This is a genomic window from Ruegeria sp. BI12, assembly GCF_056537985.1.
Map to the genome: position 1 here is coordinate 55,094 of NZ_JBQFSL010000001.1, position 223,704 is coordinate 278,797.

The 223,704-nt window shown below is 56.8% G+C and carries 232 protein-coding genes, 1 tRNA gene, 1 other RNA gene, 2 pseudogenes and 1 riboswitch (2 of these 237 only partly in view); of the genes and pseudogenes, 152 read left to right on the plus strand and 84 right to left on the minus strand.

All coding sequences use genetic code 11. From position 1 onward, the window contains the following. Positions 1 to 423 carry the 5' end (the start) of a flagellar hook-length control protein FliK gene (locus tag ACR0AK_RS00290; protein ID WP_480792001.1) on the minus strand. Its footprint begins 783 nt before the window's first position, so 423 of the gene's 1,206 nt are visible here — the first part of the coding sequence; its start codon is at positions 421 to 423; its stop codon lies beyond the left edge, outside the window. A 111-nt stretch (positions 424 to 534) separates the two neighbouring features. On the opposite strand from ACR0AK_RS00290, the gene ACR0AK_RS00295 reads away from it, so the two are divergent. The 6 genes from ACR0AK_RS00295 (at position 535) to ACR0AK_RS00320 (ending at position 4,223) form a co-directional block, all read left to right on the plus strand. Then, on the plus strand, positions 535 to 816 hold the full coding sequence (locus ACR0AK_RS00295) for a rod-binding protein (protein ID WP_480792002.1): 282 nt from the start codon (positions 535 to 537) through the stop codon (positions 814 to 816). Continuing rightward, positions 800 to 1,159: a flagellar biosynthesis protein FlgN gene (locus ACR0AK_RS00300; protein WP_170563603.1), complete on the plus strand. Its 360-nt coding sequence runs from the start codon at positions 800 to 802 to the stop codon at positions 1,157 to 1,159. Before ACR0AK_RS00295 ends, ACR0AK_RS00300 begins: the two co-directional genes overlap by 17 nt. Before the next feature lie 211 nt (positions 1,160 to 1,370). Further along, the gene (locus ACR0AK_RS00305; RefSeq protein ID WP_170417286.1) at positions 1,371 to 2,582 is read left to right on the plus strand and encodes a flagellin; all 1,212 of its coding nucleotides are present in this window, start codon (positions 1,371 to 1,373) and stop codon (positions 2,580 to 2,582) included. A gap of 77 nt (positions 2,583 to 2,659) precedes the next feature. Next, the gene (gene flaF / locus ACR0AK_RS00310; protein ID WP_480792003.1) at positions 2,660 to 3,034 is read left to right on the plus strand and encodes a flagellar biosynthesis regulator FlaF; all 375 of its coding nucleotides are present in this window, start codon (positions 2,660 to 2,662) and stop codon (positions 3,032 to 3,034) included. Next, complete coding sequence (gene flbT / locus ACR0AK_RS00315; RefSeq protein WP_109310643.1) at positions 3,034 to 3,432, plus strand: flagellar biosynthesis repressor FlbT; 399 nt, start codon at positions 3,034 to 3,036, stop codon at positions 3,430 to 3,432. Before flaF ends, flbT begins: the two co-directional genes overlap by 1 nt. Continuing rightward, positions 3,432 to 4,223, plus strand: a complete 792-nt coding sequence (locus tag ACR0AK_RS00320; RefSeq protein ID WP_480792004.1) for a DUF1217 domain-containing protein — start codon at positions 3,432 to 3,434, stop codon at positions 4,221 to 4,223. Before flbT ends, ACR0AK_RS00320 begins: the two co-directional genes overlap by 1 nt. Before the next feature lie 87 nt (positions 4,224 to 4,310). Here ACR0AK_RS00320 and ACR0AK_RS00325 read toward each other — a convergent pair whose 3' ends face one another. The 3 genes from ACR0AK_RS00325 to ACR0AK_RS00335 all read right to left on the minus strand — a co-directional run bounded on the left by ACR0AK_RS00325 (position 4,311) and on the right by ACR0AK_RS00335 (position 6,948). After that, entirely contained in the window at positions 4,311 to 5,882 is a 1,572-nt protein-coding gene (locus ACR0AK_RS00325) for a DUF427 domain-containing protein (RefSeq protein ID WP_480792005.1), read from the minus strand. A gap of 108 nt (positions 5,883 to 5,990) precedes the next feature. Then, positions 5,991 to 6,692 carry a winged helix-turn-helix domain-containing protein gene (locus ACR0AK_RS00330; RefSeq protein ID WP_170563590.1) on the minus strand — a complete coding sequence of 234 codons (702 nt, stop codon included), beginning with the start codon at positions 6,690 to 6,692 and terminating at the stop codon, positions 5,991 to 5,993. Next, positions 6,664 to 6,948, minus strand: coding sequence for a hypothetical protein (locus ACR0AK_RS00335; protein WP_170417271.1), 285 nt, complete (start codon positions 6,946 to 6,948; stop codon positions 6,664 to 6,666). The genes ACR0AK_RS00330 and ACR0AK_RS00335 overlap by 29 nt, the downstream gene beginning before the upstream one ends. A gap of 177 nt (positions 6,949 to 7,125) precedes the next feature. On the opposite strand from ACR0AK_RS00335, the gene ACR0AK_RS00340 reads away from it, so the two are divergent. The 4 genes from ACR0AK_RS00340 (at position 7,126) to ACR0AK_RS00355 (ending at position 11,063) form a co-directional block, all read left to right on the plus strand. Continuing rightward, a complete protein-coding gene (locus ACR0AK_RS00340) occupies positions 7,126 to 7,599 on the plus strand; it encodes a hypothetical protein (RefSeq protein WP_170563587.1) in 474 nt (157 codons plus the stop codon). Between the two features lie 111 nt (positions 7,600 to 7,710). Next, the gene (locus tag ACR0AK_RS00345) at positions 7,711 to 8,328 is read left to right on the plus strand and encodes a ribonuclease HII (RefSeq protein ID WP_480792006.1); all 618 of its coding nucleotides are present in this window, start codon (positions 7,711 to 7,713) and stop codon (positions 8,326 to 8,328) included. A 107-nt stretch (positions 8,329 to 8,435) separates the two neighbouring features. Continuing rightward, a complete protein-coding gene (locus ACR0AK_RS00350; protein WP_480792007.1) occupies positions 8,436 to 9,536 on the plus strand; it encodes a DNA methyltransferase in 1,101 nt (366 codons plus the stop codon). A 144-nt stretch (positions 9,537 to 9,680) separates the two neighbouring features. Next, the gene (locus ACR0AK_RS00355) at positions 9,681 to 11,063 is read left to right on the plus strand and encodes an adenylate/guanylate cyclase domain-containing protein (RefSeq protein ID WP_480792008.1); all 1,383 of its coding nucleotides are present in this window, start codon (positions 9,681 to 9,683) and stop codon (positions 11,061 to 11,063) included. A gap of 82 nt (positions 11,064 to 11,145) precedes the next feature. Here ACR0AK_RS00355 and ACR0AK_RS00360 read toward each other — a convergent pair whose 3' ends face one another. Beyond that, positions 11,146 to 12,282, minus strand: a complete 1,137-nt coding sequence (locus ACR0AK_RS00360; RefSeq protein WP_480792009.1) for an alkane 1-monooxygenase — start codon at positions 12,280 to 12,282, stop codon at positions 11,146 to 11,148. A gap of 59 nt (positions 12,283 to 12,341) precedes the next feature. Beyond that, positions 12,342 to 13,397 (minus strand): A/G-specific adenine glycosylase, encoded by a 1,056-nt coding sequence (gene mutY, locus ACR0AK_RS00365; RefSeq protein WP_480792010.1) that lies wholly within the window; start codon positions 13,395 to 13,397, stop codon positions 12,342 to 12,344. An 81-nt stretch (positions 13,398 to 13,478) separates the two neighbouring features. Here mutY and ACR0AK_RS00370 point away from each other — a divergent pair, with 81 nt between their 5' ends. Continuing rightward, positions 13,479 to 13,985, plus strand: coding sequence for a DUF721 domain-containing protein (locus ACR0AK_RS00370; protein ID WP_480792011.1), 507 nt, complete (start codon positions 13,479 to 13,481; stop codon positions 13,983 to 13,985). A 14-nt stretch (positions 13,986 to 13,999) separates the two neighbouring features. Continuing rightward, the gene (locus tag ACR0AK_RS00375; protein ID WP_480792012.1) at positions 14,000 to 14,662 is read left to right on the plus strand and encodes a DsbA family protein; all 663 of its coding nucleotides are present in this window, start codon (positions 14,000 to 14,002) and stop codon (positions 14,660 to 14,662) included. A gap of 33 nt (positions 14,663 to 14,695) precedes the next feature. On the opposite strand, the gene lpxK is transcribed toward ACR0AK_RS00375, so the two are convergent. From lpxK to ACR0AK_RS00400, 5 genes are all read right to left on the minus strand, one after another. Next, the gene (gene lpxK, locus ACR0AK_RS00380) at positions 14,696 to 15,697 is read right to left on the minus strand and encodes a tetraacyldisaccharide 4'-kinase (RefSeq protein ID WP_480792013.1); all 1,002 of its coding nucleotides are present in this window, start codon (positions 15,695 to 15,697) and stop codon (positions 14,696 to 14,698) included. After that, complete coding sequence (locus tag ACR0AK_RS00385; protein WP_480792014.1) at positions 15,684 to 16,919, minus strand: 3-deoxy-D-manno-octulosonic acid transferase; 1,236 nt, start codon at positions 16,917 to 16,919, stop codon at positions 15,684 to 15,686. The genes lpxK and ACR0AK_RS00385 overlap by 14 nt, the downstream gene beginning before the upstream one ends. Continuing rightward, the gene (locus ACR0AK_RS00390) at positions 16,916 to 17,716 is read right to left on the minus strand and encodes a 3'(2'),5'-bisphosphate nucleotidase CysQ (RefSeq protein ID WP_480792015.1); all 801 of its coding nucleotides are present in this window, start codon (positions 17,714 to 17,716) and stop codon (positions 16,916 to 16,918) included. Before ACR0AK_RS00390 ends, ACR0AK_RS00385 begins: the two co-directional genes overlap by 4 nt. Further along, a complete protein-coding gene (locus ACR0AK_RS00395) occupies positions 17,703 to 19,049 on the minus strand; it encodes a TldD/PmbA family protein (protein ID WP_480792016.1) in 1,347 nt (448 codons plus the stop codon). The genes ACR0AK_RS00390 and ACR0AK_RS00395 overlap by 14 nt, the downstream gene beginning before the upstream one ends. A 175-nt stretch (positions 19,050 to 19,224) precedes the next feature. Further along, entirely contained in the window at positions 19,225 to 20,748 is a 1,524-nt protein-coding gene (locus ACR0AK_RS00400; protein WP_480792017.1) for a DUF2125 domain-containing protein, read from the minus strand. A 138-nt stretch (positions 20,749 to 20,886) separates the two neighbouring features. Here ACR0AK_RS00400 and ACR0AK_RS00405 point away from each other — a divergent pair, with 138 nt between their 5' ends. The 3 genes from ACR0AK_RS00405 to ACR0AK_RS00415 are packed head-to-tail and all read left to right on the plus strand — an operon-like array spanning position 20,887 to position 22,969. Then, complete coding sequence (locus ACR0AK_RS00405) at positions 20,887 to 21,630, plus strand: SDR family oxidoreductase (protein WP_480792018.1); 744 nt, start codon at positions 20,887 to 20,889, stop codon at positions 21,628 to 21,630. Continuing rightward, positions 21,627 to 22,235 carry an enoyl-CoA hydratase/isomerase family protein gene (locus tag ACR0AK_RS00410; RefSeq protein ID WP_480792019.1) on the plus strand — a complete coding sequence of 203 codons (609 nt, stop codon included), beginning with the start codon at positions 21,627 to 21,629 and terminating at the stop codon, positions 22,233 to 22,235. The genes ACR0AK_RS00405 and ACR0AK_RS00410 overlap by 4 nt, the downstream gene beginning before the upstream one ends. Further along, entirely contained in the window at positions 22,232 to 22,969 is a 738-nt protein-coding gene (locus tag ACR0AK_RS00415) for a VOC family protein (RefSeq protein WP_480792020.1), read from the plus strand. The genes ACR0AK_RS00410 and ACR0AK_RS00415 overlap by 4 nt, the downstream gene beginning before the upstream one ends. On the opposite strand, the gene ACR0AK_RS00420 is transcribed toward ACR0AK_RS00415, so the two are convergent. Further along, positions 22,970 to 23,266: an HNH endonuclease gene (locus ACR0AK_RS00420; protein WP_480792021.1), complete on the minus strand. Its 297-nt coding sequence runs from the start codon at positions 23,264 to 23,266 to the stop codon at positions 22,970 to 22,972. 48 nt (positions 23,267 to 23,314) lie between these two features. Between ACR0AK_RS00420 and ACR0AK_RS00425 the strand changes: the two genes are divergently transcribed. After that, complete coding sequence (locus ACR0AK_RS00425) at positions 23,315 to 24,499, plus strand: TIGR03862 family flavoprotein (protein WP_480792022.1); 1,185 nt, start codon at positions 23,315 to 23,317, stop codon at positions 24,497 to 24,499. Here the strand turns inward: ACR0AK_RS00425 and holA are convergent. The 4 genes from holA to ACR0AK_RS00445 all read right to left on the minus strand — a co-directional run bounded on the left by holA (position 24,496) and on the right by ACR0AK_RS00445 (position 29,112). Continuing rightward, positions 24,496 to 25,524, minus strand: coding sequence for a DNA polymerase III subunit delta (holA, locus tag ACR0AK_RS00430; RefSeq protein ID WP_480792023.1), 1,029 nt, complete (start codon positions 25,522 to 25,524; stop codon positions 24,496 to 24,498). The two genes, ACR0AK_RS00425 and holA, sit on opposite strands and share 4 nt — an antisense overlap. Then, positions 25,521 to 26,012: an LPS assembly lipoprotein LptE gene (gene lptE / locus ACR0AK_RS00435; protein WP_480792024.1), complete on the minus strand. Its 492-nt coding sequence runs from the start codon at positions 26,010 to 26,012 to the stop codon at positions 25,521 to 25,523. The genes holA and lptE overlap by 4 nt, the downstream gene beginning before the upstream one ends. Then, positions 25,999 to 28,551 carry a leucine--tRNA ligase gene (gene leuS / locus ACR0AK_RS00440; protein ID WP_480792025.1) on the minus strand — a complete coding sequence of 851 codons (2,553 nt, stop codon included), beginning with the start codon at positions 28,549 to 28,551 and terminating at the stop codon, positions 25,999 to 26,001. The genes lptE and leuS overlap by 14 nt, the downstream gene beginning before the upstream one ends. A gap of 72 nt (positions 28,552 to 28,623) precedes the next feature. Further along, positions 28,624 to 29,112: a DUF3576 domain-containing protein gene (locus ACR0AK_RS00445; protein WP_170563528.1), complete on the minus strand. Its 489-nt coding sequence runs from the start codon at positions 29,110 to 29,112 to the stop codon at positions 28,624 to 28,626. Between the two features lie 282 nt (positions 29,113 to 29,394). On the opposite strand from ACR0AK_RS00445, the gene ACR0AK_RS00450 reads away from it, so the two are divergent. Together ACR0AK_RS00450 and ACR0AK_RS00455 are read left to right on the plus strand one after the other, a co-directional pair. After that, entirely contained in the window at positions 29,395 to 30,420 is a 1,026-nt protein-coding gene (locus ACR0AK_RS00450) for a porin (protein ID WP_480792026.1), read from the plus strand. 102 nt (positions 30,421 to 30,522) lie between these two features. Beyond that, positions 30,523 to 31,182, plus strand: a complete 660-nt coding sequence (locus ACR0AK_RS00455) for a YggS family pyridoxal phosphate-dependent enzyme (protein ID WP_480792027.1) — start codon at positions 30,523 to 30,525, stop codon at positions 31,180 to 31,182. On the opposite strand, the gene ACR0AK_RS00460 is transcribed toward ACR0AK_RS00455, so the two are convergent. After that, positions 31,166 to 31,666, minus strand: a complete 501-nt coding sequence (locus ACR0AK_RS00460; protein WP_480792028.1) for a L,D-transpeptidase family protein — start codon at positions 31,664 to 31,666, stop codon at positions 31,166 to 31,168. The genes ACR0AK_RS00455 and ACR0AK_RS00460 overlap by 17 nt on opposite strands. After that, positions 31,663 to 32,757, minus strand: coding sequence for a GTP cyclohydrolase II (gene ribA / locus ACR0AK_RS00465; protein ID WP_170563520.1), 1,095 nt, complete (start codon positions 32,755 to 32,757; stop codon positions 31,663 to 31,665). The genes ACR0AK_RS00460 and ribA overlap by 4 nt, the downstream gene beginning before the upstream one ends. A 161-nt stretch (positions 32,758 to 32,918) precedes the next feature. Here ribA and ACR0AK_RS00470 point away from each other — a divergent pair, with 161 nt between their 5' ends. From ACR0AK_RS00470 to ACR0AK_RS00495, 6 genes are all read left to right on the plus strand, one after another. Further along, positions 32,919 to 33,605, plus strand: coding sequence for a response regulator transcription factor (locus ACR0AK_RS00470; protein WP_170563518.1), 687 nt, complete (start codon positions 32,919 to 32,921; stop codon positions 33,603 to 33,605). Positions 33,606 to 33,896: 291 nt separating this feature from the next. After that, positions 33,897 to 34,274 (plus strand): hypothetical protein, encoded by a 378-nt coding sequence (locus ACR0AK_RS00475; RefSeq protein ID WP_170563516.1) that lies wholly within the window; start codon positions 33,897 to 33,899, stop codon positions 34,272 to 34,274. Between the two features lie 82 nt (positions 34,275 to 34,356). Next, positions 34,357 to 35,145 carry an exodeoxyribonuclease III gene (locus tag ACR0AK_RS00480; RefSeq protein ID WP_170563514.1) on the plus strand — a complete coding sequence of 263 codons (789 nt, stop codon included), beginning with the start codon at positions 34,357 to 34,359 and terminating at the stop codon, positions 35,143 to 35,145. Positions 35,146 to 35,221: 76 nt separating this feature from the next. Further along, positions 35,222 to 36,139: a thioredoxin gene (gene trxA / locus ACR0AK_RS00485; RefSeq protein WP_170563512.1), complete on the plus strand. Its 918-nt coding sequence runs from the start codon at positions 35,222 to 35,224 to the stop codon at positions 36,137 to 36,139. 27 nt (positions 36,140 to 36,166) lie between these two features. After that, positions 36,167 to 36,808: an LON peptidase substrate-binding domain-containing protein gene (locus tag ACR0AK_RS00490; protein WP_170563510.1), complete on the plus strand. Its 642-nt coding sequence runs from the start codon at positions 36,167 to 36,169 to the stop codon at positions 36,806 to 36,808. Continuing rightward, positions 36,805 to 36,990: a Trm112 family protein gene (locus tag ACR0AK_RS00495; RefSeq protein ID WP_109310669.1), complete on the plus strand. Its 186-nt coding sequence runs from the start codon at positions 36,805 to 36,807 to the stop codon at positions 36,988 to 36,990. The genes ACR0AK_RS00490 and ACR0AK_RS00495 overlap by 4 nt, the downstream gene beginning before the upstream one ends. Here ACR0AK_RS00495 and ACR0AK_RS00500 read toward each other — a convergent pair. After that, complete coding sequence (locus ACR0AK_RS00500; protein WP_480792029.1) at positions 36,987 to 38,249, minus strand: FAD-dependent monooxygenase; 1,263 nt, start codon at positions 38,247 to 38,249, stop codon at positions 36,987 to 36,989. The two genes, ACR0AK_RS00495 and ACR0AK_RS00500, sit on opposite strands and share 4 nt — an antisense overlap. A 54-nt stretch (positions 38,250 to 38,303) precedes the next feature. Here ACR0AK_RS00500 and ACR0AK_RS00505 point away from each other — a divergent pair, with 54 nt between their 5' ends. From ACR0AK_RS00505 to ACR0AK_RS00520, 4 genes are all read left to right on the plus strand, one after another. Beyond that, positions 38,304 to 39,632 carry an amidase gene (locus ACR0AK_RS00505; RefSeq protein WP_480792030.1) on the plus strand — a complete coding sequence of 443 codons (1,329 nt, stop codon included), beginning with the start codon at positions 38,304 to 38,306 and terminating at the stop codon, positions 39,630 to 39,632. 108 nt (positions 39,633 to 39,740) lie between these two features. Continuing rightward, entirely contained in the window at positions 39,741 to 40,922 is a 1,182-nt protein-coding gene (locus ACR0AK_RS00510) for an aminotransferase class I/II-fold pyridoxal phosphate-dependent enzyme (RefSeq protein WP_480792031.1), read from the plus strand. A 14-nt stretch (positions 40,923 to 40,936) separates the two neighbouring features. Next, positions 40,937 to 43,834, plus strand: coding sequence for a DNA translocase FtsK 4TM domain-containing protein (locus ACR0AK_RS00515; protein ID WP_480792032.1), 2,898 nt, complete (start codon positions 40,937 to 40,939; stop codon positions 43,832 to 43,834). 40 nt (positions 43,835 to 43,874) lie between these two features. After that, on the plus strand, positions 43,875 to 44,471 hold the full coding sequence (locus ACR0AK_RS00520; RefSeq protein WP_170563501.1) for a LolA family protein: 597 nt from the start codon (positions 43,875 to 43,877) through the stop codon (positions 44,469 to 44,471). A 12-nt stretch (positions 44,472 to 44,483) separates the two neighbouring features. On the opposite strand, the gene ACR0AK_RS00525 is transcribed toward ACR0AK_RS00520, so the two are convergent. Together ACR0AK_RS00525 and ACR0AK_RS00530 are read right to left on the minus strand one after the other, a co-directional pair. Next, complete coding sequence (locus ACR0AK_RS00525) at positions 44,484 to 45,065, minus strand: transglycosylase SLT domain-containing protein (RefSeq protein WP_170563498.1); 582 nt, start codon at positions 45,063 to 45,065, stop codon at positions 44,484 to 44,486. Between the two features lie 60 nt (positions 45,066 to 45,125). Beyond that, positions 45,126 to 46,007, minus strand: coding sequence for an AEC family transporter (locus ACR0AK_RS00530; protein WP_480792033.1), 882 nt, complete (start codon positions 46,005 to 46,007; stop codon positions 45,126 to 45,128). Between the two features lie 80 nt (positions 46,008 to 46,087). Between ACR0AK_RS00530 and hspQ the strand changes: the two genes are divergently transcribed. Then, positions 46,088 to 46,414 carry a heat shock protein HspQ gene (gene hspQ, locus ACR0AK_RS00535; RefSeq protein WP_108861127.1) on the plus strand — a complete coding sequence of 109 codons (327 nt, stop codon included), beginning with the start codon at positions 46,088 to 46,090 and terminating at the stop codon, positions 46,412 to 46,414. Positions 46,415 to 46,448: 34 nt separating this feature from the next. On the opposite strand, the gene ggt is transcribed toward hspQ, so the two are convergent. The 3 genes from ggt to ACR0AK_RS00550 all read right to left on the minus strand — a co-directional run bounded on the left by ggt (position 46,449) and on the right by ACR0AK_RS00550 (position 49,051). Continuing rightward, positions 46,449 to 48,026, minus strand: a complete 1,578-nt coding sequence (ggt, locus tag ACR0AK_RS00540; RefSeq protein ID WP_480792034.1) for a gamma-glutamyltransferase — start codon at positions 48,024 to 48,026, stop codon at positions 46,449 to 46,451. Between the two features lie 196 nt (positions 48,027 to 48,222). Continuing rightward, positions 48,223 to 48,684, minus strand: coding sequence for an ATP-binding protein (locus ACR0AK_RS00545; RefSeq protein WP_480792035.1), 462 nt, complete (start codon positions 48,682 to 48,684; stop codon positions 48,223 to 48,225). 28 nt (positions 48,685 to 48,712) lie between these two features. Beyond that, positions 48,713 to 49,051 (minus strand): STAS domain-containing protein, encoded by a 339-nt coding sequence (locus tag ACR0AK_RS00550; protein WP_480792036.1) that lies wholly within the window; start codon positions 49,049 to 49,051, stop codon positions 48,713 to 48,715. A gap of 102 nt (positions 49,052 to 49,153) precedes the next feature. On the opposite strand from ACR0AK_RS00550, the gene ACR0AK_RS00555 reads away from it, so the two are divergent. Then, positions 49,154 to 50,326, plus strand: a complete 1,173-nt coding sequence (locus tag ACR0AK_RS00555; RefSeq protein WP_480792037.1) for a thiolase family protein — start codon at positions 49,154 to 49,156, stop codon at positions 50,324 to 50,326. A 53-nt stretch (positions 50,327 to 50,379) separates the two neighbouring features. Next, on the plus strand, positions 50,380 to 50,832 hold the full coding sequence (locus ACR0AK_RS00560; RefSeq protein WP_480792038.1) for a GAF domain-containing protein: 453 nt from the start codon (positions 50,380 to 50,382) through the stop codon (positions 50,830 to 50,832). 50 nt (positions 50,833 to 50,882) lie between these two features. Here ACR0AK_RS00560 and ACR0AK_RS00565 read toward each other — a convergent pair whose 3' ends face one another. Next, positions 50,883 to 51,272: an SHOCT domain-containing protein gene (locus ACR0AK_RS00565; protein WP_170416590.1), complete on the minus strand. Its 390-nt coding sequence runs from the start codon at positions 51,270 to 51,272 to the stop codon at positions 50,883 to 50,885. A 127-nt stretch (positions 51,273 to 51,399) separates the two neighbouring features. Beyond that, the gene (locus ACR0AK_RS00570; protein WP_480792039.1) at positions 51,400 to 51,726 is read right to left on the minus strand and encodes a DUF1294 domain-containing protein; all 327 of its coding nucleotides are present in this window, start codon (positions 51,724 to 51,726) and stop codon (positions 51,400 to 51,402) included. A 57-nt stretch (positions 51,727 to 51,783) separates the two neighbouring features. On the opposite strand from ACR0AK_RS00570, the gene ACR0AK_RS00575 reads away from it, so the two are divergent. From ACR0AK_RS00575 to rarD, 10 genes are all read left to right on the plus strand, one after another. Beyond that, a complete protein-coding gene (locus ACR0AK_RS00575) occupies positions 51,784 to 52,353 on the plus strand; it encodes a helix-turn-helix domain-containing protein (protein WP_472724551.1) in 570 nt (189 codons plus the stop codon). After that, complete coding sequence (locus ACR0AK_RS00580; protein ID WP_480792040.1) at positions 52,353 to 52,976, plus strand: LysE family translocator; 624 nt, start codon at positions 52,353 to 52,355, stop codon at positions 52,974 to 52,976. Before ACR0AK_RS00575 ends, ACR0AK_RS00580 begins: the two co-directional genes overlap by 1 nt. 4 nt (positions 52,977 to 52,980) lie before the next feature. After that, positions 52,981 to 53,361, plus strand: a complete 381-nt coding sequence (locus tag ACR0AK_RS00585) for a GFA family protein (RefSeq protein ID WP_480792041.1) — start codon at positions 52,981 to 52,983, stop codon at positions 53,359 to 53,361. Between the two features lie 15 nt (positions 53,362 to 53,376). Next, on the plus strand, positions 53,377 to 55,827 hold the full coding sequence (locus ACR0AK_RS00590; protein WP_480792042.1) for a GcvT family protein: 2,451 nt from the start codon (positions 53,377 to 53,379) through the stop codon (positions 55,825 to 55,827). A gap of 18 nt (positions 55,828 to 55,845) precedes the next feature. Next, positions 55,846 to 56,322, plus strand: a complete 477-nt coding sequence (locus ACR0AK_RS00595; protein WP_170563462.1) for a cupin domain-containing protein — start codon at positions 55,846 to 55,848, stop codon at positions 56,320 to 56,322. Then, positions 56,309 to 57,385 carry a zinc-binding dehydrogenase gene (locus ACR0AK_RS00600; RefSeq protein WP_480792043.1) on the plus strand — a complete coding sequence of 359 codons (1,077 nt, stop codon included), beginning with the start codon at positions 56,309 to 56,311 and terminating at the stop codon, positions 57,383 to 57,385. Before ACR0AK_RS00595 ends, ACR0AK_RS00600 begins: the two co-directional genes overlap by 14 nt. Positions 57,386 to 57,397: 12 nt before the next feature. Further along, positions 57,398 to 58,291 carry a homocysteine S-methyltransferase family protein gene (locus ACR0AK_RS00605; RefSeq protein ID WP_480792044.1) on the plus strand — a complete coding sequence of 298 codons (894 nt, stop codon included), beginning with the start codon at positions 57,398 to 57,400 and terminating at the stop codon, positions 58,289 to 58,291. A gap of 10 nt (positions 58,292 to 58,301) precedes the next feature. Then, positions 58,302 to 59,276: a GlxA family transcriptional regulator gene (locus ACR0AK_RS00610; protein WP_480792045.1), complete on the plus strand. Its 975-nt coding sequence runs from the start codon at positions 58,302 to 58,304 to the stop codon at positions 59,274 to 59,276. Positions 59,277 to 59,364: 88 nt separating this feature from the next. After that, entirely contained in the window at positions 59,365 to 61,818 is a 2,454-nt protein-coding gene (locus tag ACR0AK_RS00615) for a GcvT family protein (protein ID WP_480792046.1), read from the plus strand. 145 nt (positions 61,819 to 61,963) lie between these two features. Then, entirely contained in the window at positions 61,964 to 62,869 is a 906-nt protein-coding gene (gene rarD / locus ACR0AK_RS00620; protein ID WP_170563449.1) for an EamA family transporter RarD, read from the plus strand. Here rarD and ACR0AK_RS00625 read toward each other — a convergent pair. After that, entirely contained in the window at positions 62,860 to 63,570 is a 711-nt protein-coding gene (locus tag ACR0AK_RS00625) for an SGNH/GDSL hydrolase family protein (RefSeq protein WP_170563446.1), read from the minus strand. The two genes, rarD and ACR0AK_RS00625, sit on opposite strands and share 10 nt — an antisense overlap. Before the next feature lie 2 nt (positions 63,571 to 63,572). Beyond that, positions 63,573 to 63,983 (minus strand): nuclear transport factor 2 family protein, encoded by a 411-nt coding sequence (locus tag ACR0AK_RS00630; protein ID WP_170563443.1) that lies wholly within the window; start codon positions 63,981 to 63,983, stop codon positions 63,573 to 63,575. 97 nt (positions 63,984 to 64,080) lie between these two features. On the opposite strand from ACR0AK_RS00630, the gene ACR0AK_RS00635 reads away from it, so the two are divergent. Then, a complete protein-coding gene (locus tag ACR0AK_RS00635) occupies positions 64,081 to 64,728 on the plus strand; it encodes an RluA family pseudouridine synthase (RefSeq protein WP_480792047.1) in 648 nt (215 codons plus the stop codon). Positions 64,729 to 64,730: 2 nt separating this feature from the next. On the opposite strand, the gene ACR0AK_RS00640 is transcribed toward ACR0AK_RS00635, so the two are convergent. Beyond that, positions 64,731 to 64,916 (minus strand): hypothetical protein, encoded by a 186-nt coding sequence (locus tag ACR0AK_RS00640; protein WP_170563436.1) that lies wholly within the window; start codon positions 64,914 to 64,916, stop codon positions 64,731 to 64,733. A 103-nt stretch (positions 64,917 to 65,019) separates the two neighbouring features. Here ACR0AK_RS00640 and ACR0AK_RS00645 point away from each other — a divergent pair, with 103 nt between their 5' ends. From ACR0AK_RS00645 to ACR0AK_RS00660, 4 genes are all read left to right on the plus strand, one after another. Next, entirely contained in the window at positions 65,020 to 65,709 is a 690-nt protein-coding gene (locus ACR0AK_RS00645) for a helix-turn-helix transcriptional regulator (RefSeq protein ID WP_480793622.1), read from the plus strand. A 108-nt stretch (positions 65,710 to 65,817) separates the two neighbouring features. Beyond that, positions 65,818 to 66,489 (plus strand): YiaD family glycine zipper/OmpA-like lipoprotein, encoded by a 672-nt coding sequence (locus ACR0AK_RS00650; protein WP_480792048.1) that lies wholly within the window; start codon positions 65,818 to 65,820, stop codon positions 66,487 to 66,489. A 115-nt stretch (positions 66,490 to 66,604) separates the two neighbouring features. After that, positions 66,605 to 67,147, plus strand: coding sequence for an NADPH-dependent FMN reductase (locus ACR0AK_RS00655; RefSeq protein WP_170563427.1), 543 nt, complete (start codon positions 66,605 to 66,607; stop codon positions 67,145 to 67,147). Positions 67,148 to 67,196: 49 nt separating this feature from the next. Further along, positions 67,197 to 67,997, plus strand: coding sequence for an HTD2 family dehydratase (locus ACR0AK_RS00660; RefSeq protein WP_480792049.1), 801 nt, complete (start codon positions 67,197 to 67,199; stop codon positions 67,995 to 67,997). Here ACR0AK_RS00660 and ACR0AK_RS00665 read toward each other — a convergent pair. Then, positions 67,989 to 69,029, minus strand: a complete 1,041-nt coding sequence (locus tag ACR0AK_RS00665; RefSeq protein ID WP_480792050.1) for an NAD(P)/FAD-dependent oxidoreductase — start codon at positions 69,027 to 69,029, stop codon at positions 67,989 to 67,991. The genes ACR0AK_RS00660 and ACR0AK_RS00665 overlap by 9 nt on opposite strands. 49 nt (positions 69,030 to 69,078) lie before the next feature. Here ACR0AK_RS00665 and mnmC2 point away from each other — a divergent pair, with 49 nt between their 5' ends. Beyond that, entirely contained in the window at positions 69,079 to 69,744 is a 666-nt protein-coding gene (gene mnmC2, locus ACR0AK_RS00670; RefSeq protein ID WP_480792051.1) for a tRNA (5-methylaminomethyl-2-thiouridine)(34)-methyltransferase MnmC2, read from the plus strand. Continuing rightward, positions 69,741 to 70,610: an EamA family transporter gene (locus tag ACR0AK_RS00675; RefSeq protein ID WP_368040308.1), complete on the plus strand. Its 870-nt coding sequence runs from the start codon at positions 69,741 to 69,743 to the stop codon at positions 70,608 to 70,610. Before mnmC2 ends, ACR0AK_RS00675 begins: the two co-directional genes overlap by 4 nt. Here the strand turns inward: ACR0AK_RS00675 and ACR0AK_RS00680 are convergent. After that, positions 70,584 to 72,548, minus strand: coding sequence for a lytic transglycosylase domain-containing protein (locus ACR0AK_RS00680; RefSeq protein WP_170563417.1), 1,965 nt, complete (start codon positions 72,546 to 72,548; stop codon positions 70,584 to 70,586). The genes ACR0AK_RS00675 and ACR0AK_RS00680 overlap by 27 nt on opposite strands. Before the next feature lie 133 nt (positions 72,549 to 72,681). Between ACR0AK_RS00680 and dapA the strand changes: the two genes are divergently transcribed. Next, a complete protein-coding gene (gene dapA, locus ACR0AK_RS00685; protein ID WP_480792052.1) occupies positions 72,682 to 73,554 on the plus strand; it encodes a 4-hydroxy-tetrahydrodipicolinate synthase in 873 nt (290 codons plus the stop codon). A 129-nt stretch (positions 73,555 to 73,683) separates the two neighbouring features. On the opposite strand, the gene ACR0AK_RS00690 is transcribed toward dapA, so the two are convergent. From ACR0AK_RS00690 to pdxR, 7 genes are all read right to left on the minus strand, one after another. After that, on the minus strand, positions 73,684 to 74,556 hold the full coding sequence (locus tag ACR0AK_RS00690) for a dimethyl sulfoxide reductase anchor subunit family protein (RefSeq protein WP_480792053.1): 873 nt from the start codon (positions 74,554 to 74,556) through the stop codon (positions 73,684 to 73,686). Next, on the minus strand, positions 74,556 to 75,305 hold the full coding sequence (locus ACR0AK_RS00695; RefSeq protein WP_480792054.1) for a 4Fe-4S dicluster domain-containing protein: 750 nt from the start codon (positions 75,303 to 75,305) through the stop codon (positions 74,556 to 74,558). The genes ACR0AK_RS00690 and ACR0AK_RS00695 overlap by 1 nt, the downstream gene beginning before the upstream one ends. A 91-nt stretch (positions 75,306 to 75,396) precedes the next feature. Beyond that, complete coding sequence (locus ACR0AK_RS00700) at positions 75,397 to 78,216, minus strand: molybdopterin oxidoreductase family protein (protein WP_480792055.1); 2,820 nt, start codon at positions 78,214 to 78,216, stop codon at positions 75,397 to 75,399. A gap of 24 nt (positions 78,217 to 78,240) precedes the next feature. Beyond that, entirely contained in the window at positions 78,241 to 79,254 is a 1,014-nt protein-coding gene (locus ACR0AK_RS00705; RefSeq protein ID WP_480792056.1) for a YeiH family protein, read from the minus strand. Between the two features lie 120 nt (positions 79,255 to 79,374). Next, positions 79,375 to 80,388 carry a phosphate acetyltransferase gene (pta, locus tag ACR0AK_RS00710; protein WP_480792057.1) on the minus strand — a complete coding sequence of 338 codons (1,014 nt, stop codon included), beginning with the start codon at positions 80,386 to 80,388 and terminating at the stop codon, positions 79,375 to 79,377. Between the two features lie 4 nt (positions 80,389 to 80,392). Then, positions 80,393 to 82,171: a sulfoacetaldehyde acetyltransferase gene (gene xsc / locus ACR0AK_RS00715; protein WP_170563397.1), complete on the minus strand. Its 1,779-nt coding sequence runs from the start codon at positions 82,169 to 82,171 to the stop codon at positions 80,393 to 80,395. A gap of 124 nt (positions 82,172 to 82,295) precedes the next feature. Beyond that, positions 82,296 to 83,756 (minus strand): MocR-like pyridoxine biosynthesis transcription factor PdxR, encoded by a 1,461-nt coding sequence (gene pdxR / locus ACR0AK_RS00720; RefSeq protein ID WP_480792058.1) that lies wholly within the window; start codon positions 83,754 to 83,756, stop codon positions 82,296 to 82,298. 134 nt (positions 83,757 to 83,890) lie between these two features. On the opposite strand from pdxR, the gene ACR0AK_RS00725 reads away from it, so the two are divergent. Beyond that, positions 83,891 to 84,199, plus strand: coding sequence for an ArsR/SmtB family transcription factor (locus tag ACR0AK_RS00725; RefSeq protein WP_170563391.1), 309 nt, complete (start codon positions 83,891 to 83,893; stop codon positions 84,197 to 84,199). Further along, on the plus strand, positions 84,192 to 85,220 hold the full coding sequence (locus ACR0AK_RS00730; RefSeq protein WP_480792059.1) for a permease: 1,029 nt from the start codon (positions 84,192 to 84,194) through the stop codon (positions 85,218 to 85,220). The genes ACR0AK_RS00725 and ACR0AK_RS00730 overlap by 8 nt, the downstream gene beginning before the upstream one ends. A gap of 38 nt (positions 85,221 to 85,258) precedes the next feature. Here ACR0AK_RS00730 and ACR0AK_RS00735 read toward each other — a convergent pair whose 3' ends face one another. Next, entirely contained in the window at positions 85,259 to 85,648 is a 390-nt protein-coding gene (locus ACR0AK_RS00735) for a hypothetical protein (protein ID WP_480792060.1), read from the minus strand. Between the two features lie 51 nt (positions 85,649 to 85,699). Further along, positions 85,700 to 86,461, minus strand: a complete 762-nt coding sequence (locus tag ACR0AK_RS00740) for a DUF1013 domain-containing protein (protein ID WP_480792061.1) — start codon at positions 86,459 to 86,461, stop codon at positions 85,700 to 85,702. A gap of 130 nt (positions 86,462 to 86,591) precedes the next feature. On the opposite strand from ACR0AK_RS00740, the gene ACR0AK_RS00745 reads away from it, so the two are divergent. Continuing rightward, positions 86,592 to 87,233: a ribonuclease T2 family protein gene (locus tag ACR0AK_RS00745; RefSeq protein ID WP_170563379.1), complete on the plus strand. Its 642-nt coding sequence runs from the start codon at positions 86,592 to 86,594 to the stop codon at positions 87,231 to 87,233. Here the strand turns inward: ACR0AK_RS00745 and ACR0AK_RS00750 are convergent. Beyond that, positions 87,230 to 87,718 carry a hypothetical protein gene (locus tag ACR0AK_RS00750; RefSeq protein WP_170563375.1) on the minus strand — a complete coding sequence of 163 codons (489 nt, stop codon included), beginning with the start codon at positions 87,716 to 87,718 and terminating at the stop codon, positions 87,230 to 87,232. The two genes, ACR0AK_RS00745 and ACR0AK_RS00750, sit on opposite strands and share 4 nt — an antisense overlap. Positions 87,719 to 87,916: 198 nt before the next feature. Between ACR0AK_RS00750 and ACR0AK_RS00755 the strand changes: the two genes are divergently transcribed. Further along, on the plus strand, positions 87,917 to 88,414 hold the full coding sequence (locus ACR0AK_RS00755; protein WP_170335661.1) for a lactoylglutathione lyase family protein: 498 nt from the start codon (positions 87,917 to 87,919) through the stop codon (positions 88,412 to 88,414). A 70-nt stretch (positions 88,415 to 88,484) separates the two neighbouring features. Here ACR0AK_RS00755 and recR read toward each other — a convergent pair whose 3' ends face one another. The 3 genes from recR to ACR0AK_RS00770 all read right to left on the minus strand — a co-directional run bounded on the left by recR (position 88,485) and on the right by ACR0AK_RS00770 (position 91,388). Next, positions 88,485 to 89,078, minus strand: coding sequence for a recombination mediator RecR (gene recR, locus ACR0AK_RS00760; protein ID WP_170563370.1), 594 nt, complete (start codon positions 89,076 to 89,078; stop codon positions 88,485 to 88,487). Positions 89,079 to 89,142: 64 nt separating this feature from the next. Continuing rightward, complete coding sequence (locus ACR0AK_RS00765; protein ID WP_170417098.1) at positions 89,143 to 89,487, minus strand: YbaB/EbfC family nucleoid-associated protein; 345 nt, start codon at positions 89,485 to 89,487, stop codon at positions 89,143 to 89,145. Positions 89,488 to 89,636: 149 nt separating this feature from the next. Then, positions 89,637 to 91,388, minus strand: a complete 1,752-nt coding sequence (locus ACR0AK_RS00770; protein WP_480792062.1) for a DNA polymerase III subunit gamma/tau — start codon at positions 91,386 to 91,388, stop codon at positions 89,637 to 89,639. A gap of 202 nt (positions 91,389 to 91,590) precedes the next feature. Here ACR0AK_RS00770 and ACR0AK_RS00775 point away from each other — a divergent pair, with 202 nt between their 5' ends. Next, entirely contained in the window at positions 91,591 to 92,043 is a 453-nt protein-coding gene (locus ACR0AK_RS00775; protein WP_368040307.1) for a protein-tyrosine phosphatase family protein, read from the plus strand. A 7-nt stretch (positions 92,044 to 92,050) separates the two neighbouring features. On the opposite strand, the gene ACR0AK_RS00780 is transcribed toward ACR0AK_RS00775, so the two are convergent. Continuing rightward, positions 92,051 to 92,458 carry a hypothetical protein gene (locus ACR0AK_RS00780; RefSeq protein WP_170563360.1) on the minus strand — a complete coding sequence of 136 codons (408 nt, stop codon included), beginning with the start codon at positions 92,456 to 92,458 and terminating at the stop codon, positions 92,051 to 92,053. Positions 92,459 to 92,542: 84 nt separating this feature from the next. Continuing rightward, a riboswitch (cobalamin riboswitch) is annotated at positions 92,543 to 92,762 on the minus strand. A gap of 144 nt (positions 92,763 to 92,906) precedes the next feature. Between ACR0AK_RS00780 and ACR0AK_RS00785 the strand changes: the two genes are divergently transcribed. Beyond that, positions 92,907 to 93,764, plus strand: a complete 858-nt coding sequence (locus ACR0AK_RS00785; RefSeq protein ID WP_170563356.1) for an alpha/beta hydrolase family protein — start codon at positions 92,907 to 92,909, stop codon at positions 93,762 to 93,764. A gap of 8 nt (positions 93,765 to 93,772) precedes the next feature. Here ACR0AK_RS00785 and rsgA read toward each other — a convergent pair whose 3' ends face one another. From rsgA to ACR0AK_RS00800, 3 genes are all read right to left on the minus strand, one after another. Further along, positions 93,773 to 94,801 (minus strand): ribosome small subunit-dependent GTPase A, encoded by a 1,029-nt coding sequence (gene rsgA / locus ACR0AK_RS00790; RefSeq protein WP_170563353.1) that lies wholly within the window; start codon positions 94,799 to 94,801, stop codon positions 93,773 to 93,775. 159 nt (positions 94,802 to 94,960) lie between these two features. Beyond that, an RNA gene (gene ffs, locus ACR0AK_RS00795) (signal recognition particle sRNA small type) lies at positions 94,961 to 95,059 on the minus strand. A gap of 39 nt (positions 95,060 to 95,098) precedes the next feature. Further along, positions 95,099 to 96,961 carry a bifunctional 2',3'-cyclic-nucleotide 2'-phosphodiesterase/3'-nucleotidase gene (locus ACR0AK_RS00800; RefSeq protein WP_480792063.1) on the minus strand — a complete coding sequence of 621 codons (1,863 nt, stop codon included), beginning with the start codon at positions 96,959 to 96,961 and terminating at the stop codon, positions 95,099 to 95,101. Positions 96,962 to 97,135: 174 nt separating this feature from the next. Between ACR0AK_RS00800 and nudC the strand changes: the two genes are divergently transcribed. The 3 genes from nudC to ACR0AK_RS00815 are packed head-to-tail and all read left to right on the plus strand — an operon-like array spanning position 97,136 to position 99,118. Continuing rightward, the gene (nudC, locus tag ACR0AK_RS00805; RefSeq protein ID WP_480792064.1) at positions 97,136 to 98,116 is read left to right on the plus strand and encodes an NAD(+) diphosphatase; all 981 of its coding nucleotides are present in this window, start codon (positions 97,136 to 97,138) and stop codon (positions 98,114 to 98,116) included. 40 nt (positions 98,117 to 98,156) lie between these two features. Beyond that, positions 98,157 to 98,624: an SRPBCC family protein gene (locus tag ACR0AK_RS00810; protein WP_480792065.1), complete on the plus strand. Its 468-nt coding sequence runs from the start codon at positions 98,157 to 98,159 to the stop codon at positions 98,622 to 98,624. Positions 98,625 to 98,650: 26 nt separating this feature from the next. After that, positions 98,651 to 99,118, plus strand: a complete 468-nt coding sequence (locus ACR0AK_RS00815; protein ID WP_480792066.1) for an N-acetyltransferase family protein — start codon at positions 98,651 to 98,653, stop codon at positions 99,116 to 99,118. Positions 99,119 to 99,130: 12 nt separating this feature from the next. On the opposite strand, the gene ACR0AK_RS00820 is transcribed toward ACR0AK_RS00815, so the two are convergent. After that, positions 99,131 to 99,964, minus strand: coding sequence for a prephenate dehydratase (locus tag ACR0AK_RS00820; protein ID WP_480792067.1), 834 nt, complete (start codon positions 99,962 to 99,964; stop codon positions 99,131 to 99,133). Between the two features lie 119 nt (positions 99,965 to 100,083). Here ACR0AK_RS00820 and ACR0AK_RS00825 point away from each other — a divergent pair, with 119 nt between their 5' ends. The 5 genes from ACR0AK_RS00825 to ACR0AK_RS00845 all read left to right on the plus strand — a co-directional run bounded on the left by ACR0AK_RS00825 (position 100,084) and on the right by ACR0AK_RS00845 (position 106,444). Then, positions 100,084 to 100,590 carry a c-type cytochrome gene (locus tag ACR0AK_RS00825; RefSeq protein WP_170563764.1) on the plus strand — a complete coding sequence of 169 codons (507 nt, stop codon included), beginning with the start codon at positions 100,084 to 100,086 and terminating at the stop codon, positions 100,588 to 100,590. A gap of 173 nt (positions 100,591 to 100,763) precedes the next feature. Further along, positions 100,764 to 102,668 (plus strand): extracellular solute-binding protein, encoded by a 1,905-nt coding sequence (locus tag ACR0AK_RS00830; RefSeq protein WP_480792068.1) that lies wholly within the window; start codon positions 100,764 to 100,766, stop codon positions 102,666 to 102,668. A gap of 9 nt (positions 102,669 to 102,677) precedes the next feature. Further along, complete coding sequence (locus ACR0AK_RS00835) at positions 102,678 to 103,763, plus strand: microcin C ABC transporter permease YejB (RefSeq protein ID WP_170563335.1); 1,086 nt, start codon at positions 102,678 to 102,680, stop codon at positions 103,761 to 103,763. Continuing rightward, positions 103,764 to 104,870: an ABC transporter permease gene (locus ACR0AK_RS00840; RefSeq protein WP_170563332.1), complete on the plus strand. Its 1,107-nt coding sequence runs from the start codon at positions 103,764 to 103,766 to the stop codon at positions 104,868 to 104,870. Continuing rightward, positions 104,867 to 106,444, plus strand: coding sequence for an ABC transporter ATP-binding protein (locus ACR0AK_RS00845; RefSeq protein WP_480792069.1), 1,578 nt, complete (start codon positions 104,867 to 104,869; stop codon positions 106,442 to 106,444). Before ACR0AK_RS00840 ends, ACR0AK_RS00845 begins: the two co-directional genes overlap by 4 nt. A 20-nt stretch (positions 106,445 to 106,464) precedes the next feature. Here the strand turns inward: ACR0AK_RS00845 and ACR0AK_RS00850 are convergent, their stop codons facing one another. Continuing rightward, positions 106,465 to 108,393, minus strand: a complete 1,929-nt coding sequence (locus ACR0AK_RS00850) for an elongation factor G (protein ID WP_480792070.1) — start codon at positions 108,391 to 108,393, stop codon at positions 106,465 to 106,467. Between the two features lie 176 nt (positions 108,394 to 108,569). Further along, complete coding sequence (gene hemN, locus ACR0AK_RS00855) at positions 108,570 to 109,925, minus strand: oxygen-independent coproporphyrinogen III oxidase (RefSeq protein WP_480792071.1); 1,356 nt, start codon at positions 109,923 to 109,925, stop codon at positions 108,570 to 108,572. Between the two features lie 64 nt (positions 109,926 to 109,989). On the opposite strand from hemN, the gene fnrL reads away from it, so the two are divergent. Both fnrL and ACR0AK_RS00865 read left to right on the plus strand, forming a co-directional pair. Further along, positions 109,990 to 110,730, plus strand: a complete 741-nt coding sequence (gene fnrL / locus ACR0AK_RS00860) for a transcriptional regulator FnrL (protein WP_170563319.1) — start codon at positions 109,990 to 109,992, stop codon at positions 110,728 to 110,730. Positions 110,731 to 110,794: 64 nt separating this feature from the next. Then, on the plus strand, positions 110,795 to 111,049 hold the full coding sequence (locus tag ACR0AK_RS00865) for a GlsB/YeaQ/YmgE family stress response membrane protein (protein ID WP_170563315.1): 255 nt from the start codon (positions 110,795 to 110,797) through the stop codon (positions 111,047 to 111,049). 44 nt (positions 111,050 to 111,093) lie between these two features. On the opposite strand, the gene ACR0AK_RS00870 is transcribed toward ACR0AK_RS00865, so the two are convergent. Next, positions 111,094 to 111,933 (minus strand): universal stress protein, encoded by an 840-nt coding sequence (locus tag ACR0AK_RS00870; RefSeq protein ID WP_480792072.1) that lies wholly within the window; start codon positions 111,931 to 111,933, stop codon positions 111,094 to 111,096. A gap of 195 nt (positions 111,934 to 112,128) precedes the next feature. Here ACR0AK_RS00870 and ccoN point away from each other — a divergent pair, with 195 nt between their 5' ends. The 11 genes from ccoN (at position 112,129) to nusG (ending at position 122,206) form a co-directional block, all read left to right on the plus strand. Further along, positions 112,129 to 113,736, plus strand: coding sequence for a cytochrome-c oxidase, cbb3-type subunit I (ccoN, locus tag ACR0AK_RS00875; protein WP_170563309.1), 1,608 nt, complete (start codon positions 112,129 to 112,131; stop codon positions 113,734 to 113,736). Between the two features lie 16 nt (positions 113,737 to 113,752). After that, positions 113,753 to 114,481, plus strand: coding sequence for a cytochrome-c oxidase, cbb3-type subunit II (gene ccoO, locus ACR0AK_RS00880; RefSeq protein ID WP_170417054.1), 729 nt, complete (start codon positions 113,753 to 113,755; stop codon positions 114,479 to 114,481). Positions 114,482 to 114,492: 11 nt separating this feature from the next. After that, complete coding sequence (locus tag ACR0AK_RS00885; protein WP_170417052.1) at positions 114,493 to 114,729, plus strand: cbb3-type cytochrome oxidase subunit 3; 237 nt, start codon at positions 114,493 to 114,495, stop codon at positions 114,727 to 114,729. Then, a complete protein-coding gene (ccoP, locus tag ACR0AK_RS00890) occupies positions 114,726 to 115,589 on the plus strand; it encodes a cytochrome-c oxidase, cbb3-type subunit III (protein WP_480792073.1) in 864 nt (287 codons plus the stop codon). Before ACR0AK_RS00885 ends, ccoP begins: the two co-directional genes overlap by 4 nt. A 406-nt stretch (positions 115,590 to 115,995) precedes the next feature. Then, the gene (locus ACR0AK_RS00895; RefSeq protein ID WP_480792074.1) at positions 115,996 to 116,871 is read left to right on the plus strand and encodes a LysR family transcriptional regulator; all 876 of its coding nucleotides are present in this window, start codon (positions 115,996 to 115,998) and stop codon (positions 116,869 to 116,871) included. 100 nt (positions 116,872 to 116,971) lie between these two features. Then, positions 116,972 to 118,399, plus strand: coding sequence for a cytochrome c oxidase accessory protein CcoG (gene ccoG, locus ACR0AK_RS00900; RefSeq protein ID WP_480792075.1), 1,428 nt, complete (start codon positions 116,972 to 116,974; stop codon positions 118,397 to 118,399). Between the two features lies 1 nt (position 118,400). Further along, entirely contained in the window at positions 118,401 to 118,859 is a 459-nt protein-coding gene (locus ACR0AK_RS00905) for a FixH family protein (RefSeq protein WP_170563761.1), read from the plus strand. 3 nt (positions 118,860 to 118,862) lie between these two features. Continuing rightward, positions 118,863 to 121,040 carry a heavy metal translocating P-type ATPase gene (locus ACR0AK_RS00910; protein ID WP_480792076.1) on the plus strand — a complete coding sequence of 726 codons (2,178 nt, stop codon included), beginning with the start codon at positions 118,863 to 118,865 and terminating at the stop codon, positions 121,038 to 121,040. Positions 121,041 to 121,045: 5 nt separating this feature from the next. Continuing rightward, a complete protein-coding gene (ccoS, locus tag ACR0AK_RS00915; protein ID WP_170417043.1) occupies positions 121,046 to 121,204 on the plus strand; it encodes a cbb3-type cytochrome oxidase assembly protein CcoS in 159 nt (52 codons plus the stop codon). 68 nt (positions 121,205 to 121,272) lie between these two features. Next, positions 121,273 to 121,470: a preprotein translocase subunit SecE gene (gene secE / locus ACR0AK_RS00920; protein WP_170563297.1), complete on the plus strand. Its 198-nt coding sequence runs from the start codon at positions 121,273 to 121,275 to the stop codon at positions 121,468 to 121,470. 202 nt (positions 121,471 to 121,672) lie between these two features. Continuing rightward, positions 121,673 to 122,206: a transcription termination/antitermination protein NusG gene (nusG, locus tag ACR0AK_RS00925; protein WP_008758130.1), complete on the plus strand. Its 534-nt coding sequence runs from the start codon at positions 121,673 to 121,675 to the stop codon at positions 122,204 to 122,206. Positions 122,207 to 122,296: 90 nt separating this feature from the next. Here nusG and ACR0AK_RS00930 read toward each other — a convergent pair whose 3' ends face one another. From ACR0AK_RS00930 to ACR0AK_RS00940, 3 genes are all read right to left on the minus strand, one after another. Continuing rightward, entirely contained in the window at positions 122,297 to 123,523 is a 1,227-nt protein-coding gene (locus ACR0AK_RS00930; RefSeq protein ID WP_480792077.1) for a peptidoglycan-binding domain-containing protein, read from the minus strand. A gap of 246 nt (positions 123,524 to 123,769) precedes the next feature. Further along, positions 123,770 to 124,534, minus strand: a complete 765-nt coding sequence (locus tag ACR0AK_RS00935) for a hypothetical protein (protein ID WP_480792078.1) — start codon at positions 124,532 to 124,534, stop codon at positions 123,770 to 123,772. After that, positions 124,531 to 125,391, minus strand: a complete 861-nt coding sequence (locus tag ACR0AK_RS00940; protein ID WP_480792079.1) for a hypothetical protein — start codon at positions 125,389 to 125,391, stop codon at positions 124,531 to 124,533. The genes ACR0AK_RS00935 and ACR0AK_RS00940 overlap by 4 nt, the downstream gene beginning before the upstream one ends. A gap of 312 nt (positions 125,392 to 125,703) precedes the next feature. On the opposite strand from ACR0AK_RS00940, the gene rplK reads away from it, so the two are divergent. From rplK to ACR0AK_RS00955, 3 genes are all read left to right on the plus strand, one after another. After that, a complete protein-coding gene (gene rplK, locus ACR0AK_RS00945) occupies positions 125,704 to 126,153 on the plus strand; it encodes a 50S ribosomal protein L11 (protein ID WP_010440985.1) in 450 nt (149 codons plus the stop codon). A gap of 1 nt (position 126,154) precedes the next feature. Next, positions 126,155 to 126,853 carry a 50S ribosomal protein L1 gene (gene rplA / locus ACR0AK_RS00950; protein ID WP_170563288.1) on the plus strand — a complete coding sequence of 233 codons (699 nt, stop codon included), beginning with the start codon at positions 126,155 to 126,157 and terminating at the stop codon, positions 126,851 to 126,853. 238 nt (positions 126,854 to 127,091) lie between these two features. Next, the gene (locus ACR0AK_RS00955) at positions 127,092 to 127,880 is read left to right on the plus strand and encodes a hypothetical protein (protein WP_480792080.1); all 789 of its coding nucleotides are present in this window, start codon (positions 127,092 to 127,094) and stop codon (positions 127,878 to 127,880) included. A gap of 65 nt (positions 127,881 to 127,945) precedes the next feature. Here ACR0AK_RS00955 and ACR0AK_RS00960 read toward each other — a convergent pair whose 3' ends face one another. Continuing rightward, complete coding sequence (locus ACR0AK_RS00960; RefSeq protein ID WP_480792081.1) at positions 127,946 to 128,986, minus strand: Hint domain-containing protein; 1,041 nt, start codon at positions 128,984 to 128,986, stop codon at positions 127,946 to 127,948. A gap of 161 nt (positions 128,987 to 129,147) precedes the next feature. After that, positions 129,148 to 130,122: a phosphotransferase gene (locus tag ACR0AK_RS00965; RefSeq protein WP_480792082.1), complete on the minus strand. Its 975-nt coding sequence runs from the start codon at positions 130,120 to 130,122 to the stop codon at positions 129,148 to 129,150. A gap of 479 nt (positions 130,123 to 130,601) precedes the next feature. Between ACR0AK_RS00965 and rplJ the strand changes: the two genes are divergently transcribed. The 6 genes from rplJ (at position 130,602) to ACR0AK_RS00995 (ending at position 141,792) form a co-directional block, all read left to right on the plus strand. Then, a complete protein-coding gene (gene rplJ, locus ACR0AK_RS00970) occupies positions 130,602 to 131,120 on the plus strand; it encodes a 50S ribosomal protein L10 (protein WP_058279825.1) in 519 nt (172 codons plus the stop codon). Positions 131,121 to 131,199: 79 nt separating this feature from the next. Beyond that, positions 131,200 to 131,574: a 50S ribosomal protein L7/L12 gene (gene rplL, locus ACR0AK_RS00975; RefSeq protein ID WP_008559766.1), complete on the plus strand. Its 375-nt coding sequence runs from the start codon at positions 131,200 to 131,202 to the stop codon at positions 131,572 to 131,574. A 250-nt stretch (positions 131,575 to 131,824) separates the two neighbouring features. After that, on the plus strand, positions 131,825 to 135,961 hold the full coding sequence (gene rpoB, locus ACR0AK_RS00980; protein ID WP_480792083.1) for a DNA-directed RNA polymerase subunit beta: 4,137 nt from the start codon (positions 131,825 to 131,827) through the stop codon (positions 135,959 to 135,961). Between the two features lie 52 nt (positions 135,962 to 136,013). After that, positions 136,014 to 140,255, plus strand: coding sequence for a DNA-directed RNA polymerase subunit beta' (gene rpoC, locus ACR0AK_RS00985; protein ID WP_480792084.1), 4,242 nt, complete (start codon positions 136,014 to 136,016; stop codon positions 140,253 to 140,255). A 125-nt stretch (positions 140,256 to 140,380) separates the two neighbouring features. Beyond that, positions 140,381 to 140,836, plus strand: a complete 456-nt coding sequence (locus ACR0AK_RS00990) for a macro domain-containing protein (RefSeq protein ID WP_480792085.1) — start codon at positions 140,381 to 140,383, stop codon at positions 140,834 to 140,836. A gap of 86 nt (positions 140,837 to 140,922) precedes the next feature. Beyond that, positions 140,923 to 141,792, plus strand: a complete 870-nt coding sequence (locus tag ACR0AK_RS00995) for a DMT family transporter (RefSeq protein WP_480792086.1) — start codon at positions 140,923 to 140,925, stop codon at positions 141,790 to 141,792. Here ACR0AK_RS00995 and ACR0AK_RS01000 read toward each other — a convergent pair. Then, positions 141,777 to 142,583 carry a putative rhamnosyl transferase gene (locus tag ACR0AK_RS01000; RefSeq protein ID WP_480793623.1) on the minus strand — a complete coding sequence of 269 codons (807 nt, stop codon included), beginning with the start codon at positions 142,581 to 142,583 and terminating at the stop codon, positions 141,777 to 141,779. The two genes, ACR0AK_RS00995 and ACR0AK_RS01000, sit on opposite strands and share 16 nt — an antisense overlap. A 384-nt stretch (positions 142,584 to 142,967) precedes the next feature. On the opposite strand from ACR0AK_RS01000, the gene rpsL reads away from it, so the two are divergent. The 13 genes and pseudogenes from rpsL to ACR0AK_RS01065 all read left to right on the plus strand — a co-directional run bounded on the left by rpsL (position 142,968) and on the right by ACR0AK_RS01065 (position 154,156). After that, positions 142,968 to 143,339, plus strand: coding sequence for a 30S ribosomal protein S12 (rpsL, locus tag ACR0AK_RS01005; RefSeq protein ID WP_005621086.1), 372 nt, complete (start codon positions 142,968 to 142,970; stop codon positions 143,337 to 143,339). A gap of 15 nt (positions 143,340 to 143,354) precedes the next feature. Beyond that, positions 143,355 to 143,825 carry a 30S ribosomal protein S7 gene (rpsG, locus tag ACR0AK_RS01010; protein ID WP_008756926.1) on the plus strand — a complete coding sequence of 157 codons (471 nt, stop codon included), beginning with the start codon at positions 143,355 to 143,357 and terminating at the stop codon, positions 143,823 to 143,825. Positions 143,826 to 143,843: 18 nt separating this feature from the next. Beyond that, positions 143,844 to 145,961 (plus strand): elongation factor G, encoded by a 2,118-nt coding sequence (gene fusA / locus ACR0AK_RS01015; RefSeq protein ID WP_170563265.1) that lies wholly within the window; start codon positions 143,844 to 143,846, stop codon positions 145,959 to 145,961. A gap of 60 nt (positions 145,962 to 146,021) precedes the next feature. Further along, positions 146,022 to 147,197, plus strand: coding sequence for an elongation factor Tu (gene tuf / locus ACR0AK_RS01020; protein ID WP_010441214.1), 1,176 nt, complete (start codon positions 146,022 to 146,024; stop codon positions 147,195 to 147,197). A 124-nt stretch (positions 147,198 to 147,321) separates the two neighbouring features. Then, the gene (locus ACR0AK_RS01025; protein WP_480792087.1) at positions 147,322 to 149,148 is read left to right on the plus strand and encodes an amidohydrolase; all 1,827 of its coding nucleotides are present in this window, start codon (positions 147,322 to 147,324) and stop codon (positions 149,146 to 149,148) included. 22 nt (positions 149,149 to 149,170) lie between these two features. After that, positions 149,171 to 149,317 (plus strand): annotated as a pseudogene (locus ACR0AK_RS01030) (EF-Tu C-terminal domain-related protein); the annotation flags it as partial. 312 nt (positions 149,318 to 149,629) lie between these two features. After that, the gene (locus ACR0AK_RS01035; RefSeq protein ID WP_480792088.1) at positions 149,630 to 149,809 is read left to right on the plus strand and encodes a hypothetical protein; all 180 of its coding nucleotides are present in this window, start codon (positions 149,630 to 149,632) and stop codon (positions 149,807 to 149,809) included. Between the two features lie 361 nt (positions 149,810 to 150,170). Beyond that, on the plus strand, positions 150,171 to 150,485 hold the full coding sequence (gene rpsJ / locus ACR0AK_RS01040; RefSeq protein WP_008756422.1) for a 30S ribosomal protein S10: 315 nt from the start codon (positions 150,171 to 150,173) through the stop codon (positions 150,483 to 150,485). Between the two features lie 18 nt (positions 150,486 to 150,503). After that, on the plus strand, positions 150,504 to 151,229 hold the full coding sequence (gene rplC, locus ACR0AK_RS01045; RefSeq protein ID WP_117872221.1) for a 50S ribosomal protein L3: 726 nt from the start codon (positions 150,504 to 150,506) through the stop codon (positions 151,227 to 151,229). Next, positions 151,226 to 151,843 (plus strand): 50S ribosomal protein L4, encoded by a 618-nt coding sequence (gene rplD, locus ACR0AK_RS01050; protein ID WP_010437039.1) that lies wholly within the window; start codon positions 151,226 to 151,228, stop codon positions 151,841 to 151,843. The genes rplC and rplD overlap by 4 nt, the downstream gene beginning before the upstream one ends. Continuing rightward, positions 151,840 to 152,136: a 50S ribosomal protein L23 gene (locus ACR0AK_RS01055; RefSeq protein WP_008757532.1), complete on the plus strand. Its 297-nt coding sequence runs from the start codon at positions 151,840 to 151,842 to the stop codon at positions 152,134 to 152,136. The genes rplD and ACR0AK_RS01055 overlap by 4 nt, the downstream gene beginning before the upstream one ends. A 431-nt stretch (positions 152,137 to 152,567) precedes the next feature. After that, positions 152,568 to 152,849 carry an aldose epimerase family protein gene (locus ACR0AK_RS01060; protein WP_480792089.1) on the plus strand — a complete coding sequence of 94 codons (282 nt, stop codon included), beginning with the start codon at positions 152,568 to 152,570 and terminating at the stop codon, positions 152,847 to 152,849. 272 nt (positions 152,850 to 153,121) lie between these two features. Next, positions 153,122 to 154,156 (plus strand): fatty acid desaturase, encoded by a 1,035-nt coding sequence (locus ACR0AK_RS01065; protein WP_480792090.1) that lies wholly within the window; start codon positions 153,122 to 153,124, stop codon positions 154,154 to 154,156. A gap of 196 nt (positions 154,157 to 154,352) precedes the next feature. On the opposite strand, the gene ACR0AK_RS01070 is transcribed toward ACR0AK_RS01065, so the two are convergent. Further along, a complete protein-coding gene (locus tag ACR0AK_RS01070; protein ID WP_480792091.1) occupies positions 154,353 to 154,748 on the minus strand; it encodes a MarR family winged helix-turn-helix transcriptional regulator in 396 nt (131 codons plus the stop codon). A gap of 149 nt (positions 154,749 to 154,897) precedes the next feature. Between ACR0AK_RS01070 and ACR0AK_RS01075 the strand changes: the two genes are divergently transcribed. The 8 genes from ACR0AK_RS01075 to rplP all read left to right on the plus strand — a co-directional run bounded on the left by ACR0AK_RS01075 (position 154,898) and on the right by rplP (position 161,032). Beyond that, positions 154,898 to 155,479: a YceI family protein gene (locus ACR0AK_RS01075; RefSeq protein WP_170561476.1), complete on the plus strand. Its 582-nt coding sequence runs from the start codon at positions 154,898 to 154,900 to the stop codon at positions 155,477 to 155,479. Positions 155,480 to 155,564: 85 nt separating this feature from the next. Then, on the plus strand, positions 155,565 to 156,197 hold the full coding sequence (locus ACR0AK_RS01080) for a hypothetical protein (protein ID WP_480792092.1): 633 nt from the start codon (positions 155,565 to 155,567) through the stop codon (positions 156,195 to 156,197). Positions 156,198 to 156,499: 302 nt separating this feature from the next. Beyond that, entirely contained in the window at positions 156,500 to 158,203 is a 1,704-nt protein-coding gene (locus tag ACR0AK_RS01085) for an AAA family ATPase (protein ID WP_480792093.1), read from the plus strand. A gap of 184 nt (positions 158,204 to 158,387) precedes the next feature. Then, a complete protein-coding gene (gene rplB / locus ACR0AK_RS01090; RefSeq protein WP_170356688.1) occupies positions 158,388 to 159,230 on the plus strand; it encodes a 50S ribosomal protein L2 in 843 nt (280 codons plus the stop codon). Positions 159,231 to 159,233: 3 nt separating this feature from the next. After that, positions 159,234 to 159,512, plus strand: a complete 279-nt coding sequence (gene rpsS / locus ACR0AK_RS01095; RefSeq protein WP_005980699.1) for a 30S ribosomal protein S19 — start codon at positions 159,234 to 159,236, stop codon at positions 159,510 to 159,512. Between the two features lie 3 nt (positions 159,513 to 159,515). Then, positions 159,516 to 159,896, plus strand: a complete 381-nt coding sequence (gene rplV / locus ACR0AK_RS01100; RefSeq protein WP_039538267.1) for a 50S ribosomal protein L22 — start codon at positions 159,516 to 159,518, stop codon at positions 159,894 to 159,896. Beyond that, positions 159,896 to 160,606, plus strand: coding sequence for a 30S ribosomal protein S3 (gene rpsC / locus ACR0AK_RS01105; RefSeq protein WP_008758042.1), 711 nt, complete (start codon positions 159,896 to 159,898; stop codon positions 160,604 to 160,606). Before rplV ends, rpsC begins: the two co-directional genes overlap by 1 nt. Positions 160,607 to 160,618: 12 nt before the next feature. Further along, entirely contained in the window at positions 160,619 to 161,032 is a 414-nt protein-coding gene (gene rplP, locus ACR0AK_RS01110) for a 50S ribosomal protein L16 (protein WP_058283513.1), read from the plus strand. A gap of 105 nt (positions 161,033 to 161,137) precedes the next feature. Here rplP and ACR0AK_RS01115 read toward each other — a convergent pair whose 3' ends face one another. Continuing rightward, positions 161,138 to 161,809, minus strand: a complete 672-nt coding sequence (locus ACR0AK_RS01115) for a DUF1194 domain-containing protein (RefSeq protein ID WP_480792094.1) — start codon at positions 161,807 to 161,809, stop codon at positions 161,138 to 161,140. A 326-nt stretch (positions 161,810 to 162,135) separates the two neighbouring features. On the opposite strand from ACR0AK_RS01115, the gene ACR0AK_RS01120 reads away from it, so the two are divergent. Continuing rightward, a complete protein-coding gene (locus ACR0AK_RS01120; RefSeq protein ID WP_170478256.1) occupies positions 162,136 to 162,756 on the plus strand; it encodes a 2OG-Fe(II) oxygenase family protein in 621 nt (206 codons plus the stop codon). Between the two features lie 43 nt (positions 162,757 to 162,799). On the opposite strand, the gene ACR0AK_RS01125 is transcribed toward ACR0AK_RS01120, so the two are convergent. Beyond that, positions 162,800 to 163,180, minus strand: coding sequence for a thermonuclease family protein (locus ACR0AK_RS01125; protein WP_170561473.1), 381 nt, complete (start codon positions 163,178 to 163,180; stop codon positions 162,800 to 162,802). Positions 163,181 to 163,671: 491 nt separating this feature from the next. On the opposite strand from ACR0AK_RS01125, the gene rpmC reads away from it, so the two are divergent. The 12 genes from rpmC (at position 163,672) to ACR0AK_RS01185 (ending at position 168,459) form a co-directional block, all read left to right on the plus strand. After that, positions 163,672 to 163,878, plus strand: a complete 207-nt coding sequence (gene rpmC, locus ACR0AK_RS01130; protein WP_037311745.1) for a 50S ribosomal protein L29 — start codon at positions 163,672 to 163,674, stop codon at positions 163,876 to 163,878. 4 nt (positions 163,879 to 163,882) lie between these two features. Next, positions 163,883 to 164,113, plus strand: a complete 231-nt coding sequence (gene rpsQ / locus ACR0AK_RS01135) for a 30S ribosomal protein S17 (RefSeq protein ID WP_039538279.1) — start codon at positions 163,883 to 163,885, stop codon at positions 164,111 to 164,113. A 76-nt stretch (positions 164,114 to 164,189) separates the two neighbouring features. Then, complete coding sequence (gene rplN / locus ACR0AK_RS01140) at positions 164,190 to 164,558, plus strand: 50S ribosomal protein L14 (protein WP_008757934.1); 369 nt, start codon at positions 164,190 to 164,192, stop codon at positions 164,556 to 164,558. A gap of 2 nt (positions 164,559 to 164,560) precedes the next feature. Further along, positions 164,561 to 164,872, plus strand: a complete 312-nt coding sequence (gene rplX / locus ACR0AK_RS01145; RefSeq protein ID WP_170419374.1) for a 50S ribosomal protein L24 — start codon at positions 164,561 to 164,563, stop codon at positions 164,870 to 164,872. Continuing rightward, entirely contained in the window at positions 164,865 to 165,425 is a 561-nt protein-coding gene (gene rplE / locus ACR0AK_RS01150) for a 50S ribosomal protein L5 (RefSeq protein WP_170561472.1), read from the plus strand. The genes rplX and rplE overlap by 8 nt, the downstream gene beginning before the upstream one ends. 19 nt (positions 165,426 to 165,444) lie before the next feature. After that, entirely contained in the window at positions 165,445 to 165,750 is a 306-nt protein-coding gene (gene rpsN / locus ACR0AK_RS01155; protein WP_010437098.1) for a 30S ribosomal protein S14, read from the plus strand. 13 nt (positions 165,751 to 165,763) lie between these two features. Continuing rightward, on the plus strand, positions 165,764 to 166,156 hold the full coding sequence (rpsH, locus tag ACR0AK_RS01160; protein WP_010437099.1) for a 30S ribosomal protein S8: 393 nt from the start codon (positions 165,764 to 165,766) through the stop codon (positions 166,154 to 166,156). A gap of 11 nt (positions 166,157 to 166,167) precedes the next feature. Beyond that, positions 166,168 to 166,701, plus strand: a complete 534-nt coding sequence (gene rplF, locus ACR0AK_RS01165; RefSeq protein ID WP_010437101.1) for a 50S ribosomal protein L6 — start codon at positions 166,168 to 166,170, stop codon at positions 166,699 to 166,701. Between the two features lie 11 nt (positions 166,702 to 166,712). After that, complete coding sequence (gene rplR / locus ACR0AK_RS01170) at positions 166,713 to 167,072, plus strand: 50S ribosomal protein L18 (RefSeq protein WP_170356678.1); 360 nt, start codon at positions 166,713 to 166,715, stop codon at positions 167,070 to 167,072. A gap of 116 nt (positions 167,073 to 167,188) precedes the next feature. Next, positions 167,189 to 167,758, plus strand: coding sequence for a 30S ribosomal protein S5 (rpsE, locus tag ACR0AK_RS01175; protein ID WP_170498070.1), 570 nt, complete (start codon positions 167,189 to 167,191; stop codon positions 167,756 to 167,758). 12 nt (positions 167,759 to 167,770) lie between these two features. Further along, positions 167,771 to 167,959, plus strand: coding sequence for a 50S ribosomal protein L30 (rpmD, locus tag ACR0AK_RS01180; RefSeq protein WP_008757946.1), 189 nt, complete (start codon positions 167,771 to 167,773; stop codon positions 167,957 to 167,959). A 116-nt stretch (positions 167,960 to 168,075) separates the two neighbouring features. Next, entirely contained in the window at positions 168,076 to 168,459 is a 384-nt protein-coding gene (locus tag ACR0AK_RS01185; protein WP_480792095.1) for a hypothetical protein, read from the plus strand. 137 nt (positions 168,460 to 168,596) lie between these two features. Here ACR0AK_RS01185 and ACR0AK_RS01190 read toward each other — a convergent pair whose 3' ends face one another. Then, complete coding sequence (locus ACR0AK_RS01190; protein ID WP_480792096.1) at positions 168,597 to 169,028, minus strand: MarR family winged helix-turn-helix transcriptional regulator; 432 nt, start codon at positions 169,026 to 169,028, stop codon at positions 168,597 to 168,599. Positions 169,029 to 169,105: 77 nt separating this feature from the next. On the opposite strand from ACR0AK_RS01190, the gene ACR0AK_RS01195 reads away from it, so the two are divergent. From ACR0AK_RS01195 to ACR0AK_RS01295, 21 genes are all read left to right on the plus strand, one after another. Further along, on the plus strand, positions 169,106 to 169,474 hold the full coding sequence (locus ACR0AK_RS01195) for an antibiotic biosynthesis monooxygenase family protein (protein WP_170561469.1): 369 nt from the start codon (positions 169,106 to 169,108) through the stop codon (positions 169,472 to 169,474). 21 nt (positions 169,475 to 169,495) lie between these two features. Next, positions 169,496 to 169,945 (plus strand): hypothetical protein, encoded by a 450-nt coding sequence (locus ACR0AK_RS01200; RefSeq protein ID WP_480792097.1) that lies wholly within the window; start codon positions 169,496 to 169,498, stop codon positions 169,943 to 169,945. A gap of 177 nt (positions 169,946 to 170,122) precedes the next feature. Beyond that, on the plus strand, positions 170,123 to 170,338 hold the full coding sequence (locus ACR0AK_RS01205; protein ID WP_170561467.1) for a DUF1127 domain-containing protein: 216 nt from the start codon (positions 170,123 to 170,125) through the stop codon (positions 170,336 to 170,338). A gap of 179 nt (positions 170,339 to 170,517) precedes the next feature. Continuing rightward, positions 170,518 to 171,378, plus strand: a complete 861-nt coding sequence (locus ACR0AK_RS01210) for a hypothetical protein (RefSeq protein ID WP_480792098.1) — start codon at positions 170,518 to 170,520, stop codon at positions 171,376 to 171,378. Between the two features lie 142 nt (positions 171,379 to 171,520). Then, on the plus strand, positions 171,521 to 171,994 hold the full coding sequence (rplO, locus tag ACR0AK_RS01215) for a 50S ribosomal protein L15 (protein ID WP_170561466.1): 474 nt from the start codon (positions 171,521 to 171,523) through the stop codon (positions 171,992 to 171,994). 109 nt (positions 171,995 to 172,103) lie between these two features. Next, the gene (gene secY / locus ACR0AK_RS01220) at positions 172,104 to 173,468 is read left to right on the plus strand and encodes a preprotein translocase subunit SecY (protein WP_170561465.1); all 1,365 of its coding nucleotides are present in this window, start codon (positions 172,104 to 172,106) and stop codon (positions 173,466 to 173,468) included. Beyond that, entirely contained in the window at positions 173,465 to 174,133 is a 669-nt protein-coding gene (locus ACR0AK_RS01225) for an adenylate kinase (protein ID WP_170561464.1), read from the plus strand. The genes secY and ACR0AK_RS01225 overlap by 4 nt, the downstream gene beginning before the upstream one ends. 201 nt (positions 174,134 to 174,334) lie before the next feature. Further along, on the plus strand, positions 174,335 to 174,703 hold the full coding sequence (gene rpsM, locus ACR0AK_RS01230) for a 30S ribosomal protein S13 (RefSeq protein WP_170419393.1): 369 nt from the start codon (positions 174,335 to 174,337) through the stop codon (positions 174,701 to 174,703). Positions 174,704 to 174,718: 15 nt separating this feature from the next. Continuing rightward, positions 174,719 to 175,108 (plus strand): 30S ribosomal protein S11, encoded by a 390-nt coding sequence (gene rpsK, locus ACR0AK_RS01235; protein WP_008757289.1) that lies wholly within the window; start codon positions 174,719 to 174,721, stop codon positions 175,106 to 175,108. 114 nt (positions 175,109 to 175,222) lie between these two features. Continuing rightward, entirely contained in the window at positions 175,223 to 176,239 is a 1,017-nt protein-coding gene (locus ACR0AK_RS01240) for a DNA-directed RNA polymerase subunit alpha (protein ID WP_058272456.1), read from the plus strand. Between the two features lie 118 nt (positions 176,240 to 176,357). Continuing rightward, positions 176,358 to 176,780: a 50S ribosomal protein L17 gene (gene rplQ, locus ACR0AK_RS01245; protein WP_170419395.1), complete on the plus strand. Its 423-nt coding sequence runs from the start codon at positions 176,358 to 176,360 to the stop codon at positions 176,778 to 176,780. A 105-nt stretch (positions 176,781 to 176,885) separates the two neighbouring features. Next, positions 176,886 to 177,995, plus strand: coding sequence for a TauD/TfdA family dioxygenase (locus ACR0AK_RS01250; protein WP_480792099.1), 1,110 nt, complete (start codon positions 176,886 to 176,888; stop codon positions 177,993 to 177,995). A gap of 79 nt (positions 177,996 to 178,074) precedes the next feature. Beyond that, complete coding sequence (locus tag ACR0AK_RS01255) at positions 178,075 to 179,463, plus strand: trypsin-like peptidase domain-containing protein (RefSeq protein ID WP_480793624.1); 1,389 nt, start codon at positions 178,075 to 178,077, stop codon at positions 179,461 to 179,463. Positions 179,464 to 179,467: 4 nt separating this feature from the next. After that, a complete protein-coding gene (locus tag ACR0AK_RS01260; protein WP_480792100.1) occupies positions 179,468 to 180,781 on the plus strand; it encodes a replication-associated recombination protein A in 1,314 nt (437 codons plus the stop codon). Positions 180,782 to 180,887: 106 nt separating this feature from the next. Beyond that, positions 180,888 to 181,931 (plus strand): RluA family pseudouridine synthase, encoded by a 1,044-nt coding sequence (locus ACR0AK_RS01265; RefSeq protein ID WP_480792101.1) that lies wholly within the window; start codon positions 180,888 to 180,890, stop codon positions 181,929 to 181,931. Continuing rightward, positions 181,928 to 182,599, plus strand: a complete 672-nt coding sequence (locus tag ACR0AK_RS01270; RefSeq protein WP_480792102.1) for an HAD-IA family hydrolase — start codon at positions 181,928 to 181,930, stop codon at positions 182,597 to 182,599. Before ACR0AK_RS01265 ends, ACR0AK_RS01270 begins: the two co-directional genes overlap by 4 nt. 4 nt (positions 182,600 to 182,603) lie before the next feature. After that, on the plus strand, positions 182,604 to 183,311 hold the full coding sequence (locus ACR0AK_RS01275) for an ATP12 family chaperone protein (RefSeq protein ID WP_480792103.1): 708 nt from the start codon (positions 182,604 to 182,606) through the stop codon (positions 183,309 to 183,311). A 207-nt stretch (positions 183,312 to 183,518) separates the two neighbouring features. Then, positions 183,519 to 184,538: an amino acid ABC transporter substrate-binding protein gene (locus tag ACR0AK_RS01280; RefSeq protein ID WP_170561456.1), complete on the plus strand. Its 1,020-nt coding sequence runs from the start codon at positions 183,519 to 183,521 to the stop codon at positions 184,536 to 184,538. A 126-nt stretch (positions 184,539 to 184,664) separates the two neighbouring features. Beyond that, on the plus strand, positions 184,665 to 185,933 hold the full coding sequence (locus ACR0AK_RS01285) for an amino acid ABC transporter permease (RefSeq protein WP_480792104.1): 1,269 nt from the start codon (positions 184,665 to 184,667) through the stop codon (positions 185,931 to 185,933). A gap of 1 nt (position 185,934) precedes the next feature. Next, positions 185,935 to 187,239, plus strand: coding sequence for an amino acid ABC transporter permease (locus tag ACR0AK_RS01290; protein ID WP_170561454.1), 1,305 nt, complete (start codon positions 185,935 to 185,937; stop codon positions 187,237 to 187,239). A 12-nt stretch (positions 187,240 to 187,251) separates the two neighbouring features. Next, positions 187,252 to 188,043 (plus strand): amino acid ABC transporter ATP-binding protein, encoded by a 792-nt coding sequence (locus tag ACR0AK_RS01295; protein WP_302477300.1) that lies wholly within the window; start codon positions 187,252 to 187,254, stop codon positions 188,041 to 188,043. Positions 188,044 to 188,091: 48 nt separating this feature from the next. Here the strand turns inward: ACR0AK_RS01295 and ACR0AK_RS01300 are convergent, their stop codons facing one another. From ACR0AK_RS01300 to rpmH, 14 genes are all read right to left on the minus strand, one after another. After that, a complete protein-coding gene (locus ACR0AK_RS01300; protein ID WP_480792105.1) occupies positions 188,092 to 188,589 on the minus strand; it encodes a SixA phosphatase family protein in 498 nt (165 codons plus the stop codon). Continuing rightward, the gene (locus ACR0AK_RS01305) at positions 188,586 to 189,272 is read right to left on the minus strand and encodes a ferredoxin (RefSeq protein WP_480792106.1); all 687 of its coding nucleotides are present in this window, start codon (positions 189,270 to 189,272) and stop codon (positions 188,586 to 188,588) included. Before ACR0AK_RS01305 ends, ACR0AK_RS01300 begins: the two co-directional genes overlap by 4 nt. An 18-nt stretch (positions 189,273 to 189,290) precedes the next feature. Then, positions 189,291 to 190,154, minus strand: coding sequence for an acetylglutamate kinase (gene argB / locus ACR0AK_RS01310; RefSeq protein WP_058272395.1), 864 nt, complete (start codon positions 190,152 to 190,154; stop codon positions 189,291 to 189,293). A gap of 106 nt (positions 190,155 to 190,260) precedes the next feature. Continuing rightward, positions 190,261 to 191,664 carry a PepSY-associated TM helix domain-containing protein gene (locus ACR0AK_RS01315; protein WP_480792107.1) on the minus strand — a complete coding sequence of 468 codons (1,404 nt, stop codon included), beginning with the start codon at positions 191,662 to 191,664 and terminating at the stop codon, positions 190,261 to 190,263. 67 nt (positions 191,665 to 191,731) lie between these two features. Further along, complete coding sequence (locus ACR0AK_RS01320) at positions 191,732 to 192,100, minus strand: DUF2946 family protein (RefSeq protein WP_480792108.1); 369 nt, start codon at positions 192,098 to 192,100, stop codon at positions 191,732 to 191,734. After that, the gene (gene yihA / locus ACR0AK_RS01325) at positions 192,097 to 192,750 is read right to left on the minus strand and encodes a ribosome biogenesis GTP-binding protein YihA/YsxC (RefSeq protein WP_480792109.1); all 654 of its coding nucleotides are present in this window, start codon (positions 192,748 to 192,750) and stop codon (positions 192,097 to 192,099) included. Before yihA ends, ACR0AK_RS01320 begins: the two co-directional genes overlap by 4 nt. Next, positions 192,747 to 193,484 carry an MOSC domain-containing protein gene (locus ACR0AK_RS01330; protein WP_480792110.1) on the minus strand — a complete coding sequence of 246 codons (738 nt, stop codon included), beginning with the start codon at positions 193,482 to 193,484 and terminating at the stop codon, positions 192,747 to 192,749. The genes yihA and ACR0AK_RS01330 overlap by 4 nt, the downstream gene beginning before the upstream one ends. After that, positions 193,481 to 195,310 carry a membrane protein insertase YidC gene (gene yidC / locus ACR0AK_RS01335; RefSeq protein WP_480792111.1) on the minus strand — a complete coding sequence of 610 codons (1,830 nt, stop codon included), beginning with the start codon at positions 195,308 to 195,310 and terminating at the stop codon, positions 193,481 to 193,483. The genes ACR0AK_RS01330 and yidC overlap by 4 nt, the downstream gene beginning before the upstream one ends. 123 nt (positions 195,311 to 195,433) lie before the next feature. Next, positions 195,434 to 196,966 (minus strand): putative bifunctional diguanylate cyclase/phosphodiesterase, encoded by a 1,533-nt coding sequence (locus ACR0AK_RS01340; protein ID WP_480792112.1) that lies wholly within the window; start codon positions 196,964 to 196,966, stop codon positions 195,434 to 195,436. A gap of 71 nt (positions 196,967 to 197,037) precedes the next feature. Further along, positions 197,038 to 197,931, minus strand: coding sequence for a tRNA 2-thiocytidine(32) synthetase TtcA (ttcA, locus tag ACR0AK_RS01345; RefSeq protein ID WP_170561445.1), 894 nt, complete (start codon positions 197,929 to 197,931; stop codon positions 197,038 to 197,040). Between the two features lie 44 nt (positions 197,932 to 197,975). Beyond that, on the minus strand, positions 197,976 to 199,592 hold the full coding sequence (locus ACR0AK_RS01350; RefSeq protein WP_480792113.1) for an acyl-CoA dehydrogenase family protein: 1,617 nt from the start codon (positions 199,590 to 199,592) through the stop codon (positions 197,976 to 197,978). Between the two features lie 76 nt (positions 199,593 to 199,668). Then, on the minus strand, positions 199,669 to 199,908 hold the full coding sequence (gene yidD / locus ACR0AK_RS01355) for a membrane protein insertion efficiency factor YidD (RefSeq protein ID WP_170561443.1): 240 nt from the start codon (positions 199,906 to 199,908) through the stop codon (positions 199,669 to 199,671). Next, positions 199,905 to 200,330 carry a ribonuclease P protein component gene (rnpA, locus tag ACR0AK_RS01360; protein ID WP_480792114.1) on the minus strand — a complete coding sequence of 142 codons (426 nt, stop codon included), beginning with the start codon at positions 200,328 to 200,330 and terminating at the stop codon, positions 199,905 to 199,907. Before rnpA ends, yidD begins: the two co-directional genes overlap by 4 nt. Before the next feature lie 25 nt (positions 200,331 to 200,355). Continuing rightward, positions 200,356 to 200,490, minus strand: a complete 135-nt coding sequence (gene rpmH, locus ACR0AK_RS01365; protein WP_170419442.1) for a 50S ribosomal protein L34 — start codon at positions 200,488 to 200,490, stop codon at positions 200,356 to 200,358. A 296-nt stretch (positions 200,491 to 200,786) separates the two neighbouring features. Here rpmH and ACR0AK_RS01370 point away from each other — a divergent pair, with 296 nt between their 5' ends. From ACR0AK_RS01370 to ACR0AK_RS01385, 4 genes are all read left to right on the plus strand, one after another. Beyond that, a complete protein-coding gene (locus tag ACR0AK_RS01370; protein WP_480792115.1) occupies positions 200,787 to 201,518 on the plus strand; it encodes a TVP38/TMEM64 family protein in 732 nt (243 codons plus the stop codon). A 4-nt stretch (positions 201,519 to 201,522) separates the two neighbouring features. Then, the gene (locus ACR0AK_RS01375) at positions 201,523 to 202,941 is read left to right on the plus strand and encodes a dihydrolipoyl dehydrogenase family protein (RefSeq protein ID WP_480792116.1); all 1,419 of its coding nucleotides are present in this window, start codon (positions 201,523 to 201,525) and stop codon (positions 202,939 to 202,941) included. 18 nt (positions 202,942 to 202,959) lie between these two features. Then, the gene (locus ACR0AK_RS01380) at positions 202,960 to 204,342 is read left to right on the plus strand and encodes an ATP-binding protein (protein ID WP_480792117.1); all 1,383 of its coding nucleotides are present in this window, start codon (positions 202,960 to 202,962) and stop codon (positions 204,340 to 204,342) included. A gap of 64 nt (positions 204,343 to 204,406) precedes the next feature. Next, positions 204,407 to 204,483, plus strand: a tRNA-Arg gene (locus ACR0AK_RS01385). A gap of 234 nt (positions 204,484 to 204,717) precedes the next feature. Here the strand turns inward: ACR0AK_RS01385 and ACR0AK_RS01390 are convergent. After that, positions 204,718 to 205,023, minus strand: a complete 306-nt coding sequence (locus tag ACR0AK_RS01390) for an ArsR/SmtB family transcription factor (protein WP_480792118.1) — start codon at positions 205,021 to 205,023, stop codon at positions 204,718 to 204,720. Positions 205,024 to 205,122: 99 nt separating this feature from the next. On the opposite strand from ACR0AK_RS01390, the gene ACR0AK_RS01395 reads away from it, so the two are divergent. The 4 genes from ACR0AK_RS01395 to ACR0AK_RS01410 all read left to right on the plus strand — a co-directional run bounded on the left by ACR0AK_RS01395 (position 205,123) and on the right by ACR0AK_RS01410 (position 211,100). Further along, the gene (locus ACR0AK_RS01395) at positions 205,123 to 206,085 is read left to right on the plus strand and encodes a permease (RefSeq protein ID WP_480792119.1); all 963 of its coding nucleotides are present in this window, start codon (positions 205,123 to 205,125) and stop codon (positions 206,083 to 206,085) included. 263 nt (positions 206,086 to 206,348) lie between these two features. Then, the gene (locus ACR0AK_RS01400; protein WP_480792120.1) at positions 206,349 to 207,455 is read left to right on the plus strand and encodes an efflux RND transporter periplasmic adaptor subunit; all 1,107 of its coding nucleotides are present in this window, start codon (positions 206,349 to 206,351) and stop codon (positions 207,453 to 207,455) included. Between the two features lie 3 nt (positions 207,456 to 207,458). Then, positions 207,459 to 210,587 carry an efflux RND transporter permease subunit gene (locus ACR0AK_RS01405; protein ID WP_480792121.1) on the plus strand — a complete coding sequence of 1,043 codons (3,129 nt, stop codon included), beginning with the start codon at positions 207,459 to 207,461 and terminating at the stop codon, positions 210,585 to 210,587. A 264-nt stretch (positions 210,588 to 210,851) separates the two neighbouring features. Then, complete coding sequence (locus ACR0AK_RS01410; protein ID WP_480792122.1) at positions 210,852 to 211,100, plus strand: hypothetical protein; 249 nt, start codon at positions 210,852 to 210,854, stop codon at positions 211,098 to 211,100. A gap of 325 nt (positions 211,101 to 211,425) precedes the next feature. Here the strand turns inward: ACR0AK_RS01410 and ACR0AK_RS01415 are convergent, their stop codons facing one another. Both ACR0AK_RS01415 and ACR0AK_RS01420 read right to left on the minus strand, forming a co-directional pair. Next, the gene (locus tag ACR0AK_RS01415) at positions 211,426 to 213,051 is read right to left on the minus strand and encodes an FAD-binding oxidoreductase (RefSeq protein WP_480792123.1); all 1,626 of its coding nucleotides are present in this window, start codon (positions 213,049 to 213,051) and stop codon (positions 211,426 to 211,428) included. A 197-nt stretch (positions 213,052 to 213,248) separates the two neighbouring features. Beyond that, positions 213,249 to 213,872 (minus strand): glutathione S-transferase family protein, encoded by a 624-nt coding sequence (locus tag ACR0AK_RS01420; protein ID WP_170561393.1) that lies wholly within the window; start codon positions 213,870 to 213,872, stop codon positions 213,249 to 213,251. Between the two features lie 112 nt (positions 213,873 to 213,984). On the opposite strand from ACR0AK_RS01420, the gene ACR0AK_RS01425 reads away from it, so the two are divergent. The 3 genes from ACR0AK_RS01425 (at position 213,985) to ACR0AK_RS01435 (ending at position 217,711) form a co-directional block, all read left to right on the plus strand. Further along, positions 213,985 to 214,887: a LysR family transcriptional regulator gene (locus ACR0AK_RS01425; RefSeq protein WP_170561392.1), complete on the plus strand. Its 903-nt coding sequence runs from the start codon at positions 213,985 to 213,987 to the stop codon at positions 214,885 to 214,887. A 1,480-nt stretch (positions 214,888 to 216,367) separates the two neighbouring features. Next, complete coding sequence (locus tag ACR0AK_RS01430; protein WP_480792124.1) at positions 216,368 to 217,084, plus strand: HupE/UreJ family protein; 717 nt, start codon at positions 216,368 to 216,370, stop codon at positions 217,082 to 217,084. Between the two features lie 12 nt (positions 217,085 to 217,096). Further along, entirely contained in the window at positions 217,097 to 217,711 is a 615-nt protein-coding gene (locus tag ACR0AK_RS01435; protein WP_480792125.1) for a transmembrane anchor protein, read from the plus strand. A gap of 266 nt (positions 217,712 to 217,977) precedes the next feature. On the opposite strand, the gene ACR0AK_RS01440 is transcribed toward ACR0AK_RS01435, so the two are convergent. The 5 genes and pseudogenes from ACR0AK_RS01440 to ACR0AK_RS01460 form a co-directional block, all read right to left on the minus strand. Next, on the minus strand, positions 217,978 to 218,586 hold the full coding sequence (locus ACR0AK_RS01440; RefSeq protein WP_480793669.1) for a hypothetical protein: 609 nt from the start codon (positions 218,584 to 218,586) through the stop codon (positions 217,978 to 217,980). Between the two features lie 24 nt (positions 218,587 to 218,610). After that, positions 218,611 to 218,988: pseudogene (locus ACR0AK_RS01445) on the minus strand (DUF2955 domain-containing protein); the annotation flags it as partial. After that, positions 218,978 to 220,042, minus strand: coding sequence for an HlyD family secretion protein (locus ACR0AK_RS01450; RefSeq protein ID WP_480792126.1), 1,065 nt, complete (start codon positions 220,040 to 220,042; stop codon positions 218,978 to 218,980). The pseudogene ACR0AK_RS01445 and the gene ACR0AK_RS01450, both read right to left, overlap by 11 nt. Beyond that, a complete protein-coding gene (locus ACR0AK_RS01455; protein WP_170561379.1) occupies positions 220,039 to 221,118 on the minus strand; it encodes an AI-2E family transporter in 1,080 nt (359 codons plus the stop codon). The genes ACR0AK_RS01450 and ACR0AK_RS01455 overlap by 4 nt, the downstream gene beginning before the upstream one ends. A gap of 175 nt (positions 221,119 to 221,293) precedes the next feature. Next, on the minus strand, positions 221,294 to 221,620 hold the full coding sequence (locus tag ACR0AK_RS01460) for a potassium channel family protein (RefSeq protein ID WP_480792127.1): 327 nt from the start codon (positions 221,618 to 221,620) through the stop codon (positions 221,294 to 221,296). A gap of 419 nt (positions 221,621 to 222,039) precedes the next feature. On the opposite strand from ACR0AK_RS01460, the gene ACR0AK_RS01465 reads away from it, so the two are divergent. Next, positions 222,040 to 223,704, plus strand: partial view of an AsmA family protein gene (locus ACR0AK_RS01465; RefSeq protein ID WP_480792128.1) — the 5' portion only. The gene runs 933 nt beyond the window's last position; 1,665 of the gene's 2,598 nt are visible here — the first part of the coding sequence; its start codon is at positions 222,040 to 222,042; its stop codon lies beyond the right edge, outside the window.

A 223,704-nucleotide genomic window follows, 5' to 3' on the forward strand; every position in this document is an offset into this window, starting at 1 on the left:
GGTGGCCCTGCTCGGATCTTTGATGCCCGCATCAGCTCGTTCAACATCGGTGTTTGGACCAGTCAGTTCGCTTTGATGCACTTTCGGAATGTGCACTTCTGGCACGACAGTCTTCGGCGGTGTTTCGACGGGATCGAGTTTTGTGCCCAGTTCAAAACGTTCGTCTAGAGGCGGGCGCAGCAGTTCCTTCTCAGGATCGGCGGGCTTTTCCAATTCTTCAACCAAGACAGTCTCATCCGTTTCAACGTCAAGATCCGGTTCCGCACTATTAAGTTCGGCCGATTCATCATTGTTCTCACCTTTGTGCTGAATAAGCACCGCCTCAAACACCGCGCCGCCTTCATCCCCCGGTTCAGACCTGGGTCCATTGGATTTGAATGTTGCGGACGGCGAGGATGTCATCACTGAAAGAGGGTTGGGCATTTTGCTCCGACTCCGGTTGTGTGACCGGAAATCTGCCTGCAGGAAGTTACGTTTATTTTAACCGCTTTCACCTTTGATCGAAAAAGTTCGATGCAATTTTCGGAGAAAGCAATGAAGGTTTCTGTGCCTCTTCCACCGTCTAAAACTCCCGCCACTTCCCAAAAATTGCAGGAAGCGGCCATCGAATTGGAGGCCGCGTTTTTGGGTGAGATGCTGAAGTCGGCCGGTTTGGGAAAAGCGCGCCAATCCTTTGGCGGAGGTGCGGGCGAAGATCAGTTCGCCTCGTTTCTGGTTCCGCATCAGGCCCGTGCGCTGGCGAAGGCCGGGGGTGTTGGCCTGGCCGAAGCACTCTTCCAATCCATGATGGAGAATTCCAATGCCAAAGATACCTGAGACCAGCCTCATAAAGTCACTTGAAGAAGTTCTTGAGCTTGAGCGAAACGCATTGGTGCGAGGCGAACTGGATCGCCTGCATCATACGGCTCCGGAAAAGGAAAAGCTGATCGGGGCGATCAATGATCTTGATGTCTTTGGAAGTGATGAACTGATCAGCCTGCAGAAAAAGGTCGAGCGGAATCAAGAATTGCTGAACAGCGCCGCCGAAGGGATTCGCGCCGTAGCCAACCGCATGGCCGAGTTGCGGCGCGTGCGGCAGGAATTCAGCACATATGGCGCAGACGGTCAGCGCAGCGAATTCGCCGTCCGTCATCAAGCCAAGCTGGAAAAGCGAGCATAGTTACGGGTTTGATTCAAATCTGAGGTTTCTGAATTTCGCGCTTTAGCACTCCGTTAGGGGATCGACGTCAAAGGTGTTCGGGCACCTGGATACATCAGGTGGCGCGAACAGCCCGACGGCAGATCGCACCGATCAGAAAGACGTCAAAGCCCGTACTAGTTGCGGGAAGAGCATGGGCGCAAAAGGCCCGAACGGAAAAGGAAGAAAGCTAATGTCCAGCATTCTGACAAACAATGGCGCCATGGTCGCGCTGCAAACACTCAAGTCGGTCAACAAAGATCTTGGCGCAACCCGGAACGCGATCTCGACCGGTAAGGACGTTGCGACTGCGAAAGACAATTCGGCCGTCTGGGCGATTTCAAAAGTCATGGAATCGGATGTCAAAGGCTTCAACGCGATCAAGGACAGCCTGGCCCTTGGTGAATCCACCGTAGCAGTTGCGCGTAACGCGTCCGAAACGGTCACCGATTTGTTGTCCCAGATGAAAAGCAAAATCGTAGCAGCACAGGAAGACAACGTAGATCGCGACAAGATCAACGACGATGTGACCGCGTTAAAGGGCCAGATCAACTCGGTTGTGAACGCCGCGCAATTCAACGGCCTCAATCTAGTTAACGGCTCGGCGGGGTCCGCATCGATCCTGGCGTCTCTTGACCGGGACAACTCTGGAAACGTGACCGCGTCTTCTATCACTGTTGCTGGACAGGACCTTTCTACTGGCGGGTACACGGCGGCTCAGGTCTTTGACGGGTCGACCGGGTCTTCCACCGGCAACGACCGCGTTGGTGCGACGATTGACAACGGCACAACTTCGGCAACTGCGCTGGTAACGGATGAATCCAGTGGTGCGTTTGCTGCAGGCGACAAGGTTGTGCTGGCGATCGACGATCAGGTCGTATCCTACACGGTTTCCGCTACGGATGCTGCGGCCTCCACGACCGGTGATATAGTTGCAGTGGGTTTGAAGGCGAAAATTGATGAACTTGGTATCACGGGCCTGACCGTTGATTATGACTCGGGCACCGCGGGCACCTTGTCCGTTGCCAATGCCACCGGCACAGACATTTCATTCTCGGCTCAGTATGTGAACGCGGGTTCAGGCGGTCTTGGCGCATTGACCGGCATTGATGTTTCAACCGGTGCAGGTGCTACGGCCGCGTTGGCCACAATCGAGACGCTGATCGACACATCGATCGATGCATCGGCGGCCTTTGGTTCTTCGCAAGGTCGGATCGAAACGCAGAAAGAGTTCATTTCGAACCTGGCGGACTCGTTCAAATCCGGTATCGGGTCGTTGGTCGATGCGGATATGGAAGAAACCTCGGCACGTCTGCAAGCGCTTCAGGTTCAGCAACAGCTGGCAACCCAGTCGCTGTCGATCGCAAATCAGGCACCGCAGTCGATTCTGTCACTGTTCCGCTAAGTTCAGGAACATGGTCGGGGCGCGGCAACGCGCCCCGATACTGACCGCCAAGTGACAGACTACTGGAAGGATTTTACGTGACCCCGCAAGCCATCGCACAACGAGCATATTCACAGACCGCCGCGCCAACGCGCACCCCGCGCGATACGGAATACGAGGCGATCTCGAAAATCACGCGCAGGCTCAAGGCCGCCGCGGCCCGCCAAAAATCAGATTTCGGCGCGTTTGTGCAGGCTTTGCACGAAAACCGGCGACTGTGGACCGTTCTGGCCAGTGGCGTCACGGACTCTGACAATGCGCTGCCAAACGATCTGCGTGCGCGGATATTCTATCTGGCGGAATTCACCGAACAGCACAGTAGCCAGGTATTGGGGAACAAAGCCTCGGTTGAGCCATTGTTGGAGATCAACATGGCGGTTCTGCGCGGTCTTCGCCAAATGGAGGCTTCCTGATGGCAGGGTTGGTTTTGAAATTAGCGCCGAAAGAACGGGTTTTGATCAACGGTGTAGTCGTGGAAAATGGAGACCGCCGTAGTCGTTTTTCGATCATGACACCTGAGGCGAATGTACTGCGCCTGCGGGATGCGATCCACCCGGACCAGGTGAACACTCCGGTTCGACGTGTCTGCTATGCTGCTCAACTTGTGCTGTCTGGAGATATGGAACCCGATCAGGCACGCCAACAATTGTTACGGCGCGTCGAAGAGCTGAGCCAGGTCTTTACTGACGCCGACAGTCGCCGGGTTCTGTCCGAGGCAACGCAAGCGCTTCTGGATCAGCAGTTTTACAAATGCCTTAAAGCCTTGCGCGCGCTGCTGCCCCGCGAAGAGCGGCTCATGGCCTACCAGTAATGACGTTCCAGCCGGTCATACCTTCGGGCGGCATTGTCGGCTGGCGATTCCTGCAGCGGACATATGACGCGCAGATCGACAGTTTTTCTTCGTCCTCTGTCAACAAAAGGGACAGTGAGTACTTTTTGGAGAAGATCAAAAAGGTCCAGACAGCAGAGGAATTGGTGTCCGATCGCCGGTTGTTGCAAGTTGCACTCGGGGCCTTTGGGTTGGAATCCGACTTGGACAATCGCTACTTCATACAGAAGATCCTGTCCGACGGGACCAAAGCGCAGGATGCGTTGTCCAATCGTCTGTCCGACAAAAGGTACCGGCAGTTTTCCGAGGCGTTTGGGTTTGGGCCGGGCGAGGTGCGCAAAACCGGGCTGATCACCAACATGGAAGAGATTGCACGTGACAGCGTCGTGTCTCGATTTGAAATTGCTGTGGGTGAATCAGATGAAACGATGCGGATCGCTTTGTATGCGCAGCATGCTCTGGGGGAGCTGGCTCAAAAGGAAGGCAGCAAAGATACCAAGTGGTTTGATTTGATGAGTTTGCCTCCGCTGCGGCGGATGATGGAAAATGCTCTGGGGTTACCGTCCAGCTTTGGCCAGTTGAATATCGACAAGCAACTGGAAGTGTTCAAAGACAGGTTGTCAGGGCTGACCGGGACCGATGATCTGGCCCAATTCGAGGATAAGGCCGCAATAGAGCGGCTGACAGATCAATTCCTTGCCCGTAGTCAAATCGCCCAGCTTGAAAGCGCGATTTCCCCGGCGCAGACCGCGCTGATCCTGCTTGGTGTCTAAGGCAAAAAAAGTGCTTCGGACGCGCGACGACCACCAGAAGCGTTGTCGGGTGGCCCTGATTGATTTGAACTGCGCGCTTTTTGTATCTTAAGCGTTCAGAACGGCATCTGCGGAAGTTCTGAGAGCATAAGACTCGACCGGTTGCGAAACATTATGCAGCTTGACGTCGCCAAGAGGCAGCGCATTGGCGCAGGCGGGCACAATATCGGCAGACACCACAATCCTGTGGTTTTTGGTTTTTCCATATTCACCCAGACGCGCAGCGATATTCGCGGCTTGTCCGATCACGGTAAAGTCCAGCCGTTCACGTGAACCGACATTGCCGTAGGTCACGCGCCCGTAGGCAACCCCGATTGAGCAATCACAATGGTTGTCGGAACCTGACTGGCGCAACTCTCCCAACTTTTCCACGATGTTGATGGCGCTGCGCTGTGCGTTTTCGCGGGCGTTTTTTGAATCCTCACCCGCTGGAAATACGGCAAGGACCGCGTCACCGATGAACTTCAGGACTTCGCCGCCGTTTTCATGCACGATGCCAGAAACGGTTTCAAAAAAGTCATTCAGAAGGTTGATGTAGTCTGTGCGCCCCAGTTTCTCTTCCAAGCTGGTCGAATTGCGCAGATCACAGAACATGATGGCGGCATCAATTTCATCCCCGTCGCCGCGCCGGATCTCCCCCCCTAAGACGCGCGCGCCCGAGCGTTTGCCAACATAGGTTTCAAGCAGGACCTGAGCGTTCTCTCGCTGCATGAAAACCTCATAAAACCGGGCGATCACCAGCGAGCATTCGAACACCAGCCCAAGGTTTTCCGTCGTGAAACCGTCCGGGTGATCGCAGGTCAGGGTCAGAACGTTGGTACGTCCATCCGAGAACGGCAACGGCATGGCGACATAGTCGGTCGCCCCTTTTTCACGCAGGTCCTCCATGATTGGAAAGCTATTATGGGGGTTTTCCGCGTTCAGCCGCTGTCGCACGCCGCCCAGCCCGTTCGACACATGACGTAATGGGCTGTTGATATAAGCCGGGTGGTCGTGGATTTCGTAGGTCGGAACATTGGTCGAAATCTCGGCCTCGCCCTTTTCCCAGATGTAGTGCTTGCCCGCTATCAGCGGATGCAGGGACCATGTCAGGATGCTCAGGCGCTGGATGGCGATCCCATGTTCCAGCATTTTCTCGGCCAGCGCTTTGGTGAATGCCTCAGGCGTGTCATTCGCAGACGCCCCACGCATTAGCCAATCGATCAAAGGACCACTGATATTGCCGTCTTCGGGTTCCCGGAGCTGGTTATCGCCCAAATCTATCCGGGTATACGCGTTGGGCAAAAATCCGATATGCCCCTGAATGGCGGCGCTTTCTGGAAGCGCCTCCTCATAGGCCCAAACGGAATTGGCCAGTCGTTCACCATCCAGGATGACGTCGTGATAGGTCGCAGTGCCCTTGAAGGGGCAAAAGGTTTGCAGTTCGGTCTCGTCGCTGAGATCCACCAGCACGTCCTCGCGCGGGATGTAGATCGTCGGCGGCAGCCGCGTTTCATACATGACCTTGGCTTTGCTGCTTTCGGCTAAAAGGTCCTGGTCCCGGTAAATCGCAATTTTACCGCTTAACCGTTCGACCGAGATCCCATAGCCCTTTGGTCTTGCTGTGGCGTGGACGTTCATCATCATCCTCCCTGGCCCGGGGTCACTATAGGATGGGCCTTGTGAAGGGGATTTCCAAGGGGCGGTCTCGGCATTTTTATCGTGCGATAGCTGCGGAACCCCGTCGGATCAGACCATCTGGATTACATCCTTTTCGATGGACAGCATATAGCCTTTCTTGGCGATGTTCTTGACCAGCAGCTCGCTGACCATCTGATTGCCCAAGGCATCACGCAACCGTTTGATCCGCGTGGCGCCGGCAGCTTCGTCACAGTCGGCGGCGCTTTTGCCCGAGATCATCGCCTCGATCTGAACACCGGACAGAACCTCATCATCCAGTCGAGACTCAGCCAGGACGGACAATGTCTCCATCGCTGCGGGCGTCAGTTTGAAATCCATATTGTTCAGGTAGACGGTGTTTTCCTCGCGACTGATCAGCAAGGATGTCACTTGAATACCAGTTCGTTCAATTTGCGCCATCCGACGGTTCAGCATCACTAGCATCACCAGAAAAACCAGCGCCGTCACAAGCATGGCGCTGGCAAAGACAAGCAATACAAATATCACCATACGATAGCTGGACAGCGTATCGGCAAAGGCGGTGCCGGACTGGGCCAAAATCTCCAACAGGCGAATTTCAGTCTGCGAGGTCAGATCGCTTTCGACAAATAGCCGTTCAACGCGCGCGTTAAAGGCGTTGGCGTCCGGCAGGGTCCAGAACAAAAAGATGGCGGCAGTGACGAGAATCAGGATGATCGCCGCAATACCCGCACCGACCAGTCTTGTTCCTGACCGTCTGGCTTCAGTAACGGAGATAGAATTGTCCGGCATTGGCCTTCCTTTTATCCAATCCTTCCGGCCCAAAGACAGACATGACGTTCAACAAGGTCCAGCCCGACGCGCTAAGGCGTTGCGAGACTTCTTGTTGGGCCTGGCCTTTGTCACAGGCCGAAACCTGCATCACGCCATAGTGCAGCCGCAGGGGGTTGTCCTGCTTGGCCTTGTAGTCCGCATAGCACTCTGCCGACGCGGCGGTACCAAGCGATATCAGGGCCGCAACGGCCAGAGAAGAGAGGATCGGTTTCATAGGCTGCATCCTGCGCATGGGTTTGCACGATATTCAATAACCTAAGGGGTTTGAGGGGCGTGATATCGGATAACAACCGCTCGTTATTGCTTGTCTGAAGGGTGCGGACCCAGTGTTGGGGCACCACGTTTGCGGTCTGTGCCGGATCGCCCCGAAACACTAGGAAGGACACGCATCATGCACCGGAAGTTCATCGCTATTATCGTCGCTACTGCTGTTGCCATCACCGGCGTCTCAGCCTCGCAGGCGCGGGCTGCGGATGCCAAGGACATCCTTGGCGGGCTTGCCGCTATTGCGATCATCGGGGCAGGGGTCCACTACTATAATCAGGAAAAACGCAAGAACCGAACCCGGACAACGCGTCATCAAACCTACACGCCCCAACCTTATGTAGCGCAGCCCAGCTACCCGGTACGCCCCCTGCCGCAGCATGTGGCGAGGTATGATCTGCCGCAGCAATGTCTGCGCACATTCAATACGTATTCGAACAACCATCCGCTTCTGGCACCGAATTGCCTTAAGAAGCACTACAAACATGCCAATAGCCTGCCGCAAGAGTGCAAGGTCGGTTTCTGGAACGGCAATAAGGTGAAGCGGGCATACGAACCCGCATGCCTGCGCCAGAAAGGATACCGCGTCGTTTACAAGTAATCACTTTCGAGCAGGAGCGGAGCCATAGAAGCACCGCGCGGGAGAGGGTGGCGCAAGCCGCCCTCTCTTTTTTGTCTTGCGGCGGGGCGCGAAACGCGGTTTTCGGTTGGTATGACAACGCCAGATTATTCGATTGAACAGGCGGCAGTGGCGCAAGGATATGTACGCATTGCCGGTGTGGATGAGGTGGGGCGGGGACCATTGGCCGGGCCAGTGGTTGCGGCTGCCGTGATTTTGAACCCCGAAGATATTCCCGAGGGGCTGAATGACTCCAAGAAGCTGACGGCCAAACGGCGCGTTGCAATGGACGCTGCCGTTCGTGACCGCGCGGAATTCGCCATTGCCGATGCTTCGGTTGCCGAGATTGACCAACACAACATCTTGCGTGCCTCGCATTTGGCGATGGAACGAGCGGTTGCGGCCCTTGATCCTCCGCCGGACTATCTGCTGATTGACGGAAACATGATCCCTCGCGGTTTGACGATCCCGGCGCAGGCGGTAGTCAAAGGCGACGCGCATTCCGTGTCGATTGCGGCGGCTTCTATTATTGCCAAAAACTGGCGCGATCAACTGATGGTGGATTTGGCGCAACAGCATCCCGGCTATGGATGGGAGAAGAATGCAGGCTATCCGTCAAAACAACACAGGGAAGCGCTGCAAAATCTTGGTGTGACCCCACATCATAGGCGTTCATTCAAGCCGGTACACAATATCTTGTATCAAGAGTAAATCGTAAGCTGCTGATTCAAAAAAGAAATTGACGGCGAATCGACTTTGACTCATCCTTGTCTCAACCAAATGAGCGCAAAAGCGCCGTGGATACTTGAGGCAGTAGAATGACAACAACCACTAAAAAGGGCGCAAAAGCGCTCCCTTTAAACACGATTCTATCTGGCGACTGCATCGATGTGATGAACAGTCTACCCGAGGCGTCGGTTGACCTGATTTTCGCAGATCCGCCATACAATCTTCAACTCAAAGGCCAGCTGCATCGCCCCGATAACAGCCAGGTAGACGCGGTTGATGATCACTGGGATCAGTTTTCAAGCTTTGCTGTCTATGACAAATTTACCCGTGAATGGCTGAAGGCGGCGCATCGTCTATTGAAACCCAATGGTGCGATTTGGGTTATCGGGTCTTACCACAACATCTTCCGCGTGGGTTCGGCCCTGCAGGACGCGGGCTATTGGATTTTGAACGATGTTGTCTGGCGCAAATCGAATCCGATGCCGAATTTCCGTGGCAAGCGTTTCACCAATGCGCATGAGACAATGATCTGGGCCTCCAAGCGTGAGGGTGCCAAGTACACTTTCAACTACGAAGCGCTGAAGGCGCTTAACGAAGGCGTACAGATGCGCAGCGACTGGGTTCTGCCGATCTGCACCGGGCACGAGCGTCTCAAGGATGAAAACGGTGACAAAGCACACCCGACGCAAAAGCCGGAATCGCTGCTGCACCGTGTCCTGATTGGTTCGACCAACCCCGGTGATGTTATTCTGGATCCGTTTTTTGGTACGGGCACAACCGGTGCTGTCGCCAAGATGCTAGGTCGCGAATTCATCGGGATCGAACGCGAGGAGAGCTATCGCAAGGTTGCTGAGAAACGCATCTCCAAAGTCCGGAAATTCGATCGCGAAGCGCTGGAGGTCAGCGCCAGCAAACGCGCCGAGCCACGCGTGCCCTTCGGCCAACTGGTCGAACGCGGTATGTTGCGTCCGGGTGAAGAGCTTTATTCCATGAATCAGCGTCACAAGGCCAAAGTGCGTGCGGACGGAACGCTGGTGGGTAACAACGTCAAAGGCTCGATCCATCAAGTGGGCGCGCAGTTGGAAAACGCACCCTCATGCAATGGCTGGACCTACTGGTGCTTCAAACGCGATGGCAAAACAGTGCCGATCGACGTTCTGCGCCAACAGATCCGGGCCGAAATGAACTGATTGAACGAACACCGCCGGTGCCTGTGGCCTGACACAAGGCACTAAGCCTTGCCCCGCCGATCTCGGCGGGGTCTTTTGTTTTATTCGTCCCCCGGTTCCGATATGAGATTTCTTACACTGTTGAGCACGTGAGGAGCCTCGGCCATGTCGGATGTTACAGCCAGCGAGTCCCGATTTGGGCGGTTCTTTGTGACCAAGCCGGATGAGTATGATCTGGACAACAAATACACCGAAGCAGCGCTGGAGCGGCATAAGCGCGAAGGGTTGGAGCTGGCCGTTCGTGCCCGCTGGGTGGCGATGGGGCTGACCGGCATTCTGTTGATCTACCTGAACACCAATTGGGATGTTCTGTGGTATCACTTCATTCTGTTGTTGATCTGCGCCAATGGTTGGCTGATCCGGCGTGCCGGGCGTGTTGGGCAGTCACGGGTCGAACTGTTGCTGATTTTTGTCGATCTGTTGATCATGACACTGGGGATGATTGTGCCCAATCCGTTCAGCGATGATGTGCGACCGCTGGCTATGCAATTTCGGTTCGACAACTTCCAGTATTTTTTCATCATTCTTGCGGCAGGAACCTTGGCCTATTCGTGGCGCACGGTCGTGGCTATCGGGACATGGACCGCGATGATGTGGACAGTGGGTTGGATTATCGCCTGGTGGGTGGCTACGCCAATTCCGGGCATCAGTGAGCGCGTGGCCGAGGCATTGGCAGGGTATCCCGATGTTGCAGTTCTGTTGGATCCCAACAGCTTTATGGTTCCTCAACGTATACAGCAGGTGATCGTGTTTCTGATGGTTGCGGTCACGCTTGGTATTTCCATGCGGCGGCTCAACCGGTTGTTGATGACGAATGCAGGGCTTGAAAGGGAACGCGCTAACCTGTCGCGATACTTCTCGCCAAATGTCGTGGACGAGCTCAGCCAGAATGATGAACCGCTCAAGCAGGTTCGCAAAGAAGACATCGCCGTTTTGTTCATAGACATCGTAGGGTTTACGAAATTCGCGGCCGGGCGCGACCCGTATGACGTCATCGAACTGCTGCGCGGCTTTCACGCCCGAATGGAAACGGAAGTGTTTCGTCACCATGGCACGTTGGACAAATATCTTGGGGACGGTTTGATGGCCACCTTCGGAACGCCGGTGCCAACCCCACTGGATGCCAGCAACGCGGTGGCTTGCGCGCTGGATATGGTGGATGTAATCGATCGCTGGAATCTGGAGCGGCGGCGGGCAGGCGAGCCGGAAATCCGCGTGGGCATAGGGGTTCACTACGGGTCGGTGGTATTGGGAGATATTGGGGCGAACCGATTGGAATTTGCGGTCATCGGAGATGCGGTGAATGTCTCTGCCAAACTTGAGGCGTTGACCCGCGATCTTGACGCTCGCGTAGTGCTGAGCGATGCGGTGCGAGCGAAAGTAATTCTGGAAGGTAACAACGCACCCGACCTCATGGCCGGTTTTGCGAGGCATGAAAACCAGCCTGTCCGCGGGGTACAGGGCGCTATGGATATTTGGGTCCATTAGGTCCAACGGCTCCCGCCGATCTGCCACGCATCGAAGATGCATGGCATCCCGTTGGGCCGTGCAGCGCCCGAGCGCGCCGCGGTCAGGATCGCGGCAGTGGGTTTAAAGACCTGTTGTAGGGTTTCCAGTCGGTGACTTCGGGATAATACTGTCTCCGCCACGCACGTACGCGGGGGTTCATGACACGACGCCACAGTGGTGGGATCATCGCAGCGACAGTCATCACAGGGTAGCCATAGGGAAGTTGCGGGGCCGCGTCCTCCGAGTGATGCTGCAGCAACGGAAAGCGCCGGTTGGGTTTGTAGTGGTGGTCAGAATGGCGTTGTAGGTTGATCAGTAGCCAGTTCGACGCTTTTTGCGAGGCGTTCCATGAATGGCGCGGCTGGACGTGTTCGTATTTTCCCTCGCCCAGGTGTTTGCGCGTCAGGCCGTAATGTTCGACGTAATTCACCAGTTCCAGTTGCCATATGGCGACGCCTGCCTGCACCAGGAACAGGGCAACGCCCGACCATCCCCCGAGCACGAAAGCCAACGCCAGCATACCCGCCTGAAGCGCCCAATAGCGCCAGAACGGGTTCGCCAGGTCGGTCCAAGGGCGTTGCTTGCGCGCCAGCTTGTCCCGTTCCGCGCGGAACGCGGACACGAGGCATTGCCACAGCACCCGAGGGTAAAACCGGTGGAACCCTTCGTTGTACCGTGCTGTGACCGGATCGCGCGGGGTCCCGACGTAGCGGTGGTGGACCAGCAGGTGTTCTGACCGGAAGTGGGAATACAGCACCATGGCCAGAAGGACATCTCCCAGCCAACGTTCCAGTCGCCCCTTCTGGTGCATCAGTTCATGACTGTAGTTGATCCCGATGGTGCCGGAGATCACGCCCATACCGAAGAACAAGCCAATTTTGCCCAGAACGGACAGGTGATCGGTGTGTGTTGCGTACCAGATCAGTCCAAACAGAGTTAGAAACTGAATCGGGGCCCATGTTTTGGTCAGCAGAACGTACCATTTCAGGCTGCTGTCTGGTGTGTCAGGGTCGACATTTTCGAGGTTTAGGCCCGTCAGCTGGTCCAGAACCGCGAATACCCACCAGGTCGAAAGTGGCACCAGCAAGACCCACCAGCCACCGGCAAACGCGGTAAGCCAGATAATGGGGATCAATAGGAGGGACACCCAGTACGGCAACGCTGCTTGCCAACGTGACAGACTTTCTGATGCGATCATCGCTTCGCTCCGAGAAACTGCTGGCAGACTAGCCTCACCCGACAAGGCCGCACAATGGGTTACGTAGAGCGCCAGAGATCATATGCTTTTCGCATGACCGTAGGCAGGTCACTGGGTCGGAACGCGTGCTTGTCCATGATAATCAGGTCACCCTGCGGCCTGTCGGCTGGCAGCGTGGCTGTCCAGATGCGCAGGATCAGGTGGAAATGCGTAAAGGTATGACGCACTTCGCCTGGTAACACTTGCCAGTCGCTTGGAAATGGCGGGACCTCAGCCGGCGCGTCTGTCCATTCCGAACCGGGCCAGCCCAGCATCCCGCCCAGCAGCCCTTTGTCGGGGCGGCGTTCCAGCAGCAAGGCTCCGTTATCGCCTTGGGCAATATAGACATGGCCATATCGGGTTGGCTTGGGCTTTTTAGGTGATTTGCGCGGCAGTTCGGCCTGCGTTCCTGCCACGCGGGATGCGCAGGGGTCACGGACGGGGCAGATCCCACAGGCCGGAGATTTTGGTGTGCAGATTGTGGCTCCTAAATCCATGACCGCCTGTGCGTAGTCTCCGGGTCGGGTGACAGGCGTCAGCACTGCAGCTTTGCTTTTTAGCAGTGGTTTCGACCCGGGCAGCGGGTCGTGGATGTCGTATAGGCGGGCCATCACCCGTTCGACATTGCCGTCCAACACGGTTTCAGGGCGATCAAAAGCGATGGCTGAGATCGCGGCGGCGGTATACGGGCCGATACCGGGCAATTTAAGCAGCGCATCATAGGTATCAGGAAACTGGCCGCTATAGTCGTCAGCTACGACCCTTGCGCATTTCAGAAGGTTGCGGGCGCGCGCATAATATCCAAGGCCGGCCCATTCCCCCATGACCTGATCATCCGGGGCCGCTGCCAGGGCCTGAACTGCCGGCCACCGGTTTGTGAACCGCATAAAATAGTCGCGTACCGCTGCAACGGTGGTCTGCTGCAGCATGACCTCGGACAACCAAACGCGGTAGGGGTCAGGCATCACGCCTGCAGCCCGATCGGCAGGGGCCACACGCCATGGCATCTCGCGCGCATGGCGGTCGTACCAGCCCAGCAGCGCGCTGCTCACATCAAATTCACCGGAGTCACGCAAGTTTTATCTATCTCCCTGTCGGGTTTCGCTGGCGCCCGTTGTCCCGCCCTTTACAATAGCGGCGCAGGAGTTGGAAACCAGATGCAGCGCAGACGTTCTTCGACCCGCGGGTTTAAACGCACCGCGACATTGCTGAACGACCAGATCAGGCGCGCCGGTGAAAGCCGGGGCTTTGCTGTGTCACGCCTGTTGACCCATTGGTCCGAAATCGTTGGACAGGATATAGCTGCCATCGCGCGGCCGGTGAACGTGGGCTATGGGAAGGGCGGAATCGGTGCAACGCTGACGGTGCTGACAACTGGCCCGCAGGCCCCGATGCTGGAAATGCAAAAGGAACAGCTGCGCGGAAAGGTGAATGCGGTCTATGGCTACAATGCGATCAGCCGGGTACGCATCACTCAGACCGCTCCGACAGGATTTGCCGAGGGGCAGGCCAGTTTCGACCACAAGCCGAAACAAGCAAAACCCAAGATCGAACCGGAAATCGCAGCCGAGGCGGACCGGGCGGCGCAAGATGTCACAGATGGTGATTTGCGCGCAGCCCTTGAACGCCTGGGCCGTAACGTTTTATCCAAGCAAAAACGCTGAGAAAGGGCTGAGAAATGAGCCGTATTGCAACCGGAATTTGTGCGGCCGTCGCCGTGGCCGCTGGCGGCTATTGGCTGTCGCTGTCAAATTCCAATTCAGTAAATCCGCTGATCAGCAGCGCCGAGGCGCAAGAGGCTGATCTGGACACGTCCACCATCGTCGAAATGACACTGGGCGCCGAAGACGCGCCGGTCGAGATCATCGAATATGCCTCCTACACCTGTCCTCATTGTGCGAATTTTCACAATGGTGCGTTCAAAGAGCTTAAGAAAGACTTCATCGACACCGGCAAAGTGAAGTTCATCTATCGTGAGGTCTATTTTGACCGCTATGGCCTGTGGGCGTCGATGGTTGCGCGTTGCGGCGGTCCCGAAAAGTTCTTTGGTATCTCGGACCTGATTTATGAAGGTCAGTCCGAATGGACCAAAGCCGGCGGCCCCGCCGAAATCGTCGACGAGCTGCGCAAAATCGGCCGTCTGGCGGGTATCGACAATGACCAGCTTGAAGCGTGCCTGCAGGACGGTACCCGCGCGCAGACGCTGGTGGCGTGGTATCAGGAAAATGCCGAACGTGACGGCGTTCAGGCCACCCCGTCCTTTGTCGTGAACGGCAAGAAGGTCGACAATCAATCCTACGAGGGCTTCAAGAAGCTGATCGAAGAAGAACTTGGCAGCTGATTGCTGTTGGCCGGCTCGCCAAGGGCCGGTCACCTACTTTGGTGATGGAGCAATTTGCAGCAGAATCTGCTTCACCTTCTCGGCCTCGGCAACTTTCAACCGAACAGGTAGCGTAATGACCTTGCTGCGAAACGCGGCAGGCAGGCGCACGGCGTCTTTTTCCGTGGTCACCATCTGCGCACCTAACAACCGCGCTTCGTTTTCAAGGCGGGTCATCAGAGCAGGCGTCAGCGGCTGGTGATCGTCCAGCGCCTCGGCTCGAAGTAGCGTCGCGCCTTGTTGGCGCAGCGTGGCAAAGAACTTTTCCGGATGGCCGATGCCCGCAAAGGCAAGAACCTGAGTATCGCTCCAATCCATGCCGGTTTGCAGCGGCTCAACCGCGCCTGTGGCATGCGGAACAGTCAGTCTTTGTCCCCAACGATCGGCGAATTCGGTTTGGGCATCCGCGTCGCCGAGGGACAACACCAGATCAGCGCGCTGTAATCCGATTTCCACCGGTTCTCTTAAGGGGCCAGCCGGCAGGCATTGCCCATTTCCGAAACCGCGTGCCGCATCCACCACGATGACCGAGAAATCCTTAGCCACCGAGGGGTTCTGAAACCCGTCATCCAACACGATGACTGTGGCACCTGCCGCCGCAGCTGCCTGGGCTCCTGCAGCGCGGTCCTTGGCAACCCAAACATCGGCAAAAGCCGCCAGCAACAGCGGCTCATCCCCGACCTGCGCTGCAGTGTGCTTGCCGGGGTCAACACGTACTGGCCCTTCGAGCGAACCACCGTGCCCGCGGGTGACCACATGCGTTTCATGCCAGGCATCGCGCAATTGCTCGATCATCCAGATCACGGTCGGCGTCTTGCCGGTACCGCCAGCATTCAGATTGCCGATGCAAATGACAGGGACTCCAGGTTTTAAACCAGTCCTGGAAGCGATCCGGCGGGCCGTTGCCTTGGCATAGAGCCGACCAAGCGGCGCCAGAAGCCGCGCGCGCAAGTCCAGCCGATCTGGCGCGGTATTCCAGAAATCAGGTGCTCGCATCATCCGCACTCCGCTGGTCCAGATAGTCCTGTATCAAGTCGATCAGGTGATCCGCCTGTGGTGCACCTTCGGTTACTATTCGCCAACCCGCCAGTGCCATATTGGCAGCTTGATCCGGCGCCAACAGCTCGACCACTGCATCGCCCAGCTCGGTGGCGGATCTGACGGTGCGCGCGGCACCGGCCCGGTCAAGCTGATCGTAAAGCTGTTGTTGGCTGTGCACAAACGGGCCGTGGATAACAGCTGATCCCAGCGCCGTGGCGATCAGCGGGTCTGCGCCTCCTGCTCCGCGTTCCAGTGAGCTGCCCATGAAGGTCACCGGCGATACACGGTGCCACAGGCCCAGATCCTCGGGCACGGCGGACAGGATCACTTGTGTCATGTCCTCGATCGTTCCGCTTTCGTCCCAGTTGGTACATCGCAGATCCATTGCCTCAAGCCGCCGGTGCAGCGGCCCGGCTTCTGTAATGTCGGCCACTTGCAGGACCAAAGCCAAACGCGGAAGCATGCGCATTGCCTGCCTATGGGCGCTGAGGACCGAGATAAATTCCTTGTCCTGCACCCATGCAGCCAGCCAGACCGGTCGGCCGGACAGCGAATGGTTTACTTCGATCAACTCGTCCTCGGGCCACGGGCGCGGGTTGGGACTGACGTGAAGGGGGGGTGCCTCTTTCACCTTGTTCGACGCAATGCCAAGCCGCCGAACCTGGCGGGCGGTGTCCGGTGTCGTGCACAGGATCGTCTGAAAACAGTCAATCGTGTATCGGGTTATGTCAGGCAGCCAACGGCCGCCTCGTGCGACTTTCACGTCCGCTTCTGCTTCGATCAACATCAGGGGAATCCCACGTTCATCGGCGCGCGTAATCACGTTTGGCATCAGGCCGCCTCCAACCCAAATGCCAATATCTGGCCGCCAATGATCCAGAAACGCGCGCGCAGCACCGGTTTGTTCAGAGGGCAGGTTGACCAGAGGGTATCCGCTGCTGGCCCATCGGGTCAGATCCGCATCGGGCGGCGCGGTCAGCACCACCGACAGGTTTGGTCGGGCTTGCTGCAGCCGCTGGCAAAAATCAATAATGGCACGGTGACGTTCCCATGCATTGATATGCAGCCACAGTACCTCACCTTCAGGCCGCGCAATCTCGCCGCTGCTGGTGGTATTCTGCATACCCCAGGACAGCACGCGATACGCGGCAAGGCTTAACGAGCGTGGCTTGCTCATGGTGCGATTCCAGGGCTTTCCGGTTCGAGTTGTTCCGACAGTAGTCCATAAACACCTGAACCCGCAGCGATCACACCGTTCAAACGCGGAAGTGCGTTGTTGAATCGCAGGGGCTGGCCCGCCCGGTCCGAGCACATGCCACTGGCTTCGCGAATGATCAGATCACCCGCGGCGATGTCCCATTCCCAGCTGGGCCTAAGCGTCATCATCCCGTCAAATCGCCCCTGCGCGACAAGCGCCATGCGATATGCCAGCGACGGCCTGTAGTTCCGTTTGAACTCGGGCACCTGTCCCTGACGCCAGTGCCGGGGTTGCAAGTTCGGTTTCGCGGCCAAAACCTCGGCGCTGTCCAGCGCGCAACGCTCGGTGACATTGATCGTTTCTTGGTTCAGTGTGGCGCCCTGACCTTTAGCCGCCGCATAAAGCAGGTCGCGTAACGGAAGGTAAATCACAGCTGCTGTGACCACGCCCTGCTCGGCGACGGCCAGTGAATGAGCCCAGGTCCGCGAACCCTCGGCAAAGCTGCGGGTCCCATCAATCGGGTCAATTATGAAAACGCGGTCTTTTGACAGCCTGTCCGGTGAATCCTCGGTCTCTTCGCTAAGCCAGCCATACCCCGGACGTGCCGCAGGCAACATTTGTTCAAGCATCGCATTGACGGCAAGATCGGCTTCAGTCACGGGACCGGCGCCGTCGGGTTTATCCCAGCGTTCCGCAGTGGCCCCCGAAAACCGTGTGGCGATCTTTCCGGCCTCTAATGCGGCGTCAATAAGCAGTTGCAGGTCAGTTGCCGGCAAGTGTCATTCCTTCGATCAGGATCGATGGCACCACGCGGGACAAATACGTGCGAGCGTCATTTGCCGGAATTATCCGTTTCAGCATGTCGCGCAAATTGCCTGCGATTGTGCATTCGTTGACCGGGTGGGTAATCTCACCGTTGTCGACCCAAAAGCCCGATGCCCCGCGTGAGTAATCGCCGGTGTTGGGGTTGATTGTCGACCCGATCATCGAGGTCACCAGCAGGCCGGTCCCCATATCGCGCACCAAATCGTCGCGGCTGTGCTGGCCCGGGGTCAGGCTGAGGTTCCAGTTGCTTGGTGACGGAGGACCTGACACGCCGCGGGCCGCATTACCGGTTGAGTTCATGCCCAGTTTCCGCGCGCTGGACAAATCCAGCGTCCACCCGGTTAGAACCCCGTCTTCAATGATTGCCCTTTGTTGTGTCGGCAAACCTTCGGCGTCAAACGGGCGCGAACCCGAGATTCGCGGGCGGTGCGGGTCTTCGAGCAGCGACAGATGTTCTGGCAGCACCTGCTCTCCCAGACTGTCCTTAAGCCAAGACGCGCCACGGGCAATTGCTGCGCCGTTGCTGGCGGCCAGCAAATGACCGATCAGCGAAGATGAAATCCGCTCGTCAAACAGAACCGGGAATGTACCTGTCGCGGGCTTTTGTGCCCCAATCAGCGCAACGGCGCGTTCACCTGCTGTTCGGCCAATTTCATCGGGGCTGCGCAAGTCGTTTTGAAACGTTCGGCTGTCGCCGTCATAATCACGCTCCATCCCCGTGCCTTCGCCAGAGATGGCCACGCAAGAGGTCGAGCGACTGCTGCGGGAATATCCCCCGGAAAAGCCATTTGTGGCAGCCAGATGCACGCGGTGAGTGCCATATGCGGCCGCGGCGTCTGATACTTGGGACACGCCTTCTATGGTCAAAGCGGCGGCTTCGGCGGACAGTGCATCTTGCAAAAGCGCTTCTGCTGATGGCTCGGGCGTTGGGTCGAATTGTTCCAGTGCCGAGATATCCCAATCTTTTGCAAGCTGGTCGGGCGCGGCGAGACCTGTAAAGGGATCTTCCGGTGCTTCGCTGGCCATCGCTACCGCACGTTCCGCCATCGCCGTCAGCGTTTCGGGACGGCTGTCCGAACTTGAAACGATTGCCTGCCGCTTGCCCAGAAAAACACGCAGCCCCAGGTCGGCACCTTCGGATCGTTCGGCGTTTTCCAAGGCGCCATTGCGCACCTCTACCGAAACCGAAGAGCCGTCCAGAACGATAGCATCCGCCGCTTCGGCCCCGGCCTTGCGGGCCGCGTCCAGCAGGTTATGGCTGATTTCTTCGGGTGTGCGGGTCATGAGGCCTCCGGTCTGTGTGCATTCGACCTAGCCTTGGACTGCCGGTCTCGCAAGGCCTGCAGCTATTTTAGGTTGAGCAATTTGAGTTGAAAGGACGATCGGCTTGATCCACCCGGTGCCGGAATTTGCACCAAGCGCCGGTTTGGGAAGGCGGCGATGCCGCCTTCCCAAAGTGTTACTTGATACGTTGGCCGTTCGCCAGAATCTGACCATCTGCGGTGAACTCGATTTCCGAATTCAGTGTGTCGGGCTCGTCACCCGGCACAGCCATCAGACCCATCATCATCCGCGCGCCCATTGCGTCGCTTTCTGACACCAGCCCCATCCCGATCAGCTTGTCGATCAGCGCGTTGGCACCATTCAGCTTCAGCTTGGCAACGCCGGTCGGCGTGGGCATCCCGTCGAATTCCGAGGTGTTGGAGTTATCGAAGGTGAAATCGCCTTCGCCGGTCAGCTTGGCGCCGACCAGAGATACCAGCAACTCGTTGATTTTCAGCGAATGCAGCTCACCCGGTGCTATGTCAGATGCATCCAGTTCTTCAACAGCGGCCGGATCAAAGATGTTCATCAGAACCTTGGCGGTTCCGGTCGTGTCCAGCGCAATTGTCGCCGGATCGCGCGGCAGGGCGCCTGCCGGGTCGAACATGCTCCACAAGATATCCGACATGGTGAAGTCGGTCAGGTTCATCGCGAAACCAAACGGCTGGATTTCCTCGGATTCCTGTACCGGAATTTCAAACTTGAACCCGGCATTCTCCATCGCGATTTCGATTGGGAAAGGCAGATCGGCGGTCGTCACTGCAACTTTTGCGCTGTTCTGCTCGATGTCATAGGCAAGGCGTTCGGCGTCGATGCTGGCGCCAAATTTGCCGCCCTGGGACTCGCTTCCGACCGAGAATGATTCACCTTCGCTGGTGCCCGCGATGGCGTTCTGGCCGGATCCGTAGGTGAACAGACCCGAGAACGAAAAGCCCGCCTTATAAAAGGCCTGCGGATCCGAGATGTCGAAGCCAGACGGAATAACGTTTGTGCCTTCAAACGCCAGCTGGCTCATCGAGCCGTCAATCTTGGCCGCATCGCCAGTGTCCGGGTCCTTGAATGCCATATCATAGGTCATACCGCCCGCGGTGAACTTCTGATCGATGTCACGGTTTTCGCCGATTTTCATCAGCGAGCTGCCCGCAAGCTCGGTCATGTTCAGGTTAAGGGCCAGCGCTTCAGCGGGCATCTTTTCGCCATCCACGGTAACATCGTCCAGCTTGATCCCCAGCGCGTCGGCGGAATAATCGTAAGTCATCTCATCCTTAGAGCCCGAAACGACCATGGTCATCCCGCTCTGCGAATAATCGATATTGACCGAAAACTTTTCGCCTTCCCCCTCTCCGGATATGGTCATCGGGAAATTCTCGGGGAAACCAATACTGACTGTACCGTCGCCGTTTTCAGTCAGGGTCATTTCTGGAATGACCATCTGAAAAGCTGCCTCTTCTTCCGGCAAGTCCATCAACATGGCCATGTTGGCAATCGTTGTGACATTTCCAGCAACGGATTCGTCGCCTGAAACGGTATAACCCATCTGACCCAGATAGGTTTTCCAGTCATTCCAGACATCCTGCGAGGTCAGGTCGGCAAGTGCGCCTTGTGTGATAACGGCATAAGCCAATACAGCACCGCAACTGCGGCGAAGGAAAACGGACATTACAGTACCCTTCTAGATAATTTTGCCGGCATCGTCGTGCTTGTGACGTCGGGCGTCAAGGGGCAAGGGCTGGACCCTTTCCCCCTTCGCGCGGTAAGCATTCACACAAATTCAAACCGTTGGAGGTATAGGAACCAAATGCAGGGGAAAACCGTACTGATAACCGGGGCAAGCCGCGGCATCGGAGCAGAGGCAGGGCGCCTTTTTGCCGCAGCAGGTGCGAACGTGGCGCTGGTCGCGCGTAGCCGCGATCAGATCGCCGCATTGGCATCTGCGCTGGGCGAAAACGCAATCGCACTGGAATGTGACGTCAGTGATTTTGCGCAGGTCGAACAGGCCGTTGCAGATTGCGTCGACCGCTTTGGTGGTTTGGATGTTCTGATCGGGAATGCCGGTGTTATTGACCCGATCTTCCATCTTTCGAACGCGGATGTCGCGGCCTGGGACAAGGCGATCGACATAAACCTCAAGGGTGTGTTCTACGGAATGCGCGCTGCCCTGCCCATCATGCGCGCAGCCGGTGGAGGCACCGTGCTGACCGTATCATCAGGCGCGGCCTCGAACCCGGTTGAGGCATGGAGCCACTATTGTGCCTCCAAGGCCGGTGCAAAAATGCTGACGGAATGCCTCCATCTTGAGGAATCGTTGCACGGAATCCGCGCCATGGGTCTGTCCCCGGGCACCGTGGCGACGGATATGCAGCGGGTCATCAAGACAAGCGGTATCAACGCCGTCAGCCAGTTGGACTGGAGCGATCATATTCCTGCCGATTGGCCAGCCAAGGCGCTGCTGTGGATGTGCACGGAGGATGCCGATGAATTTTTGGGGTCCGAAATCTCGCTGCGGCGCGAAGATATTCGACAAAGGGTTGGGTTGGCGTGATCGAACTGAGCAAAGAAGACGGGTTGTGGATCGTCACCCTGAACAACCCCGGCAAAGCTAACGCGTTGACCGGGGCGATGTTGACCGAATTGGCCGAGATTGCCGAGGCCGCCATCGAGGCGCGCGCGTTTATCCTGACCGGAGCGGGCAGCGTGTTCAGCGCCGGGGCCGATCTGGACGAGGCGCGCGCCGGGCTTGCAACCTCGGACGTATGGGAGCGTTTGTCGGGTGCGATCGCTGCCTTGCCGTGCCTGACGGTTGCTGCTTTGAATGGCACTTTGGCCGGCGGCGCGAACGGGATGGTGCTCGCATGTGACATTCGAATTGCGGTCCCTTCCGCCAAGTTTTTTTATCCTGTGATGAAGCTGGGCTTTCTGCCGCAACCGTCCGATCCTGTGCGCATGTCGGCGCTGATAGGGCCGTCACGCACCAAGTTGGTCCTGATGGCCGGGCAAAAGATCACCGCGGATGAGGCCTATGCCTTTGGCTTGGTGGATCGGGTGGTGGCACCGGATAAACTTATGCAAACTGCGCGCGAGCTGGTCGCTGACAGCGTCGCCGCCGATCCAAGGATCGCGGCAGGAATCGCCGGGCTGTGCGCATGAGGCTATCTGGTTTGCGACTGCGCGTCGCTGATCCCGAAAAGTTGAGTGATTTCTATTCGAATGTCCTTGGTATGTCAGTTCGGGACCAGGGTGTGTGCCTGCGCATGGGTTATCCCGGGCAAAACGCCGATTTGTTGCTGATGCCCGGTGGCGGGGGCTACACCCATGACACAGGCCAACGCTATTGGAAAATCGGCATAACCGTACCGGATGTCGATCTGGCCGCAGCATTCCTGCGTGAAAAGGGAATAGAGGTTTCGGTCCCGAAGCAGTTTCTGGACATCGGGTATATGTGCCATCTCAAAGACCCCGAAGGATTTGTGATCGAGCTGCTTCAGCATGATTTCGAAGGCAACCGGCCGCCAAACGCAGCAGATCCGAGCGATCCGTTTGCGCAAGCTTGTATCGGCCAGATCACCCTGCGAACCGGAAATATAGCAGCAGAGGATGCATTTTGTCGCGCCAACGGTATGCGTTTGCTTTCGGTGCAAGACATTGATCAATACGGCTTTGATCTGCATTTTTACGCGTTTACTGACGATGTTCCGCCACACGCTGACTTGTGGGCAGTAGAAAACCGCGAATGGCTATGGAAACGCCCCTACACAACGTTGGAGTTCCAACACGTCGAAGGCGTCAGGTTCGCCAATGTACCCGATTATCGCGGGTTGGAGTTTCAGGGGCTTGCCGCGCCGACGCGGGACGCGTTTGGCGACCCGGTTAATCCCGGCTGATCAACGCCCGCGCCGCTTGCCCGGAACCTTCGACCGAAACCCGGGCGGGCGTTTGTGGACCCAATTCAGGAATTTTTCCAGCCGAGGGTGGGCGCGCAGTGCCTCCACAGTATTGAATTCACGGGCCAATTCGGCTTCTGTCAGGGTCGCGTGCACCTCTTTATGGCAGATCTGGTGCAGCAGGACAGTGGGTCCTCCCTTGCCCCCTTTGAGTTTTGGGATCAGATGGTGCAGGCTTCCGCCCCCATCCGGGATCGGACGGCGGCAGAGCGGGCAGATCGGATCGCTGTTCGTCATCACACAGGTAAGGTTGCGCCGGGTGGCGCGAAAGGCAAGAGGGCAGGGATGGCACAGGCACTGGTGATCGGCGGAGGACCCGCAGGCCTGATGGCAGCCGAGGAACTGGCCAAAGCCGGGCATTCCGTTGTGGTGGCAGATGCGAAACCTTCGGTAGCGCGGAAATTCCTGATGGCCGGGAAATCCGGGCTGAACCTGACCAAGGACGAGCCGTTTGAGACTTTGCTGAAGTCCTATGGTGCGGCCGCAGACTGGTTACGACCAATGATTGCCGAGTTCGATGCTTCAGAGGTGCAAACATGGGCGCGGGGGCTGGGGCAAGAACTGTTCACAGGCTCGACCGGGCGGGTGTTTCCAGTGTCGATGAAAGCCTCTCCGCTGTTGCGGGCGTGGTTGGCGCGGCTTGCAGATGCGGGTGTGCAGGTCAGAACACGCTGGCGCTGGGTCGGTTGGGACGGTGCCCAATCCGTTTTCGATACGGACGAGGGCAGGCAAAGCCTGAGCCCCGATGTGACGGTTCTTGCGCTGGGTGGGGCAAGCTGGTCGCGGTTGGGCTCAGACGGCGCCTGGGCGGATGTGCTGCAAGATAATGGCGTGCCCCTCGCACAATTTGCACCCGCAAACTCGGCCATTTCCGTCGACTGGAGCCCTCATATGCAGCCGCATTTCGGCGCGGCTTTGAAATCGGTGCGTTGGATGGCGGGAGAGCTCGAAAGTCGCGGCGAAGCTGTTATTTCCGCAACCGGGTTGGAGGGCGGCGGATTATACTCGCTGACCCCGGCCCTGCGCGCAGGCGCGGACCTTTTTGTCGATCTTTTGCCTGATGTAACGGCAACGACGCTGCAGGACCGACTGGCGGCAAAGAGCTCGAAAACCACCGTTTCGCAGTGGTTGAAAAAGTCGCTTAAACTGCAGCCGCAAAAGATCGCGCTGTTTCATGAGATGTCAAAACGCTGTGCATTGCCGAAGGGTCAAGAGGCAAATGCGCTGAAGCAACTGCCAATCTACGGTGCGGGTTTGCGCCCGATGGATGAGGCTATTTCTACGGCCGGGGGCATACAAAGCGGCGCATTTGATGAAGGGCTCATGCTGACAAAACGTCCCGGAGTGTTCTGCGCGGGTGAAATGCTGGATTGGGAGGCCCCGACCGGGGGCTATCTGCTGACGGCCTGCCTGGCGACCGGCCGCTGGGCCGGGCGCGCGGCTGCCGATTGGCTGGATCAAAGCAATTAGCGGGTGCGCGCCAGCATCGCCAAACGGATCATGGCGCGTTCGACCAACGCCATGGCCGGTGCCGTTTGCCCGGCAGAACGCAGCGAAAGATCCGTATCAGTGAGAACGGTCAATGCGGTCTGCAATTTTTGCGCACCCCACCCCTGAGCTTGGCGCAAAATGCGGTCGCGACGCTTTCCATAAACCGGGGGGCGCAGCTTGCCGATGCCCTGCGCTGCTCCGCCCGGGTCGGATGCACACGCATATAAGGTGCGGAAATGCCGCGTCGCACCGATGCACAGGCTGACCGCATTGGTTCCCTGCGATTGCAGCCGACGGATCAACGGGCCTATTTCGCCGGCACGGCCTTCGGCAACCACGTTCAGGACATCGTCCAGTGCTGCCTCGGTCGAGCGGGGCGCGCAGGCTTCGAGGTCTTCTATGGTCAATTCGGAACTGTCGCCGCGCTTGTAAAGCGACAGTTTTTCAATCGTTTGTGCAAAGTCACCGGGGCTGATGCCCGATGCCAGCTCGGCAATAGCTGACATCGAATCGTTGGGAATTTTCCTCAAACCGGCCTCAGACAGAACTCGTTCTACCTCAGCTCGCGATGGAGGGTCGTCATAGATGCCGACTGCATAGGCCGAGCGGTGTGCTTCGAACGCTTTGCGGATTTTAGAACTGGCCTTTAGCTGTCCGGCGGTGACGATGATCTGGGCGTCCCCGGGCGTCCAATCTTCCAGTGCCCCCAGGATTGCGGGGGCTGCCGCGTCGGTTGTGTCTTCGACGAACACAGCGCGAGGACCGGGAAAGAACCCGACCGCTTTGACCGCATCCAGCAACAAGGCCGGATCGCCACGCAGATCGCTTCCAGGCAGGCGGGTCAGCCGCATCTCTTCTTCGGCATTGGCTCCCAGAAGCGCCGCCAGAACCTGCTGACGCTTCAGTGCCACCCGCATTGCATCCGCACCGTAGATCAACAGCCCGGTCTTGTCCGCGTCGGGTTTCGAGAAGTACCCCTCGGCCTCGCGCGGGTTTAGCTTCATGTGGACAGGCCTGGTGTGGCGTAAAGGCGGCTGATGATCTGATCAGACAGAATCACCATCAGGCGTTGCGTGGCATCCCGCTCATCAGCCAAGGTGGACACGGTGGAACCAGCGGCTGAATACCCCACGAAGTCCGTCACTGTACCCGAAGCAACTACTTGCCCAGTCGCATTCGACCGAAGCGAATAACTGGCCGTTCCGTTGATGGTAAGACGGTTGGTTTCGTTCGTGGTGGTGATCGACGCCGCCACGGTCTGAGTCACGACGGATACATCCAGACTGTACTCACTGCCGGACGTCGCGCTGCGGCCAAGCTTTTGCTCCAGATCTTCGACCAGAAGAAAGCTGCCGACTGTGCTGGGCGCGGACACTTCCACCCGACCGAAAAGAGCCGAGCCAGAACCTCCCGGAGCGTACACGGGTTCAAAACCGCAAGCGGCAAGCGCCAGCGGAATCAACAACAAGGTTCTGCGATTAAACGACGACATTCACAATCCGGCCCGGTACAACGATCACTTTCTTGGGTGCAGCGCCATCCAGCGCCTTTTGCACAGCTTCGGTGCTTAGCGCGATTTTTTCAACCTCGTCCTTGGGCATATCCTTGCCCACGCTGATTTCCGCACGGCGCTTGCCGTTAATCTGGATCGGCAGGGTGACGGTATCGTCAACCAACATGGCTTCGTCCGCAACCGGCCATGGTGCTGTGGCAACCAGTCCTTCGCCACCCAACAGCTGCCAGAGTTCCTCGGACAGGTGCGGGGTCATCGGCGACATCAGCTGTGCCAGTGTTTTGGCGGCTTCGCGCTTGGCTGCGGTGCCTGCCTTGGATTTGGCCAGTGTGTTGGTGAACGCATAGAGCTTGGCGATCGAGGCGTTGAAGCCGAACGATTCGACCCCGCCTGTGACGTCATGGGTGGCTTTGTGCATCTCGCGCAGGAGGGTTTCATCCTCGGCATTGGCCGGAACATTGGATTCGGCGATTTCCGATGCGATTCGATGCACACGGCTAAGGTGCTTGAATGCAGCCTCGGCCCCTGAAGCTGTCCATTCTACGTCCCGTTCTGGCGGCGAATCGGACAATACGAACCAGCGCGCAGTATCCGCGCCGAAGGCCGAAATGATGCTGACCGGATCCACGACGTTTTTCTTGGACTTCGACATCTTTGCCGAGGGGATGATCTCGACCTCGGTACCGTCGGCCAGTTTGCCGTCGGTCACATCTTCGGGCAGGTGATAGACCGGACGGCCATTGGCGTCGCGGGTCTGGTAGATCTCATGTGTCACCATGCCTTGGGTGAACAGCGCATTGAACGGCTCAATGGCTTTTTTCGGCAGGTGGCCTGTGATGTTCATCGCCCGCGCGAAGAAGCGCGAATAAAGCAAGTGCAGAATCGCGTGCTCAATTCCGCCGATATACTGGTCGACGTTCATCCAGTATTCAGCTTCAGCCAGATCAGTGGGCGTTTCAGCGCGCGGGGCGGTGAAACGCGCGAAATACCAAGACGAATCGACGAATGTATCCATCGTATCGGTTTCGCGCTTGGCGGGCGCGCCGCACGACGGACATGGGGTATCCCGCCAATTGGGATGGCGGTCCAGCGGGTTGCCAGGGATCGAGAAGTCGATGGCTTTGCCGTTGCCATCGTCATAGGGCAATTGAATCGGCAGGTTCTCTTTCTTCTCGGGCACCGTCCCGCATTTTTCGCAGTGCACGACGGGAATCGGGCAACCCCAGTAGCGCTGGCGGCTCAAGCCCCAGTCGCGCAGGCGGAATTTGGTAACGCCTTCGCCCCAACCGGCCTTTTCAGCGAAATCGACGGTGGCATTGATCGCCTCGTCACCTGTGGCCTCTGTCAGACCAGCAAAATGGTTCACCCAGCGGACTTTTTCAGTTTTGGGCGGTACAAAGGCGATCTTGTCGACTGGTGTGTCATCATCCAGGGCAAAGAAGGTATCGACCACCGGCAGGCCGTATTTGCGGCAGAAGTCGAGGTCGCGCTGATCATGCGCCGGGCAGGCAAAGATCGCGCCGGTGCCGTAATCCATCAGGATGAAATTCGCGATCCAGACCGGCAGTTCCCAGTTCGGGTCCAGCGGGTGTTTGACCTTGATGCCAGTGTCATAGCCCAGCTTCTCGGCGGTCTCGATGGCCTCTTCCGTTGTTCCGCCCTTGCGGCATTCGGAAACGAATTCAGCAACTTCAGGGTTTTCGGCCTCAAGTTGCTTGGCAATCGGATGATCTGGCGAAATGCCGACAAAGGACGCACCCAACAGTGTATCGGGGCGTGTCGTATAAACGGTGATCGGCTCATCGCCATCGGTGCGTTCGAACCCGAATTGCAGACCGCGTGATTTTCCGATCCAGTTTTCCTGCATCAGACGCACTTTGGCTGGCCAATTGTCCAGCGTATCCAGCGCGTCGAGCAATTCCTCGGAATAGTCGGAGATCTTAAAGAACCACTGGGTCAGCTCGCGGCGCTCAACCAACGCGCCCGAGCGCCAGCCGCGGCCGTTTTCTACCTGTTCATTTGCCAGAACGGTCATGTCGACCGGGTCCCAGTTCACCACAGCGTTTTTGCGATAAACCAATCCGGCATCGAGCATATCCAGGAACAAAGCCTGCTGTTGGCCATAATATTCAGGGTCACAGGTGGCGAATTCGCGGGACCAGTCAATGGACAGACCCAACGGCTTCATCTGTCCGCGCATGTCGGCGATATTGCTGTACGTCCAGTCTTTGGGGTGTCCGCCAATGGCCATAGCAGCGTTTTCTGCTGGCATCCCAAAGGCATCCCAGCCCATCGGGTGCAGCACGTTATGGCCGGTTGCCAGCTTGTGCCGAGCAATGACATCACCCATCGTATAGTTGCGCACATGTCCCATGTGGATGCGGCCAGACGGATAGGGGAACATCTCAAGCACATAGTATTTCGGCTTGTCCGCCTTGTGGTTGGCGGTGAAGATCCCGGCCTTGTCCCAGGCCTCTTGCCATTTTGCTTCGATTTCGGTGGCCGAGTAGCGCGACATTGTGCGGTCCTTCGTGAATGAAAACGCCGGGCATGAACCCGGCGTGGTAATATTGTGATTTTAAGCGGGTGGCTAGAGTTTGTTGTCCGCAATGCGCAACTGACGTGCGCGGTTTAGGATCGCATCCTCGACCGCCCGCGCCGTTGCAGCGCTGACTGGAGAGCCACCGCTACTCTGCAGCGCAACCGATAGCGAGCGCGCGGCAAGGGCCGGATCGCTAATATGTACGGTTGCGCGGTAAGAGCGCCCGCCACCCGGCGGTGTACCGTAACCTGTTACGATCACGCCGGTAAATGGGTCGACTTCCTGGATTGGCAGGAAATTCAGGACATCCAGCGAGGCGGCCCACAGATACCGATTCACATTAACGATCTGTTCGGCATTACCGCGATCGAACACATCCCAGATAGATGTGCGGTTCGGATCGTTCAGCTCTCGTTCCTCTGTGCGCGTGCTATCCGTATACAGTAATGCGGGATTCGGAGCTGTACTTTGATTCTGTCCGCAGGCCGACACGGCAGCAGTCATTAAGATCAAACCGAAAATCGTCTGCGGGCGCATTGTCGACTGGTCCTGTTCCACTTGGTCTACTTTGTTAGGTGTTACTCCTAGACAAGGTCCAGTTCAGCAACAACCCTATTCTTATTACACATGTCAGTGTGGGCAGCAGTTTAGCCCCCAAATATCGACTGTGGCATCCTTGCACCAATTTGGGGTCAATGCGGCCATCACATTTAAGGCAAGCTTGCGCTTTGGGGGTAATCCGAGCGAAACGGTTCCCGTGCTGAGACATGTGCTGAGGCATATGTCGAGTAGAAAAACTTTGAAACCGAGGGAAACAAGATGAAAAAAGTTCTCTTCGCATCGACCGCTCTGATTGCAACCGCAAGCGTTGCAGCGGCCGACGTTAAATTCAGCGGCTACGGTCGTTTTGGTATTGGCTACTACGAAGATCGTACCGGTACTGTTAACAACTTCACCACAGATGCAAACGGCGACATCGTCGCTGATGGCACCGCGACCGTCGACACCGACAACACCATCCTGGTCTCGCGCTTCCGTCTGAACATCGACGGCACCGCAGAAACCGATGGCGGCGTTGAGTTCTCGGCTCGTGTTCGTCTGCAGGCTGACGAAAACGCCGGCAACGGCGAAGCCAACTCGGCTGGCCTGAACGGCGCACGCTTCTCGGTCATCTACGGTGGTCTGCGTGTTGACGCCGGCAACGTTGCTGGTTCGTTCGACAACCTGGCAAACTACTACGGTAACGAGCCGGGCCTGGAAAGCTTCATCGGCCAGTACTCGGGCGTTGACTATAGCTTCCTGGCTTACTCGTCGACCGGTTCGGGTTCGAACGCTGTGTTCTTCCAGTACGCAGTTGGCGACTTCGCTTTCGGCGCGTCCTACGACCAGGCAACCATCGCATTTGATAGCGTGCCTCAGGATGCAGACCGTTGGGACATCAGCGTAACCTACAACTTCAACAACATCACCGCTGCACTGGCCTATGGTCAGACCAAGGCGAACGTGAACAGCAGCAGCGAAAAGCAGTCGTTGACCGTTCTGACCCTGGGCGCAGAATTCGGTGACTTCTCGGGTACACTGTTCGTAGCTGACGATGACGTTGTAAACGACGATCGCAATGGCACCGCATACGGTCTGTCGCTGGCCTACAACCTGGGCGCGGCAACCACTCTGACCGCCGCTTACGGTGACGGTTCGGCGGATGACGACCTGCAGCAGTATGGTATCGGCGTTAAGTACGACCTGGGCGGCGGTGCATCGCTGCGCGGTGGTCTGGGCCAAGAGAAGCGCGGCGACGGCGACAGCCGCGTACGTGCTGACTTCGGTGCTCAGTTCAACTTCTAAGTTGATCTGAACCACAAAGTTTGAGGGCAGGTCTTCGGACCTGCCCTTTTCTTTTGCGCGGACTTGGTGTTTTTCTGCGATCAAAGCAGAGAGAGGAAACACATGTCGCTGCACGACATCACTGCCCGCATTATCAAGGCCGAATCCGCTGCCGGGCGACCAGAGGGATCGACAAAACTGATCGCTGTCTCGAAAGTTCAACCAAATGAGCGTGTTCGGGATGTGCTGGAACAGGGGCACCGATGTTTTGGTGAAAATCGGGTGCAGGAAGCGGCGGGCAAATGGCCGGATTTCATGGAGCAGTTTACGGGCATTGACCTGCATTTGATCGGGCCGCTGCAAACCAACAAGGCCCGGCAGGCGATGGAGTTGTTTGACGCGATTCATTCGGTGGATCGGCCTAAGCTGGCCAAAACACTTGCGCGGTTGGCGCAAGAGCTTGGCCACTGCCCGGGTGTTTTCATTCAGGTCAACACCGGAGAAGAAGAGCAGAAAGCGGGGATCATGCCGGTTGATGCAGATGCCTTCATCGCCGAATGTCGGGATCTGGACTTGCCGGTTCAGGGGTTGATGGCAATCCCGCCGGTTGAAGAAGAACCTTCGTTGCATTTTGCGTTGCTGGCTAAAATCGCCAAGCGCAATGGGTTGCAGGGCTTGTCGATGGGGATGAGCAGTGATTTTGAACAGGCGATCGCATTGGGTGCCACCCATGTTCGCGTGGGGTCCGCCATCTTTGGCGAGCGGGTCAAGCCTGTGGGATAATCAAACGCGAACCGGGGGAGACCCTGCGCGCGATCCAATGCAGATGGTCGCGGCGAAACGCGACGCAGCCTTCGGTCGGATAGCCGGGGCGTCTCCACTGGTGGAGGAAAATGGCGGACCCGCGACCCGCTACAGAGTTAGGCCAGTTCCAGTCGGTTATCAGAACAAGATCATACAACGGATCCGCGCGCCGCAGCTTTTCGTGGCTGTGCCCATAGGGCGCGCTGACCAACTGATTGTATCGCCTGTCTTCGCTGTCATCCGACCATAGGTCGCCTGGGCCGATGGGAATAGCCCAGGAGCTGGGTGCAGCCAGCCTGTCAGGCCGAAATAGCATGCCGACAATACTGTGCACACCGATTGGCGTTGCCCCGTCGCCTTCGCGCTTATCACGCGTCAGGCCGCCTTTACCAATCGAGCATGGAAAAAGGCGCCCGGCAAAACGCAGGCCGCGTGGCGTCAGAACTAAATCGTCTGGCGTCACAGCAGATGGCCTGATTTCGCGGCTTTGGTCGCCAGATATCCTCGGTTATGGGCGGTTTCACCCACTTTAAGGGGGACCCTTTCGGTCACCGCGATGCCCGTCTTTTCCATCATCGCGATTTTCGCCGGGTTGTTCGTCAGCAAGCGGACCGAGGAAAAACCAAGCTCTTTCAGGATGTCCGAGCCCAGTCGAAAATCACGTTCATCATCTTCGAATCCCAGTCGGTGATTTGCCTCGACCGTGTCAAAGCCCTGATCCTGAAGGAAATAAGCCCGCATTTTGTTGGCTAGGCCGATGCCGCGTCCTTCTTGATTGAGGTACAACAACACGCCCGCGCCCTCGGACCCCATCTGGGCAAGCGCCCCACGCAACTGCGGCCCGCAATCGCATTTCAAGCTGCCCATCAGATCGCCAGTGAAACAGGCCGAATGCAACCGGGCCAAAACTGGCTTGCTTCGGTCCGGACGGCCTATTTCTACGGCGTAATGTTCTTCTCCGCCATCTTCGGGGCGGAAAACATGCAGGCGACCGGCCTCGGACACTTCCATCGGTAGGCGTGCGGCGGCAATGGCGTGCAGCGCGCTGCGGTCGGCCAGATGCGGCGCGGCGCGAGTGTGGTCGATACAAGTCAGGCCGTGTGTCGCGGCGAAAGTGTGACCGTCCTCGATGGGAACAACCACAGCAGCAGGCAAAAGGCGTGCGGATTTCGTCAATGCGATGGCAATGCGATGCAGGTTGGCATTGCCCTGACGCTCGGACATCAACGGGCCTTTCATGGGGGTATTCAGATCATCTGAGGGGTCAGCAACCGCCTGTACCCATGCGAGGTCGGTGTCCGGCGGAATAATCACCCGAGCAAGATCGCCATCATAGGCGCGTGCCTTAAGCGTTTCAGCGCGTCTTACGGTGACTGCGACAACAGGCTGACCTTCGAAGTTTCGCAAATCTGCCAGCCGCTGGGCGCTCAATGTCTCAGACGCAATCGCTATGACGCTGAACCCGCTGTCATCGGTCAAAACAACCGGAACGCCCATCCGCAGGTCCGCACGTGCCCGCGCCAGCAATTCCGAGATATCGGGGATAAGACTCATCTGTGTTACCCTATAACGTGTTGGCCTTCGTCTAACCCGAATGGATGGAAAAGTGAAACAATTCCTCTGCGTCAGACACGAGGGCGTGAGACCATTGCAGTAAATCTTGTTGATTGCATCTTCCGCACGCAAATGGTGGAAAAGGCTTAGGAGGACCGGACATGGCTCAGCTCAAGAAAATCCTGCTGGTGGATGACGATGAAGACCTGCGCGAGGCGCTCAGCGAGCAACTTGTGATGACCGAGGACTTCGACGTGTTCGAAGCCCATGACGGTCAATCCGCGATGGAGCGCGCACGCGAGGCTATTTATGACCTGGTCATTCTGGACGTTGGTCTGCCGGACACCGACGGTCGTGAGCTGTGCCGCCTGATGCGCAAACAAGGCGTCAAAAGCCCGATCCTGATGCTGACAGGCCATGACAGCGACGCTGATACCATTCTTGGTCTGGACGCAGGCGCTAATGATTATGTCTCTAAGCCGTTTAAATTCCCGGTCCTGCTGGCTCGAATCCGCGCGCAGCTGCGTCAGCATGAGCAATCAGAGGACGCGGTCTTTGTGCTGGGGCCGTATACCTTCAAGCCTGCGATGAAGATGTTGATCACCGAAGAGGATCGCAAGATCCGTTTGACCGAGAAAGAAACCAACATTCTCAAGTTCCTGTACCGCTCGGCAGATGGCGTGGTTGCCCGCGATGTGCTGCTGCACGAGGTCTGGGGCTATAACGCTGGTGTCACCACACATACGCTTGAAACCCACATCTATCGTTTGCGCCAAAAGATCGAACCCGACCCATCGAACGCGCGCCTTTTGGTCACAGAATCGGGCGGATATCGCTTGGTTTCGTAACTCCGGGTGGATTGACGTGGATCAAAGTGATACTCTGGATGTGTAATTAGATTACTCCCAACCCGCGCATGTCCGGGTTATGACATGCACCTCCCTGTTGGACTGCCGGGCCTTATGGCCCGGCTTTTTTTGTCCCCCAAGCGAACTTCTACGACTCTTGGAGCATCCATTCTTGACGGTTTTGATGCTAGCTGAGAGTGTGTCGTTTGATTAAGGCTCATGTTTAAGTTGAAGGGGTGATAGCTTTTGGCGGGAACAAGTACGAAGCCACTCCCGGCTCTGGAAAACGGGATGTCATGGTGGGTAGTTGAAAGTAAGCGTCTCAATCTAAGTACGGAGACAACGTTTCGGGTTTTCGAAGCGGTAATTGCAAATTCCAAAGAACAAGCAATTCATCATGCGAAAATCTCGGATTCGCGACTTAACACTGCATTGATGAACGCAGCGATACGCAGAGGGGACATCGAAGGCCAAGATGAATGGCAACCAATCAGTCAACTGGTCGAACGCCTGTCAATTCTTCCAGTTCTGACCCAAGAAGAAATAGCCGCATTTGACCCGGTGTTGCTTGGCATGCTGCTTGAACATGAATTCTTCATTGACGAGTTCTCTGAAGACCCTGAAATGGCAGTCGGTGGGGGAATATATGACTATGAGCCACCTAATTAGGTCGCTCATACATTGTATTTCCGATGGCCCATCCTCTCCGACCACGCTAACCTCCGCCCAACCCGCGACAGAGGAATCCCCCATGCCTTTCACCCTTGCCACCTGGAACATCAACTCGGTCCGCCTGCGCGAGCCTATCGTGCTGAAATTGCTGCAGGAAGAGGCCCCGGATGTCCTGTGTTTGCAGGAGTGCAAGTCGCCGGTCGAGAAAATCCCGACCGAAGGGTTTGCAGAACTGGGATACACCCACATGGTTGCAAGGGGCCAGAAGGGGTACAACGGCGTCGCCATCCTGTCGCGCCTGCCGATGGAAGAGGTCGGCGATAAGGATTTCGCGGGGCTCGGGCACGCGCGCCACATTGCGGGGCGATTGGAAAATGGTGTCACCATTCACAATTTCTATGTCCCCGCCGGTGGCGACATCCCGGACCGTGAAAAGAACGAGAAGTTCGGGCAGAAGCTCGACTACCTCACGGATATGCGCGATTGGTTCCATGCCGAAAAGCCCGAAAAGTCCATTCTGGTTGGCGATCTGAACATCGCACCGCGCGAGGACGACGTCTGGTCGCATAAGCAACTTCTCAAGGTTGTCTCACACACGCCGATCGAGGTTGAGGCGCTGGCCGAAACGCAGGACGCAGGCGGCTGGATTGACATCACCCGTCAGGATATCCCCGAAGGGCAACTGTACAGTTGGTGGTCCTACCGCGCCCGCGATTGGGACGCGGCGGATAAGGGTCGGCGTCTGGATCATGTCTGGGCCACGCCGGATATTTCCAACGCGGGCCACTCAAGCCGCGTTCTGCGTGATGCGCGTGGGTGGGAAAAACCCAGTGACCACGCACCGGTCTTTGCGACATTCGACCTTTGACTCTGCAACTCTCCCCTTGGTTTCTGTCCCTCGCAGTTGCATATAGGGGCCAAATTCGAACGAAAGAGTGAACGCCATGGACCTTCTGAACGCCGCAGCCGGACCTGACACCACAGATCTGATCAAGGACGGATCCGAGGCCACCTTTATGGCCGATGTCGTTGAGGCCTCACAGGAAACCCCGGTCATCGTGGATTTCTGGGCCCCCTGGTGCGGTCCGTGCAAAACGCTTGGGCCGTTGCTGGAGGAAGCCGTGACCGCCGCCAAAGGGGCGGTGAAGATGGTCAAGATCAACGTGGACGAGGCGCAGATGATTGCCTCGCAAATGCGAATCCAGTCGGTCCCGACCGTCTACGCCTTCTTCAAGGGGCAGCCGGTCGATGGGTTTCAGGGCGCCGTGCCGGGGTCCGAGATCAAGGCGTTTGTGGACCGGGTGATTGAGGCCGCGGGTGGTGAAAGCCCCGGCGGTCAGTTGGATGACGCAGTTTTGGCCGCTGAAGAAATGCTGGCCGAAGGTGCAGCCGTCGATGCCGCGCAGACCTTTTCCGCCATTTTGGGGGAAGACCCGAACCACGCTGCAGCCTATGGCGGCCTGGTTCGTGCCCATATTGCAGCCGGTGATCTGGAGCAGGCCGAGGCTATCCTGAACGGCGCACCGGCCGAGATTTCGACCTCGGCCGAGGTTGAGGCCGCCCATGCCCAACTGGAGCTGGCGAAACAGGCTGCCGATGCTGGTCCCGTGGGTGAACTGAAAGCGGCGGTTGAGGCGGATGCGGACAACTATCAGGCCCGGTTCGACCTTGCACAGGCGCTGCATGCCAATGGCGAGGTAGAAGAAGCGGTCGCGCAATTGCTGGAGTTGTTCCGCCGCGACCGTGAGTGGAATGATGGCGCGGCCAAGGCGCAGCTTTTCACAATTTTCGACGCGCTCAAGCCCAATGATCCGATTGTTCTGAACGGTCGGCGCAAACTCAGTTCGATGATATTTGCCTAAATCCCGATCAGAGCTACACTCGGGTACATGATGCATCCCGCTGATCTGCCGGAGACGATATCCGTTTTCCCATTGCCCGGGGCGCTGTTGCTGCCCCGGTCTCGCTTGCCGCTGCATATTTTTGAGCCGCGTTATCTGCAAATGCTGGACGACGCGCTTAAAACGCCTGAACGCCTGATTGGCATGGCCCAGCCGAACCCCTGTCAGTCCAACGAAAGCAAGCTGCACCAAATCGGTTGTGCCGGACGTGTGACACAGTTTTCTGAAACCGAAGATGGTCGCTACCTGATTACATTGTCCGGCATCTCGCGATTTCGGATCAAGTCCGAGTTGGATGCGTTTACGCCTTACCGTCGTTGCGCTGTTTCATGGGACGGGTTTGACCGCGATCTTGGTAAGGCCGAAGCGGACAATGCGTTCGATCGCTCACGGTTTTTGAATCTGCTTGAACGGTTTTTTTCGTCGCGCCAACTATCGACCGATTGGGAAACCTTAAAAGACGCCGATGATGAGTTGTTGGTGAATTCACTGTCGATGCTGCTGGATTTCGATCCCGAAGAAAAACAGGCGCTGCTTGAAGCGCCTTGCCTTCGTACGCGCCGCGAGACATTGGTGACGTTGATTGAATTCGCCATGCGCGGCGGATCGAGCGAGGAAAAACTGCAATGACTGAAGCCGAACACCCTTTTGACCGCCATATGCTTGAGGCGCTGATCTGCCCGCAAACGCACACCACGCTGCATTATGATGCCGAAAAGCAAGAACTGGTATCAAAGGCCGCCAACCTGGCCTTTCCGATCCGCAACGGAATCCCGGTTATGCTGGTGGATGAAGCGCGCGAGCTGGATTAAATCGCACGCCCTTGCAGAAGTTTCGGCAGATCTCCGGTCAGCCCGGCGGCCTCACGTACAAAGCCGCGACGTAGTCCAGGGATCGAGCCGACGATCTCCATCCCGATGTCGCGCCCGAAGCGCAGAATGGGGTTGTCGTTGGAAAATAGCTTGTTGAAAACATCCGTCGCCATGGCAAGCGCTGCAGTGTCGAACCGACGCCATTCCTGGTAACGTTCCAAAACCAATACCGAACCGATATCTTCGCCGCGTCGTCCGGCCAGTGTCAGAACTTCCGCCAAGGCACCCACGTCGCGAAGACCTGCGTTCAAACCCTGACCTGCAATTGGATGCATGCCGTGGGCGGCGTCCCCGACCAAAGCCATGCGGTCACCGATAAAGGAATTGGCGATTGTCAGGTTTAGCGGATAGGTGAATCGGTCGCCCTGAAGGCGGATGTCACCCAGAAAATCACCAAAGCGCGGGCGCAATACCTGCAGATAATCCGCCTCGGGCATGGCGTTGATGCGTTTGGCCATCTCAGAACGTTCGCTCCACACGATCGAACTGCGGTTACCGGTCAGCGGTAGAATTGCCAAAGGCCCCGGCGGCATGAAGAACTGATGCGCGATACCGTTATGGGGCAGGTCATGCTCGATGGCGCAGACCAGCGCTGTTTGCCCATAGTCCCAACCTGTGCGCTTGATTCCGGCGCGCGTGGCCGTGCCGCTGCGGCGCCCGTCGCAGCCCACCAGAAATCCCCCGGTCAGGGTTGTGCCATCATCCAGCGTCAGCGTTACGCCGGTATCATCAGATGTCTGCGCGACAACGGTTTTGCCGCTGATCTGCGTGATGCTGTCCTGCTCTGCCATGGCATCCAGAAAGGCGCGACGCAGGTGGCGATCCTCGACCATGTAACCCATTGGGCCTTCTTCGATCTCGGCATGGTCGAAATGCAGGAAAAAGGGCGAAGGGCCAGCTCCGGAATGGCCATCGGTAACCTTGATTTCAAGCATCGGCTGGGCATGTTTCGCTACCCTATCCCAGACACCGATCGCATCCAAAAGCCGCTGCGAGGCCAGCGCCAACGCATAGGCGCGCCCGTCAAAGGCCGCGTTCTTTCGAGCTGTTTCGGCCAAGGCGTCGACGACGGTGACGGAATGACCTGTCTGAGCCAGCGCCAAGGCAAGGGCCGGGCCGTTTAGGCCGCCGCCAACGATCAGTATGTCCGAGCTATGTTCCATGACCTGCAATATGCGCGCCCTTTCGGGATTGTCCATGTGCGGTCCTGTCGCTACCGTCCCTCAAGGCGATTTTTCCATAAGGGGGCGGGGATGCAGGACTGGCTGACTATGACGGCGTGTGATCTGGGCCGTGGTATCGGTATGGGGCAGATCGATCCGGTTGAATTGACCGAGACCTACCTGGCTGCCATCGATGCGCACCCGCATGTGGAAAGAATCTATGCCCGCGTTACTCATGATCGTGCGCGGGCTGAAGCGCAGGCGGCGCAGGAGCGCGCTAATTTGGGCCTGCGGCGGTCCTTGCTTGACGGTGTGCCGATCAGCTGGAAAGACCTGTTCGACACCGCCGGAACGGCGACCGAGGCCGGCTCGGCCTTACTGAAGGGCCGCGTGCCTGAGGCGGACGCTGTCGTTGTACAAAACGCCACGGCGATGGGCACGGTCTGTCTGGGTAAGACGCATATGAGCGAGCTTGCGTTCTCAGGCCTCGGCCTGAATCCGGTTACCGGGACGCCTCCAAGCATCGACGACGTAGAGGCGGTTTCTGGCGGCTCTTCTTCGGGTGCGGCTGCATCGGTGGCCTGGGGTCTTGCCGCTTGTGGGATCGGTTCGGACACGGGGGGATCGGTGCGCATCCCCGCGGCCTGGAACAATCTGGTCGGCCTGAAAACCACCGCCGGACGTGTCAGTCTTGAAGGCACAGTGCCCCTGTGCCTGCGGTTTGATACAGTTGGTCCGCTGGCGCGCTCGGTCGAGGACGCAGCCCAAATGCTGGCTTTGCTGGAGGGGCGCTCTCCACCGGATCTTCGCGGCGCCAGCCTCAAAGGTCGTCGCTTTGCCAATCTTCAGACTGTGGCGCAAGACGATTTGCGGGATGAGCCGCGCAAGGCGTATGAAGAGGCGTTGGAAAAACTCACCGAGGCCGGTGCCGAGATCGTACCGCTGGACGTCCCCGAATTGAACGAAGCGATGGCGCTGTCCGGCATTCTGTACACGACCGAGGCCTATGGGTTGTGGCGCGATGTGATCGAAGCCAATCCCGATGCCATGTATCCCGAGATTCTGGAACGGTTTCGGTCGGGTCGAAACGCGACGGGTGCCGATTACATCGCTGCCTGGTCCAGGCTAAAAGCCTGTAGGGCTGCATGGGATGCGGCAACATCGGGTTTCGCCGCGGTGCTTGCGCCCACAGCGCCCATTCTGCCGCCGAATCTGGATCGGTTGATGAATGACCATGAATACTATGTCACGGAAAACCTGCTGGCTCTTCGCAACACACGTATCGGGAATCTGATGGGGCTGGCTGCGCTGACGCTGCCGACCGGAGTTTCCGGGTGTGGCGTGATGATGATGGGATATCCGGGGTCAGAAGAGGCCTTGCTAAGGCTGGGATCAGCGGCTGAGATGGCGTTGGCCTGAATGCCACAATCCCCTGATTCGCCACCTCTTTGTCTGGACGAAACCGGGTGCGACCTGTAACCTGTCTGTAAAACGGGGCGAAATGATCCCGGTATTGAGGCAGTAGTTATGAATTTCCCCGAACGGTTTTCGGACCTACCGGAATATGCATTCCCGCGTCTGCGCACCCTGTTGGATCATCACCAGCCGGGTGGTGAAGTGATTCACATGACCATCGGCGCGCCTATGCATGATTTCCCGTCATGGGTCACCGATGTGATCACAGAAAACGCGGCCGGATTTCAGGGATACCCGCCCAATGAAGGTTCGCCCGAATTGCGCTCGGCGATTACCGGCTGGATTGATCGCCGCTATGGCGTTTCGATGGACCCCGACACCAATGTGATGGCGTTGAACGGCACACGCGAAGGCCTGTACAACGCGGCGATGGCACTGTGTCCCGAGCAGAAAAATGGCGAAAAGCCCGCCATTCTGTGCCCGAACCCGTTCTATCAGGTTTACATGGTAGCCTCTCTGTCGGTGCGGGCTGAGCCGGTTTTTGTGCCTGCAACGGCCGCCACCGCTCACTTGCCGGACTATGCCAGCCTGCCTAAGGATGTGCTGAACCGTACTGTTGCGGCCTATATCTGTTCGCCTGCAAACCCGCAGGGCGCGGTCGCCTCGCGCGATTATTGGGTCGAACTGATCCAACTGGCCGAGACCTATGATTTCCGCATTTTTGCGGACGAATGTTATTCCGAGATTTATCGCAACACAGCACCAACAGGCGTTCTGACTGTGGCGCAGGAACTTGGGGCGGATCCGGAACGGATCACCTTGTTCAACTCTCTTTCCAAGCGGTCAAATCTAGCGGGTCTACGCTCGGGCCTGATTGCAGGCGGTCCTGAAACGATCAAGCGGGTCAAGCAGTTGCGCAACTATGCAGGTGCACCTTTGCCACTGCCATTGCAGGCTGCTGCTGCCAAGGTTTGGGCGGATGAGGCGCATGTCGTCGAAAACCGCGCGTTGTACCAGGAAAAGTACACTATCGCGGACGAAGTCTTCGCAGGCATCCAGGGCTATATGCCACCCGAAGCCGGTTTTTTCCTGTGGCTGCCGGTCGAAAATGGCGAGGAAACAGCACTAAGGCTGTGGCAGGAAACCGGTGTTCGGGTTCTGCCTGGTGCATATCTTTCTCAAGGTGATCCGGGGCAAAACCCGGGCGAACAATTTATCCGGGTCGCAATGGTGGCCCCAAAAACAGAGTTGCGGCAGGGGCTGATTACGCTCCGCGACTGCATCTATTCGTGAGGTACGAGGGCAAAATGGCATCATATAACGCGCGCAACCGCGATCCATTGCTGGACAGCACGACTCAGGCCGCCATCGAACGGCGCAGCAAGGAACTGATCGGGATCGCTCTGATCCTGCTAGGGCTGGCTTCAGCCGCGATGATCTGGTCCTACACGCCGGATGATCCGAACTGGATGGTGTCGACAGACGCGCCGGTGCAGAATTGGATGGGGCGGATCGGGGCGTCGATCGCTGCGCCGCTGTTCATGATCGTCGGATGGGGCAGTTGGGGCATCGCGTTGGTGCTGATTGGCTGGGGCATTCGCTTTGCCGGGCATTTCGGTGAGGAACGCGCAGTGGCCCGCCTTATCTTTGCTCCGATCTGGATTGCCATAGTTTCCGTTTATGCCGCGACTTTGGTGCCGGGTGAGGCATGGCGCACGACCCACAGCTTTGGTCTGGGGGGCTTGTTTGGTGATACCGTAATGGGTGCATTGCTGACACTGCTGCCGATTTCGTCACATTTCATGGTCAAACTGATGTCGCTGGCGATGGCTGCTGGCATGTTGGCATTAGGGACATTTGTTCTTGGGTTCACAAAGGCCGATGTGCGCAAGGGTCTGCGCGCCTTCCTGCTGGGTCTCGTGATGTCCTATGATATGCTGATGAATCTTTTGGGTCGCAGTGCATCGGTCACCGCGCAGGCCGCACGCGATCGCCGGGCGCAGTGGGACGAGCGTAAAGCCGCCCGCGCCGAGGCAGCTGAATCCGTGTTTGACGATGATATGGCCTATGCCGATCCGATGTTCGAAGAGCCAGATTTTGAAGAACCCGAGCCCATCAAACCAGGCCTTCTGGCACGGATGCCCAGCTTGATCCGCCGTCCGGATCCGATGCCGGAACCGGAACTGGTCGACCGAGACCCGGTTGCCGGATTTGATGAGATGCCTGGTGAAGATCGTATCAAGTCCAAGATTTCTGCAGCCGTGCGCAACCGTAAGGTCGCCACCGGCGAGATGGCACCCGAACACGATCCAACTCTGCCTTTGACCAAAGGGCGTGGCCGGGGGCCGGACCCGCTGATCCTGAACGCCAGAGGCGGGGAAGAGCTTCCGCCCGAGCCGCCGATGACCTTGGACGGACTGCCACCCGAGCCGATGCTGACAGCAGAACCGGAACCCGAGTGGCGGCAAGAACCTTTACATCAGGACTTTGCGCCCGAGCCCGCATTTGAGGATGAGGCCGTATTTGAAGATACACCCGAGCCGGAACAGGTTCCGCGTCCTGCGATGAAAATTCCAGTGGCCGAGCCGCGCAAGCCCGTCGTGGCGCAGCCTGTGCGCCGCACGCCGGCACCTTCGCGCCGCGCGCAGGCCGAAGCGCAACCCGCGTTGTCCTTCGAAGACCGTCATTCGGACTTTGAGCTGCCACCGCTTAGCTTGTTGTCCAACCCCGCTAGCATTCAGCGCCACCACCTCAGCGATGAGGCATTGGAAGAAAACGCACGCATGCTGGAAAACGTTCTGGATGACTATGGCGTCAAGGGTGAGATCGTCAGCGTTCGCCCTGGTCCGGTTGTTACCATGTACGAACTAGAGCCCGCTCCGGGCCTGAAGGCCAGCCGCGTGATCGGTCTGGCCGATGATATCGCACGCTCGATGTCGGCGTTGTCAGCTCGCGTTTCGACCCTTCCGGGACGCTCGGTGATCGGGATCGAATTGCCCAATGAAAACCGCGAGATGGTGGTGCTGCGTGAAATCCTTGCAAGCCGGGACTTTGGCGATGGGAACCACGCGTTGCCGCTGGCCCTCGGCAAAGATATCGGTGGCGAATCCGTCGTTGCGAACCTGGCCAAAATGCCTCACCTGCTGATCGCAGGGACCACTGGGTCCGGTAAGTCGGTGGCAATCAACACCATGATCCTGTCGCTGCTTTATAAGCTGACGCCGGATGAATGTCGCCTGATCATGATTGACCCCAAGATGCTGGAACTGTCTGTCTATGATGGCATTCCGCATCTGCTCTCACCGGTTGTAACCGACCCGAAAAAAGCGGTTGTCGCCCTGAAGTGGGTCGTGGGTGAGATGGAGGACCGTTATCGCAAGATGTCCAAGATGGGCGTCCGCAACATCGCGGGCTACAACGGCCGCGTTAAGGACGCGTTGGCCAAGGGCGAGATGTTCAGCCGCACAGTGCAGACCGGGTTCGACGATGAAACCGGCGAACCAACGTTCGAGACGGAAGAGTTCGCGCCCGAAGCGATGCCCTATATCGTCGTCATCGTTGATGAGATGGCGGACCTGATGATGGTTGCGGGCAAAGAGATCGAAGCTTGTATCCAGCGTCTGGCGCAGATGGCGCGAGCCTCGGGCATTCACCTGATCATGGCGACCCAGCGACCTTCGGTCGACGTTATTACCGGCACGATCAAGGCGAACTTCCCAACCCGGATTTCGTTCCAGGTGACATCGAAAGTCGACAGCCGCACAATTCTTGGCGAGATGGGTGCCGAGCAACTGCTGGGGCAGGGCGACATGCTCTATATGGCCGGTGGCGCCAAGATTACCCGTTGCCACGGGCCATTTGTATCGGACGAAGAGGTCGAGGAAATCGTCAACCACCTAAAACAGTTCGGTCCACCGGATTACATGAGCGGAGTGGTCGATGGCCCGGCTGAGGAAAAGGCCGACAATATCGATGCGGTTCTCGGCCTGAACACCGGGGGCAACACCAACGGCGAAGACGCGCTGTACGATCAGGCGGTGGCGATTGTGATCAAGGATCGCAAATGCTCGACCTCGTACATTCAGCGGAAACTTGCCATTGGTTACAACAAAGCTGCGCGGCTTGTTGAGCAAATGGAAGATGAAGGCGTTGTTTCATCGGCAAATCATGTCGGGAAACGCGAAATCCTCGTCCCTGAGCAATAGGATATTTAATAACAAGGGCAGAGCGCTTATCTGAGGAGTTATGAAACAGATTGCCTTTGCCCTTGCTTTGACACTCGCCGCGCCTGCGGCTTGGGCGGCTGATAAGCTGCCGTTGTCCCAAATATCAAACTACCTGAACGGCCTCAAAACCGTTGAAACCACGTTCACGCAAGTTAATGATGACGGCTCGTTGAGCACCGGAAAGCTGTGGATGGAACGGCCCGGAAAAATGCGGTTCGAATACGACCCACCCAACAGCGCCGTGGTACTGGCACGCGCCGGTACGGTGCAGATCTTTGATCCGAAATCTAACCAGCCCCCCGAACAGTATCCGTTGAAACGCACACCCCTGTCGCTGGTGCTGGCGCGCAACGTCAACTTGGGGCAGGCGAATATGGTGGTCGCCCACGACTTTGATGGAACGGCTACGGTTGTCACGGCTCGGGACCCAAAAAACCCAGAATCGGGCCGGATTGAGCTGATGTTCACAGGGGACCCGATTGAGCTGCGCAAATGGGTTATTCACGACAACGCCGGCAGTCAGACGACCGTTCTGCTGGGCCAGTTGAATACCGGTGGAAATCTCAGCAACGATCTGTTTTCAAGATCAAATAGAAGCGGGTCAGGCAATCGCTGACCCGCAATCTTGTCAGTAGCGGCAGTTCGCCAGCTGCGCCTGATAGAGCTTGGCGCGTGCATCCACATCATTGGCGACGTTCAACAGCCAGGATTTGCTGTTATAGCTGCCGCGGGCAAAACCACTGTGCCCCTCGTGATAGGCCAGATACTGGTTGCGTGTATCACTGGGGTGAATGCCGTTCCGCTGATGGGTTTTGTTCATATACCAGCCGATGAAATCTGACGCATCGCGAATGCGGTCCCGCTTGGCGCGGCGCTTGCCGGTTTCCTTGCGGTATTCATCCCACGTGCCGTCCAATGCCTGGCTGAAGCCATAGGCGCTGCTCTGACGGCCCATCGGGATAACGCCCAGAACGTATTGGTGGGGCGTGCGTGCATCGTGCTTATAGCGGCTTTCCTGATAGATCGTTGCCATTTGGACGTGAATCGGGACGCCCCATTTCCGCTCGGTGCTTTTGAACGCCTTGATAAAGTCGGGCCGTTCGCGCGCAATGCTGCACGCGTCGTTCAGTCTGCTCGGTGGCTGTTTGGACCCGCCACCACAGGATGCCAAAAGCAGCACCCCAAGGAGTACAAAGAAAATTCTGCTCATGTGCCTCGTGCCTTTTTTCTTTATTCTAGCGCAGATTGAGAGTTTAGGAAATCACAATCGTTATAGCACAATCGCTAGAATTAAGGGTAAAGCGCCCACGGACAGCACCGTTGACACCATGACCATTCCGGCAACAGCGTCTGAATCTGCGTCAAATCGCTCGGCAAGAAGGTAGGATGTCACTGCGACCGGGGTACACATCTGCAAAACCAGTACTCCGAAGGCGATGGAATCCAGATCAAAGACGCGCGCGATTGCCCAGCCCAGCCCAAAGCAGACAAGCAGTTTAAGGCCTGATAGCCAGATCGCCTGACCCAATTTGCGGGTTGTCAGCCTTGCGATCGCGACACCTACTGTAATCAGCATCATCGGGACTGCCATCTGACCCAGCAGCTCTAGCGTGTTGCTCAGGAACAAAGGCGTTTCCCAATCCTGCCACAAAAACAAGGCCCCAAGCAGGGTTGCCCAGACCATGGGTTCACGCGCAGCTTTACCGAATGCACCCTGCCCAGCGACAAGGTAGATGCCATAGGTGAAGGAAAACAAAGCGGTGATGGCCAGGAAAATGACCGCAAATCCCAAACCAGCCTGGCCAAACGCAAAAATGCATAGCGGCAGGCCCAGATTGCCAGTGTTTCCGAAAATTAGCGGCGAAAGATAGGTACGGCGGTCCAGGCCAGAAAGCCGAACGAAAACGCCAAATGCTAGGGCCAGCCCAACATGACCCGCAACTGCGGCCAGCGTGAAACGCGTCAACTCTCCTGCCGGAATCTCTGTCTGCATCAGCGCAACAAAGATCAGGCTGGGCACAGCAAGCGTCACGGCAAGGCGCGTTACAAACTCCAAACGATACTCAAAACCCAGTTTGACCCATGTAAATCCGATGCCCGCCAGCAGGAAGACCGGTGCAACAATTTCGAACACTGTCAGTAAGATGTTCACAGACTGTTTCCTTTAATTTCCGATCAATGATTGGCATTTCGGCGCGGAAAGAGGTAGTAAGATCTCTGGGGGCTGAAAAAATGCTGAAGACAAATGCCAAGTACCGCCTGGGACAGGTGGTCCGCCATAAAAAGCATCCCTTCCGAGGGGTGATTTTTGACGTGGACCCGGAATTTTCCAATACAGAAGAGTGGTATCAGGCCATTCCCGAGGACAGCCGCCCCATCAAGGATCAACCGTTTTATCATCTGCTCGCAGAAAACGATCAATCCTTCTATGTGGCTTATGTTTCAGAACAAAATCTGGTTGCGGACCAATCCGGGGAACCGGTTGAGCATCCTGATATTCCTGACATGTTCGGTCCTTTCGAGAATGGCGCGTACCCGCTGCACTTTAATTTGAACTAAGAAATTTGGTGCGCCAATTCGCCCGCCCTGGTGGTCAGTAACCTAATGCACAACCGTCTTTTCTGGGGTCGCTTGCGCCCTCTAGAACGCCGTCTGTGCGGATTCGGATAGCTTGCGCGCCGCCAAGGGGCGTTTCTGGAACCTGAACGTTGTGTCCTAATTCGCGCAATTGTTGAGATGTGTTAGGCGAAATTCCGCGCTCAAGTTTCAAAACGCCGCCATCCGCGAAGGCGCGCGGGGCGTCGATGCTGGCTTGCAGACCCAATCCATGATCGGTGAGGTTGGACAATAGGCGTGCGTGGCCAGTTGGTTGAAAAGCTCCGCCCATCACGCCAAACGGCATTAGTACCCGGCCATCCTGTTTAAGCATTCCGGGAATGATCGTGTGCATTGGGCGCTTGCCCGGGCCAAATTCGTTTGGATGATCAGCCTGCAGGTTGAAACCAGAGCCTCGGTTCTGCAGCAAAATCCCATATTTTTCTGATGCGATACCGGACCCGAAGCTGTGAAATATGGAATAGATCAGCGAAACCGCCATCCGATCCCGGTCAACAACCGTGATATAGACTGTGTCTTTGTGAATGGCCTCGGTTAACGGGGCTGCCGCTGGCATGGCGCGCTTGGGGTCAATCAACGCAGCCAGCTTATCGGCCACCGTCTGGTCAAGGAACCGTTCAGCGTGGGTTGTGTGATCTGGATCCGCAATGAACCGATTGCGCGCGTCATAGGCGAGTTTCGAAGCCTCGGCCTCAAGATGTATGAGTTCGGGGCCAAACGGATCAAGGCCCGCCAGGTCAAAGTTCTTGAGGATATTCAGAAGCAGGATCGCCGTCGCACCTTGTCCGTTTGGCGGATGTTCGACCAGATCAATGCCCTTGTAGCTTCCGCTGACGGGCTGGGTGTCTGTGCATTGCGTGGCCAGAAAATCCTGGGCCGTGTGAACTCCGCCCAATTCCATCAGGGCGTCGATCATGTCCTGCGCAATTTCACCGGAATAAAAGGCATCACGGCCATTGCGTGCAATCTGGCGTAGGACCTCGGCCTGCCCCGGCGCGCGAAAGTTCTGGCCTACATTTGGCGCTTTGCCGTCAGTTAGGTAATGCTTGCGTGCAGCCCCCTGCAGCGTGTCAGCCCCCGTTTTCCAATCATAGGCGACCCGGGGTGCGACCGGGACACCGGCCTCGGCATAGTGAATGGCAGGTGCCAGTATCTCATCCAGCCCAAGCCTGCCCTCGGTTTCTGCCAGATGGCAAAAGGCATCAATTGCACCGGGAATGGTCACCGCATCGGGTGTATTCAACGGCACTGTATCCAGCCCCTGGGCTCGCAACTTGTCCGCATTGGCCGCCGCCGGCGCGCGTCCGGACCCGTTCAGGGCGCGTATCTGATCTTCACCTGCACGGTTGAATAGAACAAAGCAATCGCCACCGATGCCCGTCATCTGCGGCTCGCAAATGCCCAGCAGCACAGCGCCTGCGATGGCAGCGTCCATGGCATTGCCGCCTTGCTGCAGGATATTTACGGCAACCTGCGCCGCCAGAGGATGCGATGTGGCGCACATTCCCTCGGTTGCCAGAACTTCGGACCGACCTGGAGTGTGAAAATCCCGCATAGCTTTGCCTTCCCCTTTTGAACACGCCGAACGTAAAGCGCGGTCAGGGATTGTCTAGTCACATCAGCGGGAAGGGAGATCCTCGGCGCCGTTCACTGGGTGGGGGCTGTGACACTAGGCGCCGAGGGAAGCTATCTGAGCTACAGATATCTGTTTGCCCTTTGTTTGCGGCGCGCCGATGGTGCGATCGGGGCCTTTATGTGGCCTTTTTGGGTCCGGCGGAGGGGTTTGGGAAGTCAAACCGCAGCGACAACCGGTTGCAGCCATTGCGATGCTCATAGCGAATGTCGCTGGTCAGTTCATGGATCAGGAACCAGCCAAACCCGCCTTCGGGTAACTCATCGAGCGTCGAACCCAAAGGCGCAGGCACACCATCCGGCACGCGAAAGCCGGGCAACGGATTCCCTGTGTCAGAGATCAGAATGTCCAGCCAGTTTTGATGTAACCGACAATGCACCCTGACCTTGGCCGGAGTGACGCCCGCATAGGCATGCTCGATCACATTGTTGATCGCCTCGGCCAGCGCAATTTTCACGTCGCTCGCCTTGTGTGAAGGTAGGCCCTGAACCTCAAGTCCTTTGCTAAGCTGGGCGATGCCTGCACTGGCTTCGGTTTCGGTGGCAGCAAAGCTCAGATCCAAGCAGTTCCCGTTCCCCATGGACATCGCACCTATTCAATCCGTGACTTCATTCCGCCGACCGTGCAAGGGCGTCGTCCAGAGTCTGGTAAAGATTGAAAACCGTATCCATACGGGTCAGCCGAAATACCTTTTCGACAAAAGGGTGTAGTCCTGCCAGATCCAGCCTGCGGTCGCTGCCCAATTGTTTCATTGAAGCAACGATGGCCCCAAGGCCGCTTGAATCGATAAATTCGACCCCCGTCAGGTCCAGGACGACGCGCGGCGCGCCACCGTCGGCCTCATTGCGCATGTCTTCCTTGAACTGAATGGCCATTGCGGCATCGATACGGTCAGAATGCACCGTTATGATCTGCGTTGTGTCTGTTGTTTTACTGGTCAGGGCCATGCGCGCGGGCTCTCTAAACTAAAAATTACTCGTAGAAATACGCTAGACGGGAATTCTTACCATTCGGTATCCATCCCAGTAGAAAAACGGAGGAGCATCCAAATGAAACAAGTCGTTATCGCTGGCGCAGCACGGACCCCGATGGGTGGGTTTCAGGGGATGTTCGATACAGTGACAGCAGCCGATCTGGGCGGTGTTGCGATCAAGGCCGCGCTGCAGGGTGCAGGGACAGAGACCGTTGACGAAGTTCTGATGGGGTGCGTCTTGCCTGCCGGGCAGGGCCAGGCACCCGCTCGCCAGGCCGGTTTCGCAGCAGGGCTGGGCGAAGACGTTCCTGCCACGACGCTCAACAAAATGTGCGGCTCGGGTATGAAAGCGGCCATGATGGCCTACGATCAGATTGCATTGGGGCACGCGGACACAATGATCGCAGGCGGGATGGAGAGTATGACGAACGCGCCATACCTTCTGCCTAAAATGCGCGAGGGCGCGCGGTTGGGTCATGCGCAGGCAATGGATCATATGTTTCTGGACGGGCTCGAGGACGCCTATGACAAAGGTCGCCTGATGGGCACATTCGCTGAAGCCTGCGCCGAAGCCTATCAGTTCACGCGCGAGGCCCAGGATGAATACGCGCTGCGTTCTTTGTCGAATGCACTGGCCGCACAGGAAAATGGTGCATTTGCGGATGAAATCACGCCCGTCTCGGTCCGCACTCGCAAGGGCGAAGTCACCCAGTCCGCGGATGAGCAGCCGCTTTCCGCGCGGCCCGAAAAAATCCCAACGCTCAAGCCAGCCTTTCGAAAGGATGGCACCGTCACGGCTGCAAACTCTTCTTCGATTTCAGATGGTGCTGCCGCGTTGGTGCTGGCATCGGAAGACGCGGCACAGGCGCAAGGCCTGAGCGTCCGCGCGCGTATTGTCGGCCACGCCAGCCACGCGCAGGCACCAGGGCTGTTTACGACCGCACCAGTTCCGGCCGCGCAAAAATTGCTGACCAATATCGGTTGGTCGAAAGAAGATGTTGACCTGTGGGAGGTCAACGAAGCGTTCGCCGTCGTGCCGATGGCGTTCATGCACGAGATGGGCCTGCCCCGCGATATCGTCAACGTGAATGGTGGGGCCTGCGCTCTGGGCCACCCGATCGGTGCATCGGGCGCGCGGATCATGGTCACGCTGCTGAATGCACTCGAAAAGCGCGACCTGAAACGCGGCGTTGCGGCCATCTGCATCGGCGGCGGCGAAGGCACGGCGATAGCCATCGAACGCGTTTGACGCTTCCTCTTTTTCCAAATACTCCGGCGCAGACCCCTGCCACGAGTTCCGACATGACAGCCGATTACGACACACTTGCCAAAACCATCACCGCCCTGACCGAAGGCGAAACCGACAGCGTGGCTCTGATGGCTACAATTGCGTGCGAGGTGCACCATTCCGATGATCGGTTTGACTGGACAGGTTTCTACCGTGTCACTGAGCCCGGGCTTTTGAAGATCGGACCTTACCAGGGTGGGCACGGTTGTCTGGTTATCCCGTTCGACCGCGGTGTCTGTGGCGCTGCGGCCCGAACGGGAATGGTACAATTGGTGCCGGATGTGGAAGCATTTCCGGGTCATATCGCCTGCGCGTCTTCGACCCGGTCCGAATTGGTGCTACCCGTGCTCAATGCCGCCGGTGACGTCATTGCTGTGTTCGATATCGACAGCGACCAACCCGATGCATTCAATGAACAGGATGCAAGCCAACTGGGCGAAATTCTGTCCAGCGTATTCGCCAAATAGCCAAGGCCGAGGGCGTAGCCCCGGCCTAGTATATCTCATGGTGTCAACGATCAGGTGTTCAGAAGCTTGGCTTTCTGCGCGGCAAATTCCTCGTCCGTCAGAACGCCTTTTTCCTTTAGTGCTGCAAGCCGTTCCAGCTCATCCGCGGCGGACACGGTCGCGACCGAGCGGATATAGTCCTTTTGCGCCTGTTCGATCTGGCTCATGGCTTCGGCATTGTGCTGGTGCATTTTGTCGCCGCGGACAATCAGGTAGGCCAGAACACCCATCCAAGGAATCAGGATGACAAAGGCAATCCAGACTGCCTTTCCACCGCCACTTAGGTCCTTAGATCGGAAGACATCGGCCACAACCGAAATCATCACCCAGAACCAGGCCACCATCAGGAACAGCCAGAAGATTGACCAGACTATGTCGAAGAAACCGATGCCGTTGTCCATTTGTCATCCAACCCTTTGCGAATGCGTAAGAATATTCATATTCAGATAGCATTGGACTGTAGCAGACAGTTTGCCGGTTGGTTAGTGTCAATTCTCTGTTGGTTTTACTACGCTACGCCAGGCTGGGTTATTCAATGACCGTTAGAAGATAGGCCAGCACAGCTTGAATGCCGAATATCCCAAAGATGTAGTATGAAAACAGGCGCTTGCGGGTTTTGTGTCTGAATATCCAACGACCCAGCAATGCGCCTGGACTGCCGCCCAGCGCCGCTAACCACAATAGGTTTCGTTCGGGAGCACGCTTTTTTCGCCTTCTTGCCTGCAGTTTATCCCAGCCAAAGGCAAGCAAAGTCAGGGCGTTGATGGTCCATAAGTAAATCACCGCAATCCACATGGTGGACGGATACCCAAACAATGTTGTGCGTCCAAGTGAAAAATACCTTGGTTTTTTCACGGAATCAGCGCATCGTGAAAAACGAGGAGAAAATTTCACCAAGCCCCGGAGCGTTCAGTGAACAGCCAAGCCCCGCACAGCGCCACACTCGGAGCCGATCTTCGGGCTTTGCGTAAGGCGCGTGGGTTGACGCTGACCGAGATCGCCGCACGTCTGGGTCGTTCTGTTGGTTGGCTTAGCCAAGTCGAGCGCGACAAGTCCGACCCCTCAATTTCCGACCTGCGCCAGATTGCTGAGTGTCTGGGCGTGCCGATGTCGATGCTGTTCGCGCATTCCTCCGCTCCGGCAGATGAGCAGGGGTATGTGGTGCGCGCCGGAACGCGCCGCCCGATGGGGTCCGGTGAGGAAGGGTTGATCGAAGAACTGCTGTCGCCCGATCTGACCGATGATTTCGAAATGGTGCATTCCACGTTCAAGCCCCGATCGAAAATGCAAACTCCGGCCAACCGACCAACGCAGGAGGTAGGGTACATGGTGTCAGGGCGGTTGGAACTGACGATCAGTGGGCGCCAGTTTTCGGTTGGCCCCGGCGACAGCTTTCGGATCAAACATGAACCCTATCAATGGTCGAACCCCTATGATGAGCCCGCAGTGGCCATCTGGGTTATCGCTCCGCCGGTGTACTGATGAGCTTTGAAGCCTGGACCATATTCGCGCTGTTTTGGGTGGTGTTCGTCACCACTCCGGGGCCGAACGCGGTCAATTGCATTTCCAACGGGATGAGCCTGCCGTTTCCGAAAGCGATGCTGGGAGTGCTGGCGATTCTAACGCAGGCCAGCACGTTTCTTGTCCTCTCAGCGCTGGGTGTGACCGCGTTGATCGCAGCATCCCCAACCGGGTTTTTTGTCGCCAAACTGGTAGGGGCAGGGTTCCTGATCTGGGTTGGGGTTCGCGGCTGGATGAATGCCACGCGCCCGGCCCCGGCAAGTGAGCGACCCGCGCGCCATGTGTATCTTCACGCACTGGCGGTCGCTACGATCAATCCTAAAAGCGTGGCAGGGTACCTCGCTGCCTTTTCCCAGTTTGTGCAGCCTGATGTTCCGATCTGGCAGCAGATGGTCGTCATCATGCCTACGGCGCTGATCATCACCACGCTCAGCTACACCGGGTTCACCGTGTTGGGCGCGCTGATGGGCAAGGCTGCGCTTGGAGCGGTTTTCAACACTTGGGTGCGTCGTGTCATGGCCGCCTGTTTCATCATCTATGGCGTTTTGCTGGGTGCCAGCTCCACGCCCGCAGCTAGGGGGTAATCAGATGCACAACGGTTCTTGCCTCTGCGGCGCAGTCGCGTTCACGATTGACGGAGAGTTGTCGCCGCCTTCGGCCTGCCACTGTGGCCAGTGCCGAAAACAGTCCGGCCACATCTGGTCTTCGACCTGGACGCATCAGGATAACCTGAGCTTCACCGCAAGCGATACGCTGACTTGGTTCCGCGCCTCGGACACCGCCCGCCGCGGGTTCTGCCGGTCATGCGGTTCGTTCCTCTTCTGGCAGCACAATGACGAGGACACGATTTCAATTTCCATGGGTGCGCTCAGCGAGCCCACGGGTCTAACGCTCTCGAAGCATATCTTTGTCGCCGACAAGGGCGATTACTACGACATCACGGACGATCTGCCCCAACGGGCACAGTAACAAGGATCAATACCAATGAGCGATTTTCCGACAAAAGCCCGCGTGGTTGTTATCGGTGGCGGTGTGGTGGGGGCTTCCTCACTGTACCATCTGGCCAAGAAAGGCTGGACCGACTGCGTTCTGCTGGAAAAGAACGAACTGACGGCGGGCTCGACCTGGCATGCGGCGGGTAACGTTCCGACGTTCTCGAATTCATGGGCGATCATGAACATGCAGCGGTACTCGACCGAGCTGTATTCGCGTTTGGGCGAAGAGGTTGACTACCCGATGAACTACCATGTTTCGGGCTCGATCCGTTTGGCGCACAGCAAAGAGCGGATGCAGGAGTTCGAACACGCAATGGCAATGGGCCGCTATCAGGGCATCCCGATGGAGATGTGGACACCGGAAGAAGCTAAAGAGCGCTATCCATTCCTGGAAACGCACGATCTTGAAGGCGTACTGTACGACCCGACAGATGGCGACATTGATCCGGCGCAGCTGACACAGGCGTTGGCCAAGGGTGCCCGTGACATGGGCCAGAAGATCATCCGCTTCTGCCCGGCGACCGGCGTCACCCAGCACGACGACGGAACCTGGACCGTTCACACGGACAAGGGTGACATCGATTGTGATTATGTGGTGAACGCGGCCGGCTACTACGCACAGCGCGTGGGGGAGTGGTTCAAGCCCTTCGGCGGTCGTACCGTTCCCGCAATGGTCATGAGCCACCAGTACCTGCTGACAGACGAAGTGCCTGAAGTGGAGGAATGGTCCAAAGCGAACGGAGGCAAGAAGCTGCCGTTGCTGCGCGATGTGGATATCTCGTACTACCTGCGGCAGGAAAAGAACGGCTTTAACCTTGGTCCTTATGAGCCCAACTGCAAGGGCCACTGGATGACCGAAGACGATGCAATGCCCGAAGATTTCTCATTCCAGCTGTGGAATGACGATCTGGACCGCATTGAGGACATCGTCACTGACGCGATGGAGCGGGTTCCGCTGATGGCGACCTCCGGCGTTGGCCGTGTTATCAATGGTCCGATCCCTTACGCGCCGGATGGATTGCCGCTGATCGGCCCAATGCCCGGTGTGAAAAACGCGTTCGAGGCACATACATTCACCTTCGGCATCGCTCAGGGCGGCGGTGCAGGCAAGGTGCTGGCCGAATGGATCGTCGATGGCGCGACCGAGTGGGATATGTGGGCTGTCGATCCACGTCGTTACACCGATTACACTGATCAGGACTACTGCAACCAGAAAGGTCTGGAAGTCTATGGCAACGAATACGCCATGCACTTCCCCCATCATGAATGGCCAGCAGCGCGCGACAAGAAACTGTCGCCAGTGCATGACAAGGTCAAAGCGCTGGGCGGCGTCATGGGTGCCTATAACGGATGGGAGCGGGCCAACTGGTTCGCGAAGCCTGGCGATGACACGTCGCTTGATGCAACCCATACCTGGGGTCGGTCCGGCCCGTGGGAGCAGCGGATCCAAGAAGAATGCGAGGCCGTGCGAGACCATTGTGGCGTACTAGATCTGCCAGGCTTCTCGCGCTTCATGGTCAAGGGAGAGGGCGCCGCTGAGGCGCTGCGCGGCCTCGCAACCGGTGGGTTGCCAAAGGTCGGCCGGATGAACCTCATCTATATCTCTGATGACCGTGGTCGCATTCTGACCGAGATGTCCTGTATCCGTATAGGTGAGGATGAGTTCATCATGATCACCGCCGCAACTGCACAGTGGCATGATCGGGACATCCTGATGAACGCGATGCCTGCGAGTGTTTCGATTGAAGACGTTACCACGACACGGGATACACTGATCGTCACTGGTCCGAAGTCGCGCGAGATACTGTCGACTATGACGAATGCGGATCTGACCTCGGGGTGGCTGACTCATCAGTCTGCAACTGTTGCAGGCCAGCCCGCCTATCTGATCCGCGTCTCCTTCGCGGGTGAGCTGGGATGGGAAGTCCACGCTATGAACGAGCATATGCCCGCGATCTATGACGCGATCATCGATGCCGGTGCCACGCCGTTCGGGATGTACGCTCTGAACTCGCTGCGGATCGAAAAGGGTTACCGTGCCTGGAAGGGCGATCTGTCGACCGACTACTCGCTGTTGGAAGGCGGTCTTGGGCGGTTCGTCAAGCTGGACAAGCCGCAGGACTTCCCGGGCAAGGCTGCGATCCTGAACGAAAAGCAGCAGGGCGTGAAGAAGTCGTTTGTCACGCTGACCGTGGATGCGGGCGATTGCGACGCGCCGTATATGTCCTGCATCTGGCAGGGCGATCAGATCGTGGGCGAGACCACGTCAGGCGCATGGGGATACCGCGTTGGCAAATCCATAGCGCTGGGCATGATCAAGGCCGAGCTTGCCAACCCCGGCACTGAGCTTGAGGTCGAAATCTACGGCCAAAAGTGCCGCGCTGTGGTAGAGCAGGATCAGCCGCTTTGGGATCCCGAGAACGAGCGGTTGCGCGCTTAACTTCTCACGGAGACTGCCATGAGCAAACGATACGCCAAACTGGGACCCGGTGAGGGTCCCAACTATGACTGGGAAAACGACCACACCTTTGTGAAGGTTTCCGGTCAGGACACGGATGGCGCATACACGCTTATGGAAGACAATCTGAAGGCCAGCTTCGCGCTTGGCCTTCATCGCCATGACAACCATGCCGAAACCTTCTATTTTCTGGAAGGTTCAGTAGATTTCTATGTTGATGGTGACTGGCATCGGTGCCCCCCGGGTACAACCATGCATGTGCCGCCCGGTGTGCCTCATGCCTGCCGCGTGGCCGATGGCGCGCCTGGCAGAATGCTTATGATCTTTCAGCCCTCGGGGTTCGACGGATTTCTTGCCGAACTGGCGGCGATGGACGAGGCAGACTTCGCGGATGAGGCGAAGATGGCCGAGTTGAATGCACGCTATGACATCGTACCGATGGGCCCGGTTCCCGCTCATCCGGATGATCAGCAGTGAAGGGGCGCTGATGGCTGTTCCTGAGATCATGTCTGGCGTTTACTTGACCCGTCATGGCGGCCCCGAAGCGCTGGAGTGGCGCGAGGATATGCCGGTCCCAACACCCGGCCAGGGTCAGGTGCTGGTTCGGGTCGCGGCCGCGGGCGTTAACAACACTGACATCAATACACGGGTCGGTTGGTATTCTTCGGACGTCACCGGTGCCACGGATGATGTCGATCAGGATGTCGACGCCGGCGGCTGGGGTGGAGCGCTGTCTTTCCCTCGAATTCAGGGTGGTGACCTGTGCGGTTACGTCGAAGTGGCCGGTCCCGATACCGGGTTCACAGCCGGGCAACGCGTGACCTGTCCGATAAATCTACCGCGTCCACGGCCAGGCAACCCGACGGGGTTCATCGCGCTGGGGTCTGAAATCGATGGGGCCTTTGCTCAATACTGTCTGGTTGAGGCGAGTGATCTATATGACGTCACAGCGTCCCTATTGTCGGACGTCGAAATCGCTGCAATCCCTTGTGCATTCGGCACAGCTGAGAACCTGTTGACCCGTTCAGGCGTGACTGCAGGCCACAAGGTGCTGGTCACCGGCGCTTCGGGCGGTGTGGGTCTTGCCGCTGTACAGCTAGCAGCACTGCGCGGAGCGACGGTTTGGGGCGTAACGGCTGCGGCCAAGGCCGAGGTGGTGAAGGCGCAGGGCGCCGTTGATACCTTCGATCGCAAAGCACCATTGCCCAAAGATATCTTCGACGTCGTGATCGACGTGGTCGGAGGCCCGGGATGGTCGGATCTGGTTCTGGCGTTGAAACCCGGCGGACATTATGCTGTTTCCGGCGCAATCGCAGGACCAATCGTCCAGGCCGACCTGCGCGAGATTTACCTTCGCGACATTACCATTCATGGCTGCACGCATCAGGCATTCGATGTATTTGGCCGCCTTGTCGAGATGATGAACGCGGGCCGCATCAGGCCTTTGGTTTCCAAGACCTATCCACTAAGAGACATCGCCAGAGCGCAAGAGGACTTCCAGTCCAAGGCGCTGCCGGGAAAACTCGTTCTGATTCCGTAGGAAGGTTGGCAAATGGCAGAAATCACGCTTCTGGATGGCTCGATTGGGCAAGAACTGGTCAAACGCAGTGGGGACAAACCCACTCCGCTGTGGTCGACGCGCGTAATGATCGACCATCCCGAATTGGTGCAAGAGGTCCACGCCGAATACTTCCGCCGTGGCGCAACGGTTGCCACGACCAATACTTACGCGGTCCATCGTTCTCGGTTGGAGCGCCTGGGCATGGAAGGCCAACTGCCCGAGCTGATCCATGCTGCGGTTACTCAGGCGAACCGGGCGCGAAGGGACAGTTCCGGTCGCATCGCTGGCGCGCTGGGCCCTTTGCTGGCGTCTTATCGTCCCGATCTGAAGCCCGACGTGGAAGACGCCGCGAAAAAATTTGCCGAGTTGGTTAACCTTATGGCCAATGACGTTGACCTTTTCCTGATCGAAACCGTGTCCTCGGTGCAAGAGGCCGAAGGGGCTTTGCGTGGTACAAAGGATGCGGGCAAGCCGGTCTGGCTGGCTCTGTCGGTCATGGACGATGATGGATCACGCCTGCGATCCGGAGAACCGCTTGGAGATATTGCGCCCCTTGTTGAGCAATTCTCTCCTGATGCGGTTCTGATCAACTGTTCGCGCCCCGAGGCCATTCCTGCTGCGCTTAAGGTCATAGCCACGCTGGGCCGGCCATTTGGGGCTTATGCCAATGGGTTTACTGGAATTACCCAGGATTTCCTGAAGAACGCCCCAACAGTGGATGCTTTGGAACAACGCCACGATCTGGGGCCCAATGAATATGCCGGTCACGCCATGGGATGGGTAGAACAAGGGGCAACGATTGTTGGTGGATGCTGCGAAGTCGGTCCGGACCACATCGAGGTTCTTGCCGGCCGCTTGCGGTCCGCCGGGCACCAGATTGTCTGAAAGGAAAGTGATGCCATCGACGTCCAACATCCCGGTTGTAACGGCTCAGCGGCATTTCGACATTGTCGTAGCGCCTGGCTATGTGCTGCTGGAACTGGCGTCTTTGGTTGAGGTACTGCGACTGGCGAACCGCGTTTGCCCAAACCCTCCGTTCACCTACACCTATCGCTCGCATAAGGGTGGTCCGATTACCAGCAGCAGCGAAGCGACGATCCAGACCGAGCGCATTCCGCCCCAGCCCAACGCGGACTATCTTTTTGTCATTGGCAATTCCGACCCTGATCATCCGGACCTCTCTATGGGGCGCGTCGTATCCGACTACACGTACCGCGGCGCGCAGGTCTTTCTGCTGTCCGAGGCGGCAAGCCGCTATATTGACGAGCAGGGGACCGAGGATATGTCGACCCATTGGGAAAACGCGTCCTTCCTGCGCGAACGCCGCGCTCAGTTCGAAGCCAAACTGTCGATTGCAACGGAACAGGGCGCCGTTGTGACCTGCGCCGGGATGGAGGCGACAACCGATGTCGCGCTGGCTGTAATCGGGCGCCACATATCTGGTCCAACCAGAATGACCGTGGCCGATATTATGCTGCACGAGAACATCCGGGACTTTTCCTCACTTCAGCCCTTTTCCGGGTCAAAAACCACGGCAACCGGTGACGCCAAGCTGGATCAGTGCATCAAGGTGATGCAGGCCAATATCGAAGACCCGCTGCCAATACGAGAAATCGTCGAGGCTCTAAAGCTTTCGAACCGGTCTTTGGAGCGGAAGTTCAAGAACTATTTCGGAACCACACCAAACGGCTTTTACCGCGAGATGAGGCTTGCCAAGGCCAATAACCTGTTGCTGAACACTACGATGAGCGTGCGCGAAATCGGACTGGCTTGTGGGTTTCCCAACGGGTTTTCGTCGGTCTACAAAAGCTTTTTTGGGGTGACGCCCTTCGTGTTGAGACGCGAAAAACGGCAAGTTAAACATGGTTGATTTTTGCAAATGCGCTGACGTTTTTCGTGCATTCTGCGTCGCTCTTCCGTGTATTTTGGCTGGAAACTCATAAAGCGGAATCATGAGAATGGCTGATCTTCCTACTAAGGCCCGTGTTGTCATCATCGGTGGCGGAGTCATCGGATGTTCGGTGGCGTACCACCTGACCAAAAAGGGCTGGAAAGACGTAGTGCTGCTGGAACGTAAGCAACTGACCAGCGGTACGACCTGGCACGCGGCGGGCTTGATCGCGCAGCTGCGTGCAACGGCGAACATGACCAAACTGGCGAAGTACAGTCAGGAGCTTTATGGCTCGCTTGAGGAAGAAACCGGTGTGGCCACGGGATTTAAGCGTTGTGGGTCGATCACTGTTGCGTTGACGGAAGAGCGCAAAGAAGAGCTCTACCGTCAGGCGGCCATGGCACGGGCCTTTGGTGTCGAGGTCGAAGAAATCGAAAATGAGCGCATTCAGGAACTGTATCCGCACATCAACCTCGAAGGTGTGACAGGTGCTGTTTACTTGCCGCTGGACGGTCAGGGTGATCCGGCCAACATTGCACTGGCGCTGGCCAAGGGGGCCCGACAGCGTGGCGGTATCGTCAAGGAACGCGTGAAGGTCACCGACATCGTCAAACAGGGCCGCAAGGTGAGCGGTGTTGACTGGATCGCGGATGACGGCAGCGCCTCGGGCCATATCGAATGTGACATGGTCGTGAATTGCGCGGGTATGTGGGGGCATGAGGTCGGCAAGATGGCTGGCGTCAACGTTCCGTTGCACGCGTGCGAACACTTCTACATTGTTACAGAAGGCATCGACGGTTTGACCCAATTGCCGGTTCTGCGAGTTCCGGATGAGTGCGCGTATTACAAAGAAGATGCTGGCAAGATTCTGTTGGGTGCATTTGAACCGAACGCCAAGCCGTGGGCGATGAACGGCATCCCCGACACGTTTGAGTTCGACCAACTGCCCGAGGATTTCGATCATTTCGAGCCAATCCTCGAAGCCGCGTGTGAACGTATGCCTATGTTAGCCGAGGCTGGCATCCACACCTTCTTCAATGGACCGGAATCGTTTACCCCTGATGATGCCTATCATTTGGGTCTTGCGCCTGAGATGGACAACGTCTGGATCGCAGCGGGTTTCAACTCGATCGGTATTCAGTCCGCTGGCGGTGCTGGTATGGCGCTGGCCGAATGGATGGACAGTGGTGAAAAACCGTTCGATCTGGGCGACGTGGACATCGGTCGGATGCAACTGTTCCAGGGCAACAGACAGTATTTGTTTGAGCGTTCGAAAGAGACGCTGGGTCTGCTGTACGCCGACCACTTCCCCTATCGCCAAAAGGCCACTGCGCGTGGCGTGCGCCGGACGCCGTTTCATCATCACCTGCTGGAACAGGGCGCGGTCATGGGCGAACTGGCAGGTTGGGAACGTGCCAACTGGTTCGCGAATGAAGGGCAGGAGCGGGAATACCAGTACAGCTGGAAGCGCCAGAACTGGTTCGAGAACTCGGCCGCTGAACACAAGGCTGTTCGCGAAAATGTCGGAATGTACGACATGTCATCTTTCGGCAAAATCCGTGTAGAAGGCCCCGATGCCGAGGCGTTCATGAACTATGTGGGCGGCGGCGACTACTCGGTGCCGAACGGCAAGATCGTTTACACACAATTCCTCAACCGCTCAGGCGGGATCGAGGCGGATGTAACGGTCACGCGCCTGACTGAGACTGCCTATCTGGTGGTGACCCCGGCCGCGACCCGTCTGGCGGATCAGACGTGGATGCAGCGCAACGCGGGCAACTTCAATGTCGTCATCACCGATGTCACGGCGGGCGAGGGCGTTCTGGCCATCATGGGCCCAAATGCGCGCACCTTGCTTGAAAAGGTCTCACCGAACGATTTCACCAACGCGGCCAACCCTTTCGGCACCGCACAGGAAATCGAGATCGGCATGGGCCTGGCCCGCGCCCATCGGGTTACTTATGTCGGTGAGCTGGGTTGGGAAATCTATGTCTCGTCGGACATGGCGGGACATGTGTTCGAAACCCTGCACGAGGCCGGGCAGGACATGGGATTGAAACTGTGCGGCATGCATATGATGGACAGTGCCCGGATCGAAAAAGGTTTCCGCCACTTCGGCCATGACATCACCTGCGAGGACCACGTCGTCGATGCAGGGCTTGGGTTTGCGGTCAAGGTCGATAAGGGCAGCGACTTTATCGGTCGCGAAGCGGTGATTGCGCGCAAGGAAAGTGGACCGCACAACCGCCTTGTCCAGTTCAAACTGACCGACCCGGAACCGCTGCTGTTCCACAATGAGCCGATCATTCGGGATGGCGAGTATGTGGGATACCTCTCCTCGGGCAACTATGGCCACACGCTGGGCGGCGCAATCGGTCTGGGTTACGTGCCATGCGAAGGCGAAAAGGCAGCCGACGTTCTGGCTTCGACCTATGAGATCGACGTGTGTGGTGTGAAGGTGAAAGCCGAAGCATCACTTAAGCCGATGTACGATCCAAAATCAGAGCGCGTAAAAGTATAAAACCCTATGAACGGAAAGAGGGGCGCTTCGGCGCCCTTTTTTTGTGAACATATCAATTTTGTTGATGTGAGTGTTCACGGTTTTCATAGTTTTCAAACCCTCCGGAACAACCTTATAGAAAAACGGTATCAGCCGGAGATCCATGATGGCGAAAGCCGCGACGTCACCCCAGAATGAGGACACGCCAAAGGGTCTTGCCCTTGCAGTTACCGCTTACACACTTTGGGGTTTCTTGCCGCTTTACATGAAAGCTCTGGCGCATATCGGACCAGTTGAAATCGTGGCCCACCGGATTGTTTGGTCGGTTCCTGTGGCCGGGCTGTTGCTGGTGGCGCTTGGGCGGACCAAGGATCTGAAGGCTGCGCTACAGAATCCGAAAATGCTGGGTATGGCCTGCCTGACTGCGGCTTTGATCTCGGTGAACTGGGCCATTTACGTGTGGGCCATAGCCAGCGGCAATGCGCTGGACGCAGCGCTGGGTTACTATATCAATCCATTGTTCAGCATTGCGCTGGGTGCGGTCCTGCTGCGCGAGCCTTTGAACCGCACGCAGATGGTGGCGGTTGGTTTGGCCGCATTGGGCGTTTTGGTGTTGGTTGTCGAAGCCGGACGGCTTCCATGGGCTGCGCTTGCCCTGACCGTTAGTTGGGGGTTTTACGCGTTCTTCAAACGCTCGTTGCCCATAGGTCCCAATCAGGGATTTCTGCTTGAGGTTCTGATCCTGTTGATCCCCGCCTTGGTTTACATCACCTGGTTGGGGGCAAAAGGAACTGGTCACTTCGGCGCTGCCGCCGGGGACACCATGCTGCTTGCTTGCGCTGGTATCGTCACGGCTGTTCCTTTGCTGGTCTATGCCAACGGGGCGAAACTGGTTCGGCTGTCCACAATGGGGATCCTGCAATATATCGCTCCGACGATGATCTTCATCACCGCTATCACCGTGTTTGGCGAACAGATCGACCGGGGGCGCATGATCGCCTTTCCGCTGATCTGGGCGGCGCTGGTGGTTTACACGATCCCGATGATCCGTCAGATGCGGGCTCAGAGCTGACGCAGCAGGTCGGCGGCGGCCTCCGCCCACAAGCGATAGGCTTTCGGGCTTGGGTGATATCCGTCCGGAGCAGCAAGCGCCGGGTCATCCGGAAACTCCAACGGCAGGTGGCGGGCTTGCGCGAATGCCGACGCGGCGGTTTGTAATCCCTGATCCAGCCGGGCAGCCTGACGGCCCAGCACCCACGCGAGTGGCTGAGGCAATGCCGGAAATCGGTTCATTTGCGGTACCGCAGTCAAGACGATGCGGCGCACACCCAGATTGTCCGTCAGATGGTTCAGCAGTTGGATCTGTAAAGCTGTGAACCTTTGCCGGGAAACACCACGCGTGACGTCGTTTACACCCAAGGCTGTCACGGCAGCATCAAAACGGCCTTCAAGTCGGTTCAGTCGGTCCAGCGTATCCTGTGTTGTATGGCCTGTCGTTGCTTCAAGTTGCCATTCCACGCTGTAGTGGCGTGCCAATTGTTGAACCAAAAATCCCGAAAGCGCCTGTTGTTGTCGGCCAGCACCAACGCCGGCTGCCGAGCTATCGCCTGCGATTAGCAACCGCAACCGGGGGCCGCGCCCTTCGCGCCCTTGTCGAGGGCCCGAGGGTTCTGGAAGTTGTTGCGCGTTTCGGCGCACGGAAACCGCCTGGGCTGCCAGAACCGGCAGCAGCGGCACGCGCAAGATCTGATCCGCGGCAATCCGGCTGGGCATGTTCAACTGAGCGCGTTTTTGTATTCGAGGAATCTGGGGTCTGTCATCACACGGGCCATCATGGCCTCGCGTAGGGCACCAATGGTTTTGTAGGGCCGCATGACAACTTCGAAGTTCTGGATCAGACCGTCGTCATTCAGAGTGATCAGGTCGACGCCAACCGCATCTAAATCTCCGACCTTGCACTGAAACTCCAGCGCCCAGTCTTTGCCTTCACCCATGATCCGGCGATAGCGAAAATCGGAAAACACCTGTCCCACATGGCCCAGAACGGCCGCCACCGGCTCGCGCCCGGTCCAGGTGCTGTAGTAGGTGGGCGGCGAAAACTGTACGTCTTCGGCCAGCAATTCGTGGATCAGGCTTTCATCGCCCTTGGCGACAACGTCTTGCATGCGCGCGATTGTGGGGTGCATGGGTTCTCCTCCGCTTTGGGTCCGAGATTTGCTGAACCGTTTCGTTCAGGCAAGCCCGACGTTGCGGGAACCAAATCCGTGCGTTAGGCAGGCGCGCATGAGCGAAACCTATAATCCCCCGAAAACGCCTTTGGATGTGCTGCATGAAGATGCGCAGCTTATCGTCGTCAATAAGCCCTCGGGTCTGTTGTCAGTACCGGGACGTGGTGCGCATCTGGCCGATTGCCTGCTGACCCGTGTACAGGCGGCTTTTCCGCAGGCTTTGTTAGTGCACCGGCTGGATCGGGATACGTCAGGTGTCATGGTGTTTGCCCAGTCGCCGCACGCACAGCGCCATCTGAGCATGCAATTCGAGAAACGCCAGACCCGAAAAACTTATGTTGCGCGCGTTTGGGGTCGGATCGAGCAAAAGACCGGAACCGTTGATCTACCGTTGATTGTAGATTGGCCAAACCGACCGCTTCAGATGGTCTGTCATGAGACTGGCAAGCCTGCTGTCACTGACTGGCGATTTGTAAAGTACGAGGGCGAGACGACGCGCGTCCGGTTGTTTCCTAAAACGGGCAGATCGCATCAGTTGCGCGTTCATATGCAAGCATTGGGTCATCCCATTCTGGGCGATCCGTTCTACGCCGACGGACCTGCGCGCGATTTCCCGCGTCTGATGCTGCACTCTGAGGAATTGCGCCTGAAAAACCCCGAGGGCGGAGTTTCGATGAAATTCCGCGCCCCGGCTGATTTTTGACCTCAGGCCGTGCTCGTCCACAGAATCTTGAGGTTGCCCAGTGAAAACCGTCTGGTCCGTTTGCGGGGTGCGCAAGGCTGACGGGCGGCCATGATTTCGCGTTCAATCTCGAAGGCGCGCAAGGTGTGATCCTGTGCCCAGCGGTCCAGTTTCAATGTCATCATCACGTGATTGTCGAGGTATGGCATGGTCGACCTCCTTTGGTTCGTTTCCCAAAGATCGCAGATCACTCCTGACACCACCCTGTCAGTGGGGTGTGCTAGGATGTCAGCAGACCGCCCGGAGAACCTTATGCGCCGCTCGACCCGCCTTTTTGAAATCATCCAGATCCTGCGTTCGGCCGAAATGCCTGTGACGGCGGAGGCGCTTGCAGTGAAACTGGAAGTGTCAGCGCGTACCGTCTATCGCGACATTGCAGCGTTGCAGGCACAACGCACCCCGATCGAGGGTGAGGCTGGCGTGGGGTATCTGATGCGGCGCGGGTACGACCTGCCTCCTTTGAACTTCGATTCGGAAGAGGTCGAGGCACTGTGGGTTGGTCTGTCGATGCTGGCGCGCACGGGGGACAGTACCCTACAACAGGCGGCGGACCGGGTATGTCGCAAGATCGACGCTTTGCGCGCGCCTGCGGATTGGCTGCAGGTCGCCCCATGGGGCGCACCGATGGATGATCCTGCTAAAGGGTGCGTGCCCGTCGTGAACTATCGCGAGGCCATTCGCGCAGAACGCAAAATTCGCATCACCTATGTGAGTGCTGAAGGCGAACGGACGGAACGGATCGTCAGGCCTGTTGCCCTGATCTATCACATCGAATGCACGATGCTTGCAGCGTGGTGCGAGATGAGGAATGGGTTTCGCCATTTTCGCACGGATCGCATTTGGGCCTGCGAGCTGACAGACGATCATTTCTGCGGACAAGGAGAGCCCCTGCGGGCGATCTGGCAGGATCAAAACCAATGGGATCCTGCCGAACGGCGGTAATTTGCCGACTTCACCCGATTGTTGCTTGAGCCTATGTTGAGGTGACGCGATATACTGCGGCAAACAAAGCGGGTCCGGTGAACGGACCCCAGAGCAGAAGGTGAATTCATGACGATTTCCAAGAGTGTTCTTGCCGCTGGGCTGTTTTCGGCCCTGTTTTTGGGCGCCTGTACAGACCCCGGTACGCTGAACTTGCCCTCAGACCCGAACCAAAACACGAAGCAGGGCGCGATCCTTGGCGGTCTGATTGGTGCAGGTGTCGGCGCTATTGCCAATGGATCTGATCCACTTTTGGGGGCCGTGGCCGGCGGAGCAATCGGTGCAGCAGGAGGCGGCCTGATAGGCAACCAACTGGATAAACAAGCAGCGGAACTGCGTCAGCAACTTGCCAACCAAGGTATCATCGTTACCAACGCGGGCGACCGGCTTATTGTGACCGTACCGAATGATATCACCTTCGACACTGACAGCTCGACCGTGCGTCCGGCATTAAGGGCCGATCTGGTCCGGGTGGGGCAGAATTTGGTGAACTACCCCAACTCGAACGTGCAGATCATCGGCAATACCGACAGTGACGGCGATGCTGCGTATAATCAGGGCCTGTCCGAACGCCGTGCGCGGTCTGTCGCGGATATTCTTCAGGCAAACGGCGTAAGCGGTGCACGTATCTCAACTATCGGTCAGGGCGAAAACCGCCCCATTGCGTCGAACCTGACGCCCGAAGGGAAGGCGCAGAACCGCCGGGTTGATATCGAGATCATCCCTAACGGAAACACTTAACGACATGGGCACTTTCGGGTGCCCATTTTCCGCACATTGACTGCGCGTCATCCGGTCTTTGGTGCGCGCGAAAGTTACGCTAGCTATTGGGAAACACCTGAACCGGAGTTTCCCAATGTCTGACCCGATCCTTCTGAGCCTGTCCGGCTCATTGCGCCAAAGCGCGACTAACCGCAAATTGCTGCGCGAAGCGGCCCGGCTGTTCGAGCCGGGAACACATATCGAAGCCGATCTGAACCTGCCGCTTTATGATGGTGATCTTGAGGATGGCGAGGGCATTCCTGCCGCAGTGCAAACCTTGTCCGATCAGATCGCGCAGGCTGATGCAGTGATCATTTCGACCCCGGAATACAACAAAGGCCCGTCGGGAGTTCTGAAAAACGCTTTGGACTGGGTCAGTCGAACCGACGGTCGCCCATGGGCCGACAAACCGGTTGCCGTGATGTCCGCCGCCGCAGGGCGTGCGGGTGGCGAGCGGGCGCAGATGGTTCTGCGCGGCTATATGGTTCCCTTCCAACCGCGCATCCTGCAGGGGCCAGAGATTCATCTCGCCAGCAGTTCGAACGAGTTTGACGAGCACGGCAAATTGCTGAGCGACCGTTACGAGAGCTCTCTGCGGACACTCATGCAGAAACTGCGTGCTGAGGCTGGGTTCTAAGGTCGAGAGGCTGCTTGCCGGGTCTGGTCCGTCTGCATAGTCTGCCGCCATGACTGACGAAATACAGACCGATGTGATGGACCCGGCCCGTGCCTCTGCGCTATTGGTAGCGCTTGGCTCCAATAAGAAATTCGAAGCGGGCGATCACCTGCCGCCATTCTTTCACCAACTGTATTTCTGGTCGCCGCGACCGCCTGCTGCCTTAGGACGAGACGGGCACCCAAAGGTTGGTGACGGTCTGATCCCAGATATGGGCCTTCCGCGCAGAATGTGGGCTGGCGGCCGTCTACAATTTCACATGCCGTTGGTCGCGGGTTCAAAAGCCATGCGCCAGTCTGTGTGCCAAAGCGCGACGACAAAAGCTGGCCGGACCGGTCCGTTGGGGTTCGTCACCTTGCGGCACGACATTTCTCAGGACGGTCAATTGTGTCTGAGCGAATGGCAGGATCTGGTTTATCGGCAGGATCCATCGGACACGGATATCCAAGCCAAACCGCTTGTGGCACGTACCGATGAAACCGACCGTCGCGAGATTAAATTCAACAGCACATTGCTTTTTCGATACTCAGCGCTGACCTTCAATGGGCATCGTATCCACTATGATCTGGATTACGCACGTGATGTCGAGGGGTATGACGGTTTAGTTGTTCACGGCCCATTACTGGCACAACTCTTGATGCTATTTGCCGAAGAACTAATGGGTTCTTTGGCCGAGTTTTCGTTTCGCGCTTCGTCGCCGGTGATGCATTTTGAGACGGCAACACTGTGCCGGAACGGCCATGCGATGTGGGTGCGCGGGCCAGATGGGCGGCAATGCATGTCCGCCGAAGCTGTTCCGCGATCAGAGTGAGGCCTCGGGCCGAAAATCGCTCGGGATTGTATCCTGATTTTCAAGAATAAGATTCGCCATGACCTCGGCCACTTTCGGTGCCATGCCAAAACCGATTTTGAAGCCACCATTGGCGATGAACTGCCCTTTGTGCAGAGGGTGCGCGCCCAGCATCGGAGCGCGGCTTTTGCTGCGGGGCCGAACGCCCGCCCAACGTTCTATGACTTCGGCGCCATGCAGGACAGGAACAGCTCGCATCGCCCGGTCCAAAACGTCGTCCAGGGCTGCATCCGTGCTGGTCGGGTCGTTATATTCACGCTCGGACGTAGAACCGATCGCTAACGTCCCATCCGCATGCGGCACGAAGTGGATCGCGTCCGCAAACAGTTGCGGAACCTTTCCTGCATCAAACCGCAGCAATGCAGCTTGACCCTTGACGCCGTTGCCAACGGTTCTGCCAAAAGCCTCAGTCAGTTCCTGCAGACCGGCAAGGCCGGTGGTATGGACAACCTGCCCGCGGTCCGGTGCGTCTGCCACGACCTCGACCCCCATCACCGCCAGTGCGGCAACCAATGCAGCACAGGCCCGGCGGGGATGCATGCGTGCGCTGAGGGTATCATGGATGACAAAGCCCGTAGGGCTGGGTGGGCACCATGAACCGATTGCGGCTGTTTCAACAACGTTCCATTCGGCGCGGGCTTGCCACAGTTCCGCTGCTGTGATGGCGCGCGCATGCGCAAGTTCCAGCGTTCGGGTGTCGATGATAGGTTGCAACCGTCCCAACCGCGCATATCCGGGTGAGACGCCGCCTGTGGCCTCGACCTGTTTCCAGAATGGTTCGGTCATGATCAGGCTGTCGAACTGAAACGCCTTCTTGGCATTCCAGTTTTCAGGCACATGCGGTGCCAGTGCGCCAACCAGACCGCCGCTGGATCCGGCTCCGGGACCAAAAGGGTCGACGATCTGCACCTTTGCGCCACGTCGCGCGCAGGTCCAGGCGATAGACAGGCCGAAAATTCCTGCACCGCGCACCGTCACATCGACCATTGCCATTCCCCTTTACCTTGTTCAGTGTCGCGCCGCTTAGCTACAGGATTCCCCGATGGCAGACCAGCGCGCCGAACTGACATGGACTGAGGATCAGATCCCCGTCTCGGATCGTTTCGACGACCCGTATTATTCGTTGCAGAACGGGCTGGAAGAGACGCGTCACGTGTTTCTGGCTGGCAATGACCTGCCCGCGCGCTTCGCGCCAGGATTTCACATCGCCGAACTTGGCTTTGGGACCGGGCTGAACATGCTGACCGTCTGGTCCGAATGGGAACGATCAGGCCAAACCACGCCTCTGACTTTTACCAGTTTCGAAGCCTACCCGATGGAGCCTGCCGACATGTCCCGCGCTCATACTGCCTTCCCTTCTGTTGCGCCTTGGTCCGAACGTTTTCTAGCGCAGTGGCAGGGTGGCACGTGCGATCTGGGTACCTTGCGGCTTGAGGTTGTTGAAGGCGATGCGCGTCAAACCCTGCAAGCATGGGACGGTGCTGCTGATGCGTGGTTTTTAGATGGGTTCTCTCCGGCCAAGAATCCGGAACTATGGAATGCAGATCTAATGCAACAGGTAGCCGACCACACGGTCGCCGGTGGTACGGCGGCGACATACACCGCCGCCGGATTCGTGCGGCGGGGGCTTGTGGATGCTGGGTTCACCGTCACCCGCTCGCAAGGCTATGGCCGCAAACGCCACATGACACGGGCGATCAAATCGTGACGCAGCAAAACAATACGCGCGCCGGGATTGCGTTGATGATCGGGGCGACCATCGTCTTTGCACTGCAGGACGGTATCTCGCGCCATCTGGCAGGAACCTATAACACCTACATGGTCGTGATGATCCGGTATTGGTTCTTTGCCGCCTTTGTCATCGCTTTGGCCGCACGCGCGCCCGGCGGATTGAAGGCCACCACGCAAACAAGTCAGCTAAAGCTGCAGGTATTTCGAGGCGTGCTGCTGGCGGCCGAAATTTGCGTTGCGGTGTTCAGCTTCACGGTTCTGGGTCTGATCGATGCGATGGCAGTGTTTATCTGCTATCCGTTGCTGGTCGCCGCACTCAGTGGGCCGGTTCTGGGCGAACAGGTTGGCTGGAGGCGCTGGGCCGCGATCGGCGTTGGGTGCATCGGCGTTCTTATCATTCTGCAGCCCGGTGTGGGGGTGTTTAATCCTTGGGCTGTTGTTCCACTGATTTCTGCCCTGATGTTTGCGATCTATGGTCTGCTGACCCGGTATGTTTCGCGCCGTGACAGTTCAGCCACCAGCTTTTTCTGGACAGGTGTCAGCGGTGCCGTTGTCATGACCCTGGTCGGGATGTGGTTCTGGGAGCCTATGGTCCAAACGGATTGGGTCTGGATGGCGTTGTTATGCGTGAGCGGCGTTCTGGGGCACTGGTTGCTGATCAAGTGCTATGAAATGGCAGAGGCTAGCGCAGTGCAACCCTTCGCATATTTCCATCTCGTCTGGAGCGCGATTCTGGGGATCTCGATCTTTGGCGAAACGCTGCGCCCCGAAGTGGTCATAGGCGCAGCGCTGGTTGTCGCCGCCGGGTTGTTCACCCTATGGCGCGAAAGACGCCAGAGTTGATCCGACCAGTTCCTGCGAAAACGGAATTGGCAGGGCAGGTTGGCCAAGCCGGGCGCGATAGACGGGCAGGCTTTCTGCCACCCGCATAACGTAGTTGCGGGTCTCGCTGAACGGGATCGTCTCAATCCAGTCGACGACATCGATTTCGCCTGCGCGCGGATCGCCATAGCGATCCATCCACGAAATCGGCCGACGTGGACCCGCGTTATATCCTGCGGCCATCATCACGATGTTTCCGTTAAAATCTGCAGCCAGACTGGACAGGTAGTTCGCACCCAGCTTCGCGTTGTATTGCCAATCCGAGGTCAACTTGATCGTCTTATGACCACTTAGGATTCCCAGTTCTTTTGCCACCAGCTTGGCAGTAGCAGGCATAACCTGCATCAGCCCGCGCGCGCCGGCACCGCTGATCACAACCGGATCGAACTCGCTCTCCCGCCGGGCAATGGCAAGCGTCATTTCCTTGGCCATGGGCAACCCCATGTCGGCGACCGGGTGTACAGGGTAATATGCGGCCGGTAGAACCAAGCCGACCGTTGCCGCACGTTTGGCGATCATCACGGCCAGATGAGGCTGCTTCAACTCGATTACCAGATCGCCCAACTGATTTGCCTGAACCGGGTCCAGCCCTTCAACCAAATGGGTCAGGAAACGCTCGGCCAGGTTGTCTTCATCTGCCTTTAACAACAAAAGTCCTGCTTCCAATACGCTGGAATCAGAAAACTCAGCCTGTTTCCAGTGTGGCGCGCGGCGGGGGTTGGACAGTTCACTATCGAAAGGACGCCCGATTTGCTCTGCCGCCAGTAATCCGTAGAACGAGGTCTGGTAATCCGCACCCATCGCATAGGCTTCATAGGCCTTTTCGGCATCCCCTTGCGCCGCATAGGCGCGGCCCAGCCAATACCCACCGCGCCCCTTCGAGATCGGCGATTTCACCGCTTCCGAGAAATTTTGGAAATGCCGGACCGCTGTGGCCGGGTCGTTCAGCTTTCGCAGGGCTAGAAATCCGGATAGCCACTCCAAATCCGCATATCCATAGCCCATTTCAGGCGTCATATGATGATTGGCGGCAATCTGGTAGGCGCGGTTCTGGTCCCCATTCCGCATCTCAAGCCGGGCTAACCGGCGACGGCCTTCTGCCCATTTGTCAGGTTCACCCAACGCATCAGGACCGGTTGAGCGTGCCAGCATGAGATCAATCGCGCTGTCGTCCAGTTCTTTCTTATCGCGCCAGACGAACCTGTCGAAGGCCAGCCCCGGAGAGTCGAGCAGCGATTTCGGGACTGCCGCCACTTTGGTGTCTACGCCGGGTTGCCGTTTCTGAAGGCTGATCCGCGCCTCTGCCAGTTTTCGTTGATCGGTGCTGACCAAAGGAAGCATCTGACCGGCGCTGACAAGGTGATTGTCCCACAGCATCCGATCCAGACGCGCAGCGTGATGGGGTTTCAGCAATTTGCCAAAGTTTTCGAGATAGTCCTTTTGCAGACCCGCGCCCATCGGCATCGTCCGCCACGCGGTGACGATATCGGCCTCGGCGTCGCCCGGCCGCCCTTTTGCCTTCAATGCAACCGCATAGTTTAAAGCACCTTCTGCGGATTGCGGTGGTTGTTCGGCATAGAACGAAAGGACACGGTCCGGATCTGCGCCGGTGAAGGCGGGCTCACTTTTGCGCCTTAGCCAGGCCAAACCGGGCCAATCTGGACGACGATCCAAAAACACCAAAACATCGCCCGAGCTGCCAAACCCTTGGCGTAGCCAGTGCCAGACTATGATGTCCCTGGAAACCGAACCGCGCGCACCTGACACACGCAGGGCTTCGTTCCAATCCCCCTTGCGCATTTCATTCATACCGGCCCGCAGATCACCCGCGGCATCGGCCCGAACATGTGTGCCCGAAATCAGAATCACGACCGTCAAAAACGCCAGAAAGCGTGTCATCCCTTGCATTCCCCAACCAACCAAGGATACAGCCATTCAGGATAAAGCTTGCGTCGCCGGGTTCAACTCAAGAACGTCAGAATTCTGGCAAACCGAGGCGTAAAAAATACAAACTGCACCTAAGGAGCGTGTCATGTTCAAAGGCTCTATGCCAGCCCTCGTCACCCCGTTCGAAAACGGCGAGTTGGACCTGAAGACGCTCAAACACTTGGTGGAATGGCAGATTCAGGAAGGTTCCAACGGGTTGGTTCCCGTCGGCACCACCGGAGAAAGCCCAACGCTGAGCCACGAAGAGCACGAGACCGTTGTCGAAGAGGTTGTCAAAACCACGGCTGGTCGCGTTCCTGTTATTGCGGGTGCAGGGTCAAACAACACCGTTGAGGCCATTCGGTTCGTGCGATTCGCGCAGAAGGTAGGTGCCGATGCTGCTCTGGTCGTGACGCCCTATTACAACAAGCCCACACAAAAGGGTCTGCTGATGCATTTCCGTGCGCTGCATGATTGCGCGGATATTCCGATCATCATCTACAATATTCCCGGCCGATCGATCATCGACATGACGCCCGAGACCATGGGCGAACTGGCGAAATTGCCGCGTATTGTTGGTGTAAAGGACGCGACCGGCGATCTGGCACGGGTCAGTCAGCAGCGTGCCTCCTGCGGGCCGGACTTCTGTCAGTTGTCTGGCGAGGACGCGACTGCGCTAGGGTTCAACGCCCACGGTGGTGTTGGCTGCATCTCAGTCACGGCCAATGTCGCGCCCAGACTGTGTGCTGAATTCCAGCAGGCCACGCTGAACGGCGACTACGCCAAAGCGTTGGAGTATCAAGACCGCCTGATGCCGCTGCACGAAGCGATCTTTATCGAGCCCGGCCTCGTGGGTGCAAAATACGCGCTCAGCAAATTGGGCCGATGCAGCGAAGAGGTCCGCTCGCCCTTATCCGGGTTGGAAAGCAGTACCAAATCCGCGATCGACGCGGCGATGGAACATGCAGGCCTGATCTAAGACGAATTCAAAATAACAAAAGGCGGCCTCGAACCCCGAGAGCCGCCTTTTTTGTATCTGATCCAGACTTCCTCTGGCCCAAAACATCCCAGGGGGAGTCGCAGCTTGCCGCGACAGGGGCAGAGCCCCCTATCGTTTTCCGTAATACAGTCCGACCACGTGTTCAGCTTGTGCGAAGAACAGCCAGCGCGATGTGGCAACGCCTGCAAGGTGCGATACCACGGCCAACAGCGCAATGAAGTGGCCGAACGGCAATAGCAGCAGGACAACCGGCAGGACAAACGCCAACACAAACGAGATGATGCGCAGCTTTTCGGCATGCTTGCGGCCAACGACGTGAACGAATTCGCGTAGCAGATAGTTGGTGCCAGTATGAGGAGGTTCAAACGCACGTACTGCACCTCGGTCGCCCAGTCCGGTGGCTGTGCCCAGATTGGTGCCGGACTCCTCCAGCGCTTTATCGCCCTTTTTCCAATACAGAATCTGCACCAACGCCGCGATCAGCAGCAGCGGCAGCGCTACTCGGACTTGTCCGGCCAGGAGGGCACCGCCCGCAAGGCTGAAGCTGAGAAACATGGCCGGAGTCAGGTTCATGTTCCAGCGGGGAATAGTTTTGAGCTGCGTGTAGATCATCGACGTTGTGAACACGGTTGCCAGAGAAAACAGGGCGCCAATCCAGCCAAGAAGGCTCCAGCGTTGGCCCAGAAAGATAACGCCAATCGCATAAAGCCCCATCACGATCAGGGCGATGACGGCACACCAGCCTTCACGGCTGAGCCAGCTTGTTTTCCATTGCGTGAACGCCTTCCAGGCCCGTTCTGGGTGTCCGAGGTGGAAGGTGGAAGCCATCAGACCACCTACGGCCAGGGCGTATGCGATGGCAAAAAAGACAAATGCCACCCATCCGGACACATCCGGCAGCCCAAGTCCCAGAAAGAACAGCAGGCCAAAGCCAAGACCCGACAGGGTGGTGAAGATAATAACAGAAGGTGCTGGATGCATCAGAGCTTCTCCAAGGTCTTGTCCAGCCAGCCAAGGAACCCTTTGGGTTCTTCAGCGACCGGTGCCAGCAGCGGAGCCAGGATGTCGATTTGGTCTTCGACCTTATCCTTGGGCCGTGGTGGCAGGTATTTGTTGACGGGTTTGGTGCCCATTTCAGGCATCAGGTCCATGCCCCCGCGTTCTGCGACCAGCTTGCTGACATCGCTGTCCGGGTCGCCTAGGTCGCCAAAGTGACGTGCCCCGGCGGGGCAGGTGCGAACACAGGACGGAACACGGTCTACTTCGGGAAGGTTCTCGTTGTAGATACGGTCTACACAAAGGGTGCATTTCTTCATCACCCCTTCGGCCTGATCCAGTTCCCGCGCGCCATAGGGGCAGGACCACGCGCAGAGGCCACAGCCGATGCAGTCACTTTCGTTGACCAAAACGATGCCATCCTCGACCCGCTTGTAGCTTGCGCCGGTAGGGCAGACGGTGACGCATGGTGCGTCCTCGCAATGCAGGCAGGATTTGGGGAAGTGGATCAGCTGGGCGTGGCCTTCGGCCGGTTGCACCTCGTAAGAGTGCACGCGGTTCAGGAAGGTGCCCGACGGGTTGGCCCCGTACGCGTCCTGATCCGAGAGTGGCGCGCCGTAGTTTTCGGTGTTCCAACCTTTGCACGAGATGACGCAGGCGTGACAGCCAACGCAAGTGTCCAGGTCGATGACCAGACCCATCTTGCGATCAGTGGATGTGGGGAGCTGGGTCATGATTACCTTGCCTCCGCGTTTGTGGTGAGGGCGGGTTGGGGCGCTGCCCCGGACCCCGAGATATTTTTAGCCAGATGAAGTGTGGATCGGATCATTTGCCCACCTTCCATGCTAAGTCTTTTGGTCCAGTTCCGACCGGAGATTCGATCGGTGGGAATTCCGGCTGGCTTTGTGCATCCGTAGGTGCGTCTGCTTTTTCGATCTTCACTTTGAGGTCGAACCATGCGGCCTGACCGGTGATCGGATCGGAATTCGCCCACCGCAGGCCGTCACCTTTAGGCGGCAACAACTCGTGGATCAGATGGTTGAGCAAGAAGCCTTTGGTGGCTTCGGGCGCGTCGTCCTGCAAAGCCCAGGCACCTTTGCGTTTGCCGATCGCATTCCACGTCCAGACGGTATTTTCGTTCAACGCCGCCATTTCCATGACTGGCACCGTGATCTCGCCATGCGGAGAAGTCACCTTGGCCCAATCACCGTCGCTCAGCCCATGTTCCCGCATCAGCTTGGTTGGAACGTATAGAGGGTTACGGCCATGCAGTTGGCGCAGCCACGCGTTCTGAGTACCCCAGCTGTGATACATCGCCATGGGGCGCTGTGTCAGAGCATTGACTGTGAAACCTTCGTTCCCGGTCTGGTCGGTTTCGTACCAGATGGGCATCGGGTCCAGGGTTTCCTTGATCCGCTCGCGCAGGTGCTCGGGCGGCTGACGCTCTCCATGGCCCTCGGCGGCGAGTTGGAATTTACGCATCGGTTCGGAATACAGTTGGAATAGATATGGCTGCGGGCTGTCATAGATGCCCATGCCGACCGCCCAATCCTGATAGGCTGTGTTCCATGGCTTGTAGTAATCCGCCCCTTCCGGGATGTGTGCCACGTAAAAACCACCGTTTTCGATATAACGGTTCAACTGATCAGGGTTGACCTCGCCGCGGCCTTCCTTGTCGCCATTCTTGCCGCGGAAACCGGCCAGCGGGCCGATGCCGGGCTTACGCTCGTGATTGACGATGTAGTCGGCGTAATCCACCCATTTGGCGGAGCCGTCTTCGTTGGTGAAGCCCGGCAGACCTAGGCGATTGGCCAGTTCGATCAACGCCGACTGGAAGCCTTTAACATCGCGATCCGGTTCGATCACCGGCCAGCGGATTGCGTCGGCTGCCGCATCCGCTTCGCAGATCGGGCGATCGAGAAGCGAGATACAGTCGTGACGCTCAAGATACGTGGTATCGGGTAGGATCAGGTCGGCATAGGCAACCATTTCCGACGAATAAGCATCGGAATAGATGATCCGCGGGATCACATAGTCGCCGTTCTCATCCTTGTCCGTCAGCATCTCCATGACACCCTTGGTGTTCATGGTCGAGTTCCAGGACATGTTGGCCATGTACATGAACAGCGTGTCGATCTTATAGGGATCGCCCGCATGGGCGTTCGAGATCACCATATGCATCAGCCCGTGGCTGGACATCGGGTTTTCCCAGGTGAACGCCTTGTCGATCCGCGCCGGGCTACCGTCTGCCTTCAGCGCCAGATCATCCGGCCCCTGAACAAAACCCAGATGCGGGCCGTCCAGCGGCGTGTTCGGGGTCACCTTGCAGTGCGGTTTCGGGTGCGCCTCGACCGGCTTGGGATAGGGAGGTTTAAAACGGAAGCCGCCCGGAACCTCGACCGTGCCGAGGATGATCTGCAGCACGTGCAGCGCGCGGCAGGTCTGGAAACCGTTGGCGTGGGCTGAAACACCGCGCATGGAGTGCATCGCCACAGGGCGGCCGATCATCTTGGTGTGTTTCTCACCACGGAAATCAGTCCATTCGCGATCCAGCTCGAACGCCTCGTCAAAAGCAACACGGGCCAGTTCTCCCGCAATGGCACGGATGCGGGTGGCGGGGATGCCGCACTGCTCGGCCACGGCCTCGGGCGCGTACTCGTCGCTGAGGTAGCGCTCGGCCATCAGGTGGAAAACGGGGCGGTGTGTGACGCCGTCTTTCTCGTAGGTCGCTGACAGGTCCGGGCGGACGCCCGGTTTGTCGAACGCCGTCAACTCGCCCGAGTTACGGTCGACAACCAATGGCTTGCCGTCTTCATCGCGTAAGAACAGACCCTTGGTCGGACCCTCCGAGGCATCAATCAGAACCGGTGCGTTGGTATAGCGGCTGAGATAATCCAGATCGATCTTGCCAGCTTTCATCAGCACGTGGATCATTGACAGGATGAACAGGCCGTCGGTGCCGGGAGTGATCCCGACCCAGTCATCAGCAACGGCGTTATAGCCGGAACGGATGGGGTTGACGCCGATAACCCGTGCGCCACGTGCCTTGATCTTACCGATGCCCATCTTGATCGGGTTGCTGTCGTGGTCTTCGGCCACACCGAACAGCATGAACAGCTTGGTGTGATCCCAATCCGGCTGTCCGAACTCCCAGAAGGCGCCGCCCATCGTGTAGATGCCGCCCGCCGCCATGTTCACGGAACAGAAGCCACCATGCGCCGCATAGTTACAAGTGCCAAAGTTTTGCGCCCAGAAGCTGGTAAAGCTTTGGCTTTGGTCCCGACCAGTGAAAAACGCCAGTCTCTCGGGGTTGTCCTCGCGGACCGGCTTGAGCCAGCCAACGGCGATGTCCAACGCCTCGTCCCAACTGATTTCTTCGAACTGGCCCGAGCCACGCGGACCGACGCGTTTCAGCGGCGCTCGCAGGCGTGACGGAGCATTGACCTGCATGATCCCCGCTGATCCCTTGGCGCACAAAACGCCTTTGTTCACCGGGTGATCACGGTTGCCTTCGATATAGGCAACCTTGCCGTCTTTCATGTGCACATTGATCCCGCAGCGGCAGGCGCACATGTAGCACGTCGTTTTACGAACCTCGTCCGATACCTCGGGCGATGTTTCGATTTGGGGTTGCTGGAATGTCATCTGGCCTCCCTGGTTGAGCTTTTGTCAGGACAATATTTTTATCCCTGCGAGGATTAGTCCTGCGATGAACACAGTTTCGAGCACGATCAGAGCGATTGCAGCGCCGCCGACCGAAAGAATTTGCCTGAGATTGGTCTTCATACCAACCGCAGCGATCGCGGTTAGCAACAGCCAGCGCGAAAATTGACCCAGAAATTCACCAACCTGCACGGGAATGAACCCTGCCGAGTTGAGGCCGGCCAGAATGAGAAACGCGATGACGAAGCCGGGCAGGATCGGTGGGCGTTTCCCGTCTTTCGGCAGCTCCGCGAAATTGCGAATCATGATGGACGCAATCAGTACGATCGGAGCAAGCATCGCCACCCGAATGAGTTTGACCAGAGTTGCGGTTTCACCGGCGGCATCAGAGATTGAGAACCCGGCCCCAACGACCTGAGCGACATCGTGAATGGTTCCACCAAGGAACACACCAGCCTCAAGCGGGTTAAGACCAAGCCGGTTGACGATAATCGGGTACAAGATCATTGCGATGGTCGACAAAACCGTGACGCCCAGAACCGTGAAGATAAGCCTTTCTTCGGATCGTTCGTCGCGTGGAAGAATAGCGCTGATCGCCATGGCGGCCGATGCACCGCAGATTGCAACCGATCCAGCAGTCAAAAGGGCGAAGCGCCACTTGTGACCAAACAGCGGCGCGACAAGAAAACCAAACAGGATGGTCGCGATCAGCCCGCCGATGACAAGAGCAATCAGCTGGGGTCCAAGGCCTATCATCAGTACCATAGAAACACGAACACCCAGCAGGGCGACACCAACCCTGAGCAGGGTCTTTGATGTGAAAGCAATGCCTGCCACAGCCTTGCCCTCTTCGGCCAGAAACCCGACTGCGATACCCAGCAGCAACGCCAACAGCATAGCTGGCGTCGCGTAGTGATCCGCCAGGAATTGAGCCGTCACAGCTACGATGATCGAAACCGCTATACCCGGAAAAAGGGTTCGGATCGTCTCAGCCGAGACGACGTCCAATGGGTTGCGCATTTTTGGTTTAGCCAGCATCTGTCCGACGTTCTTTCTTTTGTCTTTCGCGTCATTTTCGGTTCGGTTGCCTGGCATAAGCAAGATGGACTATGGACCAGCGCTTTGCTTGGATTGTTATCCCTATGACTTGGTTTGGTTGTGATCAGCCTGCACTGCGGTTACCGCGATCATGTGCAGAACATCTTCGGCGGAACATCCGCGAGAAAGGTCGTTGGCCGGTTTCGCCAGCCCCTGCAGAACCGGGCCTATTGCCTCGGCACCACCAATACGCTGAGCGATCTTGTAGCCAAGATTGCCCGCGTCGAGGTTAGGAAACACAAAGACATTCGCTTCGCCCCGCAAGGGTGAATCTTTTGCTTTCTTCGCGGCCACCTCGGGGACGAATGCGGCGTCGAATTGCAATTCACCGTCGATCAGTAGATCGGGATCGGCAGCTTTTGCGATCCGTGTGGCCTCGCTGACTTTCGTGACTTTCGGGTGATTGGCGCTGCCGCCCGTTGAAAAGGACAGCATCGCAACGCGGGGCGTCTCGGCGGTCAGGGCCTTGTAGGATGCGGCGGACGCGCGAGCGATTTCGGCAAGTTCCTGTTCGTTCGGGTCAACGACGAGGCCGCAATCGGCAAAAATGTGGGCACCACGGACAGTGTGATGATCGCGGCAATAGAGCATCAGAAAGAAGCTGGAAACCATGGCCGCGTCGGGCGCTTTGCCGATGATCTGCAATGCGGCGCGCACAGTGGCCGATGTGGTTTCAACAGCCCCGCCGACGGTTCCGTCGGCAATACCGGTGTGAACCAGCATCGCCGCATAGTTCAGGCGGTGTTTGACTTCTTCGGCTGCCTTTTCAAGCGTCATGCCTTTGTGCTTGCGCCGCTCATAAAGTTCAGCTGCAAACGCTTCTGCATGGGGAGAGTCGGACGGATCGTGAATTTCGATGCCGTCGACATCCTGACCAGCCTGTTCGGCCAGCAGGGCAGTTACTTTGGCTTTGTCACCGACCAGAATGATGCGCGCGACACCTTCCTTGCGGGCTTTCAAAGCACCTTCAACAACACGTGGATCATCGCCCTCAGCAAGGGCGATGATCTTGTCGGAGCTGCTGGCAGCTCCGAGAATTGTGCGCAGTGGCTTCACGCGCTTATGCTCCGGCCTGAGGCGTCATGTCTGCGTCAGAAACGCCGGCAACGGCGACAGGCTTCTTCATGGCGTCACGACGGAAGGGCTCACCCAGTTCCTGGTTGATCAGAGCTTCGATCAACGTGGTGGTGCCGTTCTTCTGGTCCTCGATCGCCTGGTTCAGCGCCGCGGTCAGCTCGTCCTGCGTGCGTGCAACCACGCCCTTCAGGCCACATGCTTTGGCGATACCAGCATAGGAAACCTGAGTGTCCAGCTCGGTGCCAACAAAGTTGTCGTCGAACCACAGGGTCGAGTTACGCTTTTCGGCACCCCACTGGTAGTTGCGGAATACGATCTGGGTCACAGCAGGCCATTCCGAACGGCCAATTGCGGTCAGTTCGTTCACGGCGATACCAAATGCGCCGTCACCTGCGAAACCAACAACCGGAACCTCCGGCTGGCCGATTTTCGCGCCAACGATGGCAGGAAGACCGTAACCACAGGGGCCGAACAGGCCAGGAGCCAGGTACTTGCGGCCTTCTTCGAAGGACGGGTACGCGTTGCCGATGGCGCAGTTGTTGCCGATGTCGGACGAGATGATCGCCTCTTTCGGCAGTGCGGCCTGAATTGCGCGCCATGCCATGCGGGGGCTCATCCAGTCAGGCTTGGCTGCACGTGCACGCTCGTTCCAGGTGGTGCCCGGATCGTCGTCCTCGTGAGTCATCGAGGTCAGTTCCTGCGCCCATGCAGATTTCTTCTGGGCGATGCGGTCCTTACGCTCCTGACGGCCTTCGTCACCTGCGGTGTCGCTCAAGCGGGACAGGATGCCGTTGGCAACTTTGGCGGCGTCGCCGATGATGCCGACGCTGACATCTTTGGTCAGGCCGATGCGGTCAGGGTTGATGTCGACCTGAATGATCTTCGCATTTGCGGGCCAGTAGTTGATGCCATAGCCGGGCAGGGTCGAGAACGGGTTCAGACGGGTGCCCAGAGCCAGAACAACGTCCGCTTCCGAGATCAGTTCCATACCGGCTTTCGAGCCGTTATAGCCAAGTGGGCCAGCAAACAGCGGGTGCGAACCGGGGAAGGCGTCGTTGTGCTGGTAGCCAACGCAGACCGGTGCGTCCAGACGCTCGGCCAGAGCTTTCGACGCTTCGATACCACCTTCGGCCAGAACAACGCCGGCACCGTTCAGGATGACAGGGTTCTTTGCGTTCGACAGCATCTCAGCCGCCGCAGCAACTGCATCTTCGCCGCCCGAAGGACGTTCGAATTCAACGATCTTGGGCAGTTCGATGTCCACAACCTGGGTCCACATGTCACGCGGGATGTTCAGCTGAGCTGGTGCGCTGGCGCGCTTGGCGTTCATGATCACGCGGTTCAGAACTTCGGCAACGCGCGACGGATCACGGACTTCTTCTTGGTAGGCAACGCAGTCAGCGAACATACGCATCTGCTCCATCTCCTGGAAGCCGCCCTGACCGATGGTCTTGTTGGCCGCCTGCGGAGTGACCAGCAGAACCGGAGTGTGGTTCCAGTATGCGGTTTTCACAGCGGTCACAAAGTTGGTGATGCCGGGGCCGTTTTGCGCGATCATCATCGACATTTTGCCGGTGGCGCGGGTGTAACCGTCAGCCATCATGCCGCCAGAGCCTTCGTGGGCGCAGTCCCAGAAATTGATTCCCGCCTTCGGGAACAGGTCCGAAATCGGCATCATGGCCGAACCGATGATACCGAACGCATGTTCGATACCGTGCATTTGCAGAACCTTAACAAAGGCCTCTTCAGTGGTCATTTTCATCTGAGTGTTCTCCGCACAATTGAAGAAAGGTTCGGGCACAGCACCCGCCTTTGATACGGTTTTGGCGCATGGGGCGAAGCGGCGTTAGGGCCAGAACGTTAACCGGGATATGTCCAGAGGCGTGTTAGGCTGACCGAATGGCATCCGCGATCAATTTCACACCGGGCGCGATACGATCCCGGCCGATGGACGAGTATCCAAGGCGATAAAAATTGCGCGGCCGGTGCGGTCCATTGAAGAACGGAGCACCTGGCTCGATATGTACGCCCTGGCTTTGCAGCTTTTGGGCAAGTTTGGTTGTGTCCAGCCGCTCAGGCGCGGACATCCAAAGTGACGAGCCGCCCATGATTCCGCGCCCGGCAACGGTAAGCCCGTACTGTTCGACAGCTGTATCCAACGCTTCGCGCCGCCGCGCCAGGGTTTTGGACATACGCCGAATCTGAGCGTCGTAATGGCCCAACGACAGAAAATAGGCCGCAGTGCGCTGGATATGACCCGGCGGATGGCGCAACACCAAGGAACGCAGGGCGCGGGCTTCGCGGATAAAGGGCTCGGACCCGACAATGTAGCCAAGGCGCAATCCGGGAAACAATGACTTTGAGAAGCTGCCCACGTAAATCACCCGCCCGTCGCGATCCATCGACTTGAGGGCCGGTGAAGGGGATCCCAGAAAGGCCATTTCAAACTCGTAATCGTCCTCGACCACCATAGCATCCAGTTCACGGGCGCGTTTCAGCAGCTCGTAGCGGCGTTCAACGGGCATGGTTGCCGTTGTCGGGCTTTGATGGCTGGGGGTGGTGAAAATTACGTCTGTTTCGTCAGGTAGCGCATCCGGGGTCAGACCGTCGCTGTCGACGGCCAGCGGCGACACCTTGCAATCGGAGTGATTCAACAGATCCCGCAGCGCATAATAACAGGGGTCTTCAATCACAGCTGTGCGGTTGCGGTTCAAAAGAATGCGTGAGGCCAGCCAGAGCGCGTTTTGCGCGCCCATTGTGATCAGGATCTCTTCGGGGCGGGCAGCGATTCCACGTCGTGGCAACGTGTGACGGGCGATGAATTCGATCAGCAGCGGATCATCCTGATCCATGTAGTCCCCGGTCAGTGAGGCAAAATCTTTATGACCCAGTGCCCGAACCGCACAGAGACGCCAGTTTGCATGGTCGAACAGTTTCCGATCTGCCTGACCATAGATGAACGGGTACTTGTATTCGCGCCAGTTGCTGGGCTTTGGAAGCACGTCCCCATCCGAGAACCTGCGTGCAAGCGCCGCGCTCCAGTCGACATTTTCATCGCCCTTCTGAACGGGCGAATATTTCGGGGGTACGGGCGCGTTTTGCGACACGAAATACCCCGACCGGCCTTTGGCCATAAGGTAGTCATTAGCCAGAAGTTCCGTGTAGGCCAGTGTTACCGTAATCCGGCTAACACCCAGATGCGCCGCCAGTTTTCGCGACGAGGGCAGCTTTTCGCCAACATGGAACCTGCCAGACAGGATGCCTTCGGCAATCATCTGCTGGATCTGCGCCTGCAGCGTGCCTTGTCCGTTCAGTTCCAGAAAGAATGTGTCGACCGATATTCCCATAGCGCCTTATAGGGTGGACTTAAGGTGAGGGCAATCTGGACTTAATTTCGTTTCGAGAATTCGTGAACAAGGCAGTTGACTAAAAAGAACGACTCACCTAAATAACTAGAAATCTAGTTTAATGGAGAAAGCAGATGTGGGAAACAGCTGCAGCAGGATTTTCGGCCATGGGCTCTGAAGCGCGGCTAAAGGTTCTGAAGACCTTGGTCAGGGCTGGTGAAGCGGGCCTGACCGTCGGAGAAATTCAAAATCGCACGGGAATCGCGCCTTCGACATTAGCCCACCACCTTCGGTTCCTCGCGGCCGGTGGAGTTGTCGAGCAAGAGAAAGTCGGGCGCGTCACCATCAACCGCGCAAATTACAATGAATTGAGAAACCTCGCGCAATTCATCCTTAGCGAATGCTGCGCAGACGAAGTGGGAAAGGCCGCGAACGATGGCTGAGTTGACACAAAACCCAAAGGCACCGGTAAAAGTTGCCGTTGATTGGATCAAAACCCCCTGGGCGGTAATCGTGGTCATTCTGGCGCTTGTCGCCATTTTGGACCCTGGCAACTGGGGCGAGGTCGTAACCTTTGCAGGCAAAGCTCTTGCTCACACTGGCCAGTATATTCTGTTCGCCGTCTTGCTGCTGTCCTACCTCAAGGCAACGGGTGCCGAAGTAATGGTGGCGCGCGCATTCGAAGGGCGTGAGACACGCATGATCTTTCTTGCGGCGCTGTTTGGCGGGCTCGCCCCCTTCTGTTCCTGCGAGGTCATTCCATTCATTGCTGGATTGCTGGCCCTTGGCGCACCGCTGTCCGCCGTCATGGCTTTCTGGCTCAGCTCACCCCTGATTGACCCACCCACTTTGTTGATCACTGCAGGCGCTTTGGGCTGGCCATTTGCGATCGGTAAAGCCGTCGCAGCGGTTGCATTGGGTCTGTTTGGCGGGTTTGTCGTCCGTGCCCTGATGCGCAGCGGGGCCTTTGCCCAGCCTCTGCGGGAATACAAGCCAGCTGGATGCGGTTGTGCCCCCCAACAGGACGACAAACCGATCTGGAAGTTTTGGCAGGAGCCCGAGCGCCGTCAGCGGTTCCGTTCCGAATTCGTTCACAACGGCTTGTTCCTGCTGAAATGGCTGGCGTTGGCCTATGTGCTTGAGGCGCTGTTGGTTAGCGATGTTCCCGCTGATCTGATCGCGCGTGTGGTCGGTGGCGAGGGGGTCGTGCCCATTGTCATCGCAGCCCTGGTCGGGATGCCTGCCTACCTGAACTCCTACGTTGCACCGCCTCTGTTGGCAGGGTTGACGGAACAGGGGATGAGCGCAGGGGCTGCCATGTCCTTTATGGTCGCAGGTGCGGTCAGTTCAATCCCTGCGATGGCTGCTGTCTGGTCGCTGGTCAAACCACGGGTCTTTGCGACCTATCTGGGGTTGGGCATTACCGGCGCAATCGTCGCAGGTATCCTGTTCCAGATGGTCTGAAATGAAAACCGCCCTGCGTTGCTGCAGGGCGGTTTTTCTTAACCGGTTTCGCAATAGCGCGGTAGTTTGAACCGATACCGGGCCTCACCACTATCCACAAACACACGCTTTTCTATGCAAGCCGTAGTGCCAACGGTTTGTGAGATCGGAGCGTCAGTCGAAGTGACCGAGGTCGCAGATCCATCCGGCAGCCGGACCGATGCGATCACGCCGTTTTTGAGGTCGCCGTTGATGGGTGTCGCAGACAGGACGTTGACGGTCATGAAGGCCTCATGCTCGTGCTCACCGCTGTCGTTGAAAATCAGCAAACCAGCGGCAACCGCAACAAGACCAATGCCACCGGCCAAGGGCAAACCCCAGGTTTTCATGAACGCATAGATCGAAACGGCGCGATGCGGTCCAAACAGTTTGGAAAGAACGTTCAGCATGGCTTTCTCGTGAAAAAAGCCCCGGTCTGTTCGGCCGGGGCTAACTGTTCCTTAGGGGCGCAGATCGTCTTCTTCTTCGTCGTCAGCACCGCCTTTGGGCAGGTTGAAGAAGCTGTCCGCATCGATGATCGGTTCTTCTTCTTTTTCTTCCGCAGGATCATCCGACAGAGAGAAGGTTTCCAGACCTTCGATGGCGGTCGGAATCTTCGGCGCGGCGTCCATTTCCAGCGATTGTTCGGTCGAGACCAGCTTGCGGCGCTCGTCATCGCTCATCACGCCACCCTCGGCAGCTTTCTTCGCTGCGGCCTTCTGCACGATCGCGTCCAGCTCGGACTGTTTGCACAGGCCCAGGGCAACGGGGTCAATCGGCTGCATGTTGGAAATGTTCCAATGGGTCCGTTCACGAATCGACTGGATGGTCGGTTTGGTGGTGCCCACCAGCTTGGCGATCTGACCGTCGCTGAGTTCCGGGTGGAACTTGACCAGCCACAGGATCGAGTTCGGGCGGTCCTGTCGTTTGGACAACGGGGTATAGCGCGGGCCGCGACGCTTTTCTTCGCCCGACGCAGCCGGGTTGAACTTGAGCTTCAGTTTGTGCAGCGGGTTGTTCTGCGCCGTGTCGATCTCGTCCTGCGTCAGCTGGTTGTTGGCGATCGGGTCGAAGCCTTTTACGCCAGCAGCCACATCACCGTCTGCGATGCCCTGCACCTCAAGCTCGTGCATGCCTACGAAATCCGCGATCTGCTTGAAGCTGATCGTGGTATTGTCCACCAGCCATACGGCTGTTGCCTTGGCCATAAGCGGTTTTGCCATCAGCCCGTCTCCTATAAATACATCTGTCCCGTCGCCGGAATTCGGCGGCCCCGAGGTTTTGGGGCAGGTTTCCGTTGTCGGGGAACTTGGGCTGTATATAGTCGCGCCAAGGCAAGAAGGGAAGAGGCGAATGCGCTGGGTTGTTTTGGGGCTGTTTTCGTGGGTGTTCGGCGCAATGGCGGCTCTGGGAGATGGCGAAAAATCGGGTGAGTTCGATTACTATGTCCTGTCGCTCAGCTGGTCGCCGAATTGGTGCGCCCGGGAAGGTGATGCGCGTGGATCGGACCAATGCGACACGCGGCACGACCACGGTTGGATTTTGCACGGTCTGTGGCCTCAATACCATCAGGGCTGGCCAGCGTTCTGCCGTACCCCCGAAGCTCCGCCTTCTCGGGCCATGACCCGCGAAATGACCGATATTCAGGGCAGTTCCGGTTTGGCATGGCATCAATGGAAAAAGCACGGGACCTGCTCGGGCCTCAGTGCGCCCGACTATTATGCACTGTCCCGGCAGGCGTATGAGGGGGTTGAGCGTCCCCAGGTGTTCCGCAAGCTGGATGCCTCGGTCAAATTGCCCGCTTCGGTCGTCGAAGAGGCGTTTTTGAAAGCGAACCCCGGTCTTGAGCGCGACATGATTACGGTGACCTGCAAGCAGGGCTATATCGAAGAGGTTCGCCTGTGCTTGTCGCGCGACCTTGAACCTGTTCCCTGTGGTCGTGACGTGATCCGCGATTGTACAGCCAAAGACGCGTTGTTCGATCCGATTCGTTAGAGCTTCCTGTTCTGGCACTCTCGCGCATATTCCAGCGCTTTGGCCGTGCCTTTCAGATCAATCGCCATCACCGTCTCACCCGCAGGGTTGTAAACCGTCATGGTCTTGTTCTGGGCAATTGCGTTGACGAAGCTGCGGTCGGTGAAAAACACGGTCGCGCCAGGCACGTCACGCTGATTGAAGCCGATGGCCGTGGCGTCATAGCTTTTGCCGTCCAGATCGAACCGGATCGGATAACTCTCACCTTGCTTGATGTCGCCCCACGCCTTGTTGTAGACGGCGAAATACCCGCGATTATCCAGTGCATCATAGCCCAACCGCACGACCGAGAGATCCTGATAAATCGTTTGAATCAGACAGCCATTTCCGAGCGCTGGGTCCATCATAATGTTCCAGCCCTCGACAAAGCCTTTGTCGATCAGTTCCTGCGAAAATGCGGCGGTGGCTGTGAAGGCGGTAAGCGCAAAGGCAAAAAGGCGTTTCATAACAGTTTCCAATGTCAAATGGATAAGGTTGCAGACATAGTACACGCCGCGTGCAAGAGGCAAAGGCCATTCTTGATTGATACGGCCGCGAACAAAGACCTATGTGCACAGCGGAACCCGGCTATGCCTCGCAGGGCGAACGCTTGAAACTCGGCTGTGGCACAATAGTTTTCGCTCCATAAAGTTAAGGAGCGTGCCATGCCGCAACATCCAAGAACATTTTCTCACATCGGATTGTCCGTCCCAAACGTTGACGAGGCCGTAAAATTCTACTCCGAAGTCCTTGGTTTTTACGTAATCATGCCACCAACAGACGTGGTAGAGGATGACACGGATATCGGTGTCATGTGCACTGATGTGTTTGGCCCGGAATGGAAAAAACTGCGTATTGCGCATCTTGCGACCGCTGATCGCATTGGTTTTGAGCTTTTCGAGTTTCACGGGAATTATGTGCCTGAAAACAATATCGATTTTCGCCAGAACGGCACGTTTCATTTTTGCGTCCAGGACCCGGATGTCGAAGGCCTGGTAGAAAAAATCGTGGCGGCCGGAGGCAAGCAACGGATGCCGATCCGATACTATTATCCCGGTGAGAAACCCTATCGTATGGTCTACGTCGAAGACCCATTTGGTATCGTCTTTGAGATATACAGCCATTCCTATGAATTGACGTATTCGTCGGGTGCTTACACCTGAAAATCGGAATAGCCCTTGGTGTACAACCGGAAGAGGCGAATGCGGTCCGGTTGTCGCCGTATCAAAAGGTTCAGAGTTCCTTTCGTGCCCTCAGGGCGGCGGTAATCGTCCCGTCGTCCAGATAGTCCAACTCCCCCCCAATAGGCACACCCTGCGCCAGTGAGGTCAGGCGGACCTGTCCCTCCAACTGATCCGCGATGTAGTGGGCGGTGGTCTGGCCATCGACAGTGGCATTTAGGGCCAGAATGACCTCAGAAATCCCCTCGGCCATCACCCGATCCTTGAGTCGGGGAATGCGCAGTTCGTCCGGGCCGACCCCATCCAAAGCCGACAATGTGCCGCCCAGAACGTGATAGCGGCCTTTGAACACACCGGCACGCTCCATCGCCCAAAGGTCTGCCACATCTTCGACCACGCACAACTCTCCGGTTGCACGATCCTCGCTATCGCAAATGTCACAGATATCTGTCGTGCCCACGTTGCCGCAGTTCAGGCATTCGCGGGCGGTGATGGCCACTTGCTGCATCGCGTCGGAGAGGGGCGTCAGCAGCAGGGCGCGTTTGCGGATCAGGTGCAGTACCGCGCGACGGGCCGAGCGAGGCCCGAGGCCGGGCAGCTTGGCCATCAGGTCGATCAGATTGTCGATATCGCTGTTCGAACTCAACGCGCGTGCTCCTGCAAAAGGGCCGGGCAGGGCTGCCCGGCCTTTGGGTCGTCACGAGTGTCTATCAGAACGGCAGCTTGATGTCTGCGGGCAGACCCATGCTTTCGGTCAGCTTTGCCATTTCCGCCTGCGAGCGTTCGGCCGCTTTGGTCTGTGCATCCTTGATGGCCGCCAGGATCAGATCTTCGACAACTTCCTTGTCGTCACCATTGAAGATCGACGGGTCGATATCCAGACCTTTCAGCTCGCCTTTTGCTGTGGCGGTGGCTTTCACCAGCCCCGCGCCGGATTCGCCGACAACCATCATGTTGTTCAGCTCTTCCTGCATGTCCGTCATCTTGGTCTGCAAATCCTGTGCGGATTTCATCATCTTGGCCATATCGCCCAGACCGCCGAGTCCTTTGAGCATTTCTATTCTCCTGCAATTCGGTTTGCCGCTTAAATACGGATGCCGCCGTTAGGGTACAAGGGGAGAGCTTCTCCCGCCTGTCGTCAAGGCCTATAGCAAGACCTTTCCTCGCCTTGGGCCCGGGAGTGTTTCCAGTTTAGCCGCAAAGATCAGTCTTCTTCGAACGGGTCCCACTCGTCTTCGACCTCAGGCAGGGCTTCGGTTTCGACCTTGGCCGCGCGTTCTTCCGGAGTTTCGATCCGCTTGATGCGCGCTTTTGGAAATTGCATCAGAACGGCTTGAACCATTGGATGTTGTTCAGCTTGCGCTTTAAGTGCCAGATCGGCTGCATCGCGGACCTCGGCGATTGTCGCGGCGTCGCCGTCGGCCACAACTGAAACAGCCCATCGGTTCCCAGTCCAGCGTTGCAATGCCGAACCAAGTCTTTGCGCCAGATCCGTCGGGGCGTTGTCAGTGGGTGTGAATTCGATCCGGCCCGGGGAATACGAGACCAGGCGCACGCCGTTTTCGACCTCGACCAACAATTTAACGTCCCGGTTGGTGCGGATCAGTTCGACCACGTGTTCGAAGGTCGGATAATGCGCCAGCGCAGTCTGGATGTCGTGGGCCAATGCTGCGGTGGGTGCGCCTGCCGGGCCGCGTTGCGCCGAAAGATGCGCCGACGGCGTCGTCTGCGTGGGCGCATGACTCGGCACGGCTACACCGCCGCCGGGCCCTCCATTCGGCGGGGAAGGAGGCGCGTCTTGCAGCCGTTTAATAAGTTCTTCCGGACTCGGCAGATCGGCCACGTGGGTCAGGCGAATAATGGCCATTTCTGCCGCCATCATCGCGTTGGGTGCAGCAGAGACTTCTTCCAGCGCTTTCAGCAGCATTTGCCACATCCGCGTCAATACCCGCATCGGCAGCGCCTCGGACATCTGTTGACCGCGCGCGCGTTCATCAGGTGAGACGGTTGGGTCCTCAGCGGCGTCCGGCGTGATTTTCACCACAGAGACCCAGTGAGTGATTTCCGCCAAATCCCGCAGGACGGCCAGCGGATCGGCACCTTCGGCATATTGACCGCTCAGCTCAGTCAATGCCCCCGCCGCATCTCCACGCAAAATCATATCCATCAGATCCAGCACCCGCCCGCGATCCGCGAGGCCCAGCATTGCGCGAACCTGATCGGCGCTGGTTTCTCCCGCACCATGTGAGATCGCCTGATCCAAAAGCGAGGTCGCATCGCGCGCAGAGCCTTCGGCCGCGCGCGTGATCAATGCCAGCGCGTCTTCTGCAATCTGCGCGTTTTCCGCCGCAGCGATCTTGTTGAGCAGACCGATCATGTCCTCAGGTTCGATCCGGCGCAGGTCGAACCGCTGGCAGCGGGACAGCACGGTCACCGGCACCTTGCGGATTTCGGTTGTCGCAAAAATGAACTTCACATGCTCGGGCGGTTCCTCGAGCGTTTTGAGCAGCGCATTGAAAGCGCTGGTCGACAGCATGTGGACTTCGTCGATGATGTAGATCTTATAGCGCGCGCTGGCGGCACGGTAACGGACACTGTCGATGATTTCGCGGATATCATTGACGCCGGTGCGACTAGCGGCGTCCATTTCCATCACGTCGACATGGCGGCCTTCCATAATGGCAACGCAGTGCTCGCACTGGCCGCAAGGCTCAGTCGTTGGTTTGCCTTCGCCATCCGGGCCGATGCAGTTCATGCCTTTGGCGATGATCCGTGCCGTGGTGGTTTTACCTGTACCGCGAATACCAGTCATGATGAAGGCTTGCGCGATCCGGTCCGCCTCGAACGCGTTTTTCAGCGTGCGCACCATTGCGTCCTGTCCAACCAGATCTGCAAAGGTTTCGGGGCGGTACTTGCGGGCAAGAACCTGATAGGCGGGGCTGGGCGTTTCGGTCATGTCTGCTCTGTCGGATTCGTGTCAGAAACGCAGCGTAGAGACCCGCGCCGCTCGCGTCCACAGCAGGCTTTGAGTAATTTCGGTTTGGACTGCTTCTGCAGTCAGTTTACACCGGCACTCATGGTCGGGCGGGCCGAAGACAAAAGGAGCGCGAGCGTTGGCAAAATTTGCAATATACCCGCTATGCGTTGGTTCGGGCATCTTGGCATTGTCCCCACTGCCGGGTGGCGACGGCGGATATGCGGAGGATTTGACGGTGATATACGACTGGAACCCCAATCTGGTTGTATCCATGACCACTGAGGCCGAGATGCAGCGGCTGGGTGCAGAGGGCTTGGGTCAGGATGTTCAAAGCAAGTCCGCGATCTGGATGCATCTTCCTATCGAGGATTTTGGTACGCCTCCATCGAAAGTCGAAGCTCTTTGGCCGAAGGTAAGCGCAACCGCGCGACAAATACTGTCCGACGGGGGACGTGTGCTGGTGCATTGCCGGGGCGGCTGTGGTCGATCGGGGATGGTCGTGCTGAGGCTTATGATAGAAAGCGGCGAAGACGCAAACCAGGCATTAGACCGGTTGCGCTTGGCCCGACCATGCGCGGTGGAAACGGATCAACAAATGGCCTGGGCCATGAAGCAGGCCCAGGGCAACCGGTGAATCAAAATCAGGCTGTTGCCTGCTGCACAATGTGCTGTGACGCCCGCGGCGCAAGAGCCGATGCCTCGAGCATTGCGCAAGGCAAAGTGGTCAATACACCTGTTGGCAGCGTGGCGAATTCAGTGCTGAACATCATATCGGCGTAATCGTCCAACATATCTGCCGAGTCGTCTGCGTTCGCGCCGCAATAGACCCTGATCCGGGACGGGCTGGCGCGAAACCGAGCCGTGCAGCCCTCGCCGCAATGGGTCAGTTCGCTGGAACCGTCCACCTCGAATGTGCTCGTTGTTACCGGTTGTGCTGTTGATATTGCGTCAGTCAGAGCCCGCGCCATTCGTGCCAATGCCGGACAGGTCTTACCCGTTTTCTGGCAAAGCGTGGCAGTGAACTCATGGGTCGTTGTCTTCCAGATCATAATGCGCCCTCCGCGCGGTAGGCGGGGGACGTGGAACAGGTATTTCAGTCAACTGAAGACCTGCCCGGACACCCCGCCCGAGTTTCGGTTTTTTCTTTGATGGCAGGTCTCCTGACTTGCGGGTCATCGCTTTGCCGACCTTCCCAGTCTTTCGACCAGTGGTGTTTCGGCATTGCTCACCGCTTACAGTTGCGGGGGCAGTCGCGGCCTTGGTCCGCTCCGGCATCGCCGGGTTGGACCGCACCGTGTTCCCTTTTCATCCCGTCCCAATATAAGGACGAGAACCATCACGTAATCGCTAGCGGGTGTGGGTGGCTTGAGTCAAGCGGGCTGTTTCCCGTCGTTCAAAAGGACGCATGGTCACTTTGAAAATCTGTTGACTTTATCCGGGCAAAAGCGCCGATATGCCATATGTGAACCGAATAGTTCAGATGCATGCGAGGACGCCATGTTGGACAACACTCCGGCCGTATTGACCGAGGATTTTGCGTTTCCTGCCGGGAAGTCTGATCTTTCCGCGCGGTTGTACATGCCCGCGTATGCGCCAGACGTGGCGGTTGTGATCCACGGAGCAACTGGCGTTCCGCGCGACTATTATCAGCATTTTGCACAGTGGCTGGCGGCGGAACACGGCATGGCTTGCCTGACCTATGACTATCGAGACTTTGGTCACTCGCGGCGTGGGCATCTGCGCGATTCGCGGGCCACGATGGCCGACTGGGCGCTGATCGACATGCCTGCAGCGCGGGCTGAAATGCGACGCAGATTTCCGGCCGCTCAGCAGTGGAGCATTGGCCACTCGGTCGGCGGAATGCTGGGACCAATTCAGCCGGATATCGACCAGATCGACAGGATGATTTGTGTCTGCTCTGGGCTGGTGACGCTATCCGACCACCCCTGGCCTTACCGCGCGCTGGCGACAATGTTCTGGTACGGCCACCCGCCATTACTGGTAAAGGTGCTGGGATACCTGCCGGGCAAGGCGCTTGGGTTCGGCTCGGACCTTCCCGCAGACGTCTATTGGCAATGGCGCAAATGGTGCACCAATGCGCTGAACTACGTGCCAGATATCGGCAAAACCCTTCCAGATGCCCGTTGGGCCGCGTCGGAAACACCCGTCGATCTTTTCACAATGGATGATGATCAGGTGGTGCCTCCGAACGCGGTATGGCGCTTGGCCGATCTTTACGGTCCCAAAGCGTGCCGGCATCAACTGTCGCCGAAGGACTTTGGATTGGCCGAGGTCGGCCACATCGGTGCATTTGCGCGCCGAAATGCAGCCATCTGGCCCCGGTTGATCGCCTAGTCTGGCACCTACAGCCTTTTGCGGGACTTCTTGTCCTGCATCACCGACCGTACCATTTTGCCAAAGGCTTTATCGCGCGCGCGAGACTGTGCAACTGTTTCCGAGTTCCGTTCATCCTCTCGCCGCAGCTTTCGCCAACGCTCCAACCGCTCGGCGTCCAGTGACCCGTTGGCAATCGCGTCTTGAACGGCGCATCCCGGTTCGGCCTGATGCTTACAATCGGAAAAGCGGCAGGTTTCAGTCAGGTCAAGAATGTCGGAAAAAACCTCATCGACACCATCCTGCGCGTCTAGCAACCGCAAGGCGCGCATACCGGGTGTGTCGACCAGCCATCCGCCGTTCTGCATTGGATGCAATGCGCGCGCAGTTGTGGTGTGTCGCCCGCGCGCGTCATCCTCGCGGATGCCGGAGGTTGCCTGAGCCAAACCGGTCATAGCGTTGGCCAATGTTGTTTTGCCAACACCGGATGAACCAACCAATGCAGCGGTCTGCCCCGCCGTGCACCAGGACAGGACTTGCTGCACGTCCGACGGTTCGTGCGCATTGACAGCCAGCACAGTCAAAAACGGAGCCAGCGCTTCAGCAGGCTTGGAATACTCGATTGGATCGGCGCAGGTGTCGGCCTTGGTCAGGATGACGACCGGGTAACAGCCGGCTTGATGAGCCAAAGCCAAGTATCGTTCCAGTCGGGCCAGGTTGAAGTCAGCATTGCAGGAACTGACGATGAACAGCACATCCACATTAGCGGCAATCAACTGAGCCTCGGCCCCGGTTCCGGCGGCGCGGCGTTTCAAAAGGCTTCGACGGTCCAGCAGGTACTGAACGCGGTTTTGATCATCCGCCAGCACCCAGTCACCAACGGCAAAGTCGCCTGTCGGTCGGTTCGGGCTCAGCAGCGGGGCTTCCCCACTGTCATTTGCGCCGATTAGGCGGTCGCGGTGAACTTCTGTGATGCGAAAGGGAACGCATGAAGGATTGGCCGCGTGTTGAGCGGCAAAGTGTGAGGACCATCCCAGGTCCGAAAGCGTAGAAGACATTGGTCTGCCTGTGTTCAGATACAGCGAGCCGACTGGATGGCGGTCGCGCATCCATCGGTGATGTGTTCAGGCAGGTTCGAGAATGGGTCTCAGGAACGGTCTGCCTGAAGGGTTTTCGCTACAATCATAAAAGCCCTCCTGTGGCTACCTGTCTGAGTAAAGTGAGAGGTTGGACATCGACCCAAGCGGGGCTCGTTGTGGCTGCTTCCTTCCGGACCTGACCAGGTTGGCGAGGCGCTCGCCCGCGCCAACCTCTCGAATTTCGATATAGGGAAGGCACGCGGAAATGACAACCCGTCACAGTGAGAGTTGAACGTGCAGAAACCCTTCGGCGTCTGTTCCGGCCAGCTTTGGGTGGAACTCGGCAATCTCTGCGATGTGAAACCGTGCTTTTGGGCCGGTCTTTAACAGGGCAGACGAACCAGGCATAGGTTTAAAGCTGAAAGGACAGGGACCCTGGCCCAACGATTCTGAAGGTTGCGCACCAGACAGATGGTCCTTCAACGCGCGTTGGATCGGCAGGGCCGGAACGTTGATGGGTTCGGCGTCGTCGATGAACGGAAAATGCCCGCCACCGCTGGCCCGATAGTTGTTTAATGCAACGACAAAACGCTGTTCTGCCGCCACTGCGCATCCGTCAAAACGAATGTCCGAGACGCGCCAGCTTTCTGGATTCTCAATTCCTCCGCTCGCGTTGAACCGCGGTGGTATGCTCAGGTCGATCACGTAGCTTAGCCCGAACAGCACGTCGAAATTGTGCCCGGCCCTGTCAGGATTGACCAATTCGTTTTGCGCGCCCGGCTTTATCTGATTGAAGACCCCTGCCGACATTTCAAGCCAATCCCTGATGTGCTCTCCTGTTAGCTCCACCGCGCGAAGTTCGTTTGGAAATATGTTCAGGTCGGCCACGTGCCGCATCCGCATCACGCCTGCCGGAATATCTGTATAAAACCGAGACCCGGAGCGACCACCGAATTTCGAAGGCGCAACAGCGGACAGCAAGGGTAAAGCTTCTTGCGGTGTTCCCTTGAGCTTTCGGCGCACCGCCGAAGCTTGCGCTGCAGCCACGATTGCAAGCCCGTGATCCTTGGCGCAAAAGCTGAAATAGCTGTGCAGGTGCTGATCCGTGCGCCCAATCGGTTCCTCGGCCCGTTTGCGCGTGGTGGAATGCGCATCTGAAAACAGCGCCACCAGCGACGGGTCTTCGGGGGGCGGTTTGGAACCGGATATTGGGCGCAACTCAGAACGTTGCGCAGCGACCGACCAGCCCATTTCCTGCGTGGAGGTCAGTTTCAGATCAATTACACCAAGGTATGATCCGGCAGATCCCGCCATGACTACAGGTGTTCCATGTACCATCCCGCTAGTTGCATCGACATGTTCCAACCCAGCATGAGATTTCCCAGGCAAGGTCAAGTGCGTATGCCCGGCAATGATGGCGTCGATACCCTCAATAGCGGCAAGCGGGATGATCGCATTTTCCAGATTGGGCGCGGGGTCGGCAGACCCCAGCCCGGTATGGGCAAGCGCGACGATCACGTCGCAGCCGCAGGACATAAGCTTGGACACCATTTCCTGTGCGCAGGGCAAGATGTCATCTATCCAGACATCTTGGTCCAGCCGATGAGATTCCCATTTCCGAGTCTGCGGCGGCACGACCGAAAAGATGCCAACCGTTATTGAATCTTGGTGCCCCTCGATCTCAATTTGGCGAGTTAGAACCGCCTGCTTCTTCCAGGTGGTGTTGTCGCCCAGCCGATGAACATTGCTGCAAACCACCGGGCAGGGCGCCTGCGAAAGGATGCGGTCCAGAACTTTTCTGTCGAACCCGAAATCGTGATTGCCCAACCCGATCGCATCATATTCCAGCAATCCAAAGGCCTGCATCAGCACATGCGGCTCATCCAATTGGTTGGCGGCCAGATCCCCAATCGGTGTTCCTTGCAGCGAATCGCCATTATCAAAAAGCAAAATGATTGCGCCTTCCGCCTGCGCTTCCGCCCGCGCTTCCCGGATCAGGCTTGCGGTTCGAGTCAGGCCTATCGTGGGTTCAGGGGCATCAGAGTAGTAATCAAAACTCCTCAGGTTCATGTGAAGATCCGTAGTGGCCAGAATCCGGACCCGCACGGTCTGCGAAGGCAGAGGAAGGGAAGTTTTCAAATTTCTACTTTTGGCAGTTTTATCTTAGTCATTTTCAACAAAAAGGTTAATCAACCCGAAATGCAAGGAATAGCTGCGCCCATTCGAAGCCGGTCCATGATTTTGGACGTGAATTACCGTTGCAACCGCTTGGCCGACATGGCAGCCCTGTGCGGACAAGCCTAAGGATAACTTATGAAAAATGCAGAATATGTGACGTTTGGTGGCTCGGGGCTGGATCGCGCGGCGCATATTCGTGGTGATGCAGAGGCGGTCGCACGCGCGCGGACCCATCCGGATGCAAAATGCCTGCTGCTATGGCACGGCAAGGTTTTGGTCCAGGGTGATGCGCTGGATCGGCTGGGGTTGATCGCAATGTCGCACAATCTGGTCGAAAGCGGGCCAGGGGGGGCTGTCGAGCAGCCCGTTTTTCTTGGGTTGACAGACGACTCGCCGGTGTTTGCGTCTGATATTTCGGGCTGGACGGCTGACGGGCTGGACGTGTCCGGTGTCGGGGCTTTTATCGACAAAACAGAGCAACAGCACCCCGATTTGCCAGGCGGCTTTGTCTTTGCCGAACTGCGCCGGATCATGACACGTTTGTCAGCGCGCGACGCCGAATTGGCTGCCACGGCCAAGGCGGTGATCGGCTGGCACGAAACGCATCGGTTTTGCGCCCGGTGCGGTGCAGCCAGCGAACTGGTACAGGCCGGATGGCAACGCAGTTGTCCGTCATGCGGCGGACAGCATTTTCCGCGCACCGATCCGGTTGTCATCATGTTGATTACCCATGGCGATTCCGTTCTGATGGGGCGTTCGCCGGGCTGGCCGGAAGGGATGTATTCGTTGCTGGCTGGGTTTGTTGAGCCGGGTGAAACGCTTGAGGCCGCAGTCCGGCGGGAAGTGATGGAAGAAGCCGGGGTGCCCGTGGGTGGGGTCAGTTACCTGTCCAGCCAACCCTGGCCGTTTCCGGCTTCGTTGATGTTCGGCTGCGCCGGTGTGGCGCTGTCGCGAAATATCACCATCGACCCGGTTGAAATCGAAGATGCAATGTGGGTTACCAAATCCGAGATGATGCAGGCCTTTGCGGGTGAACATCCCGTTTTGCTGCCCGCCCGCAAGGGTGCGATTGCGCACTTTCTTTTGCAAAACTGGCTTGCGGATACGTTGGACTGACAAAATACTGAGCTGAAAAGCGAGAGAACCCCGAACCACAATGCAGTTTACAGTGCGCGAAGATATCGAAGCTCCCATCAACTCGGTGTTCGAAATGGTGGCCGATTTTGACCGTTTCGAACGGATCGCAATGCGGCGAGGGATCGACGTGCGGCGGATGTCGGGCGACATGGGCGTTGTTCCGGGCACCAGTTGGGAGACGGAATTCAGGCTGCGCGGAAAGCCGCGTCAGATTTCCGTACAAATGGCCGAGTGCGACCCGCCTTCGCTGATGCGGTTCGAAGCCACAAGCAAGGGGATGAATGGGATCACCACGGTCGAGTTTTTGGCGCTTTCCCAACGCCGTACACGTCTGAGCGTTGATATGTCCCTTTCGGCCAAATCCCTGCCTGCACGGCTACTTTTGCAATCGCTCAGGCTTGGGCAATCCAGATTTCGGCGGCAGTTTCAGATGCGTCTGACCGAGTTCGCACGGGAAATGGAACAACGCCATATTCATGGTGGCTGACGGCCCGTAGTTGTGAAGGAAGCGAGATGGATAGCATAACAATCCGCGAGGCGGTTTTGACGGATGCTCAGGGTATCTCGGATGTGTTGCAAGACATCGCAGCGTCAGGAAAGCGCAATAAACGCTGCGACGTTGATTTCGCCCGGGAGCATTATGTGGCCGATCCGGATCGAATAAGGTGTTCCGTGGCCGTTCAGGGCGATCAGGTCCTGGGATTTCAGTCGCTGAAATGGGCGATAGAAAACAACCCTTACGGCGCACCCGTCGGGTGGGGCGTCATTGGAACTCATATCCGCCCGTCTGCTGCCCGGCGCGGTATCGGGCGCGCCCTGTTTCGCGCAACGCTTTTGGCGGCGCAGGAAAGCGGCCTTTCAGCCATTGATGCAACCATATCGCCCACAAACACCGAAGGTTTGGCCTATTATTCAGCGATGGGCTTTGTTGATTACCGGCAGCACGACGGTGCCCGGTGCAAAAGCTATTCCGTGACCTGAGGCCGAGACGCCCTAACCCCGAGGCTGAGCGGCTGGGTAAACACCCAAAATCTCGACGTTGGTGGTGAAATGTTCCAGCTCTTCCATAGCCAGCTGAACATTCCGGTCGTCTGGGTGGCCCACAATATCGGCGTAAAACTGGGTCGCGGTGAACGAACCATCGATCATGTAGCTTTCCAGCTTGGTCATGTTGATGCCGTTGGTCGCAAATCCGCCCATCGCCTTATAAAGCGCGGCTGGAATATTGCGCACCTGAAACACAAAACTGGTGATCATGCCGTGTTCACCCCGGCGGGTCGTATCGGCCTGCTTAGACATCACCAGAAAGCGCGTGGTGTTGTTGTCGCGGTCTTCGATATTCCGGGCAAGAACGTTCAGGCCATAAATCTCGCCTGCCAACTCGCTGGCCAATGCTGCTGAGTGTACCTCGCCTTGCTCCGCAACCTCGCGCGCGGCCCTAGCATTGTCGGGGCTGACGCGCCCTTTGATGTTGTGCTCTTTCAGAAAACCGGCGCATTGCGGCAGCAGTACCAGATGCGAATGCGCCTCGGTGACGTCGTCAAGCTTGGCCCCAGGCACGGCAAGAAGGTTGATGTGAACGCGCACGAACGCTTCTTCGATGATGTGCAACCCGCTGTGAGGCAGCAAGCGGTGGATATCCGCTACCCGTCCATATGTAGTGTTTTCAACCGGTAGCATCGCCAGTTCGGCATCGCCCGCGCGCACCGATTCGATCACATCTTCGAAAGTTCGGCAGGGCAGGACCTCCATGCCGGGGCGGGCATTGCGGCAGGCCTCGTGGCTGTAGGCACCGGGTTCACCCTGAAATGCAATACGTTTGGTCATTTGGTCGATTCCGTGCAACAAGTTCGATAATTGGGCGTTTAGTCGCGGTGTCTATACCTTGCCTCTTGTCAGGGGAAGCCTTAGACACCCCGCAGACAGCTGAAATGGACTCGCGATCAATGTTCGACACGATGACAGTTACCAAGGCCGCAGCAGGCCTGTTTGGCACCTTCCTGGTGCTGCTTCTGGCCAAATGGGGCGCCGAAGGTCTTTACCACGCAGATGGTCATGGCGAGACAGCCTCGTATATTATCGAAACCGAAAGCTCTGGTGAAAGCGCTGACGGCGAAGAAGTGGTGTTCGAAGATATGCTGGCTGCCGCAGACCCGGAAAAAGGCGCCAGAGTTTTCCGTAAGTGTACCGCTTGCCACAAGCTGGAAGATGGCGCGAACGGAACCGGCCCGTACCTGTATGCAATCGTGGATCGCCCTGTCGCTTCGGCCAAAGGTTTCACAGGCTATTCAGCCTCGATGCAGGCGCATGGTGGCAATTGGACACCCGAAGCGCTGGACGCGTTCCTCGAGCGCCCAAGTGCATATATCTCGGGTACTTCCATGAGCTTTGCCGGTCTGAAAAAACCGCAAGACCGGGCAGATTTGATTGCCTATCTGCAGACAATCAACTGATCTTCCGCTCAGTTGAGACGTATTCGAAAGCCGCTGCCCCGTGCAGCGGCTTTATTTTTTGTCTAAGTAAATCTTCACAAAGTGTTCACGCAGTCTAAACTTGAAACAGGCAGTGCTGGTCTTATAGCTGGCGCAAACAATATTAAGACGTCAACGACCAGGGGATGAGCAACATGAAATCCAATCGAGTTACCGCTTTAGCGCGAACAAAGGATTTCGGACGCATATTTCATATACTGGCTTTGGGGGCGTTGTTGTGTGCTGCTGCTGCGTCACAGCTGTTTGCTGAAGAAAAGATCATAAAATCACACGGGTTTTCAGAATTCGGTGATCTGAAATACCCCGAAGGCTTTGCGCATTTTGACTATGTGAACCCGGATGCGCCACGCGGTGGCGAACTGTCCTATGCGGCGCAGGGCACGTTCGACAGTTTTAATCCATACACTCGGCAGGGCCGGGCAGGTGCGCGATCGGCAGACCACTATGAAAGCCTGCTGATTCCGTCTTATGACGAACCTGCAGCATATTATGGCCTACTCGCCGAAAGTCTCGAATACCCCGAGAGTTATGAGTGGGTGATCTTCAATATTCGCCCCGAGGCGCGGTTTTCTGACGGTACACCTGTGACGGCTGAGGACGTGGTGTTTTCCCATAATCTGCTTTTGGACCAGGGGTTGAAATCTTATGCCGACGCAATTCGCCAACGGATACCCAAGGCCGAGGCGCTGGATACCCATCGTGTAAAGTTCTACTTCTCGCCAGATTTCCCCCGCAGAGGCCGGATATCCCAAGTTGGGGCCACATCGATTTTCTCAAAGAAGTGGTTCGAAGAAGATCCCGAAAATCGTCGACTGGACAAGTCTCGGTTGGATCCGGGCATCGGCTCGGGGCCATATGTTCTGGACAGTTATGACATCAACCGACGCATCGTTTACAAACGTAACCCCGACTATTGGGGCGATGACGTCAATGTGAACGTGGGCCGCAACAACTTTGACACCATCCGCGTCGAGTATTTCGCCGACTCCATTGCTGCGATGGAAGGGTTCAAGGCGGGTACATTTACGCTTCGACAGGAAAACAACTCAAAAAGTTGGGCAACGGCCTATGATTTCCCGGCAATTGCGAATGGCTCTGTGGTGCGGGCTGAACTGGCAGACGGAAATGTGCCGACGGCGTCGGGCTTCATCATGAACCTTGACCGGCCAAAGTTTCAGGACCCTCGTGTTCGCGAAGCTATTCAGCTGGCGTATAACTTCGAATGGACAAATGAGAGCCTACAATATGGATTATTCCAGCAGCGCAGCTCTTTCTGGGAAGGAACGCATCTTGAGGCGACCGGCTTGCCCGAAGGACGCGAGCTCGAGGTGTTGCAAGAGCTGGGCGACGCGCTGGATCCCGCCATCCTGACCGAGGAACCGGTCTCAGCGCACGAATCCCGGGCCGCCCGCCAAAATGACCGTGGCAACTTGCGCAAGGCGATGAAACTGTTGGACGAAGCTGGCTGGCTCGTAGGGGATGACGGCATTCGCCGCAACGACAAGGGCGAGGTGCTTTCCATTGCATTTCTGTCCGACCAGCCAACGCTGGACAGGCTCATTCAACCTTTCGTCGCTAATTTGCGGGCAATGGGGATTGATGCAAGTTACAACCGGGTGGACAACGCCCAGTTCACCCTGCGCCGCCGGGACCGTGATTTCGATATGATTGTTGGCGGGTACCCCAGGTCGCTGCAGCCGTCGACAGGGTTGTATCAGCAATTCGGAACCGAAGCGGCCTCATACTCGGTCTTCAACCCGTCGGGTGTGCATGGCCCGGACATCGAACCGCTGATCGACAACATCGCATCCGCCGAAGACAGCGAAGAGCTGTTCGCCAACGTTCGGGCGCTGGATCGCGTCCTGCGCGCCAAGCGGATCATGGTTCCCACTTGGTATCTGGGTAAACACTGGGTTGCCTACTGGGATATGTACGAATACCCGGAAAACCTGCCGCCTTATGCTTTGGGTGTCGAAGACCTCTGGTGGATCAATGAAGAAAAAGAAGCCGAGTTGAAATCCTCTGGCGCCTTGAGGTAATCCGCCCCCATGGGAGCATATATTCTTAGACGCTTGTTGCTGGTCATCCCAACCTTGCTTGGGATCATGATCGTCAACTTCACGCTGGTTCAGTTTGTTCCCGGCGGTCCGATTGAACAGATTATCGCCCAGATGGAAGGCGGCGGAGACGTGTTCGAAGGGATTGCCGGCGGCGGCAGTGATATCGAGCAACAAACCGGTGGCACAAACGACCGCTACATCGGTGCGCGTGGCCTTCCGCCAGAGTTTATTGAAGAACTGGAGAAGGAATTCGGTTTCGATAAACCGCCGGTCGAGCGATTCCTCGACATGATGGGCAATTACCTGACGCTGGACTTTGGTGAGAGTTATTTTCGCTCGATCAGTGTGATTGATCTGGTGTTGGAAAAAATGCCGGTTTCGATTTCGCTGGGCCTTTGGTCGACGTTAATCGCTTATCTGGTGTCGATCCCGCTGGGCATTCGCAAGGCGATCAGGGACGGCTCGACATTCGACACCTGGACCAGTGGCGCGATCATTGTTGCCTACGCAATCCCCGGTTTCTTGTTTGCGATCCTGCTGCTGGTGCTGTTTGCCGGTGGATCTTATTGGCAGATATTCCCGCTCCGGGGGCTGACCTCGGACAATTGGGACAGTCTCAGCCTGTTTGGCAAGATCGTCGACTATTTCTGGCACATTGCGTTGCCGATCATCGCACTGACGATCTCAGCTTTTGCGACACTGACTCTGTTGACCAAGAACTCGTTTCTGGACGAGATCAAAAAACAATATGTCATGACCGCCCGCGCCAAGGGGCTGAGCGAAAGCAAAGTTTTGTACGGCCATGTGTTCCGCAACGCGATGCTGATTGTGATCGCAGGTTTCCCTGCTGTTTTCATCGGCGTGTTCTTCGGGGGGTCGATCATTATCGAGACGATCTTCTCGCTCGACGGACTTGGCCGTCTGGGGTTCGAGGCTGCAGTCGCCAGGGACTACCCTGTGATCTTCGGCACCCTGTTCATTTTTGGCCTGATGGGGCTGGTTGTCGGCATCATCAGCGACTTGATGTATGTGCTGGTCGACCCGCGCATCGACTTCGAAAAGCGGGAGGGGTAAATGGCACTTTCCCCCCTTAACCAACGCCGCTGGCGCAATTTCCGGCGTAACGGACGCGCGTTCTGGTCGCTGTTGATCTTTTCGGTTCTTTTTGGCCTGTCGCTGTTCGCCGAATTCATCGCTAACGATAAACCGATCCTCGTTAAGTACCGGGGCGAGTTCTACACGCCGATCTTCAACTTCTACCCTGAGACCGAGTTTGGCGGAGATTTCCAGACCGAAGCCATCTATCGCGACCCCGAGGTCCAGTGCCTGATCGACAGCGGTGGTATTGAAGACTGTTTCGACGACCCCGAGGGGATCATCGATGAGATCAAAGCCGGGACTTTTCAGGCCGAAGGGTTCGAGCGCGGCTGGTCCATCTGGCCGCTGATCCCGTATTCGTTCAACACCAGCGTTGACCGGCCGGGCGCTGCGCCATTGCCACCCAACGGGCAAAACCTGCTGGGCACGGACGACACCAAGCGCGACGTTCTGGCCCGCGTGATCTATGGCTTCCGCCTTTCGATTCTGTTCACACTCATGGTCACGGGTGTGGCCAGTCTGATTGGCATATTCGCCGGGGCCATTCAGGGCTTTTTCGGCGGCTGGCTGGACCTGATTTTCCAACGGATCATCGAGATCTGGTCAGCAACGCCATCGCTTTACGTGATCATCATCATGTTCGCCATTCTGGGCCGAAGTTTCTGGCTGCTGGTGGCGCTGATGATCCTGTTCAGTTGGACCGGGCTTGTGGGCGTCGTGCGTGCCGAATTCCTGCGGGCGCGAAATCTGGAATATGTGCGCGCAGCCCGTGCGCTGGGCGTCGGTAACATGACGATAATGTTCCGTCACATGCTGCCAAACGCGATGGTCGCCACGCTGACTTTCATGCCTTTCATCGTTACGGGTACCATCGGTGGTCTGGCCTCACTGGATTTCCTCGGCTTTGGCCTTCCGTCTTCGGCCCCGTCACTGGGAGAGTTGACCTTGCAGGCCAAACAGAACCTGCAGGCCCCTTGGCTGGCATTTACCGCCTTTTTCACCTTTGCCATCATGTTGTCGCTGCTGGTCTTCATCTTCGAAGGCGTCCGCGATGCGTTTGATCCCAGAAAGACGTTCTCATGAGCCTGCTGGATGTGAACAACCTCAAGGTCTCGTTCCGGCAGGACGGGCAGGTGAGCGCTGCGGTTAAAGGTGTGTCCTTTACCGTGGACCGGGGTGAAACGGTTGCTCTGGTAGGCGAATCCGGGTCAGGTAAATCGGTTACTGCACTGTCGACCGTGTCTTTGCTGGGTGAAAGCGCAATAGTCGAAGGCTCGGTCACTTATGATGGGCAAGAGATGATCGGCGCATCCGAGCAGCGGCTCATGGATGTGCGCGGCAACGACATCAGTTTCATCTTTCAGGAGCCGATGACCTCGCTTAACCCACTGCACACGATCCAGAAGCAGATGGCGGAGTCGCTGGCCCTGCACCAGGGTTTGACAGGCGACGCGGCGCGCGACCGTATTGTCGAGTTGCTGACGAAGGTTGGGATTCGCGACCCCGAGGAACGTTTAGACAGCTATCCGCACCAGTTGTCAGGCGGGCAGCGCCAGCGCGTCATGATCGCCCTGGCGCTTGCCAACAAGCCCGATATCCTGATCGCGGATGAGCCGACGACAGCACTGGATGTTACCATTCAGGCGCAGATCCTCGAACTTCTGGCCGAGCTTCAGAAGTCCGAGAACATGGGGATGCTGTTCATCACGCACGATCTGGGGATCGTGCGCCGCATCGCGGACCGCGTTTGCGTTATGAAGGACGGCGAGATTGTCGAGTCGGGTGCAACGCTCGAGATTTTTGACAACCCGCAACACCCTTACACTCGTAAGCTGCTGGCGGCGGAACCTTCTGGTCACCCCGATCCCGTAGCGCCTGATGCCGAAGAGGTTGCGCGCACCGATCATCTGAAGGTCTGGTTTCCAATTCAGCGCGGCTTCCTGAAGCGTACAGTTGGCCATGTGAAGGCCGTGAATGATGCCACGCTCAGTGTACGCGCCGGTGAAACCCTGGGTATTGTGGGCGAAAGTGGATCGGGTAAGACAACGCTGGCGCTGGCGATCATGCGATTAATTGCGTCTGAAGGTGAGATAACGTTCCGCGATCAGGACGTGCGCAGATGGTCGACGCGAGAGTTGCGGCGGCTGCGCAAGGACATGCAGATCGTGTTTCAGGATCCGTTCGGCAGCCTCAGCCCGCGGATGACCTGCCAGCAGATCATTGCCGAAGGGTTGGCGATCCACAAAGTGGATCCGCACCGCTCGCCACGCGAGCTGGTGTCCGAAGTGATGATTGAGGTGGGCTTGGACCCAGCCGCGATGGACCGTTACCCACACGAATTCTCAGGCGGGCAACGACAGCGTATCGCAATTGCGCGCGCTATGATCCTAAGGCCCAAGCTGTTGGTTCTGGATGAACCGACCAGTGCCCTGGATATGACGGTGCAGGTGCAGATCGTCGATCTGCTGCGCGATCTTCAGCGGAAATACGGGCTGGCTTATCTGTTTATCAGCCACGATCTGAAAGTCGTGCGCGCCATGTCGCACAACGTGATCGTCATGCGAAATGGTGACGTGATCGAAATGGGATCGGCCGATGACCTGTTTGAAAATGCGCAGACGGATTACACCCGCGAGCTGATTGCGGCGGCGGGCTGAAGATAGCCCGCCTCAAAGTTTCAAGCGCTGGCTTTTTCACGAGAGGCGGATTTTGGAACTGGTCCGCGAAGCTCTTCGTAGTGATCGAATTGCAGTTTTACCCAACCGGTACCGCGCGTAGCGCTGGCAAGGGTGCGGTGCAACTCGTCCTCGGCCACGGCCGGAAGCTGGGCGTTGAATATCTCCCAGCCCGAGGCGTTCGGATTGCCTTCAAAACCCAACACCTGCCCCTGCAGCGAACTGATTGTCGGCACCAGATCGCCCACGAAATCCGAGGGTAGGTGGATTTCAGCGTTGAGGATAGGTTGGAGGACCACCGGCTTTGCCTGTGGCAGCGCCTCTCGCACAGCATTCTTGCCTGCCGTGCGGAACGCATAGTCTGAACTGTCAACGTTATGGTGCTTGCCGTCGCTTAGGGTGACTTTGACATCCACAACCGGGAACCCTTCGGGTCCCTGGGTCAACGCATCCTTGGCACCGTGTTCGACCGACGGGATATAGTTTTTGGGTACAGCGCCCCCTTTGACGATTTCATTGAACTCGAACCCGGCCCCGCGCGGTGCAGGTGCGATCGAGATCACCACATCGGCAAACTGACCCGCGCCGCCGGATTGCTTGCGGTGGCGGTGGCGATGCTCGAAGGGTGCGCGGATAGTCTCGCGGTAGGCTGTTTCGACGGCTTCTGTCTCGATCTCGATCCCGAAGTCTTCGGCCAGTTTGGCGCTGACGCGGCGCATATGTTGTGGCCCTTGGGAACCCAAAACGGCGTGGCCGCTTAGTTCGTCGTGTTCCAGATGTAAGCCGGGGTCGATTTCGACCAGACGAGACAACGCGTTGGACAGACGCACATCGTCGCGCTCATGGGCTGGGGAAACAACCTGTCGATGGGCTGCCGGGTGCGAGGACGCCCATTCGGGCAACGCAGTCGCTTCGGCGCTATCATAAAGATTTCCGGGGTTTAGGTGGTCGGATTTAACGGCCAGCCCTATTTGTCCGGCTTCCAGTTCCGGGATTTGGGTCTTGGCATCCAGTGTCGTCAGGTTACCAACCGTTTCCCCGCCCAGGGCTTCATGCGCTTTGACGCCTTTGCCAAGACCGCGCAGGACGATGATCTTTCCGATATGCTTTTTGACATCCGCGAATCCGGCAATGGCACGTGCGTCTTCGGCGGCTTCGTCCCGCCCGGCAGCGATATCGAATTCGGGGGCTTCGTGGCGCAGTGCCTTCATCAAACGTGTTAGCCCGTTTCCGTGGCTTGCCGATCCAAGACAGGCCGGGATTAACTGGTGGTTCTGCAGGACTTGCGCGGCCAAATCGAAGATCTCCTCGCTGGGTGGCTGCTTGTCCTCGATCAGTTGTTCCAGCAGGTGATCATCAAAATCCGAAAGCGTCTCCAGCAATTCGGTCCGGGCTTCTTGTTCCCGGTCTTCGACGGACTGGGGAAGTTCGATCAGGGCCGAGGGTTGCCCCTCCTGATACTTCCATGCCCGTTCCGAAATCAGATCGACCGCGCCAACGATTGCCTCACCATCGCGGATCGGAACCTGCCGCAGGGCGATGTGGTGCGTGCAATAGGTTTGCAAGGCGGCGATGATGTCACGGATGCGGCCATTGGGGCTGTCCATGCGGTTGATGAACAGAAAGCAGGGGATCCCTGCCTCTTCCACCAGCCGCAGATACGGGGCGCAAAGAACGGCAGCATCAGGATCAGGCGGTACCACCACGACAGCGGCGTCAGAGATTGCCATAGCCGGTCCGACATAAGCCAGCGTATCGCCGCCGCCATCCACGTCGATGGCACACCAGGGTTCGCCCAAATAAGAAAAACCGTGCAAATGCACGGTTCCGGATACGTCGAATGTGGTTGGCCGGCCATCAAGGCGGCTGATGGCCTCGACCAGAGATGTTTTGCCCGATTGGCTGGGGCCGAGGACGGTAAAAACGCGCATGGATGCTGTCCCTCTTTCAGGTTGCAGAACGGCTGCACGAAAAGGGTTGTCGAACGCGAATGCGCCGGCACGGACTGTCTGATATTCTGCCTGCCTCAGGCGCGGGCGGATTACCACCCGCCCGTTGAGTGTGGGGAAAACCCACCCTTCACGTCAAGTCCTGTCCTGTCGAAGCGTCAGATCGCCGAACTGTGTCCCGCCTTGCTCAGGTCATATGCGTCAAAACTGCGTGCGATCATTCTTGTCAGTGCGCGCGCTTCGAGTGGGATGAACAGACCGTCTTCCGAAACGTTCAGCAAGCCGTCGAAGGTTGCGTCAGCGGCCTCATACATGTCCTGCAATTCGGTGGCGGTGATGTCGTGGTCGCGCAGAATCTCGGCCGTGCTAATGCGGAAGTCGCACATCAACGCTTCGATCAACCGCGCGCGCAGGACGTCTTCACCTTTGAACAAGTGCCCGCGCGATATTGAGAACCGACCTTCGCGGATCGCCTTGGTGTGCGCCGATGTGGCCGGTGCGTTCTGGGCGTAGCCTTGCGGGAACCGCGATATTGAGCTGGCCCCGATACCGATCAGAACGTCAGATTGATCGTCAGTGTAGCCCTGAAAGTTGCGCTTGAGCCTTCCTGCGTTCAGTGCGTGGGTTAGACCGTCATCTTGCGTGGCAAAGTGGTCAATCCCGATCTCGGCGTAATTGTCCCACAAGAAAAGGCGCCGGGCCGTATCGAACAAGTCCAGGCGGTCCTCGGGTGTGGGCAGTGCGTCAGTCGGAATCAGCTGTTGCCTCTTGGCCATCCACGGCACGTGGGCGTATCCATACAGCGCCACTCGATCCGGGCTGAGCGACAACAATTTCTGTACGCTCTCGGTCATCTTTGCCTTGGTCTGATGTGGCAGGCCATAAAGAATATCGGCGTTCAGGCTTGCGATACCGCGGGTCCGGATCATTTCGATGGCTTGACGCGTGGTGTCGTAGCTTTGAATACGCCCGATGGTTTTCTGGATATCGTCGTCAAAATCCTGCACTCCGACCGAGGCACGGTTCATGCCCGCTTCGGCCAATGCGTCCAGACGGGCTTCATCGATCTCATTGGGGTCGATTTCGACCGAGAATTCGGCATCCGGACCCAAGGGCACAATTTCAAGAATTCGAGCCGCCAGATCGCGCATCAGATCGGGGTTAAGCAGGGTGGGGGTGCCACCACCCCAATGCAGGCGCGATAGGGTCACCCCCTCGGGAAGATGGGCGGCCAGCAGGTCCAACTCGGCCTTCAGGACATCCACATAGGCGATCACCGGGTTGTCGGTTTGGGTGCCTTGCGTGCGACAGGCGCAGAACCAGCACAGTCTGCGACAGAACGGTACGTGGACATACAGCGACACGGAACTGCCCGGCTTGATCCCGGAAATCCAGTCGCCAAAAAGACTTGGCCCCACATCGTTGCTGAAATGCGGGGCGGTGGGATAGCTTGTGTAACGCGGGACTTTCGCGTCAAATAGTCCAAGCTTTGATAATTGCGGTTTCACTATCATAGCGATACCGTTAAGGCACGGCCGTCTACGAAACCTTGACTGAGATCAAGTGAAAGCGCGAACGATGCTAAAAGCACAGATTGATCATACCAATTGTTCCGAATGCCCCATTCGGCATCGCGCCGTCTGTGCGCATTGTGATGCCAATGAGTTGGAAGAGCTTGAAGGCATTAAGTATTACCGTAGCTTCGAAGCTGGCCAGACAGTCATCTGGTCGGGTGATCAGATGAACTTTGTAGGTTCTGTCGTATCGGGAATCGCCTCGTTGACCCAGACGATGGAAGATGGGCGAACCCAGATGGTTGGCCTGTTGCTGCCCAGCGATTTCGTCGGTCGGCCGGGCCGTGATTCTGCGCCTTATGATGTGCAGGCCACAACTGATCTGGTCATGTGCTGTTTTCGCAAGAAGCCATTCGAACAACTGATGAACGACACGCCCCATATTGCGCACCGGCTGCTTCAGATGACGCTGGATGAACTGGATGCCGCGCGCGAGTGGATGTTGGTGCTGGGGCGCAAGACTGCGCGTGAAAAGATTGCAAGCCTGCTGTCGATTATTGCACGGCGCGACGCTTCGATTGTGCCAAAAGCAAAACCCGGCCCGATCGTATTTGATCTTCCGTTAACGCGAGAGGCCATGGCGGATTATCTGGGACTGACGCTTGAAACCGTAAGCCGCCAAATTTCGGCCCTGAAGAAAGAGGGCATCATTGAACTGGAAGGCAAACGCCACGTGACGATCCCAGATATGCGGCGTCTGATGGACGAGGCCGGCGACGACTCGGATGGCGGCTTTCTGATTTAAGCCTATCCTGCTGCCTGCAGCCGTGATTTACTGAATTCGTGAATGAACCACGCAGGAGTAAGGCATGGAATTCAGTAGCATTTTGGCAATGCTGGTCATCGGTGCGATCGCCGGGTGGCTTTCGGGAAAAATTATGGAAGGCCGCGGGTTCGGCCTGATCGGAAACATCATAGTCGGGATCGTGGGCGCCTTTCTTGCAGGTCTGATTTTCCCGGCGCTGGGCTTTTCGGTTGGCGGTGGCGTGTTTTCGTCAATACTCTTCGCAACCATCGGCGCGGTCATACTGTTGTTTGTGATTGGTCTCATAAAACGCGCCTAGGCCATCCGTCTAAACGGATGGCCCTGAATAGGAAACACGTCCGGTCAGTGTGCCAGAAAAACTGGGACTGAGGCTTGTTCCAGCATGTTGCGGGTTGCACCACCCAGAATGGCTTCGCGGAACCTTGAATGGCCATATGCACCCATAACGATCATGTCCGCCTCGCAGTCGGCAGCGTGCCTGTTCAGGATGTCTGAGACACGGGTCATGGTTTTGCTGAGCACATCAATCTCACATTTGGCCCCATGACGGGCCAACATCTGCGACAGTAATCCACCGGGGTCAGAGCGGTCGGGGCCGTGGCGCGGCGGGTCGATGACGACAATCCGAACCAGATCGGCTTGTATCAGGAAAGGCAGGGCGCATCGGATGGCGCGCATGGCTTCGACACTTTCGTTCCACCCGATCAACACAGTACCGGGGCGCTCAAACGGCGCTGCATTGTCGGGTGTGACCAGAATTGGCGCGTGACCCTCGAACATGGCGGCTTCGACAATTGGTTCGGCCTCGGCGCTGCGGTCTTTGCCATAAGGTTTGGGCAGGACAACCAGATCCGAGAACCGGGCACGATGCGCCACGTGCCGACCAATATCGGCGATCTGAGCGACCCCGCTTTCGGCAGACCAGCGAATACCGGATTTGCCCATGTAATCCTGAGTCTGCGTCAGCAGTTCGTCGGCGTCTGCGTTGGCACGGCTCAGCGTTTCTTGCAGGACCAGAGCATTTGCACCTGCGTAATAATAGCCCGCTTGGCTGCGATCGACGCCAAGGCACAGTGCTTCGGCGTGCGCATCCTGTGCATTTGCCAGTGCAACCATTTGCGCCAAGGCTGATTGTGATTGTCCCGAGTCCGTTACGACTGTGAGAAGAGATTTGTACGCCATTTTGACCTCTTGTCTTCAGGGCTAAGTGGCATGCGGCCATGCAACTCAGTCTAAGGCTTAGGATTGTCACAGATTTCGGGCTATTGTCTTGATACAGATCAAAGCGAGGTTGGCCGCTGTCCGACAAAACAACGGCCAGTCAAAAGGGTTCCGCGACAAATAAGAATCGCGCGGGGCATGGCAAAGGGACGCAATATGTCAAATTACATCAAGCTGATCGTGCTTGGTCTGATCGCGATATTCGCGGCGATCGGAACCAATTACGCACGCGATTTGGCGTATCAGGTGCATGCAATTCTGGTGATGCTGATCGCCGGTGGTTTGTTCATCTGGACGCTGAGAAATACAGATGAGCCAGATATCCTCGTCGACCGTTCGGCCGAGTACATGGATGACGTGATCCGCTATGGCGTGATCGCAACCGCCTTTTGGGGTGTTGTGGGGTTCATCGCGGGTACCTTCATCGCCTTTCAGTTGGCCTTTCCGGCGCTGAACTTCGAATGGGCGCAGGGTTATCTTAACTTTGGCCGTTTGCGTCCGTTGCACACCTCGGCTGTGATTTTTGCCTTTGGTGGTAACGCGCTGATCGCGACGTCTTTCTATGTGGTCCAGCGTACAAGCGCCGCGCGCTTGTGGGGCGGCAATCTGGCGTGGTTCGTGTTCTGGGGCTATCAGCTGTTCATCGTACTGGCCGCGACCGGCTACGTTCTTGGCGGGACCCAATCTAAGGAATACGCCGAGCCCGAATGGTACGTTGACCTGTGGCTGACCATCGTCTGGGTGGCTTATCTGGCCGTGTTCCTGGGTACGATCGTCAGACGGAAAGAGCCCCACATCTACGTGGCGAACTGGTTCTATCTGGCGTTCATCGTGACCGTCGCCATGCTGCACTTGGTCAACAACATGACCATCCCGGTCAGCGTTTGGGGTTCGAAGTCAGTCATCGTCTGGTCGGGCGTACAAGACGCCATGATCCAGTGGTGGTACGGCCACAACGCCGTCGGCTTCTTCCTGACCGCAGGCTTCCTGGGCATGATGTACTACTTCATTCCGAAACAGGCCGAGCGTCCGGTATTCAGCTACAAGCTGTCGATCATCCACTTCTGGGCGCTGATCTTCCTGTATATCTGGGCCGGTCCGCACCACCTGCATTATACCGCGCTGCCGGATTGGGCGTCGACGCTGGGCATGGTGTTCTCGATTATCCTGTGGATGCCGTCCTGGGGTGGTATGATCAACGGTCTGATGACCCTGTCGGGCGCGTGGGACAAGCTGCGTACCGACCCGGTTATCCGGATGATGGTGATCTCGGTCGGCTTCTACGGCATGTCCACGTTTGAGGGGCCGATGATGTCGATCCGTGCCGTGAACTCGCTGTCGCACTATACCGACTGGACCATTGGTCACGTGCACTCCGGGGCGCTGGGCTGGAACGGCATGATCACCTTTGGTGCGCTGTACTTCCTTGTGCCTGTCCTGTGGAAACGTGAGCGTCTGTATTCACTGCAGATGGTCAGCTGGCACTTCTGGCTCGCCACAATCGGCATCGTGCTCTACGCCGCGTCGATGTGGGTCACCGGTATCATGGAAGGTCTGATGTGGCGTGAAGTAGATGCAAACGGCTTCCTGGTGAATTCGTTCGCCGACACCGTGGCTGCCAAGTTCCCGATGTACGTGGTGCGTGCTTTGGGTGGCGTCATGTTCGTCGCTGGCGCGGTGATCATGTGCTACAACCTGTGGATGACTGTGCGGAAAGCGCCGGCCAAAGAGGCCAGCCTGACCGTCGCGGTCCCGGCTGAATAGAGGGAGGGCCGGAGCAATGGCAATTCTCGACAAACATAAGATCCTCGAGACCAACGCGACCCTCCTGCTGATCTTCAGCTTTCTGGTCGTGACCATCGGTGGCATCGTTCAGATCACCCCGCTGTTCTATCTTGAGAACACCATCGAGAAGGTGGAGGGCATGCGTCCTTACACCCCTCTCGAAATGGCGGGCCGTGACATCTACATCCGCGAAGGCTGCTATACCTGCCACAGCCAGATGATCCGCCCGATGCGGGACGAGGTCGAACGCTATGGCCACTACTCGCTGGCGGCCGAGTCGATGTACGACCACCCGTTCCAATGGGGGTCCAAACGTACCGGACCTGATCTGGCCCGCGTGGGTGGTCGCTATTCCGACCAGTGGCACGTGGATCACCTTCGTGACCCGCAGTCTGTGGTGCCGGAATCGGTGATGCCAAAATATGGCTTCCTCGAGCATCGCAAGATCGACGGCAAGTATATCGGTGACGTCATGGCTGCGAATGCGGTTGTGGGCACGCCCTATACCGAAGAAATGCTGGCAAATGCGCAGGCGGATTTCCGAGCGCAGGCCGACCCGGACAGCGACTATGACGGTTTGCTGGAACGGTACGGTGACAAGGTCAGTGTTCGTAACTTCGACGGTCAGCCCGAGCTGACCGAGGCCGATGCGTTGGTTGCATACCTGCAGATGCTGGGAACGTTGGTCGATTTCTCGACCTTCACCCCGGACCCGAGCCGCTAAAGGAGGGTGTAATGGAAGAATACACATTCCTGAGGCAATTCGCGGATAGCTGGATGCTGTTGCTGCTGTTTGCCTTCTTTGTTGGCATCGTGATCTGGGTGTTCCGCCCCGGTTCCAGCAAGGAATACAAGGACACCGCCAACATCCCGTTCCGGCACGAAGATGCCCCAGCACCCCTCAAGGGTGACGAAACAGCTGCGCCCCGTGGGGGCGACAAACCCGCCACATCCAAGGAGGCGCGGCAATGAGCAAGATACCTGAAAAACAGCCGGGCGATCCGAATACCACGGGCCACAGCTGGGACGGCATCGAGGAATTCGATAATCCGATGCCACGTTGGTGGCTGTGGACCTTTTACGTCACGATCATCTGGGGTGTGATCTACACGATCATGTATCCGGCCTGGCCGCTTGTTCAATCCGCAACTGCTGGCGTTCTTGGCTGGTCTTCCCGAGAATTGGTGCAGGAAGAGATCGTTTCTTTCGAAGAGGCCAACGCTCCCTGGAACGCCAAGCTGGTTGAAACCTCGCTGGGGGACGTCTCGAAGGATCCCGAGCTGCAGCAATACGCGGTCAACGCGGGCGGTGCGGTGTTCCGGACATGGTGCGCGCAGTGCCACGGTTCGGGCGCGCAAGGTGCGCCGGGGTTCCCGAACTTGCTGGACGACGCATGGCTCTGGGGTGGTTCGCTTGAAGATATCGAGACCACCATTGCCTATGGTATCCGTAACGAGGAAAGCGACGACGCGCGCTATTCCGAAATGCCAGCCTTTGGCGAAATCCTCGAGAAAGAGGAGATCACTCAGGTCGTACAGTACGTCATGTCGCTGACCAATGCGCAGACGGACGATGCGGCAGCGCAGGCTGGCAAGGTCGTCTTTGAGGACAATTGTTCCTCTTGCCATGGTGAAGACGGCAAGGGCGACGTCACCCAGGGTGCTCCAAACCTGACCGACGCGATCTGGCTATACGGCGGCAGCCAGGAAGCCCTGACCGAAACGGTAACCAACAGCCGCTTTGGTGTGATGCCTCCTTGGGAAAATCGCCTGACCGATGCGCAAATCCGCGCGGTGACTGCCTATGTCCACCAACTGGGTGGTGGGCAGTAACCGAAAAAGAATACCTTCGGACGGTTCACCGTCCGAAGGTTGAGGCACCGGCTGTTCCATCTGTTCGCGCGTTTCCTGAACAGCCGGTGCTGCCTCTACATTACAAATCACTGCCAAGACGGTCCAGACACGGGATCTGGTTTGTTAATCGCATTGCGAAAAACTGGCTCGTTTGCATTCCTTCCACCAATGGTTTTCCGGCAACCAACGCTGTTTGCGTGTGTTGCTGTGATCCGGTGATTTCATTTCGCTCTGCTCATTTGTCTGAGTGGCGATCATGAATGATCGTGCGAGGATTGAGAGCATCTGACCTCTCCTGAGCTTTGTTTCATCTGATATCAGGATTGATTCTCCGGCCGCAAAATGCGACTCAATTAGCATTCCAATATGTAATCAGGGCTTACATATGAACTGGTTGGAAATGCCGCCGCTTGCCGCGCTCAGGGCTTTCTCTGCATTTGCTGAAACACGAAATGTTGTGGAGGCGGGTAATTCACTGAATGTTAGCCACGCTGCCATCAGTCAGCAGTTGCGCGCGCTTGAGAAACACCTTGGGCTTGCTTTGTTGGACCGGTCCGGCAAGGCCATGACTCTTACACTTGAAGGCGAAAAATTGGCCCGCGCGTTGCACCTTGGGTTTGGCGCGATTGGTGATGCAGTGGCGGAACTGACGCAATCCAAAAAGGATCGCCCGGTTCATGTCTCTTTGACATCTTCCTTCGCCGCGTCCTGGCTGATGCCCCGCTTACCTGCCTTTCAGGCTAAACACCCGGATATCCAGCTTGCGTTGGATCCGTCGCCCGCGCTGGTCAATCTGGACCCCGGCGGGGTCGACGTGGCCATCCGCTATGGTGTGGGCGATTGGCCCGGTGTCCGTTCGAAGTTGTTGCTGCAAAGCCCGATGGTGATCGTCGCCGCCCGCAATTTGCTTGGTGACAAAACATCATGGACGCCGGACGAACTGAGCCAACTACCGTGGCTTGAGGAATTTGGCACCACCGAGGCGACCAATTGGCTGGCCCGGCGTGGTGTTGGGCACAGGCCAAGTGCCGGGCGGATTTCACTGCCGGGCAATCTGCTTTTGGAAGGGTTGCGCGCGGGGCAGGGCGTAACCGTCACGGCGCGGCATTTTGTCGAACACGACATCACGTCGGGTCAAATCGTTGAACTGTTTAGGGAACCGGAAAATAGCGGATATCACCTTGTTACAGGCGACTTTCCTTTGCGTCCGGCCGCTAAAACTTTTGTTGGGTGGCTCAGGCGGCAAGCTGATAGGATGTGACAAAAGGTGTCTGCACGATGCGCTTTTGACCCATGTCAAAGTGACTACCTTTATGATCTGGAAGAAGACGCCGTGATATAGCTACATCTGGAGCCAGCCCGTGAGCGATTCCGACCCCGCACCCAGCCTATACGCCGCACGAGAACCCATTTTTCCGCGGCGCGTGTCCGGGCCGTTCCGAAATCTGAAATGGATCATTCTCGCGGTTACGTTGGGAATCTACTACATCACCCCGTGGATCAGATGGGATCGGGGGCCCAGCTTGCCGGATCAGGCGGTGTTGTTGGATCTGGCAAACCGCCGGTTCTATTTCTTCTGGATCGAAATCTGGCCACATGAATTCTACTTTGTCGCCGGTCTGTTGATCATGGCGGGCTTGGGTTTGTTCCTGTTCACCTCAGCGCTGGGGCGCGTTTGGTGCGGCTATGCTTGTCCGCAGACGGTATGGACCGATCTGTTTATCCTTGTAGAGCGTTGGATCGAAGGAGATCGAAATGCCCGTTTGCGACTGCATCGGCAAAAGAAGCTGGATCTTCGCAAGGCGCGTTTGCGGCTGACCAAATGGGTCGCGTGGCTTCTGATCGGTCTGGCGACCGGCGGCGCTTGGGTGTTCTACTTCGCTGATGCGCCGACGTTGGCACGCGATCTTGTAACCGGTAACGCTCATCCAATCGCTTACACGACGATACTGATTTTGACCGGCACGACCTTTCTGTTCGGTGGGTTCGCGCGCGAACAGATTTGTATCTATGCCTGCCCGTGGCCGCGCATTCAGGCCGCTATGATGGACGAAGATACCTTGGTCGTCGGGTATCGCGAATGGCGTGGTGAGCCGCGCGGCAAGGGCAAACGGACTGCAGATTCCGAGCTTGGGGACTGCATCGATTGCATGGCCTGCGTCAATGTTTGCCCGGTCGGGATCGACATTCGCGATGGGCAGCAGTTGGAATGTATCACTTGTGCGCTGTGTATTGACGCCTGTGACGACATGATGGCCAAGATCGGCAAACCACGTGGTCTGATCGACTATATGGCGCTGAGTGACGAAACGCATGAACGGGCAGGGCAACCACCCAAGAATGTCTGGAAACACATTCTGCGGCCCAGAACCATCATGTACACGGCCCTGTGGTCACTGGTCGGCTTTGGGTTGCTGTTTGCCCTGTTCATTCGGTCCGACATCGAAGTTACTGTGGCACCGGTGCGCAATCCGACCTTTGTCACCCTGTCCGATGGCACGATCCGCAATACTTATGACGTGCGCTTGCGGAACAAACATGGCGAGGAACGGCTGTTCAAGCTGTCTCTGTCTGGTGATCCGGCAATGCGCATCGTGATCGAGGGCACCGCGCTTGATACAGTGAATGTGACGGCAGATACTGCCCAGTTAGAGCGTGTGTATATAATAGCCTCGAAAGACACGGACCCGGCAGCTGCTGGCGCGACGCCGGTTAGGATCTGGATCGAAGACCTTGAAAGCGGCGAACGTGCTTACAAGGATACGACGTTCAATGGACGAGGAAACTGACATGGCCGAGCGTCAATTTACCGGAAAGCACTTTCTGGCGATCTTTGTCGCCGCCTTCGGCGTGATCATATCGGTGAACCTTTTGTTGGCCTACAACGCCGTCAAAACCTTTCCGGGGCTCGAGGTCAAGAACTCCTACGTCGCCAGTCAGGAGTTCAACGACCGCCTGAAAGTGCAACAGGCCCTGGGTTGGGAAATCCGGGCCGAGACCAAAGGTGGTCTGCTGATCTTGCACATCAACGACCAAACGGGGGCGCCGGTCCAGGTGGCCGAGTTGCAGGCGGTTGTCGGCCGGGCGACGCATGTGAAAGAGGATTTCACGCCGGACTTCACTTTCGATGGCATCGCTTACTCCGCACCGGCGGCTTTGGGTAAAGGGAACTGGAATATCCGTCTAGTGGCCAAAGACAGCAGCGGTGCCGAATTTGCGCAACGGGTTCCGTTGTATGTGAAAGGGTAGGGAATGACCGCTCAGCTCAGCTCAGGTACGGCGGCGTGTCCCGGTTGCATTGCAGCTCCGGCGGAACCGGCGCGCCCCATTCCCGAGGATGTGCAGATAGCCTTGTCCTTGCCCGGCATTCACTGTTCGGCCTGTATTGCGAATGTTGAACGCGCGCTGAACGCCCATCCGGGGGTCGATGATGCACGGGTCAATCTGACCCTCAAACGTGCGATGATCAAAGCGGCGCCTGAGACGCATGCCGCCGACCTGATCCCGGTTTTGGAGCGCGCGGGGTACGAGGCGCATGAGCTGGACCCGGGCGCTTTGTCGGCCACCCAATCAGACAAGGCCGGGCGCGATTTGTTGATGCGACTGGCGGTAGCCGGGTTTGCATCGATGAACGTAATGTTGTTGTCGGTATCGGTCTGGTCTGGGGCTACCGACGCGACGCGGGACATGTTCCACTGGATCTCGGCGGCCATCGCGCTGCCTGCAATTGCGTTCTCGGCGCAACCCTTCTTTGCAAATGCCTGGAGCGCTCTGCGCGTCCGTCGATTGAACATGGATGTGCCGATCGTACTGGCGATCCTGTTGGCACTGGTCACATCGCTGTGGGAAACCGCGTTGAGTGGCAAACATGCCTATTTCGACGCGGCCTTGACGCTGACGTTTTTCCTGCTGGCCGGGCGGTACCTGGATTACCGAACCCGCGCTGCGGCGCGATCTGCAGCAGAAGAGCTGACAGCCTTGGAAGTACCGCGCGCCATTCGTCTGGTGGATGGCGTTGAAGAAGAGGTTTCCGTTGCAACACTTGCTGTCGGTGATCTGGTCCTTGTTCGGCCCGGTGGGCGGATGCCGGTGGATGGTGAAATCGTTTCAGGCAAATCGGAACTCGACAGGTCATTGCTGACAGGTGAGACTTTGCCTGCCTTTGCCGAAGCCGGACTTGCTGTCAGCGCAGGTGAAGTCAACCTGACGGGCCCGCTGACGGTCCGGACGACGGCGGTAGGCGAGGATACGTCCCTACACCGCATGGCGGATCTTGTGGCCATCGCTGAATCTGGTCGATCCCGGTACACGTCGCTGGCCGACAAGGCAGCCAAGCTTTACGCGCCGGGGGTTCATATCCTGTCTGCGCTCAGTTTCCTCGGTTGGTACATCTATTCGGGCGATATTCGAACCGCGCTGAACATCGCCGCGGCGGTTTTGATCATCACCTGCCCCTGTGCGCTTGGGCTGGCAGTGCCTGCGGTGACCACTGCGGCCTCGGGGCGGCTGTTCCGCAAGGGGATGCTGATTAAACATGCCACGGCGCTGGAACGTCTTGCCGAGGTCGATACGGTTGTTTTCGACAAAACAGGGACGCTAACCTCTGGAACACCGGAACTGACCAATCTTGCGGATCATTCGCGCGGCAATCTCGAAGTTGCGCTGGCACTGGCCGAGGCGTCTTCGCACCCATTGTCGGTGTCGCTTGCCAAATCCGCCAAAGAGGCCGGGATCGAACCTGCCAAACTCGAGGATGTGGTTGAGGTTCCGGGGTATGGGACCGAAGGAACCTACCGGGGACAGTCCGTGCGCCTTGGGCGCGCCGGTTGGACTGGCGCAACTGAGGGTGATCAGACGGCAGCCTGGTTGGCAGTCGCGGGTCAGGCACCGGTTGCGTTTCTATTCTCGGATTCGCTGCGCGCAGGCGCGGCTGACGCTGTCCATGCGTTCCGTGAAGCCGGAAAGAGTGTTGTTCTGATTTCGGGCGATACGCGGGGCGCGGTTCAATCGCTGGCCGACAAGCTTGGAATTGAATCATGGATTGCAGAAGCGCTGCCTCAGGATAAGGCCACCCATGTGCAGGACCTCAGCGACCGGGGCCGCCATGTCCTGATGGTCGGTGACGGGCTGAACGATACCGCGGCGCTTGCAGCGGCGCATGTGTCGATTTCGCCCGCCTCAGCATTGGATGCGGCGCGGGTGGCCTCTGACATCGTGCTGCTGGGTAACGACCTTTCGCCGATTGCAGATGCCTGTGACACGGCCGTCAAAGCGACGAAAAGGATTCGCGAGAACTTTCGGATTGCCACAGTTTATAATATCATCGCGGTGCCCCTGGCCGTTGCCGGGCTTGCCACGCCTTTGATCGCGGCCTTGGCGATGTCGACCTCGTCTATTACCGTGTCCCTGAACGCCCTGCGCCTGAGGTAGTTGATATGGAAGTTCTGGCCTATCTTATACCGATTTCCCTGTTTTTGGGCGGGGTTGGCCTTGTGGCGTTTATCTACACGGTTCGGTCAAATCAGTATGAAGATCCAGAAGGAGACGCCCGGCGCATCCTGAGCGATGAATGGGATGATAAGCCCAAGCCCTGAGCGCCCTTGAAATTGCCGCAATGCCCGGTTATGTCCGGCCCATCCGCTAGCAGAGAGAACCAAGCCAAATGGCAACTATGAATCCGATCCAGTTCATTCAGCAAGTCCGTGCCGAAGTTTCCAAGGTCGTCTGGCCGACCCGGCGCGAGGTTCTGCTGACCACGGTCATGGTGTTCATCATGGCAGCGCTGACTGCTGTGTTCTTTGCGTTGGTCGATCTGGGCATTCGCGGCGGGCTGCAGGTGATCCTGGGCGCGTTCGGCTAACCGGGTTCGGGGCGGTGCGGAAACGCGACTGCCCCCTTGCACAGCACGCGATGTCAGAGTAGTTGACACGGTACTATTCGGAACGGGCGTACGGCGATTCGGGCTGTGCGCCGCTTTTTATTCCGGGTGACGTGACAGATTTTCAATGACGGATGTGTCCGGCAAACAGGACGCTCCGAAGGCAAACAAGGACGACAGGTTCATGGCGAAACGGTGGTACTCGGTCAGCGTTCTTTCGAACTTCGAAAAGAAGATCGCAGAGCAGATCCGCACGTCCGTGGCTGAACAGGGCCTTGAGGACGATATCGACGAAGTACTGGTGCCCACTGAAGAAGTGATCGAAGTACGCCGAGGCAAGAAGGTCACGACGGAACGTCGCTTCATGCCCGGTTACGTGCTGGTGCACATGGAAATGTCGGATCAGGGCTATCACCTGATCAACTCGATCAACCGCGTTACCGGCTTTCTGGGCCCTCAGGGTCGCCCGATGCCGATGCGCGATGCCGAGGTGAACCAGATCCTCAACCGCGTTCAGGAAGGCGAAGAAGCACCCAAGCTGATGATCAGCTTCGAGGTGGGCGAGAAGGTCAAGGTCAACGACGGCCCGTTCGAGGATTTCGACGGTATGGTCGAAGGCGTAGACGACGAGGCGCAGAAGCTGAAGGTCTCGGTCTCGATCTTTGGCCGCGAAACCCCGGTCGAACTGGACTTCACTCAGGTTACGAAGCAGAGCTAAAGAGCTTTGCTGCTAAATTTGAAACGCCGCGTGTCATAGACCACGCGGCGTTTTTTGTTGTTCCGCTGTCATCGTAGCTTTTTTAGCGACTTATTGTGCCTGTACCATAGCTGCGCGCAGGAGTTGCGGGCGGTCTGATTGGGACGGTAAGAAAACTGCCTGCGATCCGGCATCCAGCGCGGTCAGGCTTGCATCGTACCACTGCATCGCAAGATCGCGGCGTTCCTGAACACCGAAGCCTTCGCGCAGATGGTGGCCAATCAGTTCTCCGTAAGCAGGTTCACCCATTGCGACCAGCATCAATGCCGATCCAACGGCCGCATCCATGTTGTCTTGAAGGTAACCCATCGCCAGACAGACTTTGCTTGTCGCCGCAAGATCTTCGGGGCTCAGCCCGGAATCCAGTGCAAGCTTGCGCATCTGAGTTTCCGCGTCCGTTTTGGAAGTTAGGGACAGCGAAACAACCTGCGGAGCCAGCATTTCACCAAACGAGTCGCATTGAGCTGCGATTTGATCCGGTGTCAGTCCTTGGATGTCCTGCATCAGGTCCTCTCCGCGGGACATCGCATAACTGCGGGCAAGGCAGAACTGTTCGCTGAGTGCAAAACTGGGATCAGACATATTGGCCAAAGTCGTGTAGCCGCCGTTGGTCGAGGTTTGAAGCATCACCGCACTGCAGCGATTGGCGAGCGACGGGCCTGCCGTGCCGCCAGAGAATAACGTAGGCAGGGTTGCGGATGGGGCTTCGGCAACGTCCGTCGCGGGTTCGGCCTCTTGCGAGGTTGCGACGGGGGCAGCAGGAGCAGGTGCCGGGGGCTGAGCAGCAGCAGCCAAAGCGGTGCCGCTATGCACGTGTTGACGGTAGGCCAACAAAAGCGGCTGGCCGGACAGTTGAGTTGTCGCCTGTCCGCCGCTTGTCGCCCAATAGTATGCCTGCATCAGGAAATCGCGCTGATAGGGCTGAAAATCATAGCCATTGATCGGGTAGCCCATTGAAACCTGGTAACGTTCGATTGCTGACCGGGTGCCACGACCGACCTGACCATCAACCCGTCCGGCATTGTAACCGAAGTAGTTGAGCGCCGTCTGGGTTTGCGCGCCCTGCGTCGTCGACGGTATGCCCTGTCGGTAAGTCCGAGTCGACCGCGTTGTTCTCTGGGCTTTTTTCTTCTGCTGGTCCTGGCCGATCGCGTAACCCAGGACCCCACCAACGACAGCACCGCCGAGGAAGTCACCAGCGTCGGCTCTCGCCACTTTGGGAGCTGCCGCGGCAAAGGACAGGGCGATGCCGAACGTGACTATCCAACGAAAAAACATAACTTACCTCCAAAACAAAACACCTGAATTCGCGAAGTATAGCACATTCATCACGCAACGCGGACTTTGACATCGTTGCGAAGCTTGAAACCCTTTCTTTTAGCGATTGATTGGCGGACTTTAGCTTACTCCCGAATGTGAGCGGGAAGGCCAGAGGTGGCACGCTCGACGACATAAGCGGCATGGAAGGCAAAAGCTGGAAGCTGAAGGGTGGGTTGCTTCTATGACAGAGAAACTACCTGATGGTTACGGCCGGCCGGGAATCAGTTCTTGTTGTTGAAGAACTGTCAGAATGTCGAGAATCGTAGAAGGGCTGACATCAACCGATCCGTCCAGAAAGACACCAAAACCGCCCTCCCCAATCTCGCGCGGGCCGCCTTTTTCGTACACCGGATCGAGTGAAGCAAGTTCTGCAGGCAATTCCGGGCATAAAGGGGTTTCTTTGAGCACAAGATCCACAGCTGCCAGCATAAGCTCTTTAACGGACTCGAGTGTGCCGTCTTCTAAGACCTGTTCACGCTGCACTTCTGGCGCCGTAAGCGTGAGATCAATTAGCTTGATGTAGGCACAGTTATCGCGCACTTCGACAGTCGCCTCGGTGGACATATTTGCCAAAATAGCATTCTTTTCGTTGCCCCGTTGAAAGTTGCGTTCGCCGGTACGGCTACATTCGAAGATCGTTATGGTTACTTCGCCGTCTAGATCAATTGCATCGGCCTTGGCCTCAAAACTCAAGTCATCAAGTCTGACTTGCAGACCGCAATTGTCGACTATCGCATTGTTAGCCAGTCTTTCCGGCACAATTTTTTGTATTTCCCGAAGATCGAGCAGCGCCCCAACGCCGATCCGCGTAGTGTCAACGGCAGACAGGTTCAGATTTAACGTGTAGGGTAACTCCGTCTCGCGAACTGGCAATGTCGCGTCAATGACAAAGTCCACCTGTTGTGCGTAAGGGGGCCGGGCACCCAGACCGGCTGCCATTAAGACCGGGATAATTAACCAAAGTCTCATTCAGCAAACTCCAATACGCCAAGCTCCTTAAGCCCTCCGAGGACTTTGACAATTGTCTCCGCGCTGACGTCAGCCGATCCGACAACAGCAGCTCCCATCCCGCCGGGTGCGATCTCGCGTGTGCCGCCGGACTCATAAATCGGGTCGAGCACACTGAATTCCTCGGGCAATGGTGGGCAGACGGGGTGGCTGGCCAAAAACTCTCCACCTTTTTCCAGTACGGCCTCGTTGATGCGATTGGTCAGACCGAAGAGATTGCTGACGCCTCCGATGAAACCGCGCGGGCTAAGGTCAACACTTTCGATGCTGAATGTAAGGCACTGGCCTTCGACTTTCGCTTTGGCGACCGCAACGGCATCCACGGTTGCCCCAAAATAGCGAATGCCGGGTTCTTCCTGTCGCGTACACCTCGTAAACTGCGCGCGAGCTGACCCCTCGACTTTTACCGTGTCGTTTATTGCGGTGACGTCTCGGATCTCGAGATAAATCTGACGTTTGCAGCTTTCTTCCAAGGGGCCCGTTAATATCTGCGGTGCTTTGTCCTGCAATCCGCGCAAGTCCATGAAGGCCCGCAATCGCAAGCGGGTGGGGCTAGATTCCTCAAGGCCGCCATAGACAGTGAAGGGAACGGGGATATCGCGCAGAGGAACTTCTTTGGTCAGTTTGATCTGAAACCGGCCGGCGTACGTTGCGGGATCAATTCCTGTCGTCGTGGACGAAGAAGCACTGCCGGACACGTCTGTTTGGGCTGCCGCATCGGGCGTCGTGTCCTGATCCTGAGCCTTGCTGCCACATCCAGGCAGCAAAACAAAAATAATACCAATAAGTAATCCCTTGTTCAGTCGAGATGATGCCATCCCTGACCACCTCTTTTATGACCAAGTTTTGACAAGATACCCGCCTGCGCCTCGTAAGCAACTTTTGTATTCAAATAAGTTGTTCTGTCCTGCAATTCGAAACAGCCACTGTGAACTGATAAGGGTGCGATCAGGCGACTAAGAATAGGGCGTCAGCCACTTGCCAACCCCTGCGTTCCACTGTACATGCCGCCTCTATCGTCTTCGGGCGAGATTCTCTCGTGGGAGGTTGCTGGGATCGCGATCCCGGATCGGACCACGCAACATAAAACCGGGTGGAACGCGTTTCACCTACGTTGAAAGGAAAACCAAATGGCCAAGAAGCTTGCTGGTACAATGAAACTGCAGGTTCCTGCAGGTCAGGCGAACCCGTCGCCGCCAGTTGGTCCGGCGCTGGGTCAGCGCGGCATCAACATCATGGAATTCTGCAAGGCGTTCAACGCCAAGACCGCAGACATGGAGCCCGGCGCTCCGTGCCCGACCGTGATCACCTACTATCAGGACAAGTCCTTCACCATGGACATCAAGACGCCGCCCGCGTCTTACTACCTGAAAAAAGCAGCTGGTCTGAAGCCGGTTGGCAAACGTAACCGCCCCCGTGGCGCGGAAAACCCAGGTCGTGAGACTGTGGCAACCGTGACCTCGAAGCAGGTTCGTGAAATCGCCGAAGCCAAAATGAAAGATCTGAACGCCAACGACGTCGAAGGCGCAATGCAGATCATCCTGGGCTCGGCCCGCTCTATGGGCATCGAGGTGAAGTAAGATGGCAAAACTTGGTAAACGCACCCGCGCTGCGCGCGAAGCCGTCGCTGGCAAGGAAAACCTGTCGGTGGACGAAGCAGTTGCCCTGGTCAAAGCCAACGCAACTTCGAAATTCGACGAGACCATCGAAATCGCTCTGAACCTGGGCGTTGACACCCGTCACGCAGACCAGATGGTTCGCGGCGTTGTTGGCCTGCCGAACGGCACCGGTAAAGCGATGCGCGTTGCTGTATTTGCTCGTGGCCCCAAGGCTGACGAAGCGAAAGAAGCAGGTGCAGATATCGTTGGCGCAGAAGACCTGATGGAAACCATTCAGGGCGGCACCATCGAATTCGATCGCTGCATTGCAACCCCTGACATGATGCCCATCGTTGGCCGTCTGGGTAAAGTTCTTGGCCCGCGCAACCTGATGCCGAACCCCAAAGTTGGCACCGTGACCATGGACGTGAAAGCGGCCGTGGAAGCAGCCAAAGGTGGTGAAGTTCAGTTCAAAGCTGAAAAAGGTGGCGTAGTTCACGCCGGTGTTGGCAAAGCGTCGTTCGACGAAGCCAAGCTGGTCGAAAACGTCCGTGCCTTCATCTCGGCTGTCGCCAAGGCCAAGCCGTCGGGCGCCAAAGGCACCTACATGAAGAAAATCGCGCTGAGCTCGACCATGGGCCCGGGCGTGACACTGGATGTTGCTGCCGCGTCGGGCGAGTAAGCCCAAGCCTACAGTCTAAGATTATTGAACCCGGGTGGTGCGAACTGCCCGGGTTTTCCTTTTTTTCGTGCAACGTTACCGTTGAACTTTGCATTGAAACGGACACCAAGTTCTGAGATTGCAGTTGTGATGGTTCCGATCGCCAAATGGGACCAGCGCAGCCATCTGGCAGATCGAGGTCACTTTGAACAGTTTCAATGACATTCTGTTTCTTGTTCGGACTCAAGGATTTGGGGAATTGCCCCGTCTTCTGGCCAAGCATTTGTCCGACGCGGGTGCGCAGGTTGCCGTTGTTGTTGATGAGCGTGAGGGGCCAGCGAATTGTGCGCCTTATCCCAAGTTAAGCCTGGACGAAAAGGCGCTGGCCGCGCTGGGCCTGACCGGACTGCCAGAGAATTGGGGCTGGCTCTGTGGTGACATGTGTTACTACGTAGCGGCTGCCACGATGCCCGGTTTTTCCCGTTATGTGTTGATCGAATCCGACGTATTTCTGCCCGCCTTGGCGGTAGAACCCTTAATCGAAAGGTTGGTTGCGCATCCGGCGCAGGTGATGGCGGCGCAGTTGGGTTTGGCAGCGAAGCCCAAACGATATTCCCGAGGGTTGCAGCATTTTGGGATTGATCCGAAGTGGGGGTGCATATTCCCCCTCACTTCAGTTCAGAGCGAAGTGATTGAGGCCATGAGAGACCTGCGACTGGCGCAATTGAAACGATTGCCCGACGCAATGTTGAACGATGAAGGCATTCTCGCAGGTGTCGTGGCCAAACATGGGTTCAGCTACGCGGCGTTAGAAGATGTCGTGCCAGCGCATGTCAGCGCGGAAACGTTCAACACCAACCCACCGCATTTGTTTGAAGCACTGCGGGACGACGGGCAGGAGCGTCGGGTTTTTCATCCTGTCGTAGAATTTCATACGGTATTGAGCAGGTTGGCGAACGGCGAAAAAGCATACACCCGCCGTCGGCTTCGCAACGTGATCCGAACAGCTCCTGAGGATTTGCGGCAAGAGCTGCTGCGGCGGCTCTAAACCATTGCTGATTCCACAGCCGTACCGTTTAGGGACTGGCGCGTAATATACTGTTGGCCAAACTGCTAAATATAGGCGCGCAGCACACCCGCCTCATGCGCGCTGATTGTAGGGATTGCGGTGTGTTGAAACGCAACGCTGACATCCAAGATCGACGGGAATAGCGCAAGAATTTCCGATCGCTGCGGCGACGAAAGCGCGTACTTAGCATTGTCACCGAAGTAGTAGCTTTCCGTCAGTGCGCCGTTGGACCGAACAATGTGATGCCGGTCGAACATAAAATGGGTGTAGGTGATGCGATCCGTCTGACGGATTGAAATCCCGGGAAGGCCACACAGGTGCTTGGCGGCCACGAACACTTCGGACGATCCAAAAAGCATGTCAGTGGCCGGAGAGCCAATCAGAATCCGATGCTGTTGCGACACCAAAAGCTCTTTGGTGTTCCCGATGGCCCCCGCCTCGATCACCACCGGGGCAAATGGACCATGGCCATGAACCTCGGTCGTTCCAATCCAAAGGATCGGTTGAAATCCGCCGTCCCGGGTCCAGACAAGCTGGCCTTTTTTCAGGTCCTGAACCGCGACCGCGCCTTCGGCGGTTTCGATCAGAGTACCTGGTCCAAAACAGGTGACATATTCGGCATAGGCCGACGACCCGGCATTCGACCCGCCGATTTTGACATAGGACGTTCCGCTGTCCAAAGGAGCAGATGTAGCAAATCCCCAGACGTCCTGGGTAATCCCGTTCTGCGAGAAAACATAGATGGTGATCTCTGGCCCGATCGGGTTCAGATCGTCATCCAGCGCGCGCACCGTGATCATGGACTCGGATTCGACCAGAGTGCCGTTTGTTACAATGCCGCCGCCATCTGTGATGATGTGGCCTGTTGGCTGGTCATCGTCGAATACGTCAGGGCTGCCACTGGTATCATCCAATGTGATGGTGGTTCCGGTGCCGCCTGAATAGGTAAAGATGGTGCCGTCCGGTGTGTCCGAGTTGTTGATTATCGAGCCCTCGACCGCGATATCATTCGCGTCAGCCGTATCCGGGACGAAAACGGCGACCAGGCTGGAGCTGTCCTGAGCAAAAAAACTGCGGAGAACCATATAAGTGACTTACTTTCTGTGCAGCGGTTGCTGTCGGCCTAAAATGACAAAGGCCGCGCGGAATACGGTTCGGGATAACGTTTTTTAGGGTGGTTCGGTCAACTAAGATTTGCGCGATGTCACTCACAATCCTGTCATTCGGACGGGACCGCCATCCCCTTTCAAGGGTGTTGGAACGTGATCCGAAGGCGATCACCCAGCCTTTGCCGTCGATCTCTTTCAAACTCGCTGCAGTCGTGGTCGACGCGCCACAATGCAAGCCAGTCTTTCAACAGACGTCCGCGGATACAATAATCCAGGATTTCGACGTTGACGGGGTGCCGGTAGAGGCGAAAGAACATGTCTTTGTTTCTTTTGAGGACGCCGCTTCGGTCGACGTCTGATGCGTCGCCACTCCGAAAAATATCCGACTTCAGAAAGTCGACGATATCATAGATCGCCAGCTTGTCGCGGGCCTCGGTAAAGTCCAGACCAATCGTTTTCCCTTGTCCCACAATCAGGTTCTGTCCGTGAAAATCGCCATGTGAAAACACGCGCAGGTCTTCGGTGCCCTTAAGGCGGGTCCCCTCGTCGAGCATCACTTTCACCATAGCCCGGCTTTGGTTCGCGATTTCGTTGGGGACGGCCGCTATCAGTTCTTTCAAGCTGTCCGTCATCCACCTGGGTCGGAAAGGGTAACGTGTGGGCGGGAAACGACTGTGGAGATCGTTCAGCCACGACCCCGCGCGACGGTACACCTGGGCGACCTGATCATCGTCGTTGCTGTTATAGATCAAATCTACGGCGGTCGGCCGTTTGATATATTCGGTCACCAGAAAAGCACCACTTGGCGAGAGGTAAACGGGTCGGACAACGCGCGAAGTCTCATTGCCCTCAAAAAAACGATACAGTTCGACGAGCAGCTCATATTCATTCCGCAACCGATTTGTGTCTGGCGATTCAGTGTCGATCTTCAGCGCGAAAGCCTGCGCCGTGGTATGCAGGATCACGACGGATCGCGAGTCTGCAAATGCGTGCGACCGGTAAACGCATTCATAGCGTCGGATGGGTTCTTTCAGGAACCGGTTTGAAAACTCCTCGATAAACAAGGTGACGCGGGCGTCTTCTTCGTCTGTGAGGGGCAGTATTCCAGCCAACGGGCCAAGTCCTGAGTGTCAATTTCCGGTTCCCGGACAGGATAGCAGTGCGGTTTCCGTGTCAACGGAAAGTCGGTGCTAGAAACCGCGCCATAGGGCATTTGTGCGTTGTTTTCCGCAATTCGGCGCTTATGTTTGTGCTAAGCGCTGGGCAGGTTAAAATTGTTTTCAACAGATGCCGTTGCGGACCCGCAGAATCCGCAATTTACCTCTTGGAAACCGGCGGTATCTGCCCTAAGTAAGGCTACGAAGTAAAGCGTGCGATTCGTCGTGCGCTTTATTTTGTTTCGTCCAAGACGGTGGGTGGTGCCATGTGGCCCCTTAATTCCCTGCCTGAGACGGGTAAGACCAAAGAATTCTGAGGGTCCAACCCTCGGGCGCATTTTGGCCAATCCCGTAACAACGGACCTGAACGCCGGAGCGAAAGCTGCGGCAAATATGAGCCGGGGTGAGATATCGCCCCAAACTTGGAGAGAACTGTGGATAGAGCCCAGAAAGAGAAAGTGGTCGAGGAACTCGGCCAAATCTTCGAAAGCTCTGGCGTCGTAGTGGTTTCGCACTATGCCGGTCTGACAGTTGCCGAGATGCAGGACCTTCGCGCACGTGCTCGTGACGCGGGTGGCTCCGTGCGTGTTGCCAAGAACAGGCTCGCCAAAATCGCCCTTGAGGGTAAGCCGTGTGAAAGCATGGCCGACCTGCTGACAGGGATGACCGTTCTGACTTATTCCGAGGACCCTGTGGCAGCAGCCAAAGTGGCCCAGGACTACGCCAAAGAGAACCAAAAGTTCGAAATTCTTGGCGGTGCAATGGGTGAGAACGCTCTGGATCGTGCCGGCGTTGAAGCCGTGTCGAAAATGCCTTCGCGCGAGGAGCTTATTGCTACTATCGCGGGCATGCTTGGCGCACCTGCTTCGAACATCGCTGGCGCAATTGGCGCACCTGCAAGCAATATCGCAAGCATCCTTTCCACCATCGAAGAGAAGGCGGAAGCTGCGTAAGCGGTTGGCACTGAATGATCTGCGTAGGGAAAAATCCCTGACGTTGGAACACACACTGTAAACGGAAAGAGCTGATAAAATGGCTGATCTGAAAGCACTCGCAGAAAGCATCGTGGGTCTGACCCTGCTGGAAGCACAAGAACTGAAAACCATCCTCAAAGACGAATATGGCATCGAGCCCGCAGCTGGCGGCGCAGTTGTCATGGCAGCCGGTGGCGACGCCGGTGGCGCAGCTGAGGAAGAAAAAACCGAATTCGACGTCGTTCTGAAGAACGCCGGCGCATCGAAAATCAACGTCATCAAAGAAGTTCGCGGCATCACCGGCCTGGGCCTGAAAGAAGCCAAGGAACTGGTCGAAGCCGGCGGCAAGATCAAAGAAGGCGTGGACAAAGCAGAAGCAGAAGACATCAAAGGCAAGCTGGAAGCAGCTGGCGCCGAAGTCGAGCTGGCCTAAGCTTAGTCTCTGGTGCATCGCTGATGTACCGAAAAATTTGGCTGGGTCCGGAGAAATCCGGGTCCAGCCGAACCTGTCTTAGAAAGGGCCTCATGGGGTGGGGCGTTTTCTAAGACGCGGTTCTTGGATCGGGAGGCTGCCTTCGGGACGGTGGCCATGAATTGATCCGGACGTGTCGTCTCGAATGTGCAAGATGCCGGGGCCCGACGGTGTCTTTGCCCGCTGAGAACATCGAAAGGTGACATCTGACATGGCTCAAACGTTCCTTGGCCAGAAACGTCTTCGTAAATATTACGGCAAAATCCGCGAAGTGCTGGAGATGCCGAACCTCATTGAGGTGCAGAAATCTTCTTATGATCTTTTCCTGCGCTCCGGCGATGCAGAGCAGCCCACTGACGGCGAAGGCATCAAGGGCGTGTTCCAATCGGTTTTCCCGATCAAGGATTTCAACGAAACTTCCGTTCTGGAGTTCGTGAAATACGATCTGGAAAAACCCAAATATGACGTCGAAGAGTGCATGCAGCGCGACATGACCTACAGCGCGCCGCTGAAGGTCACTCTGCGTCTGATCGTGTTTGATGTCGATGAGGACACCGGCGCGAAATCGGTTAAAGACATCAAAGAACAGGACGTGTTCATGGGCGATATGCCCCTGATGACGCCGAACGGGACGTTCATCGTGAACGGCACCGAGCGTGTGATCGTGTCCCAGATGCACCGTTCGCCTGGTGTGTTCTTTGACCACGACAAGGGCAAGACCCACTCTTCGGGCAAACTGCTGTTTGCCTGCCGCATCATCCCGTATCGCGGCAGCTGGCTGGACTTTGAGTTCGACGCCAAAGACATTGTTTTTGCCCGTATCGACCGTCGCCGCAAACTGCCTGTTACTACCCTGCTCTATGCGCTGGGCCTGGATCAGGAAGCAATCATGGATGCGTATTACAACACCGTGTCCTACAAGCTGGACAAGAAGAAAGGCTGGATTGCGCCCTTCTTCCCCGAGCGTGTACGGGGTACCCGCCCGACCTATGATCTGATTGACGCAAAATCAGGTGAAGTGATTGCCGAAGCGGGCAAGAAAGTCACCCCGCGCGCGGTTAAGAAACTGATCGACGAAGGTGTTGTCACCAATCTGCTGGTTCCGTTCGATCACATCGTTGGTAAGTTTGTCGCCAAGGACATCATCAACGAGGAAACCGGTGCGATCTATGTCGAAGCCGGCGATGAACTGACGCTGGAATACGACAAGGACGGCGATCTGATCGGCGGCACTGTAAAAGAGCTGATTGATGCAGGCGTAACCGATATCCCAGTTCTGGACATCGATAACGTCAATGTCGGCCCTTACATGCGTAATACCATGGCGCAGGACAAGAACATGGGCCGCGACACCGCGTTGATGGACATCTACCGCGTCATGCGCCCGGGCGAGCCGCCCACCGTCGAAGCGGCCTCAGCTCTGTTCGACACGCTGTTCTTCGACAGCGAGCGTTATGACCTGTCCGCGGTTGGCCGTGTGAAGATGAACATGCGTCTGGCCCTGGATGCGCCGGATACGCTGCGCACCCTGCGCCGCGAAGACATCGTGGCCTGCATCAAGGCGCTGGTCGAACTGCGTGACGGCAAAGGTGACATCGACGACATCGATCACCTGGGCAACCGTCGTGTGCGTTCTGTCGGCGAACTGATGGAAAACCAGTACCGCGTTGGCCTGCTGCGCATGGAGCGCGCGATCAAAGAGCGTATGTCGTCGGTCGAGATCGACACCGTCATGCCGCAGGACCTGATCAACGCGAAACCGGCTGCTGCTGCTGTTCGGGAATTCTTCGGCTCGTCGCAGTTGTCGCAGTTCATGGACCAGACCAACCCGCTGTCGGAAGTCACCCACAAACGCCGTCTCTCGGCGCTTGGCCCCGGTGGTCTGACACGTGAGCGTGCGGGCTTTGAGGTGCGCGACGTGCACCCGACCCACTATGGCCGGATGTGCCCGATTGAAACGCCGGAAGGCCCGAACATCGGTCTGATCAACTCGCTGGCTACCTTTGCCCGCGTGAACAAGTATGGCTTCATCGAAACACCCTACCGCGTCGTCAAAGACGCTGAGGTGACCGATGAGGTTCACTACATGTCCGCGACCGAGGAAATGCGTCACACCGTGGCGCAGGCGAACGCGACACTGGATGCGGATGGCAAGTTCATCAACGATCTGGTTTCGACCCGTCAGTCGGGCGACTACACTCTTGCCCCGCGCGAGAATGTGGACCTGATCGACGTGAGCCCGAAACAGTTGGTTTCGGTCGCTGCATCGCTGATCCCGTTCCTTGAAAATGACGACGCCAACCGGGCTCTGATGGGTTCGAACATGCAACGTCAGGCGGTTCCGCTGCTGCGCGCTGAGGCGCCGCTGGTCGGCACCGGGATCGAGGAAAAGGTCGCAATCGACTCAGGCGCTGCGATTCAGGCGAAACGCGCCGGTATCATCGACCAGGTCGATGCCCAGCGTATCGTTATCCGCGCTACTGAAGATCTGGAACTGGGCGATGCTGGCGTTGACATCTACCGTCTGCGCAAGTTCCAGCGTTCGAACCAGAACACCTGCATCAACCAGCGTCCGCTGGTCAAAGTGGGTGACACGGTTGGCAAAGGCGAAGTGATTGCCGATGGCCCGTCCACCGATATCGGTGAACTGGCTCTGGGTAAGAACGTCGTCGTCGCGTTCATGCCCTGGAACGGTTACAACTACGAAGACTCGATCCTGATCTCGGAACGTATCGCGCGTGACGACGTCTTTACCTCGGTCCATATCGAGGAATTCGAAGTCGCCGCCCGTGATACAAAGCTGGGTCCGGAAGAGATCACCCGCGACATTCCGAACGTCGGTGAAGAAGCGCTGCGCAACCTCGACGAGGCAGGCATCGTTTACATCGGTGCGGATGTTGAGCCGGGCGATATTCTGGTCGGCAAGATCACTCCGAAGGGCGAAAGCCCGATGACCCCGGAAGAAAAGCTGCTGCGCGCCATCTTTGGTGAAAAAGCATCTGACGTGCGTGACACCTCGCTGCGCGTTAAACCGGGCGATTACGGTACGGTCGTGGAAGTCCGCGTCTTCAACCGTCACGGTGTCGAGAAAGACGAGCGTGCGCTGCAGATCGAGCGTGAGGAAGTCGAACGTCTGGCCCGTGACCGGGACGACGAGTTGGCGATCCTTGACCGCAACATCTATGCGCGTTTGCAAGGTTTGATCCTGGGTAAAACCGCTGTCAAAGGCCCGAAAGGTGTCAAGGCAGGATCGGTAATCACCGAGGACCTGCTGGAAATGCTGACCCGTGGTCAGTGGTGGCAGCTGGCGCTGGAAGACGAGCAGGATGCACAGATCGTTGAAGCTCTGAACGAGCAGTACGAAGTGCAAAAGCGCGCTCTGGATGCCCGTTTCGAGGACAAGGTCGAGAAAGTCCGCCGTGGCGACGACCTGCCGCCGGGCGTGATGAAGATGGTCAAAGTCTTCATCGCCGTTAAGCGTAAGCTTCAGCCGGGCGACAAGATGGCTGGTCGTCACGGGAACAAAGGTGTGATCTCCAAGGTTGTTCCGATGGAAGACATGCCGTTCCTGGCCGATGGTACGCCGGTCGACTTCTGTCTGAACCCGCTGGGTGTGCCTTCGCGTATGAACGTTGGTCAGATCCTTGAAACCCACATGGGTTGGGCCGCACGCGGTCTGGGTCTGAACATCGATGACGCACTGGGTGAATACCGTCGCTCCGGCGATCTGACCCCGGTTCGCGAAGCGATGAAGCTGGCCTATGGCGAAAATGTCTATGAAGAAGGCATTGCCGGCATGGACGAAGGTCATCTGATCGAGGCCGCGGGCAACGTGACCCGTGGTGTTCCGATTGCGACCCCAGTCTTTGACGGTGCCAAAGAGGCTGACGTCAACGACGCGCTGGTGCGTGCGGGCTTCTCGGAAAGCGGTCAGTCGATCCTGTTCGACGGCCGTACCGGTGAGCAGTTCGCACGTCCGGTGACCGTGGGCATAAAGTACCTGCTGAAACTGCACCACCTGGTGGACGACAAAATCCACGCGCGTTCGACTGGGCCGTACAGCCTGGTTACCCAGCAGCCGCTGGGTGGTAAGGCGCAGTTCGGTGGTCAGCGCTTTGGTGAGATGGAGGTCTGGGCTCTGGAAGCTTACGGCGCCGCCTACACCCTGCAGGAGATGCTCACCGTTAAATCGGATGACGTCGCCGGCCGGACCAAGGTCTATGAGTCGATCGTCAAGGGCGAGGATAACTTTGAAGCGGGCGTACCGGAATCGTTCAACGTTCTGGTTAAAGAAGTCCGTGGCCTCGGCCTGAATATGGAACTCCTGGATGCGGAGGTTGAGGAGTAAGGGCCTCGGCCCTTCCTCCCGTCCCCCCTTCCGCAAAATTTGAGGTATCAAAATGAACCAGGAAATCACCAACAACCCGTTCAACCCGCTGACACCGCCGAAAGTCTTTGACGAGATCAAGGTTTCGCTGGCCAGCCCTGAACGGATCCTGTCTTGGTCCTATGGTGAGATCAAGAAGCCCGAAACCATCAACTACCGGACGTTCAAACCCGAGCGTGACGGTCTGTTCTGCGCGCGTATCTTTGGCCCGATCAAAGATTACGAATGTCTGTGCGGCAAATATAAGCGGATGAAGTATCGCGGCGTTGTCTGCGAGAAATGCGGTGTGGAAGTCACCCTGCAGAAAGTCCGCCGTGAGCGTATGGGCCACATCGAACTGGCCGCGCCCGTTGCACATATCTGGTTCCTGAAATCGCTGCCGTCCCGCATCGGTCTGATGCTGGATATGACTCTGCGTGATCTGGAACGCGTTCTGTACTTTGAAAACTACGTCGTCATCGAGCCCGGTCTGACTGACCTGACCTACGGCCAGATGCTGACCGAAGAAGAGTACATGGATGCGCAGGATGCCTATGGCATGGACGCGTTCACCGCGAATATCGGTGCCGAAGCCATCCGTGAGATGCTGGCCCAGATCGACTTGGAAGCCGAAGCCGAGCAGCTGCGCGCGGATCTGGCCGAAGCCACCGGTGAACTGAAGCCCAAGAAGATCATCAAGCGTCTGAAAGTTGTCGAATCCTTCCTCGAGTCGGGCAACCGGCCTGAGTGGATGGTGATGACCGTGATCCCGGTCATTCCGCCGGAACTGCGTCCGCTGGTTCCGCTGGATGGTGGCCGTTTCGCGACTTCAGATCTGAACGACCTGTATCGCCGCGTCATCAACCGGAACAACCGTCTGAAGCGTCTGATCGAACTGCGCGCGCCTGACATCATCGTCCGCAACGAAAAGCGGATGCTGCAGGAATCCGTGGACGCTCTGTTCGACAATGGCCGTCGTGGCCGCGTGATCACCGGCGCAAACAAGCGCCCGCTGAAATCGCTGTCGGACATGCTGAAAGGTAAGCAGGGTCGCTTCCGTCAGAACCTTCTGGGTAAGCGCGTCGACTTCTCGGGCCGTTCGGTCATTGTGACCGGCCCCGAGCTGAAGCTGCACCAGTGTGGTCTGCCCAAGAAGATGGCGCTGGAGCTGTTCAAGCCGTTCATCTACTCGCGCCTTGAAGCCAAGGGTCTGTCTTCGACCGTGAAGCAGGCGAAGAAACTGGTCGAGAAAGAGCGTCCCGAAGTGTGGGATATCCTCGACGAGGTGATCCGCGAACACCCTGTCATGCTGAACCGTGCGCCGACGCTGCACCGTTTGGGCATTCAGGCGTTCGAGCCGGTTCTGATCGAAGGTAAAGCGATCCAGCTGCACCCGCTGGTCTGTTCGGCCTTTAACGCCGACTTCGACGGTGACCAGATGGCCGTTCACGTCCCACTGAGCCTTGAAGCCCAGTTGGAAGCGCGTGTTCTGATGATGTCGACGAACAACGTTCTGTCGCCTGCAAACGGCGCACCGATCATCGTTCCGTCGCAGGATATGATCCTGGGTCTGTATTATGTGACCCTGGAACGCGAAGGCATGCCGGGCGAAGGCAAAGTGTTCGGTTCGATCGACGAAGTTCAGCACGCGCTGGATTCCGGCGAAGTGCACCTGCACACCAAGATCACCGCGCGGATCACGCAGATCGACGACGAAGGCAACGAAGTTCAGAAGCGTTTCGAGACAACTCCGGGCCGTCTGCGTCTGGGTGCCTTGCTGCCAATGAACAACAAGGCCCCGTTCGAGCTGGTCAACCGCCTGCTGCGGAAGAAAGAGGTGCAGCAGGTCATCGACACCGTCTACCGTTACTGCGGTCAGAAAGAGTCGGTTATCTTCTGTGACCAGATCATGTCGATGGGCTTCAAAGAAGCGTTCAAGGCGGGCATCTCGTTCGGTAAGGACGACATGGTCATTCCGGATGACAAGTGGGGCATCGTCGATGACACCCGCGGTCAGGTGAAGGACTTTGAGCAGCAGTACATGGACGGCCTGATCACTCAGGGCGAAAAGTACAACAAAGTTGTCGATGCCTGGTCGAAGTGTAACGACCGCGTCACGGATGCGATGATGAGCACCATCTCGGACGTCGCCAAGGCCGAAGACGGGTCAGATCAAGAGCCGAACTCAGTCTACATGATGGCCCACTCCGGCGCGCGTGGCTCGGTCACCCAGATGAAGCAGCTGGGCGGTATGCGTGGCCTGATGGCCAAGCCGAACGGTGACATCATCGAGACGCCGATCATCTCGAACTTTAAAGAAGGTCTGACCGTTCTCGAGTACTTCAACTCGACCCACGGTGCCCGTAAGGGTCTGTCGGATACCGCTTTGAAGACGGCGAACTCGGGTTACCTGACCCGTCGTCTGGTGGACGTCGCACAGGACTGCATCGTTCGTGAGATCGATTGTGGCACCGAGCGTGCGATCACTGCCGAAGCAGCCGTGAACGACGGTGAGGTTGTCGCTTCGTTGGCCGAACGTGTGTTGGGCCGTGTCTCTGCCGATGACGTTCTGCGTCCGGGCACGGACGAGGTTTTGGTCGCCGCTGGTCAGTTGATCGACGAGCGTATGGCTGACACCATTGATGAAGCCGGTGTTGCGTCTATGCGCATCCGCTCGCCTCTGACCTGTGAGTCCGAGGAAGGCGTTTGTGCCACCTGCTACGGTCGTGACCTTGCACGCGGTACCATGGTGAACACAGGCGAGGCTGTTGGCATTATCGCCGCGCAGTCCATCGGTGAACCGGGTACGCAGCTGACAATGCGGACCTTCCACATCGGTGGTGTTGCGCAGGGTGGTCAGCAGTCGTTCCAGGAAGCCAGCCAGGACGGTGTCGTTTCCTTCGAGAACCCGCAGATTCTGGTCAACTCGGCAGGCGAAAGCCTGGTGATGGGCCGGAACATGAAGCTGGTGATCAAGGACGAGCACGGCGAAGAGCGTGCCAGCCACAAACTGGGCTATGGTTCCAAGCTGTTCGTCAAGGATGGCGCATCCGTCGCTCGTGGCGACAAGCTGTTCGAATGGGATCCTTACACCCTGCCGATCATCGCCGAGAAGGCCGGTACTGCGAAATACGTTGACCTTGTTTCGGGCATCGCTGTCCGCGATGAGACCGACGATGCAACCGGTATGACCCAGAAAATCGTGATCGACTGGCGCGCGGCCCCCAAAGGCAGCGACCTCAAGCCCGAGATCATTCTGGTCGGTGAAGATGGCGAGCCGGTCCGCAACGATGCGGGCAACCCGGTTCACTATCCGATGTCTGTGGACGCGATTCTGTCGGTCGAAGACGGTCAGAAGATCGAAGCTGGTGAAGTTGTCGCGCGTATTCCGCGTGAAGGTGCCAAGACCAAGGACATCACCGGTGGTCTGCCGCGTGTGGCCGAACTGTTCGAAGCCCGTCGTCCGAAAGATCACGCGATCATCGCAGAAGCCGATGGTTACGTGCGCTTTGGCCGCGACTACAAGAACAAGCGCCGCATCAGCATCGAACCGGCGGACGAGTCCATGGAGACCATCGAGTACATGGTGCCCAAGGGCAAGCACATCCCGGTCGCCGAAGGGGACTTCATCCAGAAGGGTGAATACCTGATGGACGGTAACCCGGCTCCGCATGACATCCTGTCCATCATGGGTGTCGAAGCGCTGGCGGATTACATGATCGACGAAGTGCAGGACGTCTATCGTCTGCAGGGCGTGAAGATCAACGACAAGCATATCGAGGTCATCGTGCGCCAGATGCTGCAGAAGTGGGAGATCCTGGATTCAGGCGACACCACCCTGCTGAAAGGCGAACATGTCGACAAGCAGGAGTTCGACGCGGCCAACGAGAAGACCATCGCCCGCGGTGGTCGTCCGGCACAGGGCGAGCCGATCCTCTTGGGGATCACCAAAGCTTCGCTGCAGACGCGTTCGTTCATCTCGGCGGCCTCGTTCCAGGAAACCACCCGCGTGCTGACCGAAGCTTCGGTTCAGGGCAAGAAGGACAAACTGGTTGGCCTGAAAGAGAACGTCATCGTTGGTCGTCTGATCCCCGCCGGTACCGGTGGTGCGACTCAGGCCGTACGTCAGGTTGCGCAAGGCCGCGATAACGTCGTTATCGAAGCCCGCCGGGAAGAGGCCGAAGCGGCCGCTGCCCTGGCTGCACCGGTCATGGACGACGATCTGGTTGGCGACGAGCTGGACGTTCTGGTGGAAACTCCGGAAAGCCGCGAGTAAGCGCCTTAACAACCAAACGATCAGGCCCCGCGATTTCGCGGGGCCTTTTCTTTTGCCCCCCGTGTGCTCTTGTTCGAACGTGGTACAATCGAACAAGCTCGGCAAAGATACCCAAGGAACGCACGATGCCAACCATCAAGGGTGATTTGATACAGCTTGCGTTGGATGGTGAATTCGATGTCATCGTCCACGGCTGTAATTGCTTTCATGCGATGGGCGCCGGGATCGCCAGGGTGATTGCGGCGCACTTCCCCGACGCGCTCGAAGCTGACAAGCGGACGGAGTATGGGGCGCGTTCAAAGCTTGGAACGATTTCTTCAGCGCAGATCACGCGAGGTGCGACTGATCTCGTGGTGGTCAATGCCTATACTCAATTTCATTGGGGCGGGTCGGGGCCTCTTGTGGATTACGATGCGATTTCGGGTTGTTTTTCGACGATTGCAGACACCTATCCCACATCCCGCATCGGTTATCCGATGATTGGCGCAGGTCTTGCCGGAGGGGACTGGACCGAAATCGCGCAACGCATAAACGTTGCCTGTGCAGGCATGGACCACACTCTGGTTATCTTCCCCAACTGACCGACAGGTCCGTAGTTCATATTGACATCTCTCAAGGACTTACGGCCAATGATCCGTGTTTCTTTTGAGTATTGGATTCTGCTACTATGACCCCAAATGTGAAGGGCGCGATGCTGATGATGGGCAGCATGGCCGCCTTTACCTTGAATGACGCGTTGATCAAAGTTGCAGGGGCAGAGGTGCCGCTGTTTCAGATGGTTGCGATCCGCGGCGTTGTAGCAACGTTTCTGGTGTTTCTGATGGCGCGTCATCTGGGGGCATTGCACCTGAACTTCCCGTGTCACGACAAGTGGCTTGTCGCGGCACGCTGCGTCGCCGAGCTGTCGGCTACCTTCTTCTTTTTGACAGCACTTCTGCACATGCCGCTGGCCAATGTGACGGCGGTTCTGCAGGCCCTGCCTCTGACTGTGACGCTGGGGGCCGTTTTGTTCTTTGGTGAGCATATAGGCTGGCGTCGCATACTGGCGATCGGGATGGGTTTCGTCGGAATGTTGTTGATTGTAAGGCCGGGGCCTGATGGGTTCAGTCTTTACGCGATTTACGCCCTGATTGCCGTTGCTTCTGTCACTGCGCGCGATCTGATTACTCGACGCATGTCCAGCCACGTTCCCTCATTGGCAGTCACCTTGGCGACTTCGCTGTCCATTACGATAGCCGCAGGGATTGCAACTGCAGTTTCCGGATGGGAACCAGTTCCCATCGGCGCGGGTCTGATGGTGGCATCTGCGGCTGTCTTTGTGCTGACGGGATATCTGTGCAGCGTCATGGTCATGCGCGAAGGGGACGTCGGATTTATCGCACCGTTCCGGTATTCAAGCCTGATCTGGGCATTGGGTCTGGGTTGGGTCATTTTTGGCGATTGGCCAGATACGATTACGATGATGGGCGCTGTTCTGGTCGTGGGTGCGGGTCTATTCACCTTATTCCGGGAACGTCAGTCTCAGCCGTCAGAGTGAACCCGCCTTACCATGTCCTGTTCAATGGCAAATCGCGCGATGAACTCACCCTCTTGTTCCGTCGTCAGTGGGGGCAATTCGGTTTTGTTGGCGCGGGCGTGAGGTGAGTCGTTGAAATTGTTCAGTGTTCGCACCCACATGGGCGCGTCGGGATAGCTGATCACCGGCATGAAGCGACCGACTTTATGATGGGTGAAGCTCATGATCGTGTGTTTGCAGCCGCCGGCGATATACATTCCCAGTCCGACGCCCAAAAGGGATCTGAACGCTTGCGTGGCATGAATGCCCTCCGGCCCGAACCGTGCCAGAAATCCGCTGTTAAAATCCAGTCCGACTGTACGGTTATTCTGGATTAGCCCCTTCGCGTCGACCGCGGCAAGGCGCAGCCGTTCGACAAAATCGACCGAGACGGCGTCATCGTCGTCATGCCGGAACTGAATGCAGGGCCGGTCCGGGTCGGTGCGAGCGCTGTGCAGAACATCTTTTACAACAGGGCGGTGCCGGGCCAGGGCGCGTTTGACAATACGGATCTGCCTGATGCCCGAGGTAAGATCATAGAGCCGGTCCATCGACGCCTTGGGAAGGCACTCACCGATCAGAACGAACAGCTCAAAGTCTTCGTCTGTCTGTTCCCGAAAGCAGGGCAGGGTGGTGGCTTCGAACAGACGAAACCGTTCTTCCAGGCGTTCCGGGCTATACAGATACTGGCGTCTTTCCTCGACGGTGTCGTGTTCAACCTGATAGCCGCCGATTGCGGGATAGGAAAAGCGGCACAGGCCGATGACTTGCATGTTTTGTCCGTCGCAATATTTCACCGCCACTATGGCGATGTCGGCATTCGCCCGCAACGGGCGAGAGGTGCTGGAAACCGCAATTAAGCCTTGATAAAACACCGCCATTCGGCTGGTTTGGCATGTGCTGTTGACACTCGGGCCGACTCCCCCTATTACGCGCGTCATCTCGGTGCGGGGGCCGCCCCATACCCGATTCCAGTAATGAACTGGTCAAGGCCCGGACAATTTTGCCGTTCGCGCCCTCTGATAACAAACCGCGACGTTCACCTCGGAATGGGAACGCTCGCGGGTTTTGCGCTTGTGGACGCATAAGTGCAGCGAATTTAACCGCACGCAGCTGCGTGCATGTCATGTGTGTTGCAAAACGGGGATATAACCGGAATGCCAACGATCCAACAGCTGATCCGCAAGCCGCGGCAGCCTAAAGTAAAACGCTCGAAGTCCATGCACCTGGAGCAGTGCCCGCAGAAACGCGGTGTCTGCACCCGTGTGTACACCACCACACCGAAGAAGCCGAACTCGGCTATGCGTAAGGTTGCCAAGGTGCGCCTGACCAACGGGTTCGAAGTGATCTCGTACATCCCCGGTGAAAGCCACAACCTGCAAGAACACTCGGTTGTTCTGATCCGTGGCGGCCGTGTAAAAGACCTTCCCGGTGTGCGTTACCACATCCTGCGCGGTGTTCTGGATACTCAGGGCGTCAAAGACCGTAAACAACGCCGTTCGAAATACGGCGCGAAGCGTCCCAAGTAAGAAGGAGAGGCTGATATGTCACGTCGTCACGCCGCCGAAAAACGCGAAGTCCTGCCTGACGCCAAATTTGGCGACAAGGTTCTGACCAAATTCATGAACAACCTGATGATCGACGGCAAGAAGTCGGTCGCAGAGCGCATCGTCTATAACGCCTTTGATCGCGTTGAAGGCAAGATCAAGCGCGCTCCTGTCGAAGTGTTCCACGAAGCGCTCGACAACATCAAACCGTCGGTCGAGGTTCGCTCGCGCCGGGTTGGTGGTGCAACCTATCAGGTTCCGGTCGAAGTGCGCCCCGAGCGCCGCGAAGCACTGGCCATCCGTTGGCTGATTACTGCTGCGCGTGGCCGTAACGAAAACACCATGGAAGAGCGCCTTGCAGGCGAGCTGCTGGACGCTGTACAGTCCCGCGGTACTGCCGTGAAAAAGCGCGAAGACACCCACAAGATGGCCGAGGCGAACAAAGCCTTTAGCCATTACCGTTGGTAATTCCAGAGGCTTATCAAAATGGCACGCGAATATACACTCGAACATTACCGTAACTTTGGTATCATGGCGCACATCGATGCAGGTAAAACCACCTGCTCGGAACGCATCCTGTTTTACACCGGCAAATCCCACAACATCGGTGAGGTGCACGATGGTGCAGCCACCATGGACTGGATGGAGCAGGAGCAGGAACGCGGCATCACCATTACTTCGGCTGCGACCACCACGTTCTGGGAACGCACCGAAGACGGTGTAACTGCTGACTCGCCCAAGCACCGCCTGAACATCATCGACACCCCCGGCCACGTTGACTTCACCATCGAAGTTGAACGTTCGCTGGCGGTTCTCGACGGTGCCGTCTGCGTTCTGGACGCAAACGCTGGTGTTGAGCCCCAAACCGAAACCGTGTGGCGTCAGGCTGACCGCTACAAGGTTCCGCGTATGGTGTTCGTCAACAAGATGGACAAGATCGGCGCTGACTTCTTCAACTGCGTTGCAATGATCGAAGACCGTACCGGCGCACGCGCTGTTCCGGTTGGTATTCCGATCGGCGCCGAAACCGAGCTGGAAGGTCTGATCGACCTGGTGACCATGGAAGAATGGCTGTGGCAGGGCGAAGACCTCGGCGCAAGCTGGGTCAAAGCACCGATCCGTGACAGCTTGAAAGACATGGCTGACGAATGGCGCGGTAAGATGATCGAAGCGGCCGTCGAAATGGACGACGACGCGATGATGGAATACCTGGAAGGCAATGAGCCCGACATTCCGACCCTGCGCGCCCTGCTGCGTAAAGGTACCCTTGAAATCGCGTTCGTTCCGGTTCTGGGTGGTTCGGCGTTCAAGAACAAAGGCGTTCAGCCGCTGCTCAACGCTGTGATCGACTATCTGCCCAGCCCGCTGGACGTTGTTGATTACATGGGCTTCAAACCCGGCGACGAAGAAGAAGTTCGTGACATCGCACGTCGTGCTGATGACAACATGGCCTTCTCGGGCCTGGCGTTTAAAATCATGAACGACCCCTTTGTTGGCTCGCTGACCTTCACTCGGATCTACTCGGGTACCATGAACAAGGGTGACTCGATCCTGAACTCGACCAAAGGTAAGAAAGAGCGCATCGGTCGTATGATGATGATGCACTCGAACAACCGGGAAGAGATCGAAGAAGCGTTTGCAGGCGACATCATCGCGCTGGCGGGTCTGAAAGACACCACCACTGGTGACACCCTGTGTGACGCGAAGGATCCGGTGGTTCTGGAAACCATGACCTTCCCCGATCCGGTGATCGAGATCGCGGTTGAGCCCAAAACCAAGGGCGACCAAGAGAAGATGTCCCAGGGTCTGGCTCGTCTGGCCGCCGAAGACCCGTCCTTCCGCGTGGAAACTGACCTGGAATCCGGTCAGACCATCATGAAGGGCATGGGCGAACTTCACCTGGACATCCTGGTGGACCGTCTGAAGCGCGAATTCAAAGTCGAGGCGAACATCGGTGCACCTCAGGTGGCATACCGTGAAACCATCTCGATGCCTGTTGAACACACCTACACCCACAAGAAACAGTCGGGTGGTTCGGGTCAGTTCGGCGAAGTTAAGCTGGAGATCCAGCCGACAGAGCCGGGCGAAGGTTATTCGTTTGAAAGCCGCATCGTTGGTGGTGCTGTTCCGAAGGAATACATCCCGGGTGTTGAAAAAGGCATCAACTCGGTCATGGATAGCGGCCCACTGGCTGGCTTCCCTGTGATCGACTTCAAGGTTGCCCTGCTGGACGGTAAGTTCCACGACGTTGACTCGAGCGTTCTGGCGTTCGAAATCGCGGCCCGTATGTGTATGCGTGAAGGCATGCGCAAAGCTGGCGCGAAACTGCTGGAACCGATCATGAAGGTCGAAGTGATCACCCCGGAAGAATACACCGGCGGTATCATCGGCGACCTGACCTCGCGTCGGGGCCAGGTGTCTGGACAAGAGCCGCGCGGCAACGCAATCGCGATCGACGCGTTTGTTCCGCTGGCCAACATGTTCGGCTACATCAACACTCTGCGTTCGATGTCGTCGGGCCGTGCCCAGTTCACCATGCAGTTCGATCACTACGATCCGGTTCCGCAGAACATCTCGGACGAGATTCAGGCGAAATACGCATAAGCGAAGATTTGAGGGAGCGCGGCTAACGCGCTCCCTTCATTACCGAAAAAGGAGGCCATCATGGCAAAGGAAAAGTTTGAGCGTAATAAGCCGCACGTTAACATCGGCACGATTGGCCACGTTGACCACGGCAAGACCACGCTGACCGCAGCAATCACCAAGTATTTCGGTGACTTCAAAGCGTATGACCAGATTGACGGCGCGCCTGAAGAAAAAGCACGTGGCATCACCATCTCGACCGCCCACGTGGAATACGAGACCGACAACCGCCACTACGCGCACGTCGACTGCCCCGGCCACGCCGACTACGTCAAGAACATGATCACCGGTGCCGCTCAGATGGACGGCGCGATCCTGGTTGTGAACGCAGCTGACGGCCCGATGCCGCAGACCCGCGAGCACATCCTGCTGGGCCGCCAGGTTGGCATCCCGAAGATGGTCGTGTTCATGAACAAAGTTGACCAGGTTGACGACGAAGAGCTGCTGGAACTGGTTGAGATGGAAGTTCGCGAACTGCTGTCCAGCTACGAATATCCCGGCGACGATATTCCGATCATCGCAGGTTCGGCTCTGGCCGCAATGGAAGGCAACAACCCTGAAATCGGCGAAGAGAAGATCAAAGAGCTGATGGCGGCTGTTGATGACTACATCGACACCCCTGAGCGTGAAGTTGACAAGCCGTTCCTGATGCCGGTCGAAGACGTGTTCTCGATCTCGGGCCGTGGTACCGTTGTTACAGGTCGTGTTGAGCGTGGCGTGATCAACGTTGGCGACGAGATCGAAATCGTCGGCATCCGTGACACTCAGAAAACCACCTGTACCGGTGTTGAAATGTTCCGCAAGCTGCTGGATCGCGGTGAAGCTGGCGACAACATCGGCGCCCTGCTGCGCGGCATCGACCGTGACGGCGTTGAGCGTGGTCAGGTTCTGTGTAAGCCGGGTTCGGTTACACCGCACACCAAGTTCGAAGCCGAGGCCTACATCCTGACCAAGGAAGAAGGCGGTCGTCACACTCCGTTCTTCGCGAACTACCGTCCGCAGTTCTACTTCCGTACAACTGACGTGACCGGCACCGTGACCCTGGCAGCTGGCACCGAGATGGTTATGCCTGGCGACAACGTTGGTTTCACCGTCGAGCTGATCGCTCCGATCGCGATGGAAGACGGTCTGCGTTTCGCGATCCGCGAAGGCGGCCGCACCGTCGGCGCCGGCGTCGTCTCGAAAATCATCGAGTAAGTCGCACCAGCGAATATACAAAGAAAGGGCGTCCCTCGGGACGCCCTTTTTCGTTTTTGCCTAAGCCAGCAGTAATGCTAACTTCTTTCGTATTGAGACATTGCAATTAGAAAGAGGTCAAAAGATGCACTTTTCAGCGCGTTCAGTTTGTCTTGTTGCAGCACTCACTTTCTCATCTACCTCAGCGTCCTCGCAACAGATTGCGGATCGGATCTATTTGGGCGGGCCAATTATAACGATGGACGATACGGCTCCGTCAGCCGAAGCTGTTGCAGTCAAAGACGGGCGCATTCTTGCGGTTGGTCCGCTGTCTGACTTGTCGGCGCACCAAGGGGAAGAAACCGAAACCTATGATCTGGAAGGGCGAGCACTGCTTCCGGGTTTCGTTGATAGTCACGGACATGTCGTCATGGGCGGTTTGCAGGCACTGTCAGCTAACCTTCTTGCGCCACCGGACGGAGATGTCATTGATATCGCCAGTCTGCAATCCACACTGACTGACTGGGCCGAAGAGAATGCGCAGGCCGTTGAACAGGTCCAAATGATCATCGGCTTCGGTTACGACAATGCTCAATTAAAGGAACTCCGTCACCCAACACGACAAGAACTGGACATGGTGTCCGAGGACTTGCCCGTTGTCATTATTCATCAGTCCGGGCACCTAGGCGTGGCAAACTCGAAAGCGCTGGAGTTGGCAGGCATCACGGCTGCTTCGGAGGCCCCGGCGGGTGGGGTCATTCAACGCGATGAAGCCGGTGAACCAAATGGGGTTTTGGAAGAATACGCGTTCTTCTCGGTTCTCGTGCCGATGCTGGGGAATTTGGGTGAGGAAGGGCTTGCCGAATTTGCCCGAGCTGGGACCGAACTTTGGGCAAAGTTTGGGTATACGACCGGACAAGAAGGTCGATCCTCGGGTGAAATCGTCGAAGTTCTTAAGAAAGTTGCCGCCGAAGAAGGGCTTCCTATCGACGTTGTAGCGTTTCCGGATGTTCTTGAGTCGAGGGAGTATATTGGAGTAAACACCTCGGCGGATTATGACAACCGGGTTCGGGTAGGGGGCTGCAAGCTGACAATTGATGGATCGCCGCAGGGCTTCACGGCTTTGCGGGATCGACCCTACTATGATCCGGTTGGAAACTATGCCGCGGGGTACGCAGGTTATGCCGCCATAACCATGGAACAACTCCAGGACGCCGTGAACTGGTGTTACGAGAATGATTTCCAGATCCTTGTGCATTCCAACGGTGAAGGGGCATCAGACATGCTGATTGCTGCGCTCGAAGAGGCGCAGATCAAGTATGGCGATCCTGGCAACCGCCCGGTTTTGGTTCACGGTCAGTTTCTGCGAGAGGATCAAGTTGCCAGTTTTAAGCGCCTTGGTGTGTTTCCGTCGTTATTCCCGATGCATACGTTTTATTGGGGCGATTGGCACCGAGATCATACTGTTGGGCCGGTTAACGCAGACAATATCTCTCCCACAGGATGGTTGCGCGAACGTGACATGATGTTCGGTACGCATCACGATGCGCCGGTGGCCTTCCCAGATAGCATGCGTGTTCTTGCAGCTACGGTAACCCGCCGTACGCGCTCCGGTGATATCTTGGGACCGCATCAGCGGGTAGATGTCATGACCGCATTAAAGGCTATGACGATCTGGCCTGCATGGCAGCATTTTGAGGAAGATGAGAAGGGCTCGATTGAGGTCGGCAAAGTGGCGGATTTTGTGATCCTGTCGGATGATCCCACGGCAGTTGACCCGGAGACTCTGGCTGAACTTGAGGTGCTGGTGACCGTCAAGGGAGATGAAGTTATCTATGAAGCTGAGGAGGGTGTTAGAGAGGGCAATTTGCAATTCTCGCCATTTTCAAATGACCCAGTGATTGCTCATCTTTTTCTGCACGCGATTTACCAAGGCATGAGGGTTGAAGACCCGTGGCTTGCTAGAAACTAGCCTATCGATTTTGGGAAACTGAGATAACACCGAGATGGTCATACCCGGCGACAACGTTGGCTTCACTGTTAAGCTAATCGCACCGATCGCGATGGAAGACGGCTTGCGTTTCGCTATCCGCGAAGGCGGCCGCACCGTCGTCGGCGTTGTGTCGAAGATCATCGAGTAAGTCGCGCGTGTTGCGACTGGTGGATGCGAGTTGCTCTGAAAGAGCAATGAGAGCACGCTCGGTTGAATTTATGAAGGCCGTCTCGCATGAGGCGGCCTTTGTGCTTTGAGGTAGACGAATCTGAGGCGGGCTTAAAAGTGTTCGAACCGAGAAACCTCTTCGAAAGTTCGCCGTCGGTTAGGGGCAAAAAACCGGGTTGAGCTTTCTTAACCTAACGTCCACCTCACCCAAAGACAGGAAACCCACATGTGACCTGAAACAGAAAAGCGGGGCGTGCGTCGGGCGAACCGCTGACGTAAGCGGGAGGAAATCATGTTTGGTTTTGAATTCTTGAACTATGGAGCTCAAATCCTTCACAGCAAGGATCTGGATGACATGCGTGCCGCCATACTTAGTGACGACGACCAGGAAATCGACTGTGATATCAGTGATTTTTGCCGTGAGCGTAAGCGATTCAACATCAGACTTATTGAGCAGCCCAACAGAACCTGAGGCGTCAACGCGCGCTCAAAACGACTGTCGTCAATCAGCGTAGTCTTCATCGCGTGGAGTGAACACCTTCAAGCTCCATTTCGAATTTCTTTGACTGCCAAGTTGTGGCGCGCAGGCTGTTTGCGATTTCTCGTTGTGCAGGTGGTTCTCCAGACCTGTTTTTGGTAGCCGGATCGAGTGGGTCCTTAAGGTCGAGCAAAGCCAACAAACCCCTTGCCAAACCCCACCAACCCCACTAATACGCGCGAGTTCTCAGTAAGAACGTCAAGGCGGGGTGATTCCCGCCTTTTGGGTTCGAAGAGGGTTGGCGATGCGCGTCTGTCCTCCTCTCAACCTCAACGCCTGATAAAAGGCTGTTAATATGCAAAGCCAAAACATCCGTATTCGGCTGAAGGCATTTGACTATCGCGTTCTGGATGCCAGCACGCAAGAGATCGTCAATACTGCCAAGCGGACCGGCGCGAACGTGCGCGGCCCGATCCCGCTGCCGAACAAGATTGAGAAGTTCACGGTTCTCCGTGGCCCTCACGTTGACAAGAAATCCCGCGACCAGTTCGAGATCCGTACGCACAAGCGTCTGCTCGACATCGTTGATCCGACCCCCCAGACCGTTGACGCGCTGATGAAGCTCGACCTCGCTGCTGGTGTGGACGTCGAGATCAAGCTGCAGTCGTAAGATCGGAGGGTATAGATTATGCGCTCTGGTATTATCGCAAAAAAAGTTGGCATGACCCGCCTGTTCATGGAAGACGGCAAGCAGATTCCTGTGACCGTTCTTCACCTGGATGGCCTGCAGGTCGTTGCGCAGCGTACCGCTGACAAAGACGGCTACACCGCCGTTCAGCTGGGCGCCGGTGCGGCCAAGGCAAAACGCACATCGAAGGCCATGCGCGGTCACTATGCCGCTGCAAAGGTCGAGCCCAAGCGCAAGCTGGCCGAGTTCCGCGTCTCCGAAGATGGCCTGATCGAAGTGGGTGCCGAGATTTCGGCAGAACACTTCCTGGAAGGTCAGAAAGTTGACGTTTCGGGTACCTCGATCGGTAAAGGCTTTGCCGGTGCGATGAAGCGTCACAACTTCGGTGGTCTGCGCGCTTCGCACGGTGTTTCGATCAGCCACCGTTCGCACGGTTCGACCGGTCAGTGTCAGGACCCGGGCAAGGTTTTCAAAGGCAAGAAGATGGCCGGTCACATGGGTGCTGCCCGTGTTACCACCCAGAACCTGGAAGTCGTCAAAACCGACGCCGACCGTGGTCTGGTCTTCATCAAAGGCGCCGTCCCCGGACCGAAATCGGGCTGGGTTACCGTCAAGGACGCCGTCAAGAAGAAAGCACCGGAAGGCCTGCCTTTCCCGGCTGCTGTGAAATCGGCTGCAACCGAAGCACCTGCGGAAGAAGCTCCCGCGGAAGGTGGTGAAGCATGAAACTTGATGTAATCAAACTGGACGGCGGCAAAGCCGGCAACATCGAGCTGGATGCGGACCTGTTCGGCCTCGAGCCGCGCGCGGACATCCTGCACCGTGTGGTTCGTTGGCAGCGCAACAATGCGCAGGCCGGCACCCACAAGGTGAAGACCCGCTCGGAAACCAGCTACTCGACCAAGAAGATCTATCGCCAGAAGGGCACCGGTGGCGCACGCCATGGTGACCGTAATGCGCCGATCTTCCGTGGTGGTGGTATCTACAAGGGCCCCGTCGTGCGTTCGCACGGTCATGACCTGCCGAAGAAGTTCCGCAAGCTTGGCCTGCGCCACGCTCTGTCGGCAAAAGCCAAGGCAGGTGAACTGGTCGTAATCGAGAACGCCGAAGCCGAAGGCAAGACCGCCGCTCTGGCCAAACAGGTTGCAAATCTGGGCTGGAAACGCGCTCTGGTCATCGACGGCGCGACCGTGAACGAAGGGTTCCTGAAAGCGTCCAAGAACATCGAAGGTCTTGATATCCTGCCGTCGATGGGCGCAAACGTCTATGACATCCTCAAGCGTGACACTCTGGTGCTCACCAAAGCGGCTGTCGAAGCACTGGAGGCTCGTCTGAAATGAGCGCGAAGGCAGAACACTACGACGTGATCCGCAAGCCGATCATCACCGAAAAGTCGACCATGGCGTCCGAAAACGGCGCGGTTGTTTTTGAAGTGGCGATCGACAGCAACAAGCCGCAGATCAAAGAGGCCGTTGAGGCGCTGTTTGGCGTGAAGGTCAAAGCGGTGAACACCACCGTGACCAAAGGCAAGGTCAAGCGGTTCCGCGGCCAGCTGGGCCGTCGGAAAGACGTCAAAAAAGCATATGTAACCCTGGAAGAGGGTAACACCATCGACGTAAGCACCGGTCTCTGATCGAACCCGTCTTTGGAAAGAACAAAAGGCCTCCGCAATAGCGGGGGCCTTTTTTGTCGGTCGCGGCCCGTCCGGCCATGTTGAGCTTGGTCCGAACCTGTGCACAGTGCCGTTCAGGCGGCGAGGCGGATGATAAGCATGCTGAACGGCAGGTTCGCGACTTCGAGACAATCCGCGATGGTCAGGTTATCAAAAGCATCGACATCGGGCAGGGGGCTTTCCGCACTTATCCTGACCTATGGCGCGACGTAGCAAGACCTGCGTCTGCAGCCACGAACTGACGGTGCACGCTGATCGCTACACTCCTGTTGAAGCGGACCTTATTCCAACGGGCAAAACACTAGACGTCGCGGGCACGTCGCTGGATCTGTTGTCACCGAAACTCTTGGGCAACTGGGCTTATATCCAATTTCTGGCATTCCCAGCAGCGTATGCTCTGCCGCCCTGTGGCGACGTTGACCAGCCCGTCTTCGAGTCTTGCGATGAAGTTGGAAACGACCGAGCCAGGTTTGCAGGTCTATTCAGGCGCGTCTTTGGATGAAGGTCCGCGAAGTGGTCTGGGCGGCCAGCCATACGGACCTTTTCCCGGCGTCGCGTTGGAACCACAAGTCTGGCCCGATTCAATCAATCAGCAAGGTTTCCCCAACGCGGTATTTCGGAGTGGTGAAATCTATCGCCATGTTTCACGATATGGATTCCAGAGCGAGGTTTGAGGCCAAGCGGAGCCGCCTCCAGTTGGGCTGCCGGACAGACGTTAATAACGCAAATTTAACCAAGGTTGAGGGTTACACCATCGGCCAGAGCACCTATCTCTGATCGGGTCCGTAGATGGGTCATTATGAGGATCCCTGCAAAAGCTAGGGTTTTCCTGAGCAACAGCACTAAAGAAAATGAGCGTGAGGCCATCGCCTCTTCCAGAATTCGCTTGCTATGCCACGGCGGTAGGCTATGCGGTTTCTACAATCAAAAAAGACATGGCAGGCGCATGACCACACCCATTCCTTCGACCCGGGGCAACCCAAATATGACCGCTGCGCGGGATTGGGTTACGACACTTGCCAAGTACCGCGAGCCGAACGAGTGGCGCAGCTCCTTTGAGCTGGGCGTCAGCATTATCCCCTTCTTCATGCTATGGGCGCTGTCCTGGGTGTCGCTGTCGATCAGCTATTGGTTGGCTTTTGCAATTGCCGTTCTAAATGCGGCCTTCCTGCTGCGGCTGTTTGCGATCCAGCATGACTGCGGGCACGGGGCATTCTTCAAGAACCGGGCGGTCAGTGACTGGGTTGGTCGCGTGATCGGAGTGCTGACCCTGACGCCCTATGACGTCTGGCGCCGCACGCATTCCAACCATCACAACAGCTCGGGCAATTTGGATAAACGAGGGATGGGTGATATCCACACCCTGACAGTTGCCGAGTACCAATCCAAGACGCCCATGAACCGGTTCTGGTATCGCGTTTACCGCAACCCCATCACCTTGTTCGTCCTTGGCCCCGGTTATCTGTTCCTGTTCCAGAACCGCCTTCCGCTGGGTCTGACGGGCAGCGTCAGGTTTTGGGTTAGTGCGATGGGCACCAATGTCGCCATTTTGGCCGCACTTCTGGCGGTCTACTACTTTGGTGGGCTGATGCCGGTGCTGCTGATTTTCCTGCCCTCAACTCTGATTGCAGCAACCGCCGGAGTGTGGCTGTTCTATGTGCAGCATCAGTTCGAGGACACGCACTGGGATGCTGATGAGGACTGGCAGCTGCATGAGGCTGCCTTGCATGGAAGCTCGCATTATATCCTGCCGTCCGTGTTGCAGTGGTTTAGCGCCAATATTGGCATCCATCACGTACACCACCTGTACAGCCGCATTCCGTTCTATCGCCTGACCGAGGTGCTGCGCGATCATGATGAGCTGGCCAACAGTAACCAGATGACGATCCGAGAAAGCCTCGCCAACGCGCGATTGCATCTGTGGGATGAGCGAAGCCGTCGTCTGTTGTCCTTCGCCGAGGCCCGCGCCCTTTACGATTGAAGGGTCGGCTCTGCAGCCAGCTCGGCCGTCGGAAAAGAGCCAAAAAGCACATGTGACCCTGGAAGAGGGGAACGCCATCGACGTGTCCGCCGGTCTCTGATCGAGCCTGTCTTTGGTGAGCGATAAAGGCCGCCGCGATGGCGGTTTTTTGTGCGCCAATGTGCGGTGCAAGCCTACACAAGCTATCTGAGACCTTTCAATCTGGACTGGCCTGATCCTGTTCCGCTTCGATGAATGTCTGCCATCCGTCGGCCTTGCCAAAGGCGCGCAGTCTTTCGTGCAGCATAGGGCCATAGATGGACCACATGCGTTTTCGCAAGTCCCGGCCCTTTTCCGTAACTTTCAGAACTTTTCCACGTCGGTCACTATCAAATTCAACGAGCTCCACCAGACCCTCTGCCGCAAGCCGCTTGCTCAAATGAGAGAGGTTCGACTGCTCGAATATGGTGTCCTGTGCCAGCTCATACGGACGCAACTGGCCGCCGTGCCGTTCGAGAGACCAAAGTAGATCGTACCATTTCAGCGGCGGAAGGCCTGCTTCTTTCAATGCCACGCCGATGTCAGACTGGATACGTCGGGTGGCTCGGTTCATTGCGACCCAGATTTCTGTCTCAAATTTTGTTGGCAGATCGTTCTTCACAACTTCGTGTTCCCCTTGTTTCTGATTGCGGTCTTGGTTCAATTTAATTAGATGAAAATTCATCTACATTCCAGCACCTTTCGGATAAAAGGAAAATCACCATGACCTTAAAGTCTATGATTGCCGCCGCTGCTTTGACCGTTGCAGTGACACCTGCATTCGCGCAGACCTATAAGACCGATCAGGGACATACCGAAGTTCGGTTCGGTTGGAGCCACGCAGGTGTCTCGAACCAGCATGGCGAGTTTACTAAAGTAGACGGCACGTTGGATCTGAATGCCGACGATGTGGAAGCTTCGGCGTTGAGCGTGACGATTGACACCAACAGTTTGGCTTCGGGATTTGGCCCTCTGGATGACCACCTCAAATCCGCTGACTTCTTCGAGGTCGAAACCTATCCCGAGATCACCTTCGTCAGCACCGAAATCAAACGGACCGGCGATACAACGGCGGATGTGACCGGAGATCTGACCATCCATGGCGTGACCAAGCCCGTAACGCTGCAGGCCACGCTGACCCATCAAGGCGAGCATCCTTTGGGTGGCGCCATCGAGTATTATAAAGGCGATTGGGTTGCTTTCTCGGCGACCGGAGAGATTGATCACACAGAGTTTGGTGTCGGTCCGTTCTCGACCGGACCGATATCCATCATGATTGATACCGAGATGAAGGCGGACGGGTGAAATCTTAGCTGGGCCATTGGAAAGACGTCGATCCAGCATAGTTTACTGTGGAAGAGGATAACTCAATCGACGTGAGGACAGGCCTTTGATCCGGCGCTTGCTGCAACTATTCACGGCCTCGGAGGTTCAACCCGCCGGGGCCGACTTCGTTTCTGACCCTGCAGCTGTGCGTGTGCAGGTGCTGGAACAGATGCGGGCGTTCAGCGCCGAGCCGTATTTTCAGATCGCTGATGAACGGCTTGGGCTGTTATCGGTGTTCGATGACCTGAAATACGACCGGGCGGATGTGGACATGATCTCGCCGGCGATGCGCAAGCATGTGATCGGAAAGCTTGGGCCGCTTGGGTTTCGTCAGACCTCCGGCACGGTGTTGGAGCACGCCGAGGCCGATATGCGCGTGCACATCCCCAAATTCCACGCTCTCGGCGCGTCGCCTTTCGACATTGCGCGCTATACCGAGAAACGCCCGCAGGATTACTGTCTTCTGACGCCAACACAGGCGGCCTGTCAGTTCGTGGATCACTATGAGCTGGACGACGCCGTGCAGCGTATCGAGGGGCTGATTGCGAAGCATCCGATCAACCTGCTCAAACTGTCGGATTATCTGGAAGGCAAACCCAAACACCGCGCCTTTCGCGAGGTGCTGGGCCATATCAAGCTCAAGCAGAGGATCGCAGTGGAAGCCGAGCCGCTGTGCCGCAGGCGGTCTTTGGGATGAACTTGGGCCTACGGCAAGAAGCCGAAAAATCATATGTGACTTTGGAAGGGAGTAACACCATCGACGTGTCCACCGGTCTCTGATCGAACCCGTCTTTGGAGAGAGATAAAGGCCCCCGCGAAAGCGGGGGTTTTTTGTTTTGAGAGTTGTCTCTTACGCAATCTATTGTTGTGGAGGAGATGCTCAGTGAATACAGAAGTTGAGAAGTTTGAGCTGGTAAAGAAGCGTGATTGAGTATTCGGTAAGTAGTGTTCTAGTACGGCTCAATGCGAGAAAAACCGAAGAAACTTAAGGGGCCGAGCTTGATCTCCAAAGTAGTAATCGAAAATTTCCTGAGAATAGACCGAGAGATTCATCTTAAACTATCACCGTTGACAGTGCTGGTTGGAGAAAACGGCGCCGGAAAGTCGTCCGTCCTTAAGGCACTACATTGGGGGATTCGTTGCGCGACATTAGCTGACGTCTCAAACAAAGTGACGCTTGAGCAAATGGACTACGTGCCGAGTAAGGAATTTCTTGAACTTGGGCACAAATTGAAACTGCAGAATTCTGCGGCCGGCCGGCGAACGGCGATTACCCTTGTGGATGACAACTTCCAAAAAACATCTCTATCCATTGGTGCTGCGAGGAACGATGCAGGCGTGAAGGTGGAAATGGAAGGTCCGCTTAGAGATGTATTGACAAGCGACAGTACGCCATCAACTGCGTTCATACCTGGGCTTTCGGGGTTGGCCGAAGAAGAAACCATCTTAGCAACTCCAGTGCTGCATCGTAGAGCATCATCGGGGGAAGGTGGCTCTGCTTTAAGACAAGTTCTGTTGCAGCTTTCTGCTGGAGCGGAAGGAACTGGTACTGATTATATCGAGCTAGAAGAATTGTCCCAATGGGTTGGAAAAGTCCTTCCCGGCGTCAGATTTTGGATTAAGTTCGACAGGTTGCGTGATCGCAATATCGACGTGAGGTTTCTCACGCCTGATATGAAAGTTGTTGGTCAAAGTGATCGCGTTGCTTGGAAATCCATTGACATGGCAGGCACTGGGTTTTTGCAGGTGGTGCAGATATTCGCCTATCTTTTGTACTTCCAGCCTAAGTTGTTGTTGGTTGACGAGCCAGATGCGCATTTGCATCCAACGCGTCAGCAGTCGTTAATTCGTGCATTGTCTGAGGCAACACGCAAATTTCCGGAGACACAAATCATTGTCTCTACGCATTCCCCCAGTCTCGTGCGGGCGCTGCCGCCAGACGCCAGGATACACTGGATTTCCGACGGTGAGGCGAAAGCTGAAGGCGACATGGTGCGGGAAAAGATGGGTTGGAGCGCGTTAGACAAGGAACTTATTATTTTCTCAGAGGACGGAAACACAAAGTACCTGGAGAACATCCTGTCGGCACGCCCCGATATCCAGAACCGCTGCCTGATCTGGCCGACCTTTGGAAAAGACGCGTTGCCCAATGGGCAAAAAGCAAATGCTATTGCGAAGCGCATGGGTGTAAAGGTTCTCGTTCATAGAGACAGAGACTTTATGAGTGATGCAGATATCGAAGCTTGGGCGCAAAAAAAGGGCTATGGTGCTTGCGGTATTCGTCATTGGGTACCGAGTGGTTCGGACATTGAGAGTCAATTTGTTTCGCACGAGCATATAGCTAGAGCGTTAGGCGTCTCTTCGGATATAGCAGTCGAAATCAACGATAGCGCGCTGGCCCGTTTCAACGAAGATGCCACGATGACTGAGTTCTCCTCTGCCTATCAAGCTGCGGTCGCTAAACTTCCTGATATCGACGGCAGAAATCCGATAGCCCGATGGGCTTCGCTTGGGGGATTCTGTAGAGAAACTATTAAAGGCAAGGATTTTCTTGCAGCCGTCAAAACTGCTTGCGTTGAAATTTTGCCTAATCACGGGCTCGGAAGATTAGTGGGGCGTCGCTCTCACATTAGTGAATCGAATCCTGCCCACCCGATCGCACAGGATCTACTGGTCGCTTTGGAGGAACTTTTGGAAACCTAGCCTTCCCCTATAGACACCCACCCCCAACCCTGTTACACGCTCCCAATCTTGCGGCCTCGGATTCGTTCCGGGGCCTCTGATATTTGTAACCGGGGACCTTCGGGGCCCTATACCCTTGGCACCTACGGGGGCCTATCACATAGCGGGGCAACGCCTCGCACTTGCTAAACGGAAGACAGAAAGCATGGCACTTAAGTCGTACAAGCCGACGACGCCGGGCCAGCGCGGGCTGGTGCTGATCGACCGTTCGGAGCTTTGGAAAGGACGTCCGGTCAAGTCTCTCACAGAGGGTTTGACCAAATCGGGCGGCCGGAACAACACCGGACGGATCACTTCACGCCGCCGCGGCGGTGGCGCAAAGCGTCTCTACCGGATCGTTGACTTCAAACGGAATAAATTTGATGTCGCGGCGACCGTCGAACGGATCGAATATGACCCGAACCGGACCGCATTCATCGCACTGGTAAAATACGAAGACGGCGAGCAGGCATATATCCTGGCTCCGCAGCGTCTGGCTGTCGGTGACAAAGTCATCGCGTCGGCAAAAGCTGACATCAAGCCTGGCAACGCAATGCCGTTCTCGGGCATGCCTATTGGTACCATCGTCCACAACATCGAGATGAAGCCTGGTAAAGGCGGTCAGATCGCACGTGCGGCCGGTACTTACGCTCAGTTCGTTGGTCGCGATGGCGGCTACGCTCAGATCCGTCTGAGCTCGGGCGAGCTGCGCATGGTCCGTCAGGAATGCATGGCCACCGTTGGTGCCGTGTCCAACCCCGACAACTCGAACCAGAACCTCGGTAAAGCCGGTCGTATGCGCCACAAGGGCGTTCGTCCGTCGGTTCGTGGTGTTGCAATGAACCCGATCGATCACCCGCACGGTGGTGGTGAAGGTCGTACCTCGGGTGGCCGTACGCCGGTTACTCCGTGGGGTAAGGACACCAAGGGTAAGCGTACCCGCAACAAGAACAAAGCGTCCCAGAAGCTGATCATCCGCTCGCGGCACGCCAAGAAGAAGGGACGTTAATCTATGTCTCGCTCTGTTTGGAAGGGTCCTTTCGTCGATGCTTACGTGCTGAAAAAAGCCGAAGCAGCGCGCGAGTCGGGCCGCAACGAAGTCATCAAAATCTGGTCGCGTCGTTCCACCATTCTGCCCCAATTCGTGGGTCTGACCTTTGGTGTGTACAACGGCCAGAAGCACATTCCCGTCAACGTCTCGGAAGACATGATCGGTCAGAAGTTCGGTGAATACTCGCCAACTCGTACCTATTACGGTCACGCCGCTGACAAAAAAGCGAAGCGGAAGTAAGTCATGGGCAAGGAAAAGAACCCCCGCCGCGTGGCTGAAAACGAAGCAATGGCGAAAACGCGCATGCTCCGTACCAGCCCGCAGAAACTGAACCTGGTTGCGCAAATGATCCGCGGTAAGAAAGTTGAGAAGGCTCTGACCGACCTGACTTTCTCGAACAAGCGTGTCGCGCAGGACGTCAAGAAGTGCCTGCAGTCCGCAATCGCGAATGCTGAAAACAACCACAACCTGGACGTTGACGAGCTGATCGTCGCCGAAGCATGGGTTGGCAAGAACCTGGTCATGAAGCGCGGTCGTCCGCGTGCCCGTGGCCGTTTCGGCAAGATCATGAAGCCGTTCTCGGAGATCACCATCAAGGTGCGTCAAGTTGAGGAGCAAGCCTAATGGGTCATAAAGTAAATCCGATCGGCATGCGCCTGCAGGTCAACCGCACCTGGGACAGCCGCTGGTACGCCGACACCAAGGACTACGGTGATCTTCTGCTGGAAGACCTCAAGATCCGTGAGTTCATCAACAAAGAGTGCAAGCAGGCCGGTGTTGCCCGTGTGATCATCGAACGTCCGCACAAGAAGTGCCGCGTTACGATCCACACTGCACGTCCCGGTGTCATCATCGGCAAGAAAGGTGCGGACATCGAAGTTCTGCGCAAAAAGCTTGCTCGCATGACCGACAGCGAACTGCACCTGAACATCGTCGAAGTGCGCAAGCCCGAGCTTGACGCGCAGCTGGTTGCCGAGTCCATCGCTCAGCAGCTGGAACGTCGTGTATCGTTCCGTCGCGCCATGAAGCGCTCGGTTCAGAACGCCATGCGTATGGGCGCCCTAGGTATCCGGGTGAACGTCGCTGGTCGTCTGGGCGGCGCAGAAATCGCACGGACCGAGTGGTACCGCGAAGGCCGCGTGCCTCTGCACACCCTGCGTGCCGACATCGATTACGCACATGCCGAAGCGATGACTCCCTACGGGATCATCGGGATCAAGGTCTGGATCTTCAAAGGTGAGATCATGGAGCACGATCCGCAGGCACGTGACCGTAAAGCACAGGAACTCCAGGACGGCCCTGCACCTCGTGGTGCTGGTGGCGGTCGTCGCTAAGGAGGGAAAGATATGCTTCAACCAAAGCGTACTAAATTCCGCAAGATGCACAAAGGCCGGATCAAGGGTCTCGCCAAAGGCGGCTCTGATCTGAACTTTGGCACCTACGGCCTGAAAGCTCTTGAGCCTGAGCGTGTAACTGCACGCCAGATCGAAGCTGCACGTCGTGCCATGACGCGTCACATGAAGCGTCAGGGTCGTGTCTGGATCCGCATCTTCCCCGACACTCCGGTCACTGCAAAGCCGATCGAAGTTCGTATGGGTAAAGGTAAGGGTTCGGTCGACCGCTGGGCATGCAAAGTCAAGCCTGGCCGCGTGATGTTCGAGATCGACGGCGTCAATGACGACATCGCCCGCGAGGCTCTGCGCCTGGCCGCGATGAAGCTGCCGATCAAGACTCGCGTCGTGGTTCGCGAAGACTGGTAAGCGATTGGGGGTAACCCCGTTCGTGACAAGAATGACCCCCGTCGGGAAACCGGCGGGGGTTTTCTTGTTGGCGATCATCTGGCTTCAGGCGCGCCACCGCGTGCTTCATTCGAGACGCGACAGATTCGGGGTAAGCTCTCGTAGTAATTTCCGCTTCATTGCTTGGTCGTAGTCATCATAGCTATGCGTTACTTCCACAAAAGACAGAGGCCCACGGACAACTTCGGACAGGTAGTAAACCACCGGATCAGGGCGGGCCCCGGCGACGACCAAACCATTTATGGTGATCCCCCGCGTGGCAATCGTGTCCGAGATCGGTTTGGCCTCGGGCCCGGCGTTCGAGATCCCGTCGCCTGACACATCAATCACCTGACGGCGACAGGGATTTTCAAGCTGATGAAACATAAGATCGGCATGAAGTAGGGCCTCGGAAACAGATGTTTCAGCCATCCAGAAACCACGATTGATCGTGATCAAATCTTCGACAAATTCGATGACGCTTTCCCGGTTGGACAGTCGACGCCAGGCGATGGGCTGGCGCTGCTGACCAGAGCCACCCCACTGCGTTACGGTGACCTGCATGCCGCCGGGCATCCAGGAAATCAAGCGAATGATATCGTCATCCAGAAACGCATGGCCGATGCCATTTCGCATCAGAACATATTCGAACTTGTCGACCGAGCGCGATACGTCGAGCGCAACAACCAGCGCAACTTCACACGCACGGGACCCCAGCGGCACCAGCGTGGTAAAAAGTGATAGAACCAAAGCTTTCACAGGAAAAACGCTAGCAGTGGCCGCTGTGATCGGCAATTCAATTCATCGAGACCGGTTTCGGTCGCGCCGGTATGGCGAAGAGCAAACAGAAGCCATTCACCTCATATTTGGCCAGGTTGAAAGGGTCCCGATTTATTTGGACGGCCTCCTCGGGATCATGGCCCAGAAGGCCAAGTAGCACATCGGGTTCGTCACGTTCGCAATCCTGTGCCTGACGATCGCAAACCACTAGACTAGGCTGCACTTCTTCTGAATCACACCCGACCACGCGATTTTCTAAGTCGGCTGGTCTCGCCCTCCTGTCCCGGCTGAGCTATAGCCGGGGCATGGCACAGATTGAATCGCTCTTCGTTACCCGTCTTTATCGCGCAGCTTTGTCTGAGTTCGATCCCAAGATCGACCCGGAGGAATTGGAAAGCTCCTGTCTTGTCATCGCCGAGGATGATGAGGCCGGGCAGGAATGGTGCGAGGAAAACGGCTATCCCGGCTACACGAGTTATGCTTCACTGACCGATCTGCCATGGCGGTTCCCGATCTTCGCCGACCTTGTCACGGCGCTGGACCAGCACGTCGCGGCCTTTGCTAAAGATCTGGAGTTTGATCTGGGGGAGGGTGAGCTGAAGCTGGAGGACCTGTGGATCAACATCCTGCCCGAAGGCGGCATGCACTCCAGCCACTTGCACCCGCACAGCGTAATCTCGGGCACAACCTATGTGGCGATGCCCGAAGGGGCGAGCGCGCTGAAACTGGAAGACCCTCGCTCGGGCCGTATGATGGCTGCACCAACGCGTCTAAAGGGCGGGCGACGGGACTTGCAGCCGTTCATCTATATGAAGCCTCAGGTCGGCGATGTCCTGTTGTGGGAAAGCTGGCTGCGCCATGAGGTGCCGATGAACATGGCCGAGGACGAGCGGATTTCGGTGAGTTTTAATTACAAATGGGAGTGACGCGAAGGCGTCATATTTATCGGTCCGCAGCACGTCATTTTGCTTACTTTCTAAAGGCGACAACCGTAGTTTCCCGGCGAAACGAAATCGACGCATGGCCATATGCCCCATTGCGTAGTCTTTTTCGTGCTCCGACCGGTTCAAGGTGCCGATACCTCCCGTTCGAAAAGAATGGCAGATCTAGGGCTAGCCCTCTTTTTACAAGTTCAGCGCCTATGTCTTGTCCGTTTGGAAGATACCCAATACCAACAAGCCGATCATAGGAAGTCTCTCCGTTCAGCTTGATTGTAATCTCTTGGCCTTTGCAGATTTCAACCATCGCCCATTTAGCCTTTTGGCCCCAAGGCATGTTCAATTCGGGCGCGTCAATACCGGCAAGACGAATTTTTGACTTGCGGACAACAATTGTGTCGCCGTCGATCACGTAAGCGCGCCCTTTGAGGACGCGATTTGCGGGGACTGACGGTGGCGATTTCCGCCAATCGGCGCGAACATTTCTTGAGGGCGCCGAAATGCGTGCTTCACCTCTCCGACTGTGGGTACGTCGTGGTGTTCTCGAAACGCCAATCACTAGAAGTGCCGCGAAACCAACAAGGATAACTACTTCCATTGTTTTCACCCGTTTTAAATCTAACCGGAGCAAAATATTCAGAAATGGCGATCTGTCTTTTGAGTTTCGGTCAAATTCGTTCGGCGGTAAGACAATATGTTACTTGTTCAGGTTTGGCGCGGCTTGGTCTTGCCACTGATAAGCTGTGAAACTTCCTCTTGCCACCCACCCTCCAAACCCTTATACGGCGGCATCCTGCGATCTCCCGGCGTTGTCGGGCGATTCGTATGTCTATCATTCATCCACCAGGTCCAAGGTGACCCTGTCAGGGGGCCTTCTGGTGTTTTGAGCAAAGGAAAAAGGCGATGAACGCCCAAGAACTGCGTGACAAGACCCCGGACCAGCTCCGCGAGGAACTGGCTAACCTGAAGAAAGAAAGCTTTAACCTGCGCTTTCAACAGGCAACCGGTCAGCTGGAAAGCACCGCTGGCATCAAAGCGGCCCGCCGCAACGCTGCCCGCGTCAAAACCATTCTGAACGAAAAGGCCGCTGCTGCGGCATCCGAGGAGTAATCAGATGCCCAAGCGTATCCTGTCCGGAATCGTAACCAGCGACGCCAACGAGCAGACCGTGACCGTTTCGGTTGAACGCCGCTTCAAGCACCCGCTGCTGCACAAAACCGTTCGTAAGTCCAAGAAGTACCGGGCTCACGACGAAAAGAACGCCTTCAAGGTCGGTGACACCGTACGCATCATCGAATGCGCACCGAAATCGAAGACGAAACGTTGGGAAGTTCTGGAAGCGTAAGTTTCCGGGATTTTCCCATTTGTCGAAACCCTGGGGGATCTAACGAGACCAGCCCCCACAGGTCGGGAGAAACCACATGATCCAGATGCAGACCAATCTGGATGTCGCTGACAACTCCGGCGCTCGCCGAGTTCAGTGCATCAAGGTCCTGGGTGGTTCCAAGCGTAAATACGCCTCCGTCGGCGACATCATTGTCGTCTCGGTGAAGGAAGCCATCCCACGCGGCCGCGTAAAGAAAGGTGACGTCCGCAAGGCCGTCGTCGTGCGCACCGCCAAGGAAGTCCGTCGCGAAGACGGCACCGCGATCCGTTTCGATCGCAACGCCGCCGTCATCCTGAACAACAACAACGAGCCCGTAGGTACCCGTATCTTTGGCCCCGTTGTTCGTGAACTGCGCGGCAAGAACTTCATGAAAATCATCTCGCTGGCTCCGGAGGTGCTGTAATCATGGCTGCTAAACTCCGCAAAGGCGACAAGGTCGTCGTGCTGGCCGGCAAGGACAAGGGCAAAGAGGGTACTATTACCTCGGTTGACCCGAAAGCCGGTAAAGCTGTTGTCGATGGTATCAACATCGCCATCCGTCACACCCGCCAGACCCAGAACAGTCAGGGCGGCCGTTTGCCTCAGGCAAACCCGGTTGAACTGTCGAACCTGGCTCTGCTGGACAAAAACGGTAAAGCAACCCGCGTTGGCTTCCGCATGGAAGGTGACAAGAAAGTGCGCTTCGCCAAGACCACGGGGGACGTGATCGATGCTTGATAACGCAACCTACACCCCGCGTCTGAAAGCTCAGTACGCTGAAACCATCCGTGCCGCTCTGAAAGAAGAGTTCGGCTACAAGAACGACATGCAGCTGCCCAAGCTGGACAAAATCGTTCTGAACATCGGTTGTGGTGCCGAAGCGGTCAAAGATTCGAAGAAAGCAAAAGCTGCTGTCGAGGATCTGACTGCGATTGCCGGTCAAAAGGCCGTTGCAACAAAGGCGAAAAAGTCGATCGCGGGTTTCCGCGTCCGTGAAGACATGCCGCTGGGTGCGAAAGTGACCCTGCGCGGTGACCGGATGTACGAATTCCTGGATCGTCTGATCACCATCGCGATGCCGCGTGTTCGTGACTTCCGCGGTGTGAAGCCGTCTTTCGATGGTCAGGGCAACTTTGCCATGGGCATGAAAGAGCACATCGTGTTCCCGGAAATCGATTTCGACAAAGTCGACGAAGTCTGGGGCATGGACATCGTAATTGCCACCACAGCGAAAACCGACGCTGAAGCAAAGGCACTGTTGAAAGCTTTCAACATGCCGTTCAACGCGTAAGCGCCGGGAGGATTGAGACATGGCTAAAAAAGCAATGATCGAACGCGAGAAGAAGCGCGAACGCCTGGTGGCCAAATATGCCGCAAAGCGTGCCGAGCTGAAAGAAATCGCGAATGACGAGAGCAAGCCGATGGAAGAGCGCTTCAAAGCGCGTCTGAAACTGGCGAAACTGCCGCGCAACAGCTCGGCTACCCGTCTGCACAACCGCTGTCAGCTGACCGGTCGTCCCCACGCTTACTACCGTAAGCTGAAGGTCAGCCGTATCGCGCTGCGCGAGCTGGGTTCTGCTGGTCAGATCCCCGGCATGGTGAAATCGAGCTGGTAAGGGAGACATAGATATGAACGATCCTATCGGCGATATGCTCACCCGTATCCGCAACGCGCAAATGCGCGGCAAGTCCACCGTTTCCACCCCGGCTTCCAAGCTGCGCGGCTGGGTTCTGGACGTGCTGGCGGACGAAGGTTACATCCGTGGCTACGAAGCGACGACCGGTGAAAACGGTCATCCGGCCATCGAAATCAGCCTGAAATACTACGAAGGCACCCCTGTTATTCGCGAACTGAAGCGGGTCTCGAAGCCCGGCCGCCGCGTATACATGGGCGTCAATGACATCCCGCAGGTCCGTCAGGGTCTGGGTGTGTCGATTGTCAGCACTCCGAAAGGTGTGATGTCGGACGCAAACGCTCGCTCCAACAATGTTGGTGGCGAAGTGCTCTGCACCGTCTTCTAAGGAGGTCTGCAATGTCTCGTATTGGTAAAAAACCGGTCGAGCTGCCCAGCGGCGTTTCCGCCTCTGTGTCGGGTCAGACCATCGAAGTCAAAGGTCCGAAAGGCACCCGCAGCTTCACCGCGACTGATGACGTAACGCTGTCGGTCGAAGACAACGTTGTGCAGATCAACCCTCGTGGGATGTCCAAGCGCGCGCGCCAGCAGTGGGGCATGAGCCGCACTATGGTTGCCAATCTGGTTGAAGGCGTCACCAACGGCTTCAAAAAAGAGCTGGAGATCCAGGGTGTTGGTTACCGGGCTCAGATGCAGGGCAACACCCTGAAGCTGAACCTGGGCTACAGCCACGATGTTGATTTCACTGCTCCGGAAGGTGTCACCATCACCGCGCCGAAGCAAACCGAGATCGTTGTGGAAGGTATCGACCAGCAGCAGGTGGGCGAAGTCGCGGCCAAAATCCGCGAATGGCGCCGTCCCGAGCCGTACAAAGGCAAGGGCATCCGCTATAAGGGCGAGTTCATCTTCCGCAAGGAAGGCAAGAAGAAGTAAGGACGCAAACAATGGCAAACAGCAAAAGAACCCTGTTTCTGAAGCGCCGCCTGCGCGTTCGGAACAAACTTCGCAAAGTCAACGCGGGCCGTGTACGCCTGTCGGTTCACCGTTCGAACAAGAACATCAGCGTTCAGCTGATCGACGACGTTCGTGGCGTGACCCTGGCTGCAGCCTCGACCCTGGAAAAAGATCTGGGTGTTGTTGGCAAAAACAACGTCGAAGCGGCCACCAAAGTGGGCGCGGCCATCGCCGAGCGTGCCAAGAAGGCAGGCGTCGAAGAGGCCTATTTCGATCGTGGTGGCTTCCTGTTCCACGGCAAGGTGAAGGCAGTTGCCGACGCCGCGCGTGAAGGTGGTCTGAAGATCTAAGACTTGCGGGCGAGTTTCGATCCGCCCCGATGATCCGGGGGCCTCGGCACTAGTCGGGGCTCACTTGGATTGAACAAACGGCGCCGAGAGCGCCTCTAGAGAAAAGGGATGCCAAGATGGCAGAACGTGAAAACCGTCGGGGCCGTGGCCGCGACCGTGACGAAGCACCGGAATTTGCAGATCGCCTGGTTGCAATCAACCGTGTGTCGAAAACCGTAAAAGGTGGTAAGCGCTTTGGCTTCGCCGCTCTGGTGGTTGTCGGCGATCAGAAAGGCCGTGTCGGCTTTGGTAAAGGTAAAGCGAAAGAAGTACCTGAAGCCATCCGTAAGGCGACCGAACAAGCCAAGCGTCAGATGATCCGCGTGCAACTGCGCGAAGGTCGTACCCTGCACCACGATATCGAGGGCCGTCACGGCGCCGGTAAAGTGGTTATGCGTACCGCACCTGAAGGTACTGGTATCATCGCCGGTGGTCCGATGCGTGCCGTGTTCGAAATGCTGGGCGTAAAGGACGTTGTGTCCAAGTCGCTGGGCTCGCAGAACCCGTACAACATGATCCGTGCCACCATCAACGGCCTGCAGAAAGAGCAGAGCCCGCGTTCGGTTGCACAGCGTCGTGGCAAAAAGGTTGCCGACATCCTGCCCAAGCGGGAAGAAGCACCAGCTGCTGCTGAAGCAGAAGCATAAGGAGAGCGACCCATGGCAAAAACCATCGTCGTCAAGCAAATCGGTTCCCCGATCCGTCGCCCCGCTGAACAGCGCGCTACCTTGATCGGTCTGGGCCTGAACAAGATGCACAAAACCCGTGAACTGGAAGACACTCCTTCGGTCCGCGGCATGGTCAACAAGATCCCGCATCTGGTTGAGATCATCGAAGAACGCGGCTAATCGCGAAAGCTTCGAGAAATTTGGAAACGCCTCTGACCTCGGTCGGGGGCGTTTTTTCTTGTCTTTAAGTATTGCTAGGATACCGTTGAAGCCTGTTTTTTTATGAGTGAGTTAAAATGAAGCTATTTCTTTCCGCGCTGTGCGCGACATTAATCGGTGTAAGTGCACATGCCGCATGCCCGACCAAATCCCCAAAAGCGAGCAAGTCCCAATTCTCGGCTGGAGACCAAAAGGTGAATGCGGCGTGGCTGCAAAAGAACCTTGCCGGTCGTAAAGTAGTATATCCCGGAAATGAGGTTGAAACCTATTCTTCAGACGGATCGTACTCTTACAAAGCCAACGGCCAGACCTGGACGGCTAACGATTACAGATTTTATGACAACGGAATGCGTTGCATCGGATACAGCAACCCAAGGTTCGACCTGTACGTGGTAAACAACGGACAATTGGTTCTGGTGAACACCCAAAAGCAGCGATACGTCGGCCAGATACGCAAATAGACATTTCGAAGTTGAGAGGCGCGGTGAAACAACGGGTCTCGCGCGTCAGAGTGCTCTCATGCAATTGAAGGATGCAGCAGATCTTGTCGGGGATTTGCTGACTGCACGTATTAGTATTCTAGCGGCTTTGGGTCGTCCTAATCTGAACGCATACTGTTTATTACCAGGCGCATAGAATTGATGAATTGCGTGCGCTCAGATTCGTTCAGAACCTGCAGGGCCTCGGTATTCACCTTCTGGGCGGACTCATAAGCGCCGTCCCGAAGCGCCCTGGCCCTTTCAGTCAACCAAATCAACTGAGCTCTGGCATCTGCGGGGTTCTTTGTTCTTTTTATAAGCCCGTCACGCTCCATACGGTTAAGCGTGTTAGCCAGTGTCGCTTGCTCGACGTCAATTTTGCCCAGCAGGTCTTTTTGCGTCACGCCGTCTTTAAGCCAAAGCTCCAGCAAAATCGGGAACTGGCCGACAACGATGCCCAAGGGTGCAATTTGGTGCTGCAACTCTCTCGCAAACAAACGCGCCATGTGATTGATCAGATATCCGGCCGAGTCATCTTTTTTGAAATCCATATCCCGGAATATCACTTGAATAGCATGCTATGCAATAATATATAGCAAGCTATGCAACAGAATCGAAAGGAACCAAAATGGCTAGAATTGAAGAGTTGGACAAGGTCGTTACCTTGGCAGATCAAATGCAGGCCGATGAAGGCCCGGTGGTTTTGATCAACCTGTTTACGGTGGACGCGAACGACGAAGATGCGCTGCTGAAGGCCTGGTCGCACGATGCAGACTTTATGAAGTCTCAGAAGGGGTACATTTCGACCCAGCTCCATCAGGGCATCGCCGGAAGCTCAACTTTTGTCAATTACGCGATCTGGCAGGACGTCAAGAGCTTCCGCGCGGCATTCACCCATCCAGAGTTCCAGCGTCGGATTGCAGACTACCCGGCAAGCGCTGTGGCCCGCCCGCATCTTCTAAAAAAGCTGACAGTCGAAAACCACTGCGTCGCCTAATGCCAAAATCGGAGCAGCCACATGTTAAGAGCAATCCATCCTATTGCCGGAGTTTTAGGCTTTCTTACTATTCTCGTGTTTTGGACTTCCACGTTGTACAGCGAGTTGTTTGCGACCCATGCGACTGTTGCAGCCGTGAAGTCGACCATCGTTAGCGGGCTCTTTGTCCTTGTGCCTGCGATGGTGATTGTGGGTGCGTCGGGAATGGCTTTAGGGCGTCGCCGCAAGGATGCGCCGGCGCTAGCCAAGAAGAAACGGATGCCATTCATTGCAATGAATGGTCTGTTGATCCTAGTTCCCGCCGCCATCTACCTCAGCTCAAAAGCAAACTCAGGGGACTTTGATGCTAGTTTCTATGTTGTCCAGGTTGTCGAACTGCTCGCGGGTGCTACCAACCTGACACTGATGGGGCTGAGTATCCGCGACGGTCGGGCGATGACCGCCCGCAAGCGGAATGCGCGAAAGATATAATAACAGCGATTGATCGCATGTCGAAGCATATGCTCTCAGCCATTCCCCGGTTGCATATCGGCTAGACCGAAACTTCGGTTGTTAGCGTTATCGCCTGCACCTATCTCAGCCCTGTCCAAACAAGGAACACAAACAATTACCGGGGAATTCGCCCCGGTCAGAGAAAGGAAGTAAACCATGGCTCACACAGCAACATATTCCCGCGAAGGTTTTGGCCTGAGCGCCCGCATCGCAAACTTCTTCGAGCGCGTCAAAGAGGCCAACGCCTTGCGTGTGCAGTACAACCAGACTTACTCGGAACTGCAGGGTCTGTCAGATCGTGAATTGAATGATATCGGCGTACGCCGTTGCGATATCAAGGACATCGCTCGGGATCACGTTTACTGTTCGTGAACGTATCGATGACCTGAACAAGAGACGCCTTAGGGCGTCTCTTTTGATTCTGGGGTGCGCTTGGCACAGTGATCGGGAATTTTGACCCGAAACGTTGCAGCGTAACTGGAAATCGGCCAAACACGCGACAGGGCACCCGTCGGTGCCACAACCAAGAACAAAACGAAGGGCCAGATCCGGTGAAAGAGTATCAGGTTGGCATGCTTTGGATTGAAGGCCCTCTCAGCTTTCTCGAGCAGTTGTGCATCAAGTCGTTTTTGGACGTCGGACAGCATGTGCGCCTCTATACTTACGGTCCGGTCACAAACATTCCGGAAGGTGTCGAAGTGTGCGACGCGCGCGAAGTGCTGCCGGATGAAGAGGTGATCCTGCACAAACGCACAGGCAGTCCCGCGCTGCATTCTGACAAGTTTCGCGTGCAAATGCTGGCGAAAGTGCCGGACATCATTTGGGCGGATACCGACGCGTATTGTGTCAAGCCATTTACAACTGAAAATGGTCACTTGCATGGTTGGCTAGCTGCGCATGAAATCAACGGTGGCGTGTTGGCTTTGCCGCGTGACAGCGCGACGCTGTATGACTTGATCGACTACACCAATCACCCGTATCGCATTCCGCATTGGCTGTCGCCCAAACAACGCCGGCCGCTTATTGACATGGCATTGAACGGCGATGCGCCGCACGCAAGCGATATGCCTTGGGGCATTTGGGGACCGCGCGCCTTGACCTGGCTTTTGCGACAAAACAAAGAAGATCGGTTTTCCCAGCCGCAAGAGGTTTTATACCCTGTAACGTTCAGGGATCGGCGGGCAATGGTACGGTCCAACGGAAATGCCGAGAGGTTCCTGACCGAGAACACCATGTCGATCCACTTTTACGGCCGCCGCATGCGTTCATTCATCCACAATCGGTTCAATGGCATTCCGCATCCCGAGAGCATGGTTGGCCGGTTGGTCGAAAAGCATGGTATCGACCCACATGCAGCGCCCTTGCGGGTAAAAGCCACATCAGACGACCGTATCGATGCACCCGAGGAATGACATGTAGGGGCTGCGGGCTTGCCAACTTGCCCCAACAGTCCTATACGCCTGCGGTGGCTTTGCGCCATACGAATCAAAACCAAGAAATGCCGTGTCTGACCCATCACGCTTCGGGGGTCATTTCCGGCTTAGGAGAAGCGAAATGAAACTGCACGAATTGCGCGACAACCCTGGCGCCACACCGAAACGCACTCGCGTTGGCCGTGGTCCCGGTTCCGGCAAAGGTAAAATGGGTGGCCGTGGTATCAAAGGCCAGAAATCCCGTTCTGGTGTGGCCATCAACGGCTACGAAGGCGGCCAGATGCCGCTGTACCAACGCTTGCCCAAGCGCGGCTTCAACAAGCCGAACCGCAAGGAATTTGCCGTTGTCAACCTGGGCCTGATCCAGAAATTCGTCGACGCCGGCAAACTGGATGCAAAGGCTGCGATCACCGAAGATGCACTGATTGCATCCGGTCTGGTCCGTCGCAAACTGGACGGTATCCGCGTTCTTGCCAAAGGCGAAATCAGCGCGAAAGTGAACCTGGAAGTAACCGGTGCTTCGAAATCTGCTGTTGAAGCAGTTGAGAAAGCGGGCGGCTCACTTAAGGTCACAAAAGCTGCTGCGGCAGAGTAAGCGCTTGTGAGCGGGCCAAGACCCGCTTACATAGACCTCAGAGTTTTCCAAGACGCCGCCCGAGCCGGAAAACGGTTCCGGGCGGTGTTTTCATAAGAGAGACCGATTTATGGTATCAGCAGCAGAACAAATGGCAGCCAACACAAGCTGGTCTGCCCTTGGTAAAGCCACCGATCTGCGCAACCGCATCCTGTTCACGCTTGCATTGCTGATCGTCTATCGTTTGGGCACCTTCATTCCGGTGCCGGGGATCGACGGACAAGCACTGCGCGAGTTCATGGAACAGGCGGGGCAGGGCATCGGCGGCATGGTTTCGATGTTCACTGGCGGGGCGCTGGGGCGGATGGGTATTTTTGCCCTCGGCATCATGCCTTACATTTCAGCCTCGATCATCGTGCAACTGCTGACATCCATGGTTCCCGCGCTCGAGCAACTCAAGAAAGAGGGCGAGCAGGGACGCAAGAAGATCAACCAGTATACCCGTTTCGGCACTGTGGCCCTGGCCACCGTTCAGGCCTATGGTCTGGCCGTTTCGCTGGAATCGGGCGATCTGGCAACTGATCCGGGCCTGTTCTTCCGCATGTCGACCATGATCACTCTGGTCGGTGGTACGATGTTCCTGATGTGGTTGGGTGAACAGATCACCGCGCGCGGCATTGGCAATGGTATCTCTCTGATCATCTTTGTCGGTATTATTGCCGAGGTTCCGGCCGCACTGGCGCAGTTCTTTGCCTCTGGCCGTTCGGGCGCAATTAGCCCTGCCGTGATCATCGGTGTGATCGTCATGGTCATCGCGGTCATCACTTTCGTGGTGTTTATGGAACGGGCTCTGCGCAAGATCCACATTCAGTACCCGCGTCGCCAGGCCGGTATGAAGGTGTATGAAGGCGGCTCCAGCCACCTGCCGGTCAAAGTTAACCCGGCGGGCGTTATCCCGGCGATCTTTGCCAGCTCGCTGCTGCTGCTGCCGGTCACGATCTCGACCTTCTCTTCGGGTGCCACCAACGGTCCGATCATGTCGTGGCTGTTGGCCAACTTTGGCCCCGGACAGCCGTTGTACCTGCTGTTCTTCGCGTCGATGATCGTGTTCTTTGCCTATTTCTATACGTTCAACGTGTCATTCAAACCGGATGATGTTGCGGACAACCTGAAAAAGCAGAACGGTTTTGTGCCCGGTATTCGCCCCGGCAAGAAAACCGCCGAGTATCTGGAATACGTGGTCAACCGCGTGCTGGTTCTGGGCTCGGCTTATCTGGCGGCTGTCTGCCTGCTGCCTGAAATTCTGCGGAACCAGTTCGCTATCCCGTTCTACTTTGGCGGCACGTCGGTTCTGATTATCGTCTCTGTGACTATGGACACCATCCAGCAAGTCCAGAGCCATCTGCTGGCGCATCAATACGAAGGGCTTATCGAAAAGTCCCAGCTGCGCGGTAAAAGCAAGAAACGCAGCAGGAAGGGACCCGCTCGTCGATGAACATCATTTTGTTGGGCCCGCCGGGTGCGGGCAAAGGGACGCAAGCGCGTCACCTGGTGGAAACGCGCGGCATGGTACAGCTGAGCACTGGGGACATGCTACGAGAAGCCAAGGACAGCGGCACCGAAATGGGCAACCGCGTGGCCGAGGTGATGGCCAAGGGTGAACTGGTCACCGATGAGATCGTCATCGGCCTGATCCGCGAAAAGCTGGAACAGGGTGCCAAAGGCGGGTTTATCTTTGACGGCTTCCCACGCACATTGGCACAGGCCGATGCCTTGGGGGACCTCCTGAACAGCACTGGCGAAACGCTGGACGCGGTTATCGCGATGGAAGTCAACGACGACGCGCTGGTTGAACGGATCACAGCCCGGTCGACCTGTGGCGGTTGCGGCGAGGTCTACAACGACATCACCAAACCGATCCCGGCAGATGGAAAGTGCACCAACTGCGGCAAGGAAAACGACTTCAAGCGCCGCGCAGATGATAATGAGGAAAGCCTCAAGACTCGTCTGATGGAATACTACAAAAAGACCTCGATGCTGATCGGCTATTACTATGCCAAGGGCAACCTGTCCTGGGTTGACGGTCTGGGTGAGATTGACGCTGTTCAGGCGGAAATTTCGCAAGTCCTGGACGGTGGTGTCGACGTCGGAAACGGCTGATCCAATTCTGCTCTTGACCTGAGCGGGAAAAGCCCATATCGACCCACATCCCTATGGGAATCACAATCGCGTGCGGGATTCGTCTGGCGCGCACTGACCACCTCGTACAAATGCTGGATCCTCTGGCGTCACTGCCAAGATCAAGTGTTGTGAAAAAAGGTTCCGGAGCTACGGAACCGCAACAAAAAAGGAAAGTGACACGTGGCACGTATTGCCGGCGTAAACATCCCGACTGCAAAGCGGGTACCAATCGCCCTTACATATATCACCGGTATCGGAAACACCTCGGCCAAAGCAATCTGCGAAGCCGTTGGCATCGAAGCGACCCGTCGCGTCAATGAACTGTCCGACGCCGAAGTTCTGGCTATCCGCGAACATATCGACGCAAACTTCACCGTCGAAGGTGACCTGCGCCGTGAAGTCCAGATGAACGTCAAACGCCTGATGGACCTGGGCTGCTACCGCGGTCTGCGTCACCGCCGCAACCTGCCGGTTCGCGGTCAGCGTACCCACACCAATGCTCGTACCCGCAAAGGCCCCGCAAAGGCCATTGCTGGTAAGAAGAAATAAGGGAGGGTCTGACTGATGGCACGTGATAAGACTCGCGTTAAGCGCAAAGAGCGTAAGAACATCGCATCGGGCGTTGCCCATGTGAACTCGACCTTCAACAACACCAAGATCCTGATCTCGGACGTACAGGGCAACGCCATTTCGTGGTCGTCTGCCGGTACCATGGGCTTCAAGGGATCGCGGAAATCGACCCCCTACGCCGCTCAGATGGCTGCAGAAGATGCAGGCAAAAAGGCGCAGGAGCATGGCGTCAAGACGCTGGAAGTCGAAGTTCAGGGCCCCGGTTCGGGTCGTGAATCGGCTCTGCGTGCGCTGGCTGCAGTGGGCTTCAACATCACGTCGATCCGTGACGTGACTCCGATTGCTCACAATGGCTGCCGCCCACCGAAGCGTCGCCGCGTCTAAGCGATTTTGAATTGAGCTGGGGCTGTGTTTTTGCACGGCCCCAGCACGTCATTTTGAACCTCGGGCGTCTGCACCTTGTTGGTCATGGGGCGCGGACAGGAATGGAGGGATTACATGATCCATAAGAATTGGGCTGAATTGATCAAGCCGACCCAGCTTGACGGCAAGCCGGGCAACGATCCCGCACGTCAGGCAACTCTGGTTGCCGAGCCGCTGGAGCGTGGCTTTGGTCTGACTCTGGGCAACGCGCTGCGTCGCGTTCTGATGAGCTCGCTGCAAGGCGCGGCCATCACCAGCGTCCAGATCGACAACGTATTGCACGAATTCTCGAGCGTCGCAGGCGTTCGTGAAGACGTCACCGACATCATCCTGAACCTCAAGCAAGTTGCCCTGCGCATGGAAGTCGAAGGGCCCAAGCGCCTGTCGATCAATGCGAAAGGCCCCGCAGTTGTCACCGCCGGTGACATCAGCGAAAGCGCGGGTATCGAGGTTCTGAACCGCGATCACGTCATCTGCCACCTGGACGATGGCGCCGACCTGTTCATGGAACTGACCGTCAACACCGGCAAGGGTTACGTCTCGGCTGAAAAGAACAAGCCAGAAGACGCGCCTATCGGTCTGATCCCGATCGACGCGATCTATTCTCCGGTCAAAAAGGTAGCCTATGACGTTCAGCCGACGCGTGAAGGTCAGGTTCTGGACTATGACAAGTTGACCCTGAAGATCGAAACTGATGGTTCGATCACCCCAGAAGACGCGCTGGCCTTTGCCGCCCGTATTTTGCAGGATCAACTTTCGATCTTCGTCAACTTCGACGAGCCCGAAGCGGCTGGTCGTCAGGACGAAGATGATGGTCTGGAGTTCAACCCGCTGCTGCTGAAGAAAGTGGACGAGCTGGAACTGTCGGTCCGTTCGGCAAACTGCCTGAAGAACGACAACATCGTTTACATCGGCGACCTGATCCAGAAGACCGAAGCCGAGATGCTGCGCACCCCGAACTTCGGCCGCAAGTCGCTGAACGAGATCAAAGAAGTGCTGTCCGGCATGGGTCTGCACCTCGGCATGGATGTCGAGGATTGGCCGCCCGACAACATCGAAGATCTGGCGAAGAAATTCGAAGACGCGTTCTAAGCGCGTCTTCCCCAATGCCCGGGCTTTCCGGGGACAATACGGGCACTTCCGCCCCAAGGAGAGCCGGTGACACGCATCGCCGGCCAGACAAAGCAAAACGCAAGATAGGAATTGAAAAATGCGTCACGCACGTGGTTACCGCCGCCTGAACCGTACTCATGAGCACCGCAAGGCTCTGTTTGCAAACATGGCTGGCTCGCTCATCGAGCATGAGCAAATCAAAACAACCCTGCCCAAGGCAAAAGAACTGCGCCCGATCATCGAAAAGCTGGTCACTTTGGGCAAGCGCGGCGACTTGCACGCCCGCCGTCAGGCCGCAGCTCAGCTGAAAGAAGACAAAGACGTCGCAAAGCTGTTCGAAGTTCTTGGCCCCCGCTACGCCGAGCGTCAGGGCGGTTATGTCCGTATCCTGAAAGCTGGATTTCGCTATGGCGATATGGCACCGATGGCGATCATCGAATTCGTTGACCGTGATCTGGACGCCAAAGGTGCGGCTGACAAGGCCCGCGTCGCCGCCGAAGAGGCAGCAGACGAAGAATAAGAAAGCCCGGCTTTCTGAATTCAAACCCCCGCGTTTCGGACGCGGGGGTTTTTTCTTTTTGATCCCTTGGTGTCGCGGTTAGAGCATTTTCGGCGACATCGGTTGATGAATCCCCGAACCTCACGGATCATGCTGCACGATGAGCGTGGAGGACGGATGATGGCAATCCCAACTAAATTACCGAACGAACTCACGGGACCGTCTGTCTGGACCGGTCAGGACATGCGTACGCGTCGGAGTGAATGGATCATTGATCTGACGCCGGACGACATCGAGGATCTTGAGCAAGCTGCCCGTCACTATCTGAGCCTCAAAAGAGATATTGGTGAGATCACAAAATCCGCTTTTCCCCTAAAACGGTTTGACCGGCATCTGGCAAGCCTACGAGAGAAGCTGATCAACGGGATCGGTTTCGAAGTGATCCGTGGCCTTCCGGTGCAGACTTATACGCAACAGGTCGCGGCCACGATTTTCTGCGGTGTCGGTGCTCATCTGGGCTCGGCCCGGTCGCAGAACGCGCAGGGGCACATTCTGGGGCACGTGCGCGACATCGGTGCAGATGCGAACGATCCGAATACCCGGATCTATCAAACGCATGAGCGCCAGACATTTCACACCGACAGCGCCGATATCGTCGGCCTGCTGTGCCTGCGCGAGGCTAAAGAGGGCGGAGACTCGCTGCTGGTCAGTGCAGAGACGATCTTTAATAGGATGCGGTCAAAATGCCCGGAATTGCTGGAACTGTTGTTTGACCCAATAGCGACCGACCGGCGCGGGGAAGTGCCAGACGGCATGGAACCTTTCATGTCGATCCCGCCGTTTTCCTGGCACGATGGTAAGCTGACGGTGTTTTACCAAAGACAGTATATCGACAGTGCGCAACGATTTCCTGAAGCGATGCGGCTGACACCGGATCACATTGAGGCGCTGGACCGGTTTGATGCGCTGGCGAATGATCCCGACCTCTGTCTTTCCATGCGGCTGCAACCGGGCGACATGCAGTTCGTGTACAACCATTCGCAACTGCACGATCGGACCGGGTTCGTGGACTGGCCTGACCCGGCAGAGCGCCGCCATTTGCTGAGGCTTTGGCTATCGCCGGAAGGAGATCGCGAATTGCCCGAAGTTTTCAGGCAACGTTACGGCACCATCGAGGTGGGCCAGCGCGGCGGGATTATCACAGAAGGCACGCGGCTGCACCCTCCGTTGGATTGACGGCTCCGACGCGCTGAACCGATGCTTGCATTACGGCCCGTGTAGACGCATATCCGATAGGCGATTAACCAACGGATGGATCATGCGGAAAGTTCTCTGTTCTCTGATGCTGGCGACGCTTGCAGTGTCAGCAAATGCTGAAACAAAGGTACCAACATCGCAGGCCGAAATCAGCCTCGGTTTCGCCCCGGTGGTGAAACAGGCCTCACCCGCAGTCGTCAATATTTATGCCAAGATCGTAAGACAGGGCGGGGCCAATCCGTTTTTCTCGGACCCGTTTTTTGAAGAGTTCTTTGGCGGGGGATTTGCCGAACCGCGCCCGCGAGTTCAGAACTCGCTGGGCTCGGGCGTCATTTTGTCTGCGGACGGCTATGTGGTGTCGAACTACCACGTTGTTGGAACTGCCACAGAAATCCGCGTCGTGACAACTGATCGGCGTGAGTATTCGGCACACGTGGTGCTGGGGGACCAGGAAAGCGATATTGCGATACTGCGGTTGGACGAGGCCAAAGACCTGCCGCATCTGAACTTTCGCGACTCCGACCACGTCGAGGTGGGAGAGCTGGCACTGGCGATTGGCAACCCGTTTGGTGTCGGCCAAACCGTGTCTTCTGGCATCATCTCAGGTCTGGCGCGGACTGGGACAGCGACGGGTAATGCACGTGGGTACTTCATTCAGACCGACGCCGCGATTAATCCGGGCAATTCCGGCGGGGCGCTGATCGACGTGAATGGTGATCTGATCGGGATCAACACCTCGATCCTGACGCGTTCTGGTGGTTCCAACGGCATTGGGTTTGCAATCCCGGCCAACTTGGTGGCCGAGTTTCTGCGCCAGGCCAAGGCAGGGAATGACAGCTTTGTCAGCCCGTGGGCGGGTGTGACTGGACAACACATGAGTGCGGATATTGCCGAATCTCTGGGGCTGGTTATTCCGATGGGTGTTGTCATCGCCAATCTGCATGATCTGAGCCCGCTGGCTGACGCTGGCCTGCGCATCGGCGATGTGGTGACCCATGTTGATGGTGATGAGGTGAACTCACCCGCCGAGATGAAGTTTCGCATGTCCGTGGCAGGGGTCGGCGGCACATCGATCCTAACCCGGTTGCGAGGCGACGATCGCGCAGACGTTGAGGTTGCCCTGATCAAAGTCCCGGAAACCCCACCGGCTGACGAAACCGTTCTGAATGACGACACAGTGATGCCGGGTCTGAAGGTTTCGCGCGTCAACCCGGCCGTGATCATACGGATGGGATTGAAGCTGACGCAAACCGGCGTGGTCGTGGTGGATGCTGACCGGTTTGGCGGGCGTTCCGGTTTGCGCGCGGGTGACGTGCTTCAACATATTAACGGTGCTGATATCAAGCACCCGCAGGACGTTGTACGCGCCCTGACGGATCCTGGACGTCGCGTGAACCTGGATGTTCTGCGTGGCGGACAGCAAGTATCCCTGCGTTTCCGGTTGTGATCTGGTGAGTGATCTATTCGATACCGGGGCGACCGCGCCCGCGCCAAACCCGAACCGCCCGTTGGCGGATCGGTTACGCCCGCAGTCGTTGGCTGACGTCATCGGACAACAGCAGGTTCTTGGCCCGGACGCTCCACTGGGGGTTATGCTGGCCTCGGGTAGCCTGTCCAGTTTGGTTTTCTGGGGTCCGCCGGGCGTCGGGAAAACCACCATTGCACGCTTGCTGGCAAAGGAAACTGACCTGCATTTTGTTCAGATCAGCGCGATATTCACAGGCGTTCCAGATCTGAAGAAAGTGTTCGAAGCGGCCAAGATCCGTCGGCAGAACGGGCAGGGCACGTTGCTGTTCGTTGACGAAATCCACCGCTTCAACAAAGCGCAGCAGGACGGGTTCCTGCCGCATATGGAGGATGGGACGATCCTGCTGGTCGGGGCCACGACCGAGAATCCGTCCTTTGAACTGAACGCCGCTGTGCTTAGCCGAGCACAGGTACTTGTCCTTGAACGGCTCAGCCTCGCCGACCTTGAACGTCTGACACAGCGCGCAGAGAAAGAGCTGGACCGGGCCCTGCCGCTGACGGGCAATGCCCGCGAAGCTCTGCAAGAGATGGCGGATGGCGACGGGCGCGCGCTGTTGAATCTGATCGAACAGGTTGCGGCTTGGAAGGTGGATGCGCCGCTGGACCCTGATGCGTTGTCCACACGGCTAATGCGTCGCGCGGCCAAATACGACAAATCCGGGGACGAGCACTACAATCTGATTTCTGCCCTGCATAAGTCCGTGCGCGGATCTGACCCGGATGCGGCGCTCTATTGGTTCGCGCGGATGCTGACGGGTGGAGAAGATCCGCGATATCTTGCACGGCGGATCACGCGGATGGCGGTCGAAGACATCGGTCTCGCCGATCCGCAGGCGCAGTCGATCTGCTTGCACGCGTGGGAAACTTACGAACGCCTGGGCAGCCCCGAGGGTGAACTGGCCATCGCGCAGGCGCTGGTCTATCTGGCTTTGGCCCCTAAATCGAACGGCGCTTATGTAGGCTACAAAGCCGCCATGAGGCTTGCCAAGCAATCGGGTAGCGAACCGCCGCCAAAGCATATCCTGAACGCACCGACGTCGATGATGAAAGATCAGGGCTATGGCGCGGGCTATGCTTATGATCATGATGCAGAGGATGGGTTTTCGGGTCAGAACTATTTTCCCGATGGAATGGAACGGCCCGCGCTGTATCAGCCCGTGGAGCGTGGTTTTGAGCGGGAACTGAAAAAGCGGCTGGATTACTTTGCTAAGCTTCGGTCGCAGCGGAACAGGTCCTAGCGCTGGCTTGACTCTTGCCTTGCGGCACGCCACAGACGCGCATGTTTTCTAAGGCACCTGTGGGCACACAATCCGCGCGGAACCGCCGCGTGAAGGGGATATCGGTATGAGTGGCGTACAATTGATCACCGTGGCAGAGGGGGATGGCGATCAGCGGATTGACCGGTGGTTACGCCGACTGTTTCCGCATGTCAGCCAGGGTCGAATCGAAAAGATGTGCCGCAAAGGCGAACTGCGCGTTGAAGGCGGGCGGGTCAAAGCCTCGACCCGGCTTGAAGTCGGGCAGGTGGTACGTGTGCCGCCGCTGCCGGATGCCGATCACAAACCGGCCGACGTCAAACGACGTATATCGGACGCGGATGCCAAGATGATCCAGTCCTGCGTGATCTACCGCGACGATCATGTTTTGGCGCTGAACAAGCCCCAGGGTCTTCCGGTGCAGGGCGGCAGTGGCCAAACCCGCCATGTAGATGGTTTGTCCGAGGCTCTGCGCTTTGGCTATGATGAAAATCCTCGCCTTGTGCACCGTTTGGACAAGGACACGTCGGGTGTTCTGCTGTTGGCCCGCACCCGCGAGGCGGCCAAAGGGCTGACGGCTGCTTTTCGTCATCGCGACACCCGCAAGATTTACTGGGCGTTGGTGGCAGGTGTGCCGACGCCATATCTGGGTGAAATCAAGACCGGGTTGGTGAAGGCCCCCGGTCACGGCAAGCACGGCGAAGGCGAAAAGATGATACCCGTGCATCTGAATGAAATTGACGAAACCCCCGGTGCGAAACGAGCACATACGCTCTATTCAACGCTTTATCGGGTCGCGGGCCGCGCCTCGTGGGTGGCGATGGAGCCGATTACCGGGCGCACACACCAGTTACGGGCGCATATGGCGGCAATTGGCCATCCAATTGTCGGGGATGGCAAATACGGTGGCTCGGGGCAAGAAAACCTGGGCGATGGCTGGGGTGCGCAATTGGGTGGGATTATTAGCAAAAAACTGCATTTGCACGCGCGGCAGGCTTCTTTCCAGCATCCGGTCACACGCAAGACCATTACCGTTAAGGCGCCCTTGCCTGAGCATATGAAACACAGTTGGGACACGTTCGGCTGGACCGAAGATCTGGCCGCGGATGATCCGTTCGAGGAACTGCAATGAGCGCACCCTTGCGTCTGGTGCTGTTCGATGTGGACGGAACGCTTGTTGACAGTCAAGGCAGCATTGTCGCAGCGATGACCGCCAGTTTCGACGCCCAGTCCCTGCCGGTCCCCGACCGCAAGGCGATTTTGTCTATTGTCGGTCTGTCCTTGCCTAATGCCATGACCCAGCTTGCGCCCGAGCAGGGCGAAACGGTTCAGCATAAATTGGTAGAGGGTTACAAACAGGCTTATCACGCACACCGTCTGGAACAGGGGGCCGCAAGCTCTCCGCTTTATCCCGGTGCGCGGGAAGTTATCCAAGCACTGCATTCCATCCCTGAGATGTTGTTGGGTGTGGCAACCGGTAAATCCCAACGCGGCCTGGACGCCTTGATCGAAGCGCATAATCTGGAGCGCTTTTTCGTGACGCGACAGGTTGCTGACCATCATCCTTCGAAACCTCATCCGTCGATGATCGATACAGCCCGTTCCGAAACCGGCGTTGATGCGGCGGATACGGTGATGATTGGCGACACCCGGTTCGATATGGATATGGCACAGGCCGCCGGGGTGGCGGGAATTGGCGTATCCTGGGGATATCATGACCGTTCCGCCCTAACCGGTGCGGCCCGCATTATTGAAACCTTTGATCAGCTGCCCCGTGCGCTGGATGACATCTGGACCTGAAGACATGAGCGACTGGAAGCCCAAGCGATTTTGGACCGCAAGTGCGGTTGTCCAAGCGGACGACGGATACACGGTTGAACTGGATGGTCGCCGGGTCAAAACACCGGCCAAGGCAGCGTTGATACTGCCGACCCAGGCGATGGCCGAAGCGGTCGCGGCTGAGTGGGATGCGCAGGAAAAAGAGGTCGATCCGACCCTCATGCCGTTCACGCGTTCGGCAAACGCGGCCATCGACAAGGTACGTCATCAGCACGCCGAGGTTGCAGACATGCTGGCCGACTACGGCGATTCGGATCTGCTGTGTTACCGGGCGACCCACCCGCAAACGTTGCAACAACGGCAAGCCGATCAATGGGACCCGGCCCTAGATTGGGCGGCTGAAACTCTGGCCGCGCGATTGATTCCCGTGGCTGGTGTGCTGCATCAGCCACAGTCTGCGGAAGTGCTAAACGCACTTCGAGGCCGCGTTCACGATTTCAACGACTTCCAGCTTGCTGCCTTCCACGATCTGGTCAGCCTCTCCGGCTCGCTGGTCCTTGGATTTGCTGCCGCCATGGATTGGCGCCCGGCCGGGGATATCTGGGAAATCTCAAGGCTCGACGAGGCCTGGCAAATCGAACAATGGGGCCACGACGACGAAGCGCACGCGGCGGCCGAGATCAAAAAGGCTGCGTTCCTACACGCAAAACGGTTCTTTGAAATCTCTATCTGAGCCTACCGGGCATTAAATTGTGATACAGATGCGGTCATCGCTGAGTTGACTCATCGTTTTCCCTGATCCGACCCTTGACGTTTGTTTATGAATGCGAGCAAACTCATGCCCACTAAAGGGGAGACACCTTTGGAGTAACCTTTCTGGTGCCAGAGGTGCCGGACAGAGCCGCCTCGGACAGGGGCGGATAATCAGGAAGAGGTAAAAATGAAAAAATCCGTAATTTTGGGCGTGGCCACAGTTGCCGGTCTGGCTGCTGCAGCAGCCACTGCGGGCACTGTTGACGACGTCAAGGCCCGTGGCAAATTGAACTGTGGCGTGACCACCGGTCTGGTTGGCTTTGCCGCACCGGATGCCAACGGCGAATGGAAAGGCTTTGACGTGGCAGTATGCCGTGCCGTTGCCGCCGCCGTACTGGGTGACGCAAGCGCAGTTGAATTCGTTCCGACCACCGGTAAGACACGCTTTACCGCGCTGGCTTCGGGTGAGATCGACATGCTGGCCCGTAACACCACCTGGACGTTCAGCCGCGATGTGGACCTGAAGTTCGAATTTGTGGGCGTCAACTACTATGACGGTCAGGGTTTCATGGTTCCAAAAGCGCTGGGTGTAACCTCGGCTAAGGAACTGGACGGCGCGACCGTCTGCATCCAGACCGGCACCACCACCGAGCTGAACCTGGCGGACTTCTTCCGCTCGAACAACATCAGCTACGAGCCGGTTCCGATCGAAACCAACGCCGAAGCGCAGCAGCAGTATCTGGCTGGTGCATGTGACGTTTACACCACCGACGCTTCGGGCCTGGCCGCTACCCGCGCCACGTTCGAAAACCCCGGTGATCACGTCCTGCTGCCCGAAATCATCTCGAAAGAGCCGCTGGGCCCGCTGGTCCGTCATGGCGACCACGAGTGGGGCGATGTTGTCCGCTGGACCCTGAACGCGCTTATTTCGGCTGAAGAGCTGGGTGTTACCTCGGCCAATATCGACGAACTGAGCTCGGGTGCTGGTGACAACCCCGAAGTAAACCGTCTGCTGGGTACCGAAGGAACTCTGGGCGAGATGCTGGGTCTGGACGCTGACTGGGCTGCACGCGCAATCAAGGCGGGTGGCAACTACGGTGAAGTGTTTGCCCAGAACATCGGCGAAGAAACTCCGATTGGTCTGGCACGCGGTCTGAACGCACAGTGGACCGATGGTGGTCTGCTGTACTCGCCGCCGTTCCGCTAAAATCCACGGGAAAGGGCGCAGGGCAACCTGCGCCCTTTTTCCATGAATAAGAAACACTCCCGAATAGATTGAGCGAAGACCAACTTCGCCGACAAAAATCGGGATGCACGGGGATAAACATAGGTCATGACGACTCTCACTGACCCGCCGAAGGAGCAGTTCCGGCTGTCCATGCTCCTTTACGATACGCGGTACCGATCAGCGACCATTCAGGTCATTGCATTGATCGGTTTCATGCTTCTGGCAGCCTGGATTATTTCTAACACTATTCAAAACCTCGAGGCTCTAGGCAAACCGGTCGAGTTTGGCTTTTTCGGGGAATCGGCAAGCTATGATATCAATCAGCGTTTGTTGGAATACAGCTCACAAGACAGCCACCTGAGAGCGGCCTTTATAGGTCTGCTAAACACGCTGGTCGTAGCTGTTTTGGGTTGTATCACAGCGACAATCGTCGGCGTTCTGGTTGGTGTCCTGCGCCTGTCCAACAACTGGTTGGTCGCGCGGATCATGACCGTCTATGTCGAGATGTTCCGCAATGTGCCTGTTCTGTTGTGGATCGTTCTGGCAATGGCCATTCTGATCGAGGGTCTGCCAGCACCAAACGCATTCCGGGGCGATAACCCGACAGCTACGATGGATTTGTTCAATTCCGTCGCTGTCACTAATCGCGGCGTGTATATCCCCGAGTTCCTGTTTTCGCGCAGCTTGGGTGACATCCACCTGTTCGGAACATCAAGCATTCGGTTCGATGTTTCGTTGGACCTGATTGCTTTTCTGATCGTTCTGGGTGGTAGTATCTTTACTATGCGCAAGGTTTCGGCCTGGGCCGCAGCCAAACAAGAGGCGACCGGTGACCGCCCGAAAATCTGGCATATCCAGTTGGGCATCCTGTTCGTTCCGATGATCATCTTGCTGGCAGCACTGGGCTTCCACCTCGGCTACCCTGAACTAAAGGGTTTCAACTTCAGGGGCGGCACCCATATGCGCAACTCTTTGATCGCGTTGTGGCTAGCCTTGTCGCTGTACACAGCAGCCTTCATCGCCGAGATCGTGCGCGCTGGTATCCTAGCCATCTCAAAGGGTCAGAGCGAGGCCGCCGCTGCTTTAGGGCTGCGTCCGGGCCGGATCATGCGTTTGGTGATCCTGCCGCAGGCGCTGCGGGTGATTATTCCGCCGATGATCTCGAACTATCTGAACCTGACCAAGAACTCGTCACTGGCGATTGCGGTCGGATACATGGACATCACGGGTACATTGGGTGGCATCACCATGAACCAGACCGGCCGCGAGCTGGAATGTGTTCTGCTGCTGATGCTGGTCTATCTGTGCATCTCGCTGAGCATTTCGGCGGTGATGAACTGGTACAATAACCGTGTCAAACTGGTGGAGCGGTAATATGAGTGATGTTTCATTTGTCCGCACAGAGATGTTGCCGGAACAAGCTCCGCCAGCGTCTGAAGTCGGTGCGATTGGCTGGATCAGGCACAACCTGTTTTCCGGCTGGTTCAACTCGATCCTGACGTTGATTTCGCTTTATGCGATCTACTACGTTCTATCGGGTGTTCTGCCGTGGGTCTTCCAGTCCGTCTGGAACGCGAACTCGCTGAACGAATGCCGCGAGATCATGATGGCAACCTGGGGTTCAACCCATGGCCATGCCTGTTGGGCGGTGATCAACGATCGCTGGCTGCAGTTGCTGTTTGGGTTCTACCCAAGCCATCTGTACTGGCGTCCGATCGTTGCACTGCTACTGTTGCTAGTGGCACTTGCTCCGGTTCTATATTCGGACCGTGTGCCAACCAAGATGCTGATCTTTTCGGCGATCTACCCCTTCCTGATGGTCTGGCTTATGTGGGGCGGAACCATTTGGGGCCCGATCTCGGCAGCGCTGGGTTTTGTTGTTGGTTGGGGTGTCTACACACTGGTCAGCAAGCAACTGAGCGGCCTGTTTGGCATAATCCTTGGGGTTTTGGCCTCCGTGGTTTGGTGGCTGGTAATCTCCAGCTATTTCGCCAGTGCAATGGCATCGATCATCCCAATCGGCATTGAAGCGGTCCAAAGCCGTCAGTTCGGTGGGTTCATGCTCGCGATCTTGCTGGGTGTTGTGGCCATCGGTGTCTCGTTGCCGATTGGCATCGTGCTGGCGCTCGGCCGTCAGTCCGACCTGCTGATCGTTAAGTACCTGTGCGTGGGCTTTATCGAGTTCATCCGCGGCGTGCCCCTGATCACCCTTTTGTTTGTGGCCTCGCTGCTGCTGAACCTGTTCCTGCCACCGGGCACCAACTTTGACATCATCCTGCGGGTGATGATCATGATGACCCTGTTCTCGGCCGCCTATATGGCGGAGGTGATCCGGGGTGGTCTGGCTGCTCTGCCAAGGGGTCAGTATGAAGGTGCCGACAGTCTCGGCCTGAACTACTGGCAAGCACAGCGACTGATCATCATGCCGCAAGCCCTGAAAATCTCAATTCCGGGCATCGTGAGCACATTCATCGGGATATTCAAGGATACGACACTGGTGTCGATCATCGGACTGTTCGACGTGATCGGACTGGCATCCGCCATCCGTGCCGACACCGCCTGGAACGGCATCTACTGGGAACTGTTCGCATTCATCGCGGCGCTGTTCTTCGTCGTCTGCTTCTCCATGTCCCGTTATTCCATGTATCTGGAGCGCAAGCTTCAGACTGGCCACCGTTAAGGAGTTCAACACATGTCTGAACTTGCAATTGAACGCGAAATCGACCGCTCCAAGATGCAGGTGAGCGACGAGGTCGCCATCGAAATCACCAACATGAACAAGTGGTACGGGTCCTTCCATGTGCTGCGCGACATCAACCTGACCGTCAATCAAGGCGAGCGGATCGTTATCGCGGGGCCGTCGGGGTCGGGTAAGTCCACGTTGATCCGCTGCCTGAACGCGCTGGAAGAACACCAGCAGGGCAAGATCGTCGTGGACGGAACCGAGTTGTCGAATGACCTCAAGAACATCGACAAGATCCGGTCTGAGGTTGGCATGGTGTTCCAGCACTTCAACCTGTTCCCGCATTTGAGCATTTTGGAAAACTGCACGTTGGCCCCGATCTGGGTGCGCAAGACGCCCAAGAAAGAGGCCGAAGAGCGTGCGATGCACTTCCTGGAAAAGGTGAAAATCCCCGAACAGGCCGATAAGTACCCCGGTCAGCTTTCGGGTGGTCAGCAGCAGCGTGTGGCGATTGCCCGCTCGCTCTGCATGATGCCTCGGATTATGTTGTTCGATGAACCGACATCGGCGTTGGACCCCGAGATGATCAAAGAGGTGCTCGACACCATGATCGAACTGGCAGAGGAAGGCATGACCATGCTGTGCGTGACGCACGAGATGGGTTTTGCCCGTCAGGTCGCAAACCGCGTGATCTTCATGGATGCCGGTCAGATCGTTGAGCAGAACGAACCGGAAGAGTTCTTCAACAACCCCAAAAGCGAGCGGACGAAACTGTTCCTCAGCCAGATTTTGGGGCACTGAACCCGATTGCCAAATCAGGAAAAGGCGGGGCTATGGCCTCGCCTTTTCCTATTCCAGCAACGCGCGTGGAATGACAAACCCCTGAACATTGCCGCTGTGCCACCGAACGTTTGACCAATTCCTGATGTCAAAGTGGATCACCGTTGTTGCGCATGTCGGATAGTCGAAGAACCGGGCGTGATCCGGCGGGGTCTTGACGATCTGGTTTGCAAAAGAGGCGATGCCGGGATTGTGGCCCAACATCAAAACAGTCTGACCTGTCGCGCCCGATAATTCGCGCAGCATATCTGCGGAGTCCGCATGATAAAGGGTTCGGTGAAAGCAAACTTTGTCCGCGTGCAAACCCATCCTCTCCCAGGTTTCGCGCGTTCTGACCGAGCTTGAGCTAAGAACTTCTTGCGGCAGCCAATCGTTATCACGCAGCCATGCACCAATTGCCGAAGCTGACCTGCGCCCGCGCTTGTTCAGCGGGCGATCATGATCGGCAAGGGCGGGACTGTCCCAACTGGATTTCGCGTGGCGTGTCAGGATCAGGGTGCGGGTCATGACGGGTGAAACGCCTTCATGTGGTGTGCGGACTGTTCCGGATCGCGCTCGGCACCGGCGCTGAGAGGGCAAGACAGCCTTACAAGGCAGCCGCCTGTCATGCATGTTTGTCCTTCGGCGGTGGACAAGTGGCCATGGCAGGCTTCCACATCATAAAACTCCCTGCTGTTTAATGCTCCCACAGGACATGTTCGGGTACAGGGGGCCGCACATGCGTCGCAGGGGGCCGCGCCGGGCGGTGCGGGTATGGGAAACTCACTGCTGAAGTGCAGCGCACCTCGGAATGAGATCATCATGCCGACCTGATCATGTACCAAAGCCCCTACCGGGCTGCTGAACGTACGGCCTGACTTCAATGCCCAGTCGATAAAGGGCGCATAGGGCGGGCCGCCAAACGGAAAATAGGCTTTGGCGGACATGTCGTGTGCCATCTGCCCCACCACACGCGACGACCAGCGGTCAACCGGGTCTTTGCCGTGCCATTCCGGTGAGGATTTCAAGGCGGGCCAGAACGCGGCCCCGGCGCCCAACAGGATCAGCGTGCCGCCATCCAATTGCTTTGCGTCCGTAAGACGGGGGTGTAGCGCTCCCATGACGATCAGGCCGACGTTCTGTGACGCCTGTTCGATTTGAGCATAGGTCAACGCCGCTGCGGTCGAGGAGGGTGGATGGCCTTTGTTCATGTCTCCTCCGCCGAAAATTCAGTCCGGCCGGATCAGCGACCCGGCACCGTGTTCCGTATAAAGCTCAAGCAGCACGGCATTGGGTGCACGCCCATCGAGGATAACTACGGCACGGACCCCGCTGTGCAACGCATCCAGCGCAGTTTCGGTCTTTGGGATCATCCCGCCGGCAATTGTTCCGTCCAGCGTCATCTCGCGGATCTGACCGGCCTTCAGCTCGGTCACGACGTCACCCGCTGCGTTTTTTACGCCCGAGACATCGGTCAATAACAGCAGGCGATCGGCCTTCAGTGCCGATGCAATGGCCCCGGCCGCGGTGTCGCCATTAACATTGAAGGTCTCACCATTTCGACCAGCACCCAGAGGGGCAATCACCGGGATTACGTCATGTGCAAACAGGTCATGCAGGATTTTCGGGTTCATCTCTGCCGGACTTCCGACAAAACCCAGGGACTCATCGGTCTGATCACAGGTCATCAACTGCGCATCCTTGCCCGACAGGCCCACAGCCGAGCCACCCTGACCGTTGATGGCCTGTACGATGCGCTTGTTCACCAGGCCGGACAGAACCATCTCGACCACTTCAACGGTGGCTTTGTCGGTGACACGCTTGCCATTCACAAACTCGGATTGGATATCCAGCTTGTCCAGCATTGCGTTGATCATCGGACCGCCGCCATGCACGACGACCGGGTTTACCCCAACCTGACGCATCAGAACGACGTCGCGGGCAAAGCTTTCCATCGCCTCGTCGCTGCCCATGGCGTGGCCGCCAAGTTTGATGACGACAATCGCGCCGTCATAGCGTTGCAGGTAAGGCAGTGCGCTGTTCAGCGTTGCGGCGGTTGCGATCCAGTCCCGGTTCATGTCTCTTGTCTTCATGGCTGCAGTCCCTCTGGGAACCCGTGTTAGGACCTTTGCGCAGCTCTGCCAAGACCGGATCGCTTATAGCGCCGCACCGGGTTGTCCGATGCGGCCTGATTGCATGTCAGCTCATCGCGCGCTTTATCGCCGGGACTTTACTGATCAACAGCAAGTCAATGGCTAGCACGACCAGCAAAGTCAGGCCCACAAGCGGGAAGGCCATCGCGGTGAACAAGCCGATCAGGACGGCCCCTTTCCACAATGGCAGTTCCGCAGGCATCGGCGGTGCGGCTAGACGTCGGGCCCGCTGAGGACGACGTTTTACCCACATCACAACGCCAGAGACGCAGACGAAGATGACAGATAAGCAGAACACAACATTCAAAACAAAGTTCCACATACCTATCAAGCCCATGTGAAACGGGATGCCGAGCGCCATGGATTTCCCCATCACCGAGTAATCCTGATACCGGACATCCGCTAAAATCTTGCCGGTATACTGGTCCACATGAACGGTACGGTCATTCACCGGATCGGTCGAGTCGCTGCTCATGCTGTCGCGGTTCAGGGTCCAGACAGCATCCTCGCCGTTGGGATAGGCCACGCGGAACCGCCCGGTCATATCCAATGCGGAGCCAAGTGCAACAAGCGCGTCGATATCTACCAACGCGCCGTCTGGTATTCCGTCGACCCCGGCATCGGACCCTGAGGCAGGCATCGGGGTCTGTTCCAACGCCCATGGGACGTCGTTTTGGTGCCCGTGGTTCATGCTGGCGTGGATGTCATCGGACAGGGGCACGTTGTCCCATTTTTCAGCCGGAAAGCTGCTCCAGGGTTGGACGATCATGCCGCCCCAGACGCCTGCCCAAGACAAGCCCGAGATCAGAAAAACAACCAGCAACCCGGACATCCAGAATCCGATCACGGCGTGCAGCGATTTCCAAAAGGCGCGACTGCGTGCGTGCAGATTGGGCACAAAAGCAGCCAGGGCATTTCCACGCGGCCACCACAAATAAAGACCGGTAAAGACCAAAAGCAGGCTCAGTCCCGCCGCGACTTCTATTATGCGGTCTCCGGTTGTGCCGATCAGCAGAGTCGAGTGGATGTTGTCAGCCAGATCATACCACCCGGCGCGGCGATCCCAGACCTGCAGGACTTTTCCGGCATAGGGATCGATGGCCACAAGTCGCTGACCTTCTTCGGTTTTGATGCGGAACACGGTCGCCAAATCATCAGCTTTGGGACCGATCCATTCGACGACTGTGCCGGGCACCTCTTCAAGTGCAATAAGCGCCTGTTGGGATGGGGGTAACGCTTGCCCATGGACCTCTACGGCGATCTTTTCGCCATCGCGACCATCGAACTGGGTGATGAACATCATCATCAGGCCAGTAACGGCCAGAATTATCAGGAACGGGATGACGAAAATCCCCGCATAGAAATGCCACCGCCAGGCGGCGAAATAGAATTTTTGCGCAGCAGTGCTCTGCGCCGGGGTGTCCCCCAAGTTTTGGCTGTTTAGTGCCATATTTATTCTCCGGATTCGAGTATTGCCCCGCGCAGCGCGTGCACGGGTTCAAAAGTGTTGAAGTGAATCAGGAGAAGATGGGTGGCCCTCGCGCATCATAGCGGGCATAGAACCCGGCACTGCGATGGGTAAAATCACGATGGTCCCAGCGTGGCTGGATCGTAGCCGCAAAAGGGACGGTCGCGCCGACTGATGGCAAGTGAATATCAGCCGTAAAGCCTGCGAATGGGCACATTGCGCGCAAGTCCGTGTCGTCGTGCACAGGACCGTCGGGGTCCAGATCGACCCATTGTTCCACAGTGCCCTCGCCGGTACAGATCACCAGCAGAACTTTCCCATCCCCGCCCATCGCGGGCATCCAACCCTGTGGGATCGCACTGGTCAGTATTAGCGCCAGCAGCGTCAGAAACGGGAAAATACGACCGATCAGGATCATTCCAGATGCGCGATGATCGAGCGGAGTGTGGGGATTCCGTCGCCTTTTTCCGATGAGGTCAGGACGATCTCGGGGAAGGCGGCCGGGTGTTTGGACAACGCGCCGCGCACCTGATCCAGCACCTTCTGTCTCTCGTTGGCTTTGACCTTGTCTGCCTTGGTCATCACGCATTGAAATGTGACAGCGCTGGTATCCAACAGCTTCATGATCTCGGCATCGACCGGCTTCACCCCGTGGCGCGAGTCAATCAGAACAAAGGCCCGGCGCAGGGTCTGGCGACCGCTCAGGTATTGCTTCAGCAGCCGCTGCCATTTTTCAACGACCTTCACCGGGGCGTTGGCGTATCCGTACCCGGGCAGATCGACCAGATAGAGCTCAGGACCTTGGGTGAAAAAGTTGATCTCTTGCGTGCGGCCAGGCGTATTGGACGCGCGTGCCAGTCCCTTGGTGCCAGTCAGCGCGTTGATCAGGCTGGACTTGCCTACGTTTGAGCGCCCGGCAAAGCAGACCTCAAGACGGTCCGGTGCAGGCAGGCCATTCATGGCGACCACGCCTTTGACAAACTCGGACTCGCCCGCAAACAGTTTGCGGCCGCGTTCCAGCGCGAACTCGTCCGGGTCTTCAGCCAGTGGGAAGGGAAGGGTGGTCATAACGGGTGAACCTTATCGCCAACTGAAATTGTGCCGCCCCGGACGACCTCGGTGTAAACGCCGAAATCCTGATGGCCCCAGCTTTTCAATGTGCCCAGCGTATCTGCGTCGCGTACGCCGGTTTCGGGATTTGCCGTTGTGGCCAAACAACGTTGAATGCGCTCTTTGACACTGAACACGGCCTCGCCAATTTGCACCTCGCGACCCAGCCAGTCGAACTCTTCCCACAGGGGCAGGCCGTCGAACCAGATGTTACCACGCCAGCGCTGGATCGACAGATTGCTGCCAAGCTTTTGCGCGACCGCGCGGTGCGAAGCCATGTTGCACAGGCTGATCGAAGGATAGTCGCTGTCGGTCATACCGCGACCTGGTACACGGATGATCCGGGCCGACGCTGCCCGATCCGCAGGCATTAGCGGTTGGACCCAGTCCAGGAAAACCTGCTGCTGCTCGTCCGGATCAAAAGTCAGATCGGGACGGTCCGGATGTGTCAGCGTTACCGTGTCGCCGTTCAGCCGGGCTGAGATGGCCATAAGCTGCGGTGCCTTTGATCCACGGCTGAAATTGGCGCAAGGTACCCATTGCGAGCCATCGGCCTTGGACACTTCATGCGCGACCGCCCAAACGCGATCCCCGGGCATTGTCTGCCCGGGGGTCACTGTAACGGACTGAACGGCTTCACGACCATGACTTTTGATCGGATGCCGCCAGATATGAGTTACTTCAGCATTCATTTGTCGTCCGTTTTGGGCGTACGTTTGAAGCCGGATTTGATGTTGCCAAACACATCGGGCTTATAGCCCTGACTGCGCATGATCAGGTACTGCTGCGTGAAGGTGATCGTGTTGTTCGCGATCCAGTAAACGACCAGCCCGCTGGCAAAGCTGCCCAGCATGAACATGAATACCCAAGGCATCCAGGCAAAGATCATCGCCTGAGTTGGGTCTGTTGGTGCCGGGTTCAGTTTTTGCTGCAACCACATCGAGATCCCCAACAGCAAAGGCAGGATACCGATGAAGATCAGCGCCATGAAAGTATCTGGCTGCGGACCTGCAAAGGGCAGCAAACCAAACAGGTTCATGATCGACGTCGGATCGGGTGCGCTCAGATCCCGGAACGGACCAAACCATGGGGCTTGACGCAGTTCGATGGTAACAAAGATCACCTTATACAGAGAGAAGAAGATCGGGATCTGCATCAGGATCGGCAAACAGCCCGCGGCCGGGTTCACCTTTTCCTTCTTGTACAGCTCCATCATGCCCTGCTGCATCTTCTGGCGGTCATCGCCGGCGGCTTCTTTCAAGGCCTCCATTTGCGGCTGAAGTTCTTTCATCTTCGCCATCGAGACGTAGGATTTGAACGCCAGCGGGAAGAGGATCGCCTTGATGATCAGCGTCAGGCCGATGATCGACCAGCCCATATTTCCGATCAATGCGTTGATGTTGTGCAGCAGCCAGAAAATCGGCTTGGTCAGGAAGTAGAACCAGCCCCAGTCGATGCTGTCGACGAACTTCTGCACACCGGCAGCCTGATACTCGCGGATAGTCTCCCATTCTTTCGCACCTGCGAACAGCTGGGTGGTGACTTCTTCAGTTGCGCCGGGCGCAACAGTCAGCGTCGGCAGAACTGTTTCTGTCTGGTAGATCTTGCGGCGAGCGTCATACTTTGCCGCCGCTTTGAATGCCGACCCCTCCGCAGGGATCAGAGTGGTCATCCAATAGTGATCTGTAAAACCGACCCAGCCGCCTTCCTTGATCTGGAAGACTTCGGCCTGCGCACGTTCGTTCGGGTCAATGTCAAAGTCGCGCACATCGCCATAGTCGATCTCGTCCAGAACGCCATCGGCCATGACCATCACGCCTTCATGCAAAATGAAGAAGTTCTTCAGGTCGGGCAGATCGCCGTCTTCACCCATGCCGTGACGGGCCAGGATGCCGTATGGGGCCATGCCGACCACGGCCTGGGTGTTGTTTTCAACCGACTGGGTGACAGTGAACATATAGTCCTGATCCACTGCAATGTTGCGACGGAAGGTTAAGCCATTGCCGTTGTCCCATTTCAGAGTGACCGGAGTATCGACGCCAAGGGTTTCGCCGTCTTCAACGGTCCACAGCGTGTTCGGGCCGGGGACGTCCGCACCTGCAACACCTGCGCCCGGTGCCCATCCGTACAAGGCATAATACGCCGAATCCGACCCGACGGGCGACAACAGCTCAACAATGGGTGCGCCTTCTTCTATCGAAACTTTGTAGTCTTTCAGGAACAACTCATCGATGCGACCGCCTGACAGGGACAGGCTGCCTTTCAGGCGGGGCGTTTCGATTTCGACCCGCGGTGCCTGGGCGTCGGGTTCGATCTCAGTTGCGTCTGCAGTTGCTTCACCAACCGTATTCGTGCCGGCGGCGCTTGGGGTCTGAACCTCGGTGCCATCAGTCGCGCTGATTTCGGTGGTTTCCGGTGCGGTTGTCTGTTCCGGAGGAGGAAACAGCACGAACCAAACCAGGATCACGAGAAAGCTGAGCGCGGTTGCGAGGATGAGGTTCTTGTTCTGATCGTCCATCGGGGACAGCCACCTTGAGCAGTGAAAGACACCCGCTGGGTTCAACAGAGTGCGGGCCCAAAGGTCAAGCGGAATCGCCCTATTATTCATCACGGATTGGGGTTCTGTGGCGTTAATTCGCGCCTAAGGACCTGCCTGACGCCCGATTTTTGGCATTCCGTTGAGTTTGTTCTGATGTGCGGCCATCCATTCCAACGTCTTTTCAAAAGGAATGGGCTTGCCAATTCCAAACCCCTGCACATGATCGCAACCCAGCTGCGCCATCAGGGCATGTTCACCGGGCGTCTCGACTCCTTCGGCCAAGGTTTCGATATTCAGCCGTTCCGCCATGGTTAAAATGGCACTGACCAACTGCTGTTGGTTTGCGTCCCTATCCGCTTTCGTCACGAAGGACCGGTCAATTTTAATGCGTGAAACGTCAAAGCGCTTGATCGAAGCGATGGACGCGTGACCGGTGCCAAAATCATCAAGATCAATGCAGCAGCCAAGCTTGGACATGCTTGTAACGTTGCGGGTGATCACGTCATCGGGACGTCGCGAAAACACGGTTTCAAGAACCTCGACTGACAACCTGTCGGGGGTCAGGTCATTTTGATCCAGCTCCCATTTAAGTCGGTCGATTAGTGCCGGGTCACGCAGTTCTTCGGAGGAGAAATTCACGCCAATCCGTGGCACAGCCATGCCAGCGCTGTCCCACTCGCGCATAGCGGCGAACGCGTGATGTCGCATCACCTGTCCCAGGCGTTCCATCAGGTCAGCTTGTTCGGCAAAGGGCAGAAAAACCTGCGGTCCCAACACGCCTTTTTGCGGGTGTTCCCAACGGGCTAACGCTTCGAAACCGGTGACCTGCCCGGTGTCTGTGGAAATTTGCGGCTGAAACCAAGGCCGGATTTCGCTGCTATCCAAGGCTGCAATAAACTCATTTCGGAGGTTGGCGCGCACGCGAGCCCGCCGCTGCGTTTCCGACGAAAAGGCGCGGATCGTTGCTGGACCATTTCTTTGCGCTTCCGCCAGTGCTGCACCGGCGGCATCAATCCATTCAGCAAACGCAACATCCGGCAACGCGGATTGCAGACAAAACCCGATTGAACATGACATGTAAACGCTGGTGCCATTCAGCGTGATTGGCTCATCGACGGCGCCCTGAATGCGCCCCGACATCTGAATGCAGGCCTCCAGATCCAGATTCTGCGCGGCGTGCAGGCCGATTGCGATCTTGCCCTGGTCCAGCCCAGTGGCAATGTCATGTGAGCGTATGACCGAAAGAACCCGGCTGCGGAACTGGTCAGCCATTACGTTCCCGGCCGCATTTCCGTGCAGATCAAGACATTCAGAAAACCCGTCCAATTCAACAATCATACAGGAGGCTTCGTGACCAGTGCGCTGATTTTTCGCAAACAGCGTTTCCATCTGGGCCGCAAACCTGTCGAGAGACAGGAGGCCGTTACAGTCTTTTTCCCGAATGCTGGCCTTGTGCGCGGTTGATACCGCGGCGAACACAAGCGGCAGTGCAAGCGCCGCGACAACCAAGACCCGCTCGCCGCCGATCCAATACGCGGCCAGACTGATCGCGGGCGCGAAGGCCAAGGCGGGCGGGCCGCTTAGCGCTGCGGCAAGAGATTCAAGAATTCTGCTGAATGAGATATGTTTCCACATCGAATCTTCGGGCCTCTACCTTGCGTTTGAAACGCTCAGGTCGACCCTAGGAAACCATTCTGAGTCACTCGTTAACGGAGCTGTGGAATTTCGTTGGAATTTTCGTCTTTTTCACTCGGGTTGAGTGCAAGATTTTGAAAATCAAACAATTTGGGGTCCAAAAGATGCGATGGGCGCGCGTTTGTCAGGGCTCGAAACATCACCTGACGGCGTCCGGGGCTGTTCTTTTCCCATTGATCCAGAATCTGTTTGACCTGTTGGCGCTGCAAACCATCCTGGCTACCGCACAGATCGCAAGGGATAATCGGATAGCTCATCGAGGTGGCGAATTTTTCGCAATCTGCTTCGGCAACATGGGCGAGGGGGCGGAAGACGAACAGGTCGCCTTCTTCATTTACCAGCTTTGGCGGCATGGTAGCCAAACGTCCGCCGTGGAACAGGTTCATGAAGAACGTCTCAAGGATATCGTCACGGTGATGACCCAATACGACGGCACTGCAACCTTCTTCTCGGGCAATTCTGTACAGATTGCCGCGGCGCAGACGTGAACACAGAGCACAATAGGTACGGCCCTGTGGAACTTTGTCCATCACGATGGAATAGGTGTCCTGATATTCAATCCGATGCGGAACGCCCATTCGTTCCAGGAACTCGGGCAGGACAGTGGCCGGAAATCCGGGCTGGCCCTGGTCGAGGTTGCAGGCCAGTAAATCAACGGGCAGCAGGCCACGCCATTTCAGTTCGTACAGAACGGCCAGCAGGGTATAACTGTCCTTACCGCCGGACAGGCAAACCAGCCAGCGGGGCGGTTTCCCGTCCTTGTCATGCGCGGACGGGTCCACCATCCCATAGTGCTCGATGGCCTCACGGGTCTGGCGCACAATGCGTTTGCGCAGCTTTTTGAACTCGGTGGTCGAGGGCGCGCCTGCAAAGAGCGGGTGGATATCGTCAGCTTCGTCAAACATGCGCAGCCCCTACAGCAGTTGAGCCAACCGGGCAAGTGGCCGGGTCAGCCCAGTCGGGCCAGAAGGGCGTCCGTGTCCAGCCCGGATACCGATCCGTGAATGCGACCGCTGTTGCCCAAAAGCCTTGTGGCGATGAATCCGTCTGCAACGGCCGCGGTTGCGCGACGCAATAGCTGAGCTGCTGTCAGCAGCAATGCAGTACGTTCGGCAAACCAACGGGCTTCACTCTCGGGCGGCAGCCCGGGCCACCGATCACGATGCGCTTTGAGCGCGGCGTCATAGCCGTGGTCGACACCTGTTGCTATATCCAGTTCGGCCTGCAGGACCTCAGCGGCCAGCGGGTCGCGAGACAGGCTGCGCAGAATGTCGAGACAGATCACATTGCCCGACCCCTCCCAAATACCGTTCAGCGGGGCTTCGCGATACAGCAGGGGCATGGGCGTGTCTTCGACATAGCCCATGCCACCCAGCACCTCCATCGCCTCAACCACTACGGCCGGGCACCGCTTGTTATTCAGGAACTTGGCCAGGGCGACACCGATACGGGCAAAGGCCTTGTCTTCGGGTGACTGGCCGTCGAAGGCCTGCGCGACGCGCATCCCCAGCGTCAATGCGCCCTCCCAGTCCAACACGAGATCCGCCAGAACAGCGCGCATCAGAGGTTGGTCGATCAACCGGCGCTGAAAAGCGCTCCGGTGGGTGACCCAATGATGCGCTTCGCTGAGGGCTGCGCGCATCAGGCCCGCCGGGGCCACGGCTGTATCCAGCCGGGTGTGATGGACCATCTCGATAATTGTTCGAACGCCCGCGCCTTGCTCCCCCAATTGGTAAGCCAGTGCGTCGTGATATTCGACTTCGGACGAGGCGTTGGATTTGTTCCCCAGCTTGTCTTTAAGTCGCATCAGGTGGATGGCGTTGCGTTCACCGTCCAGCCACCGGGGGACGAGGAAACAGGTCAGCCCACCGGGCGCTTGTGCCAGCGTCAGAAAACCGTCCGACATGGGGGCCGAGCAGAACCACTTATGCCCGCGCAGGCGCCAATGCTCTCCGTCCTGGCTGGCAACAGTGGTATTGGCGCGCACGTCCGAGCCGCCCTGCTTTTCGGTCATTGCCATGCCCAAAGTGGCGCTGGTTTTTTGTTCAATCGGTTTCGTCGCCGGATCATAGCTGCGCGCCATGAGCTTGGGCCGCCACACGGAGGTGATCTGTTCATTGGCACCAAGGGCCGGGATCGCCGCATATGTCATGGTCAATGGGCAGCAATGGCCCGGCTCAACCTGGCTTGCCAGATACATCATCGCCGCGTGTGTCGTGTGACCGCCGGGCTGCCCATCCCAAGCCAGAGCAGCATACCCGGCGGATTGGCTGATCTGCATCATATGATGATAGGCGGGATGAAACCGGACCTCGTCCAAACGCCTGCCGCCCTGATCGAACAGTCGCAGCTCCGGCAGGTGCCGATTGGCCTCACGCCCCAGCTCGCGGGTCGCTGTCTGCCCCAAAGTTTCCCCATAAGCCGCCAATTGTGCCGCGCGGCCGCCTGAGAAATGCACTGCGTTTTGCAGCACAGGGTCCGAGGACCAGAGGTCGAAATCCCCACGCGCTGGGGGTTGGTTCAAAACGTCATGAGTGGGCAGGGTCTGGCGGGCGTCGGATGTCATCTGAACCTCGGGCTGAACGCACTCAAGTGTTCAGCGAGGGTTTGAACGGGTCAAGCCTGACGGAAGGTCACAAGGGTTAGCTGTCATCTTCCCTGGGATTGGGGACGGGATCGTATCCGTCGCCACCCCAGGGATGGCATCGACCAATTCGCCGCGCTGCAAGCCAGCTTCCCTTGATCGCACCATGCTTTTCCAATGCTTCCAGAGCATAGGCCGAGCAGGTGGGTTGATACCGGCAATTGAACCCGACCCAAGGACTGAAGACCAGTCGGTAAATCCTGACGGGCAGGGCTACGATATGAGACAACAGGGTCATTTTCCCCCGCCGTGCAGTTTGCGCAGTGCGTAGCGTAGATCGTCCAGAAGCGCCTCAAAGGGCCGCGCGGCTGTGGTTTCGGCTCGTCCAATCAGAACGTAGTCCCACCCGTTTTGGCCATTCTCGGGCAGAACAGCCCGGGCGGCTTCGCGTAGCCTGCGTTTAGCCCGATTTCGGGCGACGGCATTACCGACTTTTTTGGAGCAGGTAAAACCAACCCGGATTCCCGACCCCTCGTCGGGCGCGCGTTTGCGGGCCTGCACCATCATCGAAGACGTGCCCTGCCTGCGCGCGCGGGCGGCTTGCAGGAAATCGGATCGCTTTCTGAGAACTGTCAGAGATTCGGGCGCGCAAACGGACGCCGCCGGGGGCATATCCCCGGGGTGGTTCTTACCATCCTCAGGGGCCTCCGGCGGCGTCATGTTCATAACCTGATCGGTGAGCGGTTTACGCGCTCAGCGACTTGCGGCCTTTTGCGCGGCGCGCGTTCAGGATCTTGCGACCGGCCTTGGTGGCCATGCGCGAGCGGAAACCGTGGCGGCGTTTGCGAACCAGGTTCGAAGGCTGATAGGTGCGTTTCATCGCTCCGTCTCCATTAAATGCGGTCGGGTGCGGCGCGGATTCGCCTGCCCGTAGTGTTCGAAGCCCGTCCTCTACTGGGTAGCGGAGGGTAAGTCAAACCCCTAGGTGGGGGTTTTCGCGCCTTTTGCAACAATTCTGTAATCGGGGCGGGCAAAAGGTTTCAAAATGGCAGGTTTATCGCCCCAAACCCTCACATTCCCTACCAAAAACATCAAGGCCGCGTGAGGCCCCTGTTGCCCGGCGCGCAAGCAGCGCATGTTGGGTGCAGAATGAAACGCAACAAACCGGACAGCCTCATGAGCGATACGACTCAGGCGCCGCGCAGCGGTCTTGCGCGGCACATTCCATTGCTGGTGATTCTCACCGTAGCTGCGGTGGGTTTTTTCACGTTGGGTGATTATCTGACTTTTGAAACACTGCGGGACAATCGCGAAGCGCTGTTGGCTTGGCGTGATGCCAACTACTGGGCAATGGCCGGGGCATTTGTCGGCATATACATCGTCATCGTCGCGTTTTCGCTGCCAGGTGCGGCAGTGGCGTCTATGACCGGTGGGTTTCTCTTTGGCCTGTTCGCCGGAACCGTGTTCAACGTATTTGCGGCCACCATCGGTGCGTCGGCGATCTTCCTGGCGGCGCGCTGGGGGTTGGGTGAATCCCTGACCAAACGGCTTGAATCCTCGGAAGGAGCGATCAAGAAACTGAAAGACGGGCTGCGCGAGAATGAGATCTCGGTGCTGTTTCTGTTGCGCCTAGTCCCCGTTGTGCCGTTCTTTGTGGCCAATCTGGTTCCTGCACTGGTCGGTGTGAAGTTCCGCAACTTCCTGATCACCACTGCGCTGGGCATCATTCCTGGGGGTATAGTCTATACATGGATCGGCGTTGGGCTGGGTGGCGTGTTCGACCGGGGCGAAACACCGGATGTCTCGCTATTGTGGGAACCATTTGTGATTGGTCCGATCATAGGCTTGTGTGTGCTGGCCGCGCTGCCAATTGTGATAAAATCCCTGCGTGGCCGAAAGGACGGCTGAAATCATGCAAGAAATGAAAACCGATATCCTGGTGATTGGCGCCGGGTCCGGGGGGCTGTCAGTCGCTGCTGGCGCTAGCCAGATGGGAGCCGATGTCATCCTTTTGGAAGGCCACAAGATGGGCGGCGATTGCCTCAATTTCGGCTGCGTCCCGTCGAAGGCCCTGATTGCTAGCGGCAAGGCGGCCTATGGTCAGGCACATTCTGCCGCGCTGGGCGTGGCTGATGTAGCGCCTCAGGTAGATTATGGCGCCGCCAAGGACCACGTACATGATGTGATCGCTCAGATCGAGCCGATGGACAGCCAGGAGCGATTCGAAGGCTTTGGCGTCAAGGTGATCCGGGAATTCGGCAGCTTTGTTTCTCCGACACTGGTGCAAGCGGGCGAGTATTTGATCACCGCGCGGCGGGTGGTGATCGCAACGGGTTCGTCACCTTTGTTGCCTCCGATTCCGGGGCTGGAACAGGTGCCGTTCTACACCAACGAGACGATCTTTGATCTGCGCGACAAGCCGGAACATCTTTTGATCATTGGCGGCGGGCCGATCGGGATGGAGATGGCGCAAGCGCATATCCGATTGGGGTGCAAGGTCACGGTGATCGAAGGTCTGCAGGCGCTGGGCAAGGACGATCCCGAGGCAGCCGCGATCGTTCTAGACAGCTTGCGCGCCGAAGGCGTGGCGATTCACGAAAACGCGATGGTTGCCCAGATCCGCGGCAACAAAGAGGCCGTCGAGGTTGTGACCGAGGCGGGTGAGATCTACTCGGGGTCTCATCTGTTGCTGGCAGCAGGGCGAAAAGCCAACACAGAGCGCCTGAACCTACAGGCCGCCGGGATTGAGCCGACCCGCACCGGTATCAAGGTCGACGAGGCGCTGCGCACAACGAACCGCAAGGTTTACGCCATTGGCGATGTCGCAGGTGGCCTGCAATTCACTCATGTGGCCGGGTATCACGCGGGCATCATCATTCGTTCCGCTTTGTTTGGTTTACCGTCAAAGACAAAAACCGCACATATCCCCTGGGCAACCTATACCGATCCGGAATTGGCGCAGGTTGGTCTGACCGAAGCCCAGGCGCGCGAACGGCATGGTGAAAATGTGGAAGTCGCGCGCTTTGACTATCACCACAACGACCGCGCGATCTCTGAACGCAAGACAAAAGGGTTCATTAAGGTCATGGTTGTAAAAGGCCGGCCTTTGGGCGCTACAATCGTGGGTCATCAGGCCGGTGAGTTGATCAACTTGTGGTCGCTGGCCTTGGCCAATAACCTGAAGATGGGACAGATCGCCGCGATGGTTTCACCTTACCCGACGATCGGAGAGCTTAACAAACGGGTGGCGGGTGCCTATTTCTCGCCAAGGCTGTTTGAGAATCAAACGGTTAAACGTGTCGTCAGGTTCGTCCAGCGTTGGATGCCCTGACCAGGAAGGGAGAGCAGATTGAATTCGCTGTCGGGCCGATTTCTGATCCTGACGACGGTCTTCGTAATGTTGGCCGAGATTTTGATCTTTGTTCCTTCGATCGCGCGCTTTCGTGAAGATTTCCTCCTGAACAGGCTTGAACGGGCTCAGATCGCGTCTTTGGCGCTGCTGGCCGACGACATGCTGGCCGAAGACCTTGAGGCCGAACTACTGGCTAATGCGGGTGTCTATAACGTCGTGCTGCGCCGGGATGAGGTGCGTCAGCTGATGCTGTCTTCGCCGATTCCGGAACAGATTACCAAGACCTACGATCTGCGCGACGCAGGGCCTTGGGTATTGATCCGCGACGCGCTGGCGCGTCTGTTCACGACTGAGAATGAAGTCATCCGCGTGATCGGAGAGCCCGTCAAAGGGGCAGGCCTGTTGATTGAGGTTACCATAGACAGCATGCCCTTGCGCATGGCGATGACGGATTATGGCCTGCGAATTCTGGGGCTGTCTTTTGTCATCTCCATTATCACCGCGTTCTTTTTGTTTTTGGCTGTGCGCGTGGTTCTGGTGAAACCGATCAAAGGTGTCGTGGGGTACATGCAGCGCTATGCCGGAGCGCCAGAAGACGCGCGTGGGATCATTTCGCCTAACTCCAAAGTAAGCGAACTGCGCGAGGCTGAGGAGGCGTTGCAGCAATTGCAGACTGAGCTAACTCAGGCCCTGAAGCAACGTGAACGGCTGGCCCAACTTGGTGGCGCGGTGGCCAAGGTGAGCCACGATCTTCGGAACATACTGACCTCGGCACAGCTGTTCACCGACCGGATAGAGACCAGCGATGATCCATTGGTGCGGCGTATGGCGCCCAAGCTGGTAAACTCGATCACGCGGGCGGTGTCGCTGTGCGAAAGTACGCTGGCTTTCGGACGCGCGGAAGAGCCTGCACCGACGCTGACCATGGTGCCCTTGCACGATGTTGCCGCAGACGTGGTTGCCAGCGAACAACTGGCCGTTGCGGATGCCTGCATCGAGATTGTGAACGACGTGCCCAAGGACTTAGTGGCCCGTGCAGACCCGGAACAGATATTCCGTGTCATGATGAACCTTGTACGTAACGCGCGTCAGGCCTTGGTTGCGTCTGGGAAGCCGGGAAAAATCTCGATTGCCGGCTGTGTGCAAGAAGATGACTGGTGCGTCGAGATCAGGGATAATGGCCCCGGATTGCCGCCCAAGGCTCGCGAGAACCTGTTCACTCCTTTTCAGGGCGGAGTGCGTAAAGGAGGTTCTGGCTTGGGGCTTGCCATCTCTCAGGAACTGGTGCGCGGGCATGGCGGTGACCTGATACTGGCGCATACCGGTCCCGAGGGCACGACCTTTGAAATCAGACTCCCGCGGGGCGACGGGACTTTTTGAAAATTTTTTGAAGAATCGACTTGCGCGTCCCAGAACCTGGGTCTACATAGCGCCTCACCAACGCGGACCGATAGCTCAGCTGGATAGAGTACTTGACTACGAATCAAGGGGTCGGGGGTTCGAATCCTCCTCGGTCCGCCATTGGTTTCCTTCAACGGCAACACTGACCGGAATCTTACCGCTCTCCACTGCACGCAGGAGGCGGTGTTCGTGACTTTCCAGAAGTTTAGTCACGCCGTGGACATACTTCTTGGACAGCTGGGTATTGGCGGCGATTTCAGTTTCAGAGTAGCTCTCATTCCATATTTTGACATGCAAACGCAGCGAAATTCCGGTGAACTCGCCGAACTCGATTTGGGGGACTTCATTTGCAACTCAGGTTTTAGGTAAATTTTCTTCATCTATGCAGCATTCGTTTTGCAGAAACGAGATGACCTCCCACAGGCGGTGATATTTAGGGATGCACTGCAACACGCGGCCGCGGCGATCCTGAACTATCAGACCCGCTTTCATCAAGCTATTCACGTGATGGGTCATTGATGAGTTTGGTATCCCCAAATCATCTCGAAGTACGCCGACAGGCAAGCCATCAAAACCTGATTGGACGAGGCGCTTGAAGATCCTCAATCGGTGGGGGTGCCCCAACTCTTTTAGCACTCCAGCTGCATCTTCAAAGTTCATTCCATCCTCTTGGTAAAAATTACGATATTACCGGTAATATGCAAAAATACGATATCGTTGCCCATAATTACGATAAAACCGGTAATATAGTAAAAAAACATGTCACCCGAACTTCTCACTAGCTTGCATGATGCCGCAAAAATGTTTCTGTTTCTGGCATTCGAACTGGCGCTGCTCTTTCTGCTTATTAGCTATGGCGTTGGGGTGTTGCAGGAATACATTTCTCCCGAGCGCATTCAGTCGATTCTGAGCTCACGAAAAGGCAAAGGTTACGTCATCGCGGCGATGCTTGGCGCAATCACGCCATTTTGTTCATGCTCGACCATACCTTTCCTCAAAGGCCTCCTGCGAGCCCGCGCCGGGTTTGGGCCGATGTTGGTGTTCCTATTCTCAAACCCGTTGCTAAACCCGATCATCATTGGCCTGTTTGCGGTGACGCTCGGCTTTCAGGTCACCGTGGTCTATTTTGGAATCGCGCTTGGCGTTTCAATTTTGGCAGGGTTTGTTCTCGAGAAAATCGGGTTTGAAAAATACGTTGAACCCTCCGCTTATGACGCGCCAAAGGCGAATGGTTGCTGTTCATCTTGCTCAGCGGTCCCCGCGCCTGAGAGCCGCTGGAGACGGATTTGGAATGTGACCTGGAAAGACTTCAAGGGTGTGTTGCCTTACCTTTGGCTTGGTATTCTGATCGGCTCTTTCATTTATGGTTTACTGCCAACAGAGTTCATCAGTAGGTCCGCAGGCGGTGACAACCTGCTGGCCGTCCCGGTTTCCGCAGTCATTGGCATACCGCTTTATATCCGTGCCGAGGCCGTCATTCCGCTTAGCGCTGCTCTGGCCGCCAAGGGCATGTCGTTGGGAGCCGTCATGGCGTTAATTATTGGTAGTGCTGGGGCCAGCCTGACCGATGTCATCTTGCTGCGATCGATCTTCAAGATGCCCATGATCGTAGCCTTCCTGGTGGTTATCGTCGGGATGGCGATGTTAGCTGGCTTCAGCTATGCACTTACTCCGCTTGGATCAGATATTGTTATCACTATCGCGTCCAACATGTCGCAATAAATCCCCTGAAGAGGGCAGCGGAGCTGGTAATGACCCGGTTTCGCCGCCCTCTTGCCGGAAGAACTTCAAGCAACTTCAATGCTGGCGGTCCCGCTTCTAATTGTTTTAGGCTGTTGTAGAATATGAATATCTGACTTTTTTGTTTTTGAGATCTGAACATGAACCGCTTGTCTGCACTTTTAATCTTGTTTCTCGCCCTGACAGTTGCAAACCCCTTGGCTACTCATGCCCAATCAGCCAAAGAAACTGCACCAAAACCCAAAGTGACTGTTGTTGAAGTTGAAGCCAAACAGGTTTCAGAAGCCGAAGTTTTCACTGGCAGAATAGAACCGATTGACCAGGTGGATATCATGGCCCGCGTTCCCGGGTACGTCGAAAACATCGGATTTGAAGAAGGCGCCCTCGTTTCAAAAGATGATCTGCTAATACAAATCGAACCAGACGCCTACGAGGCCGCAATCACACAAATTCAAGGTCAAATCAAATCAGCGCAGGCTGAAAAGACCCTAGCGGATATCGAGTTGGATAGACAGCAGAAGCTTTTTGAAAAAGACGATGTTGCAGAAAACATCGTTCAGCGGGCCGAAGCACAGCAAGGAAAAACCGAAGGTGAGTTGCTGCAATTGAAGGGGAGTCTTCAGGACGCCGAACTTGACCTATCCTACACAAAAATTACGGCCCCATTTGATGGGCGTATGAGTTTTACCGATCTGTCCGTTGGCGCATTTGTCAGCCCAAACAGTGGTGTTTTGGTGAACCTTGCCAGCATTGATCCGATTTATGTCTCTTTTCCTGTTTCGGAAACCGAGTTTCTGAAATTCAGAAATGATCGCTCTGACAATAGCAATCAACCATTAGAGATTGGGTTGATCCTGGCGGATGGCGAGGACTACCCGCATAGCGGCAAAGTGGCTCTTCTCGACACAAAGGTTCAGTCGGGAACAGACACGATCATGATAAAAGCCACGTTTCCGAATCCGAACGGAGCCCTTCTGAACGATCAGTTGGTCCGAGTGAAAGTTGTTGAACAACCTCAGGATAAATCCCTGGTCATTCCTGCGGTGGCGTTGCAGCGGGATCAATCCGGCTATTTCGTTTTGACCGTCGATGATAGCGGCAAGGTTGCAAAGCAGGTAATTTCCGTTGCGCGCATTGCTGGTACCGAGGCTGTGTTGGACAAGGGTCTCAATCAAGGTGATCTGGTCGTCACCGAAGGTCTGCAGCGTGTTCACGCAGGTATGGAGGTCGATGCAGAAAAAAAGGCACCGGCTGTGCCTTCGCAAGAAAGTAAAGATCCAGACAAAGGCGAGGCGGAAGCGCAATCCAAGACCAACAACCCTCAGGAAACTCAAACGGCAAAAGAGGATTGATCAGTGATCTCTCAACTCTTTATTCGCCGCCCCCGTTTCGCGCTGGTCATTTCGATAGTCATCACTCTTGCCGGCTTGATTTCGTTGACACAGTTACCTGTCGAGCAGTTGCCCGACATTGTACCGCCTCAGGTTCAGGTCACGACAGCCTATTCGGGTGCTGGTGCGGATGTTGTGGAGTCCACCGTCGCTCAGGTGATTGAAGAGCAGATCGTTGGCGTGTCCGACATGTTATACATGAAATCGACCAGCGGCTCGGACGGTAGCTATAGTTTGCAGGTCACTTTCGAGCCGGGCACCGACCCGGATATCAACGCGGTAAACGTTCAAAACCGGGTAAGCTTGGCGATGTCCGGCCTTCCAGACGAAGTCGTAAGGGCGGGGGTAAGCACCAAAAAGAAAAGCTCGGCCCTGTTGCAAGTCATTGCGATAACCTCCGACAACCCCGATCACGACGCCCTCTATTTGTCCAACTTTGCCACGATCAACATACTGGACAGCATCAAGCGATCGCCAGGGGTTGGCGATGCTTCGATCTTCGGCGCCCAGGACTATTCCATGCGGGTCTGGCTGGACGTTGACCGGATGACCAACCTGCAAGTGTCTGTTGATGACGTGATAAACGCCGTTAACGGGCAAAACGTGCAAGCAGCTGTTGGGCGCGTAGGTGCGCAGCCGATGACCGAAGATCCGGTCTTTCAGCTCAATATCCAAACGCAAGGCAGGCTAAGCAGCGTCGACGAGTTCGAGCAAATTGTTGTCCGGTCGCTACCGGACGGTTCGTTCGTTTTTCTTGGTGATGTCGGGACCGTCGAACTTGGGGCTAAGTCGCAGGATTCATTTTCTAAATTCGAAGGCAAGCCGACGGCGATGGTTGGTGTTTACCTAGCGCCTGGGGCCAATGCACTTTCGACTTCCGAAGGTGTAAACAAAGCGATTGAAGCCTTGCAGGGTTCCTTTCCTGACGATGTCAGCTGGAGCATTCCGTACAACTCCGTAACTTTCGTAAAGGCCAGCATAGACGAGGTGGTCAAGACGCTGCTGGAAGCATTTGTACTTGTCGTCATCGTCGTCTTCCTGTTCCTCGGAAGTTTCCGTATGGCATTGATCCCGCTCATTGCGGTTCCGGTGTCCTTGATCGGCGCATTAAGCTTCCTTCTTGCCCTCGGGTTTTCGTTGAATACAGTCTCGTTGCTTGCCTTGGTTTTGGCCATCGGGATTGTTGTCGATGACGCCATTGTCGTCATCGAGAACGTTGAAAAGGTCATGAGCGAACGGCCAGAATTGACCGTTGCCGAGGCAACTGGTGAGGCTATGAACCAGATAACCGCACCAATACTTGCAATCACGTTTGTTCTACTGTCGGTGTTCGTGCCGGTTGCGTTCATTCCTGGGATTACCGGGGCGATGTTTCAGCAATTTGCTGTGGCCGTGTCATTTTCAATGCTGATCTCTGCCCTGAATGCTCTGACACTTAGCCCTGCCCTGTGTACTCTTTTGCTGAAGCGCGATAACGAACCCAAAAAGGGGCCGTTGGCCTGGATTTCTCGACGTATCGACAATGCGCGCGACGGCTATGCCTTGGTTGTCACAAGATTGGCGCGGCGCGCGCTTCTGTCCATTCTATTCCTTGGTTTTGCCCTTTTCGGCGCAGGCGTTCTTTTCAAAGTTACACCGTCCGGGTTTTTGCCTGTGGAAGATCAAGGAGTTTATTTTGTCGAGGTGGCATTGCCTGAAGGTGCCTCGATCAACCGGACTGCGATCGTATTGGATGGTGTTTATGACATCTTGAAGGACGGGCCTGGTGTTGAAGAAGTTATGACTGTGACCGGTTTCAGTTTTGTTGACGGCATCTCGAAATCCAACGGTGGATTTGCCATTGTCATCATGAAACCGTTTGAAGATCGCACAGATCCGTCGCTGTCGGTCAACGCGTCTATCCAATACGCGCGACAGAGCTTTACCCAATTGGAGTCTGCCGTTGCTTTTCCTTTCAACCTTCCCCCCATCATGGGTCTTGGGACGGGCGCGGGGTTTGAATTTCAGTTGTTGGATTTGCATGGCGGCGACGTTGTTGATCTCGGGGCAACTGCCATGGGGTTGGTCACCTCAGCCAATGCAGACGACCGGCTTGCCGGAGTTTATACAACCTTCTCTGCCCAAACACCGAAACTGGATCTCAAACTAGACCGTAAGAAGCTGCAGACGCTCGGTGTGGACGTGGATGAATTGTTCCGCGCCATGCAGGTGACTTTGGGGGGCTATTATGTAAACGACATGAATCTCTTCGGAAGAACGTGGCAGGTTAATCTGCAAGCCGACGAAAAATATCGCAAAAGTTCGTCGGATATCGGCCGCATTCATGTCCGCAACAACGATGGAGAGATGGTGCCAATCCGAGCGGTAGCGGAAACGGATTTGATTTTAGGGCCGCAGTCGCTGGTTCGGTACAACAACTTCCGATCCGTGACAATTGCCGGGGGGCCGGCACCGGGAGTTTCTTCGGGAGCGTCGCTGCAGGCAATGGATGAGGTTGCCACCAAAACCTTGCCGCAGGGATATAACTATGAGTGGACCGGAACCGCCCAGCAAGAGATCGAGGCGGCCGGGAAAACCCCCATTGTTCTGGGGCTGGCAGTTCTGTTCGCCTATTTGTTTCTGGTGGCGCTCTATGAAAGCTGGAGCATTCCACTGGCGGTAGTGCTATCCGTCTCATTCGGGGTTTGCGGAGCGCTGGGCGCACTATTGCTTCTGGGCCTGGAGAACAACCTGTATGCACAAATAGGCTTGGTCGTTCTCATCGCGCTGGCCGCAAAAAATGCAATCTTGATCGTGGAATTTGCAATGGACCGATACAACAACGGAATGGGTGTGGTTGATGCTGCGATCGACGGTGCCCGTGCACGTTTTCGCGCGGTCATGATGACGAGTTTTGCCTTTATTGCAGGTCTTTATCCCCTCGTTGTAGCCGAAGGCGCTTCGGAACTGGCGCGGCGCGGCGTCGGCACCCCGGTATTCGGCGGTATGCTTGCGGCATCTTTGGTCGGAATATTCTTCATCCCATCACTCTATGTGATCGCGCAAAAACTCCGAGAGAAACTGCATGGCTCGCAAGAGAAGCCCCAAAACTGACGGCTTTTTCCCGGCATTTTTGGGGTGTCAGAGATCGGCCGGTATCCAGCTATGCGTACCCGACAGGCTGAAAAGGTTCGGTTGTAAAATGTCTGGCTTATGGCATGACACAGGTTTTGCAAAGAGGATCCCCAACGTTCGCTTTTAGCAATTTTTTGATTTACTGCACTAGCGAAACCTAAAAAGCCGGTGAAGGTTCGATGAGGGCTTCCTTCCGATATTTGCAGCGTTTAACCTCTGCGGTAGCTTCCAGGATGCGCTGTCATGATTGAAAACCTTTGTGTCGCCCGGCATTCTTTGAAAGGCGACATATACTTCTACCACCAGCGACAGAACCTTGCTATTTTCGCCACGCCCCTTTCATCCAGCATCCATTCCGAATTGATTATCCTGCCTTCCTTTTGGAAAAACCTGGGCGTATTTGCAGATCAGACGCCGCAGCAGGCGCCTGTTCCTGCTAATCTGCCACGTGGCGAACGCGGATGGGGGCGAGGCAACGCTTGTCGACAATAGTGGTGCGGCCCGCAGGCTCTGCCGAGGACACGGTTTTGTCTAATAGGGTTGCCCGAGGGGGAAAGCAGCGTCTTACCCCTGATGGCCAGAGGCGTTTGGCTTGTCCAAATCCCGCTGGCCCTAAAACAAGTGCGGTGGAGCAGGCCGCGCCGTTACTTTTTGCGCCAGAACACGTTGCTTTTCTAAAGAATGCAGTACTGTGCCAAAGGAACGGCGGCTACACACAATACGCGGACTTTATGATGTGCGGTATTGTGCCCAAAACCGACATCCAGCAGAAGTCGCTAATGGTACGACCGCAGCACCTAATTTCCAGCATTCGGAACTATGCTCCAAAAGTTTCATATTTGATCTGATCGTTCGGGACGCCGGCGGCCTCCAAGCCGTTTTTCAAACCGGTCATGAAATCCAGAGGACCGCAAATCATATAGAGCGCGTCCGTTCCCGCCTTTAGCGCCAACAGGTCGGCAGCAGTGATCCGGCCTTGGACATCAAACGTTTGGCCCAGATGGTCGGTGCTGCCTGGTGCGCTTAAGAATATCTGTCGGGCGAAACTTGGATTTGCTGCAATCAGTTGACTAACCTCTCTGCCAAAAGCATGGGTGCGTCCATTTCGAGCCCCGTGGACATACCACAATGGCCGATCGTTTTCGCCCGCCAAGGCTTCGTGCAGCATGGCAAGCATCGGTGTCTGGCCGACACCAGCGCTGACGAGAACCAATGGTTTGTCATCGTCGGGGAGTACAAAGTCACCTGCGGGCAGTTTGGCCTCAATCACGTCACCCGCATGCACCTCGTTGTGCAGGAAATTTGATCCGACACCGCCTGCCTCACGTTTGACACTGATCCGGTAGTGAGGATTTGCGATCGAGCCAGACAACGAGTATGTCCGCCGCACCCTCGCGTTATGGCCCGGTATGTCGAGAGCAAGCGGCAAATGCTGCCCCGCAAGGAAAGGTGTCGCCGTCTCGCCGTTTGCGGGCGCGAGATGGAAAGAGGTAATGTCTTCAGCTTCTACAACCTTGTCGATTACAGTCAGTTTTGTCATCGCTGCTGGTTCTGCAGACCACCTCAGGGAAAGCGCGGCTGGCCTGTCGATGACCGTATCAACCTCGATTTCAATGACACGCAGGATGCTTGGGTCACGCGCCTCCTCCGGGTCCCACTCGACCGTAGCCCGTCCCGTCATATGTAACATCCCGCCAGTTGTGAAATCGACAAAGAGCAACCCAACACGCGGGTCTTCGAGCAGGTTCCCAATCGTGTTGAAAAAGTTATTGCCTGTATAATCGGGGATGCGCAGGCGCTTCGGCCCAACTACACGGACGAATCCAGGCTCGCCACCACGATGGGAAGCGTCATAGCCGTTGGAAGGCGCTCCGTTAGCGTCCTGTCGCCCCGATCCGATGAACAGGGTGTCTGCGGCGCTTATGTGTTTGATTTGTTGGGAGCTAAGCTGAGCAGATACGACCGCTTCATTCGTCATCGTCGTATCAGTGCGCCACCATTCCCGCTCATTAATATACTTCGGACAGTTTCCAAAGGTCTGATGGATGTCGATTGCGATGCCATCTTTGGTTGGACGCGTCTTGCCGCTAAAGCGATTGCGGCGGCGCGTGGCCAGCTCAATGCCAACCACGCCAATATCTGTGCCCGCCAGAATAGCCTCGCTCAGCGGGTCTTTTGGGTCGATCATTGTTGCTAACGTCAGCGTTCGGGAGTCTGGTGAGTCAATAAATCCATCTGCGCCTTCGATGATAGTCGCCCAGACACGTCCGTGCTCGTCGCCAGAGGCCGCTACCAGAAACGGTTGAGCTTGAAAAAAAGTGCGGTGTTGGTCCGGCATGTGATCCCGGATGAAGGGTGCCACACGTTTGGCAAGCCCCCTGACACCTGCGCGTTCCTGTGCCGCCAGTTCACCTGAATGAAATGGTGTGTCTTCGTCCAACATCGTTCTTTCCTTTTTGCTCAACCCTATCGTCTCAGACCCAGAACATTCAGGCTCGGGTAATCGTCGGGAAGAAACCCCAGAGCCAATAGGATTTGCGACCTTTAGGTGGCTCGGAATGGTTGCGCCACTTACCAATCGGCTTAACGATGGCAGTGGATGCGGTGGGGCTTCGTTCACCATTGGGAATGTCCGTTGAATTACTCAGCTGCAAGACCAACGGCGGTAGCGGGCATTGCTTCAAATCCGGCCAACGCTTCGAACCGTGTAATCCAAGCGCGGACATTCGGGTATGGCTCGAGAGAAACATTTCCCTCTGGCGCATGGGCTGTGTAGGAATAAGCCGCAACATCAGCGATCGTCGGCCGATCACCAACAAGCCAGTCACGACCATCCAGTCCATGTTCCATTTTTTGCATTGCTTTTGCAGCAGTCGCTGCAGCAAAGTCCACGTCAAGAGGCGCGCCAAACACCGTAATCAGCCGTGCAGCACATGAACCAAAGGCTATCTCACCGGCAGCGAGCGTGAGCCACTGCTGAACGTTTGCTTCTCCCACTGCATCATTCGGCATCCATCCGGGTGCGTACTTGCGAGCGAGATACACCAAAATAGCGTTTGAATCAGAAACAACGGTTTCGCCATCTTCCAGCACGGGCACCTGCCCATTCGGGTTCATAGCAAGGAAATCAGGCGATTTGTGCTCACCAGCAGCAAGATCAACAAAGACAGCTTCATGGTCAATTTCTGCGAGCTTAGCAAAAACCAAAGCGCGATGCGCGTGGCCTGATTTGGGGAAGTGATGAATACGAACGAGGTTTGACATTTAAGAGCTCCTGCTTGGGCGTGTCATTTCCCGAAACAGATACGACTTGCGCATTCGTGCGATAATCGTCAATTTTGGGAAAAGTTTAAGCCCTGAAAGGGCGCAATGAGCCATGGATAAGATCGACCGCATGCGGGCCTTTGCGCTTGTCGCAAAGAACGCCTCCTTCACAGTTGCCGCACAGCGTGTGGGACGATCTGCGCGGCTGGTCAGCAAATACGTCGCGGATCTGGAAGAGGCGCTTGGCGTTCAGCTTTTGAACAGAACCACACGCAGTGTGTCTCTGACGGACGCCGGCGCAACGTATCTGGCGATGTGTGAACCGCTTCTCGACGGCTTCGACGAGTTGGAAGAAACCGTTAGAAACCAACAAGGGGCTTTGCGCGGTATCATCCATATCTCAGCTCCGACGGGATTTGGATCGGTGCGGCTCGCGCCCTCTCTTGCGGATTTCGCTGCAAAGCATCCGGAAGTAGAGATCGACCTTCGTCTTTCGGACAGAAGGGTGTCAATCATTGACGAAGGCCTGGATCTTGCGATCCGCATCGGACCGATGCGGGACAGCTCACTCAAAGTGCGTCAGCTTGGTCCGATGCCTTTGGTCGTCTGCGCATCTCCAGCATATTTGAAACGCACTGGAATGCCGGCGCATCCGCGTGCGTTGGAGGCCCATGAATGCATTCTGGACGGCAATATGTCGGAACCTACGATCTGGCGTTTCAATTTGGACGATCAGGAATTGGCGGTCCATGTCGACGGCCGGCTTCGCGCTAATGCACCGGCAGCATCAGCAAGGCTGGCCGCCACTGGCATTGGGATTGCCCGCTGTCCGGCCTACACTGTTTCAGAAGCTCTCAAGACGGGAGAATTGGTCGAGCTATTTCCTGAGAGACGCGTGAAACCCTATGTAGTCGCTGCGCTGTTTCCGCAGAACCGCCGATTGACGACCCGCGTGCGTGCGCTTATCGATCATCTTGCAAGCGACGCGTCGCTTTGCTCCGAATTAAAGGAGTGATCCAGCAAAAAAACAGTCATGAGAAGCCTTTAATGGTGTACGGCCTACTGTGAGTTCCTGTTTTGAGTGCCTCTTGAACGACCTCCGCTTTGGCCTGAACCTGCCGACTGCTTCCGTAGCATCTTGGGAAAGAGGCAAGGGCAGCGGGGGGGGCTGCAAACCGTCTAATTCACATGCACCAGCCAAGTCATGCTGCAATGTCTGGTAAGGGCTCAAAGCAAGCATTCTCCGCAATTCTGCCCAAGGCCCACTTTCGCGAGGGCCACTGAAAGTGGAAGACCTATGAGTCGCAAAAGGTAAAGCTGGTGCGCTACTTGAATACCCGATGTCGCAAAATCAAAGGATTGGAGAACTCGGAATGGCAACGTTATGTGTCGCTCCACATTCCTGTTGAACGTCACACGAACCTGACCCAACCGTCATAGTTGGACCAGAAAAGCAGTGAACGTTCGACATCAGAAGGCCCCCCCGACGTTGAACATAGGTTGAATTTGGTCATTGCGTCACAAACTAACACGCCACCTCCATTTCATACTCCCGCAGACAGTTTGGTTTGATCTGACTTCCCTTTCGGAAAATCAGAGCTGATTTGCAGGCCAGACAGCGAAGCTGCCTGTTCCTGCTAATATGCCACGTAGCGAACGCGGGAGGGGGCGAGGCAACGCTTTTCGGCAGGGGTGGTGCGGCCCGCAGGCAAAGCCGAGGACACGGCCTTGTCTAATGGCGTTGCCCCAGGGGAAGGACCGCGCCCTCACCCTGACGGCCAGGGGCGTTTGGCTTATCCAAATCCCGCTGGCCCACGAAAGGAAAGTGATGAGGTAGCGGGCTTGCCGCCATTTGCGATTGAACCCTTCTGCCAAACTGACAAGATCACTGACCTGCACATCTGGAAGGTTGGCCCGGGCTATTATTCAGTCATCGTCTCGGTCGCTTCAACAGCTCCAAGATCACCAGACGAATACAAGAGCCTGATAGGTTGAATTGACCACGTGGCGAACACTACGGTAGAAGTGAACAAAATCATGGCAGCCGCATAAAGGCTGCACTCACCGGGCAGACAGATGTGATGAAACAGGCTTACGAGCACATTCTGAGAGTTGGCCTAGCTGCTCTCTGTCTATCGTTGGTGGTTTGGTCCGTAACGCCAACATTCTCGCACGCACCATCGGTTTTTGAGACGATCCAAGATCATCTGGAAGTGGTCGAGGATCATGGCCATTCGCACGGGTTCGAAGAAGACCTCTTTTGGGCGATGCACGGCCACAGTCACGATGTAGCTGATCACGATCACAACCAAGCGTTTCTCTCCAGTGGTCCCGGTACCGCTCCTGAATTGCACATAGGCGAGGCTTGGCGAGGGCTGGTCGCAACCCGCGGTCCCACTCGCCAGTTTAGGATAGATCGACCTCCGCGCGCTTGATCGGCACTGCGCGGCTCTCGCGCTCGACTGATCAATCCAACTATTAAGCGGAGTTAATCCATGAAAACCCTTAATGAGGGCGTCAGGCGCAGTTCTAAGCGTCTCGCGTTCTTCATCCTATCCTTGTTGTTGCTATCTGCAAGCGCAGCATTGGCGCATGATGTTACGCCCGGCGATGCTGGCTACATCCAAGAAATCTGGGGCGTGCACATCATCCCCTTCATGTACCTCGGGGCCAAACACATGGTCACGGGCTACGACCACATCTTGTTCCTCCTCGGTGTCGTCTTCTTCCTCTATCGGTCTAAAGACGTTGCAGTCTACGTGAGCCTCTTTGCATTGGGGCATTCCATCACGATGCTTGCGGGCGTCTGGTTTGGCTGGGGCATCAGTTCCTACATTGTGGATGCCATCATCGGTCTGTCCGTTGTCTACAAAGCGCTCGACAACCTTGGGGCCTATCAGCGGTGGTTCGGCTTCCAACCCAACACAAAGGCGGCGACTTTCATCTTTGGCCTGTTTCACGGCACTGGCTTGGCAACGAAGATACTGGATTACCAGATCGCACCAGACGGGCTGCTGCCCAACCTGCTGGCGTTCAATGTTGGCGTCGAGATCGGTCAACTTCTGGCACTCGCAGCCATCCTCATCGTCATGGGGTATTGGCGGAAGAGCGCCAAGTTTTTCGAACAAGCCTACACCGTCAATGTCGTCATGATGACCATCGGCTTTGTGTTGATGGGCTACCAATTCACCGGCTACATCGTGGCCGCATAAGGAAAACCTCAAATGTTTAACGCAAAGAAACCGAGCCTCGAAGAATTACCAAGCTCAGCCCAGCTTCTTCGATCCACCGTCATCGCGGCTGTCAGCGCCGTGGCAATACTGGTCGCTGTCGTGCTGCCTGCGGAATATGGGATCGACCCAACCGGCGCAGGCCGCGTGCTTGGACTGACTGAGATGGGTGAAATCAAGCAGGAACTCGTGGATGAGGCAGAACAAGATCAACAGTTTCACAAGGCGGATCAGTCATCGAGCTTGCTCGATGACGTCTTCGGTCTGTTTGTTGGAACGGCACACGCTCAAGAAGCGCGGCAGGACACAATCACGTTCACGCTTGAACCGGGGGAGTTCACCGAGATCAAGGCAACCATGGAAGAGGGAGCGACCCTATTCTACGCGTGGGTGGCCGAAGGTGGCCGAGTCAATTTCGACCTTCATGCACACGCGGGCGACCAAAACGTGACCTATGAGAAAGGGCGCGGACAGACCGAAGGCGAAGGTAGTTTTGAAACCCCTTTCGCAGGTGATCATGGTTGGTTCTGGCGCAACAGGGACGATGAACCAGTCACTGTTACGCTCAACCTAAATGGCGCTTACTCGGGCATTGTTAGAAGCAAGTAAATGCGAAAGCCGCGCATCCGGGAACCGGGTGCGCGGCATCGAAGCGGCTGTTCGATATTGCGACTTCAATGGCGGCAAAGCCCGCCTTGTGGCGACTGATCGTCAAACCCTTGAACGTCCATCACTCAACCAGAGATCGCTTCACATAACACCCATTCAACGAAGTGCGCGGTTTGTTTTGGCGCTGCAATTCGTGTGGTGGTTGCGAAAAACGGTCAAACTGGGAACTCTGCTGGTTTCAGCGCCAAGCTTTGTCGCGACTATATTCATTGAGATGTCTGGCGCTCTTTTTCCGGCCAGAATTCATCCACCACGACATATGCGATGATTACAAAGAAGGCGGCGCTGGCAACTTGCAAAACTCGAGTGATGCTTTTGACGTCAGCCTCGTCTGAAAACGGTGCAACCGACCCGCCGTATACAATCAGTGCCGTTGTAAGAGCGGAGCCGGCGGCGGCGGCGAGCGGAACTTGAGATTTCCCAAGTGCTCCGAGTGTTAGGCAAAAGAAAAAACACAGCAGAATGGGAGTGAGAAAAACCGGAGCTATTACGTTTATCTCATAACAAATGATGGATACTGCCGCCCCGAGAAGGTTTGCCGTCAGCATTGCTTTTGCCACAGCTTTGCCCGCGGCAGGCATCGCCGCGAGTTGCTGGCTCAGTAGGGCGACAAAAAACAGAACCAATAATGCGGATGCGCCGGAAATAAAGAACGCCATGGCAAACGGAACTGTGACAAGCGACATCCTGACTATGCGGCGATGTGGGTCGAAGTCTGGCGACGTTGCTGCTTTCTTCTGAGCGGCCGTCTGAGGTTCAGCGGGTATCAACACGAACATCAGCGTCGATACGAAGCCTGCAAACAGCAGGTTCAACGGTATCCAGTACACAAGCACCAAGGCCAGATCCTGTGATTGCAGAACCAAGTTCGGGATCATCAGTGCACCCATCAGGGCAATGACACCCGGTAAAACTCCGGCGCCTGAAACCGACCACATGAATGACAGGATTATTCCAATGGCCACCAGAATAAGGAAAACAAGAGGATATGGTGAGAAGATTGACGACACCAGGAACGAAATGAACATCAATCCAATCGAAAAAACAAACAGCTTAGAAAATGCTGCCAGAGGCAACGCGGCGGGCGCCTGCAAAAACAGTGCGGTGAACACCGCCCCAACGACGGCGAGTGGCCAGCCAAGAAACAAGCCCAAGGAAAAGACGCCGGTAATACCCACCGCAAGCCGGGCGACAGAGCGTTGGTCCTCAGTACGCATAGGACAGTATTGAAACCACGCGGATGTAGGTGCGGCCTACCAGGTTCAGCAACGAGTTGTCACTTAGATACATGATCACATCGGCCTGCCCGTTCAACTGAAAGCGAAGATCATCTTCGGCACTTCCAGCTTCATAGCCTGGTAGTACGATCCTGACTGGGAACCTTTCCGGCTCTCGCAAGAAACCTTTGGTACTGGGCGGACTCGCCAGTTGCCCGGGTTCGTCACCGCCACTTAGGGAAACGGCCGCGCTAAAGCTCTCAATGACGCCCGGAACAATCTTGCCAGGATGCATGTCCAAAACCACGTCAACCGGAGAACCTATCGAAGCTCTTCCTAGGTTATTCTCTGTAAAATACGCCTCGATCCAGACGTCCGTTGCGTCCAGAAATGTCAAAAGATCCTGACCGGATCGCGCATACGTTCCAGGCGCTATCAACAGGTTAGAGATCACGCCTGTCGCCGGAGCACGCAGTTCAGTCCATTCCAGGTTCAGTTCCGCATCCGCCAAGGCCGCCAACGCGCGCTGGATTTTCGGGTTTTCAATCCCATCTTCGCCAAGCCTTTGCTTTGCTTTTTCCAGATCCGCTTTTGCATTCTCATAGTTTGCCTCGGACTCTGCCAATTGCCCTCGTGCGTCATCAGCCTTTGAGACGGCAATCAGCCCTTTCTTTTCGAGCGCAAATACCCGTTCCGTCTGAATGCGCATCGTATCCAGATCGCTTTGCGCCCTTGCGAGTTTGGCTTGTGCCGCTCTCACCTCTGCTGAAGATGCACCCACTTCTTGAGTGGCTGCTTCAAGATCAGCTTCCGCCTTGTCGCGCTGAATCTCGTAGGGTCGCGCGTCGATCCGGACAAGGACATCTCCTGCCGAGACAACCTCACCGTTTTCGACCAAAACTTCAGTCACAGTGCCAGTCACCTGCGGGACGATCTGGGTCGCCACGGCTTTTACTCTGGCGTTCCCGGTAAATGGCGTTTTCCGATCAGCGACCAGGTACCAGACAAGGAAAATCAGAATGACAGCCAAGGTTGTCCATATTGTCTTCCTCATTTCGCCGCACCTTCAGCAGTGCCCTCGGCTTCGGGCGAGCTATCAATCCAAACTTTGAATAGCTCATAGAAAACAGCGAAGAGAACCGGCCCCATAAAGACGCCGATCAAACCGTACGCCATCATACCTCCGAGAACACCGATGAGGATGACCAACATGGGAGTCTCAAGGCCTTTTGAAATGAACACGGGTCTTAGGAAGCTGTCCATTATCATGACGGGAACGGCCAATATGGTGAAGATCAAAGCAGTTCCGCCGGACATGGAACTCCAAGCGTAGATAATTACCGGTATTAGAACCAATCCAGGCCCGATTTGGATAATTGAGAGTATCAGGCAGATAAATGCCAGAGTGGCGGCCGAAGAAATCCCAAACAAAGCCAACAGTATCCAAACGAAGACCGCCTGAATGGCTGCTACGCCGATCACGCCTTTTGTCACGTTCCGGATCGTTGCGCCTGCCAGTGTTACGAATTCACCGCCGCGTGGTGCGAAGACACGGTTGGCAAAGCGCTGAAGACCCTGGACCAAACTTGGCCCGGGGCTGAACAAAGCCCCCATAATCAGTACCGACAGAGCTAAGCCAAGCAACCCTATTCCGATGCCCAGCACCTTCCCGAAAAGCGATTTGGTGATCTCAAGGATTTGCGTGCCATATTTTGCAAGCGCGCCGTCAAGATTGCGCTCAAACATTCCCCAGACATCGGCAATTTTGTCTCCCACCAAGGGCAATTCCTTGAGGCCCTCGGGCGCAGGTGGGACTTTCAGCTCACCCTTGTCTGCTTGTTCTGCGAATTCAGACCCAAGTTCTGCGGCACCAGACACCGCCGTAGCAACTGGCCCGAGGGTCAGAACAAGGCCCAACAAAACCAAGATCGTCGTGGCAAGTTTTTTCCGGCCTCCCAGCTTGGACTGAAGCCAATCAAATGCCGGGTAAAGCGCCACACAGAGGATCGTTGCCCAGATAACCACGCTCGCAAGCGGGGCCACCATGACCAGGGCGCTGTAGAGGAATAGTCCAAGAAAGAGCAATCGTATTGCCAGATCGACAATCTTCGCGTCTTGTGTCTTTTCCATTCCATCCCTCCGTGTTTTTTTGAATGTTACACTCAAAAAACCTAATATGTATATTTTTTTGAAATTTAGTGGTCATCTATCAGCTTGAAGACACAAATGAATCCGGGCCATGGCTTGAGATGCCCAGTCAAATCAATGCCTGGGCATGAATTCGGTTTGGCCAAATTGGGATAATCTATTTGTCGGTTTTTTTGTCGTCTTGGGACAAGATTGTATCTGCCACTGTGGTCGCCGCGGTCACAAAGACACCGAGACCTACAATGATGTATACCATTGTGAAAATCTTTCCTGCTGCGGTTTCAGGTGAGAAGTCACCAAACCCCACGGTCGAAATCGTCACGACGGAAAAGTAGATTGAGTCGAGCCAACTCCAACCTTCGACAAAGTGGTAAAAGACCGAGGCCCATAAAATCATTCCAACTGTGAAGGCAAGAATGCCTTTCACTCTACCGTCCTTGAAAGCGACGCCAATCCCACGTGTTATTCTGGTTAGTGAATTCATCATGCCCTCATCGTTTGATGAATTCACACATAGCAGTAATTAAATAAATATGGAAAATCGGAGGAACTTGGCAGCCTGTCAATTGAAGCTCACGTCGTGCCGCCATGTTCAAAGCTCATGCAGCGTATCCATTTTGGCTAGTAAAACTCTCTTCGCGCCAACTGTTAGAAATCAGGGCGTGCAACACTGGCCGAACGTTTGTCATTTACCCGCTTCTTAGCGGTTCGACTAAACAGGCGAGAATATCAGCTATATGGTCAAGATCATTCAGACTTCAGATCATTTGCCGACCATATATTCCATTAACTTAATGATTAAATGGTCTAGGCTGCCCATTGGATGAATCGGAATTTTAGGAGAAGACGGTGCGATACGTTGCAAAAGGTATTTTGATTTGTTGCGCTGTCGCGTTTGTCGCTGTGTTTGCAGCTTGGCTTTTCCTGTCTTCTGCGTTGTTTTCCTCGGTCAGGACTGCTTTCGTCGAAAACCTGATCTCCAAGAAACTTGGCCAGGAGGTTAGAATTGAAGATGAAGTGCGTCTGGGTATTGGCCGGCAATTGCAGGTGTCAGCGGCAGGGCTGGAATTACCCGGTTCTCCGAATGCTGATGTGAAACTTGCAGTAATCGATGAGATCGAGTTTGAAGTTTCCGCGCGCGACCTTTGGAACAGTAAACTGTCACTGAGTGGTCTTTCACTCTCAGGTGTTCATCTGAACCTAATCACAGACAAAGACGGCTTCGGTAACTGGCAGTCCATTGCCCAAACGGAAGCCGAAGCCGGGAAACCTGCAAATTCCCCGACGTCGCTGTTAGCCGGAATTCTAACGGACCGCAAAATTGATCTGACTGATATCGCCATTCTTTATCAGAACGATTTAAACGGGCTTGAGTTGGACCTTCAGCTTCCTGAACTGCTCTTAAAGCGTGATACGGAAACCGATGTTGCGACGGCAGTCGGGGCCGGTTCGCTGAACGGAGAGAGGTTTGATCTGAACGCGACATTCCCCACCGAGGACCCGTTTCGGTTGGCGGTGAACTTCGAACAGATTTCGATTATCGCCGAGGAAGTCCCTCAAGAGAACGGTCTGCAAGTGGCAACGACCGTAGAGATTGCCGAACTTGGCCAGCTTCTCGATATCCTGAAGCTGCGCCGCGTTTTGGAAGGTACAGGGATTATTGGCGCAACATTCACATCAGTCGACGGCGTAGCACGGATTGATGACCTATCTGTATTGGCGAAATTAGATGGCGGGCAAAGCCTTTCGTTGACGGGGCAGATCGGGGAACTGGGAAATCCGGAAGACGTATCGTTGACAACCCGCATTCAGTTGTACCCTGAAGATGCTGAACCAGCCCCTGCTGCATCGCGTTATGATCTTAAACTTATCGCGGTCGACATGGTTATCGACAGCGTGCCTGGGCAGGTGCCGCAGCGACAAATGGTCATAAAGACCAACGGTTTCACGTTGGACACGTCCGGCGAAGGCCCGCCCCCGATTAAGTTCTCCGAGCTTTCCAGAACGCCAGAAGGCGCCTTAAAAGTCGGAAACATCAACCTTAGAATTGGGAACCCAGCCGATCCGTTTATCATTTTGAACGGTTCGGTCGATGACGCGCTTCAGTTGCAAGGCATATCAGCAGAAGGCCTAATGGATATACCGGCAAGCAGTTTGATCTCGCCAGAATTGTTGGGACCAGACGACCAGCTTGGCAGGTTTTCCGGTGACTTCCATTTGAACGGCGACATCAATCAGCTTTCGCTGACAAATTTGGATGGAAAGACAAGCGATACGGAGGTCTGGGACCTTGAGGTGCATGGCACTGTTGAGAATGTACTCAAATTCGAGGACCTGGATTTGGCAATTGATGTCGCAGTCCCATCCGGGGCGGACCTTTTGGAGGCACTATCGCTTGAACGTGTGGAAACCGGGCAGGCTCGTCTTGAAATCAACCTTGTTAGCGAAGGCACTGATTGGAACGCGAGTGCCAATGTTGAGGTCGCTGACTCTATCTTGCAGATTATGGCCGATCTTGATGATGCAACAAGCGACCCGGTGCTGAAGGGTTCCATTGAGAGTGACCTG

Excerpts from the sequence above, each read along its gene's own strand:
- ACR0AK_RS00295 (WP_480792002.1), top strand. The coding sequence starts at position 535 with ATGAAGGTTTCTGTGCCTCTTCCACCGTCTAAAACTCCCGCCACTTCC.
- ACR0AK_RS00300 (WP_170563603.1), top strand. The coding sequence starts at position 800 with ATGCCAAAGATACCTGAGACCAGCCTCATAAAGTCACTTGAAGAAGTT.
- ACR0AK_RS00305 (WP_170417286.1), top strand. The coding sequence starts at position 1,371 with ATGTCCAGCATTCTGACAAACAATGGCGCCATGGTCGCGCTGCAAACA.
- flbT (WP_109310643.1), top strand. The coding sequence starts at position 3,034 with ATGGCAGGGTTGGTTTTGAAATTAGCGCCGAAAGAACGGGTTTTGATC.
- ACR0AK_RS00320 (WP_480792004.1), top strand. The coding sequence starts at position 3,432 with ATGACGTTCCAGCCGGTCATACCTTCGGGCGGCATTGTCGGCTGGCGA.
- ACR0AK_RS00325 (WP_480792005.1), bottom strand. The coding sequence starts at position 5,882 with ATGAACGTCCACGCCACAGCAAGACCAAAGGGCTATGGGATCTCGGTC.
- ACR0AK_RS00330 (WP_170563590.1), bottom strand. The coding sequence starts at position 6,692 with ATGCCGGACAATTCTATCTCCGTTACTGAAGCCAGACGGTCAGGAACA.
- ACR0AK_RS00335 (WP_170417271.1), bottom strand. The coding sequence starts at position 6,948 with ATGAAACCGATCCTCTCTTCTCTGGCCGTTGCGGCCCTGATATCGCTT.
- ACR0AK_RS00340 (WP_170563587.1), top strand. The coding sequence starts at position 7,126 with ATGCACCGGAAGTTCATCGCTATTATCGTCGCTACTGCTGTTGCCATC.
- ACR0AK_RS00345 (WP_480792006.1), top strand. The coding sequence starts at position 7,711 with ATGACAACGCCAGATTATTCGATTGAACAGGCGGCAGTGGCGCAAGGA.
- ACR0AK_RS00350 (WP_480792007.1), top strand. The coding sequence starts at position 8,436 with ATGACAACAACCACTAAAAAGGGCGCAAAAGCGCTCCCTTTAAACACG.
- ACR0AK_RS00355 (WP_480792008.1), top strand. The coding sequence starts at position 9,681 with ATGTCGGATGTTACAGCCAGCGAGTCCCGATTTGGGCGGTTCTTTGTG.
- ACR0AK_RS00360 (WP_480792009.1), bottom strand. The coding sequence starts at position 12,282 with ATGATCGCATCAGAAAGTCTGTCACGTTGGCAAGCAGCGTTGCCGTAC.
- ACR0AK_RS00370 (WP_480792011.1), top strand. The coding sequence starts at position 13,479 with ATGCAGCGCAGACGTTCTTCGACCCGCGGGTTTAAACGCACCGCGACA.
- ACR0AK_RS00375 (WP_480792012.1), top strand. The coding sequence starts at position 14,000 with ATGAGCCGTATTGCAACCGGAATTTGTGCGGCCGTCGCCGTGGCCGCT.
- lpxK (WP_480792013.1), bottom strand. The coding sequence starts at position 15,697 with ATGCGAGCACCTGATTTCTGGAATACCGCGCCAGATCGGCTGGACTTG.
- ACR0AK_RS00385 (WP_480792014.1), bottom strand. The coding sequence starts at position 16,919 with ATGAGCAAGCCACGCTCGTTAAGCCTTGCCGCGTATCGCGTGCTGTCC.
- ACR0AK_RS00395 (WP_480792016.1), bottom strand. The coding sequence starts at position 19,049 with ATGACCCGCACACCCGAAGAAATCAGCCATAACCTGCTGGACGCGGCC.
- ACR0AK_RS00400 (WP_480792017.1), bottom strand. The coding sequence starts at position 20,748 with ATGTCCGTTTTCCTTCGCCGCAGTTGCGGTGCTGTATTGGCTTATGCC.
- ACR0AK_RS00405 (WP_480792018.1), top strand. The coding sequence starts at position 20,887 with ATGCAGGGGAAAACCGTACTGATAACCGGGGCAAGCCGCGGCATCGGA.
- ACR0AK_RS00415 (WP_480792020.1), top strand. The coding sequence starts at position 22,232 with ATGAGGCTATCTGGTTTGCGACTGCGCGTCGCTGATCCCGAAAAGTTG.
- ACR0AK_RS00420 (WP_480792021.1), bottom strand. The coding sequence starts at position 23,266 with ATGACGAACAGCGATCCGATCTGCCCGCTCTGCCGCCGTCCGATCCCG.
- ACR0AK_RS00425 (WP_480792022.1), top strand. The coding sequence starts at position 23,315 with ATGGCACAGGCACTGGTGATCGGCGGAGGACCCGCAGGCCTGATGGCA.
- holA (WP_480792023.1), bottom strand. The coding sequence starts at position 25,524 with ATGAAGCTAAACCCGCGCGAGGCCGAGGGGTACTTCTCGAAACCCGAC.
- lptE (WP_480792024.1), bottom strand. The coding sequence starts at position 26,012 with ATGTCGTCGTTTAATCGCAGAACCTTGTTGTTGATTCCGCTGGCGCTT.
- leuS (WP_480792025.1), bottom strand. The coding sequence starts at position 28,551 with ATGTCGCGCTACTCGGCCACCGAAATCGAAGCAAAATGGCAAGAGGCC.
- ACR0AK_RS00445 (WP_170563528.1), bottom strand. The coding sequence starts at position 29,112 with ATGCGCCCGCAGACGATTTTCGGTTTGATCTTAATGACTGCTGCCGTG.
- ACR0AK_RS00450 (WP_480792026.1), top strand. The coding sequence starts at position 29,395 with ATGAAAAAAGTTCTCTTCGCATCGACCGCTCTGATTGCAACCGCAAGC.
- ACR0AK_RS00455 (WP_480792027.1), top strand. The coding sequence starts at position 30,523 with ATGTCGCTGCACGACATCACTGCCCGCATTATCAAGGCCGAATCCGCT.
- ribA (WP_170563520.1), bottom strand. The coding sequence starts at position 32,757 with ATGAGTCTTATCCCCGATATCTCGGAATTGCTGGCGCGGGCACGTGCG.
- ACR0AK_RS00470 (WP_170563518.1), top strand. The coding sequence starts at position 32,919 with ATGGCTCAGCTCAAGAAAATCCTGCTGGTGGATGACGATGAAGACCTG.
- ACR0AK_RS00475 (WP_170563516.1), top strand. The coding sequence starts at position 33,897 with ATGTCATGGTGGGTAGTTGAAAGTAAGCGTCTCAATCTAAGTACGGAG.
- ACR0AK_RS00480 (WP_170563514.1), top strand. The coding sequence starts at position 34,357 with ATGCCTTTCACCCTTGCCACCTGGAACATCAACTCGGTCCGCCTGCGC.
- trxA (WP_170563512.1), top strand. The coding sequence starts at position 35,222 with ATGGACCTTCTGAACGCCGCAGCCGGACCTGACACCACAGATCTGATC.
- ACR0AK_RS00490 (WP_170563510.1), top strand. The coding sequence starts at position 36,167 with ATGATGCATCCCGCTGATCTGCCGGAGACGATATCCGTTTTCCCATTG.
- ACR0AK_RS00495 (WP_109310669.1), top strand. The coding sequence starts at position 36,805 with ATGACTGAAGCCGAACACCCTTTTGACCGCCATATGCTTGAGGCGCTG.
- ACR0AK_RS00500 (WP_480792029.1), bottom strand. The coding sequence starts at position 38,249 with ATGGACAATCCCGAAAGGGCGCGCATATTGCAGGTCATGGAACATAGC.
- ACR0AK_RS00505 (WP_480792030.1), top strand. The coding sequence starts at position 38,304 with ATGCAGGACTGGCTGACTATGACGGCGTGTGATCTGGGCCGTGGTATC.
- ACR0AK_RS00510 (WP_480792031.1), top strand. The coding sequence starts at position 39,741 with ATGAATTTCCCCGAACGGTTTTCGGACCTACCGGAATATGCATTCCCG.
- ACR0AK_RS00515 (WP_480792032.1), top strand. The coding sequence starts at position 40,937 with ATGGCATCATATAACGCGCGCAACCGCGATCCATTGCTGGACAGCACG.
- ACR0AK_RS00520 (WP_170563501.1), top strand. The coding sequence starts at position 43,875 with ATGAAACAGATTGCCTTTGCCCTTGCTTTGACACTCGCCGCGCCTGCG.
- ACR0AK_RS00525 (WP_170563498.1), bottom strand. The coding sequence starts at position 45,065 with ATGAGCAGAATTTTCTTTGTACTCCTTGGGGTGCTGCTTTTGGCATCC.
- hspQ (WP_108861127.1), top strand. The coding sequence starts at position 46,088 with ATGCTGAAGACAAATGCCAAGTACCGCCTGGGACAGGTGGTCCGCCAT.
- ggt (WP_480792034.1), bottom strand. The coding sequence starts at position 48,026 with ATGCGGGATTTTCACACTCCAGGTCGGTCCGAAGTTCTGGCAACCGAG.
- ACR0AK_RS00545 (WP_480792035.1), bottom strand. The coding sequence starts at position 48,684 with ATGGGGAACGGGAACTGCTTGGATCTGAGCTTTGCTGCCACCGAAACC.
- ACR0AK_RS00550 (WP_480792036.1), bottom strand. The coding sequence starts at position 49,051 with ATGGCCCTGACCAGTAAAACAACAGACACAACGCAGATCATAACGGTG.
- ACR0AK_RS00555 (WP_480792037.1), top strand. The coding sequence starts at position 49,154 with ATGAAACAAGTCGTTATCGCTGGCGCAGCACGGACCCCGATGGGTGGG.
- ACR0AK_RS00560 (WP_480792038.1), top strand. The coding sequence starts at position 50,380 with ATGACAGCCGATTACGACACACTTGCCAAAACCATCACCGCCCTGACC.
- ACR0AK_RS00565 (WP_170416590.1), bottom strand. The coding sequence starts at position 51,272 with ATGGACAACGGCATCGGTTTCTTCGACATAGTCTGGTCAATCTTCTGG.
- ACR0AK_RS00580 (WP_480792040.1), top strand. The coding sequence starts at position 52,353 with ATGAGCTTTGAAGCCTGGACCATATTCGCGCTGTTTTGGGTGGTGTTC.
- ACR0AK_RS00585 (WP_480792041.1), top strand. The coding sequence starts at position 52,981 with ATGCACAACGGTTCTTGCCTCTGCGGCGCAGTCGCGTTCACGATTGAC.
- ACR0AK_RS00590 (WP_480792042.1), top strand. The coding sequence starts at position 53,377 with ATGAGCGATTTTCCGACAAAAGCCCGCGTGGTTGTTATCGGTGGCGGT.
- ACR0AK_RS00595 (WP_170563462.1), top strand. The coding sequence starts at position 55,846 with ATGAGCAAACGATACGCCAAACTGGGACCCGGTGAGGGTCCCAACTAT.
- ACR0AK_RS00600 (WP_480792043.1), top strand. The coding sequence starts at position 56,309 with ATGATCAGCAGTGAAGGGGCGCTGATGGCTGTTCCTGAGATCATGTCT.
- ACR0AK_RS00605 (WP_480792044.1), top strand. The coding sequence starts at position 57,398 with ATGGCAGAAATCACGCTTCTGGATGGCTCGATTGGGCAAGAACTGGTC.
- ACR0AK_RS00610 (WP_480792045.1), top strand. The coding sequence starts at position 58,302 with ATGCCATCGACGTCCAACATCCCGGTTGTAACGGCTCAGCGGCATTTC.
- ACR0AK_RS00615 (WP_480792046.1), top strand. The coding sequence starts at position 59,365 with ATGGCTGATCTTCCTACTAAGGCCCGTGTTGTCATCATCGGTGGCGGA.
- rarD (WP_170563449.1), top strand. The coding sequence starts at position 61,964 with ATGGCGAAAGCCGCGACGTCACCCCAGAATGAGGACACGCCAAAGGGT.
- ACR0AK_RS00625 (WP_170563446.1), bottom strand. The coding sequence starts at position 63,570 with ATGCCCAGCCGGATTGCCGCGGATCAGATCTTGCGCGTGCCGCTGCTG.
- ACR0AK_RS00630 (WP_170563443.1), bottom strand. The coding sequence starts at position 63,983 with ATGCACCCCACAATCGCGCGCATGCAAGACGTTGTCGCCAAGGGCGAT.
- ACR0AK_RS00635 (WP_480792047.1), top strand. The coding sequence starts at position 64,081 with ATGAGCGAAACCTATAATCCCCCGAAAACGCCTTTGGATGTGCTGCAT.
- ACR0AK_RS00640 (WP_170563436.1), bottom strand. The coding sequence starts at position 64,916 with ATGCCATACCTCGACAATCACGTGATGATGACATTGAAACTGGACCGC.
- ACR0AK_RS00645 (WP_480793622.1), top strand. The coding sequence starts at position 65,020 with ATGCGCCGCTCGACCCGCCTTTTTGAAATCATCCAGATCCTGCGTTCG.
- ACR0AK_RS00650 (WP_480792048.1), top strand. The coding sequence starts at position 65,818 with ATGACGATTTCCAAGAGTGTTCTTGCCGCTGGGCTGTTTTCGGCCCTG.
- ACR0AK_RS00655 (WP_170563427.1), top strand. The coding sequence starts at position 66,605 with ATGTCTGACCCGATCCTTCTGAGCCTGTCCGGCTCATTGCGCCAAAGC.
- ACR0AK_RS00660 (WP_480792049.1), top strand. The coding sequence starts at position 67,197 with ATGACTGACGAAATACAGACCGATGTGATGGACCCGGCCCGTGCCTCT.
- ACR0AK_RS00665 (WP_480792050.1), bottom strand. The coding sequence starts at position 69,029 with ATGGCAATGGTCGATGTGACGGTGCGCGGTGCAGGAATTTTCGGCCTG.
- mnmC2 (WP_480792051.1), top strand. The coding sequence starts at position 69,079 with ATGGCAGACCAGCGCGCCGAACTGACATGGACTGAGGATCAGATCCCC.
- ACR0AK_RS00680 (WP_170563417.1), bottom strand. The coding sequence starts at position 72,548 with ATGACACGCTTTCTGGCGTTTTTGACGGTCGTGATTCTGATTTCGGGC.
- dapA (WP_480792052.1), top strand. The coding sequence starts at position 72,682 with ATGTTCAAAGGCTCTATGCCAGCCCTCGTCACCCCGTTCGAAAACGGC.
- ACR0AK_RS00690 (WP_480792053.1), bottom strand. The coding sequence starts at position 74,556 with ATGCATCCAGCACCTTCTGTTATTATCTTCACCACCCTGTCGGGTCTT.
- ACR0AK_RS00695 (WP_480792054.1), bottom strand. The coding sequence starts at position 75,305 with ATGACCCAGCTCCCCACATCCACTGATCGCAAGATGGGTCTGGTCATC.
- ACR0AK_RS00700 (WP_480792055.1), bottom strand. The coding sequence starts at position 78,216 with ATGACATTCCAGCAACCCCAAATCGAAACATCGCCCGAGGTATCGGAC.
- ACR0AK_RS00705 (WP_480792056.1), bottom strand. The coding sequence starts at position 79,254 with ATGCGCAACCCATTGGACGTCGTCTCGGCTGAGACGATCCGAACCCTT.
- xsc (WP_170563397.1), bottom strand. The coding sequence starts at position 82,171 with ATGAAAATGACCACTGAAGAGGCCTTTGTTAAGGTTCTGCAAATGCAC.
- pdxR (WP_480792058.1), bottom strand. The coding sequence starts at position 83,756 with ATGGGAATATCGGTCGACACATTCTTTCTGGAACTGAACGGACAAGGC.
- ACR0AK_RS00725 (WP_170563391.1), top strand. The coding sequence starts at position 83,891 with ATGTGGGAAACAGCTGCAGCAGGATTTTCGGCCATGGGCTCTGAAGCG.
- ACR0AK_RS00730 (WP_480792059.1), top strand. The coding sequence starts at position 84,192 with ATGGCTGAGTTGACACAAAACCCAAAGGCACCGGTAAAAGTTGCCGTT.
- ACR0AK_RS00735 (WP_480792060.1), bottom strand. The coding sequence starts at position 85,648 with ATGCTGAACGTTCTTTCCAAACTGTTTGGACCGCATCGCGCCGTTTCG.
- ACR0AK_RS00740 (WP_480792061.1), bottom strand. The coding sequence starts at position 86,461 with ATGGCAAAACCGCTTATGGCCAAGGCAACAGCCGTATGGCTGGTGGAC.
- ACR0AK_RS00745 (WP_170563379.1), top strand. The coding sequence starts at position 86,592 with ATGCGCTGGGTTGTTTTGGGGCTGTTTTCGTGGGTGTTCGGCGCAATG.
- ACR0AK_RS00750 (WP_170563375.1), bottom strand. The coding sequence starts at position 87,718 with ATGAAACGCCTTTTTGCCTTTGCGCTTACCGCCTTCACAGCCACCGCC.
- ACR0AK_RS00755 (WP_170335661.1), top strand. The coding sequence starts at position 87,917 with ATGCCGCAACATCCAAGAACATTTTCTCACATCGGATTGTCCGTCCCA.
- ACR0AK_RS00765 (WP_170417098.1), bottom strand. The coding sequence starts at position 89,487 with ATGCTCAAAGGACTCGGCGGTCTGGGCGATATGGCCAAGATGATGAAA.
- ACR0AK_RS00770 (WP_480792062.1), bottom strand. The coding sequence starts at position 91,388 with ATGACCGAAACGCCCAGCCCCGCCTATCAGGTTCTTGCCCGCAAGTAC.
- ACR0AK_RS00780 (WP_170563360.1), bottom strand. The coding sequence starts at position 92,458 with ATGATCTGGAAGACAACGACCCATGAGTTCACTGCCACGCTTTGCCAG.
- ACR0AK_RS00785 (WP_170563356.1), top strand. The coding sequence starts at position 92,907 with ATGTTGGACAACACTCCGGCCGTATTGACCGAGGATTTTGCGTTTCCT.
- rsgA (WP_170563353.1), bottom strand. The coding sequence starts at position 94,801 with ATGTCTTCTACGCTTTCGGACCTGGGATGGTCCTCACACTTTGCCGCT.
- nudC (WP_480792064.1), top strand. The coding sequence starts at position 97,136 with ATGAAAAATGCAGAATATGTGACGTTTGGTGGCTCGGGGCTGGATCGC.
- ACR0AK_RS00810 (WP_480792065.1), top strand. The coding sequence starts at position 98,157 with ATGCAGTTTACAGTGCGCGAAGATATCGAAGCTCCCATCAACTCGGTG.
- ACR0AK_RS00815 (WP_480792066.1), top strand. The coding sequence starts at position 98,651 with ATGGATAGCATAACAATCCGCGAGGCGGTTTTGACGGATGCTCAGGGT.
- ACR0AK_RS00820 (WP_480792067.1), bottom strand. The coding sequence starts at position 99,964 with ATGACCAAACGTATTGCATTTCAGGGTGAACCCGGTGCCTACAGCCAC.
- ACR0AK_RS00825 (WP_170563764.1), top strand. The coding sequence starts at position 100,084 with ATGTTCGACACGATGACAGTTACCAAGGCCGCAGCAGGCCTGTTTGGC.
- ACR0AK_RS00830 (WP_480792068.1), top strand. The coding sequence starts at position 100,764 with ATGAAATCCAATCGAGTTACCGCTTTAGCGCGAACAAAGGATTTCGGA.
- ACR0AK_RS00835 (WP_170563335.1), top strand. The coding sequence starts at position 102,678 with ATGGGAGCATATATTCTTAGACGCTTGTTGCTGGTCATCCCAACCTTG.
- ACR0AK_RS00840 (WP_170563332.1), top strand. The coding sequence starts at position 103,764 with ATGGCACTTTCCCCCCTTAACCAACGCCGCTGGCGCAATTTCCGGCGT.
- ACR0AK_RS00845 (WP_480792069.1), top strand. The coding sequence starts at position 104,867 with ATGAGCCTGCTGGATGTGAACAACCTCAAGGTCTCGTTCCGGCAGGAC.
- ACR0AK_RS00850 (WP_480792070.1), bottom strand. The coding sequence starts at position 108,393 with ATGCGCGTTTTTACCGTCCTCGGCCCCAGCCAATCGGGCAAAACATCT.
- hemN (WP_480792071.1), bottom strand. The coding sequence starts at position 109,925 with ATGATAGTGAAACCGCAATTATCAAAGCTTGGACTATTTGACGCGAAA.
- fnrL (WP_170563319.1), top strand. The coding sequence starts at position 109,990 with ATGCTAAAAGCACAGATTGATCATACCAATTGTTCCGAATGCCCCATT.
- ACR0AK_RS00865 (WP_170563315.1), top strand. The coding sequence starts at position 110,795 with ATGGAATTCAGTAGCATTTTGGCAATGCTGGTCATCGGTGCGATCGCC.
- ACR0AK_RS00870 (WP_480792072.1), bottom strand. The coding sequence starts at position 111,933 with ATGGCGTACAAATCTCTTCTCACAGTCGTAACGGACTCGGGACAATCA.
- ccoN (WP_170563309.1), top strand. The coding sequence starts at position 112,129 with ATGTCAAATTACATCAAGCTGATCGTGCTTGGTCTGATCGCGATATTC.
- ccoO (WP_170417054.1), top strand. The coding sequence starts at position 113,753 with ATGGCAATTCTCGACAAACATAAGATCCTCGAGACCAACGCGACCCTC.
- ACR0AK_RS00885 (WP_170417052.1), top strand. The coding sequence starts at position 114,493 with ATGGAAGAATACACATTCCTGAGGCAATTCGCGGATAGCTGGATGCTG.
- ccoP (WP_480792073.1), top strand. The coding sequence starts at position 114,726 with ATGAGCAAGATACCTGAAAAACAGCCGGGCGATCCGAATACCACGGGC.
- ACR0AK_RS00895 (WP_480792074.1), top strand. The coding sequence starts at position 115,996 with ATGAACTGGTTGGAAATGCCGCCGCTTGCCGCGCTCAGGGCTTTCTCT.
- ACR0AK_RS00905 (WP_170563761.1), top strand. The coding sequence starts at position 118,401 with ATGGCCGAGCGTCAATTTACCGGAAAGCACTTTCTGGCGATCTTTGTC.
- ACR0AK_RS00910 (WP_480792076.1), top strand. The coding sequence starts at position 118,863 with ATGACCGCTCAGCTCAGCTCAGGTACGGCGGCGTGTCCCGGTTGCATT.
- ccoS (WP_170417043.1), top strand. The coding sequence starts at position 121,046 with ATGGAAGTTCTGGCCTATCTTATACCGATTTCCCTGTTTTTGGGCGGG.
- secE (WP_170563297.1), top strand. The coding sequence starts at position 121,273 with ATGGCAACTATGAATCCGATCCAGTTCATTCAGCAAGTCCGTGCCGAA.
- nusG (WP_008758130.1), top strand. The coding sequence starts at position 121,673 with ATGGCGAAACGGTGGTACTCGGTCAGCGTTCTTTCGAACTTCGAAAAG.
- ACR0AK_RS00930 (WP_480792077.1), bottom strand. The coding sequence starts at position 123,523 with ATGTTTTTTCGTTGGATAGTCACGTTCGGCATCGCCCTGTCCTTTGCC.
- ACR0AK_RS00935 (WP_480792078.1), bottom strand. The coding sequence starts at position 124,534 with ATGAGACTTTGGTTAATTATCCCGGTCTTAATGGCAGCCGGTCTGGGT.
- ACR0AK_RS00940 (WP_480792079.1), bottom strand. The coding sequence starts at position 125,391 with ATGGCATCATCTCGACTGAACAAGGGATTACTTATTGGTATTATTTTT.
- rplK (WP_010440985.1), top strand. The coding sequence starts at position 125,704 with ATGGCCAAGAAGCTTGCTGGTACAATGAAACTGCAGGTTCCTGCAGGT.
- rplA (WP_170563288.1), top strand. The coding sequence starts at position 126,155 with ATGGCAAAACTTGGTAAACGCACCCGCGCTGCGCGCGAAGCCGTCGCT.
- ACR0AK_RS00960 (WP_480792081.1), bottom strand. The coding sequence starts at position 128,986 with ATGGTTCTCCGCAGTTTTTTTGCTCAGGACAGCTCCAGCCTGGTCGCC.
- rplL (WP_008559766.1), top strand. The coding sequence starts at position 131,200 with ATGGCTGATCTGAAAGCACTCGCAGAAAGCATCGTGGGTCTGACCCTG.
- rpoB (WP_480792083.1), top strand. The coding sequence starts at position 131,825 with ATGGCTCAAACGTTCCTTGGCCAGAAACGTCTTCGTAAATATTACGGC.
- rpoC (WP_480792084.1), top strand. The coding sequence starts at position 136,014 with ATGAACCAGGAAATCACCAACAACCCGTTCAACCCGCTGACACCGCCG.
- ACR0AK_RS00990 (WP_480792085.1), top strand. The coding sequence starts at position 140,381 with ATGCCAACCATCAAGGGTGATTTGATACAGCTTGCGTTGGATGGTGAA.
- ACR0AK_RS00995 (WP_480792086.1), top strand. The coding sequence starts at position 140,923 with ATGACCCCAAATGTGAAGGGCGCGATGCTGATGATGGGCAGCATGGCC.
- ACR0AK_RS01000 (WP_480793623.1), bottom strand. The coding sequence starts at position 142,583 with ATGCAAGTCATCGGCCTGTGCCGCTTTTCCTATCCCGCAATCGGCGGC.
- rpsL (WP_005621086.1), top strand. The coding sequence starts at position 142,968 with ATGCCAACGATCCAACAGCTGATCCGCAAGCCGCGGCAGCCTAAAGTA.
- rpsG (WP_008756926.1), top strand. The coding sequence starts at position 143,355 with ATGTCACGTCGTCACGCCGCCGAAAAACGCGAAGTCCTGCCTGACGCC.
- fusA (WP_170563265.1), top strand. The coding sequence starts at position 143,844 with ATGGCACGCGAATATACACTCGAACATTACCGTAACTTTGGTATCATG.
- tuf (WP_010441214.1), top strand. The coding sequence starts at position 146,022 with ATGGCAAAGGAAAAGTTTGAGCGTAATAAGCCGCACGTTAACATCGGC.
- ACR0AK_RS01025 (WP_480792087.1), top strand. The coding sequence starts at position 147,322 with ATGCACTTTTCAGCGCGTTCAGTTTGTCTTGTTGCAGCACTCACTTTC.
- ACR0AK_RS01035 (WP_480792088.1), top strand. The coding sequence starts at position 149,630 with ATGTTTGGTTTTGAATTCTTGAACTATGGAGCTCAAATCCTTCACAGC.
- rpsJ (WP_008756422.1), top strand. The coding sequence starts at position 150,171 with ATGCAAAGCCAAAACATCCGTATTCGGCTGAAGGCATTTGACTATCGC.
- rplC (WP_117872221.1), top strand. The coding sequence starts at position 150,504 with ATGCGCTCTGGTATTATCGCAAAAAAAGTTGGCATGACCCGCCTGTTC.
- rplD (WP_010437039.1), top strand. The coding sequence starts at position 151,226 with ATGAAACTTGATGTAATCAAACTGGACGGCGGCAAAGCCGGCAACATC.
- ACR0AK_RS01055 (WP_008757532.1), top strand. The coding sequence starts at position 151,840 with ATGAGCGCGAAGGCAGAACACTACGACGTGATCCGCAAGCCGATCATC.
- ACR0AK_RS01060 (WP_480792089.1), top strand. The coding sequence starts at position 152,568 with ATGCTCTGCCGCCCTGTGGCGACGTTGACCAGCCCGTCTTCGAGTCTT.
- ACR0AK_RS01065 (WP_480792090.1), top strand. The coding sequence starts at position 153,122 with ATGACCACACCCATTCCTTCGACCCGGGGCAACCCAAATATGACCGCT.
- ACR0AK_RS01070 (WP_480792091.1), bottom strand. The coding sequence starts at position 154,748 with ATGAACCGAGCCACCCGACGTATCCAGTCTGACATCGGCGTGGCATTG.
- ACR0AK_RS01075 (WP_170561476.1), top strand. The coding sequence starts at position 154,898 with ATGACCTTAAAGTCTATGATTGCCGCCGCTGCTTTGACCGTTGCAGTG.
- rplB (WP_170356688.1), top strand. The coding sequence starts at position 158,388 with ATGGCACTTAAGTCGTACAAGCCGACGACGCCGGGCCAGCGCGGGCTG.
- rpsS (WP_005980699.1), top strand. The coding sequence starts at position 159,234 with ATGTCTCGCTCTGTTTGGAAGGGTCCTTTCGTCGATGCTTACGTGCTG.
- rplV (WP_039538267.1), top strand. The coding sequence starts at position 159,516 with ATGGGCAAGGAAAAGAACCCCCGCCGCGTGGCTGAAAACGAAGCAATG.
- rpsC (WP_008758042.1), top strand. The coding sequence starts at position 159,896 with ATGGGTCATAAAGTAAATCCGATCGGCATGCGCCTGCAGGTCAACCGC.
- rplP (WP_058283513.1), top strand. The coding sequence starts at position 160,619 with ATGCTTCAACCAAAGCGTACTAAATTCCGCAAGATGCACAAAGGCCGG.
- ACR0AK_RS01120 (WP_170478256.1), top strand. The coding sequence starts at position 162,136 with ATGGCACAGATTGAATCGCTCTTCGTTACCCGTCTTTATCGCGCAGCT.
- rpmC (WP_037311745.1), top strand. The coding sequence starts at position 163,672 with ATGAACGCCCAAGAACTGCGTGACAAGACCCCGGACCAGCTCCGCGAG.
- rpsQ (WP_039538279.1), top strand. The coding sequence starts at position 163,883 with ATGCCCAAGCGTATCCTGTCCGGAATCGTAACCAGCGACGCCAACGAG.
- rplN (WP_008757934.1), top strand. The coding sequence starts at position 164,190 with ATGATCCAGATGCAGACCAATCTGGATGTCGCTGACAACTCCGGCGCT.
- rplX (WP_170419374.1), top strand. The coding sequence starts at position 164,561 with ATGGCTGCTAAACTCCGCAAAGGCGACAAGGTCGTCGTGCTGGCCGGC.
- rplE (WP_170561472.1), top strand. The coding sequence starts at position 164,865 with ATGCTTGATAACGCAACCTACACCCCGCGTCTGAAAGCTCAGTACGCT.
- rpsN (WP_010437098.1), top strand. The coding sequence starts at position 165,445 with ATGGCTAAAAAAGCAATGATCGAACGCGAGAAGAAGCGCGAACGCCTG.
- rpsH (WP_010437099.1), top strand. The coding sequence starts at position 165,764 with ATGAACGATCCTATCGGCGATATGCTCACCCGTATCCGCAACGCGCAA.
- rplF (WP_010437101.1), top strand. The coding sequence starts at position 166,168 with ATGTCTCGTATTGGTAAAAAACCGGTCGAGCTGCCCAGCGGCGTTTCC.
- rplR (WP_170356678.1), top strand. The coding sequence starts at position 166,713 with ATGGCAAACAGCAAAAGAACCCTGTTTCTGAAGCGCCGCCTGCGCGTT.
- rpsE (WP_170498070.1), top strand. The coding sequence starts at position 167,189 with ATGGCAGAACGTGAAAACCGTCGGGGCCGTGGCCGCGACCGTGACGAA.
- rpmD (WP_008757946.1), top strand. The coding sequence starts at position 167,771 with ATGGCAAAAACCATCGTCGTCAAGCAAATCGGTTCCCCGATCCGTCGC.
- ACR0AK_RS01185 (WP_480792095.1), top strand. The coding sequence starts at position 168,076 with ATGAAGCTATTTCTTTCCGCGCTGTGCGCGACATTAATCGGTGTAAGT.
- ACR0AK_RS01190 (WP_480792096.1), bottom strand. The coding sequence starts at position 169,028 with ATGGATTTCAAAAAAGATGACTCGGCCGGATATCTGATCAATCACATG.
- ACR0AK_RS01195 (WP_170561469.1), top strand. The coding sequence starts at position 169,106 with ATGGCTAGAATTGAAGAGTTGGACAAGGTCGTTACCTTGGCAGATCAA.
- ACR0AK_RS01200 (WP_480792097.1), top strand. The coding sequence starts at position 169,496 with ATGTTAAGAGCAATCCATCCTATTGCCGGAGTTTTAGGCTTTCTTACT.
- ACR0AK_RS01205 (WP_170561467.1), top strand. The coding sequence starts at position 170,123 with ATGGCTCACACAGCAACATATTCCCGCGAAGGTTTTGGCCTGAGCGCC.
- rplO (WP_170561466.1), top strand. The coding sequence starts at position 171,521 with ATGAAACTGCACGAATTGCGCGACAACCCTGGCGCCACACCGAAACGC.
- secY (WP_170561465.1), top strand. The coding sequence starts at position 172,104 with ATGGTATCAGCAGCAGAACAAATGGCAGCCAACACAAGCTGGTCTGCC.
- ACR0AK_RS01225 (WP_170561464.1), top strand. The coding sequence starts at position 173,465 with ATGAACATCATTTTGTTGGGCCCGCCGGGTGCGGGCAAAGGGACGCAA.
- rpsK (WP_008757289.1), top strand. The coding sequence starts at position 174,719 with ATGGCACGTGATAAGACTCGCGTTAAGCGCAAAGAGCGTAAGAACATC.
- ACR0AK_RS01240 (WP_058272456.1), top strand. The coding sequence starts at position 175,223 with ATGATCCATAAGAATTGGGCTGAATTGATCAAGCCGACCCAGCTTGAC.
- rplQ (WP_170419395.1), top strand. The coding sequence starts at position 176,358 with ATGCGTCACGCACGTGGTTACCGCCGCCTGAACCGTACTCATGAGCAC.
- ACR0AK_RS01250 (WP_480792099.1), top strand. The coding sequence starts at position 176,886 with ATGAATCCCCGAACCTCACGGATCATGCTGCACGATGAGCGTGGAGGA.
- ACR0AK_RS01265 (WP_480792101.1), top strand. The coding sequence starts at position 180,888 with ATGAGTGGCGTACAATTGATCACCGTGGCAGAGGGGGATGGCGATCAG.
- ACR0AK_RS01270 (WP_480792102.1), top strand. The coding sequence starts at position 181,928 with ATGAGCGCACCCTTGCGTCTGGTGCTGTTCGATGTGGACGGAACGCTT.
- ACR0AK_RS01275 (WP_480792103.1), top strand. The coding sequence starts at position 182,604 with ATGAGCGACTGGAAGCCCAAGCGATTTTGGACCGCAAGTGCGGTTGTC.
- ACR0AK_RS01280 (WP_170561456.1), top strand. The coding sequence starts at position 183,519 with ATGAAAAAATCCGTAATTTTGGGCGTGGCCACAGTTGCCGGTCTGGCT.
- ACR0AK_RS01285 (WP_480792104.1), top strand. The coding sequence starts at position 184,665 with ATGACGACTCTCACTGACCCGCCGAAGGAGCAGTTCCGGCTGTCCATG.
- ACR0AK_RS01290 (WP_170561454.1), top strand. The coding sequence starts at position 185,935 with ATGAGTGATGTTTCATTTGTCCGCACAGAGATGTTGCCGGAACAAGCT.
- ACR0AK_RS01295 (WP_302477300.1), top strand. The coding sequence starts at position 187,252 with ATGTCTGAACTTGCAATTGAACGCGAAATCGACCGCTCCAAGATGCAG.
- ACR0AK_RS01300 (WP_480792105.1), bottom strand. The coding sequence starts at position 188,589 with ATGACCCGCACCCTGATCCTGACACGCCACGCGAAATCCAGTTGGGAC.
- ACR0AK_RS01305 (WP_480792106.1), bottom strand. The coding sequence starts at position 189,272 with ATGAACAAAGGCCATCCACCCTCCTCGACCGCAGCGGCGTTGACCTAT.
- argB (WP_058272395.1), bottom strand. The coding sequence starts at position 190,154 with ATGAAGACAAGAGACATGAACCGGGACTGGATCGCAACCGCCGCAACG.
- ACR0AK_RS01315 (WP_480792107.1), bottom strand. The coding sequence starts at position 191,664 with ATGGCACTAAACAGCCAAAACTTGGGGGACACCCCGGCGCAGAGCACT.
- ACR0AK_RS01320 (WP_480792108.1), bottom strand. The coding sequence starts at position 192,100 with ATGATCCTGATCGGTCGTATTTTCCCGTTTCTGACGCTGCTGGCGCTA.
- yihA (WP_480792109.1), bottom strand. The coding sequence starts at position 192,750 with ATGACCACCCTTCCCTTCCCACTGGCTGAAGACCCGGACGAGTTCGCG.
- ACR0AK_RS01330 (WP_480792110.1), bottom strand. The coding sequence starts at position 193,484 with ATGAATGCTGAAGTAACTCATATCTGGCGGCATCCGATCAAAAGTCAT.
- yidC (WP_480792111.1), bottom strand. The coding sequence starts at position 195,310 with ATGGACGATCAGAACAAGAACCTCATCCTCGCAACCGCGCTCAGCTTT.
- ACR0AK_RS01340 (WP_480792112.1), bottom strand. The coding sequence starts at position 196,966 with ATGTGGAAACATATCTCATTCAGCAGAATTCTTGAATCTCTTGCCGCA.
- ttcA (WP_170561445.1), bottom strand. The coding sequence starts at position 197,931 with ATGTTTGACGAAGCTGACGATATCCACCCGCTCTTTGCAGGCGCGCCC.
- ACR0AK_RS01350 (WP_480792113.1), bottom strand. The coding sequence starts at position 199,592 with ATGACATCCGACGCCCGCCAGACCCTGCCCACTCATGACGTTTTGAAC.
- yidD (WP_170561443.1), bottom strand. The coding sequence starts at position 199,908 with ATGACCCTGTTGTCTCATATCGTAGCCCTGCCCGTCAGGATTTACCGA.
- rnpA (WP_480792114.1), bottom strand. The coding sequence starts at position 200,330 with ATGACGCCGCCGGAGGCCCCTGAGGATGGTAAGAACCACCCCGGGGAT.
- rpmH (WP_170419442.1), bottom strand. The coding sequence starts at position 200,490 with ATGAAACGCACCTATCAGCCTTCGAACCTGGTTCGCAAACGCCGCCAC.
- ACR0AK_RS01370 (WP_480792115.1), top strand. The coding sequence starts at position 200,787 with ATGAGCGATACGACTCAGGCGCCGCGCAGCGGTCTTGCGCGGCACATT.
- ACR0AK_RS01375 (WP_480792116.1), top strand. The coding sequence starts at position 201,523 with ATGCAAGAAATGAAAACCGATATCCTGGTGATTGGCGCCGGGTCCGGG.
- ACR0AK_RS01390 (WP_480792118.1), bottom strand. The coding sequence starts at position 205,023 with ATGAACTTTGAAGATGCAGCTGGAGTGCTAAAAGAGTTGGGGCACCCC.
- ACR0AK_RS01395 (WP_480792119.1), top strand. The coding sequence starts at position 205,123 with ATGTCACCCGAACTTCTCACTAGCTTGCATGATGCCGCAAAAATGTTT.
- ACR0AK_RS01410 (WP_480792122.1), top strand. The coding sequence starts at position 210,852 with ATGATTGAAAACCTTTGTGTCGCCCGGCATTCTTTGAAAGGCGACATA.
- ACR0AK_RS01415 (WP_480792123.1), bottom strand. The coding sequence starts at position 213,051 with ATGTTGGACGAAGACACACCATTTCATTCAGGTGAACTGGCGGCACAG.
- ACR0AK_RS01420 (WP_170561393.1), bottom strand. The coding sequence starts at position 213,872 with ATGTCAAACCTCGTTCGTATTCATCACTTCCCCAAATCAGGCCACGCG.
- ACR0AK_RS01425 (WP_170561392.1), top strand. The coding sequence starts at position 213,985 with ATGGATAAGATCGACCGCATGCGGGCCTTTGCGCTTGTCGCAAAGAAC.
- ACR0AK_RS01430 (WP_480792124.1), top strand. The coding sequence starts at position 216,368 with ATGAAAACCCTTAATGAGGGCGTCAGGCGCAGTTCTAAGCGTCTCGCG.
- ACR0AK_RS01435 (WP_480792125.1), top strand. The coding sequence starts at position 217,097 with ATGTTTAACGCAAAGAAACCGAGCCTCGAAGAATTACCAAGCTCAGCC.
- ACR0AK_RS01450 (WP_480792126.1), bottom strand. The coding sequence starts at position 220,042 with ATGAGGAAGACAATATGGACAACCTTGGCTGTCATTCTGATTTTCCTT.
- ACR0AK_RS01455 (WP_170561379.1), bottom strand. The coding sequence starts at position 221,118 with ATGGAAAAGACACAAGACGCGAAGATTGTCGATCTGGCAATACGATTG.
- ACR0AK_RS01460 (WP_480792127.1), bottom strand. The coding sequence starts at position 221,620 with ATGAATTCACTAACCAGAATAACACGTGGGATTGGCGTCGCTTTCAAG.